This window comes from Kitasatospora sp. NPDC089509 (genome assembly GCF_044749365.1).
In the GTDB taxonomy this organism is placed as follows: domain Bacteria; phylum Actinomycetota; class Actinomycetes; order Streptomycetales; family Streptomycetaceae; genus Kitasatospora.
In genome coordinates, this window is the sequence record NZ_JBIVHS010000005.1 from 1 (window position 1) to 226,700 (window position 226,700).

Below are 226,700 nucleotides of genomic sequence, written 5' to 3' on the forward strand. Positions count from 1 at the left end.
CGCCCGGTTACATTCCGAACCCGGAAGCTAAGCCTCACAGCGCCGATGGTACTGCAGGGGGGACCCTGTGGGAGAGTAGGACGCCGCCGAACAATCATTCAGAAAAGGCCCACCCGGGTTATCGGGTGGGCCTTTTCGCGTTCATCGGAAATCGGATGAAAACGGGCGGAAGGGCCCGGGGCGACCCCCGCCGAGTGGCTGCTTCTTCGTCAATATGCCGCTAAAACCGCCTGATCAGCGGACTGATCAGCGGAAAATCGCTGCTCACGCCGTAGTCTCGAAGGCAGGGGGAACAGGTGTCCGGGGGTGGCTCCCGGGCAGAGCCGGATCAAGAATGGTGCTCATGGGACGAGGCAGGCTGCGCATCTACCTCGGGGCGGCCCCCGGGGTCGGCAAGACGTACGCCATGCTCGCCGAGGCACACCGGCGGCAGGAGCGTGGCACGGACGTCGTGGTGGCGTTCGTGGAGGACCACGGCCGGCGACGGACCGCGGACCTCGTCGCCGGGCTGGAGGTCGTGCTGCGGCAGCAGGTGGTGCACCGGGGTGCCCGGTTCTCCGAGATGGACCTGGACGCCGTGCTGGCGCGCCGCCCGCAGGTGGCGCTGGTGGACGAGCTGGCCCACACGAACGTGCCGGGCTGCCGCAACGAGAAGCGCTGGCAGGACGTCGAGGAGCTGCTCGCGGCCGGGATCGACGTGATCTCCACCGTGAACGTGCAGCACCTGGAGTCGCTCGGGGACGCCGTCGAGGGCATCACCGGGGTGCGCCAGCGGGAGACCGTCCCGGACGAGGTGGTCCGCCGGGCGGACCAGATCGAGCTGGTGGACATGTCCCCGCAGGCGCTGCGGCGACGGCTGGCGCACGGCAACGTCTACATGCCGGAGAAGATCGACGCCGCGCTCGCCAACTACTTCCGCCCGGGCAACCTGACCGCGCTGCGCGAGCTGGCGCTGCTGTGGACCGCGGACCGGGTGGACGAGTACCTGCAGAAGTACCGCGCCGAGCAGGGCATCGTCGGCACCTGGCAGGCCCGGGAACGGATCGTGGTCGGCCTGACCGGCGGCCCGGAGGGGGCCACCCTGATCCGCCGGGCGGCCCGGATCGCGGCCCGGGTCTCCGGCGGCGAGCTGCTGGCCGTGCACATCTCCCGCTCGGACGGGCTGGCCGGCACCGGCTCGCCGCAGACCCTGATCGAACAGCGCGCGCTGGTGGAGAGCCTCGGCGGCTCCTTCCACAACGTCCTGGGCGACGACCCGGCCGAGGGGCTGCTGGACTTCGCCCGCGGCGTGAACGCCACCCAGATCGTGCTCGGCACCAGCCGCCGGCCCGGCTGGCAGTACCTGTACGGGCCGGGCGTCGGCACCCTGGTCACCCAGAAGGCCGGGGACATCGACGTCCACATGGTCACCCACGAGCACGCCGGGCACGGGCGCCGCGGCAAGATACCCGTGCGGCGGACCACCGACCTCGGCCGGACCCGGACCGTCGCCGGCTGGCTGATCGGGCTGGCCGGCCCACCGCTGCTGGCACTCGTGCTGACCGCGATCGGCGGGCTGGGCCTGTCCACCGACATGCTGCTGTTCCTGTCGCTGACGGTGCTGGCGGCGCTGGTCGGCGGGCTGCTGCCGTCGATCGGTTCGGCGCTGGTCGGCTCCTCGGTGCTGAACTTCTACTTCACCCCGCCGCTGCACACCTTCTCCATCAACGAGCCGCAGAACATCATGGCGGTGGCGATATTCACCGTCGTCGGCTGCTCGGTCGCCTCCGTGGTGGACCTGGCGGCCCGGCGCACCCACCAGGCGGCCCGCGCCCAGGCCGAGGCGCAGACCCTCAGCGCGCTGGCCGGCACCGTGCTGCGCGGCGCCCCGAACGGGGACGGCGTGCTGACCGCGCTGATGGAACAGGTCCGGGAGACCTTCGCGCAGGAGAGCGCCGCGCTGCTGGAACGCCCGGAGCCGACCGGCGGCTGGGTGGCGGTCGCCACCGCGGGACCGCGCCCGCCGGAGCGGCCCGAGGAGGCCGACGTGGACGTGCCGGTCGGCGAGAGCCTGGCGCTGGTGCTGCGCGGCCGGGTGCTGCCCGGCGCGGACCGGCGGCTGCTGGGCGCCTTCGCCGCCCAGGCCGCCGTGGTGCTGGAGCGCCGCCGGCTGGCCCGGGAGGCCGCCGCCGCCCGCCGGGAAGCCGAGGGCAACCGGATCCGCACCGCCCTGCTGGCCGCCGTCTCGCACGACCTGCGCACCCCGCTGGCCGGGATCAAGGCCTCGGTGAGTTCGCTGCGCTCGGCCGACGTGCAGTGGGACCCGGAGGACGAGGCCGAGCTGCTGGCCGGCATCGAGGCCGGGGCCGACCGGCTCGACCACCTGATCAACAACCTGCTCGACATGAGCCGGCTGCAGACCGGCACCGTCACCCCGCTGATCCAGGAGACCGACCTGGACGAGGTGGTCCCGTACGCGCTCGGCGGCGTGCCGCCGGAGTCCGTCCGGCTGGACGTGCCCGAGACGTTGCCGATGATCCAGGCCGACGGCGGCCTGCTGGAGCGCTCGCTGGCCAACCTGGTCGAGAACGCCGTCAAGTACAGCCCGGAGGGCGTCAAGGTGCTGGTCAAGGCCGACGCCCTGGAGCCGCCGGGCGGGCCGGGCCGGGTCGAGCTGCGGATCGTGGACCGCGGCCCGGGCGTGCCCGAGGACGCCAAGGAACGGATCTTCGCACCGTTCCAGCGGTACGGGGACGCACCGCGCGGCGCCGGGGTCGGCCTCGGCCTCGCGGTGGCGCGTGGGTTCGTCGAGGCGATGGACGGTACCGTCACCGCCGAGGACACCCCCGGCGGCGGCCTCACCATGGTCGTCAGCCTGCCCGCCGCCGAGCGGCCGCCCGAACCGGACGGGCCGCCCGGGGAGGGCAGCGACCCGCTCTCGGAGCTGATCACGTGAGAGCCGGGCCCCGCGGCTGAGGTCCGGCCGGTCGGGCGGGAGCGGCCGGCCCGACCGCGCACCGGCCAGCCGGGCACCGGCCGCCGGTCCCCGGCGGCCCGCGCCGCAGCCGTACGAACAGCACAGACACAGTCCGTTAGATCCGACAGCCCGAAAGGCGGAGCCCGTAAATGACCCGGGTCCTCGTCGTGGACGACGAACCGCAGATCGTCCGCGCACTGGTGATCAACCTCAAGGCCCGCAAGTACGAGGTCGACGCGGCCCATGACGGGGCGAGCGCGCTGGAACTGGCCGCCGCCCGCCATCCGGACGTCGTCGTCCTCGACCTGGGCCTGCCCGACATGGACGGCGTCGAGGTGATCCGCGGCCTGCGCGGCTGGACCCGGGTGCCGATCATCGTGCTGTCGGCCCGGCACGCCTCCGACGAGAAGGTCGAGGCCCTGGACGCCGGCGCCGACGACTACGTCACCAAGCCCTTCGGCATGGACGAGCTGCTCGCCCGGATGCGGGCCGCCGTGCGCCGGGCCGAGCCGGTCGCCGGGGAGGACGACTCGCTGGTCGTCACCGAGAGCTTCACCGTCGACCTCGCCGCCAAGAAGGTCAACCGGGACGGCACCGACGTACGCCTCACACCCACCGAATGGCACCTGCTGGAGGTCCTGGTCCGCAACGCCGGCCGGCTGGTCAGCCAGACCCAGCTGCTGCAGGAGGTGTGGGGCCCGGCCTACCGCACCGAGACCAACTACCTGCGGGTCTACCTCGCCCAGCTGCGCCGCAAGCTGGAGCGCGACCCTTCGCACCCGCGCCACTTCATCACCGAACCGGGCATGGGCTACCGCTTCGAGAGCTGACCGGGACGGCCCCCGGCGGCGGCGACGCCTGCCGCCGGGGCCCCCGAACCCGGTACCCTGCCGACATGAGTGGTGACATCAGCAGGGGCCAGCCGCAGGGGCGGTTCCGCCGCATGCTCAACCGGCTGACCTCCTCGGCCGAGGAACTGGACGCCGAGGACCTGCGCCAGGAGAGCGCCGCCGAGTCGGGCTGCACGCCGATCGCCGGCTGTGCCGACCGTCAGCTGGTCACCGTCGCGGGCACCCTGCGCACGGTGACGCTCCGCCCGCGGGCCGGGGTGCCGGCCCTGGAGGCCGAGCTCTTCGACGGCACCGAGGCGCTGGAGGTCGTCTGGCTGGGTCGCCGCTCGATCGCCGGCATAGAGCCGGGCCGCCGGCTCGTCGCCAGCGGCCGGATCAGCCACGCACGCGGGCGCCGCGTGCTGTTCAACCCCCGCTACGAACTGCGTCCGGTCGGACACGGGAGCGAATGAGCGTGAGCAACCACCCCGGCGGAGACGCCGCCCGGATCGACCTGGACGCCACCGACGTGGCCGCCTGGCAGGACGCCGCCGCCGCGGAGGCGGTGGACGGACTGGCCCGGTCGATCGACGGCACCGGCCCGGCCGCCGACCGGCCGCTCGACCCGGCGGCCGCCGAAGCCGCCCGGCAGGCCGCCTCCAAGGAGGCCGCCGACACCGTCCTCCAGGCCTTCGGCGGCGTGCGCGGCATGATCGACATGACGCTGCCCGGCCTGGTCTTCATCGTCACCTACAACGTCACCCACCAGGTCAGCGCCGCGGCCTGGGCCGCGCTCGGCCTCAGCGCCCTGTTCGTGGTGGCCCGGCTGGCCCGGCGGGAGACCATCCAGCACGCCTTCAGCGGCGTGTTCGGCGTCGCCCTCGGCGCCTGGATCGCCATGAAGAGCGGCAAGGCCGAGGACTTCTACCTGCCCGGCCTGCTGTGGAGCGTCGGCTACTGCGCCGCCATGGCGGTCTCCGCCGTGGTCCGCTGGCCGATGATCGGGGTGATGCTCGGCCCGATCACCGGCGAGATGTTCACCTGGCGCAAGGAGAACCCCGGCCGGCTGGCCGCCTACACCAAGGCGACCTGGGCCTGGGTGGTGATCATGGGCCTCAAGCCGGTGATCCTCTTCCCGCTGTACTTCACCCACAACGTCAACCTGCTCGGCTGGCTGAAGGTCGCCCTCGGCATCCCGCCGCTGCTGCTGGCGATGTACGTGACCTGGCAGATCCTGCTGAAGGCGCCGCCGCCGATCAAGGCGCAGCTGGACGACGAGGAGGAGCCGGCGGCCAAGTAGCCGCTCTCCGCCCCGGTACGGCCGAGGGCCCGCATCCCATCGGGGATGCGGGCCCTCGGCCGTACGCGCGTGCGGTCCTGCCGGGCGGTCCTGCCGGGCGGTCCTACTGGGCGCCGGAGGTGGCGGACAGCAGCTCCTCCAGCTCCTCCTCGCGCTCCTGCGCGGCCACGAACAGCAGCTCGTCGCCGCCGTCCAGGGTGTCGTCCTTGCTCGGCACCAGCACCCGGCCGCCGCGGATGATGCTGACCAGCGCGGTGTCCTGCGGCCAGGTGACGTCGCCGACCCGGGTGCCGACCAGCTCGGCCTCGCCGGCCAGGGTCAGCTCGACCAGGTTGGCGTTGCCCTGGCTGAAGCGCATCAGGCGGACCAGGTCGCCGACGCTGACCGCCTCCTCGACCAGCGCGGACATCAGCCGCGGGGTGGAGACGGCGACGTCCACGCCCCAGGACTCGTTGAAGAGCCACTCGTTCTTCGGGTTGTTCACCCGGGCGACCACCCGCGGCACCGCGTACTCGGTCTTGGCGAGCAGCGAGACGACCAGGTTGACCTTGTCGTCACCGGTCGCGGCGATCACCACGTGGCAGCGCTGCAGCGCCGCCTCGTCCAGCGAGGTGATCTCGCAGGCGTCGGCCAGCAGCCACTCCGCCATGGGCACCCGCTCCACCGAGATGGAGTTGGGGTTCTTGTCGATCAGCAGGACCTCGTGACCGTTCTCCAGCAGCTCGCCCGCGATCGAGCGGCCCACGGCACCGGCCCCGGCAATGGCGACCCGCATCAGTGACCCTCCTCCTTCGGCCCCTGCGCGAACGCGGCCTCCACGGCCGTCAGGTCGGCCCGGCGCAGCATCACGTGCACCAGGTCGCCTTCCTGCACCACCATCTGCGGCGAGGGGAGCACCCCTTCGCCGAGCCGGGTGACGAACGACACCCGGGCGCCGGAGACCTCCTCCAGGCTGCTGATCCGCTGACCGACCCAGGCCGGGTGGTACGCCACCTCGGCCAGCTGGACGCTGCCGCTCGGGTCGTTCCACAGCGGCTCGGCGCCGCTCGGCAGCAGCCGGCGCAGCATCTGGTCGGCGGTCCAGCGGACCGTCGCCACGGTCGGGATGCCCAGGCGCTGGTACACCTCGGCTCGGCGCGGGTCGTAGATCCGGGCCGCGACGTTCTCCACGCCGAAGGTCTCCCGGGCGACCCGGGCGGCGATGATGTTGGAGTTGTCGCCGCTGGAGACGGCGGCGAAGGCCCCGGCCTCCTCGATGCCCGCCTCGCGCAGGGTGTCCTGGTCGAAGCCGACCCCGGTCACCCGGCGCCCGTTGAACCCGGCGCCGAGCCGACGGAAGGCGGTCGGGTCCTGGTCCACCACGGCCACCGAGTGACCCTGTTTCTCCAGCGTTCTCGCGAGGGCGGAGCCCACGCGGCCGCAGCCCATGATGACGATGTGCACCGGCGCTACCTCACCCGTCCCGAAGGGTTCTTGACCTGCGCAAACACCGTTCATCTCCGTTTCCCGCCCGGGTACGCCGGGGCGAGGGTCCTCGTGGGGCGTCGGCCGGACTGTGCTCGACAACCAGAGTGTTGCCCACCGACTCGTATCCGACACGCTAGCCGGTCCACCGAACGCAGTCGCGACGAAGGGGGGGATAAACGGCGCAAGCCCCGCCGGGAAACCCCTACGATTCCTTAACGTGCCTATGCCGACTGACCTTCCGAAACGCCTCTTGATCGGGCGCGCCCTGCGCAGCGACAAACTCGGGGAGACGCTCCTCCCCAAGCGGATCGCGCTGCCCGTCTTCGCCTCGGACGCGCTCTCCTCGGTCGCGTACGCCCCCGAGGAGATCCTGCTCACGCTCTCCGTCGCGGGCGCCTCGGCGATCCACTTCTCCTGGCAGATCGGCGTCGTGGTGGCGATCGTGATGCTCGCCGTCGTCGCCTCGTACCGGCAGAACGTGCACGCCTACCCCAGCGGCGGCGGCGACTACGAGGTGGCGACCGTCAACCACGGCCCGGCCGCCGGGCTGGTGGTCGCCGCGGCCCTGATGGTCGACTACGTGCTGACCGTCGCGGTGTCCACCACCTCGGGCGTCGCCAACGTGGTCTCCGCCGTCCCGGCGCTGCGCGGGCACGAGACGATCGTGTCGGTTGTCGTGGTGGTCCTGCTGATGGGCATGAACCTGCGCGGGGTGCGCGAGTCCGGTACCGCCTTCGCCGTCCCCACCTACGCCTTCATGATCGGCGTGATGGGCATGGTCGGCTACGGCTTCCTGCGGCACTTCGTGCTCGGCCAGTCCATGCCCGCCGAGAGCTCCGGCTTCCACCTCGCCGCCACCCCGGGCAACGAATCGCTGGCCGGCTTCGCGATGGTGTTCCTGCTGCTGAAGTCCTTCTCCTCCGGCTGCGCCGCGCTCACCGGCGTGGAGGCGATCTCCAACGGCGTCCCGGCCTTCCGCAAGCCGAAGAGCAAGAACGCGGCCACCACGCTGCTGATGATGGCGAGCGTCGCCGTGGTGATGTTCATGGGCATCATCTGGCTGGCCCGGCTGACCGGCGTGCAGATGGCCGAGAACCCGTCCGAGCAGCTGGTCGGCGCCGGCTCCGGCTACCACCAGAAGACCGCGCTGGCACAGATCAGCGAGGCCGTCTTCAACAACTTCACGCCCGGCTTCTACTTCGTCGCCGCCGTCACCGGACTGATCCTGGTGCTGGCCGCCAACACCGCCTTCAACGGCTTCCCGGTGCTCGGCTCGATCCTCGCCCAGGACCGCTACCTGCCGCGCCAGCTGCACACCCGCGGTGACCGGCTGGCCTTCTCCAACGGCATCATCCTGCTGGCCATCGCCGCGATCCTGCTGATCATCGCCTTCGACGCGGACCCGACCCGGCTGATCCAGCTCTACATCGTCGGCGTCTTCGTCTCCTTCAACATGAGCCAGTCCGGCATGATCCGGCACTGGACCCGGCTGCTGCGCACCGAGACCGATCCGGCCGCGCGGCGCCACATGCAGCGCAGCCGGGCCATCAACGGCTTCGGCCTGGTGATGACCATGGCCGTGCTGGTCGTCGTCCTGGTCACCAAGATCGGCCACGCCTGGATCGCGATCGCCGCGATGGTCGTGCTGTTCGTGATGATGAAGGGGATCCGCCGCCACTACGACCGGGTCTCCGAGGAGCTCACCGCCGCCGAGGAGCCGGACGACGCGGTGCCGCCGACCCGGGTGCACGCCATCGTGCTGGTCTCCAAGCTGCACAAGCCGGCGCTGCGCGCCCTCGCCTACGCCCGGCTGGCGCACGCCCACACCCTGGAGGCCGTCACCGTCAACGTCGACCCGGCCGACACCGCGGCGCTGCGGCGGGAGTGGGACGAGCGCGGCATCGAGGTGCCGCTCAAGGTGCTGGACTCGCCGTACCGGGAGATCACCGGCCCGATCCTCGACTACGTGAAGAACCTGCGGCGCAGCAGCCCGCGCGACGTGGTCGCGGTCTACATCCCGGAGTACGTGGTCGGGCACTGGTACGAGCACCTGCTGCACAACCAGAGCGCGCTGCGGCTCAAGGGGCGGCTGCTGTTCAAGCCCGGGGTGATGGTCACCTCGGTGCCCTGGCAGCTGGAGTCCTCGGAGCGGCGCAGGCCGCTGAAGGCCTGGTCGCCGCCCGGCTCCGTCCGCCGTGGCGAGCCGCGGGCGCCGAAGGCCGTAAAGTCGAAGGATTCCGTCCGTGCCGGTGAGAACGCCGGTGCCACCTCCGACCGCAGCAAGGAATCCTCCCAGTGACGCGCAACACTCCGCCCCGCTCCTCGGGCTCCTCCGGCGCCTCCGGCAAGGGCAAGGGCGCCCGTCGGGGCGGCTCCCAGCCCGGAAAGGTGGCCCGGCCGCGCTGGGGCAAGCCGCAGCGCCCGGAGGCCACCGACCGTGACGGACTGACGGCGCGCACGGCGCCGGTCGTGCCGGCCGAGCCGTCCGTCGAGCAGCCGGTCCGGGCCGAGAAGCCGGCGCGGGCCGAGAAGCCGGTCCGGGCCCAGAAGGGCGCCCAGGGCGAGAAGGGTGCTCGGACCGAGAAGGGTGCCGCGGGGGCTGCCGGGAAGGCGCCGCGCAAGCAGGCGGTGCGGCCGCCGAAGGCGCTGCGCGGCGCGGGGGCGCGGCCGGCGCGGCCGGCGCGGCCGGAGACGCCGTCCGGGGATCCGCTGGTGGGCCTGCGCTACGAGGTCGAGGTCGGCCCGGTCGCGCACGGCGGCGGGCACTGCGTGGCCCGGCACGAGGGTCGGGTGCTGTTCGTCCGGCACGCGCTGCCCGGTGAGAAGGTGGTCGCCCTGGTGACCGAGGGCACCACCACCTCGCGGTTCCTGCGCGCGGACGCGGTGGAGGTGCTGGAACCCGCCAAGGAGCGGATCGAGGCGCCCTGCCCGTTCTCCGGACCGGGCAAGTGCGGCGGCTGCGACTGGCAGCACGTCACCCCGGGCGGGCAGCGCAAGCTCAAGGCGTCGGTGCTGACCGAGCAGCTCGCGAAGCTGGCCGGGCTGACCCCGGCCGAGGCGGGCTGGGACGGCAGCGTCGAGCCGGTCGGCGGCAAGCTGCAGCCCGGGCAGGTGCCGGCCTGGCGCACCCGGGTGCAGTACGCGGTGGACGCGGAGTCCGGCAAGGTCGGCCTGCGCAAGTACCGCTCGCACGAGGTGCAGGTGATCGACCGCTGCCTGATCGCCGCCGAGGGCGTCACCGAGCTGGGCATCGAGTCCCGGGACTGGCCGGGCGTGGCGAGCGTCGAGGCGTTCGCCGCCAGCGGCTCCTCGGACCGTCAGGTGGTGCTGACCCCGCGGGACGGCGCCCAGCTGCCGCTGGTCGAGCTGGACAAGCCGGTGTCGATCGCCCGCGTCGACGCGCAGGGCGACCTGCACAAGGTGCACGGGCGCTCGTTCGTGCGCGAGCGGGCGGCCGGGCGGACCTGGCGGGTCAGCAACGGCGGCTTCTGGCAGATCCACCCGGAGGCGCCGGACACCCTGGTCGACGCGGTGCTGGACGGCCTGGACCCGCAGTGGGGCGAGAACGCGCTGGACCTGTACTGCGGGGTCGGCCTGTTCGCCGGCGCGCTGGCCGACCGGGTCGGCGAGGACGGTGCGGTGCTCGGCATCGAGTCGTCCAAGCAGGCCGTGGTCGACGCCCGGCACAACCTGGCCGCGCTGGACAACGTGCAGATCGAGTGCGACCGGGTCGAGACGCTGTTGCCGCGCACCGGCATCACCGCCACCGACCTGATCGTGCTGGACCCGCCGCGGGCGGGCGCCGGGCGCGAGACCGTCGCGCACCTGGTCGGCCTGGAGGCGCGTCGGATCGCGTACGTGGCCTGCGACCCGGCGGCGCTCGCCCGGGACCTGGCGTTCTTCCGCGAGGGCGGCTACCGGCCGGTCTCGCTGCGGGCCTTCGACCTGTTCCCGATGACGCACCACTTCGAGTGCGTGGCGATCCTGGAGCCGGCCGGGAAGTGATCCCGGAGGCGCGGTGACCGGGGGACGACCCCGGAGACGGCGAGGAGACGGCGAGCAGACGCCGAGGAGGCGGCACCCGTGGCACACGGGGGCCGCCTCCTCGGCGTTCGCGGGCCGCTACTCGTTGTGCTCCTCCTCGTCGGCGGTGTGCGGGAGGTCGATGCCGTGCTGGGCGGCGAGCCTGATGAGTGAGGCGACCCGGCCCTCGTACGCCTGGACGCCGTCGGCGTCCCCTTCGGCTCGGGCCGTCGCGAGGTCCCGCCGGGCCTGGGCGAGCTGCTCGCGCAGCTCCTGGTCGAACATGGCTGTCATTGCCGGCCTCCAGAAAACCGGTCGGTGCCGCTCGGGGAACGCTCGGGAGAGTTCAGAGTCCCGGATGGTGCAGGACTGTTCAAGTCGGGTCCGGTCAGGTTCAGGGTAGGTCCGGTCGGGTACCGGTGTGGGGCCGGGGGCTTCCGGTTCGGCTTCCCGTCCGGTGCTCCGTCCGGCCTCGCGTCCGGTTTCCCGTTCGGTTTCCGGGGTGGGGTGGGGGTCCGGGCCGCGGTTCGGTGACGGACAGGTTGCGCGGGGGCGTGCGGCAGGTGTGCGGGCGGTGTGCGTGCGCCCTTGTTGTGCTAGCACTTCGGCGCTAGCTTGAACGGCATGGGCAAGAAGCAGCTGAACGTCCGAGTGGACGCCACGACCGCGGAGATGGCCCGGGAACGGGCGGAGCAGCAGGGGATCAGCATGAACCAGTACATCGAACGCCTGGTCCAGCAGGACATGGGTGAGTCGGGACAGGCCTTCATCGACGCCGCCGCACAGTTCATGAAGGAGTACGAGACGGCCTTCCTCGCCGAGTTCGGGGAGTCGGGCGAGCTCCAGGACGTGCGCCGTTGAAGCTGGAGGTCGACCTCTCGTGGCTGCTCATGACCGCCGAGCAGTACACGCCCGGTGACCCGCAGGTCACTGACTACGGCTCGCTGCTCGCGGCGGTCACCCGGCACCAGGCCGAGATCTTCGACATCTCCGTCTACCCCGAACCGCCGGACCGCGCGGCGGCGCTGATGCACCAGCTGATCCGGGTGCCCGCGCTGGAGAAGACCAACGAGCTCTTCGCGACCGCCGTCGCCTACGCCTACCTCGTCGCCAGCGGCTGCACCGTCGCCACCACCGCCCGTGAGGTGCGCAGCCTCTCCCGGGCCATCCGGGAGGGGCGGCTCGGGGTGTCCGGGGTCGCCGAACGGCTGGCGGCCTGGGTGGTCGACGAGGCGGAGGGGGAGGGCGTCACGGGGGCGGAGGACGAGGACGGGGACGACGACTGAGTGCCGTCCCCGTCCGGGGTCGGGGCCTGGGCCGGGCGGGTCGTGCGGGTCCCTGCACGGGCCCCGGGCCCCGTGAGTCCTACGCGGGTTCGGCGATGAGGGCCGTCGCGAACGGGCGGAAGCCGGCCCGGCGGTAGATCCGGGCCACGTCCTCGTCCGCGGCGGACAGGAACACCGTCCGTACGCCGTTCGCGCGGGCGTGCGCCACCAGGGCCGCGGTCACCGCCAGACCCAGCCCGCGCCGACGGGCGGACGGGAGCGTCCCGACCCCGACCACCTCGGTGACCGGGCCCACCGGGTTGTGCTGGCCAGCGCACAGCACCTCGTCGCCGTCCAGGACGGCGGCCAGCGCGGAGACACCGTCGGTGATCCGCCCGGCGATCCGCGCCACCGCGCCCTCGTCCGTCAACCTGGCGGCGGCCGTGGCCAGTTCGGCCGCTCCGGCGGCACCGATCGCGGTGCCCGGGTCGCCGAAGGCCAGGTGCGGGACGGCGACCGCGGCGGCCAGCTCGGGGGCGTCCGCGCCCAGCACCCGCACCGTCACCCGCTCCGGGAGGGCCGGCGCCGGGGCCGCCCCGTCCTCCGGGCCGAGCACCAGCAGCGGGTGCTCGTGCACGGCCAGCCCGGCCGCCTCCACCGCCGCGCGCAGCTCCGGGTTCTGCTCGGCGACCCACTCGAAGGCCTCCGGCAGGCCCAACTCCCGCTGCCGCTCCAGCACCCGGCGGACGTCCTCGGCGGTGGCGGCCGGGCCGTCGTGGCCGGGGGTGGGGCGGGCGTAGTAGTGCCAGCCGGTGCTGCCCTTGCGGACGAACAGGGTCAGCGGGCCGAAGTCCTCGGCGACGGCGGCGCTGCGCGGCACGGCGTCGTAGTAGCACTCGATCGCCTGGAGCAGGGCGGGGTCCGGAGCATGATCAGCTGAAGTCACGGCGTGCATCCAAGCAGGAGCGCCGGTGGGGCGCCACCGAATTCCGGCGGGACCGTCTTCGTCGAACGGCCTCCGACGAACGGCCTCCGTCGCACGGCCTTCGTCGAGCGGTGGCTGCCGAACGGTCGTTGCCGGAAGGTCGTTGCCGAACGATTGTTGCCGAACGATGACCCGCTCGCGGCGATCTTGTGCGTCTGCGCCGGGCATGCTGAGGCCTTCACAGCTCTGCCGAGGGGGACGGCGGACGTCCGCACTCGGCGAGGCAAGGGGGGAAGTCAGGCCCATGAGGCTCTGCTTTCTGGTGGAGGAGCACTACCGGCGGGACGGCATGCCGCTGGACGTCGTGCGTCAACTCGCCGCGTGGGGGCATCGGGTGGACGTGCTGCGCCCCGGTGACTCGCTGCTGGCGATCTCCGAGGCGGTCCGGGCCGGCAGCCACGACGCCTGGGTGCTCAAGACCGTCTCCGGCGGCCCCGGGCTCACTCTGCTGGAGGCGGCCGCGGCGGTGGGCCTCACCACCGTCAACGACGTCCGCTCGATCCGGGGCGTCCGGGACAAGGCACTCGCCGCCGTCATCGCCCGCACCCGCGGCCTGCCCGCCCCGGTCACCTACGCCGCCGCCCGCTGGGAGCGCCTCGCCGACATCCCGGCCGCCGAGTACCCGCTGGTGGTCAAACCGGCGGACGGCAGCTCCGGGCGGGGCGTGCGGCTGGTCGCCGGGCCCGACGACCTGACCGCGCTCGGGCCCGAACTCGCGCGGGAGGGGCTGCTGATCGCGCAGCCCTACGTCCCCAACGGCGGCACGGACCTCAAGGTGTACTGCGTCGACGGCGAGCTCTTCGCGACGGAACGGTCCTCCCCGCTGCACCCCGGGCACGCCGTGCGCGAGCGGCCGGTGCCGCTGCCGGGGAGCGTCGCGCGGATCGCGGCGCAGGTGGGCGAGGTGTTCGGGCTGGATCTGTACGGGGTCGACGTGCTGCTCGGGCCGGACGGGCCGGTGGTGGTGGACGTCAACGACTTCCCGAGCTTCCGGCAAGTGCCGGACGCGGTGGCCCGGGTCGCCCGGGCGGTGCTGCGGCTCGCGCGCAGCGGGACGGCGGCGTCGGTGCCTTCAGCGCCTTCAGCGCCTTCGGTGTCGGCGGTGAGTGCGGTGTCCTCGGTGCCTTCGGTGTCGGTGCCCGCGCTGGTGTCGGCGGGTGGCGGCGACGGTGGCCGGCTCGGCCCGGCGGAGGGTGGGCTGGGATGAGGGTCGGACTGATCGCGCGCGACCCGGGGCATCCGGTGCTCGCGGCCGCCGCCGGGGTGCTGGCGCGACGGGGATGCGGGGTGGAGTATGTCGGGCCGGACGGCGGCGTCGGAGCGGGGGCCCTCGCCGACGTCTACCTGCTCAAAGCGCGAACACCTCAAGCACTTTCACTGGCAAGGGATTTGGAGCGGCGCGGGGCAGTCGTGGTCAACTCGGCGGCGGCGACCGGACGGTGCCAGGACCGGGTGCGGATGGCGGAGCTCGCCCGCGGCGCCGGACTGCCGTTCGCGCCGACGCTCGCGGCCGGGGTGCTGGCCCGACTCGCCTGCCCCGCCCACCCGTTCGTGGTGAAGAGCCGACACAGCCGGCGCCACGACCTGGTCGCGCTGGTCGACGGTCCGGACCGGCTGCGGGAGCTGGTCGGACGCTGGCCGGCGGAGGAGGTCGTCATCCAGCCGTATGTCCGGGGGAACGGCTGGGACCAGAAGCTGTGGGTGGTCGACGGGCAGCTGTTCGCCGCCCGGCGGCGCTCCGAACTCGCCCCGGAGGGCGAGGAGTCGGTGGCCGCGGAGGAATGGGAGCCGTCCGCCGGACAGGCCGCGCTGGCGCTGCGGGTCGGCGAGGTGTTCGGGCTGCAGGTGTACGGGGTCGACCTGCTGGACGGGGCCGCCGAGCCGGTGATCGTGGACGTCAACGCCTTCCCCGGCATCCGCGGGCGGCCCGGTGCGCCCGAGGCCGTCGCCGGGCTCGCCCTGCGGGTGGCGGGGGAGCGGGCCACCGGGTCTCGCTAGCGTGCTCGCGGCGCGTCGGCGCCGTGTCGGCGCCGCGTCGCTGGCGTACCGGCGGCGTCTGCGCGACGGCGGGCGGCCGGTCGGTGCCGGCGCAGCGCGGGCGGCCGTCGCCGGCACGGGTGGTTAGGCTGGCTGACGCCCCCGACCGGTCGGGGCCGAACGGCGAGAGAAGACGGAACGTTGCTGCAGGACATCGAGCCCTACCTGGCCTGCCCCCACTGCGCGCAGGACCTCACCCGGCACGAGCGCAGCCTGCGCTGCCCCGCCGGGCACAGCTTCGACCTCGCCAAGCAGGGCTATGTCAGCCTCCTCGCCGGCGACGCCCACACCGGCACCGGGGACACCGCCGAGATGGTCGCCGCCCGGGCCGACTTCCTCGCCGCCGGCCACTACCGGCCGATCGCCGACGCCCTCGCCGAGGCCGCCGCGGCGGCCGGCGCCGACCCGGAGGGCCTGGTCGCCGACCTCGGCGCCGGCACCGGCCACTACCTGGCCCACGTCCTGGAGGCCCTGCCCGGCCGGGTCGGCGCCGCCCTCGACATCTCCAAGTACGCGCTGCGCCGCGCCGCCAAGGCCCACCCCCGGATCGGCGCCGTGGTCTGCGACGCCTGGCGCCCACTGCCGCTGCGCGACGCCTCCACCGACCTGATGCTCAACGTCTTCGCCCCGCGCAACGGCCCCGAGATCCGCCGCGTGCTGCGCCCCGGTGGCACCCTGCTGCTGGTCTCGCCCACCGCCCGCCACCTGCGCGAACTCGTCTCCGCCCTCGGCCTGTTGTCGGTCGACGAGGACAAGCAGCGGCGGATCGACGAGAAGCTCGGCCCCTACCTGACGCCGGTCGACCAGCGGTCGGTCGAGTTCACCCTGCGGCTCTCCGCGCAGGACGTCCGCACCGTCGTCGGCATGGGGCCGAGCGCCTGGCACACCGACCCCGACCGGCTCGCCGCCGCCCTCGCGGAGCTGCCGGAACCGGTCGAGGTGACCGCTTCGGTGACGGTGGCCGGGTACCGGCGGTCGGTGTAGGCCCTCCGCTCCGGTTTGTCCGGCTGCTACCCGCGCGGCCGCGGGCTCGACGGTGGGCGCCGGGGCGGCCCCGGTCAGCGGTGTGCGGCAGGTTCGCCACGTTGGGATGAATCTGGCGCGCAGACACGTTTCGCCCCGCCCGGCTGCGGCTAACGTCCGACGGGTGAACCGCGACGTCGCCGCGCCCGTCGGGCCGGCCCAACTGCGCCCGGGCGCCCCGGGGCCCGACCGGCCGCCCGTGCCACGCCCCACCGTCGAGGAGCTGCGGCTCACCTCCTTCAAGTCCTACCGGCGGGCCGTCCTGCCGCTCGCGCCGCTCACCGTGCTGCACGGGCCGGCCGGGGTCGGCAAGTCCAACGCCCTGGACGCGCTGGCCGTACTCGCCCGGCTCGCCCTCGGCGAGGAGATCGCCGGCTCCCTGGACGGACTGCCGGCCCGCACCGGCCCGCTCGCCACCCCCGTGCGCGGCGGCCTGGCCGGCTGCGTCCCGCACGGACGGGACGCCGTCATCCTGGGCTGCACCGTCCGCTCGCCGCGCGGCCGGATCCGGCTCGACCTGGTCATCCGCACCGACGGAGCGGTCCGGATCGCCCGGGAGTCGCTCAGCCTCGACGGACGCACCCTGGTGGACACCGGCGAACAGGACGTCCGGAACGGGCGCGTCAACGTCTGCTGGCACAACGACACCCGTCAGGGCGACATCCGGGCGCCGTTCCCCAGCGGCACCATGATCACCGCGCAGCTGCCGCTGCGGGTGGCCGGCTCGTCCACCGGCGAACGACTCGTCCTCGCCGCCACCGAGGACCTCCTCACCGCGCTGCGCGAGGTCTTCCCGCTGCACCCGGTCCCCGCGCTGATGCGCGGCTGGGCCGCAGCCGACCCGCAGGCCCGGTTGCGCAGCAACGCCGCCAACATCTCGGCCGTCATCCACCGGCTCGCCCACGAGTGCCCGCGCCGCTACGGGCAACTGCTGCGGGCCGTCCAGACGGCCGCGCCGCACCCGCTGCTCGGGCTCACCCTCGCCGAACGCGAGGGTGAGCGCGGGGCGGCGCGGCGGGTGCTGGCCGTCTTCGACGAGGGCGTGCTCGGCCGCACCGGGGCCGACCAGGCCTCCGACGGGATGCTGCGCCACCTCGCCTTCGCGGCGGTGCTGCTGACCGGTGCCGGGGTGCTCGACCTCGACGTGGCCGCCGAGGTGCCGTGGGCGCACCGGCAGCTCACCGTGCTCGCCGAGGACCTCGGGGCGGGGCTGGCCACCGAGCAGGCCGCCTCGCTGCTGCGGCTGGCGCGGGACATGGCCGGGCGCAACCAGCTGCGGGTGGTGGCCGCGCTGCAGGGGCCGGCGGCGGCCCGGGAGGCGTTCGGGGCGGGCGAGGGGCGGTCGGGGGAGGTGGCAATGGTGGAGTGCCGGCGGGATCCGGGGACGGGGCTGACGGTGCTGAGGGCGGAGGCGAGCCGGGTGCCGGTCCAGTGCGGGCGGGGGGAGGAGGGCTCGGCTTCGGCCGGGGGGCGGTGATGCGGTAGACCTGGGGGCGTGAACGAGCGAGTGACGAGGTCGGTGTCGGGGTCGGAGTCGGGGCCCGGGTCGGGGCCGGTGGAGCCGGTGGTGACGCCCGGGGAGCCGAGCCTGGAGGGGCTGCGGCAACGGCTGGTGGAGTTCGCGGCGGCCCGGCGCTGGGAGCCGTTCCACACGCCGAAGAACCTGGCGGCGGCGCTGAGCGTCGAGGCCGGGGAGCTGCTGGAGATCTTCCAGTGGCTCACGCCCGAGCAGGCGGCCGCGGTGATGTCCGACCCGGAGCGGGCCCACCGGGTCCGCGACGAGGTCGCGGACGTGCTCGCGTACCTGGTGCAGTTCTGCACGGCGGTCGGGGTCGACCCCCTGGAAGCGCTCGCGGCCAAGATCGAGCGCAACGAACACCGCTTTCCGGTGCCGGACGAGGCGGCCGACGTCAACCCGGACGTGGGCTGACCACCCGTGTGAGGGACGGAAGTTATCCACAGCCCCTGGGTTGTCCACAGCTTTCACAATGGTGGATGCGCCCCACCCCGCCCTCCCCGCACGCTCTCCCCGTGACCACTCACCGCCCCGGCGGCGGAGCTGGTCGACGGCGACGACGAGCGGAAGGAACGGGGCCATGGAGGCGCTGCGACTGATCAAGACGGCCCGGCACGCCCTGGCCGAGGCCAGGCACGTGCCGGATGTGTTGGCCGAGGCACGGCAGGCGGCGCTGCTCACTGAGGCGGTGGGCGCCCTGCTGACGGAGTCGGAGGAGGACGACGACCTCCCCGGGCTCGGCCAGCAGCTCTCCGAGGCGGGCGCGCATGCCGCGATCTGCCTGGGCAGGTCCGTCGCCACGAACGCCCTGGTGCACGGCGGCCGGGTCGGCCGGATCACCGAACTCGGCGAACCGGCGGTGGCGTTGGAGGCGCTGGACGACCTGCTGCGGGAGGTCGGGGAGACGCTCGTGGTGCTGGCCTGCGGGGCCGACAGCGAGAGCCTCTACTGGGCGTGCATCGACGGGGTCGACGCGGTGTCGGAGTGCAAGGACGTGACCGCGCGCTTGATCGAGGCGGCCGATCGGGGTGGCGGAGCGGAGCGTACGGTGCTCGGCGGCGCGGAGCCGGAACCGGACGGTCGGAGTGCGCCGTTACTGGTGGTCCGGCTCGGCCCGCCGGGCGAGGACGGCCCGAGCGACTACCGGGTGACCGGCGCGGCCGAGGCGCCGGCGGTGTCGGAGGTGTCCGTGTCGGCCGGGTAGGCGTGGTCCGGGGTGATGTCCTGGGTGTCGGACTGCAGCGCGGCGAGGTCCGCGGTCACCGAGGCGAGCAGTTCCTGCATCTGCTCAAGCAGGGTCTTGGGGGTCGCGGGCCCGGCCGGGCCGCTCGTGAACTGCGGCGTGGCAGAGGGTTCGGACATGACGGGGACCTCTTCGGATCGGTGGTGCGGTGTGCCGCAGCGACCAACGAACCGTTCCGGCCGCCGGTCACCGCGCACCACCCGATGTGGTCCAACCCCGGTACGCCGTAAGCCTCCCGGGTGATCCGAGGTTGCCGCTGCGACACACCCTCGGCTAGGGACCGGATCCACCGGGGTGGAGCGGAGGAGGGTGGGCGGAGGGGGAGGAGAGGCCTAAGGAAGCGACGGAATCCAGAAGTTGGGCCCCGGCGCCGCGCGATCGCGCGGCGCCGAGGCCCAGAAAAGCACCATCAGGAGGAGTGCTGGCTCACGAGCACGAAGCGTCCATGAGCTCGGGCACTGTTCAACACGCTTAGAAAGCATGTTGGGAGCAATCCATCACGAGTTTGAATCTCGTGCCATCCGCCGTCTTCCATCAGTGCAGTCACTATGTCCCGGAGGGATCCCCGAGAGAGCGGTCGGCGTTGTCAATGAGTTCCTTGTACGTGATGACCTCTACACGATTCACGTGCGTGTTGAACGTCCGAAGCGCTTCGTTGATCTCCCGCTCCGGAACGCTCGGCTGGACGGCTGGATGGCCAATCAGGACGATGGCGCTTGCTCGGCGTGTCTCGATGCCGAATTCTTCGAAAATCTGCTGACGGTTCTCATCCAGCCCGACAAGGTAGTTGACTGCTTGCCCTACGGCATCGTGCACCTCAGCAGTAGGCACCCATGCTCCGCGATGTTGCTTCACCAGCGGCCCCTTCATGCTCATGGCCCGCTTCAACTCGACTATGTGAAGGCTTCCGTCACCGCGGATCAGAGGAATGTCGACCTCGTCACCGGATACCAACCTGCGCTGGGCGGCTTCCCCAACGAAACGCCCACCGAAGATCCAATACTGCCCCTCCAGCGCCCGTTGCAGGTCCAGCTCCGTGGCTGTTCTGTCCTCCGCCACCATGCGCAAGCTGGCCAGACGGGCCGAGCGCCGCTGAAGCTGGGCTGCCCGGAGGATCATCTGGCCATCTGGGTCAGCGGCCAGGAGGGCCCATGCCTCCGGTGTCGCAGCAATCCGCTGAGCTGCTTCACCCGGGTCTTCGATATCGATCCGTTCTTGGAGCACACGTTCCAGCCACACCATCTTCTCCGCCCGACCACGAAGGAGTGAGTAGCGTCCTGGCCGGTCTTCCGGTGCTACGAGGTACCGTGCGTCATGGCTTAGTGAGTCGATGTGGGCCAGCAGATCATCCACACCTGCACCGGGGTGTTGCTCCAGATACTCGCGCCCCGCCTCGGCGACGTACTTGAAGTTGATCTCAAGCGTGCCCGCCACAAACCTCCGCAGTCGCTGGTTGCGGATGCCGTCTTGAAAGAGTCGATATCTCTCGTCGAACTCTGGCTGCAGGATTCGTTCCTCGGCGTAATCGATGGAGTCCTGCAGTAGACGCACAACATCCCACTCACCCACCGAGGCTGCGTGTCCGCGCGCCGCCACCAAGAGTTGCACGAGCGGTTTCCCGCCTCTGCGGTGGCCACCTCGTCCGGTTCTCATGTGCTGGAGCACGGAGGAGAGCGCTCGCTTCACCTCGGCGTTCGCCGTCTGCTCGTGAACGTACTTGAGCTGCAGGTCCAGTGAGAAGTCTGATCTGACACCCATGGCCTGAAGTGTGACCGGCAGGTGTGACAGTTCCTCGTGAGTCAATCCACCATCGTGGACATGCTGTCGAGCTTGAGGAGCCTCCTGGTCTCAGTTCTGGTCTCGTTCACCCCCGTCCGGCCGGGTTCGGCGGCTGCCTAGCGGTTCGCTCCGACGCAGGTCAGAACGGGTGTGAACCTCGGCGGACGGCGTTCGAGAGAATTGGAAAGCGTGTTGGGGGCAACCCTCACGAGTTCGAATCTCGTATCCCCTGTCCTGATCGAAGGCCCGGACCGCCCCGTGCGGTCCGGGCTCTCGGCGTGGTCCGGCCCCGTTGTCGGACGCGGTTGGGATCGGGGCTCAGCCTGGGCTCGGGGTGTCTTCTCGGCGGGGGGCGTGGGTGAAGGCGGTGCGGTAGGCCGTGGGAGTCAGGCCGGTGTGTCGGGACACGTGGTGACGCAGGGAGTCGGGGGTGGCGAGGCCGCTGAGCCGGGCGACCTGGTCCATCGGCAGGTCGGTCGTCTCCAGGAGTTCCTGGGCCCGGATCACGCGCTGGTGGAGCAGCCACTGCAGCGGGCTCAGTCCGGTCTCCTCGTGGAACCTGCGGGTCAGGGTGCGGACGCTGCTCGCCGCGTGGGTGGCGAGGTCGGTGCGAGTGAGCGGTTCGTGCAGGCGGTCGAGCGCCCAGGCCCGGGTCGCGGCCAGCGAGGTTCCCGTCTCGGGTGGCAGCGGTGTCGCGATGAACTGTGTCTGCCCGCCGGGCCGCACCGGCGCCGCCACCACCAACCTGGCGACCGCGTTGGCCGTCGCCGCACCGTAGTCGGTACGCACCAGGTGCAGGCACAGGTCGATGCCGGCGGACAGCCCGGCGGAGGTCAGCACGTTGCCGTCCTCGACGTACAGGACGTCGGGTTGCAGCCGGACCGACGGGAAGCGGGTGGAGAACTCCGCGGTCTTGGCCCAGTAGGTGGTGGCGCTGCGCCCGTCGAGCAGTCCGGCTTGGGCGAGGACGAATGCTCCGGTGCAGATGGAGGCGACGCGTTTGCCCGCGGTCGCGGCGCGGCGCAGGGCCGTGAGGACCTGCGGGTCGACGTCCTCGCGGGCCCCGGTCCCGGTCACGATGACGGTGTCGGCGTCGTTGACGGCCTCCAACCCGTGGGGAACGGTGACCTCCAGACTGCCGCTGGTGGCGACGAAACCGGGGCGTGCGGTGCAGACGCGGACCCGGTAGCCGGGGCGGCCGTCGACGACCGTCTCGCCGAGGACCAACTCGGGGATGGACAGGTCGAAGGTGGTGGCAGGGGGGACGGCGACGACGGCGACGCGGTGCATGGCCCGAACCTCCGGATGTTTGGCATTCGGGCCACTACTGTACGAGCCGCCCGCGGCGGAGGGTGGAGCAGTCGGGGCGGCCTGCCCCTTCTCGTGAACCATCAACCAGGGAGTACGAGCGTGTCCATGTACGTCATCGTGGGAGCCGGAGCCACCGGCGCTGCTGCGGCGCGGCTGTTGGCGGACACCGGTGAGCAGGTCCGGCTGGTCACCCGCCGGGGCGGTGGGCCGTTGCACGAGCGGATCGAGCGAGTGGCCGTGGATGCCACCGACACCGGCCGGCTGGTCGAGCTGGCCCGCGGGGCGGCGGTCCTGTTCAACTGCGCCATGCCGGCCTACGACCGGTGGCCGTCCCAATTCCCGCCGCTGGCCGCCTCGTTGCTGGTGGCTGCGGAACGCGGTGGGTCGGACTACGTGATGCTCGGCAACACCTATGGTTACGGGCCGGTCGACGGACCCGTCACGGAGGACCTTCCGATGGCACCCAGCAGCGTCAAGGGCCGCGTCAGGGCGCAGATGTGGCACGACGCGCTCGCCGCGTACGAGGCCGGCCGGGTGCGGGTGACGGAGGTCCGGGCGAGCGACTACCTCGGTGCCGGCGCCTACTCGCCGTTCACCATCATGGTGGGGGCGCAGGTGTTGAGCGGCGCGCCCGTCGCCTACCCGGGGCAACTCGACGCCCCGCACAGCTGGACCTACACCGGTGACGCCGCGCGCACGCTGATCGCCGCGGCCCGGAGCGAGGAGTCGTGGGGCCGGGCCTGGCACACGCCGTCCACCTCTCAGGCCCCGGTCCGTGAGCTGGCCGCGTCCCTGGCGCTGGCGGCCGGTGTGCCTGCTCCCGAGCTGGCCCACATGACCAGGGCCGAACTGGAGGAGATCGGCCGGAAGGATTCCGTCATGGCCGAATTCCCGGAGATGCTGTACCTGTACGACCGCCCCAACCTCCTCGACGCGGCGAACACGTCGGCGGTCCTGAATCTGACGTCCACGCCGATCCGCGCGGTACTGGACGAGATGGCCGCGGAGCACCTGGGTACCGCCGACTGAGCGCCGGAGCTCCGGGGAGGCCCACGAGGGGAGGAGGGCGGGGGAGGAGGGCGGGGAACGGAGGGGAAACACTCCTCCCGCCACTATCAATCTATAGCGGGTGGGGGGCCTTGCGGCAAGGCCCCCCTGGTGGCGCACAATCGCAGGCCTCAGATCGGAGCTGATGCCATGAACCCCCTGACCACCAGCGCTTTCGACCTCCCCGAGCGCCTGTCCGCGAAGGCCGCCCCCGCCCTCGTCGCGGGCGACGAGCGGCACTTCGCGGCCATCGCGGAGAGCCTGGAGCGGGCGATCGCCGAGCTCTCCGACCAGCTCGACGCCGTACGCCGTGCCCCGGGTGGGGCGGGGCAGGCGGCGATGGACCGGGACATCGAGGTGTACCGGCTGAGCGGCCGGCTGCGCGCGCTGCGCCGTTACGGGTTGGACCTGTGCCTGGGGCGGATCGTGGCCGCGGACGACGCCGAGCCGCTGTACGTCGGCCGGCTCGGGCTCACCGACAGTGAGGGTCGGCGGCTGCTGGTCGACTGGCGTTCGCCCGCGGCCGAGCCGTTCTTCGCGGCCACCCACGCCGACCCGCTGGGTCTGACGAGCCGCCGCCGGTACCGCTGGACCCGCGGCCGGATCACCGACTACTGGGACGAGGTGTTCACCGCCGAGGGCCTGGCGGGGCACGTCGCGCTGGACGACCAGTCGGCGTTCATCGCCAGTCTGGGCGGCAGCCGGTCGGCCCGGATGCGGGACGTGCTCGCCACCATCCAGTCCGACCAGGACGCGATCATCCGGGCCGGTTCGCGCGGCGCCCTGGTGGTCGACGGCGGTCCCGGCACCGGCAAGACCGTGGTCGCCCTGCACCGCTCCGCCTACCTGCTGTACTCCGACCCCCGGCTCGGCCACCGGGCCGGCGGCAGGAGCGGTGGCGTGCTGTTCGTCGGCCCGCACCAGCCGTACCTGAACTACGTCGCCGACGTGCTGCCCAGCCTGGGCGAGGAGGGGGTGCGCACCTGCACCCTGCGGGACCTGGTGCCCGAGGGCGCGGGCGCGGCGGAGGAGGCCGACCCGGAGGTGGCGCGGCTGAAGTCCTCGGTGGGGCTGGTGCGGGCGATCGACCGGGCCGTGCGCTTCTACGAGGAGCCGCCGACCGAGGGGCTGCAGGTCAGCACCCACTGGGCGGACCTCTGGCTGAGCGCCGAGGAGTGGTCCGAGGCCTTCGACGCCCCGGACCCGGGCACCCCGCACAACGAGGCCCGCGAGCAGATCTGGGACGAGCTGGTCACGATCCTGCTGGACAAGCTGGAGCAGGACGAGGACGAGGAGGTCACGCCCGAGCAGTTCGAACGGTCGCTGCGGCAGGACCGGGAGCTGGTGGAGACGCTCAACCGGGCCTGGCCGCTGCTGGACGCGACCGACCTGGTCGGCGACCTCTGGTCGGTGCCCGCCTACCTGCGGATGTGCGCGCCCCAGCTGGCCCCGGAGGAGGTCCGCACGCTCCAGCGCAAGCACGCCCCGCAGGCCTGGACGGTCTCCGACCTGCCGCTGCTGGACGCCGCCCGGCAGCGGCTGGGGGACCGTGAGGCGACGCTGCGCCGGCAGCGCCACCGGATCTCGGTGGCGGCCGAGCGCGAGCGGATGGCGGAGGTGATCGGTGACCTGATCCAGGCCGACGACGACGGCGAGGGCGTGGTGACGATGCTGCGCGGCCGGGACCTCCAGGACACCCTGGTCGACGAGGACGCGCTGTCCGACACCGGCGCGGAGCCGTTGGACGGCCCGTTCGCCCACATCGTGGTGGACGAGGCCCAGGAACTGACCGACGCCCAGTGGCAGATGCTGCTGCAGCGCTGCCCGTCCCGGAGCTTCACCATCGTCGGGGACCGCGCCCAGGCCCGGCACGGCTTCACCGAGTCCTGGCAGGAGCGGCTCGAACGGGTCGGCCTCGACCGCACCACGATGGCCTCGCTGAGCATCAACTACCGCACGCCGGAGGAGGTGATGGCGGAGGCCGAGCCCGCCATCCGGGCCGCGCTGCCGGACGCCAACGTGCCGACCTCGGTGCGCAGCAGCGGCGTCCCGGTCCGGCACGGGTCGGTGGCGGAGCTGGCGGCGCTCCTGGACGGCTGGCTCGCGGAGCACGACGAGGGCACGGCCTGCGTCATCGGCGATCCGGGCTTCCGGGAGCGGGCGCGGGTCCGTTCGCTGACCCCGGAGCTGGCCAAGGGGCTGGAGTTCGACCTGGTCGTCCTGGTCGACCCGGAGGCCTTCGGCGACGGCGTCGAGGGCGCGGTCGACCGCTACGTCGCGATGACCAGGGCGACCCGGCAGCTGGTGGTCCTGCGCAGCCGCTGACGGCGGCACGGGCGGGGCGGGCGCCGGGCGAGTGACGGGGCTGGCCGGAGGGGCCCGGCGCATCCGGCGCCGGGCCCCTCCGATCCGCTGTCCCCAGCGGCCTTCGGCCCCCAAGGGCCTTGGCCCGCAGGTCAGTTGTGGGCGTGCAGGTCCGCGTTCAGGCCGCCCCAGGAGCCGGAGCGGGCGATGACCTCGACCGCGCCGGTCTGCGAGTTGCGGCGGAACAGCAGGTTGTCCTGGCCGGACAGCTCGACGGCCTTGGCCACCTCGCCGTTCGGGGCGGTGACCCGGGTGCCGGCGGTGACGTACAGGCCGGCCTCGACCACGCAGTCGTTGCCGAGCGAGATGCCGATGCCCGCGTTGGCGCCGAGCAGGCAGCGCTCGCCGACCGAGACGACCTGCTTGCCGCCGCCGGACAGGGTGCCCATGATCGAGGCGCCGCCGCCGATGTCGCTGTGGTCGCCGACCACGACGCCCGCGCTGATCCGGCCCTCGACCATCGAGGTGCCGAGGGTGCCGGCGTTGAAGTTGACGAAGCCCTCGTGCATCACGGTGGTGCCGGCTGCCAGGTGCGCGCCGAGCCGGACGCGGTCGGCGTGGGCGATGCGCACGCCGCTCGGGGCGACGTAGTCGGTCATCCGCGGGAACTTGTCGATCCCGTACACGGCGAGCTGGCCGCCCTCGGCGCGGACGGCGAGGCGGGCCCGCTCGACGCCGTCCACCGGGACGGGGCCGATGCTGGTCCACGCGACGTTGGCGAGCAGACCGAAGATGCCGTCCAGGTTCTGGCCGTGCGGCTGGACCAGGCGGTGGCTGAGCAGGTGCAGGCGCAGGTACACGTCGTGGGTGTCGAGCGGCTTCTCGTCCAGCGAGGCGATGGTGGTGCGTACGGCGACCACCTCGACGCCGCGGCGGGCGTCGGTGCGCAGGGCGGCGGCCGCGCCGGCGCCGAGCTCGGCCTCGGCCTGCTCGGCGGTCAGGCGCACGGTGCCGGCCGGGCCGGGCTCGGCGGCCAGCGCGGGGGCGGGGTACCAGGTGTCGAGGACGGTGCCGTCGGCGGCGATGGTGGCCAGACCGGTGGCCACGGCGCCGTTCGGGAGGGAGGTGGATTCAGCAGTCACACCGTGCACGTTAACCAATGCGGGGCTCCGCTGCCGAACACGCCCAGGGTCCGGACGTGCCTGCCGGAGCCGCAGGCCAGCGGCCCGCGGGGCGGGAAAACCCGGTGCTCGGACGCCGTCCGCTGGGCAATACTCGGCCGGGTGTTCATGTCGATTTCCACTACCGGCAGCGCCGAGAGCCCGGCGACGGATCTCGGGTTCCTGCTGCACAAGCATCCCGGCAAGGTCCAGCGCTTCACGACGTCGCACGGTGAGGCCCACGTCTTCTACCCTCGGGCGGACGACGAGGTCTGCACGGCGGCGCTGCTGCTGGACATCGACCCGATCGACCTGGTCCGCAAGGGCCGGGGCAACGGCAGGGGACGCGGCGGCTCGCCCGACTTCGCGCTCTCCCAGTACGTCAACGACCGCCCGTACGCCGCGTCCTCGCTGCTCGCGGTGGCGCTGCGCACGGTGTTCCGCTCGGCGATGAAGGGCGACTGCCCGCTCCGCCCGGAACTGCCGGGGCAGGTCCGCCCGCTGCGGATCGAGCTGCCCGCGGTACCCGCGAACGGCGTAGCCGCGAGCGGCACGCCCGCCGACGGCGTACCCGGGAGCGGCGGCCCGGCGATGACGGCCCGGCTGTTCGAGCCGCTGGGCTGGCGGGTGGAGGCGACGGCGGTCCCGTTGGACGAGGCCTTCCCGGAGTGGGGCGAGTCCCGCTACGTGCGGCTCGTGCTGTCCTCCGACACGGTGCGGCTCGCCGACGCGCTCCAGCAGTTGTACGTGCTGCTGCCGGTGCTGGACGGCGCCAAGCACTACTGGGTGGCCCCGGACGAGGTGGACAAGCTGCTCGCCGCCGGTGAGGGCTGGCTGGCCGCCCACCCGGAGCGCGCCCTGATCACCCGGCGCTACCTGTCCCGGCGCTGGTCGCTGACCCGGGTCGCGATGGAGCGCCTGGAGCTGGCCCGGCTGGCCGAGGCGGACGACCGCGAGGTCGAGGAGGTCGACAACGCGGTCGACGACCGCCCGGACGACGACACCCCCGACACCCCCGACACCCCCGAAGCGCCCGAGACCCGCAGCGCCCCCGAAACGCCCGGCACCCCCGAGCAGATCGAGCAGCCCCGCCCGCCCTCCCTCGCCGAGCAGCGCCGCACCGCGATCCTCACCGCCCTGCGCGACACCGGCGCCGCCCGGGTCGCCGATCTCGGCTGCGGCCAGGGCGAGTTGATCGGTGAGCTGCTGAAGGACGCCCGGTTCACCGGCATCCTCGGCGTGGACGTGTCCGCCCGGGCGCTCCAGGTCGCGAAGCGCAAGCTGCGGCTGGAGCGCCTGCCCGAGCGGCAGGCGGCGCGGGTGACGCTGGCGCAGGGCGCGCTGACGTACACCGACGCCCGGCTGAAGGGCTACGACGCGGCGGTGCTGTGCGAGGTGATCGAGCACCTGGACCTGCCGCGGCTGCCCGCCCTGGAGTACGCGGTGTTCGGCGCGGCCCGTCCGCGGGCGGTCGTCGTCACCACGCCCAACGTCGAGTACAACGTCCGCTGGGAGAGTCTGCCGGCGGGCCGGGCGCGGCACGCCGACCACCGCTTCGAGTGGTCCCGGGCCGAGTTCGCCGCCTGGGCGGAGAAGGTCGCGGCGGCGTACGGCTACACGGTGGAGCTGCGCCCGGTCGGCCCGCGGGACCCGGAGGTCGGCCCGCCGACCCAGCTCGCCCTGTTCCGTGTCGAGGGCGACGACGACACCGACACCACCAACACCACCAACACCACCAACACCACCAACACCAACACCGACACCACCGTCACCGAAGGAGGCGACCCCCGATGACCGACGAAGAAACCGGCAGCACCGCCCCCCGCCGTCTCCCGGTCACCGACGTCTCCCTCGTCGTCCTGATCGGTACCAGCGGCGCCGGCAAGTCCACCTTCGCCCGCCGCCACTTCCTCCCCACCCAGGTGGTCTCCTCCGACTTCTGCCGCGGCCTGGTGGCCGACGACGAGAACGACCAGTCCGCCTCCGCCGAGGCCTTCGACGTCCTGCACTACATCGTCGGCAAGCGGCTGGCGGCCGGCCGCCTGACGGTCGTGGACGCCACCAACGTCCAGCCGGAGGCCCGCCGCCAGCTGGTCGCGATCGCCCGCGCGCACGACGTGCTGCCGATCGCGATCGTGCTGGACGTCCCGCCCGGGGTGTGCGCCGAGCGCAACCGCTCCCGCCCGGACCGCCGGCTGCCCGCGCACGTCGTCCCGCGCCAGCACCGCGAGCTGCGGCGTTCGCTGCGCGGTCTGGAGCGGGAGGGCTTCCGCAAGGTGCACGTCCTGCGCGGCGAGGCGGAGGTGGCGGCCGCCGGGATCGAGCTGGAGAAGCGGTACAACGACCTGCGCCACCTCACCGGCCCGTTCGACATCGTCGGCGACATCCACGGCTGCCGCTCCGAGCTGGAGACGCTGCTGACCCGGCTCGGCTACGTCCTCGCCCGGGATGCCGAGGGCCGCCCGGTGGACGCCGTCCACCCCGCGGGCCGCACCGCCGTGTTCGTCGGCGACCTGGTCGACCGCGGCCCGGACACCCCGGGCGTGCTGCGCCTGGTGATGGGCATGGTGGCGGCCGGCCACGCGCTCTGCGTGCCGGGCAACCACGAGAACAAGCTCGGCCGGGCGATGGACGGCAAGAAGGTCACCGTCTCGCACGGCCTGCGCGAGTCGCTGGACCAACTGGCCGGTGAGTCCGAGGAGTTCAAGGCCGAGGTGCGGGCCTTCATGCGCGGCCTGGTGAGCCACTACCTGCTGGACGGCGGCGCCCTGGTGGTCTGCCACGCCGGTCTGCCGGAGCGGTACCACGGCCGTGCCTCCGGCCGGGTGCGCTCGCACGCGCTGTACGGGGAGACCACCGGCGAGACCGACGAGTACGGCCTGCCGGTGCGCTACCCGTGGGCGGAGGAGTACCGCGGCCGGGCCCTGGTGGTCTACGGCCACACCCCGGTGCCGACCGCGAGCTTCCTCAACAACACCATCTGCCTGGACACCGGCTGCGTGTTCGGCGGCAGCCTGACCGCGCTGCGCTACCCGGAGCGCGAGCTGGTGGGCGTCGAGGCCGAGTGGGAGTGGTACGCCCCGGTGCGTCCGCTGCTCAGCGACGCGCCGGGCGCCCGGGAGGGCCGCCCGCTGGACCTCGCCGACGTGGCCGGGCGGCGGGTGGTGGAGACCGCCCTGCACGGCCGGGTCGCCGTCCGGGAGGAGAACGCCGCGGCGGCCCTGGAGGTGATGAGCCGCTTCGCGCTGGACCCGCGGCTGCTCGCCTACCTGCCGCCGACCATGGCGCCGAGCCCGACCTCCCGCCGGGAGGGCTACCTGGAACACCCGGAGGAGGCCTTCCTCGCCTACCGCGCGGACGGCGTCCGGCAGCTGGTGTGCGAGGAGAAGCACATGGGTTCGCGCGCGGTGCTGCTGGTCGCCCGGGACGGTGCCGCGCTGGAGCGGCGGTTCGGGGTGGCCGGGCCGGGCGCGATCTGGACCCGGACCGGCCGGGCCTTCCTGGACGACGAGGAGCTGACCGCGGCGGTCCTCGGCCGGGTCCGTTCGGCAGCCGAACGGGCGGGCCTGTTCGAGGAGTTGGGCACCGACTGGTTGCTGCTGGACGCCGAGCTGATGCCGTGGTCGCTGAAGGCGGCGGAGCTGTTGCGCCGCCAGTACGCCGCGGTCGGCGCGGCGGCCGGGGCCGCCCTGCCCGAGGTGCTGTCGGCGCTGGAGCAGGCGGCCGCGCGCGGGCTGGAGCTGGGGGAGCTGGCCTCCCGCCAGCGTCGCCGGGCGGCCGACGCCCGGGCCTTCACCGAGGCGTACCGGCGCTACTGCTGGCCGACCGAGGGCCTGTCGGGCATCCGGCTGGCGCCGTTCCAGCTGCTGGCCGCCGAGGGGGCGAACCTCGCGGTGCGCCCGCACGACGCGCACCTGGCGTGGATCGACCGTCTGGTGGCGGCCGACGATCCGACGGCCCCGGTGCTGCACCGCACCGGCCGGATGCTGGTGGACGTCGAGGACGAGGTCTCGGTGGCCGCCGCCACCGCCTGGTGGGAGGACCTGACGGCGGCGGGCGGCGAGGGCATGGTGGTCAAGCCGCTGGCCTCGGTGGTGCGGACGGTCCGCGGCGAGGGCCGGCCGGGCGGCCTGGTGCAGCCGGGGGTGAAGGTCCGCGGCCGGGAGTACCTGCGGATCGTCTACGGCCCGGACTACACCGAGCACCTGGAGCGGCTGCGGATGCGCTCGCTGGGCCACAAGCGCTCGCTGGCGCTGCGCGAGTACGCGCTGGGTCTGGAGGCGCTGGACCGGCTGGCGGCGGGGGAGCCGCTGTGGCGGGTGCACGAGCCGGTGTTCGCGGTGCTGGCGCTGGAGTCCGAGCCGGTCGACCCGCGGCTGTAGGAGGCGCGGCGGACGGCGGCGGAGACCGGCGGAGACTTGCGGAAGGCGGCGAAGGAGGGGAGTTCCGCCCGGGACTCCCCTCCCTTCGACCTCGCGCTGTATAGAAATTCCGCTAGTCGTATACACTTGCCGCTTTCCCGCAACTCCCGTCACCCCAGGAGCCCGGTATGGCCTTCAACCTCCGGAACAGGCACTTCCTCAAGGAGCTCGACTTCACGCCCCAGGAGTTCCGCTTCCTGGTGGACCTCGCCGCCGGACTCAAGGCGGCCAAGTATGCGGGCACCGAGCAGCCCCGGCTGCGCGGCAAGAACATCGCGCTGATCTTCGAGAAGACCTCCACCCGCACCCGCTGCGCCTTCGAGGTCGCCGCGCACGACCAGGGCGCCAGCACCACCTACCTGGACCCGTCCGGCTCGCAGATGGGCCACAAGGAGTCGGTGAAGGACACCGCCCGGGTGCTCGGCCGGATGTTCGACGGCATCGAGTACCGCGGCCACGGCCAGGAGATCGTCGAGGAGCTGGCCCAGTACGCCGGCGTCCCGGTCTGGAACGGCCTGACCGACGAGTGGCACCCCACCCAGATGCTGGCCGACGTGCTCACCGTCACCGAGCACACCGCCAAGCCGCTCACCGAGGTCGCCCTCGCCTACCTCGGCGACGCCCGCTCCAACATGGGCAACTCGCTGCTGGTCACCGGCGCCCTGCTCGGCATGGACATCCGGATCGTCGCCCCGCGCGCGCTCTGGCCGGCCGACGAGGTGCGCAAAGCGGCGCAGGTGCTGGCCGAGCGGACCGGCGCCCGGATCACCCTGACCGAGGACGTGGCCGAGGGCGTGGCCGCCGCCGACTTCCTCTACACCGACGTCTGGGTCTCGATGGGCGAGCCCAAGGAGGTGTGGGCCGAGCGGATCGAGCTGCTCAAGCCGTACCAGGTGTCGATGGACACCGTCCGGGCCACCGGCAACCCGAACGTGAAGTTCCTGCACTGCCTGCCGGCCTTCCATGACCTCGGCACGGTGGTCGGGCGGCAGATGCACGAGGCGACCGGCATGACCGAGCTGGAGTGCACCGACGAGCTGTTCGAGTCGGCGCACTCCATCGTGTTCGACCAGGCCGAGAACCGCCTGCACACCATCAAGGCGGTCCTGGTCGCCACCCTCGGCTCCTGAGCCGAACCGGCAGGCCCAGCCTGTCCGGCCAGTCCGACCGGCCCGGCCCCGGACCCCGGCCGGTCAGCGCGCCAGTTTGATGCAGGCCACCCGGTCGCCCGCCGCGTGCGGCGCGGCCGGGGTGCCCGCGTGCACCACCAGCGAGCGCGCCTCCCCGGGCCGCGGCTGCCAGTCCACCGCGGCCCGGGCGGTGCTGCCGCCGTCCGCGTCGGTGCGCAGCACCAGCCGCAGTTCGTTGCGGTCGTTGGCGTACGCCGGGTCGGTGGACGGCTGCACCGGGTCGACCACGTCCTGGTAGTGCGGCCCGGAGGCGGCCGGGTCGGCCCCGCAGTCGCCGGTGTGCAGGTGCACCGGGAACTCGTGGTCGGGGGCGAGCCCGGCCACCGTCAGGGTGAGCACCGTCCGCCCGGGCTCCGAGCGGTCGGTGACGACCCGGGCGTGCGAGCCGTACGGCACCAGGTCCTCGGCGTAGCTGATCGCGGCCGGCGGGACGAAGGCGGTCGCCGGGTCGAAGTGCGCCTCCAGGACGGAGACCGGCGAGGCGGCGGGGACGAGCAGGGCCAGCGGCAGCAGGGCGGTGGCGAGCGGAGCGGGCATCGGTTCGGGCCTTCCACGGTCAGGGCGACGGTCACCCTGCTCAACGCCCGCACCGGCCACCGGACACTGGTCGCCCGCCGGGGCATGCCTGCGGTGGTGATGGCGGCGGCATGCACTATGGTTTATCTCGACATCGAGATAACTGCCCCTTACGATATATCTCGACATCAAGATACTTGCCGAGAGGCGCTCACCGGCGATGCGGGTTAGGCAAGCCTAACTAAGGCTGACCTTACCACCGCGTGGCGGCCGGATACCGCACGAAGCACCCAGAAGGAGTCAGTCGTGTCCGCGAACAGCTTCGACGCCCGCAGCTCGCTGCAGGTGGGCGACGAGTCGTACGAGATCTTCAAGCTCTCCGCCGTCGAGGGTTCCGAGCGGCTGCCCTACAGCCTCAAGGTGCTGCTGGAGAACCTGCTCCGCACGGAGGACGGCGCGAACATCACCGCCGACCACATCCGCGCCCTCGGCGGCTGGGACGAGAACGCCCAGCCGAGCCAGGAGATCCAGTTCACGCCGGCCCGCGTGATCATGCAGGACTTCACCGGCGTGCCGTGCGTGGTCGACCTGGCCACCATGCGCGAGGCGGTCAAGGAGCTGGGCGGCGACCCGGCCAAGATCAACCCGCTGGCCCCGGCCGAGCTGGTCATCGACCACTCCGTCATCGCCGACAAGTTCGGCACCAAGGACGCGTTCACCCAGAACGTCGAGATCGAGTACGGCCGCAACAAGGAGCGCTACCAGTTCCTGCGCTGGGGCCAGACCGCCTTCGACGAGTTCAAGGTCGTCCCGCCGGGCACCGGCATCGTCCACCAGGTGAACATCGAGCACCTGGCCCGCACCGTCATGGTCCGCGGCGGCCAGGCGTACCCGGACACCTGCGTCGGCACCGACTCGCACACCACCATGGTCAACGGCCTGGGCGTGCTGGGCTGGGGCGTCGGCGGCATCGAGGCCGAGGCCGCCATGCTCGGCCAGCCGGTCTCCATGCTGATCCCGCGCGTCGTCGGCTTCAAGCTGACCGGCGAGCTGCCGGCCGGCACCACTGCCACCGACCTGGTGCTCACCATCACCGAGATGCTGCGCAAGCACGGTGTGGTCGGCAAGTTCGTCGAGTTCTACGGCGACGGCATCGGCTCCATCCCGCTGGCCAACCGCGCCACCATCGGCAACATGTCGCCGGAGTTCGGTTCGACCTGCGCGATCTTCCCGATCGACGCCGAGACCATCAACTACCTGCGCCTGACCGGCCGTGACGAGCAGCAGCTCGCCCTGGTCGAGGCCTACGCCAAGGAGCAGGGCCTCTGGCACAACCCGGCGCACGAGCCGGTCTACTCGGAGTACCTGGAGCTGGACGTCTCCACCGTCGTCCCGTCGATCTCCGGCCCGAAGCGCCCGCAGGACCGCGTGATCCTGGCCGAGGCCGCCGAGCGGTTCGCCGAGGCGCTGCCGACCTACTCCGCCGAGGCCTCGAAGCCGACCGCCGTCACCGCCCCCGACGGCTCGACCTACGAGATCGACAACGGCGCGGTCGTGATCGCCTCGATCACCTCCTGCACCAACACCTCCAACCCCTCCGTCATGCTGGGCGCCGCCCTGCTGGCGAAGAAGGCCGTGGAGAAGGGCCTGCACGTCAAGCCCTGGGTCAAGACCACCCTGGCGCCCGGCTCCAAGGTCGTCATGGACTACTACGAGAAGGCCGGCCTGCTCCCGTACATGGAGAAGCTGGGCTTCAACCTGGTCGGCTACGGCTGCGTCACCTGCATCGGCAACTCGGGCCCGCTGCCCGAGGAGGTCTCGGCCGCCGTCAACGAGGCCGACCTCGCGGTCGTCTCGGTGCTCTCCGGCAACCGCAACTTCGAGGGCCGGATCAACCCCGACGTCAAGATGAACTACCTGGCCTCCCCGCCGCTGGTGGTCGCCTACGCCCTCGCGGGCAACATGAACATCGACATCACCCGGGACGCCCTGGGCCAGGACGCCGACGGCAACGACGTCTTCCTCGCCGACATCTGGCCGACCGAGCAGGAGGTCGCCGACACCGTCGCCGGCTCCATCGACGAGGCCATGTTCGACAAGGGCTACCAGGACGTCTTCGCCGGTGACCACCGCTGGCAGTCGCTCCCGGTCCCGACCGGCAACACCTTCGAGTGGGACACCGAGTCCACCTACGTCCGCAAGCCCCCGTACTTCGAGGGCATGGCCAAGACCCCGAGCCCGGTGACCGACATCGCCGGCGCCCGCGTCCTGGCCAAGCTGGGCGACTCGGTCACCACCGACCACATCTCCCCGGCCGGCAACATCAAGCCGGGCACCCCGGCGGCGCAGTACCTGACCGCCAACGGCGTCGAGAAGCGTGACTTCAACTCCTACGGCTCGCGCCGTGGCAACCACGAGGTCATGATCCGCGGCACCTTCGCCAACATCCGTCTGCGCAACCAGATCGCGCCGGGCACCGAGGGCGGCTACACCCGCGACTTCACCCAGGCCGACGCCCCGGTGTCGTTCATCTACGACGCCTCGCAGAACTACCAGGCCGCCGGCGTCCCGCTGGTCGTCCTGGCGGGCAAGGAGTACGGCTCCGGCTCGTCCCGCGACTGGGCCGCCAAGGGCACCGCGCTGCTCGGCGTCAAGGCCGTCATCGCCGAGTCCTACGAGCGCATCCACCGCTCGAACCTGATCGGCATGGGCGTCCTGCCGCTGCAGTTCCCGGAGGGCGAGAACGCCGAGTCCCTCGGCCTGACCGGCGAGGAGACCTTCTCCTTCACCGGCGTGACCGAGCTCAACGAGGGCCGCACCCCGAAGACCGTCAAGGTCAAGGCGGGTGACAAGGAGTTCGACGCGGTCGTCCGCATCGACACCCCCGGTGAGGCGGACTACTACCGCAACGGCGGCATCCTGCAGTACGTGCTGCGCTCGCTGATCGGCTGAGCTCCGAGCTAGCGCCCGAGGGGGCCGGACCGCACCGCGCGGTCCGGCCCCTTCTGCATGCTGCGCCGTTCCGCCCCGCCCCCTTGTGCGGGCGGCCGTCGATGGACTAAACCTCTGTGCAATCTGGTCCAGACCATTTGACGATGCCTCAGAGAACGGCTCCGGTATGCCCACTCGCGCCTCAGCCCTGCTCGCCGCCGCCACCGCCGCAGCCCTGATAGCGGCCCCCGCCACCGCCTCCGCCGCCGACGGCCACCACGGGCACGGCCCGAAGCTGAAGGGCCAGCGGGTCGGCTACTTCACCCAGTGGGGCGCCGACAGCTCCGCCAAGCGGGTCCAGGACTCCGGTCAGGCCGCCAAGCTCACCGTCGTCAACTACGCCTTCGGCAACGTCTCCGCCGACGGCACCTGCTTCGAGGGCAACGACGCCGGGCAGGGCGACGCCCGCGACGACTACCAGCGCCCCTTCTCCGCCGCCGAGTCCGTCGACGGCGTCGCCGACACCCCGGACCAGCGGCTCAAGGGCCACTTCAACCAGCTGCGCAAGCTCAAGGCGAAGAACCCCCAGCTGCGCACGGTCATCTCGCTGGGCGGCTGGAGCTGGTCCAAGTACTTCTCGGACGCCGCCGCCACCGACGCCTCCCGGAAGAAGTTCGTCTCCTCCTGCATCGACCTCTACCTCAAGGGCAACCTGCCGGTCCTGGCCGGCTCCCCGGAGGGCGGCCCGGGCGCGGCCGCCGGGGTCTTCGACGGCATCGACATCGACTGGGAGTACCCGGGCGGCGGCGGTGACGCCGGCAACGTGGTCCGCCCCGAGGACGGGCGCAACTACACCCTGCTGATGCGGGAGTTCCGCACCCAGCTCGACGCGCTCGGCGGCCGCAAGGGCGGGCGCCCCCTGCTCACCGCCGCCGTCGCCGCCAACGAGACCGTCGCCGACCGGCTCGAACTGCCCGAACTGAGCCGCTCGGTGGACTGGTTGAACCTGATGACCTACGACCTGCACGGCCCCTGGGAGGGCAAGGGCCCCACCAACCACCAGGCCAACCTCTACGCCGACCCGGCCGACCCGGACGCCCGCGGCCGCAGCGCGGACGGCGCCGTCACCCACTACCAGGAGCGCGGCCTGCCCGCCGAGCAGCTCGTCCTCGGCGCCCCGCTGTACGGCCACGGCTGGACCGGCGTCGCCCCCGGCCCGCGCGGCGGCCTGTACCAGGGGGCCGGGGCGACCGCCCCCGACCACTCCTACCAGGAGCTCAACGCGCTGCCCGGCAAGGTGTACCTGGACCGCGACCACGGCGCGTCCTGGAAGTACGACGGCTCCACCTTCTACAGCTACGACACCGCCGAGGTGCTCACCGAGAAGGCCCGTTACGCGCGCTGGAACGACCTGGCCGGGGTGATGGTCTGGTCGCTGGACGGCGACGACGCCCGGGGCAGCGCGATCGCCGCCCTGGACCGCGGTCTGCGCCGGGACTGACCCCCGGCAACGACGGAGGGGCCCGCCGACACGCGGTCGGCGGGCCCCTCCGGCTCTACGGCTTTACGGCTCCACGGCCTCAGGCCCGGTCGCAGGCCTGCGCGCGCAGCGCGCGGGCCAGGTCGTCGCGGCGCTCCAGCACCAGGCGGCGCAGCGCCGGCGCGGCCTGCGGGTGGCCGTCCAGCCAGGCGTCCGCCTCGGCCAGGGTCTGCGCGTCGGTCTGGGCGATCGGGAAGAAGCCGCCGACGATCCGCATCGCGATCTCGATGGTCCGCTCGGCCCAGACCTTCTCCAGCAGCTTGAAGTACGGCGCCGCGTAGAGGGCGGTCAGGTCGCGCTGGGCGGGGACGGCGAAGCCCGCGCTGTTGGCCTCGACCAGGGCGCTCGGCAGCTCGTCCGAGTCGACCACGGCGGACCAGGCGGCGGCCTTGGCCTCCGCGGTGGGCCGGGCGGCCAGGCACTGGGTGTACTGGCGCTTGCCGCCCGCGGTGTTGTCGGCGGCCAGTTCCCCGGCCAGCTCCTCGTCGCCGGCCTGTCCGGCGGCGGCCAGCGCCAGCCACAGCGACCAGCGCAGTTCCTGGTCGACCTCCAGGCCGTCGATCCGGGCGCTGCCCGCGAGCAGGCCGCGGACCAGGCCGAGGTGCTCGGCGCCGCCCGCGGTCTGGGCCAGGAAGCGGGCCCAGGCGAGCTGGTGGTCGCTGCCGGGGACGGCGTCGCGCAGCTCGCGCAGGGCGCCGTCGGCGAGCTGCCGGGCGCCCTCGGCGCGCCACTCGGGGGCGGCGTACAGGTCGACGGCGGTCTTGGCCTGGGCGTGCAGCGACTGCAGCACGCCGATGTTGCCCTCCTGGCCGGCGAAGCGCAGCACCAGGGCGACGTAGTCGCGGGCCGGCATCAGGCCGTCCCGGGTGAGGTTCCAGACCGCGGACCAGGCGAGCGCCCGGGCCAGTTCGTCGCGGATGTCGCCGAGGCCGGTGCGCAGGGTCTCCAACGAGCCGTCGTCGAAGCGGATCTTGCAGTAGGTGAGGTCCTCGTCGTTGAGCAGCACCAGGGCCGGGCGGGGGCGGCCGGCGGCCTCGGCGACGACGGTGCGGGCGCCGGTGACGTCCAGCTCGATCCGCTCGGTGCGCACCAGGGCGCCGTCCGGGTCCCGGTCGTAGAGGCCGACCGCGATCCGGTGCGGGCGCAGCACGTCGCCGTCCTGGAGGACGGCCAGTTCGGTGATCCGGCCCTCGGCGTCGGTGGTGACCTGCGGGGTGAGCGCGTCGACGCCGGCGGTCTGCAGCCAGGCGGCGGCCCAGCTCTTCAGGTCGCGGCCGCTGGTCTCCTCCAGAACACCGAGCAGGTCGCCCAGTTCGGTGTTGCCGTAGGCGTGCCGCTGGAAGTAGCGGCGGGCGCCCTCGAAGAAGGCCTCCGAACCGACGTACGCGACCAGCTGCTTGAGGACGGAGGCGCCCTTGGCGTAGGTGATGCCGTCGAAGTTGAGCTTGGCGTCCTCCAGGTCGCGGATGTCGGCGGTGATCGGGTGGGTGGTGGGGAACTGGTCCTGCCGGTAGGCCCAGGCCTTGCGCTGGTTGGCGAAGGTGACCCAGGCGGAGGAGTAGCGGGTGCGGGCGCCGATCAGGGCGTAGGAGCCCATGAAGTCGGCGAAGGACTCCTTCAGCCACAGGTCGTCCCACCAGCGCGGGGTGACCAGGTCGCCGAACCACATGTGCGCCATCTCGTGCAGCACGACGTTCGCGCGGGACTCGTAGGCGGCGTCGGTGACCTTCGAGCGGAAGACGAACTCCTCCTTGAAGGTCACGCAGCCGGGGTTCTCCATCGCGCCGATGTTGTACTCGGGGACGAAGGACTGGTCGTACTTGCCGAAGGGGTACGGGAAGTCGAACTCCTCGTGGAAGAAGTCCAGTCCGAGCTTGGTGACGCCGAGGATCTCCTCCGCGTCGAAGTGCGGGGCGAGCGAGCGGCGGCACAGCGCGGCGAGCGGGATGTCCAGGGTGCTGCCGTCGGCGAGCTCGCGGCTGTAGTGGTCGGTGACCACGTGGTACGGGCCGGCCACCACCGCGGTGAGGTAGGTGGAGATCGGCTTGGTCGGCGCGAACTCCCAGGTGCGGGCGTCGCCTTCGACGGTGGTGCTCTCGTGGGCGGCGTTGGAGCGCACGTCCCAGACGGCCGGGGCGGTCACCGTGAAGGTGAACGGGGCCTTCAGGTCGGGCTGTTCGAAGTTCGCGAACACCCGGCGGGCGTCGGCCGGCTCGTAGTGGGTGTAGAGGTAGGTCTCGCCGTCGGCCGGGTCGACGAAGCGGTGCATGCCCTCGCCGGTGCGGCTGTAGGCGCAGTCCGCCTCGACGGTGAGGACGTTCTCGGCGGCCAGGCCGTCGACGTGCACCCGGGCGCCGTCGTAGGCGGTGGCCGGGTCGAGGGCGCGGCCGTTGAGGGTGATCGAGCGGACGGCCGGGGCCAGCAGGTCGAGGAAGGTGGCGGCGCCGGGCTCGGAGCAGCGGAAGGCGATGGTGGTGGTGGAGCGGAAGGTGGCGGCCGACGGGTCGGGGGCCGAGGTGAGGTCCAGCCGGATCCGGTAGCCGTCGACGGCCAGGATGCCGGCTCGCTGCTGCGCTTCCTCGCGGCTGAGGTTCTTGCCCGGCACGGCGGTACTCCTTTGTCCGGCTCGCACGGTGGTGCTTGCGTGGGTGGTGCGGGTCCGTGCGCGGTGTGCATCGCGCACGCGGGGGCATCCTTTCACGCCCGCCCCGATCGGTACCATTGCACAGCCCGTGGGCGGGGGCCGGAATCAGCGGCGCCCGGCGGGTGTTGGGATTCCTCGTGGGGCGCGCCGCCTCGGAACACTCACGAAGGACGAGACCCAGTGACGACTGCCGCTGAGCGCAAGACCGCCGACTTCTGGTTCGACCCGGCCTGCCCCTGGGCGTGGATGACCTCCCGCTGGCTGATCGAGGTCCAGCAGCTGCGTCCGGTCGACGTGAACTGGCACGTGATGAGCCTGTCGGTGCTCAACGAGCACCGCGACCTGCCGCAGAACTACCGCGAGCTGCTGGACAACGCCTGGGGCGCGGTCCGGGTGTGCATCGCGGCCGCCCAGCAGCACGGCGACGGGGTGCTGGGCCGCCTCTACACCGAGCTGGGCCTGCGCTTCCACAACCAGGGCCTGCCGCAGAACCGGGAGACGATCCAGGCGGCCCTGGTGGCCGCGGGCCTGCCCGCCGAGCTGGCGGACGCGGCGGACACCGACGCGTACGACGAGGCCCTGCGCGCCTCCCACAAGGAGGGCATCACCCTGGTCGGCGAGGACGTCGGCACCCCGGTGATCGCGGTCGAGGGCGCGGACGGCGAGCGGGTCGCCTTCTTCGGCCCGGTGGTCACCCCGGCCCCCAAGGGCGAGGCGGCGGCCCGGCTGTGGGACGGCACCCTGCTGGTGGCCTCCACCCCGGGCTTCTACGAGATCAAGCGCACCCGGACGGCGGGTCCGTCCTTCGAGTGAGGCTCCCGCGGACACGGCGAAGGGCCCGGTACCTCGGTACCGGGCCCTTCGCCGTGCGTCAGGGGCGCGCGGCCGCGTCCCGGCGCTGCTTGACCAGTCCGGCGACGCTGAGCAGCGCGACCAGCACCCCGGCCGCGTACAGCTGCTGGCGGTTGCCCTCGGTGGTGGTCATCAGGGCGAGGATGCCCGCCACGGCGGCCATCGCGATCCAGGTCAGGTACGGGTAGCCCCACATCTTCACGGTGAGCAGCTCGGGTGCCTCGCGCTCCAGCCGGCGGCGCATCCGCAGCTGGACGATGCAGATGAACAGCCAGACCACCAGGATCGCGACGCCGGTGGTGTTCATCAGCCAGGTGAACACGGTGTCCGGCCAGAACTTGGAGGCCAGCACGGCGCCGAAGCCGAACAGGCAGGAGGCCAGCACGGCCCGCCGCGGCACCCCGCCGCTGACCTTGGCCAGCGCCTTGGGGCCCTGGCCGCGGCCGACCAGCGAGTACGCCATCCGGGAGGCGCCGTAGATGTTGGCGTTCATCGCGGACAGCAGCGCGATCAGCACCACCACCTCCATGATCGTCCCGGCCCCGGGCACCCCGAGGTGGCGCAGCACGGTGACGTACGGGCCGTCGGCGACGACCGCCGGGTCCTTCCAGGAGACCAGGGTGACCACCAGGGCCATCGAGCCGATGTAGAAGATCGCGATCCGCCACACCGCGGTGCGCACCGCGTTGGCGACGTTCTTCCTGGGGTCGTCGGACTCGGCCGCGGCGATGGTCACCGTCTCCAGGCCGCCGTAGGCGAAGACCGAGGCGAGCAGGCCGACGATCAGCCCGCTGACGCCGGTCGGCAGGAAGCCGCCCTGGCCGGTGAGGTTGTCCGTGCCGGGGGAGCCGGGGCCGATCACGCCGGCGATGCCGAGCCCGCCGAGGACCAGGAAGGTGATGATCGCGGCGACCTTGATGGTGGCGAACCAGAACTCGAACTCGCCGAAGTTCTTCACCGCGGTGAGGTTGCTGACGCAGAAGAAGACCATGAACAGGGCGACCCAGACCCAGGAGGAGACTCCGGGGATCCAGCCGTTGACGATCTTCCCGGCGGCGGTGGCCTCGGCGGCGACGCCGCAGCAGAGCATCACCCAGTACATCCAGCCGGCCGTGATCCCGGCCCAGGGGCCGACCTCCTTCTCGGCGTGCACCGAGAAGGAGCCGGAGGCCGGGCGGGCGGCGGACATCTCCCCGAGCATCCGCATGATCAGCATGACCAGCAGGCCGGAGAGGGTGAAGGCGAGGATGATCGCCGGCCCGGCGGCCGCGATGCCGGCGCCGGAGCCCACGAAGAGGCCCGCGCCGATCACGCCGCCGAGGGCGATCATCGACAGGTGGCGCTGCTTGAGCCCGTGGCTGAGCTGCTGGCCGCCGGGCGGCGGGGGAGCGGCGTCACCGTTCCCGGGCGCCGGGGGCGCGGAGGTGGGGGCCATAGGGGTGGATCCAGACTTTGCGGAATGCGGCATGAGCTGTCCAATATCCGGCGACGCCGCTGTCCATGCCAAGAATGTCCGGTCCGGGCCCACCATGCGGACCAGCCGGTCGCCGTGCGTGACCCAATGACAGCACATCGTCGCGTGCGGCCGGTTCCGACAACGTCCGAGGGCGGGGCTTTGTCCGAAACCGTGCCGGTGTCGGAGTGGATCACCGCGTAGGTTCACAGGTGTTCACTCACCTGGACCCTCACGGAGGAGCCCCCCGATGGCCACTGCCACCACCCCGATAGCGCGCCGCGCCGTCCTCGCCGACCTGCTGCCCACCGCCTCCACCCGCCTCGGCGCCCAGGCCCGCGACCTGGCCCTGGTGGTCGGCGGCGCCGCGCTGACCGGTGTGGCCGCCCAGCTGTCGGTGAACGTCCCCGGCTCGCCGGTGCCGGTCACCGGCCAGACCTTCGCCGCCCTGCTGGTCGGCACCGCGCTCGGCGCCCGCCGCGGCGTCGCCTCGATGGCGCTCTACCTGCTGGCCGGCATGGCCGGCCTGCCCTGGTTCGCCGAGGGCACCTCCGGCTGGGCCATGCCCTCCTTCGGCTATGTGCTCGGCTTCGTCCTCGCCGCCGCCCTGACCGGCGCGCTGGCCCGCCGCGGCGCCGACCGCACCCCGGTGCCTACGGCCGTCACCATGGTCCTCGGCAGCCTCGCCATCTACGCCGTCGGCGTCCCCTACCTGGCCCTGACCCTGCACGTCCCGCTGGCCCGTGCCGCCGAGCTGGGCCTCTACCCGTACCTGGTGGGCGACGCGCTCAAGGCCGCCTTCGCGGCCGGCGCCCTGCCGCTCGCCTGGAAGCTGCTCGGCCGACGCTGACCCACCCGGCCCCCGTTGTCGGGCCCGGGCGCACCCGCATGCCACACTCATGGGCATGCGCGTGTACCTGGGCTCCGACCATGCCGGCTACGAACTGAAGAACCACCTGGTGGAGTGGCTCAAGGGGGCCGGCCACGAGCCGGTCGACTGCGGGCCGCACATCTACGACGCCGAGGACGACTACCCGCCGTTCTGCCTGCGCGCCGCCGAGCGCACCGCCGCCGACCAGGACGCCCTGGGCATCGTGATCGGCGGCTCGGGCAACGGCGAGGCGATCGCCGCCAACAAGGTCAAGGGCGTCCGCGCGGCGCTGGCCTGGAGCGTGCAGACCGCCGAGCTCGGCCGTCAGCACAACGACGCCAACGTGATCTCCATCGGCGGCCGGATGCACACCGTCGAGGAGGCCACCGAGTTCGTCGAGGTCTTCCTCGCCACCCCCTACAGCGGCGAGGCCCGGCACACCCGCCGGATCGAGATGCTGAGCGAGTACGAGACCACCGGCGAGCTCCCGCCGATCCCGGCCCACCACCCCCAGGGCTGATCCCGCCACCCACCCGCCCCGACGGCCGGCCGCACCCTCCCGTGCGGCCGGCCGTCGTCGTTCCCGCCCCGTCCGCGCCTGTGGGATCGGCCACAGGACCCGGCGTACGCACAACCCCGTACGCGGGGCGCACGCGCGGCCCGCAGGCTCCGTACGTCCAACCGGCGCACGCCTCCTGACGGCGTGCCCGCCACCGCGCCGTTCGGCCGAAACGCGCTGAGCGGCCCGCGCGCCCGCGCCGCCGCCCGCCCCCGGGCCGTCGACGCCGGGCCGCACCCGTGGATAGGGTCGGGCCCCATGGCTGGCAGACCGCCGGGCGCACCGCCCCAGACGACTGCGACGAGGCCCGGCGCCGCCCAGGCCGCCGAGCCCGTGACGGCCCGGCTGCGCAAGAGGCTCCGCCGGGTCCGCCGAAGGCTGCGCACGGCCGGGGTCGACTACTTCCGCGGCGGTGCCGCCGACTGGCCGGTGCTCTGCGCGCTGGCCCTGCTCGTCCCGCTGATGATCCTGCTGAACATCTGGATCCCGGACTGGGCCCCGCCCACCGCCCTGGTCCTGCCGATCCTGGCCGGCGCGCTGCTGCTGCGCCCCGGCTCCCTGGTGGTGCTGTACGCGCTGGCCGCCCTCGGGCTGTCCGCCGAGTCCGTGATCCACACCGGCCAGCGGGTCGCCAGCGAGAACCCGGAGGCCTACGTCTACGGCGTGACCCCCGGCGCGGCCCTGGTGGTCGGCGCCGCCGGGGTGGGCGGCCTGCTGCTGGCCCAGTTCCGGGCCCGGGTCGGCGTCCCCTGGTGGGGCGGCTCCACCATGCTGTTCGACCTGCGCGAGCGGCTGCGGGTGCAGAGCCGGGTGCCCGACCTGCCGGCCGGCTGGCACGCCGACATGGCGCTGCGCCCGGCCGGCGGGCAGTCCTTCTCCGGCGACTTCGTGGTGGCCGCCCGCACCGGCCCCGGCCAGCGGTTGCTGGAGGTGGTCCTCGCGGACGTCTCCGGCAAGGGCATGGACGCGGGCTCCCGGGCGCTGCTGCTCTCCGGCGCCTTCGGCGGCCTGGTCGGCTCGCTGCCCGCGCACGACTTCCTGCCCGCCGCCAACGGCTACCTGCTGCGCCAGTCCTGGGAGGAGGGCTTCGCCACCGCCGTCCACCTGGTGCTGGACCTGGACACCGGTGAGTACGAACTGCTCTCGGCCGGGCACCTGCCGGGGATGCAGCGGCTGGCCGGCGAGGGGCGCTGGGAGGTCAAGGAGGCCGACGGTCCGCTGCTCGGGATCTACGACGGCGCCAAGTTCGACGGCGTGCGCGGCCGGCTGAACCGGGGCGACGTGCTGATGCTGTGCACCGACGGCATGGTCGAGGCGCCCGGCCGGGACCTCACCGAGGGCATGGACCGGCTGATGGGGGAGGCCGACCGGCTGGTCCCCGGCGGCGGCCCGGGCTCCGGCGCGGGCGCGGCGTCCGCACTGATCGAGACGGTGGCCCGGGACATCAACGACGACCGCGCCGTCCTGCTGCTCTGGCGCGACTGAGGGTCGTCCGCCGACTCCGGTCCGGCACCGACGGTCGGCACATGCCCCCGGCAGGTGAGGGCGGCCCTGTCAAGCCTGGCAGCTGATCTTCGGCCATATCGGACGACCCGTCGGCGGACCGGATCAGCGGCTTCCGTTCCCCGCCCCCGGGCGTTCCCCCGCCGCTCAGCACCGCCCCGCCGACGATTCGTCAGAACGGCTCCGCTATCGTCCCGGTCGGCGGAAACTCGTCCCGCACCACAGGATGTCAGCACTGGGCTGACTGTCAGACCTTTACGCAATCGGCACGGTCGACCACACTGAGTCCGGGCGGGACTGTTCAGGATTCGGGGGATTGGGGGCGACACGTGCGGCACAGCAGACAGCGGTTCGGTGCGGGCCCCCTCGCCGGCGCTGCGCCGGACGGTCCGCGATTCCGCCTCGGGACCGTCGGACAGGCCGGGGTCCGGCTTCGCAGGTGTCGCCGGGCGGCGGCACCACGGTATGAAACGAGGAAGTGAGTCCGGGTGGCACTCTCCGTCTCCGCGCTGGTTCTGTTCGCGATCCTGTGCATCATCTTCATCCGGAACAAGCAGCTGAAGATCCCGCACGCGATCGTCGCCGCCCTGTTCGGCTTCATGCTGCACGAGACCACGATGGCGACCTCGATCAACTCCATGCTGGCCAACCTGGCGCACAGCATCTCCAGCATCACCGGCGGCTGACCGGACGGCTCCCGCACGCCCCGAGCCGAAGCACGTCCCGAGCCGAAGGGGCGCGCCGGTGCCGAAGCACGCCCCGAGCCGAAGGGGCGCGCCGGTGCCGAAAGGGAGAAGCGAGGGAGCGACGAAGGAGCGAGGGAGCGCCGACCGTCGGCACCGGATCAGAGCGCCCCGGAGGCGAGCGGGCGAGTAGCAGCTACAGCTACCGGCCGGCTCGTCGGGCCTCCCGCCAGCGGGCGAACAGACCCCGGGGGCGTGCCGCCGCCGGGGCCGGGGCACGTACCGGCGCGGGTGCCGCGGCACCCGCCGGTGCGGCCGTGACCGGTGCTGCCCGCTCCGCCGTCAGCAGCACGAACAGCCGCGCCCAGCACAGTCGTTCGCCGCGCGGCCAGTCCAGCGCGCGCAGCGCCGCGGAGGCCGCCTCCGACACCTCGCCGCCCACCCGGACCTCGGCGACGTCGTCCCCGGCCTTCCCGCCCAGGAAGAGCTTCACCCCGACCGGCCCCGGCCCGGCCAGCTCCTGACGCAGCGCCGGAGCCAGTGCCGGCAGCACCCGGTGCTCGGCGAGCCAGGCCGCCAGGTGCTCGTTGCCGAAGCCGAACACCGCCGCCGGCCCCTGCACCGCCCGCCAGCCCGGGAGTTCGGGCAGGTCCGGGCGGTCGGCGTGGATGCCCCGCCCGTCCGCCAGCTCGACCAGCACCGAGGCGGTGGTGGTCGCCCACATCTTCACGGCGTTCGCGAGCTTCTCCTCCTCGGTCTTGCCGAGGCCGGCCGCGCAGTCCCACACCACCGGTCCGTCCGCCCGGCCCAGCTGCAGCACGAAGCCGAGGTCCACGTGCCCGGCGCCGCCGTCGTCCCCGGGGTGCTCGCGCACCGCCACCGCGGTGGTGCCCGGCCCGCGCACCACCTCGCCGTCCGGATGGAAGTCCTGGCCCAGCCGTGCCATCTCCAGGACCACGCAGCGCTGTATGACGGCCAGTCGCTCCTGCGGACGCACCGGGACTCCTCCACCTCGGGAGCGCGGCGCCTGGGTAGCGCTCGAACTGCGCTCGAACGCCGCCGAGGCTATCGGCCCGACCGCCGTGCGGGAAACCGTTCGCACGGCCTTGCCCTCCGGTCGCGGGAATGTCATGAATGCCCCACTTTGGGGAGCGGAACCTGAAGGCCGCCCGCCTGGAGAGCCCGCATGCCCCGCACCGCCCTGACGCCCGCTCCGCCCTACCCGCCGCACTGGGACGGCTCCGGCCTGGTCGCCGAGATCGAGGCCTACCTCGCCTCGCTGCCCGCCCCCGCGTCCGCCCCCGGGCCGTACGTCTGCCGGTACGGGAGCACCCTGCGCCCCTGGCAGGCCGGCCACCCGGAGCCCCGGGCCACCCTGCTCGACCGGGCGCTGCGCCGGCCCGCCCGGCCGGTCCCGGTCACCGCCGCCGAGCACCTGCGGCTGGCCTCCCGCTACATCGGCGCCCACGGCTGGCTGCAGGGCGCGATGTGGGACCAGGCCGGCCGGGTCTGCCTGCTCGGCGCCCAGGCGGCCGTGCTGGCGTACGGCTACGGCACCCCGGCGACCGTGCGCACCGGCCGGGTCCAGCTGATGGAGGTGCTGCACGCCACCGGCCGCCCGGCGCGCTCCCCGGACGAGTACAACGACCGCCCCACCACCCGGGAGGGCGACGTGCACCGGTTGCTGGACCGGGCCGCCGCCCGGGCCGCCCGGCTGGGCCTCTGAGGCCCGCCCGGTCCCGGGGACGCAGGCAGCCCGGGAACGCCGACGGCCCCGGTGCGCTGGGCGCACCGGGGCCGGGCCGGAAGAGCGGGTGACGAGAATCGAACTCGCGTGACTAGTTTGGAAGACTAGGGCTCTACCATTGAGCTACACCCGCGCGAAGCCGCCGACCGTTGCCGGCCGGAAGTTCGGGACACAGCGTACCTGGTCCGGTCCCTCCCGTGCACACCGCGTTCCCCGCGCACCCCCTTCCGACGTGCTCCCGTCGGGCCCCGAATAAGTCGACGAGCCGTACAGGCCCGGCGTGTACGCTTCCTCTCGGCACCACGGGGTGTGGCGCAGTTTGGTAGCGCGTCCGCTTTGGGAGCGGAAGGCCGTCGGTTCGAATCCGGTCACCCCGACAGTGCGGCAGGGTCTCGCCCACCGGGGCGGGGCCCTGTTCTGTGTCACGGCCTTCTGTGCCGTCTGTGTGACGGCCCCGGGACGGCGGTACGGTGGCGTCTGGCGTCCGCCTTTCGTGGTACCGGTAGGATGGGGCGCTGGCGGTAGTCCCTGTGGCGTCCACCCAGGTCAACCGCACGAGGGCGAGGAGTCAAGCTCACCGTCCACCCACACGGGAGATGCAGCTCCAACCGCCCATCGCCCGTCTCGTCCGCCCCACCCGTACCGGCTCCGGCCGGACGTGAGGGACGGGCGGAGACAACCTGACCGCAAGCCCCTAGGAGACCTAACCGTGAAGAGCGCCGTCGAGACTCTGAACCCGACCCGGGTTCGACTCACCGTCGAGGTGCCCTTCGAGGAGCTCAAGCCCAGCCTCGACGCGGCGTACAAGAAGATCAACCAGCAGGTCACGGTTCCGGGCTTCCGCAAGGGCAAGATCCCGGCTCGCGTCATCGACCAGCGCTTCGGCCGTGGTGCCGTGCTGGAGGAGGCCGTCAACGACGCCCTGCCGCGCTTCTACACGCAGGCCGTCGACGAGGGCAAGATCGAGGTCCTCGGCCAGCCCGACATCACCAACATCGAGGGTGTCGAGAAGATCGCCGATGGCGGCGACCTGAAGTTCACCGCCGAGGTGGACATCCGTCCCGAGATCACCCTCCCGGAGTTCTCCTCCATCGAGGTGACCGTCGACCCGATCGCCGTCTCCGACGAGGACATCGAGAAGTCGCTGGAGCAGCTGCGCGAGCGCTTCTCCTCCGTCAAGGACGTCGAGCGCGCCGCGGCCGCCGGCGACATCGTGGTCGTCGACCTGATCGCCAAGGTCGACGGTGAGGTGCCGGAGGACGGCACCGCCACCGGTGTCAGCTACGAGATCGGCTCCGGCCGTCTCATCGACGGCATCGACGACGCCGTCGTCGGCCTGTCGGCCGGCGAGGAGAAGACCTTCGAGACCGAGCTCAAGGGTGGCACCCAGGCGGGCAAGACCTCCGAGGTCTCCGTCACCGTCACCGCCGTCCAGGAGAAGGAGCTGCCGGAGCTGGACGACGAGTTCGCCCAGCTGGCCAGCGAGTTCGACACCCTGGAGGAGCTGCGCGCCGACTCCCGCAAGCGCCTGGAGCGCATGAAGGAGTACGACCAGGCCACCCAGGCCCAGGAGAAGGTCCTCGACGCGCTGCTCACGCTGGTTGAGATCGAGTACCCCGAGAAGCTCCTGAAGGACGAGATCGAGACCCGCAAGCACAACGTCGAGCACCACCAGCTGGAGCCGATGGGTCTCGACATCGACACCTACCTGGAGACCCAGGGCAAGACCCGCGAGGAGTGGGACGCGGAGATCGAGGAGCAGGCGAAGAAGGGCATCAAGACCCAGTTCGTCCTGGACCAGATCGTCGCCAACGAGGAGCTGGGTGTTAACCAGGAGGAGCTCACCGAGCACCTCATCCGCCGTGCGGCCGGCTCCGGCCTCACCCCGGACCAGTTCGCCCAGCAGGTCGTCCAGGGCGGCCAGGTTCCGCTGCTGGTCGGCGAGGTCGCCCGCGGCAAGGCGCTGGCCACCGTGGTCGAGGCCGCCAAGGTCGTCGACACCGAGGGCAACGAGATCAACTTCGACGACGAGGACGAGACGGGCGAGACCGTCGAGGCCGCCGTCGCCGAGGCCGCCGAGGACAAGGCCGAGGAGGGCACCGAGGCCTGAGTGCCCCGGTAGCCCCCTGAGGTGCTGCAACGGGCCCGGACGCCGTACGGTGTCCGGGCCCGTTGTCGTCCCCTCGTGCACCCCGCGACCCTGCGCTCACAGCGAACAGTTCTGCGTGAGGGATTCTGCGGCCGGGCCTGCGCGTTAGGGTCCTTGGACAGCACCAATCACGACGTGATACCCGGAAGCTGTGCGACATCGTGACGGCCGTGGAGCGACCGTCCAAATCGACTGAGCAGGTGGCTAAGTGACGTTCCCGCAGATGCAGATGCCTGGCCCGATGGCGCCGCACGCCGCCGCTGGTGACGTGCTCGGCGGCCTTGGCGACCAGGTCTACAACCGGCTGCTCAACGAGCGGATCATCTTCCTCGGCCAGCAGGTCGACGACGACATCGCCAACAAGATCACCGCGCAGCTGCTGCTGCTGGCCGCGGACCCCGAGAAGGACATCTTCCTCTACATCAACTCCCCGGGCGGCTCGATCTCGGCCGGCATGGCGATCTACGACACCATGCAGTACATCAAGAACGACGTCGTCACCATCGCGATGGGCATGGCCGCCTCGATGGGCCAGTTCCTGCTGACCGCCGGTGCCAAGGGCAAGCGCTTCTCGCTGCCGAACGCCAACATCCTGATGCACCAGCCCTCCGCGGGCCTCGGCGGTTCCGCCACCGACATCCGCATCCAGGCCGAGCAGCTGCTCCGCACCAAGAAGCGGATGTCCGAGCTGATCGCGTTCCACAGCGGCCAGTCCTTCGAGCAGATCACCTCGGACTCCGACCGTGACCGCTGGTTCACCCCGGAGGAGGCCCTGGAGTACGGCCTCATCGACGCGATCATGCACAGCGCCGCGGACGTCCCCGGCGGCGGCGGCACGGGCGCCTGAGCCTCGGCCCGGCCCACGAGACCACAGCCACAACGCCCCGGAGGACCAGAATCCCCATGAACATCCCCAGCCTGTCGGCCGCCCAGGCCCGCGTCGAGGACATGCGCGCCGAGGGCCGCTACATCGTCCCGCGCTTCGTCGAGCGCACCACCCAGGGCATCCGCGAGTACGACCCGTACGCCAAGCTGTTCGAGGAGCGCATCATCTTCCTCGGCTCCCAGGTGGACGACGTCTCGGCGAACGACATCATGGCGCAGCTGCTGTGCCTGGAGTCGATGGACCCGGACCGCGAGATCCAGATGTACATCAACTCGCCCGGTGGCTCGTTCACGGCCCTGACGGCCATCTACGACACCATGCAGTACGTCAAGCCGGACATCACCACGGTCTGCATGGGTCAGGCGGCCTCCGCCGCGGCCGTGCTGCTCGCCGCCGGCACCCCCGGCAAGCGGATGGCGCTGCCGAACGCCCGGATCCTGATCCACCAGCCGTACACCGAGACCGGCCGCGGCCAGGTGTCCGACCTGGAGATCCAGGCCAAGGAGATCTTCCGGATGCGCGAGCAGCTGGAGGAGATGCTCTCCAAGCACTCCAACAAGTCGGTGGAGCAGGTGCGCGACGACATCGAGCGCGACAAGATCCTGACCGCCGAGGAGGCCAAGGAGTACGGCCTGATCGACCAGATCATCTCGACCCGCAAGACCTCGCTGACCTCCTGAGGCCGGCACCCCCGGGGCGGGGCGCGCGAACCACGGCGCGCCCCGCCCCGGCCCGTCGGCGGGGTCTGCCACGGCATCTGTTCGGTATCAATTCGCCCAGGGCGTAGGGCAGACCCGGCGAAGAGGACGGAATCAAGGGCCCGGCAGAGTACCGTCGGATAGCGAGACCGAGCGCCGTCGGCGCGGACGGTCCACAGCACCAGGCCCCGGAACCCCTGCGGGGCCCCTGGCGAAGGGGAAGCACCTCGTGGCACGCATCGGAGACGGTGGCGACCTGCTCAAGTGCTCGTTCTGCGGCAAGTCGCAGAAGCAGGTGAAGAAGCTGATCGCCGGCCCAGGCGTGTACATCTGCGACGAGTGCATCGACCTGTGCAACGAGATCATCGAGGAGGAACTCGCCGAGACCTCCGAGGTCCGCTTCGAGGAGCTCCCGAAGCCGCGTGAGATCTACGAGTTCCTGGACCAGTACGTGGTCGGTCAGGACCTCGCCAAGAAGGCGCTGTCGGTCGCGGTCTACAACCACTACAAGCGTGTCCAGGCGGGCGAGGCGGGGCGCAGCGGCGGCAACGGCCGCGAGGACGCGATCGAGCTCGCCAAGTCGAACATCCTGCTGCTGGGCCCCACCGGTTCCGGCAAGACGCTGCTGGCGCAGACCCTGGCCCGGATGCTGAACGTGCCGTTCGCGATCGCGGACGCCACCGCGCTGACCGAGGCCGGGTACGTCGGCGAGGACGTCGAGAACATCCTGCTCAAGCTGATCCAGGCGGCCGACTACGACGTCAAGAAGGCCGAGACCGGGATCATCTACATCGACGAGATCGACAAGGTCGCGCGCAAGAGCGAGAACCCGTCGATCACCCGCGATGTCTCCGGCGAGGGCGTGCAGCAGGCGCTGCTGAAGATCCTGGAGGGCACCACCGCCTCGGTGCCGCCGCAGGGGGGCCGCAAGCACCCGCACCAGGAGTTCATCCAGATCGACACCACCAACGTGCTGTTCATCGTCGGTGGCGCGTTCGCCGGCCTGGAGCGGATCATCGAGGGCCGCGCGGGTGCCAAGGGCATCGGCTTCGGCGCCAACATCCGTTCCAAGCGCGAGTCGGACGCCAGCGACCACTTCCGCCAGGTGATGCCCGAGGACCTGGTGAAGTTCGGCATGATCCCCGAGTTCATCGGCCGGCTGCCGGTGATCACCAGCGTGCACAACCTCGACCGCGAGGCGCTGCTGCAGATCCTCACCGAGCCGAAGAACGCGCTGGTCAAGCAGTACCGCAAGCTGTTCGAACTGGACGGCGTGGAGCTGGAGTTCTCCCGGGACGCGCTGGAGGCGATCGCCGACCAGGCGATCCTGCGCGGCACCGGCGCGCGCGGGCTGCGGGCCATCATGGAGGAGGTGCTGATGTCCGTGATGTACGAGGTCCCCTCGCGCCAGGACGTCGCCCGCGTGGTGGTGACCGGGGACGTGGTCTCCAAGCACGCCATCCCCACCCTGGTCCCGCGCGACATGATCAAGCGCGAGCGGCGCGACAAGAGCGCCTGACCCGACGGCCGTACGCGAGGGGCCCCGCACCGGAGATCCGGTGCGGGGCCCCTCGCGTTCACCGCGGATCGCCCACGGCGCGGGCTACTTGGCCACCTCGGCCGCCGCGCGCAGGTCGCGGGTGTCTGCGGCGAGCTTGTCCATGTCGGGCTGGGTGCCGTCCTCGGCGCCCTTCAGCACCATGACGACGCTGCTCTTGTCGGCCCAGGCGCAGAGGGCCAGCTTGGTCTCGCCGTCCTGGGAGGTGGCGCAGTCCATCTGGCCGCCCTTGGGGCCGGGGTCCACCGAGTGCCGGCCGCTGAGCGTCCCGCCGGCGCCGGCGAAGCCGCTGAACATCTGGTCCAGCTCCTGCTTCGGCAGCAGCACCTTGCCGTAGACGCCGACCGCGACCAGCTGGACGTTGGAGTCCGAGTCCTCGTACACCCCGGCGACGCCGGTGGGCTTCCAGTTGCCGTCGCCCTGGCCGATCTTGGAGGTGAGCTCGTCCTGCAGCTTGCCGGTCACCGCCGGGTCGTTGTTGGCCTTGAGGTCCTTGAAGGCCGCCGGCATGACGATCTTCTGGGTGCCCGCGTCGTTGGTCATGCTCCAGCCGAGGTAGGCCAGGGCGCCGACGACCAGCACCACGACGGCGCCGATGGTGCCGAGCACGATCCACAGCGTCTTGCGGGACTTGCGCGGCGGGACCGGCGCGTATCCGGCGTAGCCGTAGCCGGGGTGGGCCCCGGGCGTGCCGTCCGCGTACCCCGGGTAGCCGCCGGCCTCCGGGGCGCCGGGGGCGGGGTACCCGGGCGGCGGGGCCTGCGGCGGGACGCCGCCGTAGCCGGGGCCGGCCGGCGGCGGGGTCGCCGGGTAGCCCGGCTGCGGGGGCCCGTAGGGGTTCTGGTCGGACATGCGGGGCCCTTTCTGGACGTCACGCGTGAACGCCGCCGGGGACTCCGGCGGTGGAGTGCTGCTGCTGTCGGGGATGGTTCCGGGCGGGGCCCGGACTACTTGGCGACCTTCATGGCGTCCCGGATGGCGCGGGTCTTCTCGGCGGCCTGGTCCGGGGTGATGCCCGGGTCGCTGCTGCCCGAGCCGCCCGCGCTGCCCAGGCTGAGGTGGCTGAAGGTGACCCGGCCGTAGGTGGACTTGTCCGCCCACACGCAGACCGTCGGGCCGGGCTTGCCGATGATGCTGGCGACGCCGCAGCTGAGCTTGCCGCCGGAGGCGTGGCTGTCCTTGGCGGGGAAGTCGGTCATCGGGGTGGACCAGGTCAGGCCGCCGCTCTCCTTCTTGGAGTCGGCGATGATCTGGGCCGGGTCGTTGAGGGTCCCGTAGACGCCGAGGACCGACAGCGAGTCCATGTTCTTGATGTCGGCGCCCTTGCTGTAGCTGGCACCCAGGCCGTGCAGGTCCGAGCCGATCTTGGCGACGTCGGGCTTGCTCATGTCGACGGCCTCCTCCTTCGCCGACTTCTGGACGTAGCCGTCCAGCAGCGTCTGCGGTGCGCTGAGCTTGTACTGGCCGCCGGAGTCGTTGCCGCCGCCGAGGAACTTCCACGCGGCGAAGCCGCCGCCGCCGAGCACCAGGGCGCCGACGACCAGGCCGATGACCAGGCCGCCCTTGCCCTTGCGCGGCGGCGCCGGGGGGTAGCCGGGCTGGCCGTACGGCGCCTGCGGCGGGTAGCCGGGCTGGCCGTAGGGGGGCTGCGGCGGGCCGTAGGGCTGCTGGGGCGGGTAGCCGTACTGGGGCTGGGGGGCGCCGTAGGGCGGCTGCTGCGGCGGGGGCCCGCCGTACGGCTGTCCCCCGTAGGGCTGGCCCTGCGGTTGCGGATACTGCTGTCCCTGTCCCTGGCCGTACATGTGTCCTCGTGCTCCCCCGCCGCACCTGCGGCCGATCTTCGGTTGGGTATGTCCGTGTACGTCCGGTCACCCGGACGAGTGCCCGGGCACGCTACCGCACGGCGCCGTCCGGGGGAGGGCCCGGAGGGGCCGAGCGCGCGGACCGAAAGCGGTTCGTGACCAGCGCCCGCGGTACGTAAACTGTGCGTCGTGACCGACACGACGAACCAGCGCCCCGTGAGCACCTTTGCCGGGGACGATGCGGCAACCCTCCCCACGACCTACACCCCGGCGGACGTAGAGGGCGAGCTGTACGAGCGCTGGGTGGAGCGTGGTTACTTCACCGCGGACGCGAAGAGCGACAAGCCCGCGTACACGATCGTCATCCCCCCGCCGAACGTCACCGGCGTCCTGCACCTGGGACACGCCTTCCAGCACACGCTGATGGACGCGCTGACCCGCCGCAAGCGCATGCAGGGCTTCGAGACGCTCTGGCTGCCCGGCATGGACCACGCCGGCATCGCCACCCAGAACAAGGTCGAGCAGCAGCTCGCAGAGGCAGGGCTGTCCCGGCACGACCTGGGCCGGGAGGCCTTCGTCGAGAAGGTCTGGGACTGGAAGAAGAGCTACGGCGGCCGGATCCTCGGCCAGATGCGCCGGCTCGGCGACGGCGTGGACTGGTCGCGCGAGCGCTTCACCATGGACGAGGGCCTGTCGCAGGCCGTCCAGACCATCTTCAAGCGGCTGTTCGACGACGGCCTGATCTACCGCGCCGAGCGCATCATCAACTGGTGCCCGCGCTGCCTCACCGCGCTGTCCGACATCGAGGTGGAGCACGAGGACACGCCGGGCGAGCTGGTCTCGATCCGCTACGGGGACGGCGAGGACTCCATCGTCGTCGCCACCACCCGGGCCGAGACGATGCTGGGCGACACCGCCGTGGCCGTCCACCCGGACGACGAGCGGTACCGGCACCTGATCGGCCGGACCATCAAGCTGCCGCTGACCGACCGTGAGATCCCGGTCGTCGCGGACGAGCACGTCGACCCGGAGTTCGGCACCGGCGCCGTCAAGGTGACGCCCGCGCACGACCCGAACGACTTCGCCATCGGCCAGCGCCACGACCTGCCGAACCTGACCGTGATGGACGAGCGCGGCGCGATCACCGTGCACGGCCCCTTCCTCGGCCTGGACCGGATGGAGGCCCGCTCGGCCGTCGTCGGCGCGCTGCGCGAGCAGGGCCGGATCGTCGCCGAGAAGCGCCCGTACATGCACGCCGTCGGCCACTGCTCGCGCTGCCACACGGTGGTCGAGCCGCGGCTGTCGCTGCAGTGGTGGGTCAGGGTCGAGCCGCTGGCCAAGGCCGCCGGCGACGCCGTCCGCGACGGCAAGGTGGAGATCCACCCGAAGTCGCTGGAGCGCCGCTACTTCGACTGGGTCGACAACATGTACGACTGGTGCATCTCGCGCCAGCTCTGGTGGGGCCACCGGATCCCGGTCTGGTACGGCCCGAACGGCGAGGTCGTCTGCGTCGGACCGGACGAGCAGCCGCCGACCGGCGAGGGCTGGGTGCAGGACCCGGACGTCCTGGACACCTGGTTCTCCTCCGGCCTGTGGCCGTTCTCCACGCTGGGCTGGCCGGAGAAGACCGCCGACCTGGAGAAGTTCTACCCGACCGACGTCCTGGTCACGGGCCACGACATCATCTTCTTCTGGGTCGCCCGGATGATGATGTTCGGCCTGTACGCGATGGACGGCGAGGCGCCGTTCAAGACCGTCGCGCTGACCGGTCTGGTGCGCGACGAGTTCGGCAAGAAGATGTCCAAGTCCTCCGGCACCGCCGTGGACCCGCTGGACTGGATGGACGCCTACGGCGCCGACGCCGTCCGCTTCACCCTGGCCCGCGGCGCCAACCCGGGCGCCGATGTGCCGATCGGCGAGGACTGGGTCAAGGGCTCGCGCAACTTCTGCAACAAGATCTGGAACGCGACCCGCTTCGCGCTGATGAACGGCGCCACCGTCGAGGGCCCGCTGCCCGCGCCGGAGGAGCTGACGGCGGCCGACCGCTGGATCCTGTCGCGGCTGAACGCCACCGTCGCCGAGGTGGACGCGCTGTACGACGGCTACGAGTTCGCCAAGCTCTCGGACGCGCTGTTCCACTTCGCCTGGGACGAGGTCTTCGACTGGTACGTCGAGCTCTCCAAGACCACCCTGGCCAAGGGCGGCCCGCAGGCGGACGCCTCCCGCCGGGTGCTCGGCGAGGTCCTCGACGTCACCCTGCGGCTGCTGCACCCGGTCGTCCCGTTCGTCACCGAGACCCTGTGGACCCGGCTCACCGGTGCCGAGTCGCTGGTCGTCACCGAGTGGCCGAAGGACAGCGGCTTCCGTGACGCCGGGGCCGAGGCCGAGGTCGCCACGGTCCAGCAGGTGGTCACCGAGGTCCGCCGGTTCCGCATCGACCAGGGGCTGCAGGACCGCCAGCGCGTCCCGGCCGTCCTGGAGCTGGCCGGCACCGCGCTGGTCGCGCACGAGGACGCGATCCGCTCGCTGCTGTGGCTGACCGCTCCCGCGGAGGGCTTCGCGGCCACCGCCTCGCTGCCGGTGGCCGGCGCCACCGTCTCGCTGGACCTCTCCGGCACCATCGACGTCGCGGCGGAGCGCAAGCGCCTCGCCAAGGACCTCGCGGCCGCCGAGAAGGAGAAGGCCCAGACCACCGCCAAGCTCGGCAACGAGGCCTTCCTGGCCAAGGCGCCGGACGAGGTGGTCGCCAAGATCCGGGGCCGCCAGGAGGCCGCCGAGGCCGACATCGCCCGGATCACCGCCCAGCTCGCGGCGCTGCCGCAGGGCTGAGCCCGCACCGGCCCGTGAGGGGCCGTACTCCGCGACGCGCGGGGTGCGGCCCCTCGGCGTTCTCCGGCCTGTCACGCGCCGGTCCCGGCGCTCGCTCTCGGCGGCTAATACGCCAGCCGCTACGCCTAATAGCGCAGCAACATTGCTCCCTTCCGGCGAATATTCATCCTGGACCGGGTGAGGTCCTATTCCGAGCGAATTGATTCCGGTCTTGCCCGCGCGCGTTCGCGGAAGTTTCCAGGTCGGATGTGTACGGTGTGCACGGAGTTTCCGAAGGTGTTTCTGCTGAGCGTTCCTGCTGAGCGACGGACGGGAGGGCATGGCGTGGTGGTGACCGAGGAGTTGGCCCAGGAACTGCCTGCCGAGGCGGTTGAGGAGGCCAAGGCCAGGGCGGCGACCCTGCTGCTCGCCTTCCGGCACGGGAACCAGCTCGCGTTCGACCACGAGCTGGACCTGCTGCTGGCGGAGAACGTCGAGCGGGAGGTGGCCACCCTGCTCACCTGGATCGCCGCCGAGGCGGTCCGCAAGGCGTACGCCCCCGAGGTCGGCGACCGGGTGCTGCGGGCGATGGCCCGGCGGGCGCCGGACGACACCGCGGCGGTCGAGGTGGACGAGGAGACCGCGGGCGCCGCCCAGTTGATCGAGGCGGTCGCCGACGGCCGGGTGGCGGAGGTGCGCGGCCTGGTCGCCGCGACGGCGGACACCACCTACCTGCTGGGCGGGCTGCTGCAGGGCGTCGCGATGATGCTGCCGCTGCTGCCCGAGGGCGAACTGGCCGAGATCACCGCCGAGTTGCGCCGTCGGCACGGTGGCGCCGCGCACGTCCCGGAGGCCCGGGCCGGGGTCTGACGCCCCGGCCCGGGGGCGTGCTCAGTTCATCGCGTGCAGGTGGGCGCCGATGGTGCCCGCGACCGGATTGCCCGCGGCGGCGTCCCAGTTGGTGGACCAGGTCATCGCCCCGCCGATGCCGGGCCAGGTGGTGTCCGGCCGGTAACTGCCGCAGTTGGTGCCGGTGGCCAGGCAGTCCAGTGCGTTGTCCACGGTGCCCGGGTCGACGTAGCCGCCGCCCGCCGCGGCGGTGGAGGCCGGCACCCCGAGGCCGACCTGGTCGGGCCGCAGCCCGCCCTTGAGCTGGATGCAGGCCAGCGCGGTGAGGAAGTTCTCGGTGCCCTGCGCGTAGACGTTGCCGTCGCAGCCGTTCATCGCGCCGGAGTTGTAGTACTGCATGTTGACGATGGTGAGGACGTCCCGCACGTTCAGCGCCAGTTTGAAGTACTCCATCCCGGTCGACTGCATGTCGATGGTCTGCGGCGCCATGGTGAGGGTGAATCCGCTGCCCGCCTTCGCGGCCAGGGAATGCAGCGCCTGCGCCATGTAGGTGGAGTCGATGCCGTTCTCCAGGTCGATGTCGATCCCGTCGAAACCGTAACTCTGCATCAGTGCCCAGGCGGTGTCGGTGAAGGCGGCGGCGGAGGCCGGATCGCCCACCCACACCGTGCCGTTCTGGCCGCCGATCGAGAGCACCACGCGCTTTCCGGCCGCCCGCTTGGCCGCGATGTCGGCCTTGAATCGGGCGTCGGTGTAGCCGCCGAGCTTGGCGGACAGCGCGGGGTCGAGGGTGAAGGAGAGGCCGCCGCGGGTGGCGGTGGCGTCGGCGAAGGAGACCGCGATGATGTCGTAGGCGTCCGGGACGTCGCTGATCCGCTGCGGGGTGGCGCCGTTGTCGAAGTCCTGCCAGTAGCCGGTGAGGACGTGCTTGGGCAGGCCCGGCGGCCTGGTGGGGCTGCCGGTGGGGCTTCCGGTGGGGCTGCCGGTGGGCGAGGGGCTGCCGGTGTCGGTGGCCGTCGGGCTGGGGCTCTGCGAGGGCTGTGGGCCGCCGGGCCCGAGCAGCGAGACGTCGTCGGCGAGGAAGGCCGGCTGCCCGTACCAGCCGTGCAGGTAGACGGTGACGCCGGTGGTGTTCGGGCCGGTGGTGAAGCCGGTGCTCAGCCGGCTCCAGCCGCTGCCGCCCGGGGTCCAGGTGCTCGGGTCCGTGCCGCCGGTGCCCCGGGCACCCAGGTAGACGTACGAGCCCTGCACCCAGGAGCTCAGGGTGTACGTCGAGGAGGGCAGGACGGCGACGGTCTGGGTGCACTCGCCGGTGTCGGAGCCGCCGGGGGTGGACTGCAGGGCGTAGCCGCCGGAGTGGACGGTGGTGCTCTCGACCGTGCCGTTCGAGCAGGTCCAGCCGGACAGGTTCCCGGTCTCGAAGCCGCCGTTGGTGATCAGTTCGGTGTCGGCGGCGTGCGCGCCGGTGCCGTCGGCCACGGCGAGCGCGCCGAGGCCGAGGACGACCGCGCTCGCTCCGGCGAGCACGGGGTGGACGGCGCGCGGGCGCCGGTGGCGGGCAGGTGGCATGACTCCAGCTCCTGTGGGGGAGGCCCGGCGGCACGGGGTGGGGGTGGTGCCGTCCGGGGTGTCGATGGTGCGCGTACGGGAGCTACCGACGACTCAAGTCCCTGCTGGGAAAGGGGACTTGCCTCACAAGGTGGAGTAGACCAATCCGGCTGTCAAGAGGCCCTACGCGGCCTGCGGCAGCGCCTGGGCCGGGCCGCGCCCGGTCAGCTCGGCGGTCAGCCCGGCGATCCGGGCCGAGGCCAGGCCGTCGCCGTACGGGCTCGGGGTGGCGCCGAGCCGGGCCAGCCGCTCGGGGGTGTCGGACAGCCAGTCGCGGGCCAGTGCGCCCAGCTCCTCGCCGGGCTGCACCAGGGCGGCGAAGCCGGCGTCCACCGCCTCCGGGCGCTCGGTGGAGCGGCGCACCACCAGCAGCGGGCGGCCGAGCACGGTGCACTCCTCCTGCACCCCGCCGGAGTCGGAGACCAGCAGCGCGGCGTGGCTCGCCAGGCCCAGGAAGTCGCCGTAGCCGACCGGCTCGGTGACGGCGAGGCGCTCCAGCAGGGCGTCCAGCCCGAAGCGCCCGACGGCGGCGCGGGTGCGCGGGTGCATCGGGAACAGCACCGGGGTGCCGGCCCGGGCGATCCGGTCCAGCTCGGCCAGCACCGCACCGAGTGCCTCGGCGGTGTCGGTGTTCTCCGGGCGGTGCACGGTGGCCAGCACGTAGCCGTCCGGGCGCAGCCCGTGCGCGGCGAGCAGTGCGGCACGGGTGGAGGCGTCCGGCAGCTGGCGGCGGACCACCTCGACGACGGTGTTGCCGGTGAGCTCGATCCGGTCGCCGTCGAGGGACTCGGCGCGCAGGTTGGCGACGTTGTCCTCGGTGGCGGCGCAGAGCAGGTCGGCGACGTGGTCGACCATCACCCGGTTGTGCTCCTCGGGCATCGCCCGGTCGTAGCTGCGCAGCCCGGCCTCGACGTGCACCAGCGGGATCTCCCGGGCGTTGGCGGCCAGCGCCCCGGCGAGGGTGGCGTTGGTGTCGCCCTGGACCACGACGGCGGCGGGGCGGTCCTCCGCGAAGGCGGCGTCCAGCTGGCCGAGGGACTGGGCGATCTGGCCGGCCCGGGGGCGGCCGCCGACGCCGGTGAGCAGCTCGGGCTCCGGCAGGTCGAGGTCGCGCAGGAAGCGGCCCGACATCGCCTCGTCCCAGTGCTGGCCGGTGTGCACCAGCCGGGTGGCGTCGCCGAGTTCGTGGATCAGCGGGGCGAGCTTGACCAGCTCGGGGCGGGTGCCGAGGACGACGGCGACGCTGTTCGGGGGCAGGCACATGCTCATGGGGAGGCTCCGGTGGGGCGGCGGCGGAAGGTGACGGCGGCGGGGGCGGTTCAGGATTCGAGCGCGGTGGGGGCGCCGACGGCGACCTTCTCGGCGTTGCGCCGGGTCTTGGCCCAGCCGTTGCGTCCGAGCACCAGCCGGACGGCGGCCCGGGTGGCGACCACGAAGAGGTGGTAGGCGTAGAGCCAGACCAGGACGCCCCAGAGCAGCCCGGTGAGCCGGCTGCGGTCCGGGTGGACGGCCTTGCGGTAGGCGAAGCCCCAGAACACCATCGGCAGCGTGGCCAGCGCGAAGGCCAGCAGCATCCACGGGCCCCAGCGGAGCTGGAACTCGGCGGTCTCGGCGGGGAAGAGCACCAGCCCGGCGGTGGTGATGGCGAGCGAGAGCGGGAGGAGCAGCACCAGCAGCACGCAGACCACGGGCTGGAGGAAGGTGTACATCACCTCGGCCTTGCCTGCGGCCGTGTAGTGCGGGGAGCGCAGCACCCGGCCGGTGTAGCGCAGGCACTGCATGTTGCCCTGGGCCCAGCGGGTGCGCTGGGTGAGGAAGCGGCGCAGCGAGATCAGGCCCTCCTGGGAGACGCTGGTCTCGGTGACGTGGGTGAGCCGCCAGCCGGCCAGTCGCAGGTCGAGGCCGGACTCGTAGTCCTCCAGCAGGGCGCGCTCGGGCCAGGGGCGGCCGGCCCGGCCCTCCTCGGCGGTGAGCGAGTCGAGGGCGGTGAGCCGGATGAACTGGCCGTTGCCGCCGAGGCCGACGCTGCCGGTGCGGCGGCGCAGCAGCTGCATGCCGGCGTTGTTGGCCTGGAACTCGACGTCCTGCATCCGGACCAGGGCGCGGGCGAGGGCGTTGGCGGTGCGGCCGCGGCCGGGCAGCGGGCGCTCGTCGTCGGCGTTGCGCATCCGGACGCCGATCTGGACGGCGCCGGTGTCGGGGCGGCCGAGCGCCTTGGGGTTGCAGACCTGGCCGAGGGTGCCCGGGTCGAGCTGCCCGTCGGCGTCGACCACGCCGATCACCACCCGGGAGCGGTCGGTGGACTCGGGCAGCCAGGCGGAGATCTCCCGGTAGGCGGCGTTGAGCGCGGCGCCCTTGCCGATCCGGGCGTGCGGGCGGCGGCGCTGGACGAGGTGGACCCGGGGGTCGCGGGTCGCGGCGGCGAGGACCAGCTCGCGGGTGGCGTCCTCGCTGTCGTCGTCGATCACCCACAGGTGGGCCTCGGGCGCGGCGGCGCGCAGGCCGTCCAGGGTCTGGGTGACCACGGCCTCCTCGTCGCGGCAGGGGATGACCAGGTGCCACTGGAGGGCGGCGGGGTCGCCGGGGTGGGCGGGGCGGTTGTGCCGGAAGGCGTGGCGGGAGCCGGCCCAGTACACGAGGAAGCGTCCGAAGACGAAGGCCATGTAGCCGACGAGTGCCAGGGAGATCAGTCCGGCGAACCAGACGACGGCGTCCTGGCGGAGCACGAACCAGTCGTGCAGGGCGTCGGGCATGGGGCAGCACTCCTTGTGAACAAAGGTGTTTGGCTCCTTTTGGTTGCGAATCGATGCTTCATTGCGGTTCAGATCGCCGAAAAGATAGTAAAGGGATAAAACTAGGTGATCATGGCAAAGTCGGGGCAAAGTGGTCGTTCTCACTCCGGGGGCGACCCGGCCGCCACTCCGGCCGCCACCCCCGCCGTCACCCCGTGAGGACGAACCGCCGACGCTCCGTAGACTGTGGTCGTGAGCGACAAGGCCGACCCGAATCCGTACACCCTCCGCCCCGCCGACGGCGACACCGGCGACACCCTGCGCGACGTCGAGCTGGAGCTCGCCAAGCGCTGGCCGGAGAACAAGCTGGAGCCCTCGCTCGACCGGATCGAGGCGCTGATGGACATCCTGGGCCAGCCCCAGCGGGCCTTCCCGTCCATCCACATCACCGGCACCAACGGCAAGACCTCCACCGCCCGGATGATCGAGCAGCTGCTCAACGCCTTCGAGCTGCGCACCGGGCGCTACACCAGCCCGCACGTGGAGACCGTCACCGAGCGGATCAGCCTGGACGGCGCCCCGATCAGCCCGGAGCGCTTCGTCGAGGTCTACCGCGACATCGAGCCCTACGTGCAGATGGTCGACGCCGCGCAGCCCGTCCCGATGTCCTTCTTCGAGGTGCTGACCGGCATGGCCTACGCCGCCTTCGCCGACGCCCCGGTGGACGTCGCGGTGGTCGAGGTCGGCATGGGCGGCTCCTGGGACGCCACCAACGTCATCGACTCCGCGGTGGCCGTGATCACCCCGATCGGACTGGACCACACCGACAAGCTGGGGGAGACCACCGGCGAGATCGCGGTCGAGAAGTCCGGGATCATCAAGTCCGGCGCCGTCGCCGTGGTCGCCCAGCAGCAGCTGGACGCCGCCGAGGTGATCCTGCGCCGGGCCGTCGAGGTGGACGCCACGGTCGCCCGCGAGGGCATGGAGTTCGGCGTGATCCGCCGTGAGCTCGCCATCGGCGGCCAGCTGGTGACGCTGCGCGGACTCGGCGGCGAGGAGTACGAGGACGTCTTCATCCCGCTGCACGGCGAGCACCAGGCGCACAACGCGGCGCTCGCCCTGGCCGCGGTCGAGGCCTTCTTCGGCGTCGGCGGCGCCCGCGGCGGCCAGCTGGACGCCGACAAGATCCGCCAGGCCTTCTCCGGCGTCTCCTCGCCGGGCCGCCTGGAGGTCGTCCGCCGCAGCCCCACGATCATCCTGGACGCCGCGCACAACCCGCACGGCGCCCGGGCCACCGTCGCCGCGCTCTCCGAGTCCTTCGGCTTCACCCGGCTGGTCGGCGTGATCGGCACCTCGGGGGACAAGGACGTGGCCGGCCTGCTGGAGGCCTTCGAGCCGATCCTGGCCGAGGTCGTCATCACCCAGAACTCCACCCACCGCGCGATGGACGTGGACGCGCTCGCGGCCCTCGCCGTCGAGGTCTTCGGCGACGACCGGGTCCAGGTCGAGCCCCGCCTCGACGACGCCATCGCCGCTGCCGTCACCCTGGCCGAGGAGGAGGGCGACCTCGGCGGCGCCGGGGTGCTGGTCACCGGTTCGGTCATCACGGTGGGCGAGGCCCGCCTGCTGCTCGGGAGGAAGTGACATGAGGACGCTCTGTTCCTCGACGCTGATCGGCGAGGCGCTGCTGGTGCTCTTCGCGGCGCTGGTCGCGATGCAGCTCTCCAGCGTCTCGACGGCCACGGTGTGGATCGTCAGCGGCATCGCGATGGCGCTGTGCATCGCGCTCTGCGGCATGATCAACCGCCCCGGCGCGGTGCAGATCGGCTGGGCGCTGCAGATCGGCCTGATCGCCAGCGGCTTCGTCCTGCCGACCATGTTCGGCCTCGGCGTGGTCTTCGCCGGCCTGTGGTGGTGCTCGGTGCACTACGGCCGCAAGGTGGACGCGTTCAAGGCCGCCCGCGCGGCCGCCGAGGCACCGGCCGTCTGACGGCGGGGGTCTGCGGAACCGACCGGTCGTTCACGCAAGGTAACCTCTGCCCCATACCGCATGCCGCACCAAATCCCCAGGAGACGCACCGTGTCCCAGCGCACTCTCGTCCTGCTCAAGCCCGACGCCGTCCGCCGCGGCCTGGCGGGCGAGATCATCAGCCGCATCGAGCGCAAGGCCGGCTGGCGGCTGACCGCCGTCGAGCTGCGCACCTTCGACCGGGAGACCCTGGAGACCCACTACGCCGAGCACGTCGGCCGCCCGTTCTACGAGCCGCTGATGGAGTTCATGACCTCCGGCCCGTCGATCGCGATGATCGTCGAGGGCGAGGAGGTCGTGAAGGGCATCCGCATGCTGGCCGGCGCCACCAACCCGCTGGAGGCCGGCTCCGGCACCATCCGCGGCGACTACGCGACCATCACCCGCGAGAACCTGATCCACGCCTCCGACTCCCCGGAGTCCGCCGAGCGCGAGATCAAGATCTTCTTCCCCGCGAACGCCTGACCCGACGGGCGACACGCCCGGCAGGACGTTCGTACCGCCCCGGTCGGGACCATTGGCCCGGCCGGGGCATTCTTATCGTGAAATAGGGAACTGGGAACGCCGACACGGCGTCCCAATCCTCGGAGAAGCGATCACGCTCCGGACAATGGACGGTATGCCCCGCGTCGACGTCCGTGCGGTGCGGCGTGACTACGATGGACGCGACTCAAGGGCCCGGTAAGGCAGCTCAGCTGGTCTCCGCCCAAGCGTGGGCGCGCGCATCCGTCCACCCCCAAGAACTCCGAGCCCGGGAAGGCACCCACACCCCATGGCGAGCAACCTGTCGTTCATCGGCCGCGACTTGGCGATCGACCTCGGAACAGCCAACACGCTGGTGTACGTCAGGGGCAAGGGGATCGTCCTCAACGAGCCGTCCGTCGTCGCGGTCAACACCAACACCGGCGGCATCCTCGCCGTCGGCGCCGAGGCCAAGAAGATGATCGGCCGTACGCCCGGCAACATCGTCGCCATCCGCCCGCTCAAGGACGGCGTGATCGCCGACTTCGAGATCACCGAGCGGATGCTGCGCTACTTCATCCTCAAGATCCACCGCCGCCGCTACCTCGCCCGCCCGCGGGTCGTGGTCTGCGTGCCCTCCGGCATCACCGGGGTCGAGCGCCGCGCCGTCATCGAGGCCTCCTCGCAGGCCGGCGCGCGCCAGGTGCACATCATCGAGGAGCCGATGGCCGCCGCGATCGGCGCCGGACTGCCCGTCCACGAGGCCACCGGCAACATGGTCGTCGACATCGGCGGCGGCACCACCGAGGTCGCCGTCATCTCCCTCGGCGGCATCGTCACCGCCCAGTCCATCCGGGTGGCCGGCGACGAGCTGGACAACGCGATCGTCCAGCACATCAAGAAGGAGTACTCCCTCCTCCTCGGTGAGCGCAGCGCCGAGCAGATCAAGATGAGCATCGGCAGCGCCTACGGCATGGAGGGCGAGAAGGACGAGCACGCCGAGATCCGCGGCCGCGACCTGGTCAGCGGCCTGCCCAAGACCGTGGTGATCTCCGCCGCCGAGGTCCGCGCCGCCATCGACGAGCCGGTCAACTCGATCATCGACGCGGTCAAGACCACCCTCGACCAGTGCCCGCCCGAGCTGGCCGGCGACGTCATGGACCGCGGCATCGTGCTCACCGGCGGCGGAGCCCTGCTGCGCGGCCTGGACGAGCGGCTGCGCCGCGAGACCGGCATGCCGATCCACATCGCCGAGAACCCGCTCGACTCCGTCGCGCTCGGCTCCGGCAAGTGCGTCGAGGAGTTCGAGGCCCTCCAGCAGGTACTGGACGCCTCACCGCGCCGTTAGCACCACGACGACAATCCGACAGTCAACTGAACGGGCCGCCGCCCGGGCCCCACAGCCCCGGGCGGCCGCCAGGTACGAAGGGGCAGTACCAGCACCGTGAGGGACACACGAGAGAGCCGGCTGCTGCTCATCCTGCTGGTGGCCGTCGCCTTCGCGCTGATCACCGTGGACATCAAGGGCGGTGAGGACTCCCCGCTCGGCCCCGCCCGGCACGCGGCGGCCAGCGCCCTCGGCCCGGTCGAGCGCGGCGCGGCCACCGTCGTCGACCCGGTCGCCAACACCGTCCGCGCCTTCCGCGACGCCGCCACCGACAACGGCCGCACCGACCAACTCGCCCGCGAGAACACCGAACTGCGGCAGAAGCTGGCCGCCTCCGACATGGCCGCCGGGCGCACCAAGCAACTGGACGACCTGCTGCGCACGGCCGGCGCCGGCGGATACACCGTCAAGGCCGCCCAGGTCATCGCGATCGGCCCGGCCCAGGGCTTCTCCTGGACCATCACCATCGACGCCGGCAGCGACGACGGCCTCACCCGCGACATGACGGTCATCAACGGCCAGGGCCTGGTCGGCCGGATCACCACCGTCGCCCCGACCACCGCCACCGTGCTGCTCGCCTCCGACCCCGGCTTCTCGGCCGGCACCCGGCTGGAGGGCAGCGGCGAGATCGGCTTCGCCTCCGGGGGCGGCGACAGCCCGATGAAGGTCTCCCTGCTCAACGGCAAGGCGCAGGTCAAGGCCGGCGACCGGCTGGTCACCTTCGGCTCGCAGAGCGGCCGCCCCTTCGTCCCCGGCGTCCCGGTCGGCAAGGTCACCGAGGTCCAGGCCAACGCCGGCCAGCTGACCAAGACCGTCCTGGTCGAGCCCTTCGTCCAGTTCACCCGGCTGGACCTGGTCGGCGTGGTGGTCGTGCCGCCGCGCACCGACCCGCGCGACGCCGTGCTGCCGCCCGCCCCCACCCCGGGGCAGAGCCAGGCCCCGGCCGCCCCCGCCCAGCCGCAGGGCTCCGCGCCCGCCGCCCCGCCCGCCAAGCCCACTGGGGGGAACTGAGCCATGCGCCTCGCCCGCATCCCCGTCTCCGCCGGCCTGATCCTGCTCGGCCTGATCCTCCAGGTCAGCGTCTTCGGCCGGCTCCAGCTCCCGGGAGCCACCCCGGACATACTGCTGCTCGTCGTGGTCGGCCTGGCCATGGTCTACGGGCCCAGCGGCGGCTGCCTGGTCGGCTTCTCGGCCGGCCTGCTGGCCGACCTCGCACCGCCCTCCGACCACGCGATCGGCCGCTACGCCCTGGTGCTCTGCCTGATGGGCTACGCCGCCGGACTGCTGCGCCCCGACCACGGCCGCCAGCGCTCCGTCTCCAGCGCACTGTTGGTGGTCGGCGCCGCGGCGATCGCCTCCACCCTGCTGTACGCGATGGTCGGCGCCCTGGTCGGCGACACCGCGGCCCGGCACGTCGGCCTCGGCGGCCTGGTGATCAGTGCGCTGCTCTACGACCTGCTGCTGGCCCCGTTCGTGGTGCCGCTGGTGATGCTGCTCGGCCGCCGCTTCGGACGCGACCCGGTCACCGCCGCCAGCGACGACGACGAGGGCGGCCCCGGGCTGGGCTCGCTGGCCCGCTACCGCACCACGCGCGACGTCTCCAGCGGCCCGTCCTACAAGAAGCGGCGGGTGCCCGGCTTCGCCCGGCGCCCGTAGCCCGTCGGCCCGCCCGGGTCCCCAGTCTTCCCGACCCTCCCGCACCCCTGGAGCGCACGAGACGTGAGCAACATCCCCGAGACCGGCCGTACCCGGCGGGTGACGATCCGTCTGGTGGTGCTGCAGATCCTGGTGCTGTCGCTGCTCGCCACCCTCGGCGGACGGCTGTGGTACCTGCAGATCCGCAACGCCAAGGAGTACACCGCCAAGGCGACCGGCAACCACATCCGCGAGGTGGTCGAACCGGCCGTCCGCGGCGAGATCCTGGACGCCTCCGGGCGGATCCTGGCCGGCAACGAGGCCCGGCTGGTGGTCTCCGTCAGCCGCACCTCGCTGCTCCAGCAGAAGGACGGCGGCAAGGGGGTGCTGGGCCGACTGGCCGACGTCCTCGGGATGCCCGCCAAGGACGTGCAGGAGAAGGTCCGGCTCTGCGACGCCAAGACCCCGCAGCCCTGCTGGAACGGTTCTCCGTACCAGCCGATCCCGGTCACCAAGGAGGCGACCACCCAGCAGGCGATGCAGATAATGGAGCGCCGCGAGGACTTCCCCGGGGTCACCGCGCAGCCCACCGCCGTCCGCCGCTACACCGGCGCCGAGGGCGCCAACCTGGCCCAGGTGCTCGGCTACCTCTCGCCGGTCACCGACGACGAGGTCAGCAAGACCGCCGACAAGAGCGGCCTGGACCGCTACCTGCCGGCCGACCAGATCGGCCGGGCCGGCCTGGAGTCGGTGTACGACCGCGACCTGCGCGGCACCGCCGGCATCACCAAGCTGGAGGTGGACAACCTCGGCCGGGTGATCGGCACCGCCGGGACGGTCGCCCCGCAGACCGGCAACAACCTGGTCACCAGCATCGACGCCCGGGTCCAGAAGGTCACCGAGGACAACCTGGCGCAGGCCATGGCCGACGCCCGGAACACCTTCGACAAGGTCACCAACCGCAACTACGAGGCCGACTCCGGCGCCGCCGTCGTGATGGACGTGCACACCGGCCGGATCGTCGCGATGGCCAGCGCCCCGACCTACGACCCCAACCTCTGGGTCGGCGGCATCAGCGGCAAGGACTACCAGTCGCTGACCAGCAAGGACTCCAACTTCCCGCTGCTCAACCGGGCCATACAGGGTCAGTCCGCCCCCGGCTCGACCTTCAAGGTCGTCTCCACCACCGCCGCCGTCGAGGCCGGCTACTCGCTGGACGGCACCTACCCGTGCCCCAAGAGCCTGACCATCGGCGGCCGCGAGTTCAAGAACTTCGAGAGCGAGAACTTCGGCTCCATCTCCCTGGAGAAGGCGCTGGAGGTCTCCTGCGACACCGTCTTCTACGGCCTGGCGTACGACCAGTGGATGAAGGACGGCGGCATCAAGCCCAAGAAGGACCCGGGCGACTTCTTCTTCAACACCGCCCACCAGTTCGGCCTCGGCGCCAAGACCGGCATCGACCTGCCGGCCGAGGTCCCCGGGCGGGTGCCGGACCGGCAGTGGAAGCAGTCCTTCTACGACAACAACAAGGACGCCTGGTGCGCGCAGGCGCAGAAGGGCGGCAACAGCTTCTCCGACCAGATCGCCAAGGAGAACTGCGTCGACGGCTACCAGATGCGCGCCGGTGACGCCGTCAACTTCGCGATCGGCCAGGGCGACACCCTGGTCACCCCGGTCCAGATGGCCCGGATCTACTCGGCGCTGGCCAACGGCGGCACCTTCTACCGGCCGACCATCGCCAAGGCCGTGATAAGCCCCAGCGGTGACCTCGTCCGCGACATCGCCCCGCACGAGGACGCCAAGTTCCCCGGCAGCCAGAAGCTGCTCAGCTACATCGACCAGGCCACCGCCGGCGTCATCACCAGCGGCACCGCCGCCTGGAAGTTCTCCGGCGCCGGCTGGCCGCAGAACAAGATCGAGCTGCACGCCAAGACCGGCACCGCCGAGGTCGAGGGCAAGCAGACCACCTCCTGGCTGACCACGTACAGCAAGGACTACGCCGTCGTCATGACGATCAGCCAGGGCGGCACCGGCTCCGGCGGCTCCGGCGACGCCGTCCGCCGGATCTACCAGGCGCTGTACGGCGTCGACGACAAGGGCAACATCGACAACAGCAAGGCGCTGCTGCCCACCCCGCAGGGCGACCTGCCGAAGTTCAACCCGGACGGCACCGCGATCATCAAGCCGGCCTCCTACGGCGCCGCCCCGGCGCAGGGCGCCTCCACCGCGGCCCCGGCCACCGCGGCCCCGGCGCTGCTGGACGCCGCCTCCGCGCAGGCGCTGCAGACGCCCGTCGACCTCCGGGCCGACGGCGAACCGGCGACGACCGCCCTCGTCCCGGCACCGGATCCCACCGGCCCGGTGCCGACCGCGCTCGGCTCGTCGCCGACCTTCCTCGATCCGGCGCCACCGACCGACAGCCCGGCCTGGTACACCGCCGTCGACGCCGCGCTCGAACCGAACCGCCAGGGAAGGGGACGGGCATGACCTCCTACGGCTCGTACCGGCAGCTGAGGCTCAGCCCGCAGCGCAGCGGGGTCTCCAAGGCCCTGGCCAAGGACTCCCCGATCTGGCGGCTGGACTGGATACTGCTGCTGGCCGGGCTGGCCCTCTCGCTCGGCAGCTCGCTGCTGGTCTGGTCGGCCACCCGCGGGCGCGACAACCTCACCCACGGGGACCCGCAGTACTTCCTCTACCGGCACCTGACGAACTTCGTGATCGGCCTGGTGCTGTGCGCCGTGGTGATAGCGATAGGAGCCCGGCGGGTCCGCACCCTGGTGCCCTTCGTCTACGTCGGCGTGCTCCTGCTGCTGCTGGCGACGCTCAGCCCGCTCGGCTCGACCGTCAACGGCGCCCACTCGTGGATCCAGCTCGGCGGCGGCTTCTCCGTCCAGCCCGCCGAGTTCGCGAAGATCGCCATCCTGCTCTCGATGGCGGTCGTGCTCTCGGACCAGGTGGACGCGGGGGAGCGGGAGTTCCCCTCGCACCGGGCGGTGTTCCGGGGACTGCTCTGGGCCGGCCTGCCGATGGGCCTGGTGCTGCTGATGCCGGACGCCGGGTCGGTCATGGTGATGTCCGCGATCGTGCTGGGCATCCTGCTCGGCTCCGGCGCGGCCAACCGCTGGGTGCTCGGGATCCTGGCGCTCGGCGTCGGCGGGAGCATCGCGATCTGGAAGCTCGGCCTGCTGAGCCAGTACCAGATCGACCGCTTCGCCGCCTTCGCCAACCCGCAGCTCGACCCCAACGGCGTCGGCTACAACACCGCCCAGGCCCGGATCGCGATCGGCTCGGGCGGACTCACCGGCAAGGGGCTGTTCCACGGGACGCAGACCGTCGGGCAGTTCGTGCCGGAGCAGCAGACCGACTTCGTGTTCACCGTCGCCGGTGAGGAACTGGGCTTCGTCGGGGCGCTGGCGATCATCGCGCTGGTCGGCGTGATCCTCTGGCGGGCCTGCCGGATCGCCCGCCAGGCGACCGACCTGTACGGGACGATCGTGGCGGCCGGGGTGATCGCCTGGTTCTCCTTCCAGGCCTTCGAGAACATAGGGATGTGCCTGGGCATCATGCCCGTCGCGGGCATCCCGCTGCCGTTCGTCTCCTACGGCGGCTCCTCGATGTTCGCGGTCTGGATCGGCATCGGGCTGCTCCAGGCGGTGCGCAGCCAGCGGCCGATAGCGGCCTGAGCGTTCGACGGGCGGCCTGGGCGTTCGACGGGCGACGTGAGCGTTCGACTGCCGACTTGAGTGTTCGACGGCCAGGGCCGGTTCGGGGGAGTTCCCCGGACCGGCCCTTTGCCTTGCCGCACATGGGAGTTGACGGTGCGTCAGACCGGCTGCAGTAGGCAGTCGGCGGCGGTGAGGATCGCCCGGGTCTGGTGCGCCAGCTGCTCCTGGACCGGCACCCAGCGGGCGCCGAAGCGGTGCCGCAGCCGGTCCAGGCTGTCCGCGACGACGGTGCGGGCCCGCTCGCGGGCGGCCTCGGCGGCCGGACCGCGGGCGTCGGCGAGCAGCCGCAGCAGGATCGAGGCGACCCGCAGCGGCAGCCGGGCGGCGACCAGCCCGGCCGTGGTCGCCCGGGAGGCGCTCAGCGGCCCGGAGCACCACAGCTCCAGCCACTCGGCGGCGACCCGCGGTGCCACCGACAGGTTGAACTCGGCGGTGCGCAGCAGCGGGCCGTGCTCCGCCCGGGCCTGCGCCGGGACCCTGGCGAGCAGCGTGCTGAGCTCCTCGGTGCGGGCGGTGAGGTCGCGGGCGGCCGCGCCAACCGCCCGCAGGCCGGACGGATGGGTGCGGGCGTCGCCGACCGCGTCCACCGCCCACATCGGGACCTCCAGGACGGCGGTCACCGCGCCGTACCGGGCCGGGTACGACCAGGTGGACAGCTCGGGCTCGTCCGGCAGCGCCCGGGAGGTGCCGGGGCTGCCCGGCGCCGGCATCAGGTACGTACCGGGCGCGGGGCTGGTCCAGCCGACGGCGTCGTAGGAGTCCACGTCGAGCGGGATGCCGGCCCGGTCGGCGGAGCGGGCGAAGCGCTCGGCCAGACCCGGCACCGGACCGGTCAACTGGACGAAGGCGCCGCCGAAGTCCACTCCGTGCAACGAGCACTGCAGGAACGGGCGCAGCTCGTCGATCAGCCCGGTCAGCGCCAGGCTCTCCGGCATCGGCGGGCGGGCCGAGCCGGGGCCGGGCAGCAGTTCGGGCTGCTCCTCGAAGGCGGGGCGGAAGAAGTGCTCGTAGTGGCGGCGCATGGTGAGCGGGCCGTCCAGCCAGCCCGCGTTGAGCGCGGCGCCGTCCGGGTCCAGGCAGAGCAGCAGGTGCCAGGACAGCCCCGGCCGGGCCGGGCGCTCCAGCAGCACCTCGGCCAGCCGGACGGCGGCGGCGGTGCCGATCGGCTCGTTGGGGTGGGGGCCGCCGACCACCAGTGCGGCCCGCGGCCCGCGGTCCACCGAGAGCAGCAGCAGCGGGCGCCCGGCCCGGGAGCGGCCGACCTCGCGCAGCCGGCAGCGGTCCGGGTGGCGCAGGGCGAGCCGGCGGGCCGCGGACTCGGCCTGCGCCGGGGTCGGGTAGCGGGCCGGCCGGACGTCGGGGGGCCGCAGGGCCAGGGGCCGGACCCGCCGACCGGTGTCGGTCATGGTTCTCCTTGCGACCGGTCGCACGGCCGACGGGGCGCGGGCGGGCCGCACGCCGGACGCGGCCTGCGGGCCGGGGACGGGCTCTGCGGGGCCGGGTGAGGGGGCCGCGCGGGGACGGGTGGCGTGGTGCTGGGGCGAGCGGGCCGCCGGGGGATCGGCGTTGGCCGAGCGTACGACCCAACTCCCGTCTCCGGAAGGGGTGCAGGGCCTTGGGCAGGGCCCTGTCAGTACCGCACGGGCCGTCCGGGCGTGTCAACGGCGGACTGACCCGGCCGGCGGGCGCGCACCGCGCGTGCCGGGGCGGTCACCGACGGGGGCGGAACGCCCCGGGGCGCGCGGGCGGGCGCCGGTGCCCGGACCGGCCGTTCCGCGGATTGGGCTACCCTTGAGGGTCACCCCTCCCGTGTCGACTCGCGGCACCGAATCACGTCGTAAGGGTTCCTAGTACATGACTGTCGAATCGGTCTTCCCACGCCTGGAGGCCCTCCTCCCGCACGTCCAGAAGCCGATCCAGTACGTCGGCGGCGAGCTCAACTCGACCGTCAAGGACTGGGACGCCTGCGACGTCCGTTGGGCGCTGATGTACCCCGACGCCTACGAGGTCGGCCTGCCGAACCAGGGCGTCATGATCCTGTACGAGGTGCTGAACGAGCGCGAGGGCGTGCTGGCCGAGCGCACCTACAGCGTCTGGCCGGACCTCGAAGCGCTGATGCGCGAGCACGACGTCCCGCAGTTCACCGTGGACGCCCACCGCCCGGTCAAGGCCTTCGACGTGTTCGGCCTGTCGTTCTCCACCGAGCTCGGCTACACCAACATGCTGACCGCGCTCGAACTGGCCGGCATCCCGCTGGAGGCCAAGGACCGCACCGACGAGGACCCGATCGTCCTGGCCGGCGGCCACGCGGCCTTCAACCCGGAGCCGATCGCGGACTTCCTGGACTGCGCGGTGATCGGCGACGGCGAGCAGGCCGTCCTCGACATCACCACGATCATCCGGGCCTGGAAGGCCGAGGGCCGCCCGGGCGGGCGCGACGAGCTGCTGCTGCGGCTGGCGCGCACCGGCGGGGTGTACGTCCCGAGGTTCTACGACGTGGAGTACCTGGCCGACGGCCGGATCGCCCGCGTCGTGCCGAACGCCCCGGGCGTGCCGTGGCGGGTGTCCAAGCACACCGTGATGGACCTCGACGAGTGGCCGTACCCCAAGCAGCCGCTGGTCCCGCTGGCGGAGACGGTGCACGAGCGGATGTCCGTGGAGATCTTCCGCGGCTGCACCCGCGGCTGCCGCTTCTGCCAGGCCGGCATGATCACGCGCCCCGTGCGGGAGCGAAGCATCACCGGCATCGGCGAGATGGTCGACCGCGGGCTCAAGGCGACCGGCTTCGAGGAGGTCGGCCTGCTGTCGCTGTCCAGCGCCGACCACACCGAGATCGGCGACATCGCCAAGGGGCTGGCCGACCGCTACACCGAGGACAAGATCGGTCTGTCGCTGCCGTCCACCCGCGTCGACGCCTTCAACATCGACCTCGCCAACGAGCTGTCCCGCAACGGGCGCCGCTCCGGGCTCACCTTCGCCCCCGAGGGCGGCAGTGAGCGGATGCGCAAGGTGATCAACAAGATGGTGTCGGAGGAGGACCTGATCCGCACCGTCGCCACCGCCTACGGCAACGGCTGGCGCCAGGTGAAGCTGTACTTCATGTGCGGCCTGCCCACCGAGACCGACGAGGACGTGCTCCAGATCGGCGAGATGGCGAAGAACGTCATCCAGAAGGGCCGCGAGGTCACCGGCCAGAACGACATCCGCTGCACCGTCTCCATCGGCGGGTTCGTGCCCAAGCCGCACACCCCGTTCCAGTGGGCCCCGCAGCTGTCCGCCGAGGCCACCGACGCCCGTCTGGCCAAGCTGCGCGACTCCATCCGCGGCGACCGCAAGTACGGCAAGAACATCGGCTACCGCTACCACGACGGCAAGCCGGGCATCGTCGAGGGCCTGCTCTCCCGCGGCGACCGCCGGATCGGCGCCGTCATCCGCGCCGTCTACGAGGACGGCGGCCGCTTCGACGGCTGGCGCGAGTACTTCTCGTACGACCGCTGGATGCTCGCCGCCGAGAAGGGCCTGGCCGGCACCGGCGTCGACGTCGACTGGTACACCACCCGCGAGCGCTCCTACGAGGAGGTGCTGCCCTGGGACCACCTGGACAGCGGCCTCGACAAGGACTGGCTGTGGGAGGACTGGCAGGACGCCCTGGAGGAGGTCGAGGTCGACGACTGCCGCTGGACGCCGTGCTTCGACTGCGGGGTGTGCCCTCAGATGGACACCCAGATCCAGATCGGGCCGACCGGCAAGAAGATGCTGCCGTTGACGGTCGTCAACAAGTAGTCGGCGCCGCAGGTGCCTTCGACCCCCGTCCGGAGCGTTCCGGGCGGGGGTCTGGCGTCGGGGCTGAGCAGGGGCGGAGCGGGCGGGGTGGCGGGGCGCGTACCCTTTGGGGTGACAGAGTCCGGACAGTGGCGGGTTCACGCCACGCCGGACGGGAAGAACTGACTAAGGACTGAGCGACCCTGGCACGCCGTACGCCCGACGGTCCGCCGCCCGCGCCGACGGTGCAGCGGATTCGTCTCCGCTACACCAAGCGCGGCCGGCTCCGCTTCACCAGCCACCGTGACTTCCAGCGCGCCTTCGAGCGCGCCCTGCGCCGGTCCGCCGTTCCGATGGCCTACTCGGCCGGCTTCACCCCGCACCCGAAGGTGTCCTACGCCAACGCGGCCCCGACCGGGGTGGCGAGCGAGGCGGAGTACCTGGAGATCGGCCTGGCCGCCGAGCGCGACCCGGAGCAGTTGCGGGCGCAGCTGGACGAGTCGCTGCCCGCGGGCCTGGACGTGATCGACGCCGTCGAGGTCCGGACCCCGAACTTCGTGGAGCGCCTGGAGGCCTCCGAGTGGCTGTTGCGCCTGGACGGCGTGGAGCCGGTCGAGGCGGCCGAGGCGGTCCGCAGGTTCCTCGCCGAGGAGACGGTCGAGGTCGAGCGCCTGACCAAGAACGGCGTGCGGGTCTTCGACGCGCGCGGTGCGGTGGCGGCGCTGGAGGCCGTCGAGTCGCAGGTCGACGGCGGTGCGGACACGGCGGCCGGAACGGACCGCGATGTTCGGACCGGCCGTCCCTGTGCGATACTGCGCCTGGTAGTACGACACGCCACACCCGCCGTACGACCCGACGACGTATTGTCCGGTCTCCGTGCGACGGCCGACCTGGCGCCGCCGGTCCCCGCAGAGGTGACCAGGCTGGCGCAGGGGCCGCTCGACGAGGAGTCCGGCACGGTGACCGACCCGCTGGCGCTCGACCGCGCCGCGGCCCCGGCCGGCTGAGAAACGGCTGCCGGACCGCGCGCTACCGCGTCCGCCTAGTGGGCGGAGGCCGGGTCCAGTGCCTCACTGGACCCGACGGTCCTCCAGGGTTCCCGCGGCTCCCCAGGGGAGCGAGCGTCGTCGCAGCACAGGCCCGCCACTCGGGGCCCGCCGACCAGGACGGTCGGTGGCCCGGGACCCCTTCCGGGAGCCACCCGGGGTTGGGGGACGGCTCAGCTTGGGAAAACCTCAGAAGACTGGTCAGACCAGAAGACTTTCGACACCCCGCCGAACGCGGGGCGCCGAGCGAGACTACGAGCCCCTGTGCGGCCTCGCGTCCGCGCGGCGGCACCGTCAAAGGGTCCGGCCCGCGCATCGTCACGATGCCGGCCGTCCACTGACGCAGTGCCGTGCCCGGATGCGGAGCCCGGGGGCCTGACGGGAGATCCACCCGCATGCTCGATAACACCGATCCGCAGCAGACTGCGGCCACGGAACAGAACGGAACCGCCGTGACCGGTGGCGAGGGCGCGTCCGCCGCGCCGCCGCGCCGTCGTCGCCGGGCGGTGTCCCGCCCGGCCGGCACCCCGCAGGGTGCGGCCGTCGAGGCGGCCGAGACGGTCGTCCCGGTCGAGACGCCGGCCGCCGCGGCCGAGGCGCCCGCCGAGTCGGCCCCGGCGGCCGAGAAGCCGGTCCGGGCCCGCCGGACCCGCAAGCGTGCCGAGGCCCCGGCCGGTGCCCCGGAGGAGACCGCGATCGTGGTCACCGCGCCGGCGGCCGAGGAGCCCAAGGCCGAGGAGCCGAAGGCCGAGGAGAAGGCGGAGAAGCCCGTCCGGGCCCGTCGGACCCGCAAGAAGGCCGAGGCCCCGGTCGAGGAGCCGGTGGTCGAGGCCGCCGCTCCGGTCGAGGCCCCCGCCGCCGCCGAGCCGGTGGCCGAGGAGGCCCCGGCCGCCCCGGCCCGCCGCCCGCGCCGCCGTCGCGTGGTCGAGGCCGCGCCGGTGGTCGAGGCCCCGGTCGAGGAGCCGGTGGCCGAGGAGCCCGTCGAGGAGGAGCCCGCCGAGGAGGAGGCCGTCGAGGTCGCCGCCCCGGCTGCCGCCCCCGCGCCGGTCGCCGAGGCCGAGCCGCACCACCGGGTGCGCCGCCGCGCCGTCCGCCCGGCCACCGCGGTCTTCCAGGCCCCGGTGTTCCAGGAGCCCGCCGCCTACGTCGCGCCGTCCGCGCCCGCGCCGCAGCAGCCCGCCGCCGCCCCGGCGCCGGTCGAGGCCCCGGCCCCGGTTGCGGTCCCGGCTGTGGCCGCGGCCGCAGCCGAGCGTACGGAGGAGGACGAGTACGAGTACAGCGGTGTCGGCCGCCGTCGCCGGGTCCGCGCCCGGGTCGAGGCCGGTCGCCGCAAGCCGGTCGCCGAGGCGCCGGTGAAGGGCAAGGCCGCGGCCAAGGCCGCCGCCAAGGCGCCCGCCAAGGCCGTCGTGGTCGAGGCCCCGGCCGTCGAGGCGCCCGTCGTGGAGGCCCCCGCCGCCGGTCCGGAGACCGAGGACGAGTGGGAGGACGGTCGTCCGTCCCGTCGTCGCCGTCGGGGCGGCCGTCGCCGTCGCCGTGGCGAGGCCGAGGAGTTCGAGGCCGCCGAGGCCGTCGAGGTCGAGCAGCCCGCCGAGGAGCCGGTCCGGGTCGTCGCCGCCGTCGAGGAGGACGACGAGGAGGACGACGACGACCTGGCCTCCGGCCTGTCCTCGTCCCGCCGTCGTCGCCGCCGTCGCCGCCGCAGCGGTGAGGCCGGCGCCGTCGAGACCGCCGAGACCACCGAGGACGGCGTCCGCACGGTGGTGAAGGTGCGCGAGCCGCGCCGCCGCTCCACCGAGCCGTCCTTCGACCCGGACGAGGTGCAGTCCATCAAGGGCTCGACCCGTCTGGAGGCGAAGAAGCAGCGTCGCCGCGAGGGCCGCGAGCTGGGCCGCCGCCGGGTGCCGATCATCACCGAGGCCGAGTTCCTGGCCCGCCGGGAGTCGGTCGAGCGCGTCATGGTGGTGCGCCAGAACGGTCAGCGCACCCAGATCGGCGTGCTTGAGGACGGCGTGCTGGTCGAGCACTACGTCAACAAGGAGCAGGCCACCTCGTACGTCGGCAACGTGTACCTGGGCAAGGTCCAGAACGTGCTGCCGTCGATGGAGGCCGCCTTCGTCGACATCGGCAAGGGCCGCAACGCGGTGCTGTACGCCGGTGAGGTCAACTTCGGTGCGCTCGGCCACGGTGGCCCGCGCCGGATCGAGTCGGTGCTGAAGTCCGGCCAGTCCGTGCTGGTGCAGGTCTCCAAGGACCCGATCGGCCACAAGGGCGCCCGCCTGACCAGCCAGATCTCGCTGCCCGGCCGCTACCTGGTGTACGTGCCCGAGGGCTCGATGACCGGCATCTCGCGCAAGCTGCCCGAGAACGAGCGCGCCCGCCTGAAGCAGATCCTCAAGCGGATCGTCCCGGACGACGCGGGCGTCATCGTGCGCACCGCCGCCGAGGGCGCCTCCGAGGAGGAGCTGACCCGGGACGTCCAGCGCCTCCAGCAGCAGTGGGAGGACATCCAGAAGAAGGCCGCCACCGGCAACGCCCCGGCGCTGCTGTACGGCGAGCCGGACATGACCGTCCGGGTCGTCCGCGACATCTTCAACGAGGACTTCACCAAGGTCATCGTCTCCGGCGACGAGGCGTGGAAGACCATCCACGAGTACGTCTCCAACGTGGCCCCGGACCTCGCCGAGCGGCTCCAGCGGTGGACCTCCGAGGTGGACGTGTTCGCCACCTACCGGATCGACGAGCAGCTGATGAAGGCGCTGGACCGCAAGGTCTGGCTGCCCAGCGGCGGTTCGCTGGTGATCGACCGCACCGAGGCGATGGTCGTCATCGACGTCAACACCGGGAAGTTCGTCGGCCAGGGCGGAAACCTGGAGGAGACGGTCACCCGGAACAACATCGAGGCGGCCGAGGAGATCGTGCGCCAGCTGCGGCTGCGCGACCTCGGCGGCATCATCGTGATCGACTTCATCGACATGGTGCTGGAGTCCAACCGGGACCTGGTGCTGCGCCGTCTGCTGGAGTGCCTGGGCCGGGACCGGACCAAGCACCAGGTGGCCGAGGTCACCTCGCTGGGCCTGGTCCAGATGACCCGCAAGCGGGTCGGCCAGGGCCTGCTGGAGTCCTTCTCCGAGGCCTGCGTGCACTGCAACGGCCGCGGTGTGATCGTCCACATGGAGCAGCCGAGCGCCCACGTCCACGCCCCGGCGGCCGCCGCGGTCGAGGCGGGCCCGGCCGGCGGCAAGCGCCGGCGCCGGGGCAAGGGCGGTGCGGGCCAGGAGGAGCCGCAGGCCGTCGAGGCCGGTTCGTCGGTGGCCGAGGCCGTCGTCGAGGCGTTCGCGGAGCCCGCCGAGCCGGTGCGCGAGGAGATCGAGGGCCAGCTGGCCCTGGAGGTCCCGGGCGTCGAGGAGCCGGTCGTCGAGACCGTGCCGGCGGTGGAGCCGGTGGCTGTGGAGGCCCCGGTGGCCCCGGTGGCCGCCGCTCCGGCCGGTCGGCCGCGTCGCCGGGCGGTGCGCAAGGCGACCGCTCCGGCGGGTGCGCCGCAGGCCGCCGAGATCGTGGTGCTGCAGGCGAAGGCCGACGCGGCCCTGGAGGCGGCCCTGGCGGCCGCCGCCCCGGCCGTCGAGCCGGTTGCCGAGGCCGCTGCCGAGGTCGTCGCTGAGGCGGCGCCCGAGGCCGTCGTCGCGCAGACCCCGGACGCGCAGGAGGCTCCCGCCGAGGAGACCCCCGCCGCGGAGGAGGCCGCCGCCGAGGAGGCCCCGGCCCCCAAGAAGCGGGCGGCCCGCAAGACCGCCGCGAAGAAGACCGCCGCCAAGAAGACGACCACGGCGGCCAAGAAGACCACCGCCCGCAAGACCGCGACCAAGCGGACGAGCGCGGCGGCCAAGAAGGCCGCGGCCGCCGAGGGTGATACGGCGGCGGAGTAGTGCCCACGCCCGGGGCGGGAGTCCTCCCGCCCCGGGGCGTACGGGCCGGTTTGCCCCACGGGCGACCGGTCCGTATTCTTGACCATCGGCGTGTCTACGCCGCGCTCCCGAGCACATCACCTTCCCGAGCACTCCGCGTCCTGCGCGGCGCGAACGGGGAGAGGCTCCTGTGTCCGTACCCAGGTGGCTGGCGTCGGGAGTTCCGACCGAGTTGGGAAAGTAGGTACCGCATGTACGCGATCGTTCGCGCAGGCGGCCGCCAGCACAAGGTCGCCGTCGGCGACGTGCTGGAGATCGACCGTATCGAGGCCAAGCCGGGTGACTCGGTGGAGCTCTCGACCATCCTGGTCGTCGACGGTGAAGCCGTCACCTCCGACCCGTGGGTCCTGGCCGGCGTGAAGGCTCACGCCGAGGTGGTCGACCAGACCAAGGGTGACAAGATCATCATCCTGCGTTACAAGAACAAGACCGGCTACCGCCGTCGTCAGGGTCACCGTCAGAAGCACACCGCGGTGCGCATCACCAGCATCGACTCGGTCAGCAAGTAAGGGGATAGCGAAAAATGGCACACAAGAAGGGCGCAAGCTCTACTCGTAACGGCCGTGACTCGAACGCCCAGCGCCTTGGCGTGAAGCGCTTCGGTGGCCAGGTCGTCTCGGCCGGCGAGATCCTCGTCCGCCAGCGCGGCACCCACTTCCACCCGGGTGCCGGTGTCGGCCGTGGTGGCGACGACACCCTGTTCGCGCTGACCGCCGGTGCGGTGCAGTTCGGCAACCGTCGCGGCCGCAAGGTCGTCAACATCGTGGCCGTCGAGGCCTGAGTCCCCGCGGACTCACGAGTCGCCTGACGACTCACAACGAAGGGTGGGCCGGAATGTTCCGGTCCACCCTTCGCGCTTTACGCAGAAGCAAGCAGACTCATCCGTACTGGAGGCACACCCATGACCACCTTCGTGGACCGCGTCGAACTTCACGTCGCCGCGGGTAACGGAGGCCACGGCTGCGCCTCCGTGCACCGCGAGAAGTTCAAGCCGCTCGGCGGACCGGACGGCGGCAACGGCGGTGAGGGCGGCAGCGTCATCCTCACCGTGGACTCGCAGATCACCACCCTGCTGGAGTACCACCACTCGCCCAAGCGCAAGGCCGCCAACGGCAAGCCCGGCGCCGGCGGCCACCGCACCGGCGCCCTCGGGGGCGACCTCGTCCTGCTGGTGCCGGACGGCACCGTGGTGCTGGACCGCCAGGGCAACGTGCTCGCCGACCTGGTCGGCCACGGCACCAGCTTCATCGCCGCCCAGGGCGGCCGCGGCGGCCTCGGCAACGCGGCGCTGGCCTCGGCCCGCCGCAAGGCCCCCGGCTTCGCGCTGCTCGGCGAGCCCGGTGAGGCCCGTGACATCGTCATGGAGCTCAAGTCCGTCGCCGACGTGGCGCTGGTCGGCTACCCGAGCGCCGGCAAGTCCTCGCTGATCTCGGTGCTCTCCGCCGCCAAGCCGAAGATCGCGGACTACCCGTTCACCACCCTGGTCCCCAACCTCGGTGTGGTCACCGCCGGTGAGAGCGTCTACACCATCGCCGACGTGCCCGGCCTGATCCCCGGTGCCAGCCAGGGCCGCGGCCTGGGCCTGGAGTTCCTGCGGCACGTCGAGCGCTGCTCGGTGCTGGTGCACGTGCTGGACTGCGCCACCCTGGAGCCCGGCCGCGACCCGCTGACCGACCTGGAGACCATCGAGGCCGAGCTCGCCCAGTACGGCGGTCTGGAGGACCGCCCGCGTCTGGTCGCGCTCAACAAGGTGGACGTCCCGGACGGCCAGGACATCGCCGACCTCACCCGCACCTCCCTGGAGGAGCGCGGCTACCGGGTGTTCGAGGTCTCCGCCGCCTCCCGCAAGGGCCTGCGCGAGCTGAGCTTCGCGCTGGCGCAGATCGTCACCGAGGCGCGCGCCGCCAAGCCGGTCCAGGAGTCCACCCGGATCGTGCTGCGGCCCAAGGCCGTGGACGACGAGGGCTTCACCATCACCGAGGAGGACGGCGCCTACCGCATCCGCGGCGTCAAGCCGGAGCGCTGGGTCCGCCAGACCGACTTCAGCAACGACGAGGCCGTCGGCTACCTGGCCGACCGGCTGGCCCGCCTCGGCGTCGAGGACCGGCTGTGGAAGGTCGGCGCCCACGAGGGCGACACCGTCATCATCGGCCCGGACGAGAACGCCGTCGTCTTCGACTGGGAGCCGACCATGGCCGCCGGTGCCGAGATGCTCGGCCGCCGCGGTGAGGACCACCGCATGGAGACCCAGCGCCCGGCGGTCGACCGCCGGCGCGAGAAGCAGAAGGGGCGGGACGCGGCCGAGGCCGAGTACCTCGCCTTCGAGGCGCTCTCCAGCGGCCGGCAGGCGGCCATCGAGGACGACGACGAGGACCACTGAGTCCGGCGGTCGATGACGCGCACGGCCCCGCCACCCGTCGAGGTGGCGGGGCCGTGCGCGTCCTTCCGGCCTGACGGACCGTCACCCCGCCCGCGCGGCCGGGCACTTCGGCGGGGGCCGGTCGGCCCGGGTCCAGCCGTCGGAACTCCCTGGGGGTGACCTGCGCGGATCGCGTAGATTGCGGGGACGACGGCCCGGCCGGGACCCGCCGCGGCCGCACCACACCGGAAGGGCGTACAGCGAGATGAGCGAGGACTCACTGCGGGAGGAGGTGCTGACCGCACGCCGGATCGTGGTCAAGGTCGGCTCCTCCTCACTCACCACGGCGGCCGGGGGCCTGGACGCCGACCGGGTGGACGCCCTGGTGGACGCGCTCGCCAAGGTGCGTAGCGGACCGGACGCGCCCGAGGTCGTCCTGGTCTCCTCCGGAGCCATCGCCGCCGGACTCGCCCCGCTCGGCCTGGACAAGCGGCCCAAGGACCTGGCCCGCCAGCAGGCCGCCGCCAGCGTCGGCCAGGGACTGCTGGTCGCGCGGTACACCGCCTCCTTCGCCCGGTACGGCATCCGGGTCGGCCAGGTGCTGCTCACCGCCGAGGACGCCAGCCGCCGCGCCCACTACCGCAACGCCTACCGGACGCTGGACCAGCTGCTGGCGATGGGCGCGATGCCGATCGTCAACGAGAACGACACCGTGGCCACCGCCGAAATCAAGTTCGGGGACAACGACCGGCTGGCGGCGCTGGTCGCCCACCTGGTCCGGGCCGACCTGCTGGTGCTGCTCTCCGACGTGGACGGCCTCTACGACGGCGACCCGTCCCGGCCCGGCACCAGCCGGATCGCCGAGGTCAGCGGCCCGCACGACCTCGACGGCATCCAGATCGGCAGCGCCGGCAAGGCGGGGGTCGGCACCGGCGGCATGGTCACCAAGGTCGAGGCGGCCCGGATCGCGACCGGCGCGGGCATCCCGGTGGTGCTCACCGCCGCCAGCCACGCCGCCGACGCGCTGGCCGGGCGGCCCACCGGCACGCTCTTCCGGCGCACCGGCAGCCGCAGCTCCGGCCGGATGCTCTGGCTGGCCCACGCGAGCAGCCCGCGCGGCGCCCTGCACCTGGACGCCGGTGCGGTCGAGGCGGTGGTCTCCGGCGGCGCCTCGCTGCTGCCCGCCGGGGTGACCAAGGTCGACGGGGACTTCACCGCGGGTGATCCGGTGGACCTTCTTGCCGAAAACGGCCACATCGTGGCCCGCGGACTGGTCAACTTTGATGCGAAGGAGTTGCCCCGCCTGCTCGGCCGGTCCACCCGCGACCTGGCCCAGGAGTTCGGCGCCGGGTACGAGCGCGAGGTCGTCCACCGCGACGACCTGGTCGTTCTGCACGGCTGACCGGCCGTTCGGCCGGCACCGGTCGTGCGGCGCAGTGCGGTCGGCGGGCCGCTCCGTACCGGGAGCGGCCCGGCCGCGGGCGAGGAGGGGCGCAGCCGTACCGGTCGGCCGAGGGCCGACGGGTCCGGTGGGGGACGACACGACATCGCCGAACAGGAGGCCGCCGGTGGAACGCAGGCGCGAGGCAGCGCTGACCGGAGGGACGGCGGGCCGGCGGCTGACCAGTATCGACGGCGGACGCGGGGACGGACCCGCCGAGCCGGCCGGTCCGCCGCCGCAGAGGCCCGGCGGGGTGCGCAGACTGCGGCCGCAGCGGGCGCAGGCCGCGGACCCGCCCAACGTGCCGGAGCAGGCACGGCTGTGGCACGTGGTGCTGAGCGTGGCCGGGCAGACCACCCCGCTGTCCTCGCTACGGGCCTCGCTGGAGCAGCTGGCGCACGACCACTCGTTCTTCCTGACCGCCCGCTACGCGGCCGACCACGCCGAGATCCGGTACTGGGAGCAGGCCCGGGACCTGCACGACGCGGCGGCGATAGCGCTGCGGCTGTGGGGCGAGCACAAGGTGACGGCCGGCCTGCCGCCGTGGGAGATCGTCGGGCTGGAGGTGGTCGACCGGGCGACGTACCACAAGCGGGTGGCGGAGGGCTTCGGAGATCCGCCGCCGCACCTGGGCGGAGTGCACCCGTACTGAGCGGGGTGCACCCGTACTGAGCGGGCACGGGTACTGAGCGCGTACGGGCCGTCTCACCGGGCGGAAACAGGGCTCGGTGGGACGGCCCGGTCGCTACCCTTGCGGCATGACCAGCGACCTGAGCACCGCCGACAGCCCCGTCCTCGCCGTAGCGCGCCGAGCCCGGGAGGCCGCCGCCGCGCTGGCCCCGCTGCCGCGCCGGGCCAAGGACGCCGCGCTGCTGGCGATCGCGGACGCGCTGGTGGCCCGCAGCGCCGAGATCGTCGCGGCCAACGCCGAGGACGTGGCCCGGGCCCGCGGGGCCGGGACGGCCGAGTCGGTGATCGACCGGCTGAGCCTGACCGACGAGCGGATCGCCGCGATCGCCGCCGACGTGCGCGACGTGGCCGGGCTGGCCGACCCGGTCGGCGAGGTGGTGCGCGGCTACACCCTGCCGAACGGCCTGGACGTGCGCCAGGTGCGGGTGCCGCTCGGTGTGGTCGGCATCATCTACGAGGCCCGGCCGAACGTCACGGTGGACGCCGCCGCGCTCTGCCTGAAGTCCGGCAACGCGGTGCTGCTGCGCGGCTCCGCCTCCGCCTACCGCTCCAACACCGCGCTGGTCGCCGTGTTGCGGGACGCCGTCGTCGCGGCCGGGCTGCCCGCCGACGTGATCCAGCTGGTGCCGGGGGAGAGCCGGGACTCGGTGCAGGAGCTGATGCGCGCCCGCGGCCTGGTCGACGTGCTGATCCCGCGCGGCGGGGCCTCGCTGATCCGCACCGTGGTCGAGGGTTCGACCGTCCCGGTGATCGAGACCGGCACCGGCAACTGCCACGTGTACGTGGACGCGCGGACCGACCTGGCGATGGCCGTCGGCATCCTGCTGAACTCCAAGGCGCAGCGGGTCAGCGTCTGCAACTCCGCCGAGACGCTGCTGGTGCACCAGGACGTCGCCGACGCCTTCCTGCCGTTGGCGCTGGCCGCCCTGGCCGGGGCCGGGGTGACCGTGCACGGCGACGAGGCGGTGCTCAAGGCCGCCGAGGGCAGCGGTGCCACCGTGGTGCCGGCCACCGAGGAGGACTGGGGCACCGAGTACCTGTCGTACGACCTGGCCGCGGCCGTGGTGCCCTCGCTGGACGCCGCCGTCGAGCACATCCGCCGCTGGTCCTCCGGCCACACCGAGGCGATCGTCACCACCTCGCAGGCCGCCGCCCGCCGCTTCACCCAGTTGGTGGACTCGACCACGGTGGCGGTCAACGCCTCCACCCGCTTCACCGACGGCAGCGAGTTCGGCTTCGGCGCGGAGATCGGCATCTCCACCCAGAAGCTGCACGCCCGCGGCCCGATGGGGCTGCCGGAGCTGACCAGCACCAAGTACATCGTCACCGGGGACGGGCACGTCCGCGGCGAGGCGACGCAGACCGTCGGCGGGGGAGCGGAGGACCGCTGAGCGGTGCTCCGTCACACGTGTGACGGACCAACTGCCGGGAGCCACAGACAAATCGCCCGGCCGGTAATACGCTGAATCCGTGGCTGAGGATGTGGGGGGCTTGCCGTACCCCGACGGCGCCGACCACGGTGGTGCGGACGACGAGTTCGCCACCGTGGTCTTCGATGAGGCCTTCGTCCGGTCCGCCGCCGTGCACGAGCCGACGGCCAAGGAGCGGCGGCTCGCCGCGGCCGAGGCGCGGTTCGAGCCGGACGGCGCGGGACCGGGTTGGAGCCATGAGAGCACGGCCGGGGACGGGTTGCCGCTGGAGCTGCGCCCGTACCCGAGCGGGCTCGACGAGGACCACCTGTACCCCGATCCGTGGTCGGGCCCGGGCCGGACGGTCGGCCGTCGGGGCCGACGGTGGGGGCGGCCCTACGACCCGGTGCGTGCCCGCGGGCGGTACGTGGCGCAGCAGCGCTGGCACCGGCCGGTGGCCTGGGTGCTCGCCGTGATCATGGGCGTGAGCCTGGTGGCGGTGGCGGTCGCGGCGATCTACCAGGGCGTGGGCGGCTCCTCGGGCGCGCCCCGGCGCCCGGAGTCGGGCAGCAGCAGTCCGGGGGCGGACCCGCGGTCCGCGCCGGCCGAGCCGTCGCTGGTGGTCACCGCGCCCGCGGGCTGACCGGGGAAGCGGCGGCGCACGCCCGGGGCGGCCGGTCACGCAGCGTCCCCGGCAATCTGCGCGGAGGCCCTCGTGGCGGGGCTGGTGTACGCCTACCCTGGTGGTATGGGTGACCCGCGCGAACCTCCTGAGGGTCCGCCCGAGGGCGGTTCCGGCAACGAGGACGAGTTCCGGTCCGTCGTGTTCGACGAATCGTTCGTGCGGGCTGCCCGGATCCAGGAACTGTCCGCCCGGGAGCGGCTCGCGGGCTCCTTCGGCAAGGCCACCCGGGCCCGGGTGCGGCTCGGTCCGCTGGGCACCGTGCCGCGTCAGGCGCTGGCCCTGCTGCTGATCATCCTGGTGGCCTTCGGGGCCGCGGTGTACTTCGGGGTGAACTCGCCCAACGGCGTCCCGGTGCGGCCGGAGGGCAGCCAACTGACCGTCAGCCTGGTCGCGTTGAGCCCGGCCTCGACGGTCCGTCCGGTCGCCGACCCGGCGCACCCGTTCGCCGCGCTGCCGCCCGGGTACGGCGTGGGGACGACCGGGCTGAACACCCCGACCGGGGCGGCCACCGAGCACTACAGCAAGGTCGAGGTGACCAAGGCGCTGGACACCGTGCAGCGCTACCTGGTGGCGTCCTCGCTGGCGCCCGCGGCGCTGGTCCAGGGGGCCACCGCGGACGTGCGGACCTTCGTGACGCCCGGCGAGCAGGCGCAGTTCGACGCGGGCACCGCCCAGCCGGTGGACGACCGGCACCACGCGGTGACCGGCTGGATCGTCCGGTTCGACCCGGCGCAGGTGGCGCTGGCCTCCGACACCGTGGAGGTGGTCGGCGCGATGCGGGTCGACGAGGCGGACAACGGCACCCTGCAGATCACCACCGACCACACCTTCGTGTACGCGCTGAAGCCGGCCGGTGCGGCGGCCGGGGCGCCGGTCACCCTGCAGACCGTGCGGCGCGAGCTGACCTTCCAGTTCGACCGGGTGGACCTGGCCACGGCGCAGCTGCGGCTGGTGGACGCGGTGCTGCAGGCCGGGCCGGACCCGTGCACCGCCTCGCTGGCGGGCTTCCTGCAGCCGGTGCTGGCCACCGCGCAGGGCACCGCGGTGGCGCCGCCGTCGCCGGTGGACCCGGGCGACCACGCGCGGCCGGCCTGGCAGGTGTGCGGGGTGCTGGCGGGGAGCTGAACCGGGACGGCGCGGCGGGGGGGGGGGCCCGGGGGGGGCCCCCCCCCCCCCGCGGGGGGGGGCGCGGGGGGGCGGGGGGGGGGGGGGGGGGGGGGCGCCCCGGGGCGGGGGGGGGGGCGGGGCCCGGGGGGGGGCCCCGGCCCGCCGGGCGGTGGTTCAGCCCTGGTCGCGGTCCTTGGCGTCGTCCGGGGAGGCGCCGCCGCGGGGGCCGCCGGTGAAGGTGTCGCGCAGCTTGCCGCCGACGGTCGCGGCGCCGCCGGCCACGTCCCGGAGCAGGCCCATCAGCGGGTCCTTGCTCTCCTTCACCGAGGTCGTGTAGTGCTCGGCGGCGGCCTTCCACTGCTCGCCGACCGAGGTGTCCCGGTCGTCCGTGCGGCGCGGGTAGGCGCCGGCCATGATCGAGCGGTACTCGTCGCTCTCCGCCCACTTCTTCAGCTGGGCGACCCGGACCACCGCGAACGGGTGGGTCTGCGGCAGCAGCTGGAGCAGCTTGAGCACGCCGTCGCGCAGGTCCCCGGCCTTCTCGTACTCCTCGGCCTGCTCCAGGAAGGCGTCGACGTTCATCTCGGCCAGGTTGTGCCCGCCGGCCAGCTTCATCAGGGCCCGCATGGACGCCTGGAGGTCCTGCCCGGCGAGCAGGCCGGCCCGGTCGCTGGACAGCTCGGCCTTGCGGAACCACTCCTTGAGCGCGGTGACGATGGCCATGATCGCCAGGTTGCCGAGCGGCACCCAGGCGATCCGGGTGGCGATGTTGGTGAGGATCATCAGCATCGTCCGGTAGACGGCGTGGCCGGACATCGCGTGGCCGACCTCGTGGCCGATGACGGAGCGCAGCTCCTCCTCGTCCAGCAGCTCGACCAGGCCGCTGGTGATCACGATGATCGGGGTGTCGATGCCGATCGTGAACGCGTTGACCGTCGGGTCCTGGGTGACGTAGAGGTCCGGGACCTGCTCCAGGTCGAGCACGTAGGCGGCGTCCCGGACCATGTCGTTCAGCTCGGGGAACTGGCGCTCGGAGGTCTTCACGGCGGTGGCCAGGAACATCAGCCGGATCGAGCGCTCGGAGACCAGCCCGGCGAGCTTCTTCAGGACGTCGTCGAAGCCGGACAGCCGGCGCAGGGCGACCAGTGCGGAGCGGTCGGCGGGGTGCTCCCAGGCCCGGGTGGAGATCTCGGGGAAACGGGTGCGCCGCCGGCTCGGGGTGTTCGCGGTCGGGTCGGTCATGGTCTGAGTACCTCCTGGTCGACGGCGGCCCCGGCGCAGTGGCCGGCCCCCCGCTGGTCTTCGACTGCGACGAGTCGGGTGCTCGTCGGCTTGGTCCGCAACTCGTGTGCAACGACTGTCCGTGCAACGTCCGCGGTTGCGTACTCGTCCCCGGGGCCAGGGTACGCGCGGCGCGGGCCGGTCCCGGGGGGTCGGTGGGCGGCGCCGTTGTGAAGCGGGTTTACCCTGATTCCCCTGGAGAACCGAGACCGGACCCGGCCGCGGTACGAGCAGTACGAGGAGTCCCTCAGATGTCCACCGAAGCGCTGGTCAGCCTTGCCGCCCCCATCTCCGACGAGCCCGGTCCGGGCCTGTTCCTGCGGATCATCGTGATCGCGTCGGTCGTCGGGATCGGCCTGCTGGTCTGGATCATGGCCCGCGCCTTCCGCGGCCAGTAGACCCCGCCTCCCCGCGGTGCGGGCTCACACCCGGTCAGCGGCGGTGGGCCGCCGAGCGGTTGCCGCGTAACCCCCCGTACGATGACGGGTGGGCCCTCACCGGCCCGGAACCACCCCCAGGTCCGTTCACCGAGCCGAGAAGGTCCCGACGACCATGAGCACTGCTGCCGCACTCCCCGTTCTGAACCTCCTCGCCGAGGGCGAGGGGGGCAACCACGACAGCCTGAACCCGCTGCTGACGGGTGGCGCCGCGCTGTTCATCCTGATGCTCCTGCTCTTCATCGTCACCCGCTTCAACCGGGACCGCTGAGCCGGGACCACGGACCGCTCGGGGAGCGTCCGGCCGAACGGGCCGGCCGCTCCCTCACGCATCTCCGGACGGGCCCCGCACGGCCTCTCCGGGCAACCCCCACACGGCCGTTCCCGTCCCGCAACGGGCGTCGCGTAAGGTGTGGCGGCATGGGAGAGCAGGCCGGGAATCCCGGCGGACCGGAACCGGTGAAGAAGCGCCTCGGCGTGATGGGCGGCACCTTCGACCCGATCCACCACGGCCACCTGGTCGCCGCGAGCGAGGTGGCCAGCGCGTTCCACCTGGACGAGGTGATCTTCGTCCCGACCGGTGAGCCCTGGCAGAAGAGCGACCGCCACGTCACCCCGGCGGAGGACCGCTACCTGATGACGGTCATCGCCACCGCGGAGAACCCGCAGTTCTCGGTGAGCCGGATCGACATCGACCGCCAGGGCCCGACGTACACCGTCGACACCCTGCGCGACCTGCACGCGATGCACCCGGACGCCGATCTCTTCTTCATCACCGGCGCCGACGCGCTGGCCCAGATCCTGTCCTGGCACGACTCCGACGAGCTCTTCTCGCTGGCCCACTTCATCGGCTGCACCCGGCCGGGACACACCCTGTCGGACGCCGGTCTCCCGGTGGGCGGGGTCTCCCTGGTGGAGGTCCCGGCGCTGGCCATCTCCTCCACGGACTGCCGCAACCGGGTCGCCAAGGGCGAGCCGGTCTGGTACCTCGTCCCGGACGGCGTGGTCCGCTACATCGACAAGCGGGCGCTGTACGCGACGCCGCACGGGACCTGAGCCAGGAGCGGGCGTGACCGATCGCAGCGGTAACGGCAACGGCAACGGCGGCGGGCAGCGGCCGGAGGAGTGGTCCACCGGCCAGTACCAGCAGCCCTACCAGGGGCAGGGGCAGGCCTACCCGCAGGGGCAGCAGCCGCAGGCGTACGAGCAGCAGTACGAGCAGCAGCAGTACGACCAGTACGGGCAGCCGGTGTACGGGCAGGGTTCGTACGGCGGGCAGCAGGCCCAGGGCTACCAGCAGGGCGGGCAGTTCCCGCAGCAGCAGGGGTACGGGCAGCAGTACGAGCAGCAGCAGTACGACCAGTACGGGCAGCCGGTGTACGGGCAGGACCCGTACGGCTACCAGCAGCAGGGCTACCAGGACCAGGGGTACCAGCAGCCGTACCAGGCCGCACCGGCCGCGCAGGCCACCCCGGTGGTCGCCGAGCCGCAGCCCGGGGCGCCCGCCGCCGCGCCCACCGCCGCGCCCGCGCCCGTCGTGGTGCCGCCGCCGCGCCGGCGCACGCCCCGGCCGGCCGGGGCGACGGCCCCCGCCGAGCCGGCGGCACCGTCCGAGCAGGTCGCCGGGGCACGCCCCGGCAAGGCCGCCGGCCGGACCCCCGAGGACGCCTACGCGACGGGCGAGTTCTCCTTCGCCGAGGAGGAGGCGGAGGAGTCCGAGGACGTCATCGACTGGCTGAAGTTCACCGAGTCGCGCGGCGAGGTGCGCGCCGAACGCCGCCGCAAGCTGAAGAACCGGCTGATCGGCCTCGGTGTGGTGCTGGCGCTCGCGGCCGGCGGCGTCGGCGGCTACCTGTGGTTCACCGGGGACAAGCCGACCGCGGCCGCCGCGGCCGGCGGGCGGCAGGTCAACGTCGTCCACCTGCGCGACCTCCAGGGCAAGGTGTCCAGCGCGCTGCTGGTCGACGACGTCTCCGGGCACAAGGGCACGGTGCTGCTGCTGCCCGACGTGCTGCGGCTGCCCGGCCCGGGCGACCCGCCGGTCACCACGGTCGGCCAGGCGATGGACGCGATCGGCGCCTCGGCGACCCGCGACGGCCTGTCCACCGTGCTCGGCGCCCCGGTGGCCGGCACCTGGCGGCTGGACACCCCGTACCTGGAACTGCTGGTCTCCCAGCTCGGCGGGATCCGGGTGGACACCAACGCCGAGACCCACGAGGGCGGCAAGCCGGACGGCAAGGTGCTCGCCCCGGCGGGCAAGAACACCCTGCTCAGCGGGAAGGCCGCGGTCGCCTACGCCACCCTCCAGGGGCCGAACGAGAACCGGGACGCCCAACTGGCCCGGTTCGGCCAGGTGATGGACGCGCTGGTGCGCACCATGCCGACCGCGTTCAAGGACGCCAAGGACGACGTGCACCGGATGAACGCGGTGCTCGACCCCTCGCTGCCCGAGGACGCCCTGGCCGGGGTGCTCGCCCAGCTCGCCCAGCAGGCCAAGGACGGCCACTTCGGCACCACCGCGCTGACCGTCAAGCCGGACGGCACCCTGGACGAGGCGACCGCGGGCAAGCAGGTCAAGGACGTGCTCGGCGGCACCGTGAAGTCCGCGTCGGCCGGCGACGCCCCCGCCCGGGTCGCGCTGCAGGACGCCTCCGGCAACGACGCGGCGGGCGCCGCCGCACAGGTCCAGATCGTCAACTCGGGCCTGACGTTCATCCCGGGCGGCGCCAAGACCGCGCCGCAGGCCACCAGTGAGATCCGCTACACCGACGACGCCAAGCAGGCCGCGGCGAAGTCCCTGGCGACCAGCCTGGGCCTGCCGGACACGGCGGTGAAGAAGGTCGGCGACGCCCAGAACGCGGACCTGGTGGTCGTGCTCGGCAAGGACTACCAGCCGCCGAAGAACCAGTAGCCGGCGCCGCCGCCGTCCGTGCGGAGGCCGGCGGACCCCTGCGGCCCCGGAAATGCGTTCCGAGGCCGCAGGGGCGGCGTGAGATCCTGGAAGGCGACCCCGGCCGCCGTGCCGGGGCCGCCCCAAGCCGCCGAGCCGGAAGAACACCGTGACCGTCACCGACCACAGCCAGCAGCTCATCACCGTCGCCGCGCAGGCGGCGGCCGACAAGCTCGCGCACAACATCATCGCGTTCGACGTCAGCGAGGTGCTGTCGATCACCGACGCCTTCCTGATCGCCTCCGCGAACAACGACCGCCAGGTCCGCTCGATCGCCGAGGAGATCGAGGACCAGCTGCGCGAGCAGCTGGACATCAAGCCGGTGCGCCGCGAGGGCGAGCGCGACGGCCGCTGGATCCTGCTCGACTACCTGGACATCGTCGTGCACGTCCAGCACGCCGAGGAGCGCTCCTTCTACTCGCTGGACCGCCTCTGGAAGGACTGCCCCGAGCTCCCGCTGCCGGCGGACGCCCTGGAGTCGCGCAACCGCCCCGACGCGATCACCGACGAGGCCGGCAACGCCGTCGCCCCGGCCGACGACTTCGGCAAGCCCGAGGACCTGCACTGAGCCGGGACGCGCGCGGCCCGCGCATCGTCTTCTGGCGGCACGGTCAGACCGCCTGGAACCTCGAATCGCGGTTCCAGGGCAGCACGGACATCGAGCTGACCGGCCAGGGCGTGCTGCAGGCCCAGCGGGCGGCCCGACTGCTCTCCGGCCTCCACCCCGACCTGCTGATCTCCTCGGACCTCAAGCGCGCCCGGCGCACCGCCGAGGAGCTGGCCGCGGTCACCGGGCTGGACGTCCAGCACCACGAGGGCCTGCGCGAGACCTACGCGGGCTCCTGGCAGGGCCTGACCAACGCCGAGATCCGTGAGCGGTACCCGGAGGAGTACGCGGCCTGGGCGGCCGGGGAGCCGGTGCGCCGCGGTGGCGGCGAGCTGGCCACCGAGGTGGCCGACCGCTCGGTGCCGGTGGTGCTGGAGGCCGTCGGCAAGCTGCCGGAGAACGGCACGCTGGTGGTGGTCAGCCACGGCGGGACCATCCGGACCATGCTCGGGCGGCTGCTCGACCTGGAGCCGCCCGTGTGGGAGCGCTTCGGCGGGCTGTCCAACTGCTGCTGGTCGGTGCTCGGCCAGGGAACGCGCGGCTGGCGGCTGCTGGAGCACAACGCGGGCACGCTCCCGCAGCCGGTCATCGGCGACGACACCTGAGGGTCGACCCGGGCGGCTCCGCCCGTCGGCGCGCTTCGGTCGGGGCGCGCCGACGGGCGGGCGGCGGTCGTCGGGCGACGGCGGGTTGGCGGCGGTCGTCGGGCGACGGCGGGTGGGCTGTGCGTGGGCCGCGTGCGGTCGAGGGGGCTCCCGGGGCCCGCGCGGGGGGCGTGGAAGAAGCGGATTTCGCAGTTCCGGCCCTGACCGGCTAGAGTCTTCCTCGTTCGCAGGGAAGGAACGCGGCCCGGAAGGGAAGCGGGAGATCCGGCGAGTGCGGGGCTATAGCTCAGTTGGTAGAGCGCTTGCATGGCATGCAAGAGGTCTGGGGTTCAATTCCCCATAGCTCCACTCCGCATCGGCGGTCGTGGAAATCGGAGTTCCGGAGCCAGGGTCGCCCGCGTCGCGGGGCTATAGCTCAGTTGGTAGAGCGCTTGCATGGCATGCAAGAGGTCTGGGGTTCAATTCCCCATAGCTCCACAGTAGTTCGGAAGGCCGTCACCCATCGGGTGGCGGCCTTCCGGCATTTCGCGGCGGGTCGGGCGGGTCGGGCGGGCCAGGTGCGCCCGTCGCCCGGGCCGCTCACGGCTTGCAGGTGTGCCGCCAGCCGCCCGGCGGCAGGGAGTCGAGCCGCCCGACCGGCTCGCGGTCGTCCGGGTCCTCCGGGACGTACACCACGATGTAGCACTCGGGCACGCCCGGCATCGTCAGGTACGTCGCGTTCAGCCGCAGCACGCCGAGCTCCGGGTGGCGGAAGATCCGCAGCAGGGTCTTCGGCGGCGCCACCTCCTGGCGGGCCCACACCTCCCGGAACAGCTCGCTGCGGGCCGACAGCCGCCGCACGTGCTCCTCCCGCACCGGCTCGCCCACGTGCCTGCCGTACGCCGAGCGCAGCCGGCGGGCGGTGCGCCGGGCCGGCTGAGCCGACCGTCGGGTGTTGCTGCGCCGGGCGCTGCTGACGGAGCCACCGGCGGCTGCCTGCGGTTTCCCGGGACCGTCCCGGGAAACGGATTTCAGGAGCACGCCCCGGACCGTGTAAAGTAATCGATGTCGCCAAGGGAAACCGGACGGAAACGACGGGAAGCCCGGTGACATCGCAGGTCCAGGGGCTATAGCTCAGTTGGTAGAGCGCTTGCATGGCATGCAAGAGGTCTGGGGTTCAATTCCCCATAGCTCCACAGTGGTTGAGAGCCGCCACCCGAATCGGGTGGCGGCTCTTCGCCGTTGTGTGCATGCCACCGGCGGGCGAGCCGGAAAGACCGCTACCGTCGTGCCATGGCCGATCTGCAGCGAAGGCGGAACGAGGAGCTGGCCCGGATACTGCACCAGCTCGGCTGGAGTCCGGAACGGCTCGCCCGCGAGGTGAGCCTGGCCCTGCCGCCCGGCCTGGCGATCAGCTCCACCGCCCCGTACAAGTGGCGCGACCGCGGCATGGTGCCGCGCAGCCCGCACGACCAGACCGTCTGCGAGGTGCTCAGCCGCACCCTCGGCATAGCCGTCACCTACGAGCAGCTCTGGGGCCGGATGGGCGGCCACCGCGGTGCCAAGATCCTCTCGCCCCGGCTGCTCACCGACCCGTGGACCGCCGACACCGCGCAGACCGCGCTGCGCGAGGCCGCCACCGACGCCGGGCCGGTCCGCCTCACCGACCTGTTCCGCGGCGCCGACCTCGACCACGCCGCCGAACGGCTCTCCTCGCCGCCACCGCCGGTCGGTGGCGGCGAGGGCGCCCTGCGCGTGGACCCCACCCTGGCCGGCGAGCTCGGGCTGTCCTACCGCAGCAAACAGCGCCTCGAACGCTCCTGCGGCGGCGGCCTCGTCCTCGGCCCCGCCCGGGCCGAACTCGCCATGCTGGCCAAGCTGTTGGAACTCGGCGCGTACGACGAACGGCTCGGCCGCGAGCTGTACGGCACCGCCAGCAGACTCGCCCGGCTGGCCGGCTGGGCCGCGTACGACCTCGGCCACGACGCCGCCGCCCAGCGGGCCTTCGTCGCCGCGCTGCGCGCCGCCCACGTCAGCGGCGACGCCCGGCTCGGGGTCGGCGGCCTCGGCGCACTGGTGGTGCTCGCCACCCAGGGCAGCGGCGGCCGCGGCCTGGACGCCGTCACCGCGCTGCGCACCGCCCTGGACGCCCACGGCCCCGCGCTCAGCCCCACCGCCCGGGCCCGCCAGCTCGGCCGGATCGCCCGCGCCCACGGCCGCCGCGGCGAGGGCGAGCAGGCCGAGGCGGCCGCCGCCCGGGCCTTCGCCGAACTCGACGGCCTCCCCGGCACCGAGGAGGCCCGGGCCGACCTCGCCGGGATGGTGGGGGAGGGGCGGCTGGCGCTCGGCCAGCACCGGATGGCCAAGGCGCTGCTCGCCGAGGCGGTCGCCGGGCTCGGGCCGGGGCGGGCCCGCGCCAAGGCACTGCTGATGGTCCGGCTCGCCGAGACCCACCGGCGGCTCGGCGACCAGCGGGAGGCGGCCCGGACGGCGGGGCTGGCGCGCTCGCTCGCGGCGGGGATGCAGTCGGAGCGGCTGGCCAGGGCGCTGCGGGACTTCGAGGCGGCGGGGCGGACGCCGGGACGGTGACGGGCTCCGGTGGGGGAGGGGGCTCCGGGGCGGACGCCGGGCGCGGTGACGGGCCCCCGCGTGGGGGCGGGCGATTCGGGGCGGACGCCGGGCGCGGTGAGGGGCCCCCGCGTGGAGGTGGTCGGCCGGTGGGACGGCCCGGAGGGCCCTGACCTGCTTGCGGTACCCTGAGCCCATGCGAACCGTGCGCCTGCTCCTTAGCCGGCCGCGCTGACCAGGACCGGCCGCGCCCTCGGGCGGTGCCGGAGTCGGCGTGGCGTCCCCTCCTGCGAGGGGATTTTTTGTTTTCCGCCCCCGCCCGCGTCGTGGGACGGGTCCACGGTCGGCCGCGTCGCGCGGTTCGCCAACTGACACCGATGGAGCTTGAAGGACCATGAGCGAGACGACCCCTGCGTCCGGCGCGGCCGAGACCGCGACCGAGCCGTTCCGGTACAGCGCCGCGCTGGCGGCGGAGATCGAGTCCCGCTGGCAGGACATCTGGGAGAAGGAGGGCACCTTCCACGCCCCCAACCCCACCGGTGAGCTGGCCGACCCGTCCGCCGGTGACGTCGCCGCGAAGCCGCACAGCTTCATCATGGACATGTTCCCGTACCCCTCCGGCGCGGGCCTGCACGTCGGCCACCCGCTGGGATACATCGCCACCGACGTCTTCGCCCGCTACCAGCGGATGACCGGCCACAACGTGCTGCACACGCTGGGCTACGACGCCTTCGGTCTGCCCGCGGAGCAGTACGCGGTGCAGACCGGCACCCACCCGCGGGTCTCCACCGAGGCCAACATCGCCAACATGCGCCACCAGCTGCGCCGGCTGGGCCTGGGCCACGACCCGCGCCGCTCGATCTCCACGATCGACCCGGACTACTACCGCTGGACGCAGTGGATCTTCCTGCAGATCTTCAACTCCTGGTACGACGAGGCGGCCGGCAAGGCCCGTCCGATCGCCGAGCTGATCGCCGCCTTCGAGTCCGGCGCGCGTGAGCTGCCGGACGGCCGCACCTGGGCCGAGCTGTCCGCCGCCGAGCGCGACGAGGTGCTGGGCGAGTACCGCCTGGCGTACGCCAAGGAGGTGCCGGTCAACTGGTGCCCCGGCCTGGGCACCGTGCTGGCCAACGAGGAGGTCACCGCGGACGGCCGCTCCGAGCGCGGCAACTTCCCGGTGTTCAAGTCCAACCTGCGCCAGTGGATGATGCGCATCACCGCGTACTCCGACCGCCTGATCGCCGACCTGGACCTGCTGGACTGGCCCGAGGCCATCAAGCTGCAGCAGCGCAACTGGATCGGACGCTCCGAGGGCGCCCGGGTGGACTTCGCCGTCGACGGCGGGAAGATCACCGTCTTCACCACCCGGCCCGACACCCTGTTCGGCGCCACCTACATGGTGCTGGCGCCCGAGCACGGCCTGGTCGACCAGATCGTCCCCGCCGCCTGGCCGGAGGGCGTGCCCGCCGAGTGGACCGGCGGCGCCGCGACCCCCGCCGAGGCCGTCGCCGCCTACCGGGCCGCGGCCGCCGCCAAGTCGGACGTCGAGCGCCAGGTCGAGGCCAAGGTCAAGACCGGCGTCTTCACCGGCGCCTACGCCGTCAACCCGGTCAGCGGCGCGCCCGTCCCGGTGTTCATCGCCGACTACGTGCTGATGGGCTACGGCACCGGCGCCATCATGGCCGTCCCCGCCCACGACCACCGCGACTTCGACTTCGCCCGCGCCTTCGCGCTGCCGATGCGCTGCGTCGTCGAGCCGACGGACGGGCGGGTTGCCGACCCGGCCGAGTGGGACGACGCCTTCGACACCTACGACTCGGTCATCGTCAACTCGGCCCGCCCCGAAGGGGACCTGTCCCTGGACGGGCTGAGCGTGGTCGAGGCCAAGGCCGCCGCCACCGCCTGGCTGACCGAGCGCGGCATCGGCGAGGGCACCGTCAACTACCGCCTGCGCGACTGGCTGTTCAGCCGTCAGCGGTACTGGGGCGAGCCCTTCCCGATCGTCTACGACGAGGACGGCGTGATGCACGCGCTGCCCGAGTCGATGCTGCCGGTCGAGGTCCCCGAGGTCGACGACTACTCGCCGCGCACCTACGACGCGTACGACTCCGCCTCCTCGCCGGAGACCCCGCTGTCCCGCAACGAGGACTGGGTCACCGTCGAACTGGACCTGGGCGACGGCGTCCGGACCTACCGCCGCGAGACCAACACCATGCCCAACTGGGCCGGTTCCTGCTGGTACGACCTGCGCTACGTCGACCCGACCAACAGCGACGCCGTCGTCGACCCGGCCAACGAGCGCTACTGGCTGGGCCCGACCGCGGCCAAGCCGGCCGGCGGCGCCGACCTGTACGTCGGCGGCGCCGAGCACGCCGTGCTGCACCTGCTGTACGCGCGCTTCTGGCACAAGGTGCTGCACGACCTGGGCCACGTCTCCTCCGTCGAGCCGTTCCACAAGCTGTTCAACCAGGGCATGATCACCGCGGACGTCTACCGCGACGAGCGCGGCTTCCCGGTGCCCGCCGCCGAGGTCGAGGAGCGCGACGGCGCGTACTTCTGGCAGGGCGAGCCGGTCAAGCGCGAGGCCGGGAAGATGGGCAAGTCCCTGAAGAACGCCGTCGCCCCGGACGAGATCGCCGACGAGTACGGCGCGGACACCCTGCGCCTGTACGAGATGTCGATGGGCCCGCTGGACGTCTCCCGCCCGTGGGACACCCGGGCCGTCGTCGGCTCGTACCGCTTCCTGCAGCGGCTGTGGCGCAACGTCGTCTCGGAGGCCACCGGCGAGCTGGTCGTCACCGAGGAGCAGCCGGACGACGCCACGCTGCGCGCCCTGCACAAGGCGATCGACGGCATCCGCGCCGACATGGCCGGGCTGCGCTTCAACACGGCCGTCGCCAAGGCGATCGAGCTGAACAACTTCCTGGTCAAGCGCGGCTCCACGCCGCGGGTCGTGGCCGAGCAGCTGGTGCTGATGGTCGCGCCGCTGGCCCCGCACATCGCCGAGGAGCTGTGGCGCCGCCTGGGCCACGGCGAGTCGCTGGCGCACACCGACTACCCGGTCGCGGACCCGGCGTACGTGGTCGACGAGGCGGTGACCTGCGTCGTGCAGATCAAGGGCAAGGTCAAGGCCCGGCTGGAGGTCGCGCCGAGCATCACTGACGCGGAGCTGGAGGCGCTGGCGCTGGCGGACCCGGCGGTCGTCGCGGCGATCGGTGACGCGGCGGTGCGGAAGGTGATCGCTCGGGCGCCGAAGCTGGTGAACATCGTGACGGGCTGAGGTCGGGGAGGTCGGGGGCGCTGACCTTCTGACCTTCCTGCCTTCCGGCTGGTCGGCCTGGTGGCCGGTTGGCCGGGTGATCGGGCGGGTGTCCTTCGGGGCGCCCGCCCGGTGCGTTGTGCGGGTGCTGCGGGCGCTGCGGGTGTCGGTGGGGCCGGGCGGGCCCTCGGGGAGATCCCGGATTCGTCCCTGATCTCGGCCCGTCGGGCCCCTTCGCACTGCCCGCGGCCCGGTGCCGCGGCTACCGTGGAACCCTCGGCATTGCGGCCCGCGTTGGGCTCGTTGGGGGCCGGAACGACGGTGGAAGGTGGCGCGCGATGGACGTGTTCGGCGTGATGATCGGCTTGGTCCTGCTCTTCGGGATCGCGACGCTCGTCCTGGCCGTGGTCGGCACGGTCAAGGCGGCCAAGGCCGTCGCCGCGAAGGTCGAGAAGCACGAGGCCAACGCCCGGCGCGCCGTCGAGACCGCCACCCTCAAGGCGAAGACCTACACCAAGATCGGCCCGCCCGCGCAGATCGCCAACGTCCGGCTCAAGCTGCGCACCTCGCTCGACGGCACCCGGCAGGTGCTGGAGGGCGGAGTCGCGCAGGACGGCCAACTCGGCGAGTCCCTCGCGCTGCTGACCCGGCTCGACGCCCACGCGGCGGAGCTGGACGGCGAGTTGCGGGTGCTGGAGCGCGAGCCGGACACCGCGCGGATCGCCGCCAAGCTGCCGGAGCTGCGGGAGCGGGCGGAGCGGATCACCCATGCCGCGGAGACCATGCGGTGGGCGGCGCAGGACCGGATGCACCGGTTCGCGGACGACGAGCTGAGCCGGCTGAGCCAGGAGTGCGAGAGCGAGGCGGGGGCGCTGCGGCACTGGGACACGGCGGGGGGTGCCTCGGGTGCGGCCTCGGCTCCGGGTGCGAGTGCTGCTGCGGGTGCGGGTGCAGCGCCGGGTACTGCTGCGGGTGCGGGTACTGCGTCGGGTGCGGCTCGGGCCGGGCTGACCGACGGGAAGGGGCGGCCGAGCGCGGAGGACCTCCTCGGGCTGGCCGACCCGCTGGCGAAGCTGGCGCAGCGGCTGCGGAAGCCGTCGACGGGGCCCTCGGCGGGCTGATCCGGGCTGAGACGGGCGGGCCCTTCCAGGCCTCCCGGGGAGCGTACGGGCGGCCGCTGTCCTCCCGGACGAACGCGGAGTAACCTCCGCCTCATGCCCTCCGACCTCGCAGTTGTCACCGATTCCACGGCCTATCTGCCGCAGGAGGCCCTCGACCGGCACGGGATCACGGTGGTCCCGCTGAGCGTCGCGGTCGGTGACTCGGTCCTGTGCGAGGGCGTCGAGATCTCCCCGAAGGACGTCGCCGAGGCACTGCGCGGCAAGCAGCGGGTGACCACCTCCCGGCCCAACCCGGAGACCTTCGCCGCCGCCTACCGGGCGGCCGCCGAGGCCGGGGCGAAGGGCATCGTGTCGGTGCACATCTCCGGCGAGCTGTCCGGCACCGTCGAGGCCGCCCGGCTCGCCGCCGCCGAAGCGCCCGTGCCGGTGCGGGTGGTCGACAGCCGGCTGGTCGGCATGGCCCTCGGGTACGGGGTGCTCGCGGCGGCCGAGGCCGTGGCGGTGGGCCGGGACCTGGCCGAGGCGGCCGAGGCGGCGAGCCGACGGGCGGCCGGGACCAGCGGGTTCTTCTACGTGGACACCCTGGAACACCTGCGCCGGGGCGGGCGGATCGGGGCGGCGCGGGCGCTGCTCGGGTCGGCACTGGCGGTCAAGCCGCTGCTGCACCTGGACGGGGGGCGGATCGAGCCGCTGGAGAAGGTGCGGACGGCGTCGCGGGCGATCGCGCGGCTGGAGGAGATCGCGGTCGAGCGTTCGGGGGAGGGCGAGGTGGACATCACCGTGCACCACCTGGCGGCCGGGGAGCGGGCGGAGGCGCTCGCGGAGCGGCTGCGGGGCCGGGTGCCGGGGCTGCGGGAGCTGTACGTGGGCGAGGTCGGGGCGGTGATCGGCGCGCACGTCGGGCCGGGGCTGCTCGCGGTGGTGGTCGCGCCGCGCTGAGGCGGGGGTGGCGGGGCGGTTGGGGGTGGCGTTGCGCGGGGTGGCGTTGCGTGGGGGCGGTGGTGTGCGGGGGCGCTGCGGTCAACCGTGAGGTGGGCTCGCCACTCGTGTGAGTGACACTTTTTATCCACAGCCCCCGGGTTATCCACAGGCTTTCGGTAATCTCCGCGCGCTCGCCACGGGACTCCTACCGTCCTCGCCATGACGACCTTGAGCCCGGGCGCGGCGAAGCGCCAAGCGATCAACGAGACGGTGCGGCTGCGGATGGCGGCGCTGCTGCCGGCGGACGACGAACCGGTGTGTGCCGTGCCGCCTTCCGTACCCTCCTCTGCTCCGGTGTCCTCCGCACCGCCCGCGGAGCCGGAGCACCTCCTCGACCCGCCGGGTGCCGGCGCGCGTCTGCGGTTCGCCTCGATGCTGGCGCTCGACCGTCGGGCCGTGGCGGGGCTGGCCGTCCTGCTGCTCTTCGCGGTGGGTTACGCGGTGCAGCATTTCTGGCTGGCCAGGCCGGAGGCGGTGCCCGTTCCGGCGCTGGCGGCCGCGTCGGCGCCGACCGAGCCGGGGCGCCCCGCCGCCGACGGCCCACCGGGCAGCGGGGCCGGTCCACCCGAGTCCTCGGCGGGCCCGGGGGTCGAGCCCGCCGTCGTCATCGACATCGGCGGCCGGGTCCACCGGCCCGGCCTGCACACCCTGCCCGGCGGATCGCGGGTGGCCGACGCCCTGCGGGCGGCGGGCGGTCCGCTGCCGGAGACCGACACCCGAGGCCTCAACCTGGCCCGGGTCCTGACGGACGGCGAGCAGATCGTGGTCGGCGAGCAGGCGTCGGCGCCCGTGCCGGTGCCCGTTCCCGGAGCTGCCGGTGGACCTCCCGGGGCCGGCCCGGCCCGACCACCCGTCAGCCTCAACCGCGCCACTCTCGAACAGCTCGACGCCCTCCCCGGCGTCGGTCCGACCCTCGCCCAGCGCATCCTCGCCTACCGGGCCTCGCACGGCTCGTTCCGATCGATCGACCAGCTCCGCCAGGTCAGCGGCATCGGCGTCCGGACCTTCGCGGAACTCCGTCCGCTCCTGACCCTCTGACGGCCCGACCGTCCGCTCGACCGCTCGTCCGCTCGTCCGCTCGTCCGCTCGACCGCTCGTCCGCTCGACCGCTCGCTCTTCCGCCGCCGCTCCCGAAGGGAGGTACCACCGTGTCCGCCGTCACCGCTCCGCTTCCGCGCACCCGTTCCTCGGCGGCCGACTTCCGGCTGCTGCTGCCCGCCCTCTCGGCCTGGCTGGTCACGGCGGTGCTGCTGCCCCTGGAGCCGGGGGCCGAGGTGTTGTTCCTCTCGTTGGCGGGCGCCGCCGTGCTCGCCGCCGTCCTGTTGCTCGTCCGGCCGGTGCTGCCGCGTCGACGCGGGGCCGCGGTGGCGTTGGCGGCCGTGCTGCTCAGCGGCGCTGCGGCCGCGATCGCGACCCCGCTGCACACCGCCGACCTGCACCGGGGGCCGTTGCCGGAGCTCGCCCGCGCGGCCGAGCACGCCCCGCCGCGCTCCCCGGGCACGCCCGCCCCGGTGGTGGAGGTGGAACTGACCGTCGAGGGGGACCCCAAGGTCCACACCGCCCGGGGCGGCACCACCGGCGGGCAGACCCTGGTCACGGTCGAGGCCGTGGCCGACCGTGCCACCGTCCTCCCGGACGGACGGGCCACCCGGACGCACACCCCGGTGACCGTGTTGGTCCGCGGGGCGGAGAGCGAGCCCTGGCTGCGCCTGCTCCCGTCCGAGCGACTGGCCGTCGAGGCCGAGGTGCGCCCGGCGGGGGAGGGCTACGACACCGAGTGCGCGGCGCTGCTGGCCGTCCACGGCCCGCCCCGGCGGCTCGCGCCGCCGAACCTGCCGCAGCGGATCGCCGGGCGGCTGCGCGAGGGCCTGCGCACGGCCAGCGACGGGCTTCCGCCGGACGCGCGCGGGCTGCTCCCCGGGCTGGTCGTCGGTGACACCTCGCGGCTGCCCGACGACCTGGTGGACGCCTTCCGGGCCACCGATCTGGTGCACCTGGTGGCGGTCAGCGGGGCCAACCTGGCGATCGTCCTCGGCCTGCTGCTCGGTGCACCGGGCCAGGCCGGCACCCCGGAACGGCGCGGACTGGCCGCGCTGCTGGGGCTGTCGCTGCGCACCAGCGCCCTGCTCGGCACGGCGCTGGTGCTGGCCTTCGTGACCGTCTGCCGGCCCGAGCCCAGCGTGCTGCGGGCGGCGGGGACGGGACTGATCGGCATGCTGGCCCTGGCCACCGGCCGTCCCCGGCAGGCCGTGCCGGCGCTGGCGGGCGCCGTCCTGGGCCTCGTCCTGCTGGATCCGTTCCTGGCCCGTTCCTACGGCTTCCTGCTCTCGGTGCTCGCCACCGCCGGGCTGCTCGTGCTCGGGCCGCACTGGGCCGAGTCCCTGCGCGCCCGGCGCTGGCCGCACCACCTGGCGGGTGCGATGGCGGCGACGGCGGCGGCGCAGGCCCTGTGCGCGCCGGTGACGGTGGTACTGTCCGGGCACATCAGCCTGGTCGCGGTCCCGTGCAACCTGCTGGCCGAGCTGGCGGTGGCCCCGGCGACGCTGCTCGGTTTCGGGGTGCTCGTCCTGCAGCCGCTCTTCCCGTCCCCGGCCAGGCTGCTGGCCGGGCCGGCCGGGGTGCCCGCGAGCTGGCTCGCCTTCGTCGGGCGGCGCGGGGCCGAGCTGCCCGGTGGGCAACTGTCCTGGCCCGGTGGCTGGTTCGGCGTGGCGACGGTCGCACTGGCGACCTTGGCCGCCTGCTGGGCGGCGCCCCTGCTGCTGCCCCGGCGGGCGGAACCAGGGCGGTCGACACCCGTCCGTCGCCGCTGGGCGGGGGTACTGGTGACGGGAACCCTGCTGGTGGTGCTGCTGGCCGTCCTGCTGCGCCCTCCGCAGCTCGCCCGGATCGCCACCGGCTGGCCGCCGCCGGGGTGGCGGTTGGTGATGTGCGACGTCGGGCAGGGGGACATGCTGGTCCTGGCGACCGGCGTACCGGACAGCGCTGTGGTGGTGGACACCGGTCCGGATCCGGAGGCCGCCGACCGGTGCCTGCGCGACCTCGGCGTCACGACGGTGCGGCTCCTGCTGCTGACGCACTTCCATGCGGACCATGTCGAGGGTGTGCCAGGGGTGTTGCGGGGGCGTCAGGTGGGCGCGGTCGAGGGCACGGTGCTGGACGACCCGCCGGGTGAGGCTGCCCGGGTGGTGGCCTGGGCGGCGGGGGCCGGGGTGCCGCTGCTGCGGGCGGGCCGGGGTGAACGGCGTTCGGCCGGTACGGAGTTGTCCTGGGACGTGGTGTGGCCGGATCCCGGGGCGGTGCTCGACGTGCCGGGGGCGAACAACGCGAGCGTGGCACTGGTGGTGTCGCTGGCCGGAGGACTGCGGATGGCGCTGCTCGGGGATCTCGAACCGCCCGCCCAGTCCGCCCTGTCGGGGCGCTTGGGGCGGGTGGACGTCCTGAAGGTGGCGCATCACGGCTCGGCCCATCAGGACTGGGGCCTGACGGGTGCGTTGCGGCCCCGGCTCGCCCTGATCTCCTGTGGTGAGGGCAATGCGTACGGGCATCCGTCACCGCGTACGGTCGACCGGCTGCGGGCGCTGGGGGCCACCGTCCTGCGGACCGACCGCTCGGGGGACATCGCCGTGACCGGCGACTCCCCGTCCACCCTCGCGGTCGCCGTCCACCCCCAGCCCGTCCACGGCACCCGTTCCGGGCACTCGCCCGCCGGGCAGTCCACCCGCGGGCCCCGCGGCCCGCCCCCGTGACCCCGCTCTCCTCTTCCCTCCACGAGGTGGGGTGGGCAGGGGGTAGGGGTGGGGGAGGTGGAGGGAGGCTGGGAGGGGGGCGGGGGCGGGGGCCCCGGGGAACGCGATGTGCGGCGCGCTCCGGGCCCGCCCGGAGCGCGCCGCAGCGATAGCCCGCCTCCCGGCCACCCCCCGACCGGCCACCCGCCACCGGTGGGCGGACGAAGAACCGGCACCCCGGCCTGCTCCCCGGCCCGGGCCGGGGAGCAGGCCGGTGGACGACATCGGCGGCAGCGGGCCTCAGGAGAGCATGTTGATCCGGTACTGCATGATCCGGTAGTTCTGCGGGTCGTACCACTGGCTGACGACGATGTGGAAGTTGCCGAACGTCGAGCCGGGGATGACGAAGCCGCCGTACGGGCTGGCGACCAGGTTGGCGGCCTCCTGCCCCGGGGTGCCGGGGAGGATCATGGCCTGCTCCAGCGTCCGGGTGAGGTCCGAGGTCGGCAAGGGGAAGACCATGGCCCTGATCGACAGCGGGTCCATGTTGAGCCAGGTGAGCACGTACTTGCCGTCCATGGCGCGGAAGCACAGCTCGCCCCACTTGCGGGTGCCGAGGACGGTGGTCGGCGCGGGGGCGTTCCAGCGCCAGCCGCCGTCGGCGTAGCCCCACGGCTCGTAGGCGTCCGGGCTGCCGAGGCTTTCCTTCCGCACCCGGTGCAGCAGCATCCCGGATTCCACGTCGCGGTTGAACACCGTGGACAGCACGTAGCAGTAGCCGTCGTCGGCCACGGCGTAGGTCTTCTGCTGGAACTGCCCGCCGTGCAGGTCGGCCGGCCACTGGCAGAGGTACTCCCAGGTCTGGCCGTTGTCGGTGGAGCGCCAGAAGTCGGTGTGGTGGGTGTCGTAGATGACGCCGCGCATGAGGTGCATGTACATCACCCCGTCGACGACGAAGACGTCGGACGGGATCGCGGTCGTGAAGTTGTCGCCGACCCGGTTGTGCGGTTCGTCGACGAGGCTGATGCCGTGGTCGCCCCGGACGATGCCGTCGATGCGCAGGTTGTTCAGGTCCGCGCTGCTGGAGCGCAGGCCGACCGGGGCGTTCCACTGGCCGTGGCCGACCTGGTCGCCGTCGAAGGTGTCGCCGCAGACGAAGAGCATGGTGCCGTCCGGGCAGAGCACGGGGATCCCGAGGTCGGTCCAGGGTGCGCCGAGCGACCCGGTTTCGACGGGGCCGCTGAGGTTCTTCAGCTTGGTCGCGATCGTCGGACCGGTCGGGTCGTAGGGGCCGTTGGCGAGTGCCGCGGGAGCGCCCGAGGCGATCGCCCCCGCCCCCGCGGCGACGCCGAGGCCGATCTTGAGGAGCCGGCGGCGGGTGGGCCCGCCGGTCGTCACGTCGTTTCCGTCCGCTGAGCGTGTCATGGTGCCGGTGGCCCTTCCGAGTCGACGGATCCCGCGGCTGCCCCTGGAGCGACACGTGGAACGCGCGCACACCGGTGGCGACGGGCGTCACCGAGGCTACGGCGGCCCGTCGCCGCGTCGACGGTCGGTGGATGGACCTTCACCCGAATCGGTGAGCACGGAGGGGAGTTGACGGCCCGGACCGGTGGCCGGGACCGGCCGCGCGGAAGGCTCCACCGCACGCCGCGCCGACGTCACGCCGCGCCGACCGCACACCGCACCGACGTCACGCCGCGGCGACCTCCTGCGGCGGGGCCGGCCGGGTGCCGCGCGGGAGCAGCAGCGGGGTGGCCAGGATGAGCAGCCCCGCGACCGCGAGCGCGGTGCGCGGCCCGGTGGCGTCGGCGAGCAGTCCGCCGAGCGCGGTGCAGACGGCGATGGAGGCCTGCTGGCCGATGGACCAGGCGGAGAGGGTGCGGGCGACCAGGTGCTCGGGTGTACGTTCGAGCCGGTAGGTGGCGAGCACCGGGCTGTACAGGCTCATGTTGACGATGATCGCCAGCTCGACGGCCATCACGGTGAGCAGGCCGACCACGCCGGGGCGGACGAGGACCAGGCCGATCAGCCAGACGGCGCGAAGCGTGCCGACGGTGCGGAACACCCGGTCCCGGCCGTGGCGGGCCACCACGCGCCGGGCCAGCCGGGAGCCGATCAGTCCGCCGAGGCAGGGGGCGGCGAAGGCGAGGCCGTACTGCCAGGGCGGGAAGTGGAGTTGGCGCAGCAGCAGGACGGCCAGCACCGGCTCGGTGGCCATGATCAGCCCGCCGACGAGCAGGTTGTTGAGGTAGAGGGCCCGCAGGTCGGGGTCGCCGAGGATGTGCCGCCAGCCGTCGAGCAGCGCGCCGGTGCGCACCGTGCTCCGGTCGTTCGGCGGCGGTGGCGGGGGCTCCTCGCGGCCGCGGATCGCGGTGATGCCGAGGGCGGAGAGCAGGTAGCTGAGCGCGTCCGCGATCACGGTGGTGACGGGTCCGAGCAGGCCGATGGCGGCGCCGCCGAGCGGTGGCCCGATCGCGATGGAGCTCCAGTTGGTGGACTCGAAGCGGGCGTTGGCCACCAGCAGGTCCTCCGGCCGTACGAGGGCCTTGAGGTGGGCGCCGCTGGCCGCGTTGAACGCGATCTTGGCGGCGGCGACCACGGCGGAGACCGCCAGCAGCTGGACGAAGCCGAGCAGTCCGAGGGCGTAGGCGAGCGGGATCGTCGCCATCGCCGTGAACCGGGCGAGGTCCATCGCGATCATCACCGGGCGCTTGCGCCGGAACTCCACCCAGGGGGCGAGCGGCACCGCGATCAGCGCCCCCACCGCCGGGCCCACCGCGGACAGCGCGGACACCTGCGCCGGTCCGGCGTGCAGCACCAGGACGGCGAGCAGCGGCAGCGCCCCGAACCCCAGTCCGGAGCCGTACGCGCTCACCGCGTAGGCCGCCCACAACCAGCCGAACCGCCGCCCCAGCCGCGTCCTGGCCGCTCCGCCCACCCTGTCCCGGCGCATGTCCCGGCGCGCTCCCTCGACATCCCGGTCGCACGTTCCGACCGCACAATCCGACGTTGACCAGCCAGAGCCAACCGGGCGGCGCAGCCGCAGGTCAAACAACCGCTCCGTGCACTCCGTACAACTGGTCGTTGTTCCCTAAGGTGGGTCGGCATGGACCTCGAAGCCGTACGCACTTTCGCCGCCGTCGTGGCGGCGGGCCAGTTCCAGAAGGCCGCGGCCGACCTGGAGATCACCCAGCAGGCCGTCTCCAAGCGGATCGCCGCGCTGGAGCGCGACCTCGGTGTCCGGCTGTTCACCCGGACCCCGCGCGGCGCCGAACTCACCATCGACGGGCAGGCGTTCCTGCCGCACGCCCGCGAACTGCTGCGCGCCGCCGAGCGCGCGGTCGCCTCCGTGCGCACCGGCCGTCGGCCGCTGCGGGTGGACGTGATCGCCTCGCGCGTCGCGCCGTCGGGCCTGTTGCGGGAGTTCCACCGGGTGAACCCCGGGATCGAGCTGGACGTGGTGATGCTGTTCGACGTCGAGGCGGCCGTCACCGCGCTCCGCTCGGGCGCGATCGACGCGTCGTTCCGGGCGGTGGCCGCGCCCGGCCGGCCGCTGCCCGACGACATCGGGTCGGTCCGGGTGCTGGACGAGCCGTTGCAGCTCCTCACCGGTCCCGCCCACGCGCTGGCGGGCGCCCGTTCGGTGACCGTCGCCGAGCTCGTCGGGCACCGGATCTGGATGCCCGGCATCGCCCCCGGCACCGAGTGGGCCGCCTACTACGAGGACCTGGTGGCCGGGTTCGGCCTCACCATCGAGGCGACCGGGCCCAACTTCGGCTCGGACGCGCTCCTGGACACCGTCGCCGACACCCCGGCCCTGGCGACCCTGATGAGCGAGCACACCCGCCTGGTCTGGCCGGCCGGCCACGGCCTGCGCCGCATCCCGGTGACCGGTCCGACGCCGGTCTACCCGCACTCGCTGCTGTGGCACCGCGACAACCCCCACCCGGCGCTGCCGGTGCTGCGCGCCCACCTGGTCGCCGCCGCGCCCGCCCTCGACGCGGCCGGCACCTGGCGGCCGGACTGGGTGCTCCCGCGCTGAGCGGACGGGCGGCGGGGCGGGCCGGCTCAGGCCTCCTCGCGCCAGCCCTCGTAGGAGCCGACCACGGTGTCCAGGGCGTGCAGCAGGGCGGGCGTCCAGCCGTCGGACGGCGGGTCGAGGACGACCAGCCACTGGGCGTCCTCGGCGTCGTCCTCGCCGGCCAGGGCGTCGCGGACGATCTCCAGCTCGCCGAGGTCGGGGTGGGCGGCGGAGAGCTCCTCGGCGGCCTCGTCGGCGGTGTCGCGGTCGGGCAGGACGAGCAGCTGGCGGCCGTACGGGTCGTCGACGGCCGGGAGGTCGGGGGTGTGGTTCTCGGTCACCGTGCCATTCTCCAGGTCGGGCGCGGTGCTCCGGCAGGGCGGTCCCGGAACCGGGGCGGGGCCGGCCCGGCGGACGGGAGGGTCAGCGGCCCGGGCGGGAGTGTCCGTGGCCCGTGGGATGCTGGTAGGCGATGGCCAGGAAGAGTGCACCCGACGACCTGCTCGCCCCGCTGACCCTCGCGGTCGGCCAGGAGGAGCTGCTGCTGGACCGCGCGGTCGCCCAGGTGGTGGCCGCGGCGAAGGCGGCGGACCCGGACACCGACGTGCGGGACCTCCCGCCCGGCGGCCTGCAGCCCGGCAGTCTGGCCGAGCTGACCACGCCCTCGTTGTTCGCCGAGCGCAAGGTGATCGTGGTCCGGGCCGCGCAGGACCTCTCCGCCGACTCGGTGAAGGAGGTCAAGGCGTACATCGAGGCGCCCGCCGAGGAAGTGATCATGGTGCTGGTGCACGCCGGCGGTGCCAAGGGCAAGGGCCTGCTGGACGCCGGGCGCAAGGCGGGCGGGCGTGAGGTGGCCTGCGCCAAGCTGGCCAAGGCGAGCGAGCGACTGGCCTTCGTCAAGGGCGAGTTCCGTGCGCTGGGCCGTTCGGCGACCCCGGAGGCCTGCCAGGCGCTGCTGGACGCGCTCGGCAGCGACCTGCGCGAACTGGCCGCCGCGTGCAGCCAGTTGACCTCCGACGTCGAGGGCGCCATCGACGAGACGGTGGTGGCCCGCTACTACAGCGGCCGGGCCGAGGCGACCGGCTTCGAGGTGGCGGACCTGGCGGTCACCGGCCGGGCGGCCGAGGCGCTGGAGCGGCTGCGCTGGGCGCTGGCCGTCGGCCAGCCGCCGACCGGCATCACCTATGCGCTGGCCTCCGGCGTGCGCAGCATCGGGCGGCTGGCGACGGTCGGGCGGAACATGCGCCCGGCCGATCTGGCCCGCGAGTTGGGCATGCCGCCCTGGAAGGTGGACCGGGTCCGCCAGCAGATGCGCGGCTGGACGGGCGACGCGGTGGCCACCGCGCTGACCGAGATCGCCCGGGCCGACGCCGCCGTGAAGGGCGGCGGGGCCGACCCGGCGTTCGCCCTGGAGCGCGCGGTGGTCGCCGTCGCCAGGGCCGCCCGGGCCGGCTCCCGGCCCTCCTACTGACGCCCCCGGGCCGGGGTTCCGCTACTTGCGCATGGCCCGGAGCGCGTTGTCGGCGTCCGCCTGCAGGGCGGTGCGCAGGTCGTTCATGGACGGCGGGTTGTCCTTGCCCTGGCTGTAACTGGCGTTGTACGTGAGGTAGAAGGTCATCCCGCCGTCGAGGACGTCCACCTCGGCGTACAGGCTGTGGTACGTGGACGAGCCGTCGTCCTTGTACAGGAAGTACGCCTCCTCGCCGAGCCCCGGGAGGTCCGTGGCCTGGTAGCCGCGGGCCGTGTAGAGCGCCTTGTTGGCCCTGAGCTCGGGCGCGGGGTTGACGGCCTTGTGCAGGTCGGCCCGGATGTAGGCGGAGGCGTACTCCGCGGAGGCGCTGCTGCCGCCGGTCCCGGCGGTCCGCTTGAGCGACATCGAGCAGTTCATGCTGTCCAGCGCCGGGTTCCGGTCGGTGTGGTGGGACGGCGAGTTGCTGTCCGTGGTGACGGTGTACGTCTGCAGCAGCCGGGAGGGCTTCGCGGTGGCGCAGAAGTCGTCCGAGAGGTGGTAGCCGCCGAGGCTGCGCGGTGAGGAGTCGGTGCTGACCAGGTCGGGGACGACGATGACGGCGGTGGCCCAGCCGGCCGAGGCGAGCAGCGCGCCGACGAAGGCCCAGACGGTGTTGCGCCGCAGGTTACCGCCCGAGCGGCCGGTGGGCGCCGTGGCGGCGGCGGGTGGACCGGGCGGGGGCCCGAACCCGGACGCGGCCGGCGGCACGACGCCGGGCTGCACCGGTCCCGGCTGCACCGGCCCCAGAGGCACCGGTCCCGGCATCTGCTGCGGGAACCCGTACCCCGGCCCGTTCGGCCCCGGCCCGCTCGGTCCCGGTCCCCGTCCTGGCCCGTTCGCCCCCGGGGACGGTGTCGCGGACGGCGGTGGCGGCGGTGGCGTCGACATGGCGGTTCCCCCTCAGAACGGGCGCCGGTGCGCTCCCCGCGCCCCGATCACGCCGGACCGACGATAGCGGCCGGGCCACACAACGCGACAGGCGCTGCCAACGCGACAGGCGCCGCAGTCGGCCTCGAAGAGGAGGCCGGCTGCGACGCCTGTCGTACAGCTGGTGTGCACCGCACCCGCGTGGCGAACGCAGGCCGCGTGCGGTGCGAGTCTCGCACGCCTCGGGGTCCCGGGTAGAGGGCCGGTTCGCTCCGAGGCGGTGGGGGCTGGCGCCCCCGGGGGCGTCAGGCCTGGACGGCGGTGTTGACGCGCTTGGTGATGGCCGACTTCTTGTTGGCGGCCTGGTTGGCGTGGATGACGCCCTTGCTCACGGCCTTGTCGAGCGCCTTGGAGGCGGCACGGGCCAGCACGACGGCCTTCTCGGTCTCGCCGGCGGCAGCGGCCTCGCGGGCCTTGCGCAGAGCGGTCTTCAGCGAGGACTTGACGGCCTTGTTGCGCAGGCGCGCCTTCTCGTTGGTCTTGTTGCGCTTGATCTGGGACTTGATGTTCGCCACGAAGGAGCCTCAGTCTTGTGTGAATGGTTCTGGGGGTTCCCCCGGCCGAAGGCTGGGGGAGGGCTGCACATGAAGGCCGCCGGACCAGCTGAGAGGGCATGCCGGGGCCAGGTGCAGCTGACCATGCTACCAGGGGCCCGCCGTCCGTCCCAAACCGGCCACCGGGCGCACGGGCGGGGAGCGGCTGCGAGGTGCCCGAACGGCATCCCGCGCCGAGGTCGTGGGAAGATGGGAGGAACTATTTCGATCGGACGAGACCGTCCGGTCCCCGGGATAGCCGGTCAGCGATGATCCGGACCGCCCCGGCCCCGGACCACGGAGAATCGGACCAAGGTGCCCGCGACCCCCAGCAATGTGCCAGAGCCCAGCCGTACCGACCCGGCGCTGATCCGCAACTTCTGCATCATCGCCCACATCGACCACGGCAAGTCGACGCTCGCAGACCGGATGCTGCAGATCACCGGCGTCGTCGACCCGCGGCAGATGCGTGCCCAGTACCTCGACCGGATGGACATCGAGCGCGAGCGCGGCATCACCATCAAGTCGCAGGCGGTCCGCCTCCCGTGGGCCCCCAAGACCGGGCCGGACGCCGGGACGACGCACATCCTCAACATGATCGACACCCCCGGCCACGTGGACTTCACGTACGAGGTGTCCCGCTCCCTCGCGGCCTGCGAGGGCACCATCCTGGTGGTCGACGCGGCCCAGGGCATCGAGGCGCAGACCCTCGCCAACCTGTACCTGGCGCTGGAGAACGACCTCACGATCGTCCCGGTCCTGAACAAGATCGACCTGCCGGCCGCCCAGCCGGAGAAGTACGCCGCGGAGATCGCCCACATCATCGGGTGCGACCCCTCCGACGTGCTCCAGGTCAGCGCCAAGACCGGTCTCGGCGTCGAGGACCTGCTGGACCACATCGTCAACACCGTCCCGGCCCCGGTCGGCGTCAAGGACGCCCCGGCCCGCGCGATGATCTTCGACTCGGTGTACGACTCCTACCGCGGCGTGGTCACCTACGTCCGTGTGGTGGACGGCCAGCTCACCAAGCGCGAGCGCATCGCGATGATGTCCACCGGCGCGACCCACGAGCTGCTGGAGATCGGCGTCATCTCGCCCGAGCCGAAGGTCGCCGACGGCCTCGGCGTCGGCGAGGTGGGCTACATCATCACCGGTGTGAAGGACGTCCGGCAGTCCAAGGTCGGTGACACGATCACCTCGATGCACAAGGGCGCCACCGAGCCGCTGGGCGGCTACAAGGACCCGCGTCCGATGGTGTTCTCCGGCCTGTACCCGCTGGACGGCTCGGACTACCCGCTGCTGCGCGACGCCCTGGACAAGCTGCGCCTCAACGACGCCGCCCTGGTGTACGAGCCGGAGACCTCGGTCGCGCTCGGCTTCGGCTACCGCTGCGGCTTCCTCGGCCTGCTGCACCTGGAGATCATCCGGGAGCGCCTGGAGCGCGAGTTCAACCTCGACCTGATCTCCACCGCCCCGAACGTGGTCTACCGGGTGGTGATGGAGGACGGCACCGAGCACACCGTCACCAACCCGAGCGAGTTCCCGTCCGGCAAGATCTCCGACGTCTACGAGCCGGTGGTGCGCGGCACCATCCTCGCGCCCAACGAGTTCGTCGGCGCGATCATGGAGCTCTGCCAGTCCCGCCGCGGCAACCTCCAGGGCATGGACTACCTCTCCGAGGACCGGGTCGAGCTGCGCTACACCCTGCCGCTCGCCGAGATCGTCTTCGACTTCTTCGACCAGCTGAAGTCCAAGACCCGCGGCTACGCCTCGCTGGACTACGAGCCCATCGGCGAGCAGAGCGCCCAGCTGGTCAAGGTCGACATCCTGCTGCACGGCGACGCGGTGGACGCCTTCTCCGCGATCGTGCACAAGGACAAGGCCTATAGCTACGGCGTGATGATGGCCGGCAAGCTGCAGAAGCTGATCCCGCGCCAGCAGTTCGAGGTGCCGATCCAGGCCGCCATCGGCTCCCGGGTGATCGCCCGTGAGACGGTCCGCGCGATCCGCAAGGACGTCCTCGCCAAGTGCTACGGCGGTGACATCTCCCGCAAGCGGAAGCTGCTGGAGAAGCAGAAGGAAGGCAAGAAGCGGATGAAGATGGTCGGCAGCGTGGAGGTCCCGCAGGAGGCCTTCATCGCCGCGCTGTCCACCGACGCCGAGGGCCCGAAGGACAAGAAGTAGCAACGACGGAAGGGCCCGGGGCGATCCGCCCCGGGCCCTTCCGCATGTTCGCGCGCGGTCAGTCGACCTCGGCCACGGCCTCCGCGAACTGCGCCTGGTAGAGCCGGGCGTAGGCCCCGTCGGCGGCGATCAGCTCGTCGTGCGAGCCCTGCTCGACGATGGAGCCGCTCTCCATCACCAGGATGACGTCGGCGTCCCGGATGGTGGAGAGGCGGTGGGCGATGACGAAGCTGGTGCGACCGGTGCGCAGCCGGGCCATGGCCCGCTGGATGAGCACCTCGGTGCGGGTGTCGACCGAGCTGGTGGCCTCGTCCAGGACGAGGATCGACGGCTGGGCGAGGAAGGCCCGGGCGATGGTGATCAGCTGCTTCTCACCGGTGCTGACGCCGGTGCCCTCGTCGTCGATGACGGTGTCGTAGCCCTCCGGGAGGGTGCGGACGAAGCGGTCGACGTGGGCGGCCCTGGCGGCCTCGACCACCTGCTCGCGGGTGGCGGAGCCGGCGCCGTAGGCGATGTTGTCGGCGATGCTGCCGCCGAACAGCCAGGTGTCCTGGAGGACCATGCCGATGCCGGAGCGCAGGTCCTCGCGGGACATCGCGGCGATGTCGACGCCGTCGAGGGTGATCCGGCCGGAGCTGACCTCGTAGAACCGCATCAGCAGGTTGACCAGGGTGGTCTTGCCGGCGCCGGTGGGGCCGACGATGGCGACGGTCTGGCCGGGTTCGACCTTGAGCGAGAGGTCCTCGATGAGCGGCTTCTCGGGGTCGTAGCGGAAGGACACGTCCTGGAAGGCGACCCGGCCGTGGACGGCGTCGGGCTTCTCGGGCATGGCGGGTTCGGGGGTCTGCTCGGGGGCGTCGAGCAGTTCGAAGACGCGCTCGGCGGAGGCGACCCCGGACTGCACCAGGTTGGCCATGCTGGCGACCTGGGTGAGCGGCTGGCTGAACTGCCGGGAGTACTGGACGAAGGCCTGGACGTCGCCGATGGACAGCGAGCCGCTGGCCACCCGCAGGCCGCCGACCACCGCGACCAGCACGTACTGCAGGTTGCCGATCAGCATCATCGCGGGCTGGATGATCCCGGAGATGAACTGGGCCCGGAAGCTGGCGTGGTAGAGCGCCTCGTTGTGCTCGCGGAAGGTCTCGGCGGACTCGCGCTGCCGGCCGAACGCCTTGACCAGGGTGTGGCCGGTGTACATCTCCTCGATGTGGGCGTTGAGTTGGCCGGTGGACTTCCACTGCTGGACGAACTGCGGCTGGGCCCGCTTGCCGACCTTGGCGGCGACGAGCACCGACAGCGGCACCGAGATCAGGGCGATCCCGGCGAGCAGCGGGGAGATCCAGAACATGAACCCGAGCACACCGACCACGGTGAGCAGCGAGTTGATGATCTGTCCCATGGTCTGCTGCATCGACTGGCCGATGTTGTCGATGTCGTTGGTGACCCGGCTGAGCACCTCGCCGCGCGGCTGCTTGTCGAAGTAACTGAGCGGCAGCCGGGCGAGTTTGGCCTCGACGTCCTGGCGCAGCCGGTAGCCGGCGGACTGGATGGCCTTGGTGGCCAGGCGGCCCTGGACGATGCCGAAGAGGGCGGAGGCGAGGTAGATGCCGAGCACCCAGAGCAGGACGGAGCCGATGGCGCCGAAGTCCATGCCGTGGCCGGGGGTGAAGTCGACCGCGGAGAGCAGGTCGGCGACGCCGCCGTCGCCGTGGGCGCGCAGTCCGGCGATCACCTCGGCCTTGGAGGCGCCGGGCTGGAAGCGGGCGCCGACGACGCCGGCGAAGATCAGGTCGGTGGCGTCGCCGAGGATCTTGGGGCCGGTGACGGCGCAGCCGATGCCGAGCACGCCGAGCAGCAGGACGCCGAGCAGCAGCTTGCGTTCGGGGCGCAGCAGGCCGAGCACGCGCTTGCCGGAGCCCTTGAAGTCCATGGACTTCTCGGTGCCCTGGCCGCCCATGAAGCGGCCGGGGCCGGCCGGGCCGCGGCGGGCGGCGGCGGCTTGGGAGTCGCTGGGGAGCTTGTCGGGGCCGGCGTCCTTCTCGGGGCTGGTCACGCCGCCTCCTGCTCGGTGAGCTGGGAGAGCACGATCTCCCGGTACGTCGGGTTGTCGGCCATCAGTTCCTGGTGGGTGCCGGTGCCGACGACGGCGCCCTCGTCGAGGACGACGATCCGGTCGGCGTCGCGGATGGTGGACACCCGCTGGGCGACGATCAGGACGGTGGCGTCGGCGGTCTCGCGGGCGAGGGCCTTGCGCAGCTTGGCGTCGGTGGCGTAGTCGAGGGCGGAGAAGGAGTCGTCGAAGAGGTAGACGTCGGGGCGGCGGACCAGGGCGCGGGCGATGGCCAGGCGCTGGCGCTGGCCGCCGGAGACGTTGCTGCCGCCCTGGGCGATGGGGGCGTCCAGGCCTTCGGTGAGCTTCTCGACGAACTCCTTGGCCTGGGCGATCTCCAGGGCCTTCCAGAGTTCCTCGTCGGTGGCGTCGGGCCGGCCGTAGCGGAGGTTGCTGGCGACGGTGCCGCTGAACAGGTACGGCTTCTGCGGGACGATGCCGACGCTGTCGGCGATCGTGTCGGCGGAGAGCTCGCGCACGTCCACGCCGTCGAGCAGGACCTGGCCGGAGGTGGCGTCGAAGAGCCGGGGGACGAGGCCGAGCAGGGTGGACTTGCCGCTGCCGGTGGAGCCGATGATGGCGGTGGTCTCGCCGGGGCGGGCGGTGAGGTCGATGCCGCGCAGCACCGAGGCCTCGGCGCCGGGGTAGCGGAAGTCGACGTCGCGCAGTTCCAGGTGGCCGTTGCGCAGCAGTTCGGTGACCGGGGCGGCGGGCGGGACGACGCTGGAGGAGGTGGTGAGGACGGCCTGGATGCGTTCGGCGCAGACCTCGGCGCGCGGCACCATCATGAACATGAAGGTGGCCATCATGACGCTCATCAGGATCTGCATCAGGTAGGTCAGGAAGGCGGTGAGCGCGCCGACCTGCATGGCGCCGCTGTCGATGCGGTGGGCGCCGAACCAGAGCACCGCGATGCTGGAGACGTTCACGACCAGCATCACGGCCGGGAACATGACGGACATCAGTCGGCCGACCTGCCGGGCGACCTGGGTGAGGTCCTCGTTGGCCTGGCCGAAGCGCTGCTGCTCGTGGTCGTCCTTGACGAAGGCGCGGATGACCCGGATGCCGGTGATCTGCTCGCGCAGCACCCGGTTCACGGTGTCGATCCGCTCCTGCATGCTGCGGAACTTCGGGCGCAGGGCCCGGACGAGCAGGGTGACGACGATGCCGAGTGCGGGGATGACGGCGAGCAGCAGTCCGGAGAGCGGGACGTCCTGGTTGAGCGCCATGATGATGCCGCCGACGCACATGATCGGTGCGGCGACCATCAGGGTGAAGCTCATCAGGGCCAGCATCTGGACCTGCTGGACGTCGTTGGTGGTGCGGGTGATCAGCGAGGGGGCGCCGAACTGGCCGACCTCGCGGGCGGAGAAGCTCTGCACCCGGTCGAAGACGGAGGCCCGCAGGTCGCGGCCGAACGCCATCGCGGTGCGGGCGCCGTAGTAGACGGCGCAGACCGAGCAGAGGGCCTGGGCGAGGGTGACGCCGATCATGACGGCGCCGACGCGCAGGATGTAGCCGGTGTCGCCCTTGACCACGCCCTGGTCGATGATGTCGGCGTTGAGCGTGGGCAGGTAGAGCGCCGCGAGGGTGGACACCAGCTGGAGGGTCACCAGCAAGGTGATCTGTCGGGAGTATGGGCGCAGGTACGCCCGGAGCAGTCTGATCAGCACTGGCACACTCTTGTCGTCGCCGGTCGGGTTCGCACCCCAATTCTCGTTGTTCCACGGCGTCGTACGGACCATTCGGGCGCTCTCCCGGGGAGGTTTGCCGGGCCTTTGCCTTTGCCGGTCGGGTCGGCGGGTCGGCGCGGCCGGTCCCGGGGCGTCGGTGCCGGGCACCGGCGCGGCGGGGGCGTGCCAGCTGGATCCGCCCCCTTACGGAATGACCGATTTCCCCCTAGGCTGCTGACTGCGCCCTTGTTACTGACCGGTACCGCTCACCGCTCACGTGGACCGGCGCCCGACGCCCGCCCCCACGGACGCCGAGACAAATCCCTCAGACGGCCACCCGCCCCCGGAGGTCCTCGTTGAGTTCCGCGCAGTCCCTGATCGACTCCGGCAGTGCCGACATCGTCGCCGGGCGTCCGGCGTCCGTCGCCCACCTGTTCCTGGAGCGCGTCGCCGCCACCCCGAACGCCGAGGCCTACCGCCACCCCGTCACGGTCGACGAGCACGCCGCGGACGGCGCGCCGGGCGCCGAGCAGTGGCGCTCGCTCACCTGGGCGCAGACCGCGGTCCGGGTCAAGGCGGTGGCGGCCGGCCTGATGGCGCTCGGCATCCAGCCGGAGGACCGGGTCGCGCTGGCCTCCTCCACCCGGCTGGAGTGGATCCTCACCGACCTCGGCGCGATGTGCGCGGGCGCCGCCATCACCACGGTCTACCCGAGCACCAACGCGGACGAGACGGCCTTCATCCTCTCCAACTCCGGCTCCCGGGCCCTGTTCGCGGAGAACGCCGCCCAGCTGGCCAAGGCCGTCGAGCACATCGACGAGCTGCCCGAGCTGCGCACCGTGATCCTCTTCGACGAGCCCGCCGAGGCGCCCGACACCGCGGGTCTGGACCTGATCACCCTGGCCGAGCTGGAGCGGCGCGGCGCCGAGTACCTGGAGCAGCACCCGGACGCGGTCGAGAAGGCGGTGGCCGCGCTCGACAAGGAGCAGCTGGCCACCCTGATCTACACCTCCGGCACCACCGGCCGCCCCAAGGGCGTGCGCCTGGTGCACGACTGCTGGGCGTACGAGGGCCGGGCCCAGGAGTCCAGCGGCCTGCTCGGCCCGGACGACGTCCAGTTCATGTGGCTGCCGCTGTCGCACGTCTTCGGCAAGACCCTGATCTCCGGCCAGATCGCCACCGGCCACGTGATGGCGCTGGACGGCCGGGTCGACCGGATCATCCACAACCTGCCGGTCATCCGGCCCACCGTGATGGCCTCGGCGCCGCGCATCTTCGAGAAGGTCTACAACGGCATCGCCGGCCGGGCCCGGGCCGAGGGCGGCGCCAAGTACAAGATCTTCCTGTGGGCCGCCAAGGTCGCCCGCGAGCACGCCCGGGTGGTCCAGGAGAGCCGGGTCGCCACCGGCGTCGAGTCCGCCCCGCTGGGCCTGCGGCTGCAGCACGCGCTGGCCGACAAGCTGGTGTACGCGAAGATCCGGGCGGCCTTCGGCGGCCGGCTGCGCGGCGCGGTCTCCGGCAGCGCCGCGCTCGCCCCCGAGATCGGCTACTTCTTCCTCGGCGCCGGGGTGCCGATCCTGGAGGGCTACGGGCTGAGCGAGACCAGCGCCGGCTCCTGCGTCAACCGCAAGGAGGACGTGCGGATCGGCACGGTCGGCCGCCCGCTGCCCGGCACCGAGGTGCGGATCGCCGAGGACGGCGAGATCCTGCTGCGCGGCCCCGGCGTCATGCGCGGCTACCACGACCTGCCGGAGAAGACCGCCGAGGTGCTGGAGCCGGACGGCTGGTTCCACACCGAGGACATCGGCGAGCTCAGTGCCGACGGCTTCCTGCGGATCACCGACCGCAAGAAGGACCTGTTCAAGACCTCCGGCGGCAAGTACGTGGCGCCCAGCGAGGTCGAGGGCAAGTTCAAGGCGGTCTGCCCGTTCGTCAGCAACATCCTGGTGATCGGCAACGGCCGCAACTACTGCACGGCGCTGATCGGCCTGGACGAGGCGGTGCTGATGCCGTGGGCCGCCGAGCGCGGCCTGGCCGGCAAGAGCTACGCCGAGCTGGCCGCCGACCCGGCCGTGCACCAGCTGATCGAGGGCTTCGTCAAGCGGGTCAACGCCGACCTCCAGCGCTGGCAGACGATCAAGAAGTTCCACCTGCTGCCCCGCGACCTCGACATCGAGCACGGCGAGCTCACCCCGAGCCTGAAGATCAAGCGCCCGGTCGTCGAGCGGACCTACGCGGACGCGGTGACCGCGATGTACGCGGGCGCCAACGAGGCCTGAGCCCCCGCTCCCGTACGGCCCGCGTGTTCGGTCGGGCCGTACGGGACAATGGGGTCATGCCCTCCGCACTCCCCGACGGCGAACCGGTGCCGTCCGACGGTTCCCTGCCCGCGCACGCCCTCACCGGGCTGGGCCGACGGCCGTTCGGCTTCTACCTGCACGTGCCCTACTGCGCCAGCCGCTGCGGCTACTGCGACTTCAACACCTACACCGCCACCGAGCTGCGCTCCTCCGGGGCGGTCGCCTCCCAGGAGACCTACGCGGACAACGTGGTCGCCGAGATCCGGCACGCCCGCAGGGTGCTCGGGGACGTCGACCTGCCGGTGGAGACCGTCTTCCTCGGCGGCGGCACCCCGACCCTGCTGCCGGCCCGCGACCTGGTGAAGATGCTGGCCGCGCTGCGCGAGGAGTTCGGGATCGCCCCGGACGCCGAGGTCACCACCGAGGCCAACCCGGAGTCCGTCGACCCGGCCTACCTGGCCGAACTGCGCGAGGGCGGCTACAACCGGATCTCCTTCGGCATGCAGAGCGCCCGCCCGCACGTCCTCCAACTGCTCGACCGCCACCACACCCCCGGCCGCCCCGAGGCGTGCGTGGCCGAGGCCCGCGAGGCCGGCTTCGAGCACGTCAACCTCGACCTGATCTACGGCACCCCCGGCGAGTCCGACGACGACTGGCGGGCCTCCCTGGACGCCGCGATCGGCGCCGGGCCCGACCACGTCTCCGCGTACTCGCTGATCGTCGAGGACGGCACCAAGCTGGCCGCCCGGGTCAAGCGCGGCGAACTGCCGATGATCGACGACGACGTGCACGCCGACCGCTACCTCATCGCCGAGCAGGCGCTCAGCACGGCCGGCTACTCCTGGTACGAGGTCTCCAACTGGGCCACCACCCCCGAGGGCCGCTGCCGCCACAACGAGCTCTACTGGACCGGCGCCGACTGGTGGGGCGCCGGGCCCGGCGCCCACAGTCACGTCGGCGGCGTCCGCTGGTGGAACGCCAAGCACCCCGCCGCCTACGCCCAGGCCCTCGCCGAGGGCCGCACCCCGGCCCTGGGCCGCGAGGTGCTGGGCGAGGAGGACCGCCGGGTCGAGCGCATCCTGCTGGAACTGCGCCTGGAGCGCGGCATCCCGCTGGACCTGCTGACCGACACCGGCCGCCGCGCCGCCGCCAAGGCCCTCGCCGACGGCCTCCTCGCCGAGGAGCCCTACGAGCAGGGCCGCGCCGCCCTCACCCTCCAGGGCCGCCTCTTGGCGGACGGCGTCGTCCGTGACCTGGTGGACTGATTCACGGCTATCGTGTTCGCGTGACTACTCCAAGTGCGCGATCGTGGAGGGTTCTGGAGGAGCTCGACGTCCCAGAGGGTGTCCGCGCCGAGCTCATCTCCGGGGAGATCCTGCTGTCTCTGAGCTCCGACATGACGACCAACCTCATCGTCGCGTCCCTCATCCATCAGGTCCCCCACGAGCTGTGGTACCGGCTGACCAAGCAGGACCTCGCCTACTGGGGATACGGCAGCCGGCTGCAGCCGGATCTCGTGGTTCTCGAGAGTGCGGCGATTGACGTCGCTGTGGCTGCCATGGTGGTCGAGGTAGTCTCAGGGGCGAGCTCGCTCAGGGACTATTACTCGAAGCGGGGGCTCTACGCGGAGGCCGGAATCCCGGCATATCTCATCGTTGACCCGGGTGAGGCCGTCTGCGTGCTACTGACCGAGCCGAGCCGGGAAACCCTTGCCGGGGAGCCCGACTACCTTTCAACGAGGACCAGTCTGTTTGGTGAGGTCGTTCCGGTGGGTGCACTGGGCGTGGATCTGATGACTTCTGAATTCCCCCGGGGTCACTCCGGGAGGGCCGTGAAGTCGATCAACTCCTCGACCTTCGCGAGGAGTTCGGGCTCCAGGTCCTTGTAGGAGTCCACCTTCGACAGGATCCGCTTCCAGGCCGCCGGGGTGTCCACCGGCCAGCCGAGGCGGCGGCAGGTGCCCTCCTTCCAGTCCTCCCCCCGCGGGACGGCGGGCCAGCCGGGGATGCCCACGGAGGACGGCTTCACGGCCTGCCAGATGTCGATGTAGGGGTGGCCGACGACCAGCACCGAGTCGCCGGTGACCCGGGCGGCGATGCGGTGCTCCTTGGTACCGGGGAGCAGGTGGTCGACCAGGACGCCGAGGCGGCGGCCGGGGCCGGGGGCGAAGTCGGCGACGATCGCCGGGAGGTCGTCGATGCCCCGCAGGTACTCGACGACGACGCCCTCGATCCGCAGGTCGTCGCCCCAGACCCGCTCGACCAGTTCGGCGTCGTGCCGCCCCTCCACGTAGATCCGGGACTCGCGGGCGACCCGGGCGCGGGCGCCGGGGACGGCGAGGGAGCCGGAGGCGGTGCGGGCGGGGGTGCGGGGCGCCGCGGGGGCGGTCGGGCGGACCAGGGTGACCGTCCGGCCCTCCAGCAGGAAGCCGCGCGGGACCATCGGGAAGACCCGGTGCCGGCCGAAGCGGTCCTCCAGGGTGACGGTGAACCCCTCGGCGGTCTTCTCGCAGCGCACCACCGCCCCGCAGTAGCCGGTGGCCGCCTCCTCGACCACCAGGTCCCGCTCGGCGGGCACCTCCGGGGCGGGGGCCTGCTTCTTCCACGGCGGGGTGAGGTCCGGTCCGTACTGGTGGCTGCGCATGGTGGCGAGTCTACGGACGGGGCGTCAGAGGCCCGGTGCGCCCCAGACCGGGAACCAGCGGCTGAGGTCCTTCTCCAGCCGCAGGTCGTTCCCCAGCAGCGCGTTGACCTGGAGCTCCAGCGGGCTGTTGCGCCGCTCCCCGCCGCCGGGCATCGGGGCGAACGGGTAGAAGGTGCCGCGCTTGTAGAGGTAGACCAGGGCCAGCGACTGCCCCTCCGGGTTGCGGAAGGCGACCAGCGAGCAGAGCAGCTGCGGCCCGAAGCCGTTGGCCTCCAGCTCGCTGTTGACCGCGTGCAGGTCGTTCACCAGCTCCGGCAGTTCCTCGGGGGTGTGCCGGGCGAGCAGCCAGGAGTAGCCGTAGCCGTCCTTGGAGGCCTCCACCGGGACGCCGCCGCGTTCGGTGTCGGCGTCCAGCAGGGCCCGGACCTGCTGCTCCACCTGGACGAAGGCCCCGCCCTCGACGGCCGCGAAGCAGACCGAGCCCAGCCCGGTGGGCAGGAACCCGGCCCCGGCCTCCAGGGTGAGCGCGGCGGACGGCAGGCCGAACAGCTGGTCGAGGTCGGGTTTGACGGGCTTGGTGCGGCCGAATAGGGCGTCCAGGATTCCCACGGGGGTGCCTTCCGGGTCGGGGGTCAGCGGCCGAGCTGCTCGGAGATCTTCGCCAGCTGGGCCAGCCGCTTCTCCAGCGTCGGGTGGGTGGAGAACAGCTGGGCGGCGGTCTCCTTGGCGCTCAGCGCGGGGGCGAAGTAGAAGGCGTTGTAGGGCTGCGACCTGCGCAGGTCCTCGCTGGGGATGGCGGCGATCTGCCCGGTCACCTTGGTCAGGGCCGAGGCCAGCGCGCTGGGTCGGCCGGTGAGCTGGGCGGCGGCCCGGTCGGCGGCCAGCTCGCGGTAGCGGGACAGCAGCCGGGTGAGCAGGAAGCTGATCGCGTAGACCACGATCGACACCAGCGGGATGATCAGCGCCGCGATGGCCGCGTTCTGGTCGTTGTTGTTGCGCCCGCCGCCCATGAACCCGCCGTACATCGCGATCCGGGTCATCGCCCCGGCGAGCACCCCGAGGAAGCCGGCGATGGTCATCACCGCGACGTCCCGGTGGGCGACGTGCGACAGCTCGTGCGCGAGGACGCCCTCCAGCTCCTCCGGTTCGAGCCGGCGCAGCAGGCCGGTGGTGACGCACACCACGGCGTTCTGCGGGTTGCGGCCGGTGGCGAAGGCGTTCGGCATGTCGTTGTCCGCGACCGCCACCCGGGGTTTGGGCATGTCGGCCAGTGCGCAGAGCCGGTCGATGGTGCCGTGCAGCTGGGGGTACTCCTCCTCGGTCACCGGCCGGGCACCCATCGCCCGCTCGGTGATCTTGTCGCTGAACCAGAACTGGGCCACGAACAGCCCGCCGGAGATCAGCACGATCAGCGGCCAGGCCCCGCGCAGCAGCACGATCAGCAGGCCCGTGAAACCGACGTACAGCAGCCCGATCACGAACATCGTCGCGACCATGCGGCCGGTCAGGCCGCGGTCGGGCGCGAAACGGGTGTGCTGGCCCGAGCTCGACATTGCTTGCTCCTCCGTTCGCCGTCGCTTTCGATGCTGCCACCCGGACGGCCCCGGGGCACCACCCCGGCACACGGAGTGTCGTGGCGGCCGTCCGGAACTGCGGGCAGGATCACCCCGGCCGGGCCGTTCCTGCGGTAGGACCCGGGCCGTACACTGGCAGGTACGGTTTTGGCACTCGTGTGCGCAGAGTGCCAAGGTCGGGCCCCTCCGCAGGAGCGGCTCGCAGCATCACAGACGGACAACGCGCGAAGACGGAGGTGCGTGCCCCATGGCCGGAGAGGTCCGCCAACTGGACGACCGCAAGCTCGCCGTGCTGCGCGCGATCGTCCAGGACTACGTGGGCACCGAGGAGCCGGTGGGCTCCAAGGCCCTGGTGGAGCGGCACAACCTCGGGGTGTCCCCGGCGACGGTGCGCAACGACATGGCGGCGCTGGAGGAGGAGGGGTACATCCACCAGCCGCACACCAGTGCGGGGCGGATCCCCACCGACAAGGGCTACCGGCTGTTCGTCGACAAGCTCGCCGAGATCAAGCCGATGAGCTCCCCGGAGCGCCGGGCGATCCGGCACTTCCTGGACGGCGCCGTCGACCTGGACGACGTGGTCACCCGCACGGTGCGGCTGCTCGCGCAGCTGACCCGGCAGGTCGCCGTGGTGCAGTACCCCTCGCTCACCCGCTCCACCGTCCGGCACATCGAGCTGGTGGCGCTGGCCCCGGCCAAGGTGATGCTGGTGCTGATCACCAACACCGGCCGGGTCGAGCAGCGGATGGTCGACTGCCCGGGCACGGTCGGCGAGACGGTCCTGGCGGACCTGCGGTCGCGGATCAACGCGCGGGCGGCCGGTCAGCGGCTGCCGGACGTCCCGGGGCTGCTGGAGGAACTGCCGGCGGTCTTCGAACAGGCCGACCGCCCGACCGTCAGTACGGTCCTGGCGACGCTGTTCGAGGCGCTCGCCGAACAGAACGAGGAACGGATCATGCTGGCCGGCACGGCCAACCTGACCCGTTTCGGGCACGACTTCCCGCTCACCATCCAGCCGGTGCTGGAGGCACTGGAGGAGCAGGTCGTCCTGCTCCGCCTCCTGGGTGAGACCACCGACGCCGCGATGACGGTCCGGATCGGGCGGGAGAACGCGTACGAGGGGCTGAATTCCACCTCGGTCGTCTCCGTCGGTTACGGTTCGGGCGACGAGAGCGTGGCCAAACTAGGTGTGATCGGTCCGACCCGGATGGACTACCCGGGCACAATGGGGGCGGTGCGGGCGGTGGCACGGTACGTGGGTCAGATCCTGGCCGAGTCGTAGCAAGCAGCCGCCGTTGAGGGATTCGACGGCGGTGACCAGTCGCAGCACTACTACAGGCGGAACAAGCGGAGCATTTGGTGGCCACGGACTACTACGCGGTACTCGGCGTCCGACGGGATGCGGGGCAGGACGAGATCAAGAAGGCGTTCCGGCGCCTGGCACGCGAACTGCACCCGGACGTCAACCCGGACCCGAAGACGCAGGAGCGGTTCAAGGAGATCAACGCCGCCTACGAGGTGCTCTCCGACCCGCAGAAGCGTCAGGTCTACGACCTCGGCGGCGACCCGCTGTCGCCCGGCGGCGGCGCGGGCGGCTTCGGGGCCGGCGCGGCGGGCTTCGGCTTCTCCGACATCATGGACGCCTTCTTCGGCGCCGCGGCCGGCCAGCGCGGCCCGCGCTCGCGCACCCGCCGCGGCCAGGACGCCATGATCCGGCTGGAGATCACCCTGGAGGAGGCCGCCTTCGGCACCACCAAGGAACTCCAGGTCGACACCGCCGTCACCTGCACCACCTGCAGCGGCGAGGGCGCGGCCCCCGGCACCTCCGCGCAGACCTGTGACATGTGTCGCGGCAAGGGCGAGGTCTCCCAGGTGACCCGCTCCTTCCTGGGCCAGGTCATGACCTCGCGCCCCTGCCCGCAGTGCCAGGGCTTCGGCACCGTCGTGCCGACCCCGTGCCCCGAGTGCGCCGGCGACGGCCGGGTGCGGGCCCGCCGCACCCTGACGGTCAAGATCCCGGCCGGTGTCGACAACGGCACCCGGATCCAGCTGGCCGGCGAGGGCGAGGTCGGCCCCGGCGGCGGCCCGGCCGGCGACCTGTACGTCGAGATCGCCGAGACCACCCACGCGGTGTTCCAGCGGCGCGGCGACGACCTGCACTGCACCGTCACCATCCCGATGACGGCCGCCTCGCTCGGCACCCAGGTGCCGCTGCAGACCCTGGACGGGCTGGAGGAGGTCGACATCCGGCCCGGCACCCAGTCCGGCCAGTCGATCCCGCTGCACGGCCGGGGCATCACCCACCTGCGCGGCGGCGGCCGGGGCGACCTGATAGTGCACGTCGAGGTGCAGACGCCCACCAAGCTCGACGCCGAGCAGGAGGAACTGCTGCGCCGGCTCGCCGTACTGCGCGGCGAGGAGCGCCCGTCCGGCCAGTTCGCGCCGGGCCAGCAGGGGCTGTTCTCGCGCCTGAAGGACGCCTTCAACGGCCGGTAGCCGTCCGTGAGGGGGTGCCGGGGGCCAGCCCCGGCACCCCCTTCGCGTTGTCCCACGTCCCGTTCCCCCGGAGGTTCCCCCGTCATGACCGCGCCCGTCTTCGTCGTCGAGACCGAGCGGCTCGCCGCCGCCGCGCCCGGGGCCGTGGTGCGGCTGGACGGGGCGGAGGGGCGGCACGCGGCCGCGGTGAAGCGGCTGGCGGCCGGCGAGGCGGTGACCCTGGCGGACGGCCTGGGACTCGGCGTGGACGGCACCGTCGCCGCGGTGCTCGGCAAGGACGCGATCGAGGTCGGCGTCACCGCGGTGCGCCGGGAGCCGGAGCCGGCCCCGCGGATCGTCGTCGTCCAGGCGCTGCCCAAGGGCGACCGCGGCGAGCTGGCCGTGGAGACCATGACCGAGGTCGGCGTGGACGTGGTGGTCCCCTGGTCCGCCTCGCGCTGCATCACCCAGTGGAAGGGCGAGCGCGGCGCCAAGGCGCTCGCCAAGTGGCGGGCCACCGCCCGGGAGGCGGGCAAGCAGTCCCGCCGGCTGCGCTTCCCCGAGGTGCGCGAGCCGATGACCACCCGGCAGCTGGCCCCGCTGCTGGCACGGGCCGCGCTCGCCGCCGTGCTGCACGAGGAGGGCGCCGAGCCGCTGGCGCAGGCCGCCCTGCCGGACGCCGGGGACATCGTGCTGGTGGTCGGCCCGGAGGGCGGGGTCTCCCCGGAGGAGCTGGCCGCCTTCGCCGAGGCGGGCGCGAAGCCGTACCGGCTGGGCCCGTCGGTGCTGCGCACCTCGACCGCCGGGGTGGCGGCCGGGGCGCTGCTGCTGGGGCGCACCGGGCGCTGGGCGTAACCCCCGCGCGCCGGGCGGGAGTTGCCGAAAACGGAGCGGCTCGTACCCGCACCTGCCTACGCTGGCGGCGTGACGGACTCCCTGAGCACCTCCGCGGGCGCCTATCTGCGCCATCCCCATCTGCACGGTGACCTGGCCGCCTTCGTCGCCGAGGACGACCTCTGGCTCGCCCCGCTGGACGGTGGACGGGCCTGGCGGCTGACCGCCGATCACCTGCCGGTGCGCCACCCCCGGTTCTCCCCGGACGGGCGGCTCATCGCCTTCACCTCGACCCGGGACGGCGCCCCCGAGGTGCACGTGGTGCCGGTGGACGGCGGTCCGTCCCGGCGGCTCACCCACTGGGGCAACGAGGCGACCCGGGTGCAGGGGTGGACCGCGGACGGGCGTCCGATCGCCACCACCGGCGCGGGCGAGGCCGGCGGGCGCCGCAGCTGGGCGCACGCGCTGCCGCTGGACGGCGGCCCGCCGGTGCGGCTGCCGTACGGGCCGGTCGGCGGGCTGGCCTTCGAACCGGACGGCGACCGCGTGCTGCTGGCCACCTTCAACAACCGCGAGCCGGCCTGGTGGAAGCGCTACCGGGGCGGCCGGGCGGGCCGGCTGTGGCTCGGCCGGGACGAATTCACGCGGATCCACGAGGAGTTGGACGGGCAGCTCGACTCCCCGCTGTGGGTCGCCGGGGACGGCGGGCGCGGCGGCCGGATCGCCTTCCTGTCCGACCACCAGGGCGTCGGCGAGCTGTGGTCCAGCCTCCCGGACGGCACCGACCTGCGCCGGCACGGCACCGACCCGGACGGCTTCTACGCCCGCGGTGCGAGCACCGACGGCACCCGGGTGGTCTTCCACCGGGCCGGCGACCTCTGGCTGCTGGACGACCTGGACACCGCCGAGCCGCGCCGCCTGGACGTCCGGCTGGCCGGCCCGCGCACCGGCCGCCGCCCCCGCCCGGTGTCCGCCGCGCACTGGCTCGACTCCGTCGCCCCGGACCGCACCGGCCGGGCCAGCGCCGCGGTGGTGCGCGGCAGCGTGCACTGGCTGACCCACCGGGAGGGCCCGGCCCGGGTGCTGGACGAGACCCCGGGCGTGCGCGCCCGGCTGGCCCGGGTGGTGCCGGGCGCGGACGGCGCCCAGGGCGTGCTCTGGGTGACCGACGCCGAGGGCGAGGACGCCCTGGAGTACGCCCCCGCCGTGCACGGCCCCGAGCGGCGCCGGCTGGCCGCCGGACAGCTCGGCCGGGTCAACTCGCTGGTGGTCTCCCCGGACGGGAAGCAGGCGGCGCTCGGCGTGCACGACGGCCGGGTGCTGCTGGTCGCCCTGGCCGACGGCGCCGTGCACCAGCTGGACCGCAGCGGCGACGGCGAGGTCAGCGGGCTGGTGTTCAGCCCGGACTCGGCCCACCTGGCCTGGTCCCGCCCGGTGCACCGGATGGGCCCGTACTCGCTGCGCCAGATCGTGCTGGCCGACCTGGCCACCCGCACCGTCGGCGAGGTCACCCCGCAGCGCTTCCTGGACACCTCGCCGGCCTTCACCGCGGACGGCCGCTACCTGGCCTTCCTGTCGGTGCGCACCTTCGACCCGGTGTACGACGCCCACTCCTTCGACCTGTCCTTCCCGAACGGCTGCCGCCCGTACCTGGTCACCCTCGCCGCCGAGACGCCGTCCCCGTTCGGGCCGCGGCGGGCCGGCCGGGCGCCGGGCGGGGAGGAGGACGAGCCCAAGGCGGGCGCGGCGGAGGCCGCCCCGGCGACCGTGGTGGACCTGGCGGGCATCGCCGACCGGATCGTCCCCTTCCCGGTCGAGGGCGGCCGCTTCCACACGCTGCGCGCCGCCAAGGACGGGTTGCTCTGGACCAGGGCGCCGCTGCTCGGCGAACTCGGCGACGGCGCGGCCTCGCTGGACGACGACCGGCCCCGTCCGGTGCTGGAACGCTTCGACCTGCGCAAGCGCCGGGTCGAGCAACTGGTGCACGGCGTCGACGACTTCGCGGTCAGCGGGGACGGCACCCGGGTGGCCGTGCAGGACGAGGGCGAACTGCGGATCGTCCCGGCCGACCACAAGGCCGGCGGCGAGGACGAGGAGACCGCCGTCGACCTGGCCCGGCTGCGGGTGACCGTCGACCCGGCCGCCGAGTGGCGGCAGATGTACGCCGAGAACGGCCGGCTGATGCGGGACAACTTCTGGCGCCCCGACCTCGGCGGCGTGGACTGGGCCGGGATCCTGGAGCGCTACCGGCCGCTGGTCGAGCGGGTCGGCTCGCACGACGAACTGGTCGACCTGCTCTGGGAGGTGCACGGCGAGCTCGGCACCTCGCACGCCTACGTGGTGCCGTACGGCCGCTACACCGAACCCGCCCGGCGCCAGGGCCTGCTGGGCGCCGACCTGGTCCGGGACGGCGGACGGTGGCGGATCGACCGGATCCTGCCCGGCGAGTCCTCCGACCCCCGGGCCCGCTCGCCGCTGGCCGCGCCCGGCGTCGCGATCCGCCCGGGCGACGCCCTGCTCGCCGTCAACGGCCGTCCGGTGGACCCGGTCACCGGCCCGGCCCCGCTGCTGGCCGGCACCGCCGGTCAGCCGGTCGAGCTGACCGTGGCCGGGAAGGACGGCGGCGACCCGCGCCACCCGGTGGTCGTCCCGCTCGCCGACGAGGAGGCGCTGCGCTACCACGACTGGGTGGCCGGCCGGCGGGCCGCGGTGCGCGAGCTGTCCGGCGGGCGGCTCGGCTACCTGCACATCCCCGACATGCAGACGGCCGGCTGGGCCCAGCTGCACCGCGACCTGTCCACCGAGATGGCCCGGGAGGGCCTGATCGTGGACGTCCGGGACAACCGCGGCGGCCACACCTCGCAGCTGGTGATAGAGAAGCTGGCCCGGCGGATCGTCGGCTGGTACGCGATCCGGGACACCGACCACCGGGTGCCCTACCCGATGGACGCCCCGCGCGGGCCGGTGGTCGCGATCGCCAACGAGCTGTCCGGCTCGGACGGCGACGTGGTCAACGCGGCCGTCCAGGCGCTCGGCATCGGCCCGGTGGTCGGCACCCGCACCTGGGGCGGGGTGATCGGCATCGACAGCCGCTACCAGCTGGTCGACGGCACCCTGGTCACCCAGCCCAAGTACGCGATGTGGCTGGAGAACTACGGCTGGGGCCTGGAGAACCACGGCGTCGACCCGGACGTCGAGGTGCCGTTCGCCCCGCACCACTGGGCGGCCGGCCAGGACCCCCAGCTGGCCGAGGGCGTCCGGATCGCGCTGGAGACCCTGGCCCGCACCCCGGCCCGCACCGGGCCGCCGCTGCCCTGGGCGTGACCGGCGCGCGGCGCCGGGTGCCTGGCAAGATCGGCCGGGCAGGGCCTAGGCTGCGGCCGTACGGCGCCACGACGACAGAGACCCACCGAAACGAGGAGACCCCGATGGCCGGCGAGCCGCAGTCCGACTGCCTGTTCTGCAAGATCGTGGCGGGCGAGATCCCGGCGACCGTGGTGCGCAAGACCGAGCGCACCCTCGCCTTCCGCGACATCGCCCCCAAGGCCCCCGTGCACGTCCTGGTCATCCCGCACCTCCACTACCCGAACGCCGCCGCGCTGGCCGCCGCCGAGCCGGAGATCGCCGGTGAACTGCTCGCCGAGGCGGGCGCGGTGGCCCGGGACGAGGGCATCCAGGACTACCGGCTGATCTTCAACACCGGTGCGGGCGCCGGACAGACCGTCTTCCACGCCCATGTGCACGTGCTCGGCGGCAGGCACATGACCGAGAGCATGGTCTGAGCCCAGGTGTCCCCGCGCGAACTCGTCGTCCTCGGCACCGCCAGCCAGGTGCCCACCCGGCACCGCAACCACAACGGCTACCTGCTCCGCTGGGACGGCGAGGGCGTGCTGTTCGACCCCGGCGAGGGCACCCAGCGGCAGATGCTGCACGCCGGGGTCTCGGCCACCCAGATCACCCGGATCGCCGTGACCCACTTCCACGGCGACCACTGCCTGGGCCTCGCCGGGGTGATCCAGCGGATCAACCTTGACCGGGTCCCGCACCCGGTGGACGTCTACTTCCCGGCCTCCGGCGAGGTCTACTTCGAGCGGCTGCGGCACGCCACCGCCTACCACGAGACGGCGGTGCTGCGGCCCCGGCCGATCGACGAGCCCGGCCCGCTGCCCGCGCCCGGCGCCCGCTTCGCACTGGACGCGGTCCGCCTCGACCACCCGGTGGAGTCCTTCGGCTACCGGCTGTCCGAGCCGGACGGGCGCCGCCTGGTGCCCGAGCGGCTCGCCGCGTTCGGCGTGCACGGCCCCGCGGTCGGCCGGCTCCAGCACGAGGGCGCGATCGAGGCGGACGGCCGCACCGTCACCCTGGACCAGGTCAGCGAGCCGCGGCCGGGCCAGCGGTTCGCCTTCGTGATGGACACCCGGCTCTGCGAGGGCGTGCACCAACTAGCCGAGGGCGCCGACCTGTTGGTGGTCGAGGCGACCTTCAGCGACGCCGACGCCCGGCTCGCCGAGGAGCACGGCCACCTCACCGCCGGCCAGGCCGCCAAGGCCGCCGCCGAGGCCGGGGTGCGCACCCTGGTGCTGACCCACTTCTCCCAGCGCTACCCGGACCTGGGGCAGCACCTGGCCGACGCCCGCAAGCACTTCGACGGGGAGCTGGTGCTCGCCGAGGACCTCGCGCGGGTGCCGGTCCCGGCCCGCCGCCACCCGTGAACGCCGCGGCGGGCCGGGCGAAAAGCGCTCGCATCACCCCGCGATCTGCCGCAGCATCGACGGGTGCGGCCCCGCCGCCCGCCGCAGCGATCACGCTCGCGGCGTACCCTGGTGCCCCGGAGAGACCGAGCGGCACACGACACCACGGATGGGATGAGGCAGGCCCAGCGCCGACCCATGAGTGAGACATCGCAGACCCGTACCGACGGACAGTCGCGCCCCGAACCGGCCGGGGACGGCCGGGTGAGCGCCCGGATCGTCATCCCCGAGAAGCACCCGATGGTCACCCTGCTCGGCACGGCCGACTCGCTGCTGCGCGTGATCGAGCAGGGCTTCCCGGCCGCCGACATCCACGTCCGCGGCAACGAGGTGACCGCCACCGGGGAGCGCGCCGAGGTCGCCCTCGTGCAGAAGCTCTTCAACGAGATGATGCTGGTGCTGCGCACCGGCCAGCCCCTGACGGAGGACTCCGTGGAGCGCTCCATCGCCATGCTCCGCGAGGAGGACCCGGACGGCCCGGCGCCGTCCCAGGTGTTCACCGCGAACATCCTGTCCAACCGGGGCCGCACCATCCGCCCCAAGACGCTCAACCAGCAGCGCTACGTCGACGCGATCGACAAGCACACGATCGTCTTCGGCCTCGGCCCGGCCGGCACCGGCAAGACCTACCTGGCGATGGCCAAGGCCGTCCAGGCCCTCCAGGCCAAGGAGGTCAACCGGATCATCCTGACCCGGCCGGCGGTCGAGGCGGGGGAGCGGCTGGGCTTCCTGCCCGGCACCCTCTACGAGAAGATCGACCCCTACCTGCGCCCGCTGTACGACGCGCTGCACGACATGATGGACCCGGACTCCATCCCGCGCCTGATGGCGGCCGGCACCATCGAGGTCGCCCCGCTCGCCTACATGCGCGGCCGCACCCTCAACGACGCCTTCATCATCCTGGACGAGGCCCAGAACACCTCGCCCGAGCAGATGAAGATGTTCCTCACCCGCCTCGGGTTCAACTCCCGGGTGGTGGTCACCGGCGACACCAGCCAGATCGACCTCCCGGGCGGCACCCGCAGTGGTCTCAAGGTCGTCCAGGAGATCCTGGTCGACGTCCCGGACATCCACTTCTCCGTCCTCACCAGCACCGACGTGGTCCGCCACAAGCTGGTCGGCCGGATCGTGGACGCCTACGAGCGCTGGGACGCCCGGCAGGAGGCCGAGCAGAACGCCCCGGCCGACCGCAAGCCGGCCCAGCGGCGCCCCGGCAAGACCGCCGCGGCGCGCGCACCCCGCCAGTCCCATCGCACCGAAAGCTGAGCACACCTCCCGTCATGTCGATCGACATCGCCAACGAGTCCGGTTGGGACGCCGATGAGGAAGCCATCCTCGACGTCGCCCGCTTCGCCCTGGACAAGATGCGGATCCACCCGCAGTCCGAGCTGTCCGTGATCCTGGTGGACGGTGCGGCGATGGAGGAGCTGCACATCCAGTGGATGGACCTGCCCGGACCGACCGACGTGATGTCGTTCCCGATGGACGAGCTGCGTCCCGGCAAGGAGGGCGAGGAGCTGCCGCAGGGCCTGCTCGGCGACATCGTGCTCTGCCCCGAGGTCGCCGAGCAGCAGGGCAAGGCGGCCCCCTCCAAGCACTCGATGGACGAGGAGCTGCAGCTGCTCACCGTCCACGGCGTGCTGCACGTCCTCGGCTACGACCACGAGGAGCCCGAGGAGGAGGAGGAGATGTTCGCCCTCCAGAAGCGGATCCTGGACGACTGGCGGGCGGGCCGGGGCCTCGGCGGCATCTCCCCGGCCCCCACCACCCACTGAGCGCGGGGCCCGAACTCCTGTGAGTGGTGAGAGTACGAGCTTCATCCTCGGTGCCGTGGCCCTGGTCGTGCTCGGCTGGCTGGCCGCGTGCGCCGAGGCGGGCATCTCCCGGGTCTCCCGGTTCCGGGCGGAGGAGGCCGTGCGCAACGGGCGGCGCGGCTCCGCCCGGCTGCTGGCCGTCGCCTCCGACCCGGTCCGCTACCTCAACCTGGCGACCCTGATCCGGGTCGCCAGCGAGATGGCGGCCGCGGTGCTGGTCACCGCGGTGTGCGTGCGCAACATCCACCCGACCTGGCAGGCCATCCTGCTGGCGTTCGGCGTGATGGTGCTGGTGTCCTTCGTCGCGGTCGGCGTCTCGCCGCGCACGATCGGGCGCCAGCACCCGGTCTCCACCGCGACCGCGGCCTCCTTCGTGCTGCTGCCGCTGGCGGCGGTGCTGGGCCCGATCCCGCGGCTGCTGATCCTGCTCGGCAACGCGCTGACCCCGGGCAAGGGCTACCGGGAGGGGCCGTTCTCCTCCGAGGCGGAGCTGCGGGCGCTGGTCGACCTCGCGGAGAAGGACGACCTGATCGAGGACGAGGAGCGCCGGATGGTGCACTCGGTCTTCGAACTGGGCGACACCATCGTGCGCGAGGTGATGGTGCCGCGCACCGACCTGGTGATGATCGAGCGGCACAAGACCGTCCGGCAGGCGCTCACCCTGGCGCTGCGCTCGGGCTTCTCCCGGATCCCGGTGGTCGGCGACAACGAGGACGACGTGGTCGGCATCGTCTACCTCAAGGACCTGGTGCGCCGCACCCACATCAACCGGGAGGCGGAGGCCGAGGAGGTCGGCGCGGTGATGCGCCCGGCCGTGTTCGTGCCGGACTCCAAGCCGGCCGGCGACCTGCTGCGCGAGATGCAGCAGCGCCGCTCGCACGTCGCGATCGTGATCGACGAGTACGGCGGCACGGCGGGCCTGGTCACCATCGAGGACGTCCTGGAGGAGATTGTCGGCGAGATCACCGACGAGTACGACCGGGAGATCGCCCCGATCGAGGACCTCGGCGACGGCTCGTACCGGATCACCGCCCGGCTGCTGGTGGAGGACCTCGGCGAGCTGTTCGGCATCGAGCTGGAGGACGAGGACGTCGAGACCGTCGGCGGCCTGCTGGCCAAGCACCTCGGCCGGGTGCCGATCCCCGGCTCGGCCTGCGAGATCCCGCTGCCCGAGCCGGCCGCGGACGGTCTGACCGGCATCCTGCTGACCGCCGAGTCCTCGGCCGGGCGGCGCAACCGGATCGGTTCGATGGTGGCCTCGCCGGTGCGCGGGTCGGCCGTCGTGGCGGAGGGCGCGGGCGAGTAGCGGGTGGGCGGTCGCCGCGCGACCATGGAGGGCATGACGCACAAACTGCGCGCGGAGTACGGCCCGCAGGGGGCGGCCGGCGGGGTCAGGTCCTGGCACGTGGTGCGGGACGAGGACCCGTCGACCGCGCTCTGCGGCCGGACCATGCCCGACGACGCCGAGACGCGGCCCGAGCAGGACTGGGGCACCGGGTTGCGCTGCTGCCAGCAGTGCGGCTCGCTCTACATGCACGAGACGCCGCACCTGCAGGGGAGCCACCCCTACAGCTAGCCCCTGACAGTCAGCCGGAGGGCCGGCGCGGCAAGGCCATGGCTGAGCTCTGGAGGTCGCCATGAAGCTGCAAGACGAACTGCCGACCGTCGATCGCCGACTCGCCCTGGTGTGGCGGGTCGGGGCGGGGGCCGGGGGGATCTTCCTGATCGTGTTCGGGATCCTGGGGCTGGCCGACCACCCCGGTTTCCTGGCCACCCACGGCGACCGGATCGCCGGGCTGTCGACCAACGGGGCGCTGAGCATCCTGTCCATCATCGCGGGCGCGGTGCTGCTGGCCGGGGCGGTGATCGGCGGGAACTTCGCCTCCAACCTCAACCTGGTGGTCGGGGTGCTGTTCGTGCTGTCCGGCTTCTACGGGCTGACGGTACTCGGCCGGCCGGAGGCGAACATCCTCAACTTCCGGATGTCGAACGTGCTGTTCGCGTTCATCTTCGGGATCGTCGTGACCACCTTCGGGATGTACGGCCGGGTGAGCAGCCACCTGCCGCACGACAACCCGTTCTGGCAGGACCGGATCGGTCGCGAGGAGCAACTGCCGTCCGGCGCCGCGAAGACCTTCGTCAAGGTCCTCAACCCGAACCCCGGGCGGACCCACCCGGTCGGCCACTGAAATCTCGCCCGCTCGCCTCCAGGCCGAGGCTCGGGGCGGATGAGGGGGCGGCTTATGCTCGGCGGCATGAGTGACATCAGTGACATCGTCGAGCTCGACCCCGAGGACAAGAAGATCATCACCCTGGCCCGCTCGGCCCGCGCCCGCAACGGCGTGGCCGAGGGGGCCGCGGTGCGTGACGAGACCGGTCGCACCTACGTGGCCGGGACGGTCGCGCTGGAGTCGCTGCGGCTGAGCGCCCTGCAGACGGCGGTGGCGATGGCGGTGGCCAGCGGTGCGAAGTCGCTGGAGGCGGCCGCCGTGGTGAGCGAGGCCGAGCAGCCGGCCGAGGCCGACCTGGCGGCCGTGCGGGACCTGGGCGGGGCCGGTACGCCGGTGCTGCTGGCCGGTCCGGACGGGACGCTGCGGGTGGCGGCCGAGGCCCGCTGAGCGGTCGCCGGAGGCCCTTGCCCCCCTGTATTAAGCAGATAATCTCACCGGGGGAGTGAACTCGGTGAGGGGCTGGGGCATGGGGGCGTTGGCGTTCGTCGCCGGGCTGGTGCTGTTCGTGATGGGGATGGGCAAGTGGCAGGAGACCGGCACGGTCTACTGGCTCTGGGGTTCACTCGTCTTCCTGCTGTTGCTGGTGGTGTTCTCGCTGGTCGGCCGGGGCGGCGGCAAGGGCTGATCGGCCCGGTCGACCGGCCCCGGACGGCGCGGCTCCGGTGATCAGGGAGAATGGAGCCCATGAATGCCCCTTCCTCCTCGTACCGCTCCGGGTTCGCGTGCTTCGTCGGCCGTCCCAACGCGGGCAAGTCGACCCTGACCAACGCCCTGGTGGGGACGAAGGTCGCGATCACCTCCGACCGCCCGCAGACCACCCGGCACACCGTGCGCGGCATCGTGCACCGCCCGGACGCCCAGCTCGTGCTGGTCGACACCCCCGGACTGCACAAGCCCCGCACCCTGCTCGGCGAGCGCCTCAACGACCTGGTCCGCACCACCTGGGCCGAGGTCGACGTGATCGGTTTCTGCCTGCCCGCCGACCAGAAGATCGGCCCCGGCGACAAGTTCATCGCCAAGGAGATCGCCGGGATCAAGAAGACCCCCAAGGTCGCCATCGTCACCAAGACCGACCTGGTCGACTCCAAGCGGCTGGCCGAGCAGCTCATCGCCATCCACCAGCTCGGCCTGGAGCTGGGCTTCGAGTGGGCCGAGATCATCCCGGTCTCGGCGGTCGGCGACAAGCAGGTCGAGCTGGTCGCGGACCTGCTCACCAAGCTGCTGCCGGAGGGCGACCAGCTCTACCCGGAGGGCGACCTCACCGACGAGCCCGAGCAGATCATGGTCGCCGAGCTGATCCGTGAGGCCGCCCTGGAGGGCGTGCGGGACGAACTGCCGCACTCGCTGGCCGTCGTGGTCGAGGAGATGCTGCCGCGCGAGGGACGCCCGGCGGACCGTCCGCTGCTGGACATCCACGCCAACGTCTACATCGAGCGGCAGAGCCAGAAGGCGATCGTGATCGGCGCCAAGGGCTCGCGGCTCAAGCACGTCGGCACCACCGCCCGCAAGCACATCGAGGCGCTGCTCGGCACGCCGGTCTACCTGGACCTGCACGTCAAGGTGGCCAAGGACTGGCAGCGCGACCCCAAGCAGCTGCGCAAGCTCGGCTTCTGACGCCACGCCCGGGAGCCCGTGGGCCCGTTCGGACGCCGGGTGCGTCCGGGCGGGCCCGCGCCGTTCCGGGCTCAGGCCCCCTCGCGCAGCACCAGGGAGAGCAACTCCCGCTGGGAGTCGGTGAGTTTGGGGTCGGCGCAGTACACCGTCCGCCCGTCGACGGTGATCTCGTAGTGGAAGCCGTCCGGCACGCCGTACGAGGGGGCGCGCAGCCCGCCCGCGACGGCTTCGCGGGCGAGCGCGTGGACGTGCGGGGCGTCCGCGCGGTCGATGGTGTCGAGCTCCGCGTGGCGGACGATTCCGGCGAGGCCGCCGGTCCGGGTCACCTGGATACGCATGGTGTCCATGGTGCTACCCAGGGAAGGCTTTTGTGGCACTTTTCCCCGACCGTGACCTTAAGTCGGTCTCAACCCGGTCTCAACCGGCGGCGATCCGGTCGGTCCCGGTCATCGCCCCGGGCGCCGCACCGGTCACCGTCCCGGTCGCCGGGCCGGTCGCCGCACCGTCCGGCGGGCCGGCTCAGCCGGGGCTGACGCCGACCTGCGCCCAGGAGGCCGTCACGGTGTCCGCGACCGAGGGCCGGTCGGGGTGGCGTGCCCTGGCGGCGGCCACGGTGGCCCGGGCGAAGTCGGTGAAGTCGGCGGTGGCGGGCAGCCCGCCACCGGTCAGGGTGTCGTACCAGATCCGCCCGGCCAGTTCCCAGGAGTGCCCGCCGAGGGCGGTGGCCAGCAGGTAGAACGCGTGGTTGGGGATGCCGGAGTTGATGTGCACCCCGCCGTTGTCCTCGCCGGTGTCCACGTAGTCCCGCATGTGCGCGGGCTGCGGGTCCTTGCCGAGCTGCGGGTCGTCGTAGGCGGTGCCGGGGGCCTTCATCGAGCGCAGCGCCACGCCCTGGACGCCGGGGGCGAGCAGTCCGGCGCCGATCAACCAGTCGGCGGAGGCGGCGTCCTGGTGCAGCGCGTACTGCTTGACCAGCGAGCCGAAGACGTCGGAGATCGACTCGTTCAGCGCCCCGGGCTGGTCCTGGTACTGCAGTCCGGCGGTGAACTGGGTGACGCCGTGGGTGAGTTCGTGGCCGATGACGTCGATGCAGGCGGTGAAGTCGCCGAAGATCTCGCCGTCCCCGTCGCCGAAGACCATCTGCCGGCCGTTCCAGAAGGCGTTGTCGTAGTTCTGCCCGTAGTGCACGCTGGCGTCCAGGCGCAGCCCGTGGCCGTCGATCGAGTCGCGCCCGAAGACCTCGGAGTAGAGCGCGAAGGTGGCGCCGAGGCCGTCGTAGGCGTGGTTGACGGAGGCGTCGGCGACCGGGGTCTGGCCCTCGGTGCGGACGGTGTGCCCGGGCAGCCGCTGGGCGTGCCCGGAGTCGGCGATCAGCCGGCTGAGGCCGGGGTCGGCGGCGGCCGGCGGGGGAGCGGTGAGACGGGCCGCGCGGTGCGCGGCGTCGAGCGCGAGGGAGCGGACGGCGGGCTCGTGACCGGCCTCGGCGAGGCGGTCCAGGACGTACGGCGGGACGATCGCGTGGATCCGTACTGCGGCAGTCATGTGGCCCAGGGTGAGGCTCCGATGACCGGTTGTCACCACTTTCGGCATGTCCGGCCGTCGTCTCAAGGAGTGGAACGGGAGCCCGGATCACTTCGGGGGCGCGCGGGCCTGGGTTACGCTGGGTTCCATCATGCGCAACGGGCTGCTTCTTCTTAGCTGCCGCGTCGAGGGCCTGTAGCCACTGGGGCCGGCTCCCTCGCCGCGGGGAACGAGCTGTGCGCGGAATCGGCGACCCAACGGTGTGTCGCGAGCGCAGCAGAGGCCGGCCAGTCGGTGTTGATCCCTCCCGACCCGCCCGCACCACGCATCCACAGGAAGCCGAGAGTCACCTCCATGACCGAGCAGAGCTCCGCCGCGTCCGTCCCCGCCGCTCCCGCCTTCGTCGACCGGCCGACCCCGATCACCGCCGCCTCCGTGCGCCAGCAGCCCTCGGGCATGCGGTACGGGCGCTACCTGCCGTTCGGCACCGTCGACCTGCCGGACCGCACCTGGCCGGACAAGGTGATCACCAAGGCGCCGCGCTGGCTCTCCACCGACCTGCGGGACGGCAACCAGGCGCTGATCGACCCGATGTCCCCGGCCCGCAAGCGGAAGATGTTCGACCTGCTGGTGGCCATGGGCTACAAGGAGATCGAGGTCGGCTTCCCGTCCTCCGGCGCCACCGACCACGCCTTCGTGCGGTCGCTGATCGAGGAGGGGGCGATCCCGGAGGACGTCACCATCTCGGTGCTGACCCAGGCGCGCGAGGAGCTGATCGAGAAGACCGTGGAGTCGCTGGTCGGCGCCCCGCGGGCGACCGTGCACCTGTACAACGCGACCGCGCCGCTGTTCCGCCGGGTGGTGTTCCGCAACGACCGGGCGGCCACCAAGGCGATCGCGGTGGACGGCACCCGGCTGGTGATGGAGTACGCGGAGAAGCTGCTGGGCGACGACACCGTCTTCGGCTACCAGTACTCGCCGGAGATCTTCGTGGACACCGAGCTGGACTTCGCCCTGGAGGTCTGCGAGGCGGTGATGGACGTCTGGCAGCCGGGCGAGGGCCGCGAGATCATCCTGAACCTGCCGGCCACCATCGAGCGGGCCACCCCGAACGTCCAGGCCGACCAGTTCGAGTGGATGTCGCGCCACCTGTCCCGCCGGGAGTCCGTCTGCCTGTCGGTGCACCCGCACAACGACCGGGGCACCGCGGTGGCCTCGGCCGAACTGGCCTACATGGCGGGCGCGGACCGGATCGAGGGGTGCCTGTTCGGGCAGGGCGAGCGGACCGGCAACGTCGACCTGGTGACGCTGGGGATGAACCTGTTCTCGCAGGGCGTCGACCCGCAGATCGACTTCTCCGACATCGACGAGGTGCGCCGCACCGCCGAGTACTGCAACCAGATGGAGGTGCACCCGCGCCACCCGTACGCCGGTGACCTGGTCTACACCTCCTTCTCCGGCTCGCACCAGGACGCCATCAAGAAGGGCTTCGACGTCCTGGAGGCGGACGCGAAGGCGGCCGGGGTGCCGGTGGCCGAGCACGTCTGGGGCGTGCCGTACCTGCCGATCGACCCGAAGGACGTCGGCCGCACCTACGAGGCGGTGATCCGGGTCAACAGCCAGTCCGGCAAGGGCGGGGTGGCGTACGTCCTGAAGAACGACCACAAGCTGGACCTGCCGCGCCGGATGCAGATCGAGTTCTCCCGGATCATCCAGGCCAAGACCGACGCCGAGGGCGGCGAGGTCAGCCCGGCGGAGATCTGGCGGGTCTTCGAGGACGAGTACCTGCCGACGCCCGGGAACCCGTGGGGCCGGCTGTCGCTGGCCGGCTCGCGCACCCTGACCACCGAGGACGGCCGGGACGCGCTGACCGCCGAGGCCGTGGTGGACGGCGTGCCGGTGACCCTGTCCGGCACCGGCAACGGCCCGGTCTCGGCCTTCGCGGACGCGCTGGCCCGGATCGGCGTGGACGTACGGGTGCTGGACTACGCCGAGCACGCGCTGAGCGAGGGCGGCGACGCCCAGGCCGCCGCGTACGTCGAGTGCGCGGTGGACGGCAAGGTGCTGTGGGGCGTGGGCATCGACGGCAACACCGTGCTGGCCTCGCTGAAGGCGATGATCAGCGCCGTCAACCGCGCGCAGCGCGGCTAATTCGTACGGGTGGTACGCGAAGGGCCGTCCCCCGGGGCGGCCCTTCGCCGTGCGCGCCCCGCATTGTGGCCTGCGCCACACTTTTTCGGATCGGAAGCCGTTCGAGGTACTGACACGTGCCGGTAACCATGGCAACATCGATCCACCGGAGAGCCGGGTCGGTGGGACGGCCTCGGCATCCGGTCGCGTGACCTGCCCTTCGTTGTGCAGGCCGCCTGCCATGTCTGGGGAGTGGCGCCGTGACCAGGTTGTGGGGTGTTCGCCCGAGGTGGCGGACCGACGTTCTCGGTGACTTCTTCTGTCCGGGCTGCGGCGGGGACCGCAACTACCGCCGGCAGCACGGCCGGCGGTGGCTGCGGCTGCTGGGGACGCCGGTCGTCCCGCTCGGGCCGGTGATCGGCAGCGTGCAGTGCACCAGCTGCCACGGGCGCCACGGCGTCGAAGCCCTGGAGCAGCCCACCAGCGTGCGCCTCGGCGCGATGCTGCGGGACGCCCAGTACACCATCGCGCTGGCGCTGCTCGCGGCCGGCGGCACCGCCCACCGGGCGGCCCGCGAGGCGGCCTGCACGGCGGTGCGCGAGGCCGGGTTCGAGGACTGCGGGGAGGCCCAGGTGCTGGCCGCGCTCGCCGCGCTGTCCGGGCTCGGCGACGAACTCCACGAGGCCCGCGGGATGTCCGGGGGCCTGGCGGTGGAGCTGCACGCGGTGCTCGAACCGCTCGCCCCGTACCTGGCCGAGCAGGGCCGGGAGCGGCTGCTGCTGCAGGGGGCCGCGATCGCCCTGGCGGACGGGCGCTACCTGCCGCAGGAGCGGGACGCGTTGGCGGCGGTCGGCAGCTGCCTGGACCTGCCGAAGGGGCGGGTGCCGGCGCTGCTGGAGGCGGCGACCAGGGCGCCGTACGAGAACCTGTAGCGCCGTCGAGAACAGGTGGGGGCCGTACCAGAACGCGGTGGGCCGCAGCCCGCCCGAGGACCTTCCGAATCCCCCACAAACGGGCCCGCACCCCCCTCCGGGCCCGCCGTGACCCGCACCGCAGTGGTCCTCCCCCACGGCCCCCGGTGCGGGCAACACGGCTGTCCGCCGCTGTCCGTCGCTGGTGGACAATGGTGGGCATGAGTCTTTTCCGGGACGACGGCGTCGTGTTGCGGGCGCAGAAGCTCGGCGAGGCCGATCGGATCATCACCCTGCTGACCCGCCAGCACGGCAAGGTGCGCGCGGTGGCGCGCGGGGTGCGCAAGACCAAGTCCAAGTTCGGCGCCCGACTGGAGCCGTTCTCGCACGTGGACGTGCAGTTCTTCAGCCGGGGGAGCGAGCTGATCGGGCGCGGGCTGCCGCTGTGCACCCAGGTGGAGACCATCGCGCCGTACGGCGGTTCGATCGTCACCGACTACGGCCGCTACACCGCGGGCACCGCGATGCTGGAGACGGCCGAGCGCTTCGCCGAGAACGAGGGCGAGCCGGCCGTCCAGCAGTACCTGCTGCTGGTGGGCGGGCTGCGCACGCTGGCGGCCGGGACGCACGAGTCGCACCTGGTGCTGGACGCCTTCCTGCTGCGCTCGCTCGCGGTGAACGGGTACGGCGCGAGCTTCACCGACTGCGCCAAGTGCGGCCTGGACGGGCCGAACCGTTTCTTCTCGCTGCAGGCGGGCGGGGTCCTCTGCGCGGACTGCCGAGTGCCCGGATGTGCCGTACCCTCCCCTGAGACACTGGTACTGCTCGGGGCGCTGCTGTCAGGGGACTGGCGGACGGCCGACGCCTGCGAGCCGCGGTACTGGCGGGAGGGCAGCGGCCTGGTCGCGGCCTATCTGCAGTGGCACCTGGAGCGGGGCATCCGCTCGATGAGATACGTGGAGAAGTGAGCACATGGCAGCGCGACGGCTCTTCGGCGGCGGCAAGCAGCGGGACTACACCCCCCCGACCCCGCACCCCAGCGGCGCCAAGCCCCCGAAGATCCCCGGCGAGCTGGTCCCCGACCACGTCGCCATCGTGATGGACGGCAACGGCCGTTGGGCCAAGGAGCGCGGGCTGCCCCGCACCGAGGGCCACAAGGTCGGCGAGTCCGTCGTGCTGGACGTCCTCAAGGGCGCGATCGAGCTCGGCGTCAAGAACATCTCGCTGTACGCCTTCTCCACCGAGAACTGGAAGCGCTCGCCCGACGAGGTGAAGTTCCTGATGAACTTCAACCGGGACGTCATCCGCCGCCGCCGGGACGAGATGGACGCGATGGGCGTGCGGATCCGCTGGGCCGGTCGGATGCCCAAGCTGTGGAAGAGCGTCGTCCAGGAGCTCCAGGTCGCCGAGGAGCAGACCAAGGGCAACGACGCCGTGACGCTCTACATGTGCGTCAACTACGGCGGCCGGGCCGAACTCGCCGACGCCGCACAGGCGCTCGCGCTGGACGTGGCGGCCGGGCGGCTGGACCCGAAGAAGGTCAACGAGAAGACCCTCGCCAGGTACATGTACCACCCGGACATGCCGGACGTGGACCTCTTCCTGCGCCCCAGCGGCGAGCAGCGCACCTCCAACTTCCTGCTCTGGCAGTCCGCGTACGCCGAGTTCGTGTTCCAGGACGTGCTCTGGCCGGACTTCGACCGCCGTGACCTGTGGCGCGCCTGCGAGCAGTTCGCGATGCGCGACCGCCGCTTCGGCGGGGCGATCCCGAACGAGCTGCCCGGCGGTGGGCTGGAGCTGCCGGCCCAGCGCTGACGGTCCGGCAGCGACACCCGGTGTCGACGGCAACGCCGAAGGGCCCGCGGGAGGATTCCCGCGGGCCCTTCGGCGTCGTCCGCACCGGCTGCCCCGGTACGGGCGTCAGGCCTTCTTGGCGCAGTCCGCGCAGGTGCCGAAGATCTCCAGGGTGTGCGCGATGTCGCTGAACCCGTGTTCGGCGGCGACCGAGTTGGCCCAGCGTTCGACCGCGGGGCCCTCGACCTCGACGGTGGCGCCGCAGTGCCGGCAGACCAGGTGGTGGTGGTGCCCGCTGCTGCACCGGCGGTAGACGGCCTCGCCGTCGGCGGTGCGCAGCACATCCACCTCGCCGGCGTCGGCGAGCGACTGCAGGGTGCGGTAGACCGTGGTCAGACCGACGGAGTCCCCGCGGTGCTTGAGCAGGTCGTGGAGCTCCTGGGCGCTGCGGAAGTCAGCGATCTCGTCCAGGGCCGCCGAGACGGCGGCACGCTGCCTGGTCGAGCGGGCGCGCGGCGACGGGCCTGCGGTGGTCACCGTGGGTCCTCCTGGGGTCGTGGGCGTCACGCACCTCATTGTGCCAGCCCGGCCCCCCGCTCCGGAGTGGTCGTGTCGGAGGAAGTCTTTCCCGGGACTTGGCCGGGTGTTTGGCCGGGGATCCGGACGTCGCAGACCTGCGGCCCCGGGTCGGTGCCGTCGGCGTCGCCGCGGCGGTGGCGGCGCCGGGCGAGCGGTGCGGCGATCAGGCTGAACACCGCGAAGACCGCGATGGCGAGCAGCACGATGGCCGGGCCGGAGGGCACGTCCAGCTGGTAGGAGCCGGTGACGCCGGCCAGCGAGACCACCACGCCGAGCGCGATCGAGGCCGCCTGGGTGGCGGCGAAGGAGCGGGTGAGCTGCTGGGCGGCGACCACCGGGACCACCATCAGGGCGCTGACCAGGAGCAGTCCGACCACCCGCATGGCGACCGTGACGGTGACCGCGGCCATCACCGCGAGCAGCAGGTTGAGGGTGCGCACCGGCACACCGGTGACCCGGGCGAAGTCCTCGTCCTGGCAGATCGCGAAGAGCTGGCGGCGCAGGCCGACGGTGACCGCGATGACCACCGCGCCGAGCACCGCGATGGTGGCCAGGTCGGCGGGGGCGACGGTGAGGATCGAGCCCCACAGGTAGCTCTCCAGCGAGCCGGCCCCGGCCTGGGCGGACATCGAGACCAGCAGCTTGCCGCAGGCCATGCCGCCGTAGAAGAGCATCGCGAGGGCGATGTCGCCGCGCTGGTTGCCGCGCGAGCGGACCAGCTCCATGGTGACCGCGCCGAGCACGCAGACCAGCACGGCCATCCAGACCGGGCTGGTCTGGAAGATGAAGCCGAGGCCGACGCCGGTCATCGCGACGTGGCCCATGCCGTCGCCCATCAGGGCCTGGCGGCGCTGCACCAGGTAGATGCCGACGGCGGGGGCGGTGATCCCGACCAGCACGGCGGCGAGCAGGGCGCGCTGCATGAAGTCGTAGGAGAGCATCTCGGTCATGCGAGCAGCCTCGGCGGGGTGAGGTCGGCGTGCGGGTGGACGTGGTCGTGGCCGGGCAGCGCGTGCAGGCCGGTGTTGGGCACCGGCGGGCCGTCGTGCGCGACGCAGCCGTCCCGGAGCACCACGGCGCGGTCGATCAGCGGCTCCAGCGGCCCGAGTTCGTGCAGCACGAGCAGGACGGAGGCGCCGCGCCCGACCTCGGCGCGCAGGGTGTCGGCGAGCACCTGCTGGCTGGCGGCGTCCACGCCGGCCATCGGCTCGTCCATGATCAGCAGGTCGGGGGTGCCGACCAGGGCGCGGGCGATCAGCACCCGCTGCTGCTGGCCGCCGGACAGGTCGGCGACGCCGTCCCCGGCCCGGTCCAGCATGCCGACGGCCGCCAGCGCGCGGTCCACCGCGGCGCGGTCCCGGCGGCGGAAGGGCAGCAGCCGGTGCTGCGCCAGCCGGCCGGTGGAGACCACCTCGCGCACGGTGGCCGGGACGCCGGAGGCGGCGGTGGTGCGCTGGGGGACGTACCCGATCCGGTGCCAGGCGCGGAAGGAGCCGTACGGGGTGCCGAACAGCTCCAGGTCGCCCTGTTCCAGCGGCACGGAGCCGATCACGGCCTTGACGGTGGTCGACTTGCCGGAGCCGTTGGCGCCGAGCAGGGCGACCACCTCGCCGGGGGCCACGGTGAGGTCGACGCCGCGCAGCACCGGCCGGCCGCCGCGCGAGGCGACGGCGTCACGGAGGCGGACGGCCGGGGGTATCGGGTGGGTCATGGCGGTGCGTCCCGTCAGCTCGCGGGGGTGGGGGTGGCGGAGGCGGCGGGGGCGCTGTCGGGGGCGCCGAGGGCGGCCCGGAGGTTGGCCAGGTTCTGCCGCATGACGCTCAGGTAGTCGTCCTTCGACGGGTCCTTGACGCCTTCCAGCGGGTCCAGGACGGCGGTCTTGAGGCCGAGGTCCTTGGCGACGGTGTCGGCGAGCTTGGGGCTGACCAGGGTCTCGAAGAACACCGTGGTGACGCCGTTGTCCTTGGCGGCCTTCTGCACCTCGGCGAGGCGGGCCGGGGTGGGCTCGGACTCCGGGTCGACGCCGTTGATGGCGACCTGGGTGAGGCCGTAGTGGTCGGCGAGGTAGCCGAAGGCGGCGTGGCTGGTGACGAAGGTCTTGGTCTTGACGTCCTTCAGCCCGGCCTGGAAGTCCTGGTCCAGGGCGGTGAGCTTGGTGACCAGTTCGTCGGTGTTCTTCTGGTAGTCGGCGGCGTGCGTCGGGTCGGCCTTGGCGAACTCGGCGCCGACGCTCTTGGCGATCGAGGCGTAGCGGGTCGGGTCGAGCCAGATGTGCGGGTCGCCGGCCGGGCCCTCGTGCTGGTGGCCGTCGGCCCCGGCGGTGCCCTCGTCGAGGTGGTGGTCGACCAGCGGGCTGGCCGCGGTGGCGTCGATCCGGTGCTTGCTGGAGGACTGGTCGACGGCCTGGTCGACGGTCGGCTGCAGGCCCTTGAGGTAGATGATCGCGTCGGCCTTCTGGACGTTGGCGACCTGCTTGGCGGTGAGCTCCAGGTCGTGCGGCTCGACGCCGGGCGCGGTGAGGTCGGTGACCGAGACGTGCTCCCCGCCGATCTGCCGGGCCAGGAACTCCATCGGGTAGAAGGAGGCGACCACGTTCAGCTTGCCGTCCGTGCCCTTGGCGCTGCTGCTGCCGCCGCTGCCGCAGGCCGTGAGGGCCAGTGCGGAGGCGAGGGCGGTCACGGCGAGGGCGGCGGTCTTGCGGGTCCGGCGGCTGAGCAGTCCGATCATCATGACAATCATTCTCATGTGAAGTGGAAATGATTGTCAACTCACTCGGACGGGTGAACGGCAGGTGACCGTGGATGGGGGGAGCCGGACGATACCGATTTGAACCCCGTACCCGTCTGGCCGGTAACCTGAGGTATTCGGGTACGAGCAACCAGCCGTGCCCTGACCGTGCCGTACGTACTGAAGAGAGCACTGTGGCCGCCGACAAGATCGACACGATCGTCAGCCTGAGCAAGCGCCGTGGCTTCGTCTACCCCTGCAGCGAGATCTACGGCGGCACGCGTGCCGCCTGGGACTACGGACCGCTGGGTGTGGAGCTCAAGGAGAACATCAAGCGCCAGTGGTGGCGCACGATGGTCCAGGCCCGTGAGGACGTCGTCGGACTCGACTCGTCGGTGATCCTGGCCCGCGAGGTCTGGGAGGCCTCCGGCCACGTCGCCACCTTCAACGACCCGCTGACCGAGTGCCTCTCCTGCCACAAGCGCCACCGGGCCGACCACCTGGAGGAGAAGTACGAGGCCAAGCACGGCTTCCCGCCGCCGAACGGCCTCAAGGACGTCAACTGCCCCGACTGCGGTACCAAGGGTCAGTTCACCGAGCCCAAGGACTTCTCGGGCATGCTGAAGACCCACCTCGGCGTCACCGAGGAGGCCAGCGGCCTGGCCTTCCTGCGCCCCGAGACCGCCCAGGGCATCTTCACCAACTTCAGCTCCGTCCAGACCACTTCGCGCAAGAAGCCGCCGTTCGGCATCGCCCAGACCGGCAAGAGCTTCCGCAACGAGATCACCCCCGGCAACTTCATCTTCCGCACCCGCGAGTTCGAGCAGATGGAGATGGAGTTCTTCGTCAAGCCGGGCGACGACGAGCAGTGGCACGAGTACTGGCTCCAGCAGCGCTGGGACTGGTACGTCGACCTCGGCATGCGCACCGAGAACATGCGCTTCTTCGAGCACCCGAAGGAGAAGCTGTCCCACTACGCCAAGCGCACCGTGGACATCGAGTACCGCTTCAACTTCGGCGGCTCCGAGTTCTCCGAGCTGGAGGGCGTCGCCAACCGCACCGACTACGACCTGCGGGTGCACAGCGAGGCCTCCGGCAAGGACCTCCGCTACTTCGACCAGGAGAGCGGCGAGCGCTACTTCCCGTACGTCATCGAGCCGGCGGCCGGCCTCAACCGCGCCATGCTGGCCTTCCTGATCGACGCCTACTTCGAGGACGAGGCGCCGAACGCCAAGGGCGTCATGGAGAAGCGCGTCGGCATGCGGCTCGACCCGCGGCTGGCCCCGGTCAAGGTCGCCGTCCTGCCGCTGTCGCGCAACGCCGACCTGTCGCCGAAGGCCCGCGGCCTGGCCGCCGACCTGCGCACCGCGTGGAACGTCGAGTTCGACGACGCGGGCGCGATCGGCAAGCGCTACCGCCGCCAGGACGAGATCGGCACGCCGTTCTGCGTCACGGTCGACTTCGACACCCTTGAGGACAACGCGGTGACCGTCCGCGACCGCGACACCATGTCGCAGGAGCGGGTGTCGCTGGACCAGGTCAAGGCGTACCTGGCGGCGCGTCTGATCGGCTGCTGAGTCCGGTACTCCGGGGAGCCCCCGGTCGCCCTCCCGCGGGAGGGCGACCGGGGGCTCCCCGCTTGTTCGCTTGTTCGCTTGTTCGCTTGTTCGGCGCCGGACAGGGCCTAGCGCCGGCCCCAGCGGGAGCGCGGGGTGGCCGGCTTCGGGGCGGTCGGCAGGCCGGCCGTGCGCAGTGCGGCGAGGGTGGTGCGGTGGCGGGTGTCGTCGGCGAGCAGGGCGGCCAGCAGCTGCCCGTAGAGCTCCCGGTGGCCGTCCAACGCGGCTGCCAGGCGCACCAGTTCGGTCGGCGGGCGCAGGGCGGCCAGCTCGTGCAGCAGCAGGGTGGCGAGTGCGGGCGGCAGCTCGGTGGCGAGGCCGACCAGGTCGGCGGTCGGGCGGCCGGCCGCCTGGCGCAGCAGGGTCCGGACGTCGGCGGGGCGGCCGTGCTGCTGGAGACAGGCGGCGAGCGAGGTCAGCTCGGAGGTCGGGGCCGAGCCCCACTCCCAGAGCAGGGTGGCGCCGTCGGCGTGCTGCCCGGCCCGCTCCAGCGCGCCGAGCAGGGCCGGGACGGCGGAGGCCGGGTAGGCCCAGAAGGCGTGGAACAGTTCGGCGGCCTCCTCGGTCAGGCCCAGTTCGCGCAGTTCCGCGAGGACGGCGACCGCGTGCTCGGGGGTGTTCCCGGCGGCGGTCCGGGCCAGCTGCAGCGAGGCGCCGGTCGGGCCCCGCCGGGAGAGCATCCCGACCAGCAGGGCGGCGTCGGCGGGGGCGAGACGGGCGGCGGCCTGGTTCAGCAGCTCCTCGACCTCGGGGAGGGCGCCGGTGCGGTGGAGGCCGGTGATCCGTTCGGTGAGGGCGCCGAGGTCGGGTCGGGTGGGCGGTGGCGGCGGCTGGTGCTGCCGGTGGGGCTCGGGGGGCGGGGGTGGCTGCGGTGCCTGGTGCGGCTGCGGTGCCTGATGGGGCTGTGGTGCCTGACGGGGCTGGGACGACCGGCGTGGCTGTGGTGTCCGGTGCGGCCGGGAGTGGAGGTGGGGGCGGGGCTCCGGCGGGTCCGGCTGGGGGTGTTGCCGCTGTCTGAGCTCGATCTCCAACTCCTGCAGCTGATCGCTCAGTTGGATGCACCGCGCACTCAGGCCCTCGCGCAGGACGCGGGCCTGGGCGAGCTGCCGCAGCAGGTCCCCGTCCGGGTGCTGGCGGCCCGGCGTCGCCCGTATCGCCTCGTTCAGCCGCCGTTCGCGTTGGCTCGCGTAACGGCTCGCGCGGAGTAACTCGTCCAGTTCTGCCCGGAGTTCGGCGGCCCGTTGCTCGTCCTCCGGCTGCTGGCCTGCGGATTCTTCCGTCGACCGCATGCGCATGATCGCCCCAACCTGTCCATCTCTACCCTGACTGCGGGACATCCTGGCGTCGGAATGTGGCGATGGAGTTACGAGAGCGCGACCAGTCGTGCCCGAGTGGTGTCAAGGAGCGCGCAGGGGGCGGCCGTTGCGGGTAGTGCGCCGGTCGCGCTCCCCGCAACGGCCGCCCCCGTGGACATGCGGCCGACGGCCCTGCCGGTGGCGGGTCTCAGTCGCCCAGCCGGGCCCGCGCCTCCATCAGGGCGAAGCCGAGCAGGTTCAACCCCCGCCACTCCAGCGGGCGTTCGGCCCGGATGTCGTCCGCGGCCAGCCCGATGCCCCAGATCCGGTCCACCGGGCTGGCCTCGACCAGGACGCGACCGCCGGTGCCCAGCAGGTACTCCCGCAGGGCCTCGTCCTGGCCGAACTTCGCGACGTTCCCCTCGACCACCAGCTCGAACCGGCCCGCCGTCCAGGTCTCCTCGTCGAAGCCCCGCACCAGCCGGCCCAGCTTCTTCGCCTCGGCGGGCGTACCGGCCGCCAGCACCCGCTGCGCGACCTCCTCGTCCCCGAACATCCGGGCCTTCCCGGCCATCATCCAGTGTTCGGCGGAGGCGTACTCCTCCCCGTCGACGCTGAACCGCCCGGGCCACCACTGGCTCAGGCACTCCTGTCGCGTCCCACCGCCCTTGCGCGCGGTGTGCCCCCAGAACATCACCCACTTCGGCCGTGCCCCGGTGTCCATCAGGGCCGCCAGCCCCGCACGGTCGCGGACGTCGGCGAAGGCCCCCGCATGCTGCTTGCTCATAATCGTCATTCTGACACGAAGCCTCCGGCGCCCGCCAACCCCTTTGCACGCGCCGTCAGCTGCTGGACTCGCCTCGGTCGGTGGTGGCCCGCTCCGCGGCCTCGGTCAGTTCCAGGAAGCGCAGGCCGAGTTCGGTGACGTCCTGCGGCGTCCACTCCTGGGCCGGGCCGTCCAGGCCGATCTCGGCCATGGCGAGGCCGGGGGCGGCGTCGGTCCACTCGGGGATGAACCAGGTCTTCTCCTGTTCGGCGAGCGCGAGGACGGCGGTGTTCAGGGCGTTCGCGGAGTGGGGGAGCCAGAGCTGGAACTCGTGGGTGGGCGGGACGGCCGGGAACAGCCGGGCGCCGGGGAGGGCGGCCAGGGCGGGGACGAGGGTCGCCGCGTGGCGGGCGTGGCCGGGGATCAGCGGGAGCACGGTGTCCAGGCCGGTGAGCGCGGCGAGGGCGGCGGGCCACTGCTGGTAGAGCTGTCCGCCGTAGCGGTGGCGCCAGGTGCGGGCGTAGGCGGTGAGCGTCCGGTCCCCGGCGAGGGCGGCGCCGCTGATGCCGCCGAGGTCCTTGTAGTAGGAGACGTAGACGCTGTCGGCGAGGGCGGCTATCCGGTCGAGCGACCGGCCGAAGTGGGTCGTGGTGTTCCACAGTCGGGCGCCGTCGAAGTGCACCCGGGCACCGGCCTCGCGGGCGGCGGCGACCAGCTCGGTCAGCTCGTCCCAGCTGGGGAGGACGAAGCCCGGGTCGCGGAGCGGGAGTTCGACCGTCAGGGTGCCGAACGGCTCGCCGAGGCCGCGGAGTTCGTCGGCGGTGGGCTGGCGCGGTTCGGTGGTGGGCCAGAGCCCGCGCAGGCCGGTGAGCTGGCTGTGGGCGTGCCGTTCGTGCCGCTCGATGTGGCTGAGCGGGTGGAGGGCGACGGCCTGGCGGCCGGTCTGCTCGGCGTGGTGGCGCAGGGCGACCTGCTGGGCCATGGTGCCGGTGGGGAAGAAGACCGCGTCCTCCGTTCCCAGCAGCGCGGCGGTGCGCTCCTCCAGTTCCCGGACCGGACCGCCGTTTCCGTAGAGGTCGGGGTAGCTGCCCGGTTCCACCGCGGCGAGGAGCGCGGTGAGCCGCTCGTGCATGCTCAGTGGACGGCTTCCGGACAGGAATCGGGTGCAGGCCCGGCGGGCGGCGCGGAGTCGGTCCCAGTCGATGTGATCGTCGGTCATCCGGCGATTGTCGGACGGGTAGGGAAGTCGGACCAACAGCTTTTCCCGGCCGGGGGCGGGTGCTCAGCAGGATGCGGGCGTGATCTGCCAGCCCGGGAACGACAGGCGCTCCTCGGCCGACCCGCCGCCGCGGCGGACGGACACCCGGTAGTCGCTCGGAAGGTCCTCCGAGACGGTGACCGTGTAGACGGTGAAGGGCACATTGTCGTGCTGGAAGGAGAACACCCGTCGGACCGGGAACGCCCGTCCCTGGCAGGAGAGGTGGTCGATCTCCTCACCGCGGGCCATCAGCATCCCCGTCCACTCCGTTTGCCGCCGGCCGGTGGTGAACTGGGAGACGTTCTGGAAGATGTCGACCCCGGGGACCGGGAGGGTGCCGAGGTGCAGCTTCTCGGCCGTCGGACAGTACTTGCTCGAGCCCTTCCCGGTGGAGCTCCCGACGCAGAGGCTGTCGGTCTTCTCGGGGCGCCAGATCAGCGCCGGTCCGTAGTCGCTGTTGTCGTACTCGGCCAGGGCGATCTGGCTCTCGTGCGCCGGTGCGGTGCCGTCCTCCCTGGCCATCCGCAGGATCGCCTGCCGGGGTTTCTCCGGGAACGGCGGCCGGGGCAGGCTGGGGATGATCTGCGGCGGGGGACCGGCGGCCTTGCCGTCGGCGGGCCGGTGGCTCCCGGGCGCGACGCTGCACGCGGCGGCGCCGAGGAGCAGAGCCGTGAGGACGATGCGAAGCCTTCCGGACGTGCGCGTGCTGTGGCCCATGCCGAACCCTTCCCCCCGTCACCGCCTACTGCGGTGCACGAAGGGTACGGTCCCACGAGGGCGATGCGCCGGGTAGCCGGTTCCGTCGGCATTTCCGTCACAACTTGCCTACAGGCATGGGGGCGTTCGGACGGGGCGGCAGTGTTTGGGGGCGTCCGTCAGGCCGACGGCGCGCCGGGGGTGTCGAAGGCGCGGAAGAGGGAGAGGTCCGGTGCCCGGAGGCGGATCGCCGTCCACCGGTCCTGGAAGGCGCGGCGGAGCTGTGCGGGCGGCCAGGGGGTGGGGCGCAGTTCCGGTGGCAGGAGCGGGTCCTGTTCCAGTGCCCGGCTGAAGGCGTCGGCCAACTCCAGTGCGGCCACGACGAGTTCGTCAGGGTCGGGGGTGAGGGGTTGCCGGGCGAGCGCGTCGGCGAGCGGGCGGTAGGCCTGGACGGTGTCGGCGGCGGGCCAGAGCCGCTCGGCGATCGACGTCGGGTCGGTGAAACCGGGGCCGGTGAGCCGGGTGGCCTCGGCGGTGATCAGGTAGTCGCCGACCGTGGACTCCGAGGTCTCGGTGACGAGTTCGGCCCGCAGGTCGTGCGGACTGAGGTAGGCGCCGGGGGTGAGCGGGGCGGCGCCGAGTCGGGTCAACGCGGCCCGCAGGGCGTCGCGTTCGGGCCGGTGCTGCTCGGGGACGGAGAAGGTGTGGAGCCGCCAGCGACCGTCCCACGGGGCCCGGCCGGCGTCCTGTGCGTAGGCGAGCGCGATGAGCTGGGCGTCCTGGTCCGTCCGGAGCCGTCCGGTGTCGGTCAGCAGCAGCCTGCCCTTGCGGCCGCGGCCCTCCTGTCGCAGGACGCCCGCCGCCTCCAGTCGGCGGATCGCCAGCCGGACCGGCTGGTCTGCGAGTCCGGCGGCTGCGGCGAGGTCGTAGACGTAGGCGAGGGAGGCGGTGCCCTGCGGGTCGAAGCAGGCCTCGACGACCGTCCGTGGCGCGGCTCTGTAGTCGGACAACGGGGGAAAACCTCAGCTCTCGATCGCGCCCCCGGCGGCGGTCCGGGCGCCCTCCCAAGGGTAGCCGTGGCGGCAGAATGCCTCGGCGATGACGGCGGGCCGGCCCTCGACGTCGTCGTCGAACAGCACCCGGCCGACCGGGGATTCGATCCGCACCTTGCCGCCGCGCCGGAAGACGCCGCCGATCTGGTCGCGGGCGCACCCGGGTTCTTACGCGGGCCTACGGCCGTGCGCGGGGGCCGGTGCTGCTGGGTGGGCCCCCGCGCGGGACGTTCAGGAGTACTGCTGGTGCAGGTTGTCGGGGAACAGGCCGTTGCCGTGGTGGGTGGCGAAGGTCGAGTAGACGGCGCGGATCCGGAGGGCCTGGGAGGTCCGCCGCTGTTCGATCAGCAGGCCCTCCGCTCCGTCCGCCGCTTGCCGGTGGGCCCGCTCACGGCGGACCAGGTACAGCGTGGTGCCGCCGACGACGGCCGCCAGGGCGGCCAGGAACACGAGAACGAAGCTCATGAGCTCCCCCTTCCATCGGACTCGATCACTGTGCACACCAAGTATGGCGGAACCGGCCGTTGGGCCACCATGGCCTGAAGTAGCTTGACATGCATGGCAGATGACAGCGCAGGAAGCTCCCCGGCGGCCGCCCCGCCGCCCGTGCGCGGCGCGGTGCCCGTGCTGATGTTCGCGCAGGGTGTCGGGGTGGCGGGCACCCAGGTCACGGCGCTGGCCCTGCCCGCTCTGGCGATCCTGCTGCTGGACACCGGGCCGCTGGCCGCCTCGCTGCTGTTCGCCCTGGAGTACGGGGCGCAGGGGCTGACCGGGCCGTTCGCCGGGGTGCTGGTCGACCGGGTCGTCTCCCGTCGGCGGCTGCTGGTCGCGGTGGACGTCGTCCAGCTGCTGCTGATCGCCACCGTCCCGCTGGCGTACGTGGTCGGTGCGCTGACCCTGGTCCACCTCTGCGTGGTGGCCGCCGTCTCCGGGGCGTTGGGCGGACTCTCGGCCATCGCGGTGCCAACGGTGGTGGCGGACCTCGTGCCCAAGGACGGCCTGGTGGCGGTCAACGCGAAGCTGGCCGGGGCCCGTTCGGCGGGTCAGATCGCCGGGCCCGGGCTGGCGGCGGCCCTGGTGCAGTGGGTGGGTGCGGCCTCCGCGATGCTGGCCGACGCGGTCGGCCACGGGCTGTCCGCGCTCGCCCTGAGCCTGCTCCGACTCCGTCCCCGGCTCCCGCAGGGCGGGGAGTCGGAGCGCTCCGCCGCGCGTCCGGGGGTCGTCGAGTCGCTGCGCGAGGGCGTCGACGTGCTGCGCGAGCGGCCGCTGCTGGCCCGGCTCGCCGTTGCCGCGGCCGCGCTCAACCTCGGCGGGGCCGGGTTGGCCGGGCTGTTCGCCTACTTCGCCTACCAGGTGCTCGGCCTGGGCCCGGGCGAACTCGGGCTGACCCAGGCCGTCTACAGCATCGCCGCTGTCACCGCCGTGCTCACCGCCCGGCGGGTGATCCGGCGGGTCGGCCTGACCAGGGTGATTCCGCTCTTCGGCCCACTCGCCGCGGCCACCCTGTTCCTGATCCCGCTGGCTTCGCTCGGCGCCGCGCTCCCGGTGCTGATCGTCTACCAACTGGTGTTCGGCTTCTGCGCGACGGTCTGGGGTGTGAGTTGGCTGACTCTGCAGCAACAGCTGTCGCCGCCAGGGCAGTTGGGACGGGTGCTCGGCCTGTCCCGCTCGATCGGCCAACTCGTCATGCCGGTCGGCGCGCTGCTAGGCGGCGCGCTGGCCGGTGCGGTCGGCACCACCGCCGCGTTGGCCGTCTTCGCCGCGATCGCCCTGGCCGGCAGCCTCGCGGTGGTCACCGCCCGGCCCGGACCGGCGGTGGCGGTGGGGAGTGGGGCGTGACCTGCGGTCCGCCGGGGTAGCCTGCGCCCCATGTCCGCTCCTGCCGCCCTCGGCCTCCCCACCCGTTACGACGGTGACCCGGACCGGGTCGCACTGGTCGTCCCCGGCGTCGGCTACTCGCCCGCCCGGCCGCTGCTGCACTTTGCCGGCTCCGTACTGCTCCGGCACGGCTGGACGGTGCAGGAGCTGTGGTGGCAGATCCCGGACGGTTTCCGGGAGTTCACCGAGGAGCGGCGGATCGCCTGGGTGGAGCGGCAGGTCGCCGAGGGCGGCGCCTGTCGGCTGCTGGTCGGCAAGTCGCTGGCCTCCTTCGCGGCCGGCCTCGTCGCCGACCGGGCCCTCGCGGCCGCCTGGCTGACCCCGGTCCTGACCGTCGACCCGGTGGTCCGCGCCCTCCGCCGCACCCCGGCCCCCACCCTGCTGATCGGCGGAAGCGCCGACAAGCTGTGGGACCGGGACCTCGCCGACTCCACCGGCCACCCGCTCCTGGAACTGCCCGCCGCCGACCACGGCCTGGAACTGCCCGACGACCCGCTCGGCTCGGTCGACCTCCTCCGGGAGGCGGTCACCCGCCTGGACTCCTTCGTCGGCGGCCTGAACGGCTGAACTCCGTTCCCCGGCAGCCCGGTTGGCTGCGGCGGGCTGCCCGAGCGTCACCGTCGTGCCGGGAACCCGTGGCGGCGGGACGCCGCCGTCACGGCCAGGGCGAGGGCCAGCAGGGCCAGGGCCGACCAGGGCAGGGAGGCCGTTCCGGCGTGGTCGAGGAGGAGGCCGCCCGCGCCCGCGGCGGCGGCGATGCCGAGGTTCCAGCAGGTGACCAGCAGGGACTGGGCGAGGTCGGCGGCCGTGTCGGCGGCGTCGGCGACGGCGGTCTGGAGCAGGGTGGCGACGCCGCCGAAGCCGAGGCCCCAGACCGCGGCGGCGGCGTAGACCGGCCAGGAGGCCGAGCCGAGCAGGGCGGCCGCGACGGTCAGGGCCGCGGCGGCGACGAGCAGGCAGGCGATCAGGGTCAGGGTCCGCAGGTGCCGGTCGATCAGGGCGCCGGTGACGGCGATGCTGACCAGCGAGGTCAGCCCGAGGACGAGCAGCACGGTGTCGGTCCGTCCGCCGAGGCCCAGCGGTTCGATCAGCGCCGCGACGTAGGTGTAGAGGATGTTGTGGGCGAGCACGAAGGCCGCCGTGACCGCCAGGACGGCCGCCACGCCGGGGATCCGCAGCACCTGCCGGAGCGGCAGCCGGTCGCCCTCGTCCTGGCCGGGGGCGGGCGGGACGGCCGCGGCGATCCAGCCGACCAGCGCCAGGGCGAGCACGCTCATCAGCCCGAAGGCGACCCGCCAGCCGGCGGCCCCGGCCAGCAGGGTGCCGGCCGGCACCCCGATCGAGAGGGCGACGGTGGCGCCGCTCATCGCGACCGCCATCGCCCGGCCGCGCTGTTCGGGCGCGACGATGCCGCGGGCGTACCCGGCGAGCAGTGCCCAGAGCAGTCCGGCGACCAGACCGGCCGCGAAGCGCGCGGCCATGGTGAGCAGGTAGTCGCCGGAGACGGCGGTGACCGCGTTGGCCACGGTGAAGCCGCCGACGGCCAGGAGCAGCAGCCGCTTGCGCGGCCAGCCTGCGGTGGCGGCGGTCAGCGGGATGGCGGCGACGATGGAGCCGACCGCGTAGAGGGTGACGGATTGTCCGGCGCCGGACTGGCTGACGCCGAGGTCGGCGCTCATCGCGGGCAGGACCCCGGCGGGCAGCGCCTCGGTCATCAGGGTGATGAATCCGGCGGTGCTCAGCGCCAGCAGGGCCGGCCAGGGCAGCCGGGCCGGCGTCCCGGTGTCGGGCCCGGCATCGGCGCCGGCGGTGGTCGGGATCGTCATCGAGGGGGCAGGGGAACGGAGTTCGTTCGTCGGCATGCGCCGATGGTCTATCGTTGACATCGATGTCAAGGTCCAGTCGGAGCGGCCCGGTCGGGATGTGAGGGTGGTCACAGTGCGGATCGGCGAACTGGCCCGGCGGACGGAGACCGTGCCGCGTCTGCTGCGCTACTACGAGCAGCAGGGCCTGATCCTCCCGGGTCGCGAGGCGAACGGCTACCGCGACTACGACGAGCGCACGGTGGACCGGGTGCTCCAGATCCGCGGACTGCTGGACGCGGGGCTGCCGACCCGGATCATCAAGCAGATCCTGCCCTGCCTGGATGCCCCGCGGACGATCCACTTCACCGACGCCACCCCGGAGATGCTGGAGACCCTGGAGTCGGAGACCGAGCGGATGACCCGCCGGATCCAGTGCCTGACCCGCAACCGGGACGCGATCCGGGAGTACCTGGACGTGGTCAAGGAGCTGGCCTGAACGGCCCGGTCCGAAACCGCCCTTGACCTTGACACCGGTGTCAGTGTCGGATCGTGGCCCCATGACCCGATCCGTGCTCCACCACACCGTCGTCGGCGACGGCACCCCGCTGGTCCTGATCCACGGCTACACCGTCGACCACCGCGTCCTGCTCCCGCTCGAACCCGTCTTCGCCGACCGTCCCGGCTGGCGCCGCCTCTACCTCGACCTCCCCGGCCACGGCGCCAGCCCCCGGCTGTCGGGCCCGACCTCGGCGACCGCCCTGGCCGAGGCCGTCTTCGGCTGGATCGACGCGGAGTTGGGTGACCGCCCGTTCGCCGTGGTCGGCCAGTCCTTCGGCGGCCAGCTGGCCCGGGCGGTGACGGCCCGGTACGGGGAGCAGGTGCTGGGCTCGGCGCTGCTGGTGCCGGTGGTGCGCTGGCACGGGGAGCGGACCCTGCCCGAGGAGACCGTGCTGGAGCGTGACGAGGAGTTGCTGGCCCGGCTCCCGGCCGCCGACCGCGATCTCTTCGGCTACGTCATGGCCCGCCTCACCGAACCGAGTTGGGAGCTGTTCGAGCAGTACGTGCTGCCCGGCCTTCGGGTCCACGACCAGGCGGCGGCCGCCGAGTTGGAGGCCGACTTCCTGCTCCCGGACTGGCCGGAGCACAAGGCCCCCGAGCACCGCGGGCGGCATCTGCTGGTCACCACCCGGCAGGACGCCCTGGTGGGCTGGCGCGACCAGCTCGCCCTGCTCGGCCACTACCCCCGGATGACGGCCGCGGTGCTCGACGGCGTCGGCCACAACCCGCAGGTGGAGGACGCCGAGGCGGTGCGGGGCCTGGTCGGCCGCTGGCTCGACGCGCTCCAGGGCTGAGCAGGGCTGAGCAGGGCTGAGCGGAGCGGCCGGAACGACGGAACGGCCCCGCGACCGGAAGGAACCGGTCGCGGGGCCGTTCGCCGTCGCCCGTGAGCCCGTCGCCCATGGGCCGGGCCCGGTCGGGCTCAGCCGATGGAGCGCGGCAGACGGGTGGTCAGGTACAGCACGGTGAAGGAGCCCAGCAGCTGGACGCCGAGGCACAGGGCGAGCGCGCGGCCCATGCCGAGGCTGGGGGAGAGGGAGAGGTAGAGGGTGCCGAGGGTGGCGACGCCGAGGGCGAGGCTGGACTGCTGGCCGGTGGCGAGGACGCCGCTGCCGACGCCGGCCCGGGTGGCGGGCACCTTGGCGAGGACGACCCGGAACAGCGGGGTGCCGATCAGGCCCTGCCCGATGCCGGCCAGGGCGACGCCCGGGGCCATCCGCAGCGCGGAGAAGTGGTCGGTGTCGGCGAGCACGGTCAGCGCGATGGTGCCGAGGCCGATGGCCTGGACGACGGCGCCGGCGCTGAGCACCCGGCTGCCCCAGCGGCCGATCAGCCGCGGGCCGGAGAGCGAGGCGGTGAAGTAGCCGACGGCCATCGGGACGAGCGCCCAGCCGGCCGCGACCACGCCGAGCTTCAGGCCCTGCTGCAGGGCGATGGCGATGACGAACATGAAGCCGCCGAAGCCCGCGAAGTAGGGGACCGCGATGCCGAGGCCGCGCCGCATCTCGGGGATCCGCAGCAGGGAGGGCGGCACCAGCGGGGTGTCCCCGCGCTGCTCGGCGCGGCGCTCGACCAGGGCGAAGGCGACGGCGAACACCGGGAACAGGGCGAGCAGTACCCAGGACCAGAGCGGCCAGCCGGCCGCGCGGCCCTCCATCAGCGGGATGAGCAGGGAGAGCAGCGTGGCGGTGAGCAGGACGGTGCCGGGCACGTCCACCGCGGCGGCCCGGCTGGCCCGGCTCTCCGGCACGTAGCGGACCGCGAGGACCATGGTGACCAGCGCGAACGGCACGTTCAGCAGGAAGACCGAGCGCCAGCCGGTGCCGAACAGGTCGGCGGCGACCAGCATCCCGCCGAGCACTTGCCCGATGACCACCGAGATGCCGCCGACCGCGCCGTAGACGCTGAGCGCGCGGCCGCGCCGGGCGCCGTCGGTGGCGGCGGTGATGGTACCGAGCACCTGGGGGATCAGCAGCGCGGCCGAGGCGCCCTGGGCGGCGCGGGCGGCGACCAGGGACCACGCGTCGGGGGCGAGTCCGCAGGCCAGCGAGGTGAGCGCGAAGGCGCCGGCCCCGGCGACGAAGAGCCGGCGGCGGCCGAAGATGTCGCCGAGCCGTCCGCCGAGGACGAGCAGGACGGCGAAGGCGATGCCGTAGCCGGCGGCGACGAGTTCCAGTACGGCGGGCCCGGCGGCCAGGTCCTTGTCGATGGTGGGCAGGGCGACGTTGACGATGAAGAAGTCGAGCATCGTCAGGAAGGCCCCGAGCAGCACGGTGACCAGTCCGGCGGTACCGAGGGAGGGGGAGCCGGAGGGGGTGGGGCCGCCGGAGGGCGAGGGGGCGGGGGCGTGCGGAGCAGCGGTGGGGGCGGTCCGGGTGGCGGCCGGGGCGACGGCGAGTGGTTGAGTCACGGGTCATACGATCCGCCGCTCCTCACCCTGGTACCAGAGTGTGGTTATCCAGGTATAAGAAGTACCTGGCAACAGGCTGCGGAGTGCCGCATGCTGGGGAGCATGAGCCTGATGACCCCGCCCGCGCAAGCCCGTCCCGCTGCCCTCGGGCCGCACCGCGGCACCCCCGACGAGGCCCGTCGGCACGACCTGGCGGCGTTCCTGCGCAGCCGCCGCGAGCGGCTCGCGCCCGAGCAGGTGGGTCTGCCGATGACCGGTCGCCGCCGGACCCCGGGGCTGCGCCGGGAGGAGGTGGCGCAGCTGGCCGCCGTGGGGGTGACCTGGTACACGTGGCTGGAGCAGGGACGGGACATCCAGGTGTCCGCCCAGGTGCTGGACGCGGTGGCCCGGGCGCTGCTGATGGACCCGAGCGAGCGGGCGCACCTGTTCACCCTGGCCGGCGCGGACGACCCGGCGCCGGTCACCGAGTGCCCCTCGGTGACGCCGAGCGTGCGGCTGGTGCTGGAGCAGCTGACGCCGTACCCGGCCGCCCTGGTCAACTCCCGCTACGACATCCTGGCGCACAACGTGCCGTACACCGCGATCGTCGGCGATCTCGGTGAACTTCCGCCGGAGGAGCGGAACTTGATGTGGCTGGCGTTCACCCCCTCGCGCTTCCGCGAGGTGCTGATCGACTACCGGACGGAGCGCCTCGGCATGGTGGCCCGGTTCCGCGCGGCGATGGCCGACCACTCCGCCGAGCCGGCCTGGAAGGCGCTGCTGGCCCGACTGCTCAGGGCCTCGCCGGACTTCGCGGAGGAGTGGCAGCGGCACGAGGTGATGCGGCCGGGCAACGGGATCAAGCGCTTCCAGGTGCCGGGCGTGGGCCTGCTGCGCTGCGAGTACACCAACTTCTGGCTCAGCCCCCGGCTCGGCACGCGCATGATCAGCTACACCCCGCTGGACGAGGAGACCCGCCTCCTGATGGACCAACTGCCCCAGGGCTAGGACTAGGGCTGGGACTAGGGCTGGGGCTGGGCCTGGGCCTGGGAACGTATCGCCTCGCGCCCGAGCAGCAGGCACACCGCCGCCAGCGGCAGTTCGACGCAGCACGCCATCACCACCGCGGCGAGCACCGCGTGCCCCGGCCCGGCGCAGGCGAGGTCGGCCAGGGCGTCCCCGGCGAGCAGCAGCGCCACCGCCCCGCCCGCCCAGACCGCGGCGGCACTGCGCCGGCGCAGCAGCGCGTCCAGCGACAGCAGGGCGGCGAACTCCGTGAGGTCCAGCACCACCCACGGGGTCTGCTGCCCGACGGCCAGCAGCATCAGCCAGGGCAGCAGCCCGAACGCGGCCAGCCGCGGCACCTGCCGGAACCGCTCGGGCAACTGCCCGAACCGCTCGATCAGTTCCCGGATCCGCTCCGGCAGGGCGGGCCCGGGAGCGGCGCCGACGGCGATGCTCATGCGGAGACCTCCTCGCGCACCCGCTGCAGCGTCAGCCGCTCCACCGGTCCGCCCGGCCGCGGCACGACCAGCACGGTGTCGTACGGACCCTCGGCGCAGGCCAGCCAGAACTGCCCGGCCACCGTGACCACTTCGGCCGAAGCGGCGGCCCGGGCGGTACGGAACAGCCGCCGCCCGCCGGTGAACACCACCGAGGGCGCCGTACCGTCGGCCGGCAGCCGCCCCCAGGCGAGCACGTGCGCGCCCCGCCCGGCGGACGGGCTGCGCCGCGCGCCGCGCACCAGCTGCGGCGTGAGGCGGGCGGCGACCAGGACGTCGGCCAACTCGCCGTGCTGGTAAAGCTCCAGCGCGGCCCGGCCGCGGCCGGACCCGACGCTGCGGACCGACCAGGGCCCGGCCCCGGCGGGCAGCGTCCCCTCCGGCCCCGGCGCCGGGCGGAGCGCGCCCCCGGGAACACCCCCGTGGTCCCCGGGGACGGGCCGCCCGTGCGGCGGAGTGGCGGAGTGCGATGCGGTGCTCGTCATGGGCCCCAGCCTGCCGTCGCGAGGGGCCGCTTGTCGGTGGTGCCGCACCCCGAATTCGGGGTGTAGCTAGATACACCCCGAACCGGGACCCCCCTTCATGGTGACCGTTGATCACCTGGCCCTACGCTGTCCGGCATGCCCTCCACCACGTTGCGCCGAGCGCTCGTCAGGAGCCTCGGCAGACCTCCGTGGTCGCCCGAGGTCTGGCGGGAGACCCGCTTCACGGCCGCCGGAATACCCGTCGCCGCCCCGGTCTGGCTGGCCCTGACCGACTCCTCCCTGCTCTTCCCGCTCCTCGCGGTCGTGCTGGCCGCCACCTCCTGGCTCACCGCCCTCCAGCGCGGCCGGCTGCGCGCCCTGTACGGGGTGGAACTGCCGCCGCCCGGCAGGTCCGCGGCCCTGCGGCTGGGTCGGCTGCGCCTCGGTCTGGCCTGGCGCCAGATCACCTACCACCTGCTGGTCGGCCCGGTCCTGGCGCTCGGCGCGCTGGCCTGCGTCTACCTCTGGGGCGTCGCCCTGGTGCTGACCACCGTGTACGCCTGGGTCTGGATGCTGCCGCTCGAAGCGGGACTGCGCGGCGAGCTGGCCGGCCTGGACGTGCTGCTCACGGTGACCGGCGTGCTGCTGCTGGTGGTGACGCCCTGGCTGACCACGCTGTCCGCCTGGCTGGAGGTGCGGGCGGCCCGGCTGCTGCTCGGCCCGAACCGGGCGGAGCAGCTGGAGCAGCGGGTCGAGGAGATCGCGGAGAGCCGGGCCGGCCTGGTGGACGCGGTGGACGCCGAGCGCCGCCGGATCGAGCGGGACCTGCACGACGGCGCCCAGCAGCGGCTGACCTCGCTCGCGATGAACCTGGGCCTGGCCCGGCGCACCCTCAAGGACTGTCCGCCGGACGCCATGCAGGTGATCGTCGCCGCGCACGAGGAGGCCCAGGCGGCCATCGACGAGCTGCGCGACCTGGTCCGCGGCCTGCACCCGGCGGTGCTGGAGGACCGCGGTCTGGACGCGGCGCTGTCCGGCATCGCCGCCCGGGCCCCGCTGCCGGTGCGGCTGGACGTCGAGCTGTCCGAGCGGATCGCCCCCACCGTCGAGGCGGTCGCCTACTTCACCGTCTCCGAGGCGCTCACCAACGTGGCCAAGCACGCCCGGGCGAAGCAGGTCGACGTCTCGGTGCGGACGGCCGGCGGCCGGCTGCGGCTGGTCATCGGCGACGACGGCGTGGGCGGCGCGGACCCCTCGCGCGGCACCGGGCTCACCGGTCTGCGCAAGCGCGCCGCCTCGGTCGACGGGACGCTGTCCGTTCTCAGCCCCCTCGGGGGCCCCACCACCATCACCGTGGAGTTGCCGTGCGTGCTGTGATCGCCGAGGACTCGGTCCTGCTGAGGGCCGGTCTGGTCAAGGTCCTGGAGGCGGTGGGGTTCGAGGTGGTGGCCGCCGTCGGGGACGCCGTCGAGCTGCTGGCCGCCGTGGAGGAGCACCGCCCGGGGGTGGTGGTCGCGGACGTCCGGATGCCCCCGGGCTTCCACGACGAGGGCGTGAAAGCCGCGATGGTGATCCGGCGGCAGTGGCCGGACACCGCCGTGCTGCTGCTCTCCCAGTTCGTGGAGGAGCGCTACGCCGCGGACCTGCTGGCCACCAACACCAGCGGGGTCGGTTACCTGCTGAAGCAGCGGGTGGCCAATGTGGACGACTTCGTGGACGCGCTGCAGCGGGTCGCCGAGGGCGGCACCGCGCTGGACCCGGAGGTGGTGGCCCAGCTGCTGGTGCGCCGCCACCGGGACCCGCTGGAGAAGCTGACCCCGCGCGAGCGGGACGTGCTCTCGCTGATGGCGGAGGGCCGGTCCAACGCGGCCATCGCGGCCTCGCTGGTGGTCAGCGACAGCGCGGTGGCCAAGCACATCAACTCGATCTTCACCAAGCTGGACCTGCCGCAGGCCGACGACAGCCACCGCCGGGTGATGGCGGTGCTGCGCTTCCTGGAGATCACATGAGCGCGCGGGCCACCCGGGCGTGGCGGCTGGCCGGGGTCCTCACCGTGGTGTTCGTGGTGGTCATGGGAGGGGCGCAGACCCTGGCCCTGGTGGCCCGGCAGTCGCGGACCGAGCAGCAGACGTACGTCAACGACGTGCGCCGGCTGCAGCTCGCCACCGGCAGCGCCTCGGTGCGGATCAGGCCGGGCGTGGCGGGCCGGGTCGTGGTGCGCGAGAACCTGGACTGGACGGTCTCCGAGCCGAAGGTGCGGGCCGACGTCGTGGGCGACACGATGACCGTCGGCGTGGAGTGCCGGCGCTCGCTGCCCTTCTACAACTGCGGCGCCCAGGTCGAGCTGGAGGTGCCGGCCGACACCGCGGTCTCCGGTTCGATGACCTCCGGGTCGGTCGAGGTGTCGGACCTCACCGGCGAGGTCCGGCTGGACGGCACCTCCGGTTCGATCCTGCTGAGTCGGCTGTCCGGCCCGGTCCACGCCCGCACCACCTCCGGGATGACCCAGGGGACGGACCTCTCCGGTTCCCGGGCGGACGTGTCCAGCACCTCCGGGGCGGTGGACCTGTCCTTCCGGTCGGCGCCGCAGGACGTCCGGGTGAGCGCCCGGTCCGGCTCGGTGACCCTGGCCCTGCCGCGGGGGAGCCACTACCGGATCAGCGGCGGGACGGGGTCGGGCAGCAGCACCATCGATCCGGCCCTGGGCGACGCGGCCAGTGCCGACAGCCTGGAGGCCGAGGTCGGCTCGGGCTCCCTGGACATCGGCTACCGCTCCGACGGGGGGTAGGGCGGGTCCGACGTCCCCGGGTCCCGCCCGGCGGGATCGGCCGGGCGGGATCGGCCGGACAGGACCTAGCCCGGGCGGGTGAGCGGGTGGGGGACAATGGAGAGTCCCGTCCCCCGACCCGAGGTCAGCCGCGCATGACTGCCACGCCCGCCCCCACCGCGCCCGCGACCGCGTCGGCGCCCCCGGCCGCGACCGAGCCGGCACCCCCGGCCGCGACCGAGTTCGCGCCGCTGGACATCGGCCCGATCCGGGTGTGGCCGCCCGTCGTGCTGGCGCCGATGGCCGGCATCACCAACGCGCCGTTCCGCACCCTGTGCCGGGAGCAGAGCGGCGGCAAGGGCCTGTACGTCTCGGAGATGATCACCACCCGGGCGCTGGTCGAGCGCAATGCCAAGACCATGCAGCTGATCAGGTTCGACCCGAGCGAGAAGCCGCGCTCGATCCAGCTGTACGGGGTGGACCCGGTGACCGTCGGCAAGGCGGCCCGGATGATCTCGGACGAGGGCCTGGCCGACCACATCGACCTCAACTTCGGCTGCCCCGTCCCCAAGGTGACCCGCAAGGGCGGCGGCTCGGCCCTGCCGTACAAGCGCAACCTGCTGCGCGAGATCCTGCGCGAGGCCGTGGCCAACGCCGGGGACCTGCCGGTGACCATGAAGATGCGCAAGGGCATCGACGACGACCACCTCACCTACCTGGACGCCGGCCGGATCGGCGCCGAGGAGGGCGTGGCCGCGATCGCCCTGCACGGGCGCACCGCCGCCCAGCACTACGGCGGGACGGCCGACTGGTCGGCGATCGCCCGGCTGCGCGAGGCCGTGCCGGCGCACGTCCCGGTGCTGGGCAACGGGGACATCTGGTCGGCCGACGACGCGCTGCGGATGATGCGCGGGACCGGCTGCGACGGCGTGGTCGTGGGCCGCGGCTGCCTGGGCCGGCCGTGGCTGTTCAAGGACCTGGTGTCGATCTTCGAGGGCGACGTGGACTACGCCCGCCCCGACTTCGGCTACGTGGCCCGGGCGATGGTGCGCCACGCCCAGCTGCTCGGCGAGTGGATCGGCGACGAGGCGCGCGGCGTGATCGACTTCCGCAAGCACGTCGCCTGGTACACCAAGGGCTTCTCGGTCGGCTCCGAGCTGCGGGTGCGGCTCGCCAACTCCTCCTCGCTGGCCGAGCTGGCCGAAACCCTCGCCCTGGTGGAGCAGACCCAGACCTGGCCGATCGGCGCGGACGGCCCGCGCGGGCGCACCAGCGGCAACGGCCGGGTGGTCCTGCCCGAGGGCTGGTTGGACGATCCGTACGACTGCGCCCGCCCGGGCGAGGGCGCCGAATCGGACACCTCTGGCGGATGATCTAGACGATCCGTCGAAATGGGCCCCTCGGGGCCGCTGGCCACCCGGTCCCGGCCCTCTTGTCCATCCTGGACAGGAGGGCTCCTTTTCGGCGTCCGGATGTCACGGAACGAGCACGTTCCTGGACGCAGTGCGACGATTGGCGCAGGCGTCCTACGTTCGAGGCGTGGGACGCGCTGGTGACGCTTGCCACACACGGCGGCGGCTGACACCCGGTCAGTGGACGAAATGGACAGGTCGCGTGTGAATCGCTTCCCGAAGCCGGTTCGACGCCGATCGGCCGATCCGGGTGCAGGAAATCAAGCCGGGGCAACGCGACCGACCCGCGGTCGCTACCCAGCGTCCGAATCGAGCGATCTTCCCGTTTCCTTGTCTTCAGGACTTGAAGGCTGGCTAGCGTCAGGGGGACGATTTCACCAACAGAGGTGAACGCCTTTATGCGCATTCGATCTAGCGGGTTACCGCCGGGTACCTGCCTCGTGTGGCCTATTCAGGGCAGAGAAGTGCCTTCGAAATGGGTATGTTCTCCGGCGTCAGGGCAACCGCGTACGAGGAGACCGACCCGTGCCGTCCCAGCAGAAGTTTGTTTACTCCTTCACTGAAGGAAACAAGGACCTCAAGGACCTTCTCGGCGGCAAGGGCGCGAACCTGGCCGAGATGACCAATCTGGGCCTCCCCGTGCCTCCGGGGTTCACCATCACCACCGAGGCCTGCAAGGTCTTCCTGCAGACCGGTAGCGAGCCCTCCTCGCTGCACCGGGAGATCAGCGCCCACCTGGAGGCGCTGGAGCAGGAGATGGGCAAGGAGCTCGGCCAGGCCGACAACCCGCTCCTGGTCTCCGTGCGCTCCGGGGCCAAGTTCTCCATGCCCGGCATGATGGACACCGTCCTCAACATCGGCCTCTCCGACGCCTCGGTGGCCGGCCTGGCCGCCCAGTCCGGCAACGAGCGCTTCGCCTGGGACTCCTACCGCCGCCTGGTCCAGATGTTCGGCAAGACCGTGCTGGGCGTCGACGGCGAGCTGTTCGAGGAGGCCCTGGACGAGGCCAAGCACGCCAAGGGCACCGTCAACGACCTGGACCTGGACGCTTCCGACCTCCGGGAACTGGTCGAGGTGTTCAAGGGCATCGTCGAGCGCGAGACCGGCCGGGCCTTCCCGCAGGACCCGCGCGAGCAGATGGACCTCGCCATCCACGCCGTCTTCCACTCCTGGAACGGCGACCGCGCCCGGCTGTACCGCCGCCAGGAGCGCATCCCGAACGACCTGGGCACCGCGGTCAACGTCTGCACCATGGTCTTCGGCAACCTCGGCGAGGACTCCGGCACCGGCGTCGCCTTCACCCGCGACCCCTCCACCGGCGCCCAGGGCGTCTACGGCGACTACCTGTCCAACGCCCAGGGCGAGGACGTGGTGGCCGGCATCCGCAACACCCTGCAGCTGTCCGAGCTGGAGAAGCTCGACAAGAAGTCGTACGACGAGCTGATGGCGATCATGCACAAGCTCGAGAACCACTACCGCGACCTCTGCGACATCGAGTTCACCATCGAGCGCGGCAAGCTCTGGATGCTGCAGACCCGGGTCGGCAAGCGCACCGCCGCGGCCGCCTTCCGGATCGCCGTCCAGCTGGTCGACCAGGGCCTGATCGACCTGGACGAGGCCCTGATGCGGGTCACCGGCGGCCAGCTGGCCCAGCTGATGTTCCCGCGCTTCGCCCCGACCGCCGAGTCCAAGCAGATCGGCTGGGGCCTGGCGGCCTCGCCCGGCGCCGCGATCGGCAAGGTCGTCTTCGACTCGTACACCGCCGTCAAGTGGTCCCGCTCCGGCGAGAAGGTCATCCTGGTCCGCCGGGAGACCAACCCGGACGACCTGGACGGCATGATCGCCGCCGAGGGCATCCTCACCTCGCGCGGCGGCAAGACCTCGCACGCCGCCGTCGTCGCCCGCGGCATGGGCAAGACCTGTGTCTGCGGCGCCGAGGAGCTGGAGGTCGACACCAAGTCGCGCAAGTTCACCACCGCCGACGGCCTGGTGGTCCACGAGGGCGACGTGGTCTCGATCGACGGCGCCAGCGGCAAGGTCTACCTCGGTGAGGTACCGGTCCTGCCGTCCCCCGTGGTCGAGTACTTCGAGGGCACCCTGCACGCCGGCGCCGACGTCCAGGGCGGACTGGTCCAGGCCGTCCACCGGCTGATGTCGCACGCCGACGTCCGCCGCCGGCTCGCCGTGCGCGCCAACGCCGACCAGGCCGAGGACGGCGGGCGCGCCCGCCGCTACGGCGCCCAGGGCATCGGCCTGTGCCGCACCGAGCACATGTTCCTCGGCGAGGAGCGCCGCAAGGAGGTCGAGCACCTGATCCTGGCGGACAACGACAAGGACCGGGAGCTGGCGCTCTCCACCCTGCTGCCGCTGCAGAAGGGCGACTTCCTGGAGCTCTTCCAGGCGATGGACGGGCTGCCGGTCACCGTGCGCCTGCTCGACCCGCCGCTGCACGAGTTCCTGCCCGACATCACTGAGCTGTCGGTGCGCGTCGCCCTCGCCGAGGCCCGCAAGGACCCCAACGAGAACGACCTGCGGCTGCTCCAGGCGGTGCACAAGCTGCACGAGCAGAACCCGATGCTCGGCCTGCGCGGCGTCCGCCTCGGCCTGGTCATCCCCGGCCTGTTCGGCATGCAGGTCCGGGCCATCGCCGAGGCCGCCGCCGAGCGCCGGCTGGCCGGCGGGGACCCGCGCCCCGAGGTGATGATCCCGCTGGTCGGCACCGTCCAGGAGCTGGAACTGGTCCGCGACGAGTGCGAGCGGGTGCTCGCCGAGGTCGCCCAGACCACCGGCGTCACGCTGGACATCAAGCTCGGCACCATGATCGAGCTGCCGCGCGCCGCGGTGACCGCCGGTCAGATCGCCGAGGCCGCCGAGTTCTTCTCCTTCGGCACCAACGACCTGACCCAGACGGTCTGGGGCTTCTCCCGGGACGACGTGGAGGCCTCGTTCTTCACCGCCTACCTGGAGAAGGGCATCTTCGGGGTCTCCCCGTTCGAGACCATCGACCGCGACGGCGTCGGCGCGCTGGTCAAGCACGCCGTCGAGGCCGGCCGGGCCACCCGCCCCGACCTCAAGCTCGGCGTCTGCGGCGAGCACGGCGGCGACCCGGAGTCGGTGCACTTCTTCCACGAGGTGGGGCTGGACTACGTCTCCTGCTCCCCCTTCCGGATCCCGGTCGCGCGCCTGGAGGCAGGCCGCGCCGCCATCGAGACGGCGGGCAGCGACTCGCGCTGAGAGGGTAGGCATCCCCTACTCACGCGCGGGTACGACTGACCGCTCACCCTCCCGTCGGGAGGGCGTACACCGGAGCTCGGCGCAGGAGAACCGGCGTACGTGACACGGCCGGGCGGGAACGGACAACGGCGTCCGTTCCCGCCCGGCCGTTCGCACGTGTGGCGTCCGTCATGTGTGTGACACGGCGGCCCGGGCCCCGGCGCCTGCCAAGCTGGACCGCATGACCAGAAGCAAGAGCCCGCTCGTCGTCGTGGCCGTCCTGATCCTGGCCGTGCTCGCCGGAGTCGGCTACCTGCTCGCCGGCAAGGGCGGCAGCAGCCACCCCAAGGCCGCCGCGAGCGCCACCTCGACCACCGCGGGCGGCTCGGCCGCCAAGCCCTCCGCCCCCAAGCCGTCCCCGCCGGCCGGTGGCGGCCCCGCCCCGAGCGGCACCTGGGTCCCCGCCGACCCGGCACTGGCCGACGTCTGCCGCACCAAGCTCCCGAGCCAGGCCCAGGACACCCTCGGCCTGATCGCCAAGGGCGGCCCCTACCCGTACAACCGGGACGGCATCGTCTTCGAGAACCGCGAGAGCCGCCTCCCGAAGAAGGGCAACGGCTACTACCACGAGTTCACCGTGGTCACCCCGGGCTCCAACGACCGCGGCACCCGCCGGGTGGTCACCGGCGGCGCCGGCGAGCAGTACTGGTCCGCGGACCACTACGCGACCTTCCAGGAGATCGACCCGCGCTGCTGACCCGGCCCGCCCGCGTCTCCCGGCCCCCGCCCCCTCGTGGAGCGGGGGCCGCGTCGTGTGCCGGGCCGCCCATCCACGCCAAGGTGGAAAATACTTTCCAACTCGGAAAGGAAGTGGCACAGTGGAGCCACCGTCACTTTCCGAGGGGGAAGCCATGAGTGACTCCGTCCCACCGCCGCTGTCCGCCGCCGAGGCGCTGCGCCTGGCCGACCGCGCCGACACGGCCGCCCGGCAGCCGGGCGAGATGCCCCGCTGGTACGGGCCGGCCTTCGCCTGCGCGTTCACCGCCTACGGCCTGGGGATCGGCCATGTCATCGAAACCGGGCAGCTCGCCATGATCGGCGGGATCGCGGCCGGTTTCGCCGCCCTGACCGGCGTCCTGGCGCGGATCGCCATGCGCAGCGACGGCATCGTCCGCAAGGGCTTGCCGGACAACATCGGCGGCCCGGTCGCGGTGGCGGTCCTCGCGGTCTGCGCCGCTTCGGCGGCCGGCATGCTGCTCGCCTGGCAGGCCGGCGGCGGCCCGCGCTGGATCGGCGCGGCCGCCGGGCTCGCGGCGGGACTGACCTTCTGGGTGGGCACCGTCCGGCTCAACCGTCGCGTCCGCCGCCTGTACGAGGCCGGCTGATGTCCGTCGGCCCAGGAACGCTCTTCCGGCGCGACACCCGGCCGACCGGGCCCGGAACCATCGTCACTTTCCGAGGGGGAAACCATGAGTGACTCCGTCCCACCGCCGCTGTCCGCCGCCGAGGCGCTGCGCCTGGCCGAGCGGGCCGGAGCGGCCGCGCGGCGACCGAGCCCCGCGCCCCGCTGGTACGGGCCGGTGATCGCCGCCGGTTTCGTCGTCTGCGGGATCGCGGCCGGGCAGGCCATCGCCGCCCACCAGATCTGGCTGGTCAGCCTCCTCGGCGGGGCCTGGGGTCCGCTGTCCGGCCTGCTCGCCTGGCTCGCGGCGCGCGGCAGCGGCGTCGTCCAGCGCCAGTCACCGCCCGGCATGGCCGGGCCGGTGGTGCTGATCGTCCTCGCCGTGTCGGCGGCCATGCTCGGCGCCATGGCGCTGGTCGGCTGGGTCGGCGGCGTCCAGTGGGGCGCGGCGGCCGGCGGGGTCGCCGGGGGAGCGGTCTTCTGGGCGGCGAGCCGCGCCCTCGACCGCCGGATCCTCCGCCTGCGCGAGGCCGGCTGATGCCCGGCGCCCTCGATCCGCTGCTCCAGCACGCCACCCGGCTGACCGTGCTCGCCTTCCTCGGCGCCTGCCGCGAGGCCGAGTTCGGTGCAGTCCGGGACCACTGCGAGGTCTCCGACTCCGTCCTCAGCAAGGCCGCCGCCGCCCTGGAGGAGGCCGGCTACCTGGCGGTCAGGAAGGGGTACGTCGGCAAGCGCCCGCGTACGTGGCTCGCCGCCACCCGCGAGGGCCGCGCCGCGCTCGCCGCCCACCTCGTCGAACTCCAGCGCCTGGTCGCCGCCGCCGAGGCGGCCGGGGCCCGACAGGCCTGAGCCGCAGGGGAGTTCAGCGGGCCCGCCGCCAGCTGATCCGGTCGTGCGGACCGTGCGGGCCGGTGGTGACCAGGGCGGTCAGCTCGTGCAGCACCGGCGCCGGGTCGCGGCTCAGCTGGACCGGGGTGGTGCGGACCACCGGCAGGCCCGCCGCGGTGAGCCGGTTGGCGCGGGCCAGGCCGCGTTCGTGGTCGGCCGGGCGCAGGTGGTAGGCGCGGGAGTCGATCTCCAGGGCCACGCAGGCGTGCGGCCAGTAGGCGTCCGGCACCGCGAGGAACCGGCCGTCCAGGAAGAGCACCGGGTTCCACAGCGGCTCCGGCAGGCCCGCGTGGGCGAGCACCTCGCGGGCCTCGCCCTCCACCACCGAGCGCACCCCGGCGGTCAGGTCCTCCACCACCCGGGCCACCTGGGGCAGTGCCAGCGCCCCCGGCCGGGCCAGCAACTGGTCCAGCAGCTCGCCGAGTTCGCAGTGCCGCCGCTGCACGGCCTCGGCGCACAGCGCCCGGAACCGGCGCTGCCCGGTCTCCTGCGGCGCGACGTCCGCCAGCGCCCGCGCGACCGTGGCGCTCCACAGCCCGTCGTCCCGCTCGAAGCCGCCCGGCAGTGCTCCGGACGCCCGGTGGATCCGCACGAACTCCCGCTCCCCGACCCGGCGTCGGCCGGGGATCAGGACGTCGACCTCGGCCAGGTCGGCCGGATGCCCGGCGCTCGGCAGCCCGGCGTCCGCCAGCACCGCGAACCCGGTCAGCAGCACCTCGCCGGGCAGCGGCTGCCGCCCCTTCGGGCTCGCGTACGCCAGGGCCGCCCGCAGTTTCTGATGGACCGTCAATCTCCCGCTCTGCAGGCAGATCACCCGCGGCAGCACCTGCTGCCAGGGCCCGCCCGGCCGCAGTCGGTGGGCGATCGTGCCGGAGGGCACGCCGAGCCGGCGCAGCTGCGCCCGGGTGGCGATGTGCTGCTGGTCGGCGCCGAGCAGGGCGACGGGGTCGAGCGGGTTCGCGCGGGTCATACCGGGGTGCTGCCCGCCCGGATCGGAGGTATGCGAAACATCCCCCGTCGGGGGCTTGCTCGCAATGGTGTTGACGAAACGGCGGTCCGGCGGCTGAGCTTGGCCCCACATGACCACCGACTTCGACGGCCCCGCGCTCGACGCGCTCAACGGCCTCTCCGTAGCCGATTCCCTCGGCGCCCAGTTCTTCGTCCCGGACACCGCCCGGGCCCACCACGCCGCCCGCACCGAACCGCCCGGCCCCTGGCCGTGGACCGACGACACCGAGATGGCCTGCTCGGTGTACGCCGCCCAGCGCGAACGCGGCGCGATCGACACCTTCGACCTCACCCACGCCTTCGCCCGCCGCCACGACTTCGACCGCGGCTACGGCCCGGCCGCCAACCGGATGCTCCGGCTGGTCCGCGAGGGCGGCGACGCCGAGGCCCTGGCCGCCGAACTCTTCGACGGCCAGGGCTCGTACGGCAACGGCGCCGCGATGCGGGTCGCCCCGCTGGGGGCGGCGTACGCGGGCGACCTGTCCGCCGTCATCCAGCTGGCCGCGCGGACGGCCGTGATCACCCACACCCACCCGCAGGCCGTGGACGGCGCGATCGCCGTCGCGGTGGCGGCGGCCCTGGCGGTCCGGGCCCGCACCGGGGGCACGACGCCGGAGACCTTCCTGCGCGAGGTGGCCTTCCGCACCCCGCTGGGCGTCGTTCGCGACGGCCTGAACGAGGCCGTCGACCTGCTCGCGGAGCAGGACCGGGTGCTCGCGGCGAGTGTGCTCGGCAGCGGCAGCCGGACCTCGGCCGCCGACACCGTTCCGTACGCCCTCTGGTGCGCCGCCCTCTGGTTGACCGACTACCGGACCGCCGTGCGCGAAGCGATCGCGGCGGGCGGCGACATGGACACCGTCGCCGCGATCACCGGGGGAGTGGTGGCCGCCCACACCGGCACCGACGGCATCCCGGCGGCCTGGCTGGCCGCCCGGGAACCGCTGCCCGGCTGGGCGTTCCCGGTACCCGGGGCGGTCACCGGCGGCCGGGGCCGCGCGGAGATCCTGGTCCCGCGCCCGCACCCGGTACCCGAGGTGGAATGGACCGACGAGCAGTGGCAGCGCATCCGGGCCGGGAGGCACACGGAGGCCCTGGACGGCCGCTGGGCGGTCCACACCCACCAGGGCTCGATCAGGATCTGTCGCCCGGACGACGGCCACCCGGTCTGGGAGGTGGTGGTCGCCCCGGTCCGCAACGGCTGGCGGCCGGTCTCGGCGCTCGCCGAGACGAGTCACGACCGTTGGCCGGTGCGGCCGCAGGAGCCGCACGGCCTGGCGGTCCTCGGCTGGATCCTGGAGACCGCCGCTACCGGTGAACGGCTCCCCTTCAGGCCGTGATCATCAGCTGCCCGCTGCCGCCGCCCGGTCTAAGGCACTCCTGGTTGATCGCCGGATCCGGGGCGCTCGGCGAGGTGGCGGCGGCGATCCGCAGCTCGATGATGTCCCGCACGGCCGGCCACTCGTCGTCCAGGATCGAGTAGAACGCCGTCGAGCGCACCACGCCGTCCAACCCGCGCGAGTGCGCCCGGCGGACGCCCTCGGAGGTCGCGCCGAGCCGCTCGATCGCGGCCCGCGAGCGCAGGTTGCGGGCGTCGGCGCGGATCGAGATCCGCTGCACGCCCCAGGTCTCGAAGGCGTACCGCAGCATCAGCAGCTTCTGCTCGGTGTTGATGCCGGTGCCCTGGGCGCTCGGCGCGAGCCAGGTGTTGCCGATCTCGGCGGCGTCCGGGACGGCCGTCGCCGGATCGCCGAACGGCACGCCCGGCACCGGCGGCCACACCAGCGGGCCCCGCCAGTAGTCGAGTTCCAGGAACCGGGTGGAGCCGACCACCCGGCCGGTGGCGGCGTTGACCGTCGCGAACGGCAGCGACCGGCCCGCGGCCTGGTCGGCGAGGGCCCGCGCGATGTAGTCGCGGGCCGCTTCCAGGCCGTGCGGGACGGGGGTGAAGGCGTAGCTCGAACGGTCCTCGGCGCCGGCCGAGGCGATGGCCTCGGCATGGTGTGCGGCGAGGGGCTCCAGCCGCACGGTGCGGCCGGTGAGGGTGACAGGTGCAGGCACGCTCTGTCCTTCATCGGTCGTAGGGCGCAGTCCGCGCCGGGATGCGGCACGGGCTGCGGGGGACTGGTTCGCCCCGGTCCGGTTCCGCCTCCGGGTACCCGTGCGCGCCGGAGGATTCCGGTCGGGCGGGGCGGGGGGCGGCGGCCCGGAACGGGCGGCGCGGTGCCGGAACGGACACGGATCCTCGGACCGGTCCGGCGGGAAGAGCGAGGGGACAGTGTGCGTCCGCGAAATGGCCGAGGAGGAAACGAGAGCGCGAAGGGAAGCAGGCGGCCAGGTGAAGGCAAGATGCGTCGTGGGTGTCTGACCGAGCAGCGATCCGGGTCGTGATCGACGGCGTTACGGACGACGTGACGACGACGCGACGATGCGAGGCAGCGAGAGGACGATACCCGCCAGAACGCGGTGCGTCACTTCGCGGCACGCGAATGTCGGTACGGACCGCCACCACGCGCCCCGGACCGGGCTGTTGAACACCCGTGACCAGGGCGTTTCCCCCCGGATGCGATCATGGTCCGGAGCGGTCGAGGAGGGTCCCCGGGCGGGTCGCCCGACGGGTGGTCGGCCGGAACGGGAATTCCGGCGCGGCCCGACACGCTGGAGAGGACGAGAAGCCGGTCGGATCGGGACGAGCAGAGAACGGGGAAGGGTGCGCGGTGCGAGACTTCCAGGCGCTGTACGAGCTGGATGAGCGGGGCGTGGCCGCCGTGGCCGCGGCCAACGCGGAGCTGCGCGACACCGGCGCCGGCCTGGTGCTGCTCCAGCACTTCGAGGGCTTCATGGACGCCGGGGAGGCCGGCGGCCAGGTGGTGGCGCACCTGCTGGAGACGGGCTCCCCGCAGGTGGTGGCCCGCTTCGACCACGACCGCCTGGTGGACTACCGGGCCCGCCGCCCCACGATGGTCTTCGACCACGACCACTGGGCGTCCTACGACCCGCCGGAGATCCTGCTCCAGCTCCTCCGCGACGCCGCCGGGGCGCCGTTCCTGCTGCTCACCGGCCCGGAGCCGGACGTCGAGTGGGAGCGCTTCGCGCGCGCCGTCCGCGAGCTGGTCGAGCGGTTCGAGGTCCGGCTCGGCGTGGACTTCCACGGCATCCCGATGGGTGTGCCGCACACCCGCCCGGTCGGTCTGACGCCGCACGGCAACCGGCTCGACCTCGCGCCCGGCTACCCGCAGTGGTTCGAGCAGGCGCAGGTCCCGGGCAGCGCCCAGGCGCTGCTGGAGTACCGCCTGGCCGAGGCCGGGCACGACGTGCTGGGCTTCGCCGTGCACGTCCCGCACTACGTGGCCCGTTCGGCCTACCCGGCGGCCGCGGTGCTGATCCTGGAGGCGGTGCAGTCCGCCACCGGCCTGGTGCTGCCCGGCACCCGGCTGCGCGAGCGGGTCGGCGAGGTGTACGCCGACATCGAGGAGCAGCTGGCCCAGGGGGACGGCGAGTTGCGCTCCGCCATCCGCGGCATGGAGGGTCAGTACGACGCGGTGGCGGGCGCCGAGGGCCGGGAGAGCCTGCTGGCCGAGCCGGTCGACCTGCCGTCCGCGGACGAGCTGGGGCGGCGCTTCGAACAGTTCCTGGCCGAGCACGAACGCGGCGCCGAGTAGCGCCCTACGCGGAACGGGGCCCCCGCCCGGCCGTCGGGTGGGGCACCGGGCGCGCCGCCCGTACGTTGGACTCCGCGGTGCCCGGGGGGACGGGCCCGCCGTACGGACCGAGCTGCCCGCGACTCGCACCCCCGGGGGGACGCCATGCCGAGGACCACACGCCCGACGGCCGCCGCGGTGGCCGGCCTCACCGCCCTGCTGCTGGCCGGGCTGGCCACGCTGACCGGGTGCAGCGGCGGCGGCGCGGATGACGGCTCCGACCGCGGCTTCGCGGGCGCGCTGCCCGGCCGCGCCCCGGCCGGGGCGAGCCCGACGCCGACCCCCACCCCGCCGCCCACCGGCCCGTACGTGGCGCTCGGCGACTCGTACACCGCCGGGCCGAAGATCGCCCCGCAGGTCGGCGAGCCGGGCGGCTGCGGCCGCTCCGGGGTCAACTACCCGTCCCTGCTGGCGAAGGCGCTCGCCCTGGCACCCGGCCAGTTCCAGGACGTCAGCTGCAGCGGCGCCCGCACCGGGGACCTCGGGGCCGCCCAGAAGACCGACGACGGCGCCAACCCGGCCCAGCTGGAGGCGCTGACCCCGGCCACCCGGCTGGTCACCCTCGGCATCGGCGGCAACGACGCGGGCTTCATGCAGGTGGTCACCGAGTGCGCCAAGGACACCCTGGTGGACGCGGTGAAGGACCTGGTCGGCGGGGACCGCGCGGCCGCGCCCTGCCGGGAGCACTACGCCTCCGGCGGCACCGACGAGCTGCGGGCCCGGGTGGACGCGGCCGGCGGGAAGGTCGCCGAGGCGCTCCAGGAGATCAGGCGCCGCTCCCCGCAGGCCCGGGTCTACGTGGTCGGCTACCCGGCGCTGCTCCCGGCAGACCCGGCCGCCTGCGTGCCGGTGCTGGGCACCACGGTCGCGGCGGCCGACCTCGGCTTCCTGGCCGAGAAGGAGCAGCAGCTCAACGGGATGCTCAGGCAGCGCGCGGAGGCCGCCGGGGCGGTGTTCGTGGACACCACCGGGCCCTCGACCGGGCACGACATGTGCGCGGGGGAGGACGCCCGCTGGATCGAGCCGCCGTTCCCGGCGCGCGGGCTCACCCCGGTCCACCCCAACGCCAGGGGCGAGGAGGGGGTGGCCGCCGCGGTGCTGAAGGCCGTCCGGGGCTGAACCGCTCCGGTCCTTCCGGCCCTTGGCGGCCCACCCGGGACCTTCTCGGGCGCGGACCGTTCGGGTCCGGTCGATTCCCGAGCGGCGGACACCGGCGCGCCTCCCACCATTCACGCCCCGGCCCACGCTCCTTCGCGCGCGGCACCCCCCGCGTGTCGGGGGCGCGGCGTACCGTGAGGGTCATATGGATGACACCACGCACCGCCTCGCCGCCCCGATCCCGTACGACCACGCCGCCGAGGCCCGCTGGGTCCCCGAACCGGACAAGCGTCCCGGCCGCACCGCCTTCCAGCGCGACCGCGCCCGGGTGCTGCACTCGGCCGCGCTGCGCAGACTGGCCGGCACCACCCAGGTGGTCGCCCCGATGCGCAGCGACTTCCCCCGCACCCGGCTCACCCACTCGCTCGAATGCGCCCAGGTCGGGCGGGAATTGGGCGCGGCCCTGGGCTGCGACCCGGATCTGGTGGAGGCCGGCTGCCTGGCCCACGACATCGGCCACCCGCCGTTCGGTCACACCGGCGAGGAGGCCCTCGACCAGGCCGCCGAGGACTGCGGCGGCTTCGAGGGCAACGCCCAGTCGCTGCGCATCCTCACCCGGCTCGAACCCAAGCGCTTCGCGCCGCTGGACGACCAGCCCGCCGCCCGGCTCGCCCCCTGGCCCGGCCGCAGCGTCGGCCTCAACCTGACCCGGGCCGCCCTGGACGCCGCCACCAAGTACCCGTGGACCAAGGGCGCCCACCCCACCGACCCGGCCTCGCCCAAGTACGGCGTCTACGCCGACGACCTGCCGGTCTTCCGCTGGCTGCGGGCCGGCTCCCCGCCCGGGCGCAAGTGCTTCGAGGCCACCGTCATGGACTGGTCCGACGACGTGGCCTACTCCACCCACGACGTCGAGGACGGCCTCCAGGCCGGCCACATCGACCCGGCCGTCCTACGGTCCCCCGACGAGCGCGCCGAACTCTTCAAGGTCGCCGAGCGCTACGCCCGGGACGCCGAGCCGGCGGAGCTCGCCGCCGCGTTGGACCGGCTGCTCGCCCAGGAGTGGTGGCCCCGGGGCTACGACGGCACGGCGCGCGCCCGGGCCGGGCTCAAGGACCTCACCAGCAAGCTGATCGGCCGCTTCTGCCTGGCCGCCGAGCAGGCCACCCGGGCCCGCTACGGCCCCGGCCGGCTCACCCGCTACGGCGCCGAGCTGGTGGTGCCGAGGGAGGTCCGGCTGGAGGTCGCGGTGCTCAAGGCCGTCGCCGTCCGCTTCGTCATGATGCGCGACGAGCAGGCCCAGCTGCGGGCCCGCCAGCGGATCGTGATCGCCGAGCTGGCGTACGTGCTGACCCAGCGCGCCCCCGAGGGCCTGGATCCGGTCTTCACCGCGATGTACCACGAGGCCGAGGACGACCGCGCCGCCCTGCGCACCGTGATCGACCAGATCGCCACCCTCACGGACGCCTCGGCCCTGGCCCTGCACGCCAAACTCGTCGGCGCCGCCTGGGCATAGGGCGTGTCTGACAATTCCCGCCGGGCGCGCGACGCGAATTGTCAGACACGCCCCAGACCCGCCCCGGCCGGCCGGGGCGGGGGAGACCGAGGTCACCCGTCCCCGGCCCCGCCGGTCCGCCCCGGGGCAGTCGGAAACCCCGGCCGCCCCAGTAGACTTCCGGGGTGGCCGGGCGGATCAGGGACGAAGACGTACAGGCGGTGCGCAGCGCACTGCCGATCGACGCGGTGGTCGGCGACTACGTACAGCTGACCAATGGTGGCGGCGGCGAGTACAAGGGCGTCTGCCCCTTCCACGACGAGAAGTCCGCCTCCTTCTACGTCAACCCCGCCAAGGGCGTCTTCCACTGCTTCGGCTGCCAGGAGAACGGCGACACCATCGCCTTCCTGATGAAGATCGAGCACTTCACCTTCGCCGAGGCCGTCGAGCGGATGGCCGCCCAGGCCAACATCACCCTGCGCTACGAGGAGGGCGGCTACAGCCCCCGCCACCAGCAGGGCGAGCGCACCCGGCTGGTCGAGGCGCACAAGGTGGCCTCGGCCTGGTACCAGGAGCAGCTGGCCTCGCCGGAGGCGGAGATCGGTCGCCGCTTCCTGGCCGAGCGCGGCTTCGACGAGGAGGCGGCCCGGACCTTCGGCGTCGGCTACGCCCCCGTGGGCTGGGAGCACCTGGTCCGCTACCTGCGCGGCAAGGGCTTCTCCGACAAGGAGATCCTCCAGGGCGGCCTGGCCTCCCAGGGGCAGCGCGGCGGCCTGATCGACCGCTTCCGGGGCCGGCTGGTCTGGCCGATCCGGGACATCGCGGGCGAGGTGGTGGGCTTCGGCGCCCGCCGGCTGCGCGAGGACGACAACGGGCCGAAGTACCTGAACACCCCCGAGACGCCGATCTACAAGAAGTCCCACGTGCTGTACGGCATCGACCTGGCGAAGAAGGAGATCGCCAAGTCGGGCCGGGCGGTGGTGGTCGAGGGCTACACCGACGTGATGGCCTGCCACCTGGCCGGGGTCACCTCGGCGGTGGCCACCTGCGGCACCGCCTTCGCCGAGGACCACATCAAGATCATCCGCCGGCTGCTGATGGACACCTCGCAGTACCGGGGCGAGACGGTCTTCACCTTCGACGGCGACGCGGCCGGCCAGAAGGCGGCCCTGCGCGCCTTCGAGGACGACCAGAAGTTCGCCGCCAAGACCTCCATCGCGGTCAGCCCCGGCGGCATGGACCCGTGTGAGCTGCGCCTGGCCCAGGGCGACGACGCGGTCCGGCAGCTGATCGACAACCCGGTCCCGCTGTTCGAGTTCGCGCTCAACACGGCGGTGTCCAAGCACCGGGTGGAGACCCCCGAGGGGCAGGCCGCCGCGCTGGAGGAGGCGGCCCTGATCGTGGCGAAGATCAAGGACCCGTCGATCCGGCACGGCTACGCGATCCGGCTGGCCGGCATGCTCGGGGTGAACCCGGGCGACGAGCAGTTCGTGGTCCGCCGGATCTCCCAGCTGGCCCGCTGGGAGCGGGAGAAGCAGCAGAACCCACGCGCCAACGGCCAGCTGCGCCGCACCGAGCAGCCCGTCCAGCAGCCGCGCCCGGCCCAGCCCGCGTTCCGGCTCAACCCGCGCGACCCGGCCCAGTTCGTCGAGCGCGAGCTGCTCAAGCTGGCGCTCCAGTACCCGGACCTGGTCAGCCCGGCCTTCGACCACTACGGCGAGGACGAGTTCCCGACCCCGCCGTACGCCGCCGTCCGGCAGGCCATCGGCAAGGCCGGCGGCGCCGCGTACGGGGCGACCCTGCCCGACTTCACCAGCACGGTGCGCGAGGCGGCCCCGGACGACCAGGTGCGCTCGCTGGTGACCGAGCTGACCGTCGAACCGGTGCGCTCGCTGCGCAAGGCGGACGCGATCTACGCCGGGGAGTTCCTGGTCAAGCTGCGGCTGCTGGCCGTCGACCGGCGGATCGCCGAGGTCCGCGGCTACCTCCAGCGGCTGGGCCACCGGGCGGACGCCGAGCAGCTGCACGCGGTGCAGACCGAGCTGTGGCAGCTCCAGCAGTACGGGCAGCAGCTGCGCAGCGGCGGCGCCGCGGCCCTGTAGGCCCGGCGGGCCCCGGAGGCCCCGGGACCCGCCCGGAGCCCCGGGGTTCCCCGGAGGTCCCGGTATCCCCGGAAGTCCTGCACAGAAAGTCCGCGCAGGAGTCTCGGCCACGGAGCGTGGCGTACCCCACACTGGAGGACGTCCCACCTCCGTTCAGCGCGGGTCCGCCAGAGTCGCGCCCGCCCCGAGGGGATGCCCGTGGACCAAGGCCCGGTCGCAACGACCACCGCCACCAGACGAGCCGAGCCCGCCGGACCCGTGCCGGGGGAGCAGGAGACGGACCACGGCCGGGCCGGGGCGGCGACCCCGGACGGCGCGCGGGTCCCCGCCGGGGAGCTGCCGGACGGTCACCCCGACGGCCCGGACCGGGAGACCGGGGCGGAGTCCGACGAGGACGGCCCGCCCGAGCGGGTCGAGGGCGGCAGTCCGGCCGCCGACCTGCTGCGCCAGTACCTGCGCGAAATCGGCCGGATCCGACTCCTCACCGCCGCCGAGGAGGTCGAGCTGGCCCGCCGGATCGAGGCCGGCCTGTTCGCCGAGGAGCGGTTGAACGGCGACCCGCCGCCGCCCGACCCGCTGGGCCGCGAGCTGGACACCCTGGTGGTCCTCGGCCGGATCGCCAAGCGCCGCCTGGTCGAGGCGAACCTGCGCCTGGTGGTGTCCGTCGCCAAGCGCTACGTCGGCCGCGGGCTGACCCTGCTGGACCTGGTCCAGGAGGGCAATCTCGGCCTGATCCGGGCGGTGGAGAAGTTCGACTACGCCCGCGGCTACAAGTTCTCGACCTACGCGACCTGGTGGATCCGGCAGGCGATGAGCCGGGCACTGGCCGACCAGGCCCGGACGATCCGGGTGCCGGTGCACGTGGTGGAGCTGATCAACCGGGTGGTCCGGGTGCAGCGCGTCCTGCTCCAGGAACGCGGCCTGGAGCCGACCCCGGCCGACATCGCCACCGCGCTGGAGCTCACCGAGCCGCGGGTGCGCGAGCTGCTCCGGCTGGCCCAGGAGCCGATCTCGCTGCACACCCCGGTCGGTGAGGAGGACGACGTCGCGCTCGGCGACCTGATCGAGGACGCCGACGCCGCCTCGCCCGCCGAGTCCGCGACCTTCCTGCTGCTGCGTCAGCACCTGGACGCGGTGCTGGCCACCCTGGGCGAGCGGGAGCGCCAGGTCGTCCAGCTCCGCTACGGACTGGACGACGGCCGCCCGCGCACGCTGGAGGAGATCGGCACGGTGTTCGGCGTGACGAGGGAGCGGATCCGCCAGATCGAGTCCAAGACGCTGGTCAAGCTCCGCGACCACGCCTACGCCGAGCAGCTGCGCGGCTACCTCGACTAGCGGACCGTACGGATGACCCGTTCTAGGACGCGGACGGGCTGGGCGAGGCCTGGTCGGTGGCCGGGGCCGGGGCCGGGGCCGGGGCCTGGGTCGGGCTCGGGCTCGGGTCCGTCGAGGCCGAGGACGAGGACGAGGCCGACGGTGAGGCCGAGTCGCTCGGCGTCGCGGCCGCTGCCCCGGTGCCCGGCGGCGGTGAGGCGGGGCCGATCGGGATCGGGGTGGAGTCCACCACCATGGCCAGGTCGGTGACGGTCCCGGTGCAGTCGTTCCCGGCCGGCTGGTAGCCGCAGACCTGGAAGCCCATCGACCGGTCCGCCGCGTTCAGCATCGGCGAGTAGTTGTCGTAGCCCCAGTGGATCAGTGCGGTCTCGCTGTCCCCGGTGCTGTCGGTGATCACCGCGGAGTCCTTGGGCTCGCCCTCGGTGATCGCCGCCCAGGCGGCCTGGCAGGTCCGGCTGTACCGCAGGTAGACGACCACCTTGCCGATCACCTGGGTCTGCAGGGTCCGGGCGTCCTTGCCGCAGCCGGTGGTCTTGGGGTCCTTGTGGGCGCAGCCGAGGGCCCGGCAGGCGGGGTCGGACGGCGCGGGCGCGGCGGACGTGGCCGGGACGTCGGCCGCCGAGGCCTGGTCGTCGTGCCGACTGACCCGCAGGCCGACCAGCACCAGCAGCAGCGCCAGCACCGCCGCGCCGGGGATCAGCGCCACCGGGCGCCGCCACCACGCGGGGGCGGGCTCGGCGGCGGTGTCGGTGTCGGTGTCGGAGCCTGAGTCGGCGGCGGGCTCGTCGGGCAGCGCCTCGACGGCCACGGCCACGCCGTCCGCGGGCTCCTCAGCTACCGGCTCCTCGGACACCGGCCCCTCGTCCGCGGGCTCCTCGGCCACCGGCTCCACCGCCCGCCGCCACAGCCCGCGCAGCGCCGCCGCGTCGCAGTCCACCGCCCCGATCAGTGTCTCCAGCGCCTGCTCGGTGACCACCCGCTTGCCGTTCAGCCAGCGCTCCCAGGAGGCCCGGCTGTAGTGGGTCAGGGCGGCCAGCTCGGACAGCGAGAGGCCGGCGGCGTCCTTGATCGTCCGGAGCTCCTGGGCCAGCAGTCGGGCGGGCTCGGACAGCTCTTCGGGCAGGTCCTTCCAGGCGGCAGCCAATGCGGCCCTCCATGAGTCGCGGGACGGGACAACGGTGGACGGGGGTACGAGACCGACCCGGTCCGGCCGTTCGGCGTCTCCCCTTCTCCAACCTCAGCGGCCCGGCGTCCCAAACACCAGGTCACGGCATTGAGACGGACGGAAGTGTCTCACAACCCCCGGGGGTGCTCGATCGGTCATGCGTTCGTCGTGCAGAGTTCTCCTCGCCGGTGCGGCCCACCGCTCCGGCCGTTTCGTCGGGCCCGGGCCGGCTGGCCGTGGTCGGCCCGACGCGGAGTCCCGGTACCCCCACCGGTCGGGGCAGCCTCGCGGGGGGAGGCTGCCCCGACCGACCGGGACCACCCGGCGGGAGGGCGCACCCCTGCGTCCTCCCGCCGCGGCATGTCCGGGCCCGCCGGGACGCGGCGTCGGCCGGACGCCTCAGCCGTGGACGCCTCAGTGGTGGACGCCTCAGTGGTGGAAGCCCTCGCGGACCGGCACCCCCAGCTCCTGGAGCGGGACGGGCTGGCGCCGCAGCTCCGGCAGCAGCCGGGTGAGGTCGGTGAGCAGCAGGTCGGCGAGGTCCCGGGAGAAGCCGTTGCGGCAGACCACCCGGAGCACCGACAGGTCCTCCCGGTTCGCCGGGAAGGTGTAGGCGGGCACCTGCCAGCCGCGCTCGCGCAGCCGACGCGAGACGTCGAACACGTCGAAGGTCACGTCCTCGGTGGTGGTGAAGGCGAACACCGGGACCTGGTCGCCGTGGGTCAGCAGCCGGAAGCAGCCGAGTTTGCCGATCTCCCCGGCCAGGTAGGTGGCGACCTCCCGGCAGGCGCCCTGGACGGCCCGGAAGCCCGCCCGCCCGAGCCGCAGGAAGAGGTAGTACTGGGCCGCGACCTGGGCGCCGGGCCGGGAGAAGTTGAGCGCGAAGGTCGGCATCTCGCCGCCCAGGTAGTTGACCCGGAAGACCAGCTCCTCCGGCAGCGCCTCCTTGTCCCGCCACAGCGCCCAGCCGACGCCGGGGTAGACCAGGCCGTACTTGTGGCCGGAGGTGTTGATCGACCGCACCCGGGGGAGCCGGAAGTCCCAGACCAGCTCGGGGTCGAGGAAGGGCGCCACCATGCCGCCGGAGGCGCCGTCCACGTGCACCGGGACGTCCAGGCCGGTGCGCTGCTGGAGCTCGTCCAGGGCCGCGCAGATCTCCGCGATCGGCTCGTACGACCCGTCGAAGGTCGAGCCGAGGACGCCGACCACGCCGATGGTGTTCTCGTCGCACAGCGCGGCCGCCTGCTCGGGGCCGAGGTGGAAGCGGTCGCCCTCCATCGGCGCGGTGCGGGCCTCGATCTCCCAGAAGGTGCAGAACTTCTCCCAGCACACCTGGACGTTGACGCCCATCACCAGGTTGGGCCGGGCCCCGGCCGCGTAGCGTTCGGCGTTGCGGCGCATCCAGTGGCGCTTGAGCGCCATCCCGGCCAGCATGCAGGCCTCGCTGGAGCCGGTGGTGGAGCAGCCGACCGCGGTGTCCGGGTCGGGGGCGTGCCAGAGGTCGGCGAGGATGGCCACGCAGCGCCGTTCCAGCTCGGCGGTCTGCGGGTACTCGTCCTTGTCGATCATGTTCTTGTCCAGGCACTCGGTCATCAGCCGGGTGGCCTGCACCTCCATCGAGGTGGTGACGAAGGTCGCCAGGTTGAGCTTGGCGCTGCCGTCCAGCATCAGCTCGTCGTGGACCAGCTGGTACGCGGTGTCGGCGGCGACCGGGCCCTCGCCGAGCCGGTGCACCGGCGGGGCGAGCTCCATCGCGCCCAGCGGGTCGGTGATGCCGAGGAACGGACTGACGCTCAGCCGGCGGTCGCCGCCGGTCCCCTTGTGCAGGGCCATGGGTTCCTGCCGCCCTTCGCCTCGGTGGCCGTGTCCCGACCCACGCTGCCACCGGGCGCCGGGCGACGCATCTTCATCGACGGACTTCGGCCAACCCGCGACGTGGGCCGGACAGGGCTCAGGAGGAGATCGCCTCCGGGTGGATCTGGTCCCGGGCGGCGCGGTACTGCTGACGCACCGCCGAGCCGATCGCCAGGTCCTGCTCGCCCTCAGGCTCGACCGTCTCGGCGTCCGGCAGCTCCCACTCCGGCGGCTCGGCGGTGCCGGCCAGGGCCCAGGCGGCCTGCCGGGCGGCGCCGCGGGCGGCGTGCGCGCCCGGCGGGGGCACCACGACCGGGACGCCGAACAGCATCGGGGCGATGTGCCGCACGGCGGGCAGCCGGCCGGCCGTGCCGAGCAGGAAGACCCGCTTGATCCCGACGCCCTGGGCGCGCAGCACGTCCAGCGCGTCGGCGATGTTGCAGAGCATGCCCTCGACGGCGGCCCGGGCCAGGTGCTGAGGGGTCATCGCCTCGGCGCGCAGGCCGGTCAGGGTGCCGGCGGCGTGCGGCAGCGCGGGGGTGCGCTCGCCGTCCAGGTAGGGGAGCAGCACCAGCCCGTAGGCACCGGGGGAGGAGTGCAGGGCGAGGTCGCTCAGCCCGTCCAGGTCCCGGCCGAGCAGGCCGGCGGTGGAGCGCAGTACCTGGGCGGCGTTGAGGGTGGCGACCATGGGCAGGTGGCGGCCGGCGGCGTCGGCGAAGGAGGAGATCAGGCCGGAGGCGTCGATCACGGCGTGCTCGTGCACCGCGAAGATCGTCCCGGCGCTGCCGAGCGAGACCACCGCGTCGCCCGGGCCGAGGCCCAGGCCCAGGGCGGCGGCCATGTTGTCGCCGGTGCCGGCCGAGATCAGCAGGCCCTCGGGGGTGTGCCCGGCGGGTTCGGCGGGGCCGAGCACGTCCGGCAGTCGCAGCTCGTGGCCGAGCGCCAGCTCGACCAGGTCCTGCCGGTACTCGCCGGTGATCGGGGACCAGTAGCCGGTGCCGGAGGCGTCGCCGCGGTCGGTGGTGCGGCGCTTGGGGTGGCCGAGCAGCTGCCAGACCAGCCAGTCGTGCGGCAGCAGCACCTCGGCGACCCGGCGGGCGTTGGCCGGCTCGAACTCGGCCAGCCAGCGCAGCTTGGCGATGGTGTACGTCGGGCCGGGCACCGCGCCGATCGCGGCGGTCCAGGCGGCCGGGCCGCCGAGGGCGTCCAGCAGCTTGGCGGCGGCGCCGCCGGAGCGCGGGTCGTTCCACAGGATCGCGGGCCGCACCTGCACCCCGCCCGCGTCCAGGCCGATCATGCCGTGCTGCTGCGCGCTGACGCCGATCGCCCGGACGCCCTCCAGCAGCCCGCCGGCCGCGGCGTCGCCGAGCGAGTGCAGCCAGACCTGCGGGTCGGTCTCGCCGGGGCGCAGGTCCTGGTCCTCGGGGACGGGGTGGGGGGCCTTGCCGGCTCGAAGGACGGCACCGGTGTCGGCGTCGCACGCGACGATCCTGGTGCGGCTGGTCGAGCTGTCTATCCCCGCGACGATGGCCATGCCGAGATCATGCCTCAGCCCGGCCCGGGACGCGTCCGGGCCGGGTGAGCCGTTGCCTGTTCGGGACCCCGGGTTGAGGCCTTCTTTGCCCGGGGGTCACCGCCCCGTCACGGTCGGACGGTACCCCAGCCGTCGTCCTCGGCCCGGGACCGGCTGAAGTACGGGACCCGGTCGGTGACCGCGTTGGGCAGCCGGTCCCCGACCCGGTCGGCGACGGCGCCGGCCGCCTTCCCCGCGACCGCGCCGGCCTGCTGGCGCGCCCGGTCGGTCGCCCCCTGCACGGTGGGGTTCTGCGCGATCTGCCGGGTGACCTTGGCGATCTGTTCGTAGCGCTGGCGTCCGGCCCGCGAGCCGAGGACGTAGCCGGCCGCGAAACCCACGGCCAACGACAGCTTCCACATGATCGGACCCACCCTCTCCTGGCGGCCTTCTGCCGCATTGCCCTACCCGTTGCCCGGGACGGCGAACCGTCCGCGTCACCCCAGCATCCTCCGGGGGCCGTCGGGGGCGCGCGCGGGGCACGCCGGGCGGGCGGTCCGGGGCGGCCGGCGAAAGCGATTGGCGGACCACCCCCCCGAGTGCGCTAATGTATGTCCCGCAGCGAGCGCCGAGGAGCCCGGGTCACGGGAGCCGAAGCGGAAGCCGATCCCCCATAGCTCAATTGGCAGAGCAGCCGACTGTTAATCGGCAGGTTATTGGTTCGAGTCCAATTGGGGGAGCTCGGGACGAGTGCTCCTAGGAGCACGAGTCCCGTGCCAGGTAAGGAAGTTCAGCACAGCGATCCCCCATAGCTCAATTGGCAGAGCAGCCGACTGTTAATCGGCAGGTTATTGGTTCGAGTCCAATTGGGGGAGCTGCACCGGGTCCGCCCGGTGACTGCTCAGAGCGAAGGCCCCTCGGACGACCGGGGGGCCTTCGTGTTGCCCGGGCCGGTGTCGGGTGCGTCACCCCGCCGGTCGGGCGGGGGCGCCCCGGGCGGGCGCCGGCCGTCAGGTGGTCGCCTTCCGGTAGAGGTCGGCGACCCGCTGGTCGAAGGCCACGCTGTACGAGGTGCCCGGGGTGTCCCCGCCCTCCTGGTAGCCGCCGATCACGCCGACCACCGTGCCGTCGCCGGTCACCCACGGGCTGCCGCTGGTGCCGTCGGTGTAGCCGCCGCAGTCGAAGCGCTCCTGGGTGCCGCTCTGCGACCGGGTCCGGACCGCGCAGGTGATCGGTTCGTCGCTGTCGTTGGGGTAGCCGGTCACCGAGACCGCCAGCCCGACCCCCTTGCCGGTGCCGAGCGGGTTGCCGCCGACCGCGTCCTCGATCTGTCGGCCGCCGGCCGCGCGGACCGTGACGAACGCCACGTCGTAGTCGGGGTCGTCGTCGTCGGCCCAGCGCGGGTCGACGGTGATCGACTGCACCTGCCAACTGCCGTACGGGGTGGCCCCGTTGCGGAAGCCGGGGGTGAACACCAGGCCGTCCAACAGGCCGACCTGCTGGTTCTGCACGCAGTGCGCGGCGGTGACCAGCAGATTGCGCCCGGGGCTGCGCACCACGCTCGCGGTGCAGGAACGGGGGCCCTGCGCGGAGTGGATGGACAGGGTGCCGATCCGGTCCCGGGCCGCGCTCTGCTGGGCGACCTCGGCGTTAGGCGGCTGGTCCGATCCACCGCCGCAGGCGGTGCCGGTGGCCAGCAGCAGGGCGGCCAGTGCGGTCGCTCCGGCCGCGCGCGGGGGCGGCACCGGGCGGGGAGCCATCGGCGCTCCGTCTCGTTCCTCGGGGCGGGCATCCGGGCCGTGCGTTCCGCCGTTCGAGAGGAAGATCTACCAGGCGCCGCCCGGTGGCGCCACTGCCGGGTGTTCGAACAGCGCTGGCGGCTCAGCCGGTGGCCCGGTCGTAGAGCGCCTGGACCCGGTCGCCGAAGTAACTGCTGTACGAGGTGTCCGGGCTGTTGCCGCCCTCCTGGTAGCCGCCGATCACGCCGACCACGGTGCCGGTCCGGGTGGTCGGGTCGAAGTCGGTGACCCAGGGGCTGCCGCTGGTGCCGCCGGTGTAGTCGGGGCAGTCGATCCGCAGCTGGGTGGCGCTCTGCTCGGAGGTGGTGTTGGCGCAGGTGATCGGGACGTCGCTGCTGCCCGGGTAGCCGGTGACCCGCACCGGGACCCGGTAACCGCGGTTGACGCCCAGCTGGTTGGCGCCGAGCACCTGCTGCACCTGTCGGCCGTTCTGCGCCTGGACGACCGCGAAGGCGACGTCCATGTCCGGGTCGGCGTGGTCCTTCCAGCCGTCGTCCACGGTGACGGCCACCAGCGGCCAGACACCACTCGGGGTGTCGCCGTTGCGGTAGCCGGGGACGAAGACCAGGTCGCCGCGCTGGCCGATCTTCGGGTCCCAGACGCAGTGGGCGGCGGTGACGATGAGGTTGAGCCCGGCGCTGTCCACCACGCTGGCGGTGCAGAAGTGGTCGCCGTCCGCGTTGCGCGTGAACACCGCGCCGACCAGACCGTTGAGCACGGTCGGCTTGGCGGTGCGGGTGACCCCGGTGTGCCGGCCCACGGCCCCCCTGAAGCGCTGCTTGTTCCAGCCGTGGCCGTTGGTGGCGGTGGCGGGCGGCGCCGAGGTGACCGTCGGGGCGATGCTGCCCGGCCGCGCGGCGGTGGTGCACCCCGCCGCCGCGAGCACCAGCACCAGCACCCCGGCCGCGGCTCCCGCCCCACGCATCGTCATCGGTCCAGGCTGCCCTGCCGGGGCCCGTCGACGCCACCCGGGCTCGGCCGCCCGGAGAGGCGCACACCGTCGCGCACCCAGCTGCGCCCCCGGCGCGCACCACGGGTGATCGACCGGCTATGCTGCCCGGGACGGCCTCGCGGGGCCGTCTGCTGCTGCCGTGGTCGACGACCGGCGCGCGCGGCGAACCGGGGCGGTAGCTCAGCCGGTTAGAGCAGGGGACTCATAATCCCTTGGTCGTGGGTTCGAGTCCCACCCGCCCCACCCTCAGCTGGCGTGGTCGCCCTCCAGGCAAGTCGCCTGTGACCTGCGAAGACGTGCTCATGTGTCGCTCGGAACTCTAGGGCACCGGGCGTGCCCGGACCTTGTTGCCGCGCCAGAATTCACCCGGATGGGAACGCCATGGGGACGGTGCGGGGTTTGAGCCGCCCATGGGAACCGCGTGAGCCCGTCCGGCTCGTCTGCTGACGGTGATGCATGGGCCCGGCCCCAGACATCGCCCGCTGCGCAGGAGGCCGGTGAGGCTCCGCAGTCGTTACTGCGGAGCCTCACCGGATCGGTTCACTCGCGGAGGACTATGGGCAGGAGCGGAACTCCTGGGGCCAGACGATGAATCCCTCGAATCTCTCCTCGGCTTCTTCGTCCGAAAGATCTCCGCCGATCACGTGCCAGCGCGTGAATTTCCCGGAAATCGCCAGCCGGATGTGGAAGGCCCGCGCCATGTAGGTGACGACCTGGAAGGCCGTTCCAGCCCTGTCGTCAGAAGGTCCCAGTTCGTCGACCAGCTTTCGCAGTACCGGGACGACTGCTTGCTCGGACGTCCAGCAGTCACGGATCGAGTCGATGATCCTGCTGCGGTTCCTCTCGTATTCTTCATCCCCCATATGCCGCCTCCGGCCCGGTGAGTACACCATGACATCCCTGGACATCCCGTGGCCGGACCTTCCAGCGAGTGGCCCTTCCGAATCAATGGGCTTGTAGGGCGCGCTCGACAGGGCTTACCGGGTCTGGACCCCACCGGTCCTGGGTCCTACGCGAGGGGCCGCCTGTCAGCGGTTCTGCTACTCTCCCGCGTTCCGCTCCCGCGTCTTGCGCCGCATCTCCTGCAGCATGGCCAAGGTCTCGGGGTGAACCTCGGCCTTGCTCTCGTCCTCTTCGACGTCCTGCGGGTTCTGTTGGGCCTGCGGGAGGAGTTCGTCGTAGCGGGGATCTCCGGGCTCGAACTTGTACCACCCGTCGTAGAAGTACCCCTCCACGGTCCTTCCGCCGTACTTCAGCCAGATGGTGACGCCGTCCGCGTCCAACATCGGGTAGTCGGTGACTTCGTAAGGCTCAGAGTGCTCGCTCAAAATACTCCTTCAGGAGTTGTGCCGCCTCGCGGTCGCCGAATGTGAATTTCTCCAGCGTCTTGGCCGTCCATTGATTGAACGCCTCGGCGAAGTACTCGTGCGGCTGGCGGAGGTACGGAGTTAGACGGGGGTTGTTGCCGATCCGGTCCATGACCTGTTGCTGTACGTGCTGCCAAACCGGCTGGCGGCTCAAATTGCCGTAGGCGTCATCGACCGCGTGCCCGAACTCATGGACGGCAACACTACTGGGTGTCTTGGCAGTTGAATTGATCAGGAGTCTGCGTTGGCCGGGTACGTACATGCCGGGTACGTGCTCTGCCGGCGACGTGCCGCCCACCGGGCTGACGCCGGCGAGGTGGTAGCCGCCAGGAAGCTGCGTGATCGGCCTGGGGCCGATGCTGACCCCGCCGCCGGGAACCTCTTTCAGGTGGGCCCAGACCTTTCTGAAGACATCGGCCGGCACCCGAGCCAGCTCCGTCTCCACCTTGTCGACACTCGGATGATCTTCAACATACTCAAGTGGCAGCTTGCCGGGCATCGGTAGCTCGACGGGTTTGGCGTGCTTCGGGCCGCGTGGAGCGGTGTCGCCGGGGTGTCCGCGGGGTCCTGTCGCGCCGCCGGCGGCGCCGACGGCGATGTCGAGGGGCAGGACCGGGCCGGTCTTGAACTCGGCGTCGTAGCCGTAGTTGAGGCCGGCGCCGACGGCGATGCGGCCGGGGATGGTGTTGGTGGCGTTGGCGACTTTGCCGGCGGCGGCGAGGGCGACGGAGGCGTTCTCGGTGCTTTCGGCGGCGGTGGAGAGGACGCGGGCGCCGGCGCCGAGGCCGGAGCCGGCGCCGCCCATGATGCCGCCGGTCTTGGCGGAGTCGAGGGCTTCGGTGAGGCTGTAGCCGCCGTCGTCGAAGAATTCGACGCGGATGGGCTGGGCGACGGCGAGGTCGACGGTGACGGCCTCGACGGTGCCGAAGGCGGCGCCGACCAGGATGGTGGCGGCGATGGTGGCGATGGTTTCGGAGACGGCGACGCCCAGGCCGGCCGCGGTGGCGACGATGGCGGCGGCTGCGCCTCCGGCGGCGGCCTCGGAGAGGCCGACGGTGAAGAAGGCGAGGGCGGTGCCGACGACGAGGGTGCCGCCGACGATGGCGGCCTCTTCCTCCAGTTTCTTGATCGCCTTGTCGACCTCGGTGGCGAAGGCGCGCAGGGCCTTGGCGAGGGCGCGGCAGGCTTCGGCGGCGCCGGGGAGCCAGCCCTTGCCCTGGCCGGTGTTGTCCTTGCCGCCGTAGTACCGGCCCCAGAAGGTGCCGAAGGCGTCGATCGCGGGGCCGTGGTTGTTGGCGACGATGGCGGCGGCGGCCTGGTTGGTGGGGGCGGTGACGTTGTCGATGGCGGTGGCCATGGTGTCCCAGGCGTCGGCGACCGTGCGGAGCTTGTCGGGGTCGGCGTCGGGCCACCACATGCCGGTGAGCTTCTGGACGGCCTTGGCGACGGTGGACTCACCCATGGGACGGCCCTCCGTCGGGGCTGCGGCCGGTCATGGCAGCAGGTTCCGTTTGGTGTGGTTGTCGGCGCCCGTGTGGTTGTCGGCGTGGGCGTTCAGTCCCTCGCCGATGCTGCCGAGGCCCTTGACCAGGACGTCGAGTGCGGAGAGCACCTTGTCGTGCGGGCCGTTGTAGGCCGTGGCGAACTCGTTGCCCTGTTTGTCGCCGCCCCAGGGGCTCCCGGCCGCGGTGAGGCTCTTCCTGAGGTTGTCCAGCGCGTCCTTGAGCGCCTTGCTCTGGTTCTCGAAGGTCGGTGCGGCGTCCTTCAGTTCGCCCGGCCGGATCTTGAACTCCGGTCCGCCGGCCTTGGCTGCATCGTCACCCATGGCGCCGCCCCCGTGCTGTCCGTCGACTGACCATCCTCGGGCGTGGGCCCGCCCTGAAGGTGACGATACGTCAGTTTCGATGAGTGGCGTCGGCCGTGTTCGCGACAGTTCGTGCGGGGTGGGCGCGTGTGGTCGGCGAAGCCGGTGCGTGCGCCCTGTTGCGGTGTCGGAAAAAGTGATATCACTTTGACAGCAGGCGCGGGCATCCGCGCCGCGGACATCGTTCTGGGGGGAGTGGGTCCCATGACCACACCGCACATCGCCGTCGAGGACGGCCCGGCCGTCGACCTGCCGGCTCCGAAGGTCACCGAGCGGATCATCACCGGGGCCCCCGGGCTGCCGGTGCTCGGCGGGGCGTTGCTCGGCGTGCTGGCCGGGCTCGGCTCGCTGATCGCCGGAGGGGTCCAACTGGCGGGCGGGAGCAAGGGGGTGGGGATCCCGCTGGTGGTCCTCGGGCCGTTGGTGGTGCTGACCTCGCTGGTGCTGCTCTGCGGGCTGACGGTGGTCTCGCCCGGGCAGGCCCGGGTGGTCCAGCTGCTCGGCCGCTACCGCGGCACCATCCGGGCCGAGGGGCTGGCCTGGCTGAACCCGTTCACCAGCCGGCGTCGGATCTCCACCCGGATCCGCAACCACGAGACCGAGACCGCCAAGGTCAACGACGCGGACGGCAACCCGATCGAGATGGCCGCCGTGGTGGTCTGGCAGGTCGAGGACACCGCGATGGCGGTGTTCGAGGTGGACGACTACACCGACTTCGTCGCCATCCAGACCGAGACGGCCGTCCGGCACATCGCCACCAGCTATCCGTACGACGCCCACCACGAGGGGCAGTTGTCGCTGCGCGACGGCGCGGAGGAGATCGCCCGCAAGCTCTCCGCCGAGATCGCGGCCCGGGTCGCCTCGGCCGGGGTGCGGGTCATCGAGTCCCGGATCACCCGGCTCGCGTACGCCCCCGAGGTCGCCCAGGTGATGCTCCAGCGGCAGCAGGCCGGGGCCGTGGTGGCCGCCCGGCGGCTGATCGTCGAGGGTGCCGTCGGTATGGTCGAGGAGGCCTTGGACCGGCTCGCCGAGCGGGACGTGGTGGAGTTGGACGAGGAGCGCAAGGCCGCCATGGTGAGCAACCTCCTGGTGGTGCTCTGCGGCGACCGGGGCACCCAGCCCGTCGTGAACACGGGCTCCCTCTACCAGTAAGGGCGCGGCGTTGGCGACGGAACGGAAGAAGCTCCTGCTGCGACTGGATCCTTCGGTTCACGACGCGCTGGCCAGGTGGGCCTCGGACGAACTGCGCAGCACCAACGCGCAGATCGAGTTCGTGCTCCGCCGCGCCCTCACCGAGGCGGGCCGGATGCCCAGCGGTGCGGCCCGGCTTCCCCGGCGCGGCCGACCGCCCAAGGAAAGCCCGGAGAGCGGCGGTCCCCCCGAGGACTGACCGCGGTGGCCGGGCGCCACAGACCTTTCGGAGAGACCGAGATGGACCTGCCCGTCACTCTGCCCGAGAAGCTCTACCTGCTCGCCCTCGACCCCGAGCGCGGGCGCCCCACCCACGCGACCGACCTCGATCTGGCCCTGCGGGCGGCGGCGCTCACCGAGCTCCTGCGCCGCAAGCTGATCCGTGACGACGGCCGGCACCCGGCCCCCGTCGACGGCGCGACGGACGGGCTCGACCCGCTCTCCGCCGCACTGCTGGAGCAGATCCACCAGGGGCGGCGGCGCACCTGGAAGAGCTGGATCGGGCGCCAGCGGGGATCGGTGCGGATGGTCCGCGACGGGCTCGCGGCCGCCGGCCGGATCCGGGTCGAGGAGCACCGGCTGCTCGGGCTCTTCCCGGTCGCCCGGGTCACCCTTCCGGAGCCCCGGGTGCGCAAGGCGCTGACGGCGGGCGTCGAGTCGGCGCTGAGCGGCCCGTTCAGCCGGGTCGACCCGGCGGACGCCGCGTTGGTGGCCCTGGTCGACGCGGCCCGGCTGGGATCGGTCCTGGCCTGGCGTCGGCGGCGCGAGCACCGGGACCGGATCGACAAGCTGGCGCCCGCCGCCGGCCCCGTGCCGCGGGCCCTGCGCCGCGCCATCGCCGCGCGGCACGCGGACGGCGCGGCGGTCTGACCGCCCGGCACAGCACCCCCGGAACAGCGCCCCCGAAGCGGCGCCCCGGAACAGCGCCCCCGGCCCGGCTGCCCCACGGCGGCCGGGCCGCCCGGCTTCCGGGGCCCGTAAGCTGGCCGGATGCTCGAACCCGCCCTGCTGCCGACCCCGCTGGTGGACTGCACCGACGAGGCCTTCGCCCGGGCTGGGGTGGAGCTGCGGCTCAAGCGGGACGACCTGCTGCACCCGGGCGTGCCCGGCAACAAGTGGCGCAAGCTCGCGCCCAACCTGGCCTCCGCGGTCGAGCAGGGCCACACCCGGCTGCTGACCTTCGGCGGGGCGTACTCCACCCACCTGCGGGCGGTCGCGGCGGCCGCCGAGGCGCTCGGACTGGAGAGCGTCGGGCTGGTGCGCGGCGAGGAGCTGGCCGACCGGCCGCGCAACTGGTCGCTGCGGGCCGCCGAACGCTCCGGGATGCGGCTGGAGTTCCTCACCCGCTCCGCCTACCGGGAGGCCGTCGGCCGGGTGCCGGGAGAGTACGGTCCGGACGGCCTGCGGCACCGCTGGGGCCGCTGCCTGGTGCTCCCGGAGGGCGGCTCCAACGCCCTGGCGGCGATCGGCGCGGCCGCGATCCCAGCAGAACTGCCCGACCTGGACGGACGGGACGTGGTCTGCTGCCCGGTCGGCACCGGCGGCACCCTGGCCGGCATCGCGGCGGGCCTGCCGACGGGGGCCCGGGCGCTCGGGGTGGCGGTGCTGCGCGGCGGCGAGGGCTACCTGGAGGCGGAGGTCGCCCGGCTGCACCGGGCCGCCTACGGGCGCGCGTTCGACAACTGGCGGATCGACCACGCCCACCACGGCGGCGGCTACGGCAAGGTCCCGGCCGAACTGGCCGCCTTCGCAGGGGAGTTCGAGCGCCGCCACGGCATCCCGGTGGAACACCGGTACGTGGCCAAGCTGCTGGCCGCGCTGGCCGACCTGGCCGCGGCGGGCGCCTTCCCGCGGGGCACCCGCCTGACGGCCGTGGTCACCGGACTGCCGGATCCGGAGTGATCGCTACGGACCCGCGCTACGACCCGAAGGTCAGGTCGGCGCACGGGTCGGTGTCGGCGCCCCGGGTGTTCTCCGCTATGCCGGTCGGTATCCCGCTGGGCGTGCCCGTGCCCGTGGGCGCGGCGGAGGGCGTGGAGACCGAGTCCAGCTGGGTGCCGGGCGACTGCCCGTCCGGGCCGAGGGTGAGGGTGATCCCGCCGGAGCCCGGCTCCTCGACCGTGCGGGCGCCCGGGAAGAGGGCCGCGACCTGGTCGGCGGCGGCCTTCAGGGTGGGGTCGTAGGAGACCTCGGTGTGCTGCTTGCCGGGCTGGTTGGCGCCGAGCGTGACGTTCTGGAAGCCGCGGCCCTTGAGGGTCTCGGCGCCGGAGCCGGCCAGCCCGGCGGTGCCGACGCCGTTGACGACGGTGATCGGGGCGGCGGCCTGGTCCGGGGTGAGCGGTACGTTCGCGCCGGGCGAGGCGGACGCGGAGGCGGCGGCGGAGGCGGTGGCCGCGCCGGTGCCGGCGGTGCTGTGCCCGTCCAGGGTGCGGTCCTCCCGCAGCAGCTTCCACAGCTCGTCGGCGTCCGGCTGGACCAGCCGCACCCGCTCTCCGGCGAAGCGCCAGGGGGCGGTCACGAAGGTGACGTCGGAGAGCTTGATGTCCTCGACGGAGCGGGCGAAGTCGACCAGCTTCATCGCGGTGCCGAGGCCCTCGTCGACGGTGAGCGACTTGGTGGCGGCGTCGGCCAGCGGCAGCAGGGTGGGCAGCGAGAAGCCCTGGTCCTGGACCTTCTTGATCATCGAGGAGAGGAAGGCCTGCTGGCGCTTCATCCGGCCTATGTCGGAGTTGTCGCCGATGCCGTGGCGGGCCCGCAGGTAGTCCACCGCGGACTTGCCGGAGAGCTTCTGCATCCCCTTCTTCAGCTGGATGCCGTACTCGTTGACGTCGTTGGGCACGCAGGCCTCCACGCCGCCGAGCGCGTCGGTCATCGCGGCGGCGCCCTTGAAGTCGACCACGACGGTGTGGTCGATCCGCAGCCCGGTGAGCTTCTCCACGGTGTTCTGGGTGCAGGCCGGGTTGCCCTTGGCGAGTTGGCCGACGCCGAACGCCGAGTTGAACATCTGGTCGGTGCGGGGCTTGGTCCAGGTGCCGTCCGTGAGCTTGCAGGACGGGATGGTGACCAGGGTGTCGCGGGGGATCGAGACGCCGACGGCGTGCTTGTGGTCGGCGTAGACGTGCACCAGGATCGCGGTGTCCGAGTTGCCGACGCCGTCGTCGCCGCCGCCCAGTGCGTTGTTGCCGTCGTCCCGGGTGTCCGAGCCGAGCAGCAGCACGTTGACCGGGACCTGGGCGCCCGGGCTGGCCGGGACGGGGGCGGGCGGGCGCTCGGTGGCGACGCCTCCCGCGTCGAAGGTGGTGATGTTGTTGTCGAGCCGGTGGTAGAACCAGGCTCCCGCCCCCACGACCGACAGCACCAGAACGGCGGCCAGGCCGATGGCGGTCCGCAGGTAACGGCGCCGGCGCGTGCTGCTGCCCATCCTCCGTGCCCCCCGTCTTCAGATCTCCAGCGTTCGACAGTTCGAACGTTAGACGCACCGGAGGGCCGTTCGGTTACCCCCGTGATGCCGGTGAATCGGCCCACGGGGCTGTGATGCTGCTCACGCCTCCGGGCCGGCGGCGCCGGTGAGCATCCGCCGGAGCAGGTCCCGCAGCACCGTCCGCTCCTCCTGGCCGAGCGCGGCCAGCGGTTCGCGGGCGAAGTTCAGCGATTCGCGCAGTTCCTCGGAGGCGGCGGCGCCGGTCTCGGTGGCGGCGACCAGCTTGACCCGGCGGTCCTGGCGGTCGGCCTCCCGGGTCACGAAGCCGCGGGCCTCCAGCCGGTCGACGATGCCGGTGATGTTGGACGGCTCGCAGCTGAGCGTCTGGGCGATGTGGCGCATGGGTAGCGGGCCGCGCCGCAGCAGGGCGAGCACCTTGGCCTGGGCGCCGGTGAGCGAGCGGGCGGCGGCCGCGTCCTCGTACTCGCGGTGGAACAGTGCGACCAGGTTGGCCATCAGGTCGACGACCTCGCGGGTGATCTCGTCGGACTGCGGCGTGGCGGCCTCGGTCTGCTGAGTGTCCATGCCCCAGAGTCTACCTGAAAAGTTGACAACATGAACCTTTCATGCCCATCGTTACTTCAGTTGCTCAACCTTTCACCTGCAGAAACCCCCCTCCGAGGAGCATCTCCATGGCAGAGCAGGCCGTCCCCGCCACCGCCCGCGAATGGCACCTCGCCGCCCGCCCCCAGGGCTGGCCGGTGCCCACCGACTTCACCCTGGTCGAGGCCCCGGTCCGGACCCCCGGTCCGGGCGAGATCCTGGTCCGCAACACCGACCTCTCGGTCGACCCGTACATGCGCGGCCGGATGAACGACGTGAAGTCGTACGTGCCCCCGTTCCAGCTCGGCCAGGTGATGGACGGCGGCGCCGTCGGCTACGTGGTGGCCTCGGAGGCCGAGGGCTTCGCCCCCGGCGACGCCGTGCTGCACGGGCTCGGCTGGCGCGAGTACGCGACCCTGGACGCCAAGCGCGCGGTCAAGGTCGACCCGGCCGCCGCCCCGCTCTCCGCCTACCTCGGCGTGCTCGGCATGCCCGGCCTCACCGCCTACGCCGGGCTGCTCGCGGTCGGCGCGCTCAAGGAGGGCGACAAGGTCTTCGTCTCCGGCGCGGCCGGCGCGGTCGGCTCGCTGGTCGGCCAGATCGCCCGGCTCAAGGGCGCCTCGCTGGTGGTCGGTTCGGCCGGCTCGGCGGAGAAGGTCGCCAAGCTGGTGGACGAGTACGGCTTCGACGCGGCCTTCAACTACAAGGACGCCCCGGTCGCCGAGCAGCTCGCCCAGGCCGCCCCGGAGGGCATCGACCTCTACTTCGACAACGTCGGCGGGGACCACCTGGAGGCCGCGATCGGCGCCCTCGGCGTGCACGGCCGCGCGGTGCTCTGCGGCGCGATCGCCCAGTACAACGAGACCACCGCGCCGGCCGCCCCGCGCAACCTGGCGCTGGCGATCGGCAAGCGGCTGCGCCTGGAGGGCATGCTGGTGGGCGACCACGCCGCCCTGCAGCCGCAGTTCGTCACCGAGGTGGCCGGCTGGCTGAAGTCCGGCGAGCTGCGCACCGAGGAGACCGTGGTGGACGGCTTCGAGAACGCCGCCCAGGCCTTCATCGACCTGCTGCGCGGCGTCAACACCGGCAAGATGGTCGTCCACCTGGAGGGCTGACGCACCATCAGGGAGTTGACCGCCCCGCCGCCCCGACCGGGCGCGCGGGGCGGTTCGCGTGCACGGCGCAGGGGATCCGGCCGCACTACCGCATTCCGGCCGGATCCGAAAGTGCGTCATCCACGGTGCGGTGCCGCGCGGTACGGTGGTCCCGCCCGGCGATGGGGCCGTTCGGGGGAGAGATCCGGCCGAGGGGTAGACCTCGTTGAGGATTCGACTAGCATTGAGCGAAAGCCTGTCCGTTTTGCTCAATTTAGTAGCTTAATGTCGGCTAACGTGGGTAACTGTGGATCAACTGCAGGCACGAGGCAGCTGGGGAAGGCGACCCTCGTCCACAGCCTGGAGGTCCCGGTGACGACACGTGGAGTTCTGTACGTCCACTCCGCGCCCCGCGCGCTGTGCCCGCACGTCGAGTGGGCCGTCGCGGGGGTGCTCGGTGTGCGGGTGAGCCTGGACTGGATCCGCCAGCCGGCCGCACCCGGACACTGGCGCGCCGAGCTCTCCTGGCAGGGGGAGCCCGGCACCGCCTCGAAGCTCGCCTCCGCGCTGCGCGGCTGGCAGCTGATGCGGTACGAGGTGACCAGCGAGCCCTGCGCCACGGCGGAGGGCGAGCGGTACAGCAGCACGCCCAGCCTCGGCATCTTCCACGCCGTCACGGGCATCCACGGCGACATCCTGATCCCGGAGGACCGGCTGCGGGCCGTCCTGCTGCGGGCCCGCAGCGAGGGCGCCGACCTGGAGGCCGAGATCTCCCGGCTGCTGGGCAAGCCCTGGGACGACGAGCTGGAGCCGTTCCGCTACGCGGGCGAGGGCGCGCCGGTGCGCTGGCTGCACCAGGTGGTCTGAGCCCGAACAGGACAGCACGAAGGGGCCGGCGCTCGGATCGAGCGCCGGCCCCTTCGTGGCGGTGCGTCAGCGGGTGCGGAAGGCCAGCACCACGTTGTGGCCGCCGAAGCCGAACGAGTTGTTCAGCGCGGCGATCCGGCCCTCGGGCAGCGGGGTGGCCTCGGTGACGATCTTCGCGTCCACGTCGTCGTCCAGCTCGTCGACGTTGATGGTCGGCGGGGCGACCCGGTGGTACAGCGCCAGCACGGTGGCGACGGTCTCGATGCCGCCGGCGCCGCCCAGCAGGTGACCGGTCATCGACTTGGTGGCCGAGACCAGGATGTGGTCGAGGTCCCCGCCCAGCTCCTTGCGCAGCGCCTTCAGCTCGGCGGTGTCGCCCTGCGGGGTCGAGGTGGCGTGCGCGTTGACGTGCACGATCTCGGACTTGTCCAGCTCGTTGCGGTCGAACAGGTCGGCCAGCGCGCGGGCCACACCGGCGCCGGTCGGCTCGGGCTGGGCGATGTGGTGGGCGTCCGAGGACAGGCCCTGGCCCACCGCCTCGCAGTAGATCCGGGCGTTGCGGGCCTCGGCGTGCTCCAGCGACTCCAGCACGACCACGCCGGCGCCCTCGCCCAGCACGAAGCCGTCGCGGCCCTTGTCGTACGGGCGCGAGGCGCGCTCGGGCTGGTCGTTGTTCTTGGACATCGCCATCATGTTGGCGAACGCGGCGATCGGCAGCGGGTGGATCGCCGCCTCGGTGCCGCCGGCCACCACGACGTCGGCGCGGCCGCTGCGGATCATCTCGATCGCGTAGCCGATCGCCTCGGCGCCGGAGGCGCAGGCGGAGACGGGGGTGTGCACACCGGCGCGGGCGCCGACCTCCAGGCCGACGTTGGCCGCCGGGGAGTTGGGCATCAGCATCGGGACGGTGTGCGGGGAGACCTTGCGGGCGCCCTTGTCCTTCAGCACGTCGTACTGGTCGAGCAGGGTGGTCACGCCGCCGATGCCGGAGGCGATCACGGCGCCCAGGCGCTCGGGGGCGAGCTTGGAGGACTCGTCGGTGGCCGGGGTCTCGAAGCCGGCGTCGGCCCAGGCCTCGCGGGCGGCGATCAGCGCGAACTGGGCCGAGCGGTCCAGCTTGCGGGCCAGCGGACGGGGCAGGATCTCGCCCGGCTCGATCGCGGTGCGCGCGGCGATCTTGACCGGCAGGTCCTCGGCCCACTCCTCGGTCAGGGCCGCCACTCCGGAGCGCCCGGCGATCAGGTTCTCCCAGGTGGTGGCGGCGTCGCCGCCCAGCGGCGTGAAGGCGCCGATACCCGTGACGACCACGGTTCGGTTCTCAGCGGTCACTGGTTTCTCTTCTTTCACGTTGGTGCGGGGTCGGCGGCGGGCCGAAGAAGGGCCCGGCCGGGCGCCCGGGTGGGGCGTCCCGGCCGGCGGGTCGGCCTGGCTCGCAGGAGCCGGACCGACGGGTCAGCCGTCCGAGGCGTGCGTCACGCCGGACGGACTGGGCGACTCGAACGAGTCGAACGCTCAGGCGGCGGCGTTGGTGAGGATGTAGTTCACCGCGTCGCCGACGGTCTTCAGGTTCTTGACCTCGTCGTCCGGGATCTTGACGTCGAAGCGCTCCTCGGCGGCCACGACGACCTCGACCATGGACAGCGAGTCGACGTCCAGGTCGTCGGTGAAGGACTTGTCCTCCTGGACGTCCTCCGCCGGGATGCCGGCGATCTCGTTGACGATCTCGGCGAGACCTTCCAGGACCTCGTCCTTGGTAGCCATACTGGCTGCTCCTCTTCGGTGTTGAACGTGTCCGGCCGTCGGCCGGACACGGGCTTGTGGATGGATGGGGCGAAACGCGCCTAGGGGAGCGTAACGACTGCCGCGGCGTAGACGAGACCCGCCCCGAACCCGATGATCAGCGCCAGGTCGCCGCTGTGGGCCTCGCCGGATTCCAGCATGCGCTCCATCGCCAGCGGGATGGAGGCGGCGGAGGTGTTTCCGGTCTCGGCGATGTCCCGGGCGACCGGCACCGACGCGGGCAGCTTGAGCGCCTTGATCATGGCGTCGGTGATCCGCATGTTGGCCTGGTGCGGGATGAAGGCACCGAGCTGGTCGGCGGTGACCCCGGCGGCGTCCAGCGCCTGCTGGGCCACCTTGGCCATCTCCCAGACCGCCCAGCGGAACACCGGCTGGCCGTCCATCCGCAGGGCCGGCCACTTGCGGCCGTGCTCCGGGTCCTCGGACTGGCCGTTGATCGCGTCGGGCTTGGCGAAGGCGGTGTCCCAGGCCTCGGTCTGGTTGATGACGTCGGCCTGCGAGCCGTCCGAACCCCAGATCAGCTTGCCGATGCCCGGCGTGTCGGACGGGCCGACGATCGCGGCGCCCGCACCGTCGCCGAAGATGAACGCGGTCGAGCGGTCCGACTTGTCGGTCAGGTCGCTGAGCCGCTCGACGCCGATCACCAGCACGTACTCGGCGTTGCCGCCGCGGATCATGCCGTCGGCCAGGCCCAGGCCGTAGCCGAAGCCGGCGCAGGCGGCCGAGATGTCGAAGGCCGGAGCGGTGCCGCAGCCGAGCCGCTCGGCGATCTCGGTGGCGATCGCGGGGGTCTGCTTGAGGTGCGAGACGGTCGCGACGATCACGCCGCCGATCTGCTCGGGGGCGATGCCGGCCTGCGCGATGGCCTTGCCGGCGGCCTGCACCGACATCTCGGCGACGCTCTCGTCCGGACCGGCCCAGCGGCGCTCGGCGATCCCGCTGCGGGTGCGGATCCACTCGTCCGAGGAGTCGATCCACTCCAGGACCTCGGAGTTGGGGATGACCCGGACCGGGCGGTAGCCGCCGACCCCGTGGATGCGGGAGTACTGCGCGCCGGTGGCGGGGCGGATCTGCGGCTTGGTCATGCGTGGTCCTCCTGGTCCTGCGGGTCCTGCCGGTCCTGGCCGCCGTGCTCCGCGATGAGCTCGCGGGCCTTGTCCAGATCGGCCGGGGTCTTCAGGGCGAGCGTGGCCACACCCTTGAGGTTGCGCTTGAGCAGCCCGGTGAGCGTGCCCGCGGGGGACAGCTCGATGACGGCGGTCGCGCCCAGTCGGCCGAGGGTCTCCATGCAGAGGTCCCAGCGGACCGGGTTGGAGACCTGCGACACCAGGCGGGCCAGCACCTCGGCGCCGGAGTCGACGACCCCGCCGTCCCGGTTGGACACGTAGCGGACCTGCGGGTCGGCCACGGTCAGGCTCGGGGCCAGCGCGGCCAGCCGCTCGACGCCGGGGGCCATGTGCTCGGTGTGGAAGGCGCCGGCCACCTTGAGGGCGATCAGCTTGGAGCCGGCCGGCGGGTCCGCCTTCAGCGCCTCCAGCTGGGCCAGCGTGCCGGCCGCGACGATCTGGCCGCCGCCGTTGTTGTTGGCCGCGGTCAGGCCGTGCTCGGCCAGCTTCGCCGCGACGAGCTCCGGGTCGCCGCCGAGCACGGCGGTCATGCCGGTCTCGGTGACGGTCGCGGCCTCGGCCATGGCCCGGCCGCGCTCCCGGACGAACGTCAGTGCGTCATGGGCGCTGAGCACCCCGGCGCCGGCCGCGGCGGTGATCTCGCCGACGCTGTGACCGGCGACGGCGCCGACCAGCTTGCGGGCGACGTCCTCGTCCGGGAACAGCACGCGGGCGGTCACCAGGCCGGCCGCGACCAGCAGCGGCTGGGCGACGGCGGTGTCCTTGATCTCCTCGGCGGACGCCTCGGTGCCGGCGTGCACCAGGTCGAGCCCGGCGACCTCCGACCAGCCGCGCAGGCGGTCGGCGACACCGTCGAGCTCCAGCCAGGGGCTGAGGAAACCGGGGGACTGGGCACCCTGTCCAGGGGCGACGATTACGAGCACGGTTCAACCCTCTCTCGCCAGGCGCCCAGGGGCGGGTAGGCGACGGTAACGAAGAAAACCATCCGGGATTGTATGGTCCCTACACCCCGGCTCAGCCGGGCTCCCCGGCGGCGGTGAGTCGGCCGAGGGCCAGTGCGATCCGCAGCGTGAACGCCGAACGTACGTCGGAAGGGGCGTACCCCGTGACGTCGGTCACACGTCGTAGCCGGTAGCGCACCGTGTTGGGGTGCACGAAGAGCATCCGGGCCGCACCCTCCAGCGAGGAGGCCTGCTCCAGGTAGACGCTCAGGGTCTCCAGCAGGGCGGAGCCGGCCTCGTCCAGCGGTGTGTAGATCTCCTCCACCAGCTGGCGGCGGGCCGCCTGGTCCCCGGCCAGCGCCCGTTCGGGCAGCAGATCGTCGGCGAGCACCGGGCGCGGGGCATCCGGCCAGGCGGCGCAGGCCCGCAGGCCGGCCGCGGCGGCGTGCGCCGAGCGGGTCGCCGAGAGCAGGTCCGGCACGGTCGGGCCGATCACCACCGGGCCCGGCGCGAACTGGCCGATCAGCGCCCGGGCGGCGTGCACCGGCTCCTTGTCGCCGCCGACCACGACCACCAGGCGCTTGCCCAGCACCCCGGTCAGCACGTTCAGCTTGGCGTACCGGGCGGCCCGGCGGATCGCCTCGACCACCAGCTCGCTGTCGCCGTCCGGCGCGCTGCCCATCACCACCCGGACCTGGCTGGGCTGGCCCCAGCCGAGCGCGGCGGCCCGGGAGAGCACCCCCTCGTCGGCGTCGCCGGACAGCAGGGAGTTCACCACCAGTGCCTCCAGCCGGGCGTCCCAGGCGCCGCGTGCCTCGGCCGCCTGGGCGTACACCTGGGCGGTGGCGAAGGCGATCTCCCGGGCGTAGACCAGCACGGACTCGCGCATGTCCGCCTCGTCGCCGGGGGCGGCCACCTCCTCGATGGCCTCCTCCATCACCTCGATCGTGGTGCGGATCAGCTCGACGGTCTGGCGCAGCGTGATCGCCCTGGTCAGCTCGCGCGGGGCGGTGCCGAAGACGTCGGTGGAGATCGCCTGGGCGGCGTCGGGGTGGCGGTACCACTCGGTGAAGGCGGCGATGCCGGCCTGGGCGACCAGGCCGATCCAGGAGCGGTGCTCCGGCGGCATCCGCCGGTACCAGCCGAGCTGGTCGTCCATCCGCGAGATCGCGGCGGTGGCCAGCTTCCCGGAGGACTTCTCCAAGCGCTTGAGCGTCGCGGCCCGGCGCTCGGCCCGCTCGGCGGCGTTGCGGCGCTCCTGGGCCGTCAGCCGGGGGGCCGCGCGGCCGGGGCGGTCACGGACGGCCCGGGGGGCCGGGGTCTTCCCGGTGGGTTCGGCGGCGGGACTGGGATCGCTCTGGGAGTTCGCGGAAGCGGCTGGCACAAGGACAAGACTGCCTCACGCGGGTCACTGCTCGTGCACAACCCCCGGCGCAGCGGCCGGGTGGTGCCGGTCACAGCGACTACGGTGGGGCGGGTGACCGACGCCCCTGAACGCCCCCGCGCCGACCAGCGCCGCACCGCCGAGCGCTACCGCTCCACCCCCGCCGAGGGCATCGAGACCCGACACGCGTTCTCCTTCTCCGGCCACTACGACCCGAGGAACACCCACTTCGGCGCGCTGCTCGCGTGCAACGAGGAACTGCTCGCCCCCGGTGCCGGGTTCGAGGAGCACAAGCACCGGGACACCGAGATCCTCACCTGGGTGCTGGAGGGCGCGCTGGCCCACCGGGACTCGCACGGTCACAGCGGGGTGGTGCGCCCGGGCATGGTCCAGCACCTCAGCGCGGGCTCCGGGGTCACCCACACCGAGCGCAACGTCGGCGGGGCCGCCGGGCCGGTGCGCTTCGTCCAGATGTGGCTGCAGCCGGACGAGTTCGACGCCGCTCCGGCGTACGGGCTGCGCAGGGTGGAACCGGCCGACGGCGGGTTGACGCTGCTGGCCTCCGGGCTGGACCGGGACGCCGGGGCGGACGCCCTGCGGCTGCGCCGGCGCGACGCCGCGCTCTGGCTGGCGGTGGCCGGTCCGTGGCAGCCGCTGCCCGAACTGCCGGCCGCGCCCTGGCGGTACGCGCACCTGACGGCCGGCTCGCTGGGCTACCGGACCGTGCCGGGGCCCAAGGGCGCCGGCCGGTCGATGGAGCCCGGCGACAGCGTGCGGATCACCGGCGAGGCCTTCGCGGACCCGACGGCCGGGGAGACCGGCGCGGAACTCCTGCTCTGGGAGATGCACTCGCCGGTCTCGTACGGCTAGGCCCTCAGGCGCTCAGCCGTTCAGCTCGGCGAGCACGGCGTCGGAGAGCGGCGGCCAGGCCTCGACGGCCCAGGGGCCGAAGTCCCGGTCGGTGAGCGCGATGCAGGCCGCGCCGGCCTGCGGGTCGACCCAGAGGAAGGTGCCGGACTGGCCGAAGTGGCCGAAGGTGCCGGGGGAGTTGGCGGTGCCGGTCCAGTGCGGGCTCTTGGCGTCGCGGATCTCGAAGCCGAGGCCCCAGTCGTTCGGGCGGCGGTGGCCGTAGCCGGGCAGCACGCCGCTGGTGCCGGGGAAGGCGACCTCGCGGGTGGCCCGGTGGACGGTGGACGGGTCCAGCAGCTTGGGCGACTGGAGCTCGGCGGCGAACCGGGTGAGGTCGGCCACCGTGGACAGGCCGCCGGCGCCGGCCGGGGACTTGCTCGCGGTGTTGATCAGGGTGTCGTGCATGCCCAGCGGCTGGAACACCGCCTCGGCGACGTACTGGTGGAAGGCGATCCCGGCGGCCTCGGCCAGGGTGCGGGCGAGCACGTCGAAGCCCGCGTTGGAGTAGAGCCGGCGGTTGCCGGGCTCGGCGAACAGCCGGTCCTCGTCGAAGCCCAGGCCGGAGGTGTGGGCGAGCAGGTGGCGCACGGTCGACCCGGGCGGGCCGGCCGGGTCGTCCAGCTCGAACACGCCCTCCTCCAGGGCGACCAGCGCCGCGTAGGAGGTGAGCAGCTTGGTCACCGAGGCGAGCGGGAAGAGGTGCTGCTGCGGTCCGTGCGCGCCCAGGACCGCGCCGTCCGAACCCCGGACCACCGCCGCGGCGGCGTGGGGCACGGGCCAGTTCTCGATCATCCGCAAGCTCTCCATGCGCCCGACTCTAGTCGGGGCGGTCAGCCGGGTGGTGGGAGCACCCGGCGGGGTGGCTTGCTTTGAGTGCACTCCAACTCGGTAGCGTCGTCGTCGTCACAGGAGCAGGGGGAATCGATCATGGCCGCACCCGCGTACGTCCGGAGCGATCTGCGCAGCTGCGCGGAGGTGTTCAACCGCCCGGTCGGCGAGCCGGACCGGACCCCGCGGCACACCATCAGCGAGGTCGCGGCGGCCAGCGGACTGACCGCCCACACGCTGCGCTGGTACGAGCGGATCGGTCTGCTCGACCCGGTGGACCGCGCGGTCGGCGGCCAGCGCCGCTACTGCGACGGCGACCTGCACCGGCTGGCCTTCCTGGGCCGGCTGCGGCTGACCGGGATGTCGGTGGCCGACATGCTCAAGTACGTCGACATGGCCCGCCGCGGCGAGCAGACCTACGACGAGCGCCGCCGGCTGCTGGAGGCGCAGCGCGAGGAGGTCCGGCAGCGGATCGTCGACCTCCAGGCCACCCTGGCCGTCCTCGACTACAAGATCGATCTCTACGCCGGGAAGGTCGTCGACCGCACCGGCGCCCCCGTCCAATGCCAGATCCACCGAGCAGAGGAAGAGCAGAGCGTATGACTCACCCCGTCCTCCCCACCGCCCGACTCGGCACCGACGGCCCGCTGGTGGGCGTCCAGGGCCTCGGCTGCATGGGCATGAGCGAGTTCTACGGCCCGACCGACTCCGACGAGGCGCTCGCCACGCTGGACGCCGCGCTGGAGGCCGGCGTGACGCTGTTCGACACCGCGGACATGTACGGTGCCGGCCGCAACGAGGAGTTCATCGGCCCCTTCGTCCGGGCCAACCGGGACAAGGTGGTGCTCGCCACCAAGTTCGCCATCGAGCGGGACGAGAACGACCCGTCCAAGCGTGCCATCCGCAACGACCCGGCGTACATCCGCTCGGCCGTGGAGGGCTCGCTGCGCCGCCTCGGCGTGGACGTGATCGACCTGTACTACATGCACCGCCGCAACCCGGAGGTGCCGCTGGCCGAGTCGGTCGGCGCCATGGCCGAGCTGGTGCAGGCAGGCAAGGTCCGGCAGTTGGGCCTGTCCGAGGTGACCGGGGCCGAGCTGCGCGAGGCGCACGCCGTCCACCCGATCGCCGCGCTGCAGTCCGAGTGGTCGGTGTTCGCCCGGGACGTGGAGCGTTCGGCGGTGTCGGCCGCGGCCGAGCTGGGCGTCACCTTCGTGCCGTACTCGCCGCTCGGGCGCGGCTTCCTGACCGGCGCGTTCCAGGACGCCGCCACGCTCGCCGCGGACGACTTCCGCCGCACCCACCCGCGCTACACCGGGGAGAACGCCGTCGCCAACGGCGAACTGCTCGCCCCGCTGCGGGAGATCGCCGAGGCCCACGGGGCGACCCTGGCCCAGGTGGCGCTGGCCTGGGTGCACCAGCGGGCGCAGGTGCACGGGCTGAGCGTGGTGCCGATCCCCGGCACCCGCAAGCGCAGCCGGCTGCTGGAGAACACCGGCGCGGCGACGCTGCTGCTGAGCGAGGAGGAGCTGGCGCTGCTGGAGCCGATCGCGGGCAAGGTCTCCGGGGACCGCTACGCGGACATGCGCAACACCTCGGTCGGCCGGGAGTAGTGCCACGACGGGGCAGGGGAGTCGTGGACTCCCTTGCCCCGTAGGGCGGTTGCCGGGTCAGGCCGGGCGGCCCATCCAGGCGGCCAGCCGGAGGTGCACGTCGGCGTCCGCGGCGACCGGCAGGACCGGGCCGAACGGGGCGCCCTCGCCCCGGATCCCGGGCGGCAGGATCACCTCGGCGACGGCCAGCGCGGTGTGCGCCAGCCCGTGGTCCAGGACGAAGCCGTTGCCGAGGGCGGTGGCGATGTCCCAGCAGTGGGTCGCCGTCTCCATCACGTAGCCGCCGACCACCAGCGCGCCGGGCGCCTCGCCCCAGGGGGCGAAGGTCGGGCGGCCCAGCTTGGCGTCGTCCGCCCAGGCGGCGGTGGCGCGGGCGGCGGCCCGGGCGAGGGCGGCCGGCCAGCCGTCGTCCCCGGGGTCCTCGACGGCGGCCACGACGTCCTGGGCGTGGCCGCCCTCGCCCAGGTAGGCGAACCGGTGGATGCCGCCGACCACGTGGTTCAGCAGCTGCCGCAGGGTGAACTCCGCGCAGGGGGTGGGCCGTTCGAGGTCGGCGGGGGTGACGGTGGCGAACAGCTTCTCCAGCTGGCCGAGAGCGGTCAGGTACTGCGGGCGGGCGTCCTGGACGGTGTTCATCTGCGGTCAAGTCCTTGGGTTGAGGCGGTGTTTCGGGCTCGGAACGCAATCTCCCAGTAAAACCTGACAAGTGCCGTCAGGATTGTTGGGATCCTGATGCCATGAAGGCCGACCGTCTGCTCTCGATCCTCCTGCTGCTGCAGACCCGCGGCCGGGTGCCCGCCACCGAACTGGCCGAACGGCTGGAGGTGTCCGTCCGCACCATCTACCGGGACGTGGAGTCGCTCTCCGCCGCCGGGGTGCCGGTGTTCACCGAGCGCGGCCGGCACGGCGGCATCAACCTGCTGCCCGGCTACCGCACCGACGTCACCGGACTGACCGCGGACGAGGCCCGGGCGCTGTTCGTGCTCTCCGCCCAGGGCGCGCACAGCGACCTCGGGCTGGACGGCGCGCTCGGTTCGGCGCTGCGCAAGGTGATGGCCGCGCTGCCCGCCCCGCACCGCCCGGCCGCCGAGCGGGTCAGCGAGCGGATCCTGGTCGACCCGGCCCGCTGGCTGCAGAACCCCCAGGCCGGCACCGGCACCGGCTCCGGCACCGGCAGCGGGGGCGGGCCGGACCTGGGCGAGCTGCAGTACGCGGTGTTCGCCGACCGGCGGCTGCGGCTGCGCTACCGGCACGGCGGCACGCCCGGACCGGTGGACTACACCGTCGACCCGTACGGGCTGGTGAGCAAGGCCTCGGTCTGGTACCTGGTGGCCGATCTGCGCGGTGAGCCGCGGTTGTTCCGGGTCGACCGGGTGCTGGCCGCCGAGACCACCGAGGAGGTGGTGCGCCGCCGGGCCGGGGTGGCGCTCGGCGAGGTGTGGGCGGCGCTGCGCGAGCAGGTGGAGCGGCTGCCGGTCGAGCTGCAGGCCCGGGTGCGGGTCCGGCGCGGTCGGCTGGACATGTTCCTGCGCTTCCACGGCGGCCGGGTCACCGCGCTGCCGCCGGAGGCGGGCACCGGGCCGGCCGAGGAGTGGGTCGAGCTGGCGATGACCTTCCCGGCGGCGGGGGCCGTCCGCGCGCTGCTGGCCTTCGGCGCGGAGGTCGAGGTGCTGGCCCCGCCGGCCGTCCGGCGCGAACTGGCCCGGGCGGCGGCGGAGGCCCTGCGGCTCTACCAGGACTAGCGGGCTGCGGATTTACGAGGCGGGCTGCGCCTTGACGACGTCGCGGTAGTCCCCGAGCGAGATCGCCGCGAAGTTGTGCAGGCTGTCGGTGCCGGCGGTGAAGTAGCCGTTGTGGCCGGAGGCCCGGGCGGAGGAGATCTGCTCGGCGCCGAAGCCGTTGCCGGTCGGGTCCGCGCCGTGGCCGAGCTTGCCGACCTCCAGGAACGGGACGTTGCCGATCCAGTCGTTGGGGTTGCGGGTGGCCCACACGTGCACCCCGGAGCCCAGCTCGGCGGCGGACTGCACGCCCATGCCGGGGCTGCCGAACACCATCATGTCGGTGATGCCGGAGGTGTCGGACGGCGAGGCGGCCGCGCGCGGGATCTTCGGGGCGGCGGTGCCGCAGACCACCGAGCCGTACGAGTGGCAGAGCAGTGCCGGGGGCGCGTCCGGGCGGGTGGTCTCCTTGAGGCCGGCCAGCAGCCGCTCCAGCCGGGGTGCGGCGACGTCGGCGAGCCGGGAGGTGGCCGCGTCCGGGCCGAGGCCGGACGGGGTGACGTACCCGGTCCAGGCGATCACGGCGGTCCGGGTGCCGGGGGCCTGCTGCTGCTCCTCGGCGTACAGGGCGCGGGCCATGCCGGCCGGGGAGCGCAGCGGTTCGGCGGACTGGTCGAAGTGGCCGAGGTCGGCGTCCGAGCCGGGGACCAGCACCGAGACGTGCTCGGCGTCGGCGAGGTCGCCCCAGACCTCGGTGACCAGGCCGCGGCCGCGCGGGTCGAAGGCCAGGACCTGCCGGGCCGGGTCGAGCAGGCGCTCGACGTCGTTGGCGCGGGAGACGGCCAGCGCGCGGGTGTCGGCGTCCAGCGTCCGGTCGGCGGCGCGGGCCCGGGCGGCGTCGCGCTCGTTCGCCAGGGCGATCCGGTTGGCGCGGTAGCGCAGGTCCAGCGGGGCGCCGTCGTAGTTGCCGACGACCAGCGGGTAGTCCTTGACCAGCCGGTCCAGCTCGGTCGGGGCGAGCGACGCGAAGAACGCGGCGGCGTCGGCCGGGCTGGTGGTGGCCGGGTCGGGCAGGATGCGGCCGAAGGAGTGGTCCTGGATCCAGGCGGCGCTGCCGGCCGGGGGCGTGGAGATCGCCAGCTGCTCGGAGGAGACCGCGGCGGCGGCGGCCGAGGCACCGGCGTCGGCGAGTACGGCACAACCCGCGAACGCGCCGATCAGTACACGCTTCCAGCGTCGACGGTTGCGCACCGCACCAACTCCCTTGGGGCCCGTCACCGTTTCTCGGGCGGTGCCCGGAGGGTGCGAATGGACTGCTGACTTCCCTGGGAAAGGGTAGAGGTCACAGGAGGGTGACGGACCCGCCCAAACTGTGGGATGGATCACATGAACCGGGAGTGTCTTTTCAGCGTCCTTGAGTGGCCGTTCCGGAGGTGCTAAGCGGAGTGCCGGGCGTCGTATCCGCCGACCACCCGTTTGGGCGCCGTCCGCCGCCAGGCCTCGGTGACCACGTCCCGCAGTTCCTCCGGGTCGACCCGGTCCAGCCGCACGCTCACCCAGCCGTGCCGTCCGACGTACCGGGCGAAGGAGAACACCTCGGGTTCGGCGGCGATCAGTTCGGCCTGGTCCTCGCGGGAGGCCTTGACGGTGACGCTGTCGCCCTCGGGGGAGCCCATCGCGAAGACCTTGCCGCGGACCCGCAGCGTCTCGATGCCCCAGGTCGGCTCCTGGGCGGTCTCCGGCAGCGCCAGGGCCATCGTGCGGAACTCGTCGAACGTCACCATGACGGCAGGGTAGGGCAGGGCACCGACAGTGCCCCCGGGCGCGCCGAGGGGCGCGGACCGGTCGGTCCGCGCCCCTCGGGTGCCGCGATCGCGGGCGTGGGTCACACCATGCCCAGCGCGTACGCCGCGAACAGCGCCGCCGCGGCGCCGGCCGCCGCCTTGCCGACCCGGGAGAAGGACGTCCAGGGGCCGTCGAAGCGCCGGGTGAACCAGCCGATCGCCACCAGGGCGGCCGCGAACAGCGGCAGCAGGGCCAGCCGGGCGGCCACCCAGCCGAGCGAGTCCGGCGCGGTGGTCAGCCCGGGGACGGCACCGAGGCCGGCCGCGCCGGGCACCGCCACCGCGAGCATCGCGCTCTGGTGCCAGCAGAAGATCGTCATCGCCGACAGGTTGACCACCACCACCGGCAGCCACAGCAGCGGACGGCGGCTCAGCAGCCGGCCCAGCCGCTCCCGCAGCAGCACCGCGGCGCCGCACTGCACCGCGGCCAGGGCGAGCACCAGCAGGGACGGCGGGTGCGAGTTGGTCCGCTCGACGCCCGGCACGCCGACCATGCTGGCCGGGTAGTGGAACACCGTCAGCAGCACGACGAACAGCGCGCCGCCGCCCAGCAGCAGCACCCGGGCGGCCGACCGGCCGAGCCGGCCCTGCGCCCACAGCACGCCCAGCTGGTAGCCGAACATCCAGCCCGGCAGCAGGTTCAGCAGTCCGACCCAGGAGGGCACCGCGTCGGCCCACGGCCCGTACCGCAGCAGGTCGACCGCCGCGACCGAGGCCGTCAGCAGGGCCGCCGACCACGCGCCGAGCCGGCGGCCGAAGGCCACGCAGAGCGGGGTGAGCGCGGTCAGCGCCAGGTACACCCCGATGTACCAGAGCGGCTGCACCACCAGCGTCGCGCCGGTGTGCACGGTGTCCGCGGGCACACCGAGCGCGGGCAGCAGCGGGATCAGCAGCGCCCACACCGCCGTCACCCCGAGCACCGGGCGGAGCAGCCGGACCGTCCGGACGCGTAGCCAACTCCCGTACGTCAGGCCCTTCTCGCGGGCCCGTTCCAGCGAGCTGACCGAGGAGTGGCCGCCGACCAGGAAGAACACCCCGAGCATCTGGAGCACCCAGCTGGCCGGGGCGAGGGAGCCGAGCGAGGAGAGCGGGCTGGCGTTGTGCAGGGCGCCGTCGGGGGAGCGGGTGAGGCCGCCGAGTAGCCAGTGGCCGATCGGGACGGAGAGCAGGGCGAGGGCGCGCAGCCCGTCCAGGGCGCGGTCACGGGTGGCGGGGGTCTTCGCGTCGACCTTCTCGGCGGCGCGGCGCAGGGCGGTGGCGGGGTGGGCCATGGCGGTGCTCCTTCCAGTACGGGCTGACGGGCCTGCGGGCCCGCTGACTGACGGGTCGACGGGCTTCAACGGCCGAGGGCGATGGCGGCGTAGGCGGCGAGCGAGGCGGTGCCGGGGACGAAGTAGCCGGTGTGGCCGTGGGATCCGGTGGCGGGCAGCGGGCGGGCGCCGAAGTCGGGGTCGGTCGGGTCGGCGCCGTGGCCGAGGCCGAACAGCCGGACGTTGGGCACGTCGCCGATCCAGTCCGAGTCGTTGCGGGCGGTGGCGTAGAGCGGGACGCCGTGGTCGAGGTCGGCGGCCGAGTCGACGCCCATGCCGGGCGAGCCGAGCACCACGAGGCCGGAGGCCCGGGCCGGGGTCGGGCGGGCCAGGCCGCAGACCACCGAGCCGTAGCTGTGGCAGAACACCGTGGGCGGGGCCTGCGGGGCGGTGCTGACGGCGAGTCCGTCGAGCAGCCGGTCGAGGCGGGTGGCGCCGGCCCGGGCGAGGTCCTCGGTGGCGGCGTCGACGCCGACGCCGACCGGGGTGGTGTAGCCGGCCCAGGCGATCACGGCGGTCCGCCCGTCGGTGGCCCGGTACAGGGAGCGGGCCATGCCGGCGGGGGTGCCGTACGGGTCGGTGGCGCGGTCGAAGCTGAGCAGGTCGATGTCGGAGCCGGGGACGATCACGGCGGTGCGGGCGGCGGTGCCGAGGTCGCCGTACACCTCGGCGACCTGGCCGCGGCCGCGCGGGTCGAAGGCGAGGATCTGCCGGTCGCCGTCCAGCAGGGTGCGGTAGCGCTCGGCGCGGGTGCGGGCGGCCTGGCGGTCCTGCGGGGTGAGGGCCGGGTCGGTGGCCCGGGCGAGCTCCCGGGTGCGTTCGGCGGTCAGGGCCAGGGTGTTGGCGTGGTACCGGAGTCGGACCGGGGCGCCGTCCAGGTTGCCGACCACCAGGGGGTGACGGGTGGCCAGGGCGTCCTGCTGGGCGTCGGTCAGCCCGGCGAAGAACGCGGCGACCTGGGCGGGCGTGGCGGTGGCCGGGTCGGGCAGCCGCAGGCCGAGCGCGGTGTCGGCGGTCCAGGCGGGGCTGCCCGGCGGCGGGCCGGTGACGGCGGTCTGGGTGTCGGCGGTCCAGCCGCCCGCGCCGAGCACGGCGGCCAGTGCCACTGCGGTGGCCGCGATCGCCTGCCTGGTACGGAACTTGCGCATGTCCGCCTTCTTCCTCGTCCGTTCGGTTGCCGATCCGGCTGCCGGTTCGGGGGCCGACTTCGGTTGCCGACGTCGGCTTTCGACGAGGAGGAAGGTAGGAATGCGACGGCCCCGCGGACGTCACACCGCGGGGCCAACTCCCGGGTGCTACCCGGGTATGAGGGGGTTTTCCCCCGTCAGTCCCCGGGGGTTACCAGGCCTGACTCGTAGGCCAGCACCACCGCCTGGGCGCGGTCGCGCAGGTCGAGCTTGGCGAGGATGCGGCCGATGTGGGTCTTGACGGTCTGTTCGGCGAGCACCAGTTGCGCGGCGATCTCCTGGTTGGACAGGCCGCGGGCGATCAGCTCCAGCACCTCGGTCTCGCGCGGGGTCAGGCCGTTGAGCCGCAGCTTGGGGTCGCGGCGCCTGGCGGGCCGGGTGCGGGCGAAGTCGGCGATCAGCCGCCGGGTGACCGAGGGGGCGAGCAGTGCCTCGCCGGCCGCGACCACCCGGACCGCGGCGATCAGGTCGGCGGGCGGGGCGTCCTTGAGCAGGAAGCCGCTGGCCCCGGCGCGCAGCGCCTCGTAGACGTAGTCGTCCACGTCGAAGGTGGTGAGCATCAGCACCTTGGGGCGGTGGGCTCCCGGGACGGCCGGGTCGAGCAGCCGCCGGGCGGCCTCCAGGCCGTCCATCACGGGCATCCGGACGTCCATCAGCACCACGTCCGGGTGGGTGCGGCCGGTGACCTCCAGGGCCTGGGCGCCGTCCGCCGCGTCCCCCACCACGTCGATGTCGCTCTGGGCGTTGAGCAGCGCGGCGAAGCCGGCCCGCACCATGGCCTGGTCGTCGACGATGATCACGCGGATGGTCATGCGGTTGTCTCCTGGAGTGGGTCGAGCGGCAGGACGGCGGCCACCTTGAAGCCGCCGTCCGGCAGCGGGCCGGTGTCCAGACTGCCACCGACCAGCCGGACGCGTTCACGCATTCCGACCAGGCCGTGCCCGGTGCCCTCGGCCGAGGCCTCCAGCGACTCGCTCTGCTGCGGCGGGGGCGCGTTGACCACGGTGAGCCGCAGCGCGGGGGCGTCCTCGTCGGCTGACAGCGACACCCAGGTCCGGGCGCCGGGGGCGTGCCGGACCACGTTGGCCAGCGCCTCCTGGACGATCCGGTACGCGGAGAGGGCGACGGCCTGCGGCACCCGCTCGGCCAGCCCCTCGTCGACGCTCAGCTCGGCGGGCACCCCGGCCCGCCCCACCGTCTCGACCAGCTGGGCGAGTTGGGCCACGCCGGGTTGCGGGGCCTTCTCCCCGCCGTTCTCCTCGCTGCGCAGCACCCCGAGCAGTCGGCGCATCTCGGCCAGCGACTCGCGCGCGGTGCCGGCGATCGCGGTGAACTCCTCGGCGGCGGCGTCCGGGACGCCCTCGATCCGGTACGGCGCGCTGGCGGCCTGCACCGCGATCACCGACATGTGGTGGGCCACCACGTCGTGCAACTCCCGGGCGATCCGGGTGCGTTCCTCCAGCAGGGTGCGCCGTTCGCGCTCGACCTCGCTGATCTGCTCCTGCTCGGTGAGCAGCCGCCGGGCGACCGCGCGGTCCCGGACGGCCCAGCCGAGCAGCAGGACGGCGCCGCTGAGCGCGATCAGCAGCACGGTGGTGCCGTCGCCGGACCGGGGCAGGCCGAGGGTGGTGGTGAGGACGGTCAGCAGGATGGTGGCGACCCAGACCGAGAGCAGGGTGGCCCGGCTCTCCCGGAGGGCGAGGGCGAGCATCAGGAAGGAGTACCCGACGACCATCGGGGCCGTCCACGGCCAGCTGCCCATCTCCTGGTGGTGGCGGGCGGTGATGGCGGCGGTGATGACGAGGGTGGCCGCGATGATCCACCAGGCGGCCAGCGGCCGGGTGACGGCGAGGAACAGCGGGGCGGTCTGGGCGAGGGTGAGGGCGGCGGCCACCGGCAGCACCAGGCCGTAGAAGTGGCTCAGGCAGACGATCCCGGTGGGGATCAGCACGGCCTGGAGGATGACCGCGACGACGTACGGGATGCGGCGCACCCAGCGTCGGCGGGCGTTGCCGAGCAGCGGGGTCCCGTCCTCGCTGGGGCTGGTCAGGTGCTTGTACAGGGTGCGCAGTTGACGGGCGGCGAACCTGCGGGCGTCGGCGGGGGTGAGCGTCTTCATCGCGGGCCAGCCTAGGGGGCGGGCCCGCGTCGGGCGTCGGACCGGAGCGCGAACTTCCAGGGGCTACCCCGGTACCGGGTCATACCCCGGTATCACCTGGGAGGGCGGTCACGGCCGCCAGTGGCCGGCCAGGGCGGGGCCGAGCTGGTCGAGGTAGCGCTCGATGATCGCGACCATGCCCTCGGGGCCGGCCGGTTCCTGTTCGGCGGTCCAGGACAGGTGGGCGGAGCGCAGCAGGCTGCCGAAGACGGCGGCGAGCACGACCGGGCGCAGGTCGCGGGTCGGGTCCAGTCCCTCGCGTTCGGCGAGCACCTGGACCACCAGCCGTTCCTGTTCGGTGACCCGGCGCAGGTGGGCGGCGAGCAGCGGGGGCGTCGCCTCGATGATCCGGAGCAGTTCGAGGGCGCTGCTGATCGAGCGGGGGCCGGTGGTCTCGGCGTGTCCGAGGTCGCGCCAGGCCTTGACGATCGCGGCGCGCAGGGCCTGCAGCGGGGTCTCCTCGGCGGGGCGCAGGCGCAGGCAGTGGATGAAGTAGTCCTCGGCGTCGGCCAGCACGGCGAGGGCGACTTCGTCCTTGTTGGCGAAGTAGCGGAAGAAGGTGCGTTGGGAGACGTCGACGGCGGAGGCGATCTCGTCGACGGTGGTGCGGGCGAAGCCCTGGCTGAGGAAGAGCATGTGGGCGGCTTGGACCAGGGCGTCGCGGGTCTGCTGCTTCTTGCGTTCCCGCAGGCCGGGGGCCCGGTCGGCGTCCGCGGGGGTGGGGTGGGGGGTGCGTGCGGCCATGGCGGGGCCTTCCGGGCGCTGGTGTGGCGGGTGGGAGCACAACTGTAGCGTTCTGACAAATGTCAGCTCAGGTCAGAAGTCATTGTTTGCCGAATGTCAGCTACTGACATAATCTGCCGAAGTGGCGCTCGTCGGCCGGGCACTCGTGGGGACGGGTGGGCTGTCGCAGCGCCACCATCACGTTCCGCTGTCTGACACGCCCCCGGAGGGCCCAGATGAGTCAGTCCGTCGTCAAGAACCCGGAGGCGGACGCACCGCCGCCGTCGAACCCCGGGGGAGGGCTCAAGGGGCACCCCTGGTTGACCCTGCTGACCGTCGCGGTCGGCGTGATGATGGTCGCCCTCGACGGCACGATCGTCGCGATCGCCAACCCGGTGATCCAGGAGAAGCTGAACGCCGCGCCCTCCGAGATCCAGTGGGTCACCAGCGGCTACCTGCTGGCCCTGGCGGTCTTCCTGATCACCGCCGGCAAGATCGGCGACCGCTTCGGCCACAAGTCCACCTTCCTGGTCGGCGCGGTCGGCTTCGCCGCCACCTCGGCCGCGATCGGCTTCGCGGGCAACATCCAGACCGTGATCGCCTTCCGCGTCCTCCAGGGCCTGTTCGGCGCGCTGCTCCAGCCGGCCGCGCTCGGCCTGCTGCGCGGGGCCTTCCCGGCCGAGCGGCTGAACATGGCGATCGGCATCTGGGGCGGGGTGATCGGCGCCTCCACCGCGGCCGGGCCGATCGTCGGCGGCCTGCTGGTCGAGCACGTCAGCTGGGAGTCGGTCTTCTTCATCAACATCCCGGTCGGCCTGATCGCGCTGGCGCTCGGCCTGTGGATCCTCAAGGACGTGCGGGCCGAGAACGCCGCCAAGTCCTTCGACCTGCCCGGCATCGCGCTGCTCTCGGTCGGGATGTTCGCGCTGGTCTTCGGCATCATCAAGGCCCCCGAGTGGGGCTGGGGCGACGGCCGGACGCTGCTGTTCCTGGGCGGCGCCGTGGTGCTGATGGTGCTCTTCGCACTCTGGCAGGGCCGGGCGAAGGAGCCGCTGGTCCCGCTCAGCCTGTTCCGCTCGGTGCCGCTGTCGGCGGGCGTGCTGCTGATGGTGCTGATGGCCTTCGCGTTCTTCGGCGCGATCTTCTTCGTGACCTTCTACCTGCAGAACGTGCACGGGATGAAGCCGGTCGACGCCGGGGTCCACCTGCTGCCGATGACCGGCATGATGATCGTCGGCTCGCCGCTGGCCGGCCTCGCGATCGGCCGGTTCGGCCCCCGGATCCCGATCGCGGCGGGCATGCTGATCACCACCGTCGCGATGTACGGCATGTCCACCCTGGACACCGGCTCCGGCACCGGCGTGATGTCGCTCTGGTTCGTCCTGATGGGCCTCGGCATCAGCCCGGTCATCGTCGGCGCCACCGAGGTGATCGTCGGCAACGCCCCGCTGGAGCTGTCCGGCGTGGCCGGCGGGCTCCAGCAGGCCGCGATGCAGGTCGGCGGCAGCCTGGGCACCGCCGTGCTGGGCGCCCTGATGGCCGCCAAGGTCGGCGACGTGCTGCCCGGCAACTGGGCCAAGGCGGGCCTGCCGCCGGTTCCCGCGGACCAGGCGGACGGCCTCAAGCAGGCCGCCCAGCTGGGCATCGCCCCGCCCGCCCCGCCCGGCACCCCGCAGCAGGCGGTGGACGCGATGGCCGGCGCGGTGCACCACTCCTTCGTCAGCGGGATGTCGCTGGCCTTCGCGGTGGCCGCCGTGGTGGCCTTCGTGGCCGCGCTGCTCGCCCTGCTGACCCGCCGCGGCGAGACCGACGCGGGCCCGGCGGTGCACATCTGACCGGCTGACCGGCTGAGCGCGGACGGCCCCGGACTCCCCACGGAGTCCGGGGCCGTCGTGCTGCCGGGACGGCGTCGTGCTGCCGGGACGGCGTCGTGCTGCCGGGACGGCGTCGTGCTGCCGGGACGGCGTCGTGCGGCCGGGGCCGCGTCGGGCCGCCGGGAACGCCGAAGGGCCGGACCCCCGTGCGGGGATCCGGCCCTTCAGGCGTCAGCGGGTGATCAGGCGTCGCCGCCGGCGGCACCCGGGTCGGCCGCCGCCACGTCCAGCAGCTGGTAGCGGTCGATCGCGTCCTTCAGCGCCGAGCGGTCGATCTTGCCCTGCTTGGCGAGCTCGGTGAGCACACCCAGGACGACCGACTGTGCGTCGATGTGGAAGAAGCGACGGGCCGCACCGCGGGTGTCGGCGAAGCCGAAGCCGTCGGCGCCCAGCGACTGGTACTGGCCCGGCACCCAGCGGGCGATCTGGTCCGGAACGGCGCGCATCCAGTCGGACACGGCGACGAACGGGCCCTCGGCACCCTGCAGCTTCCGGGTGACGTACGGCACCCGCTGCTGCTCCTCGGGGTGCAGCAGGTTGAACTCCTCGGTCTCCACCGCGTCGCGGCGCAGCTCGTTCCAGGAGGTCGCGGACCAGACGTCGGCCTTGACGTTCCACTCCTCGGCGAGGATGCGCTGGGCCTCCAGGGCCCACGGCACGGCCACGCCGGAGGCGAGGATCTGGGCCGGGATCTGGCCGGCGGTGGCCGGAGCGTACCGGTGCAGACCCTTGAGGATGCCCTCGACGTCCACGTTCTCGGGCTCGGCCGGCATCTTGATCGGCTCGTTGTAGACGGTGAGGTAGTAGAACACGTCCTCGCCGTGCGGGTGTTCGGCGCTGGAGCCGTACATCCGGCGCAGACCGTCCTGGACGATGTGCGCGATCTCGAAGCCGTACGCCGGGTCGTACGCGACGACGCCGGGGTTGGTCGAGGCCAGCAGGTGCGAGTGGCCGTCGGCGTGCTGCAGGCCCTCACCGGTCAGCGTGGTGCGGCCGGCGGTGGCGCCGATCACGAAGCCGCGGGCCAGCTGGTCGGCCATCTGCCAGAACTGGTCGCCGGTGCGCTGGAACCCGAACATCGAGTAGAAGACGTAGACCGGGATCAGCGGCTCGCCGTGGGTCGCGTAGGACGACCCGGCGGCGATCAGCGAGGCGGTGCAGCCGGCCTCGGAGATGCCGTCGTGCAGCATCTGGCCGGTCGGCGACTCCTTGTAGGCCAGCAGCAGGTCGCGGTCGACCGACTCGTAGGTCTGGCCCAGCGGGTTGTAGATCTTCGCCGACGGGAACAGCGAGTCCATGCCGAAGGTGCGGTACTCGTCCGGCGCGATCGGCACGAAGCGGTTGCCGATGCCCTTGTCCCGCATCAGGTCCTTGAGCACCCGGACGAACGCCATGGTGGTGGCGATGGTCTGGTTGCCGGAACCCTTCTTGACCGCCTTGTACGCGTCGTCACCGGGCAGCACCAGCGGGCGCGGGCGCACCTTGCGGGTGGGCACGTAGCCGCCGAGCTCCTGGCGGCGGTCGTGCATGTACTGGATCTCCTCCGAGTCACGACCCGGGTGGTAGTAGGGCGGGTAGCCCTCGTCCAGCTGCTTGTCGGTGATCGGCAGGTGCAGCCGGTCACGGAAGCGCTTCAGGTCCTCGACCGTCAGCTTCTTCATCTGGTGGGTGGCGTTGCGGCCCTCGAAGTTGGGGCCCAGCGTCCAGCCCTTGACCGTCTGGGCGAGGATGACCGTCGGCTGGCCCTTGTGCTCGCGGGCGGCCTTGAAGGCGGCGTAGACCTTCTTGTGGTCGTGGCCGCCGCGACCCAGGTGCTGGATCTGCTGGTCGGTCATGTTCTCGACCATGGCCCGCAGCCGCAGGTCGCTGCCGAAGAAGTGCTCGCGGATGTAGTCACCGGTCTCGGTGGCGTACGTCTGGAACTGGCCGTCCGGCGTGGTGTTCATCTTGTTCACCAGGACGCCGTCGCGGTCCTGCGCGAGCAGCGGGTCCCAGCTGCGGTCCCAGATGAGCTTGATCACGTTCCAGCCGGCGCCCCGGAACTGGGACTCCAGCTCCTGGATGATCTTGCCGTTGCCGCGGACCGGGCCGTCCAGGCGCTGCAGGTTGCAGTTGACCACGAAGGTCAGGTTGTCCAGGCCCTCGCGGGCGGCCAGCGACAGCTGACCGAGCGACTCGGGCTCGTCCATCTCGCCGTCGCCGAGGAAGGCGTAGACCTGCGAGTCGGAGGTGTCCTTGATGCCCCGGTGCTCCAGGTACCGGTTCATCCGGGCCTGGTAGATCGCGCCGAGCGGGCCGAGGCCCATCGAGACGGTCGGGAACTCCCAGAAGTCCGGCATCAGCCGCGGGTGCGGGTAGCTGGACAGGCCGTACGGGGCCTTCGACTTCTCCTGGCGGAACGCGTCGAGCTGCTGCTCGCTGAGTCGGTCCAGCAGGAAGGCGCGGGCGTAGATGCCGGGGGAGGCGTGGCCCTGGAAGAAGACCTGGTCACCCGACTCGCCCTCGGCGTCCTTGCCGCGGAAGAAGTAGTTGAAGCCGACGTCGTACAGCGACGCGGAGGAGGCGAAGGTGGCGATGTGGCCACCGACGCCGATGCCCGGGCGCTGCGCCCGGGAGACCATGACGGCCGCGTTCCAGCGGGTCGCGTTGAGGATCTTGCGCTCGATCTCCTCGTTGCCGGGGAAGAACGGCTCGTCCTTGGTCGCGATGGTGTTGACGTAGTCCGTGCTGCGCATCTCGGGCACGGCGACGCGCTTCTCGCGGGCGCGCTCGATCAGTCGCAGCATCAGGTAACGGGCACGCTCACGCCCCCGCTCGTCGATGGCCGCATCGAGCGACTCCAGCCATTCCGCGGTCTCCTCGGGATCGAAGTCCGGGACCTGACTCGGAAGGCCGCCAATGATGATCGGGTTGCGATCGGATCCGGAAGCCACGCTGTTCCTTCACTGTCGGTCGAAACTGAGGTGTGTCGCGCCGCCTCCATCGTGCTACCGCGCTCGGAGATCCGTCATCTCTACCGATCGGTAACCGTTCCGCCTGGTGGGCGGAGCGGTCTGGTGGTGCACGTCGCGGGCTTCTTCGTCCGCTCCGGCACCCCCGGGTGTTACGAAAAGAGGTGGTCCGACCTGGTGTCCCGTCCATCCGATGGCGGATGGCCGGGGTGAGGGCCAACAGGAGACTCTACGCCCGCGTACGCGCGGACCCCGAATGCCGTTCGCATCTCGGGCACACGTACGGCCTGTGGGCCGGGACCACCCGAAGCATCCTTGTCCCATGCAGAGAAGGGCAAATCGGTGTGATTCCCGACACGTCGACCGGCGTGTCCCGGTGCGACACGTCAACCTTTGGGGGGGATCGGGGGTCGGGTACTTGCGCGAACCGCCGCGCCCGTGTGGACTACGGCCACAGCCCCGGCATGGACGCCGGGCCGAATACTGGAGGTTATTCCCGTGAGCGCGACCGCGGACCCCGCGGACAAGTCCAACCCGGCGACCCGTCTCGGCTTCGAAGAGGGCCAGATCGTTCAGGAGCTCGGGTACGACGAAGACACTGACCAGGACCTCCGCGAGGGCATCGAGGAGATCACCGGGACGGATCTCGTCGACGAGGACTACGACGACGTCGCGGACGCCGTCCTGCTGTGGCACCGCGACGACGACGGGGACCTCACCGACGCCCTCGTCGACGCCCTGGAGTACCTGGCAGAGGGTGGTCTGATCTGGCTGCTGACGCCCAAGACCGGTCGGGACGGCCACATCGAGGCCTCCGACATCGCCGATGCGGCGAAGACCTCGGGCCTGTCGCAGACCAGCTCGATCAACATCGTCAAGGACTGGCAGGCCACCAAGCTCGCCACCAAGTCCACGGCGAAGCAGCCCAAGCAGCGCTGAACGGGCCCTGAGCCGCCCGCCGGGCCCCGCCGGAGTTCTCCTCCGGCGGGGCCCGGCGCTTTTGCGGGTGGGAGGCCGGGGGCTGTCGGCCGCCGCCCGCCGGTGTTCGCCGGCGTTCGTTGCTGTTCGCCGAGGGCGAAACGGTTGGGCCGCCCGACGGAGCGCGTCATCCGTTCGGCCGAACGCAGGTCAACGAATGCGAGGATGTGCCCAGCCGCGCCCGCCGCGCGGCCCGGTCGCGCCGTGCCAGCGCCGCGCGCACGCCGGAGGCGCGTCAGAAAGGTCCCGCTCATGGCCGTCGAGGTCGGCACCCAGGCTCCGGACTTCGAGCTCACCACCCAGCACGGGGAGACGGTCCGGCTGGCCGACTTCCGCGGCGCCAAGCACGTCGTCCTGGTCTTCTACCCGTTCGCCTTCACCGGGGTGTGCACCGGCGAGCTGGGGGCGATCCAGCGCGAGCTGGCCGGGCTGCAGAACGAGGAGGTCCAGGTGCTCGGCGTCTCCTGCGACTCCCAGTTCTCCCAGCGGGTCTTCGCCGACCGCGAGGGCCTGGAGTTCCCGCTGCTGGCCGACTTCTGGCCGCACGGCGAGGTCGCCCGGGCGTACGGCGTGCTGGACGAGCGGAAGGGCTGCCCGCTGCGCGGCACCTTCGTGATCGACAAGGCCGGCACGGTGCGCTGGAGCGTCGTCAACGGCCTCCCGGACGCCCGGGACGAGCAGGAGTACCTGAAGGTCCTCGCCGCCCTCTGAGGCCCGGCGCGGGCCCCTCGGGAGGCCCCGCCCGGCCCGGCCGACCCTCCCGTCCCGCCCGTTCGGCCGTACGTGCGGGAACCCGGCACTACGCTCGGGCCGTTGGCGGAGTGGGGCGTACGTCCGATTTCGGCGGGCGCGCCCCGAACCGCACCACCGGGGGCACCGACCGTGCCTCCCGATTCTTGGAGGACACGTGGGAGTCAGCCTCAGCAAGGGCGGCAACGTCTCGCTCACCAAGGAGGCCCCCGGGCTCCAGGCCGTCATCGTCGGCCTGGGCTGGGACGTCCGCACCACCACCGGGACGGACTTCGACCTGGACGCCAGCGCGCTGCTCTGCAACGAGCAGGGCAAGGTCGCCTCGGACGGGAACTTCGTGTTCTTCAACAACCTGAAGAGCCCGGACGGCTCGGTCGAGCACACCGGTGACAACCGCACCGGCGAGGGCGAGGGCGACGACGAGGCGATCAAGGTCAACCTGGCCGGCGTCCCCGCCGACGTGCAGAAGATCGTCTTCCCGGTGTCGATCTACGACGCCGAGGGCCTCGGCCAGAACTTCGGCCAGGTGCGCAACGCGTTCATCCGGGTGGTGAACCAGGCGAACAACGTGGAGCTGGCGCGCTACGACCTCTCTGAGGACGCCTCCACCGAGACCGCGATGGTCTTCGGCGAGCTGTACCGCAACGGCGGCGAGTGGAAGTTCCGCGCCATCGGCCAGGGTTACGCCTCCGGCCTGCGCGGCATCGCCCAGGACTTCGGCGTCAACGTCTGAGTCCTCCTGCGGCGCAAGGGAATTGCGCGTTCCTCCCGGGGCGGGGCCCGGCCCGGGGGGGGGGGGGGGGGCCCCCGGGGGGGGGGGGGCCCGGGGGGGGGGGGGGGGGGTTTTTACAGCGGGTATAACGGCGGCACCGGGCGGCCCGGGGGCGGGGGGGGGGAAAACGAG

The 226,700-nt window shown here is 72.9% G+C and carries 199 protein-coding genes, 8 tRNA genes and 1 rRNA gene; 131 read left to right on the top strand and 77 right to left on the bottom strand.

Annotated elements, in window-relative coordinates; genetic code table 11:
• The 5 genes from rrf to ACIP4P_RS12215 all read left to right on the top strand — a co-directional run.
• Window positions 1–92: ribosomal RNA gene (rrf, locus tag ACIP4P_RS12195) — 5S ribosomal RNA — on the top strand; the annotation flags it as partial.
• A 251-nt stretch (window positions 93–343) separates the two neighbouring features.
• On the top strand, window positions 344–2,935 hold the full coding sequence (locus tag ACIP4P_RS12200; protein ID WP_400917170.1) for an ATP-binding protein: 2,592 nt from the start codon (window positions 344–346) through the stop codon (window positions 2,933–2,935).
• 170 nt (window positions 2,936–3,105) lie between these two features.
• Complete coding sequence (locus tag ACIP4P_RS12205) at window positions 3,106–3,786, top strand: response regulator (RefSeq protein WP_033351413.1); 681 nt, start codon at window positions 3,106–3,108, stop codon at window positions 3,784–3,786.
• 65 nt (window positions 3,787–3,851) lie between these two features.
• On the top strand, window positions 3,852–4,259 hold the full coding sequence (locus ACIP4P_RS12210) for an OB-fold nucleic acid binding domain-containing protein (protein WP_400917172.1): 408 nt from the start codon (window positions 3,852–3,854) through the stop codon (window positions 4,257–4,259).
• A gap of 2 nt (window positions 4,260–4,261) precedes the next feature.
• Window positions 4,262–5,086, top strand: coding sequence for a DUF3159 domain-containing protein (locus ACIP4P_RS12215; protein WP_400917174.1), 825 nt, complete (start codon window positions 4,262–4,264; stop codon window positions 5,084–5,086).
• Window positions 5,087–5,189: 103 nt separating this feature from the next.
• On the opposite strand, the gene ACIP4P_RS12220 is transcribed toward ACIP4P_RS12215, so the two are convergent.
• Window positions 5,190–5,861, bottom strand: coding sequence for a TrkA family potassium uptake protein (locus ACIP4P_RS12220; protein WP_350510882.1), 672 nt, complete (start codon window positions 5,859–5,861; stop codon window positions 5,190–5,192).
• Entirely contained in the window at window positions 5,861–6,529 is a 669-nt protein-coding gene (locus ACIP4P_RS12225) for a TrkA family potassium uptake protein (RefSeq protein WP_350510883.1), read from the bottom strand. Before ACIP4P_RS12225 ends, ACIP4P_RS12220 begins: the two co-directional genes overlap by 1 nt.
• A gap of 247 nt (window positions 6,530–6,776) precedes the next feature.
• Between ACIP4P_RS12225 and ACIP4P_RS12230 the strand changes: the two genes are divergently transcribed.
• Together ACIP4P_RS12230 and ACIP4P_RS12235 are read left to right on the top strand one after the other, a co-directional pair.
• Window positions 6,777–8,852: an APC family permease gene (locus ACIP4P_RS12230; RefSeq protein ID WP_400917177.1), complete on the top strand. Its 2,076-nt coding sequence runs from the start codon at window positions 6,777–6,779 to the stop codon at window positions 8,850–8,852.
• A gap of 410 nt (window positions 8,853–9,262) precedes the next feature.
• Window positions 9,263–10,558 (top strand): TRAM domain-containing protein, encoded by a 1,296-nt coding sequence (locus ACIP4P_RS12235; protein WP_350511197.1) that lies wholly within the window; start codon window positions 9,263–9,265, stop codon window positions 10,556–10,558.
• Between the two features lie 117 nt (window positions 10,559–10,675).
• On the opposite strand, the gene ACIP4P_RS12240 is transcribed toward ACIP4P_RS12235, so the two are convergent.
• Entirely contained in the window at window positions 10,676–10,870 is a 195-nt protein-coding gene (locus ACIP4P_RS12240) for a hypothetical protein (protein WP_350510885.1), read from the bottom strand.
• Window positions 10,871–11,200: 330 nt separating this feature from the next.
• Here ACIP4P_RS12240 and ACIP4P_RS12245 point away from each other — a divergent pair, with 330 nt between their 5' ends.
• Together ACIP4P_RS12245 and ACIP4P_RS12250 are read left to right on the top strand one after the other, a co-directional pair.
• Entirely contained in the window at window positions 11,201–11,437 is a 237-nt protein-coding gene (locus ACIP4P_RS12245; protein WP_350510886.1) for a toxin-antitoxin system HicB family antitoxin, read from the top strand.
• Window positions 11,438–11,466: 29 nt separating this feature from the next.
• Window positions 11,467–11,862 (top strand): fic family toxin-antitoxin system, toxin component, encoded by a 396-nt coding sequence (locus ACIP4P_RS12250; RefSeq protein WP_400917790.1) that lies wholly within the window; start codon window positions 11,467–11,469, stop codon window positions 11,860–11,862.
• Window positions 11,863–11,941: 79 nt separating this feature from the next.
• Here the strand turns inward: ACIP4P_RS12250 and ACIP4P_RS12255 are convergent, their stop codons facing one another.
• Window positions 11,942–12,787: a GNAT family N-acetyltransferase gene (locus ACIP4P_RS12255; RefSeq protein ID WP_400917180.1), complete on the bottom strand. Its 846-nt coding sequence runs from the start codon at window positions 12,785–12,787 to the stop codon at window positions 11,942–11,944.
• Window positions 12,788–13,070: 283 nt separating this feature from the next.
• Here ACIP4P_RS12255 and ACIP4P_RS12260 point away from each other — a divergent pair, with 283 nt between their 5' ends.
• From ACIP4P_RS12260 to ACIP4P_RS12285, 6 genes are all read left to right on the top strand, one after another.
• Window positions 13,071–14,033: a RimK family alpha-L-glutamate ligase gene (locus ACIP4P_RS12260; RefSeq protein WP_400917181.1), complete on the top strand. Its 963-nt coding sequence runs from the start codon at window positions 13,071–13,073 to the stop codon at window positions 14,031–14,033.
• A complete protein-coding gene (locus ACIP4P_RS12265) occupies window positions 14,030–14,824 on the top strand; it encodes a RimK family alpha-L-glutamate ligase (RefSeq protein ID WP_400917183.1) in 795 nt (264 codons plus the stop codon). Before ACIP4P_RS12260 ends, ACIP4P_RS12265 begins: the two co-directional genes overlap by 4 nt.
• Window positions 14,825–15,004: 180 nt before the next feature.
• Window positions 15,005–15,847: a putative RNA methyltransferase gene (locus ACIP4P_RS12270; protein ID WP_400917185.1), complete on the top strand. Its 843-nt coding sequence runs from the start codon at window positions 15,005–15,007 to the stop codon at window positions 15,845–15,847.
• A 163-nt stretch (window positions 15,848–16,010) separates the two neighbouring features.
• Window positions 16,011–17,363, top strand: a complete 1,353-nt coding sequence (locus ACIP4P_RS12275) for an AAA family ATPase (protein ID WP_400917187.1) — start codon at window positions 16,011–16,013, stop codon at window positions 17,361–17,363.
• 90 nt (window positions 17,364–17,453) lie between these two features.
• On the top strand, window positions 17,454–17,816 hold the full coding sequence (locus tag ACIP4P_RS12280; RefSeq protein WP_400917189.1) for a nucleotide pyrophosphohydrolase: 363 nt from the start codon (window positions 17,454–17,456) through the stop codon (window positions 17,814–17,816).
• A 166-nt stretch (window positions 17,817–17,982) separates the two neighbouring features.
• A complete protein-coding gene (locus ACIP4P_RS12285) occupies window positions 17,983–18,606 on the top strand; it encodes a DUF6099 family protein (RefSeq protein ID WP_400917191.1) in 624 nt (207 codons plus the stop codon).
• Here the strand turns inward: ACIP4P_RS12285 and ACIP4P_RS12290 are convergent.
• From ACIP4P_RS12290 to ACIP4P_RS12300, 3 genes are all read right to left on the bottom strand, one after another.
• Window positions 18,543–18,764 (bottom strand): hypothetical protein, encoded by a 222-nt coding sequence (locus tag ACIP4P_RS12290; protein WP_400917193.1) that lies wholly within the window; start codon window positions 18,762–18,764, stop codon window positions 18,543–18,545. The two genes, ACIP4P_RS12285 and ACIP4P_RS12290, sit on opposite strands and share 64 nt — an antisense overlap.
• A gap of 427 nt (window positions 18,765–19,191) precedes the next feature.
• A complete protein-coding gene (locus ACIP4P_RS12295) occupies window positions 19,192–20,448 on the bottom strand; it encodes a Shedu immune nuclease family protein (protein ID WP_400917194.1) in 1,257 nt (418 codons plus the stop codon).
• A 294-nt stretch (window positions 20,449–20,742) separates the two neighbouring features.
• Window positions 20,743–21,714, bottom strand: coding sequence for a GlxA family transcriptional regulator (locus ACIP4P_RS12300; RefSeq protein WP_400917196.1), 972 nt, complete (start codon window positions 21,712–21,714; stop codon window positions 20,743–20,745).
• A 126-nt stretch (window positions 21,715–21,840) separates the two neighbouring features.
• Here ACIP4P_RS12300 and ACIP4P_RS12305 point away from each other — a divergent pair, with 126 nt between their 5' ends.
• Both ACIP4P_RS12305 and helR read left to right on the top strand, forming a co-directional pair.
• Complete coding sequence (locus ACIP4P_RS12305; RefSeq protein WP_400917792.1) at window positions 21,841–22,764, top strand: NAD-dependent epimerase/dehydratase family protein; 924 nt, start codon at window positions 21,841–21,843, stop codon at window positions 22,762–22,764.
• 168 nt (window positions 22,765–22,932) lie between these two features.
• Entirely contained in the window at window positions 22,933–25,107 is a 2,175-nt protein-coding gene (gene helR, locus ACIP4P_RS12310; protein WP_400917198.1) for an RNA polymerase recycling motor ATPase HelR, read from the top strand.
• A gap of 131 nt (window positions 25,108–25,238) precedes the next feature.
• On the opposite strand, the gene dapD is transcribed toward helR, so the two are convergent.
• Window positions 25,239–26,228 carry a 2,3,4,5-tetrahydropyridine-2,6-dicarboxylate N-succinyltransferase gene (gene dapD, locus ACIP4P_RS12315; protein WP_400917200.1) on the bottom strand — a complete coding sequence of 330 codons (990 nt, stop codon included), beginning with the start codon at window positions 26,226–26,228 and terminating at the stop codon, window positions 25,239–25,241.
• 141 nt (window positions 26,229–26,369) lie between these two features.
• Here dapD and ACIP4P_RS12320 point away from each other — a divergent pair, with 141 nt between their 5' ends.
• The 3 genes from ACIP4P_RS12320 (at window position 26,370) to argF (ending at window position 31,797) form a co-directional block, all read left to right on the top strand.
• A complete protein-coding gene (locus tag ACIP4P_RS12320; protein ID WP_400917202.1) occupies window positions 26,370–28,040 on the top strand; it encodes a 3' terminal RNA ribose 2'-O-methyltransferase Hen1 in 1,671 nt (556 codons plus the stop codon).
• Complete coding sequence (locus ACIP4P_RS12325; protein WP_400917204.1) at window positions 28,037–30,628, top strand: polynucleotide kinase-phosphatase; 2,592 nt, start codon at window positions 28,037–28,039, stop codon at window positions 30,626–30,628. The genes ACIP4P_RS12320 and ACIP4P_RS12325 overlap by 4 nt, the downstream gene beginning before the upstream one ends.
• Before the next feature lie 167 nt (window positions 30,629–30,795).
• Window positions 30,796–31,797 (top strand): ornithine carbamoyltransferase, encoded by a 1,002-nt coding sequence (argF, locus tag ACIP4P_RS12330; RefSeq protein WP_400917206.1) that lies wholly within the window; start codon window positions 30,796–30,798, stop codon window positions 31,795–31,797.
• Between the two features lie 63 nt (window positions 31,798–31,860).
• On the opposite strand, the gene ACIP4P_RS12335 is transcribed toward argF, so the two are convergent.
• The gene (locus ACIP4P_RS12335; protein WP_400917208.1) at window positions 31,861–32,394 is read right to left on the bottom strand and encodes a superoxide dismutase family protein; all 534 of its coding nucleotides are present in this window, start codon (window positions 32,392–32,394) and stop codon (window positions 31,861–31,863) included.
• A 285-nt stretch (window positions 32,395–32,679) separates the two neighbouring features.
• Between ACIP4P_RS12335 and acnA the strand changes: the two genes are divergently transcribed.
• Both acnA and ACIP4P_RS12345 read left to right on the top strand, forming a co-directional pair.
• Window positions 32,680–35,325, top strand: a complete 2,646-nt coding sequence (acnA, locus tag ACIP4P_RS12340; protein WP_350510911.1) for an aconitate hydratase AcnA — start codon at window positions 32,680–32,682, stop codon at window positions 35,323–35,325.
• 166 nt (window positions 35,326–35,491) lie between these two features.
• On the top strand, window positions 35,492–36,805 hold the full coding sequence (locus tag ACIP4P_RS12345) for a glycoside hydrolase family 18 protein (RefSeq protein ID WP_400917210.1): 1,314 nt from the start codon (window positions 35,492–35,494) through the stop codon (window positions 36,803–36,805).
• 79 nt (window positions 36,806–36,884) lie between these two features.
• Here the strand turns inward: ACIP4P_RS12345 and pepN are convergent, their stop codons facing one another.
• Window positions 36,885–39,449, bottom strand: coding sequence for an aminopeptidase N (gene pepN, locus ACIP4P_RS12350; protein ID WP_350510913.1), 2,565 nt, complete (start codon window positions 39,447–39,449; stop codon window positions 36,885–36,887).
• A gap of 219 nt (window positions 39,450–39,668) precedes the next feature.
• On the opposite strand from pepN, the gene ACIP4P_RS12355 reads away from it, so the two are divergent.
• Window positions 39,669–40,301: a DsbA family protein gene (locus tag ACIP4P_RS12355; RefSeq protein WP_400917213.1), complete on the top strand. Its 633-nt coding sequence runs from the start codon at window positions 39,669–39,671 to the stop codon at window positions 40,299–40,301.
• Window positions 40,302–40,359: 58 nt separating this feature from the next.
• On the opposite strand, the gene ACIP4P_RS12360 is transcribed toward ACIP4P_RS12355, so the two are convergent.
• The gene (locus ACIP4P_RS12360; RefSeq protein ID WP_400917215.1) at window positions 40,360–41,775 is read right to left on the bottom strand and encodes an amino acid permease; all 1,416 of its coding nucleotides are present in this window, start codon (window positions 41,773–41,775) and stop codon (window positions 40,360–40,362) included.
• Window positions 41,776–42,043: 268 nt separating this feature from the next.
• Between ACIP4P_RS12360 and ACIP4P_RS12365 the strand changes: the two genes are divergently transcribed.
• From ACIP4P_RS12365 to ACIP4P_RS12380, 4 genes are all read left to right on the top strand, one after another.
• Window positions 42,044–42,643: a biotin transporter BioY gene (locus ACIP4P_RS12365; RefSeq protein WP_400917217.1), complete on the top strand. Its 600-nt coding sequence runs from the start codon at window positions 42,044–42,046 to the stop codon at window positions 42,641–42,643.
• Window positions 42,644–42,698: 55 nt separating this feature from the next.
• Window positions 42,699–43,184, top strand: a complete 486-nt coding sequence (locus ACIP4P_RS12370; RefSeq protein ID WP_400917219.1) for a ribose-5-phosphate isomerase — start codon at window positions 42,699–42,701, stop codon at window positions 43,182–43,184.
• 297 nt (window positions 43,185–43,481) lie between these two features.
• Window positions 43,482–44,708: a PP2C family protein-serine/threonine phosphatase gene (locus ACIP4P_RS12375; protein WP_350510916.1), complete on the top strand. Its 1,227-nt coding sequence runs from the start codon at window positions 43,482–43,484 to the stop codon at window positions 44,706–44,708.
• Between the two features lie 506 nt (window positions 44,709–45,214).
• Complete coding sequence (locus tag ACIP4P_RS12380) at window positions 45,215–45,412, top strand: hypothetical protein (protein WP_350510917.1); 198 nt, start codon at window positions 45,215–45,217, stop codon at window positions 45,410–45,412.
• 199 nt (window positions 45,413–45,611) lie between these two features.
• Here ACIP4P_RS12380 and ACIP4P_RS12385 read toward each other — a convergent pair whose 3' ends face one another.
• On the bottom strand, window positions 45,612–46,406 hold the full coding sequence (locus tag ACIP4P_RS12385) for a DUF6348 family protein (RefSeq protein WP_350510918.1): 795 nt from the start codon (window positions 46,404–46,406) through the stop codon (window positions 45,612–45,614).
• A 189-nt stretch (window positions 46,407–46,595) separates the two neighbouring features.
• On the opposite strand from ACIP4P_RS12385, the gene ACIP4P_RS12390 reads away from it, so the two are divergent.
• Window positions 46,596–47,135 (top strand): hypothetical protein, encoded by a 540-nt coding sequence (locus ACIP4P_RS12390; RefSeq protein WP_350510919.1) that lies wholly within the window; start codon window positions 46,596–46,598, stop codon window positions 47,133–47,135.
• 83 nt (window positions 47,136–47,218) lie between these two features.
• Here the strand turns inward: ACIP4P_RS12390 and ACIP4P_RS12395 are convergent.
• Window positions 47,219–47,289, bottom strand: a tRNA-Gly gene (locus ACIP4P_RS12395).
• Window positions 47,290–47,459: 170 nt separating this feature from the next.
• Between ACIP4P_RS12395 and ACIP4P_RS12400 the strand changes: the two genes are divergently transcribed.
• The 5 genes from ACIP4P_RS12400 to clpX all read left to right on the top strand — a co-directional run bounded on the left by ACIP4P_RS12400 (window position 47,460) and on the right by clpX (window position 52,408).
• Window positions 47,460–47,533: transfer RNA gene (locus ACIP4P_RS12400), tRNA-Pro, on the top strand.
• A 332-nt stretch (window positions 47,534–47,865) separates the two neighbouring features.
• Complete coding sequence (gene tig / locus ACIP4P_RS12405) at window positions 47,866–49,266, top strand: trigger factor (protein WP_400917220.1); 1,401 nt, start codon at window positions 47,866–47,868, stop codon at window positions 49,264–49,266.
• A 268-nt stretch (window positions 49,267–49,534) separates the two neighbouring features.
• A complete protein-coding gene (locus tag ACIP4P_RS12410; protein ID WP_350511200.1) occupies window positions 49,535–50,152 on the top strand; it encodes an ATP-dependent Clp protease proteolytic subunit in 618 nt (205 codons plus the stop codon).
• 56 nt (window positions 50,153–50,208) lie between these two features.
• The gene (locus tag ACIP4P_RS12415) at window positions 50,209–50,871 is read left to right on the top strand and encodes an ATP-dependent Clp protease proteolytic subunit (RefSeq protein WP_400917222.1); all 663 of its coding nucleotides are present in this window, start codon (window positions 50,209–50,211) and stop codon (window positions 50,869–50,871) included.
• 247 nt (window positions 50,872–51,118) lie between these two features.
• Window positions 51,119–52,408, top strand: a complete 1,290-nt coding sequence (gene clpX / locus ACIP4P_RS12420; RefSeq protein WP_030283761.1) for an ATP-dependent Clp protease ATP-binding subunit ClpX — start codon at window positions 51,119–51,121, stop codon at window positions 52,406–52,408.
• 84 nt (window positions 52,409–52,492) lie between these two features.
• Here the strand turns inward: clpX and ACIP4P_RS12425 are convergent, their stop codons facing one another.
• On the bottom strand, window positions 52,493–53,299 hold the full coding sequence (locus ACIP4P_RS12425) for a hypothetical protein (protein ID WP_400917224.1): 807 nt from the start codon (window positions 53,297–53,299) through the stop codon (window positions 52,493–52,495).
• Window positions 53,300–53,394: 95 nt separating this feature from the next.
• Window positions 53,395–54,249, bottom strand: a complete 855-nt coding sequence (locus tag ACIP4P_RS12430) for a hypothetical protein (protein WP_400917226.1) — start codon at window positions 54,247–54,249, stop codon at window positions 53,395–53,397.
• Between the two features lie 189 nt (window positions 54,250–54,438).
• Between ACIP4P_RS12430 and ACIP4P_RS12435 the strand changes: the two genes are divergently transcribed.
• Together ACIP4P_RS12435 and ACIP4P_RS12440 are read left to right on the top strand one after the other, a co-directional pair.
• Window positions 54,439–57,078: a valine--tRNA ligase gene (locus ACIP4P_RS12435; protein WP_400917228.1), complete on the top strand. Its 2,640-nt coding sequence runs from the start codon at window positions 54,439–54,441 to the stop codon at window positions 57,076–57,078.
• A 324-nt stretch (window positions 57,079–57,402) separates the two neighbouring features.
• Complete coding sequence (locus ACIP4P_RS12440) at window positions 57,403–57,927, top strand: hypothetical protein (protein ID WP_350510925.1); 525 nt, start codon at window positions 57,403–57,405, stop codon at window positions 57,925–57,927.
• Window positions 57,928–57,948: 21 nt separating this feature from the next.
• On the opposite strand, the gene ACIP4P_RS12445 is transcribed toward ACIP4P_RS12440, so the two are convergent.
• The 3 genes from ACIP4P_RS12445 to ACIP4P_RS12455 all read right to left on the bottom strand — a co-directional run bounded on the left by ACIP4P_RS12445 (window position 57,949) and on the right by ACIP4P_RS12455 (window position 62,267).
• Window positions 57,949–59,475, bottom strand: coding sequence for a chitinase (locus ACIP4P_RS12445; protein WP_400917231.1), 1,527 nt, complete (start codon window positions 59,473–59,475; stop codon window positions 57,949–57,951).
• 162 nt (window positions 59,476–59,637) lie between these two features.
• Entirely contained in the window at window positions 59,638–60,783 is a 1,146-nt protein-coding gene (wecB, locus tag ACIP4P_RS12450; RefSeq protein WP_400917233.1) for a non-hydrolyzing UDP-N-acetylglucosamine 2-epimerase, read from the bottom strand.
• Window positions 60,784–60,833: 50 nt separating this feature from the next.
• Window positions 60,834–62,267, bottom strand: coding sequence for a glycosyltransferase family 2 protein (locus ACIP4P_RS12455; protein WP_350510928.1), 1,434 nt, complete (start codon window positions 62,265–62,267; stop codon window positions 60,834–60,836).
• Window positions 62,268–62,498: 231 nt separating this feature from the next.
• Here ACIP4P_RS12455 and ACIP4P_RS12460 point away from each other — a divergent pair, with 231 nt between their 5' ends.
• The 8 genes from ACIP4P_RS12460 to rodA all read left to right on the top strand — a co-directional run bounded on the left by ACIP4P_RS12460 (window position 62,499) and on the right by rodA (window position 71,442).
• Complete coding sequence (locus ACIP4P_RS12460) at window positions 62,499–63,890, top strand: folylpolyglutamate synthase/dihydrofolate synthase family protein (protein ID WP_350510929.1); 1,392 nt, start codon at window positions 62,499–62,501, stop codon at window positions 63,888–63,890.
• Between the two features lies 1 nt (window position 63,891).
• Entirely contained in the window at window positions 63,892–64,236 is a 345-nt protein-coding gene (locus ACIP4P_RS12465) for a DUF4233 domain-containing protein (protein WP_350510930.1), read from the top strand.
• A gap of 90 nt (window positions 64,237–64,326) precedes the next feature.
• The gene (gene ndk / locus ACIP4P_RS12470) at window positions 64,327–64,740 is read left to right on the top strand and encodes a nucleoside-diphosphate kinase (protein WP_350510931.1); all 414 of its coding nucleotides are present in this window, start codon (window positions 64,327–64,329) and stop codon (window positions 64,738–64,740) included.
• 319 nt (window positions 64,741–65,059) lie between these two features.
• A complete protein-coding gene (locus ACIP4P_RS12475) occupies window positions 65,060–66,085 on the top strand; it encodes a rod shape-determining protein (protein ID WP_350511201.1) in 1,026 nt (341 codons plus the stop codon).
• Between the two features lie 96 nt (window positions 66,086–66,181).
• Window positions 66,182–67,135: a rod shape-determining protein MreC gene (mreC, locus tag ACIP4P_RS12480; protein WP_350510932.1), complete on the top strand. Its 954-nt coding sequence runs from the start codon at window positions 66,182–66,184 to the stop codon at window positions 67,133–67,135.
• A 3-nt stretch (window positions 67,136–67,138) separates the two neighbouring features.
• A complete protein-coding gene (gene mreD, locus ACIP4P_RS12485) occupies window positions 67,139–67,780 on the top strand; it encodes a rod shape-determining protein MreD (RefSeq protein WP_350510933.1) in 642 nt (213 codons plus the stop codon).
• 63 nt (window positions 67,781–67,843) lie between these two features.
• Window positions 67,844–70,246: a penicillin-binding protein 2 gene (gene mrdA, locus ACIP4P_RS12490; RefSeq protein WP_400917237.1), complete on the top strand. Its 2,403-nt coding sequence runs from the start codon at window positions 67,844–67,846 to the stop codon at window positions 70,244–70,246.
• Window positions 70,243–71,442, top strand: a complete 1,200-nt coding sequence (rodA, locus tag ACIP4P_RS12495) for a rod shape-determining protein RodA (protein WP_350510935.1) — start codon at window positions 70,243–70,245, stop codon at window positions 71,440–71,442. Before mrdA ends, rodA begins: the two co-directional genes overlap by 4 nt.
• Before the next feature lie 140 nt (window positions 71,443–71,582).
• Here the strand turns inward: rodA and ACIP4P_RS12500 are convergent, their stop codons facing one another.
• Window positions 71,583–72,890 carry a M14 family zinc carboxypeptidase gene (locus ACIP4P_RS12500; RefSeq protein ID WP_400917240.1) on the bottom strand — a complete coding sequence of 436 codons (1,308 nt, stop codon included), beginning with the start codon at window positions 72,888–72,890 and terminating at the stop codon, window positions 71,583–71,585.
• Between the two features lie 448 nt (window positions 72,891–73,338).
• Here ACIP4P_RS12500 and ACIP4P_RS12505 point away from each other — a divergent pair, with 448 nt between their 5' ends.
• The 11 genes from ACIP4P_RS12505 (at window position 73,339) to ACIP4P_RS12555 (ending at window position 87,963) form a co-directional block, all read left to right on the top strand.
• Complete coding sequence (locus ACIP4P_RS12505) at window positions 73,339–75,267, top strand: TIGR03960 family B12-binding radical SAM protein (RefSeq protein ID WP_400917242.1); 1,929 nt, start codon at window positions 73,339–73,341, stop codon at window positions 75,265–75,267.
• Window positions 75,268–75,491: 224 nt separating this feature from the next.
• Window positions 75,492–76,253: a TIGR03936 family radical SAM-associated protein gene (locus ACIP4P_RS12510; RefSeq protein ID WP_400917244.1), complete on the top strand. Its 762-nt coding sequence runs from the start codon at window positions 75,492–75,494 to the stop codon at window positions 76,251–76,253.
• 434 nt (window positions 76,254–76,687) lie between these two features.
• Complete coding sequence (locus tag ACIP4P_RS12515; protein ID WP_400917246.1) at window positions 76,688–80,215, top strand: ribonuclease E/G; 3,528 nt, start codon at window positions 76,688–76,690, stop codon at window positions 80,213–80,215.
• 230 nt (window positions 80,216–80,445) lie between these two features.
• Complete coding sequence (gene rplU / locus ACIP4P_RS12520) at window positions 80,446–80,763, top strand: 50S ribosomal protein L21 (protein WP_320440935.1); 318 nt, start codon at window positions 80,446–80,448, stop codon at window positions 80,761–80,763.
• Between the two features lie 14 nt (window positions 80,764–80,777).
• On the top strand, window positions 80,778–81,035 hold the full coding sequence (gene rpmA / locus ACIP4P_RS12525; protein WP_030058248.1) for a 50S ribosomal protein L27: 258 nt from the start codon (window positions 80,778–80,780) through the stop codon (window positions 81,033–81,035).
• A 120-nt stretch (window positions 81,036–81,155) separates the two neighbouring features.
• Window positions 81,156–82,634: a GTPase ObgE gene (gene obgE, locus ACIP4P_RS12530; RefSeq protein ID WP_400917249.1), complete on the top strand. Its 1,479-nt coding sequence runs from the start codon at window positions 81,156–81,158 to the stop codon at window positions 82,632–82,634.
• A gap of 244 nt (window positions 82,635–82,878) precedes the next feature.
• Window positions 82,879–84,015 carry a glutamate 5-kinase gene (gene proB / locus ACIP4P_RS12535; RefSeq protein ID WP_400917251.1) on the top strand — a complete coding sequence of 379 codons (1,137 nt, stop codon included), beginning with the start codon at window positions 82,879–82,881 and terminating at the stop codon, window positions 84,013–84,015.
• Window positions 84,016–84,181: 166 nt separating this feature from the next.
• Window positions 84,182–84,706: a hypothetical protein gene (locus ACIP4P_RS12540; RefSeq protein WP_350510942.1), complete on the top strand. Its 525-nt coding sequence runs from the start codon at window positions 84,182–84,184 to the stop codon at window positions 84,704–84,706.
• Window positions 84,707–84,812: 106 nt separating this feature from the next.
• Window positions 84,813–86,135, top strand: a complete 1,323-nt coding sequence (locus ACIP4P_RS12545; RefSeq protein ID WP_400917254.1) for a glutamate-5-semialdehyde dehydrogenase — start codon at window positions 84,813–84,815, stop codon at window positions 86,133–86,135.
• A gap of 91 nt (window positions 86,136–86,226) precedes the next feature.
• Window positions 86,227–86,796 carry a hypothetical protein gene (locus ACIP4P_RS12550; RefSeq protein ID WP_400917795.1) on the top strand — a complete coding sequence of 190 codons (570 nt, stop codon included), beginning with the start codon at window positions 86,227–86,229 and terminating at the stop codon, window positions 86,794–86,796.
• 105 nt (window positions 86,797–86,901) lie between these two features.
• The gene (locus ACIP4P_RS12555) at window positions 86,902–87,963 is read left to right on the top strand and encodes a hypothetical protein (RefSeq protein ID WP_400917256.1); all 1,062 of its coding nucleotides are present in this window, start codon (window positions 86,902–86,904) and stop codon (window positions 87,961–87,963) included.
• Window positions 87,964–88,119: 156 nt separating this feature from the next.
• Here ACIP4P_RS12555 and ACIP4P_RS12560 read toward each other — a convergent pair whose 3' ends face one another.
• Window positions 88,120–89,187 (bottom strand): M48 family metallopeptidase, encoded by a 1,068-nt coding sequence (locus ACIP4P_RS12560; RefSeq protein WP_400917258.1) that lies wholly within the window; start codon window positions 89,185–89,187, stop codon window positions 88,120–88,122.
• 290 nt (window positions 89,188–89,477) lie between these two features.
• Here ACIP4P_RS12560 and ACIP4P_RS12565 point away from each other — a divergent pair, with 290 nt between their 5' ends.
• From ACIP4P_RS12565 to ACIP4P_RS12600, 8 genes are all read left to right on the top strand, one after another.
• Window positions 89,478–89,624, top strand: a complete 147-nt coding sequence (locus tag ACIP4P_RS12565) for a hypothetical protein (protein WP_350510947.1) — start codon at window positions 89,478–89,480, stop codon at window positions 89,622–89,624.
• 154 nt (window positions 89,625–89,778) lie between these two features.
• Entirely contained in the window at window positions 89,779–89,934 is a 156-nt protein-coding gene (locus tag ACIP4P_RS12570) for a hypothetical protein (RefSeq protein WP_350510948.1), read from the top strand.
• A 149-nt stretch (window positions 89,935–90,083) separates the two neighbouring features.
• Entirely contained in the window at window positions 90,084–90,719 is a 636-nt protein-coding gene (gene nadD / locus ACIP4P_RS12575; protein ID WP_400917261.1) for a nicotinate-nucleotide adenylyltransferase, read from the top strand.
• Between the two features lie 13 nt (window positions 90,720–90,732).
• Window positions 90,733–92,574 (top strand): LytR C-terminal domain-containing protein, encoded by a 1,842-nt coding sequence (locus ACIP4P_RS12580; protein ID WP_400917263.1) that lies wholly within the window; start codon window positions 90,733–90,735, stop codon window positions 92,572–92,574.
• 148 nt (window positions 92,575–92,722) lie between these two features.
• A complete protein-coding gene (gene rsfS / locus ACIP4P_RS12585) occupies window positions 92,723–93,181 on the top strand; it encodes a ribosome silencing factor (protein ID WP_350510951.1) in 459 nt (152 codons plus the stop codon).
• Complete coding sequence (locus ACIP4P_RS12590; protein WP_400917797.1) at window positions 93,178–93,825, top strand: histidine phosphatase family protein; 648 nt, start codon at window positions 93,178–93,180, stop codon at window positions 93,823–93,825. Before rsfS ends, ACIP4P_RS12590 begins: the two co-directional genes overlap by 4 nt.
• Window positions 93,826–94,100: 275 nt before the next feature.
• Window positions 94,101–94,173 (top strand) — tRNA-Ala (locus ACIP4P_RS12595).
• A 56-nt stretch (window positions 94,174–94,229) separates the two neighbouring features.
• Window positions 94,230–94,302 (top strand) — tRNA-Ala (locus tag ACIP4P_RS12600).
• Window positions 94,303–94,404: 102 nt separating this feature from the next.
• Here the strand turns inward: ACIP4P_RS12600 and ACIP4P_RS12605 are convergent.
• Window positions 94,405–94,917 carry a hypothetical protein gene (locus ACIP4P_RS12605; RefSeq protein WP_400917265.1) on the bottom strand — a complete coding sequence of 171 codons (513 nt, stop codon included), beginning with the start codon at window positions 94,915–94,917 and terminating at the stop codon, window positions 94,405–94,407.
• 10 nt (window positions 94,918–94,927) lie between these two features.
• On the opposite strand from ACIP4P_RS12605, the gene ACIP4P_RS12610 reads away from it, so the two are divergent.
• The 7 genes from ACIP4P_RS12610 to ACIP4P_RS12640 all read left to right on the top strand — a co-directional run bounded on the left by ACIP4P_RS12610 (window position 94,928) and on the right by ACIP4P_RS12640 (window position 105,479).
• A tRNA-Ala gene (locus tag ACIP4P_RS12610) sits at window positions 94,928–95,000 on the top strand.
• A 97-nt stretch (window positions 95,001–95,097) separates the two neighbouring features.
• Complete coding sequence (locus tag ACIP4P_RS12615; protein ID WP_400917267.1) at window positions 95,098–96,393, top strand: hypothetical protein; 1,296 nt, start codon at window positions 95,098–95,100, stop codon at window positions 96,391–96,393.
• 373 nt (window positions 96,394–96,766) lie between these two features.
• Window positions 96,767–99,652 carry a leucine--tRNA ligase gene (gene leuS, locus ACIP4P_RS12620; RefSeq protein ID WP_400917269.1) on the top strand — a complete coding sequence of 962 codons (2,886 nt, stop codon included), beginning with the start codon at window positions 96,767–96,769 and terminating at the stop codon, window positions 99,650–99,652.
• Window positions 99,653–99,969: 317 nt separating this feature from the next.
• Window positions 99,970–100,752, top strand: coding sequence for a hypothetical protein (locus ACIP4P_RS12625; protein ID WP_400917271.1), 783 nt, complete (start codon window positions 99,970–99,972; stop codon window positions 100,750–100,752).
• Between the two features lie 93 nt (window positions 100,753–100,845).
• A complete protein-coding gene (locus ACIP4P_RS12630) occupies window positions 100,846–101,691 on the top strand; it encodes a DegV family protein (RefSeq protein WP_400917273.1) in 846 nt (281 codons plus the stop codon).
• Window positions 101,692–101,892: 201 nt separating this feature from the next.
• On the top strand, window positions 101,893–102,771 hold the full coding sequence (locus ACIP4P_RS12635; protein ID WP_400917275.1) for a helix-hairpin-helix domain-containing protein: 879 nt from the start codon (window positions 101,893–101,895) through the stop codon (window positions 102,769–102,771).
• Between the two features lie 110 nt (window positions 102,772–102,881).
• The gene (locus tag ACIP4P_RS12640; RefSeq protein WP_400917277.1) at window positions 102,882–105,479 is read left to right on the top strand and encodes a ComEC/Rec2 family competence protein; all 2,598 of its coding nucleotides are present in this window, start codon (window positions 102,882–102,884) and stop codon (window positions 105,477–105,479) included.
• Between the two features lie 279 nt (window positions 105,480–105,758).
• On the opposite strand, the gene ACIP4P_RS12645 is transcribed toward ACIP4P_RS12640, so the two are convergent.
• Together ACIP4P_RS12645 and ACIP4P_RS12650 are read right to left on the bottom strand one after the other, a co-directional pair.
• Window positions 105,759–106,883, bottom strand: coding sequence for a DUF4185 domain-containing protein (locus tag ACIP4P_RS12645; RefSeq protein ID WP_400917279.1), 1,125 nt, complete (start codon window positions 106,881–106,883; stop codon window positions 105,759–105,761).
• A gap of 265 nt (window positions 106,884–107,148) precedes the next feature.
• Window positions 107,149–108,411 (bottom strand): MFS transporter, encoded by a 1,263-nt coding sequence (locus ACIP4P_RS12650; protein WP_400917281.1) that lies wholly within the window; start codon window positions 108,409–108,411, stop codon window positions 107,149–107,151.
• 153 nt (window positions 108,412–108,564) lie between these two features.
• Between ACIP4P_RS12650 and ACIP4P_RS12655 the strand changes: the two genes are divergently transcribed.
• Window positions 108,565–109,500 carry a LysR family transcriptional regulator gene (locus tag ACIP4P_RS12655; RefSeq protein WP_400917283.1) on the top strand — a complete coding sequence of 312 codons (936 nt, stop codon included), beginning with the start codon at window positions 108,565–108,567 and terminating at the stop codon, window positions 109,498–109,500.
• Between the two features lie 26 nt (window positions 109,501–109,526).
• Here ACIP4P_RS12655 and ACIP4P_RS12660 read toward each other — a convergent pair whose 3' ends face one another.
• Window positions 109,527–109,820, bottom strand: a complete 294-nt coding sequence (locus ACIP4P_RS12660; protein WP_350510962.1) for a hypothetical protein — start codon at window positions 109,818–109,820, stop codon at window positions 109,527–109,529.
• Window positions 109,821–109,951: 131 nt separating this feature from the next.
• Between ACIP4P_RS12660 and holA the strand changes: the two genes are divergently transcribed.
• A complete protein-coding gene (holA, locus tag ACIP4P_RS12665) occupies window positions 109,952–110,950 on the top strand; it encodes a DNA polymerase III subunit delta (RefSeq protein WP_400917285.1) in 999 nt (332 codons plus the stop codon).
• A 21-nt stretch (window positions 110,951–110,971) separates the two neighbouring features.
• Here the strand turns inward: holA and ACIP4P_RS12670 are convergent, their stop codons facing one another.
• Together ACIP4P_RS12670 and rpsT are read right to left on the bottom strand one after the other, a co-directional pair.
• Window positions 110,972–111,742 (bottom strand): hypothetical protein, encoded by a 771-nt coding sequence (locus tag ACIP4P_RS12670; RefSeq protein ID WP_400917287.1) that lies wholly within the window; start codon window positions 111,740–111,742, stop codon window positions 110,972–110,974.
• 419 nt (window positions 111,743–112,161) lie between these two features.
• Complete coding sequence (rpsT, locus tag ACIP4P_RS12675) at window positions 112,162–112,431, bottom strand: 30S ribosomal protein S20 (protein WP_218205877.1); 270 nt, start codon at window positions 112,429–112,431, stop codon at window positions 112,162–112,164.
• A 333-nt stretch (window positions 112,432–112,764) separates the two neighbouring features.
• Here rpsT and lepA point away from each other — a divergent pair, with 333 nt between their 5' ends.
• Window positions 112,765–114,633, top strand: a complete 1,869-nt coding sequence (lepA, locus tag ACIP4P_RS12680; RefSeq protein ID WP_400917289.1) for a translation elongation factor 4 — start codon at window positions 112,765–112,767, stop codon at window positions 114,631–114,633.
• 58 nt (window positions 114,634–114,691) lie between these two features.
• Here the strand turns inward: lepA and ACIP4P_RS12685 are convergent, their stop codons facing one another.
• Both ACIP4P_RS12685 and ACIP4P_RS12690 read right to left on the bottom strand, forming a co-directional pair.
• On the bottom strand, window positions 114,692–116,590 hold the full coding sequence (locus ACIP4P_RS12685) for an ABC transporter ATP-binding protein (protein WP_400917799.1): 1,899 nt from the start codon (window positions 116,588–116,590) through the stop codon (window positions 114,692–114,694).
• 92 nt (window positions 116,591–116,682) lie between these two features.
• Entirely contained in the window at window positions 116,683–118,416 is a 1,734-nt protein-coding gene (locus ACIP4P_RS12690; RefSeq protein WP_400917291.1) for an ABC transporter ATP-binding protein, read from the bottom strand.
• A 356-nt stretch (window positions 118,417–118,772) separates the two neighbouring features.
• On the opposite strand from ACIP4P_RS12690, the gene ACIP4P_RS12695 reads away from it, so the two are divergent.
• Genes ACIP4P_RS12695 through ACIP4P_RS12705 form a run of 3 tightly spaced genes read left to right on the top strand, consistent with a single transcriptional unit; the run spans window position 118,773 to window position 122,604 of the window.
• A complete protein-coding gene (locus ACIP4P_RS12695; RefSeq protein ID WP_400917293.1) occupies window positions 118,773–120,695 on the top strand; it encodes an AMP-dependent synthetase/ligase in 1,923 nt (640 codons plus the stop codon).
• A gap of 56 nt (window positions 120,696–120,751) precedes the next feature.
• Window positions 120,752–121,981: a radical SAM family heme chaperone HemW gene (hemW, locus tag ACIP4P_RS12700; protein WP_400917295.1), complete on the top strand. Its 1,230-nt coding sequence runs from the start codon at window positions 120,752–120,754 to the stop codon at window positions 121,979–121,981.
• Between the two features lie 20 nt (window positions 121,982–122,001).
• Window positions 122,002–122,604 carry a Uma2 family endonuclease gene (locus ACIP4P_RS12705; protein ID WP_400917297.1) on the top strand — a complete coding sequence of 201 codons (603 nt, stop codon included), beginning with the start codon at window positions 122,002–122,004 and terminating at the stop codon, window positions 122,602–122,604.
• Here ACIP4P_RS12705 and ACIP4P_RS12710 read toward each other — a convergent pair.
• Genes ACIP4P_RS12710 through htpX form a run of 3 tightly spaced genes read right to left on the bottom strand, consistent with a single transcriptional unit; the run spans window position 122,532 to window position 124,912 of the window.
• The gene (locus ACIP4P_RS12710) at window positions 122,532–123,359 is read right to left on the bottom strand and encodes a DUF3097 domain-containing protein (protein WP_350510970.1); all 828 of its coding nucleotides are present in this window, start codon (window positions 123,357–123,359) and stop codon (window positions 122,532–122,534) included. The two genes, ACIP4P_RS12705 and ACIP4P_RS12710, sit on opposite strands and share 73 nt — an antisense overlap.
• A 24-nt stretch (window positions 123,360–123,383) precedes the next feature.
• Window positions 123,384–123,968, bottom strand: a complete 585-nt coding sequence (locus tag ACIP4P_RS12715; protein ID WP_350510971.1) for a hypothetical protein — start codon at window positions 123,966–123,968, stop codon at window positions 123,384–123,386.
• Between the two features lie 23 nt (window positions 123,969–123,991).
• Window positions 123,992–124,912 (bottom strand): zinc metalloprotease HtpX, encoded by a 921-nt coding sequence (htpX, locus tag ACIP4P_RS12720; protein WP_400917300.1) that lies wholly within the window; start codon window positions 124,910–124,912, stop codon window positions 123,992–123,994.
• Window positions 124,913–125,180: 268 nt separating this feature from the next.
• Here htpX and hrcA point away from each other — a divergent pair, with 268 nt between their 5' ends.
• From hrcA to era, 14 genes are all read left to right on the top strand, one after another.
• A complete protein-coding gene (gene hrcA, locus ACIP4P_RS12725) occupies window positions 125,181–126,215 on the top strand; it encodes a heat-inducible transcriptional repressor HrcA (protein ID WP_350510973.1) in 1,035 nt (344 codons plus the stop codon).
• A 77-nt stretch (window positions 126,216–126,292) separates the two neighbouring features.
• Window positions 126,293–127,429: a molecular chaperone DnaJ gene (gene dnaJ, locus ACIP4P_RS12730; protein ID WP_350510974.1), complete on the top strand. Its 1,137-nt coding sequence runs from the start codon at window positions 126,293–126,295 to the stop codon at window positions 127,427–127,429.
• Window positions 127,430–127,513: 84 nt separating this feature from the next.
• On the top strand, window positions 127,514–128,263 hold the full coding sequence (locus ACIP4P_RS12735; RefSeq protein ID WP_400917303.1) for a 16S rRNA (uracil(1498)-N(3))-methyltransferase: 750 nt from the start codon (window positions 127,514–127,516) through the stop codon (window positions 128,261–128,263).
• A gap of 69 nt (window positions 128,264–128,332) precedes the next feature.
• Window positions 128,333–131,566 (top strand): PDZ domain-containing protein, encoded by a 3,234-nt coding sequence (locus ACIP4P_RS12740; RefSeq protein WP_400917305.1) that lies wholly within the window; start codon window positions 128,333–128,335, stop codon window positions 131,564–131,566.
• A gap of 104 nt (window positions 131,567–131,670) precedes the next feature.
• On the top strand, window positions 131,671–132,024 hold the full coding sequence (locus tag ACIP4P_RS12745; RefSeq protein WP_400917307.1) for a histidine triad nucleotide-binding protein: 354 nt from the start codon (window positions 131,671–131,673) through the stop codon (window positions 132,022–132,024).
• 6 nt (window positions 132,025–132,030) lie between these two features.
• Window positions 132,031–132,954, top strand: coding sequence for a ribonuclease Z (locus ACIP4P_RS12750; RefSeq protein ID WP_350510978.1), 924 nt, complete (start codon window positions 132,031–132,033; stop codon window positions 132,952–132,954).
• Between the two features lie 177 nt (window positions 132,955–133,131).
• Window positions 133,132–134,259: a PhoH family protein gene (locus ACIP4P_RS12755; RefSeq protein WP_400917309.1), complete on the top strand. Its 1,128-nt coding sequence runs from the start codon at window positions 133,132–133,134 to the stop codon at window positions 134,257–134,259.
• Between the two features lie 14 nt (window positions 134,260–134,273).
• Entirely contained in the window at window positions 134,274–134,768 is a 495-nt protein-coding gene (ybeY, locus tag ACIP4P_RS12760) for an rRNA maturation RNase YbeY (protein WP_030061268.1), read from the top strand.
• 19 nt (window positions 134,769–134,787) lie between these two features.
• Window positions 134,788–136,113 (top strand): hemolysin family protein, encoded by a 1,326-nt coding sequence (locus tag ACIP4P_RS12765; RefSeq protein ID WP_350510979.1) that lies wholly within the window; start codon window positions 134,788–134,790, stop codon window positions 136,111–136,113.
• Between the two features lie 33 nt (window positions 136,114–136,146).
• Window positions 136,147–136,383, top strand: a complete 237-nt coding sequence (locus ACIP4P_RS12770) for a hypothetical protein (protein WP_400917310.1) — start codon at window positions 136,147–136,149, stop codon at window positions 136,381–136,383.
• Window positions 136,384–136,444: 61 nt separating this feature from the next.
• On the top strand, window positions 136,445–136,996 hold the full coding sequence (locus ACIP4P_RS12775; RefSeq protein WP_350510981.1) for a DUF4383 domain-containing protein: 552 nt from the start codon (window positions 136,445–136,447) through the stop codon (window positions 136,994–136,996).
• Between the two features lie 54 nt (window positions 136,997–137,050).
• Window positions 137,051–137,425, top strand: a complete 375-nt coding sequence (locus ACIP4P_RS12780) for a cytidine deaminase (protein ID WP_400917801.1) — start codon at window positions 137,051–137,053, stop codon at window positions 137,423–137,425.
• Window positions 137,426–137,504: 79 nt separating this feature from the next.
• The gene (locus ACIP4P_RS12785; protein WP_400917312.1) at window positions 137,505–137,663 is read left to right on the top strand and encodes a hypothetical protein; all 159 of its coding nucleotides are present in this window, start codon (window positions 137,505–137,507) and stop codon (window positions 137,661–137,663) included.
• Window positions 137,664–137,722: 59 nt separating this feature from the next.
• Window positions 137,723–138,652 (top strand): GTPase Era, encoded by a 930-nt coding sequence (era, locus tag ACIP4P_RS12790; RefSeq protein WP_350510984.1) that lies wholly within the window; start codon window positions 137,723–137,725, stop codon window positions 138,650–138,652.
• Window positions 138,653–138,723: 71 nt separating this feature from the next.
• Here the strand turns inward: era and ACIP4P_RS12795 are convergent, their stop codons facing one another.
• Both ACIP4P_RS12795 and ACIP4P_RS12800 read right to left on the bottom strand, forming a co-directional pair.
• Window positions 138,724–138,990, bottom strand: a complete 267-nt coding sequence (locus tag ACIP4P_RS12795; protein ID WP_350510985.1) for a protealysin inhibitor emfourin — start codon at window positions 138,988–138,990, stop codon at window positions 138,724–138,726.
• Window positions 138,991–139,171: 181 nt separating this feature from the next.
• Complete coding sequence (locus tag ACIP4P_RS12800) at window positions 139,172–140,194, bottom strand: M4 family metallopeptidase (protein WP_400917314.1); 1,023 nt, start codon at window positions 140,192–140,194, stop codon at window positions 139,172–139,174.
• 333 nt (window positions 140,195–140,527) lie between these two features.
• Between ACIP4P_RS12800 and leuA the strand changes: the two genes are divergently transcribed.
• The 4 genes from leuA (at window position 140,528) to ACIP4P_RS12820 (ending at window position 145,029) form a co-directional block, all read left to right on the top strand.
• Complete coding sequence (leuA, locus tag ACIP4P_RS12805; RefSeq protein WP_350510987.1) at window positions 140,528–142,324, top strand: 2-isopropylmalate synthase; 1,797 nt, start codon at window positions 140,528–140,530, stop codon at window positions 142,322–142,324.
• Window positions 142,325–142,563: 239 nt separating this feature from the next.
• Window positions 142,564–143,235, top strand: a complete 672-nt coding sequence (locus ACIP4P_RS12810; protein WP_350510988.1) for a TerB family tellurite resistance protein — start codon at window positions 142,564–142,566, stop codon at window positions 143,233–143,235.
• Between the two features lie 200 nt (window positions 143,236–143,435).
• A complete protein-coding gene (gene recO / locus ACIP4P_RS12815; RefSeq protein WP_350510989.1) occupies window positions 143,436–144,182 on the top strand; it encodes a DNA repair protein RecO in 747 nt (248 codons plus the stop codon).
• Between the two features lie 4 nt (window positions 144,183–144,186).
• Complete coding sequence (locus tag ACIP4P_RS12820; protein WP_350510990.1) at window positions 144,187–145,029, top strand: isoprenyl transferase; 843 nt, start codon at window positions 144,187–144,189, stop codon at window positions 145,027–145,029.
• Window positions 145,030–145,134: 105 nt separating this feature from the next.
• Here ACIP4P_RS12820 and ACIP4P_RS12825 read toward each other — a convergent pair whose 3' ends face one another.
• The 4 genes from ACIP4P_RS12825 to ACIP4P_RS12840 are packed head-to-tail and all read right to left on the bottom strand — an operon-like array spanning window position 145,135 to window position 148,317.
• Complete coding sequence (locus ACIP4P_RS12825; protein WP_350510991.1) at window positions 145,135–145,545, bottom strand: Fur family transcriptional regulator; 411 nt, start codon at window positions 145,543–145,545, stop codon at window positions 145,135–145,137.
• A gap of 35 nt (window positions 145,546–145,580) precedes the next feature.
• Window positions 145,581–146,537, bottom strand: coding sequence for a metal ABC transporter permease (locus tag ACIP4P_RS12830; RefSeq protein ID WP_400917318.1), 957 nt, complete (start codon window positions 146,535–146,537; stop codon window positions 145,581–145,583).
• A complete protein-coding gene (locus ACIP4P_RS12835; protein WP_400917320.1) occupies window positions 146,534–147,298 on the bottom strand; it encodes a metal ABC transporter ATP-binding protein in 765 nt (254 codons plus the stop codon). The genes ACIP4P_RS12830 and ACIP4P_RS12835 overlap by 4 nt, the downstream gene beginning before the upstream one ends.
• 14 nt (window positions 147,299–147,312) lie before the next feature.
• A complete protein-coding gene (locus ACIP4P_RS12840; RefSeq protein WP_400917322.1) occupies window positions 147,313–148,317 on the bottom strand; it encodes a metal ABC transporter substrate-binding protein in 1,005 nt (334 codons plus the stop codon).
• A 191-nt stretch (window positions 148,318–148,508) separates the two neighbouring features.
• On the opposite strand from ACIP4P_RS12840, the gene ACIP4P_RS12845 reads away from it, so the two are divergent.
• Window positions 148,509–149,891 carry a glycine--tRNA ligase gene (locus ACIP4P_RS12845; protein WP_350510995.1) on the top strand — a complete coding sequence of 461 codons (1,383 nt, stop codon included), beginning with the start codon at window positions 148,509–148,511 and terminating at the stop codon, window positions 149,889–149,891.
• Window positions 149,892–149,998: 107 nt separating this feature from the next.
• Here ACIP4P_RS12845 and ACIP4P_RS12850 read toward each other — a convergent pair whose 3' ends face one another.
• The 7 genes from ACIP4P_RS12850 to ACIP4P_RS12880 form a co-directional block, all read right to left on the bottom strand.
• Entirely contained in the window at window positions 149,999–151,219 is a 1,221-nt protein-coding gene (locus ACIP4P_RS12850) for a hypothetical protein (RefSeq protein WP_400917324.1), read from the bottom strand.
• Between the two features lie 214 nt (window positions 151,220–151,433).
• Complete coding sequence (locus ACIP4P_RS12855; RefSeq protein WP_400917326.1) at window positions 151,434–152,012, bottom strand: NADAR family protein; 579 nt, start codon at window positions 152,010–152,012, stop codon at window positions 151,434–151,436.
• Between the two features lie 55 nt (window positions 152,013–152,067).
• Window positions 152,068–153,210, bottom strand: a complete 1,143-nt coding sequence (locus tag ACIP4P_RS12860; RefSeq protein ID WP_400917328.1) for a threonine aldolase family protein — start codon at window positions 153,208–153,210, stop codon at window positions 152,068–152,070.
• Between the two features lie 63 nt (window positions 153,211–153,273).
• Window positions 153,274–153,966 carry a hypothetical protein gene (locus tag ACIP4P_RS12865; RefSeq protein WP_400917330.1) on the bottom strand — a complete coding sequence of 231 codons (693 nt, stop codon included), beginning with the start codon at window positions 153,964–153,966 and terminating at the stop codon, window positions 153,274–153,276.
• Between the two features lie 158 nt (window positions 153,967–154,124).
• Entirely contained in the window at window positions 154,125–154,955 is an 831-nt protein-coding gene (locus ACIP4P_RS12870) for a PaaX family transcriptional regulator C-terminal domain-containing protein (protein ID WP_400917332.1), read from the bottom strand.
• A gap of 12 nt (window positions 154,956–154,967) precedes the next feature.
• Window positions 154,968–155,111, bottom strand: a complete 144-nt coding sequence (locus tag ACIP4P_RS12875; protein ID WP_400917334.1) for a hypothetical protein — start codon at window positions 155,109–155,111, stop codon at window positions 154,968–154,970.
• A gap of 117 nt (window positions 155,112–155,228) precedes the next feature.
• Window positions 155,229–155,462: a hypothetical protein gene (locus ACIP4P_RS12880; protein WP_400917336.1), complete on the bottom strand. Its 234-nt coding sequence runs from the start codon at window positions 155,460–155,462 to the stop codon at window positions 155,229–155,231.
• Window positions 155,463–155,555: 93 nt separating this feature from the next.
• On the opposite strand from ACIP4P_RS12880, the gene ACIP4P_RS12885 reads away from it, so the two are divergent.
• Window positions 155,556–156,836: an MFS transporter gene (locus ACIP4P_RS12885; protein WP_400917338.1), complete on the top strand. Its 1,281-nt coding sequence runs from the start codon at window positions 155,556–155,558 to the stop codon at window positions 156,834–156,836.
• Between the two features lie 30 nt (window positions 156,837–156,866).
• The gene (locus tag ACIP4P_RS12890) at window positions 156,867–157,442 is read left to right on the top strand and encodes an alpha/beta hydrolase (protein WP_400917340.1); all 576 of its coding nucleotides are present in this window, start codon (window positions 156,867–156,869) and stop codon (window positions 157,440–157,442) included.
• A gap of 47 nt (window positions 157,443–157,489) precedes the next feature.
• Here ACIP4P_RS12890 and ACIP4P_RS12895 read toward each other — a convergent pair whose 3' ends face one another.
• Window positions 157,490–158,737, bottom strand: a complete 1,248-nt coding sequence (locus ACIP4P_RS12895; RefSeq protein WP_400917342.1) for an MFS transporter — start codon at window positions 158,735–158,737, stop codon at window positions 157,490–157,492.
• Between the two features lie 76 nt (window positions 158,738–158,813).
• Between ACIP4P_RS12895 and ACIP4P_RS12900 the strand changes: the two genes are divergently transcribed.
• Together ACIP4P_RS12900 and ACIP4P_RS12905 are read left to right on the top strand one after the other, a co-directional pair.
• Window positions 158,814–159,176: a MerR family transcriptional regulator gene (locus tag ACIP4P_RS12900; protein ID WP_400917803.1), complete on the top strand. Its 363-nt coding sequence runs from the start codon at window positions 158,814–158,816 to the stop codon at window positions 159,174–159,176.
• A gap of 61 nt (window positions 159,177–159,237) precedes the next feature.
• Window positions 159,238–160,032 carry an alpha/beta fold hydrolase gene (locus ACIP4P_RS12905; protein ID WP_400917344.1) on the top strand — a complete coding sequence of 265 codons (795 nt, stop codon included), beginning with the start codon at window positions 159,238–159,240 and terminating at the stop codon, window positions 160,030–160,032.
• Between the two features lie 128 nt (window positions 160,033–160,160).
• Here ACIP4P_RS12905 and ACIP4P_RS12910 read toward each other — a convergent pair whose 3' ends face one another.
• A complete protein-coding gene (locus ACIP4P_RS12910) occupies window positions 160,161–161,648 on the bottom strand; it encodes an MFS transporter (RefSeq protein WP_400917346.1) in 1,488 nt (495 codons plus the stop codon).
• A 102-nt stretch (window positions 161,649–161,750) separates the two neighbouring features.
• Between ACIP4P_RS12910 and ACIP4P_RS12915 the strand changes: the two genes are divergently transcribed.
• Window positions 161,751–162,635, top strand: coding sequence for a helix-turn-helix transcriptional regulator (locus ACIP4P_RS12915; protein ID WP_400917348.1), 885 nt, complete (start codon window positions 161,751–161,753; stop codon window positions 162,633–162,635).
• 14 nt (window positions 162,636–162,649) lie between these two features.
• Here the strand turns inward: ACIP4P_RS12915 and ACIP4P_RS12920 are convergent, their stop codons facing one another.
• Both ACIP4P_RS12920 and ACIP4P_RS12925 read right to left on the bottom strand, forming a co-directional pair.
• A complete protein-coding gene (locus ACIP4P_RS12920; protein ID WP_400917350.1) occupies window positions 162,650–163,090 on the bottom strand; it encodes a hypothetical protein in 441 nt (146 codons plus the stop codon).
• Window positions 163,087–163,614, bottom strand: a complete 528-nt coding sequence (locus tag ACIP4P_RS12925) for a hypothetical protein (protein ID WP_400917352.1) — start codon at window positions 163,612–163,614, stop codon at window positions 163,087–163,089. Before ACIP4P_RS12925 ends, ACIP4P_RS12920 begins: the two co-directional genes overlap by 4 nt.
• Before the next feature lie 135 nt (window positions 163,615–163,749).
• Between ACIP4P_RS12925 and ACIP4P_RS12930 the strand changes: the two genes are divergently transcribed.
• From ACIP4P_RS12930 to ACIP4P_RS12970, 9 genes are all read left to right on the top strand, one after another.
• Complete coding sequence (locus ACIP4P_RS12930; protein WP_400917354.1) at window positions 163,750–164,970, top strand: histidine kinase; 1,221 nt, start codon at window positions 163,750–163,752, stop codon at window positions 164,968–164,970.
• Window positions 164,958–165,602: a response regulator transcription factor gene (locus tag ACIP4P_RS12935; protein ID WP_350511011.1), complete on the top strand. Its 645-nt coding sequence runs from the start codon at window positions 164,958–164,960 to the stop codon at window positions 165,600–165,602. Before ACIP4P_RS12930 ends, ACIP4P_RS12935 begins: the two co-directional genes overlap by 13 nt.
• A complete protein-coding gene (locus ACIP4P_RS12940; RefSeq protein ID WP_400917356.1) occupies window positions 165,599–166,381 on the top strand; it encodes a DUF4097 family beta strand repeat-containing protein in 783 nt (260 codons plus the stop codon). The genes ACIP4P_RS12935 and ACIP4P_RS12940 overlap by 4 nt, the downstream gene beginning before the upstream one ends.
• A 134-nt stretch (window positions 166,382–166,515) precedes the next feature.
• Window positions 166,516–167,733, top strand: coding sequence for a tRNA dihydrouridine synthase DusB (gene dusB, locus ACIP4P_RS12945; protein ID WP_400917358.1), 1,218 nt, complete (start codon window positions 166,516–166,518; stop codon window positions 167,731–167,733).
• Window positions 167,734–168,297: 564 nt separating this feature from the next.
• Window positions 168,298–171,006 carry a pyruvate, phosphate dikinase gene (gene ppdK, locus ACIP4P_RS12950; protein ID WP_400917360.1) on the top strand — a complete coding sequence of 903 codons (2,709 nt, stop codon included), beginning with the start codon at window positions 168,298–168,300 and terminating at the stop codon, window positions 171,004–171,006.
• A gap of 220 nt (window positions 171,007–171,226) precedes the next feature.
• Window positions 171,227–171,742 carry a ribonuclease gene (locus ACIP4P_RS12955; protein ID WP_350511015.1) on the top strand — a complete coding sequence of 172 codons (516 nt, stop codon included), beginning with the start codon at window positions 171,227–171,229 and terminating at the stop codon, window positions 171,740–171,742.
• A 154-nt stretch (window positions 171,743–171,896) separates the two neighbouring features.
• Window positions 171,897–172,370, top strand: a complete 474-nt coding sequence (locus tag ACIP4P_RS12960; RefSeq protein ID WP_400917361.1) for a hypothetical protein — start codon at window positions 171,897–171,899, stop codon at window positions 172,368–172,370.
• 84 nt (window positions 172,371–172,454) lie between these two features.
• Window positions 172,455–172,925, top strand: coding sequence for a hypothetical protein (locus tag ACIP4P_RS12965; protein WP_400917362.1), 471 nt, complete (start codon window positions 172,455–172,457; stop codon window positions 172,923–172,925).
• Window positions 172,925–173,236: a transcriptional regulator gene (locus ACIP4P_RS12970; protein WP_400917363.1), complete on the top strand. Its 312-nt coding sequence runs from the start codon at window positions 172,925–172,927 to the stop codon at window positions 173,234–173,236. Before ACIP4P_RS12965 ends, ACIP4P_RS12970 begins: the two co-directional genes overlap by 1 nt.
• Before the next feature lie 13 nt (window positions 173,237–173,249).
• On the opposite strand, the gene ACIP4P_RS12975 is transcribed toward ACIP4P_RS12970, so the two are convergent.
• Window positions 173,250–174,245: a hypothetical protein gene (locus ACIP4P_RS12975; protein WP_400917364.1), complete on the bottom strand. Its 996-nt coding sequence runs from the start codon at window positions 174,243–174,245 to the stop codon at window positions 173,250–173,252.
• A 109-nt stretch (window positions 174,246–174,354) separates the two neighbouring features.
• Here ACIP4P_RS12975 and ACIP4P_RS12980 point away from each other — a divergent pair, with 109 nt between their 5' ends.
• Complete coding sequence (locus ACIP4P_RS12980) at window positions 174,355–175,620, top strand: ADP-ribosylglycohydrolase family protein (RefSeq protein WP_400917365.1); 1,266 nt, start codon at window positions 174,355–174,357, stop codon at window positions 175,618–175,620.
• Here ACIP4P_RS12980 and ACIP4P_RS12985 read toward each other — a convergent pair.
• Window positions 175,610–176,341 carry a GNAT family protein gene (locus tag ACIP4P_RS12985; RefSeq protein WP_350511021.1) on the bottom strand — a complete coding sequence of 244 codons (732 nt, stop codon included), beginning with the start codon at window positions 176,339–176,341 and terminating at the stop codon, window positions 175,610–175,612. The genes ACIP4P_RS12980 and ACIP4P_RS12985 overlap by 11 nt on opposite strands.
• Before the next feature lie 656 nt (window positions 176,342–176,997).
• Between ACIP4P_RS12985 and ACIP4P_RS12990 the strand changes: the two genes are divergently transcribed.
• The 5 genes from ACIP4P_RS12990 (at window position 176,998) to ACIP4P_RS13010 (ending at window position 184,011) form a co-directional block, all read left to right on the top strand.
• The gene (locus ACIP4P_RS12990; RefSeq protein ID WP_350511022.1) at window positions 176,998–177,942 is read left to right on the top strand and encodes a PAC2 family protein; all 945 of its coding nucleotides are present in this window, start codon (window positions 176,998–177,000) and stop codon (window positions 177,940–177,942) included.
• 144 nt (window positions 177,943–178,086) lie between these two features.
• On the top strand, window positions 178,087–179,100 hold the full coding sequence (locus ACIP4P_RS12995) for an SGNH/GDSL hydrolase family protein (protein WP_400917366.1): 1,014 nt from the start codon (window positions 178,087–178,089) through the stop codon (window positions 179,098–179,100).
• Window positions 179,101–179,284: 184 nt separating this feature from the next.
• A complete protein-coding gene (locus ACIP4P_RS13000; protein WP_400917367.1) occupies window positions 179,285–180,595 on the top strand; it encodes a deoxyguanosinetriphosphate triphosphohydrolase in 1,311 nt (436 codons plus the stop codon).
• Window positions 180,596–180,759: 164 nt separating this feature from the next.
• Window positions 180,760–182,676, top strand: a complete 1,917-nt coding sequence (dnaG, locus tag ACIP4P_RS13005) for a DNA primase (protein WP_350511025.1) — start codon at window positions 180,760–180,762, stop codon at window positions 182,674–182,676.
• A 192-nt stretch (window positions 182,677–182,868) separates the two neighbouring features.
• On the top strand, window positions 182,869–184,011 hold the full coding sequence (locus tag ACIP4P_RS13010) for an RNA polymerase sigma factor (RefSeq protein ID WP_400917368.1): 1,143 nt from the start codon (window positions 182,869–182,871) through the stop codon (window positions 184,009–184,011).
• Between the two features lie 22 nt (window positions 184,012–184,033).
• On the opposite strand, the gene ACIP4P_RS13015 is transcribed toward ACIP4P_RS13010, so the two are convergent.
• From ACIP4P_RS13015 to ACIP4P_RS13030, 4 genes are all read right to left on the bottom strand, one after another.
• Window positions 184,034–185,155, bottom strand: coding sequence for a DUF2690 domain-containing protein (locus ACIP4P_RS13015; RefSeq protein ID WP_400917369.1), 1,122 nt, complete (start codon window positions 185,153–185,155; stop codon window positions 184,034–184,036).
• A gap of 450 nt (window positions 185,156–185,605) precedes the next feature.
• Complete coding sequence (locus ACIP4P_RS13020; protein ID WP_400917370.1) at window positions 185,606–187,009, bottom strand: glutamate decarboxylase; 1,404 nt, start codon at window positions 187,007–187,009, stop codon at window positions 185,606–185,608.
• A 118-nt stretch (window positions 187,010–187,127) separates the two neighbouring features.
• A complete protein-coding gene (locus ACIP4P_RS13025; protein ID WP_400917371.1) occupies window positions 187,128–188,564 on the bottom strand; it encodes an FGGY family carbohydrate kinase in 1,437 nt (478 codons plus the stop codon).
• Between the two features lie 107 nt (window positions 188,565–188,671).
• Entirely contained in the window at window positions 188,672–188,965 is a 294-nt protein-coding gene (locus ACIP4P_RS13030) for a hypothetical protein (RefSeq protein ID WP_350511030.1), read from the bottom strand.
• A gap of 245 nt (window positions 188,966–189,210) precedes the next feature.
• Here ACIP4P_RS13030 and ACIP4P_RS13035 point away from each other — a divergent pair.
• Both ACIP4P_RS13035 and ACIP4P_RS13040 read left to right on the top strand, forming a co-directional pair.
• Window positions 189,211–189,283: transfer RNA gene (locus ACIP4P_RS13035), tRNA-Asn, on the top strand.
• A 62-nt stretch (window positions 189,284–189,345) separates the two neighbouring features.
• A tRNA-Asn gene (locus tag ACIP4P_RS13040) sits at window positions 189,346–189,418 on the top strand.
• Window positions 189,419–189,553: 135 nt separating this feature from the next.
• Here the strand turns inward: ACIP4P_RS13040 and ACIP4P_RS13045 are convergent.
• Together ACIP4P_RS13045 and ACIP4P_RS13050 are read right to left on the bottom strand one after the other, a co-directional pair.
• Window positions 189,554–190,303, bottom strand: coding sequence for a trypsin-like serine peptidase (locus ACIP4P_RS13045; RefSeq protein ID WP_400917373.1), 750 nt, complete (start codon window positions 190,301–190,303; stop codon window positions 189,554–189,556).
• A gap of 121 nt (window positions 190,304–190,424) precedes the next feature.
• Window positions 190,425–191,273, bottom strand: a complete 849-nt coding sequence (locus tag ACIP4P_RS13050) for a trypsin-like serine peptidase (protein ID WP_400917374.1) — start codon at window positions 191,271–191,273, stop codon at window positions 190,425–190,427.
• A gap of 190 nt (window positions 191,274–191,463) precedes the next feature.
• Here ACIP4P_RS13050 and ACIP4P_RS13055 point away from each other — a divergent pair.
• Window positions 191,464–191,537, top strand: a tRNA-Ile gene (locus ACIP4P_RS13055).
• Between the two features lie 311 nt (window positions 191,538–191,848).
• On the opposite strand, the gene ACIP4P_RS13060 is transcribed toward ACIP4P_RS13055, so the two are convergent.
• The 4 genes from ACIP4P_RS13060 to ACIP4P_RS13075 form a co-directional block, all read right to left on the bottom strand.
• The gene (locus tag ACIP4P_RS13060) at window positions 191,849–192,157 is read right to left on the bottom strand and encodes a hypothetical protein (protein WP_400917376.1); all 309 of its coding nucleotides are present in this window, start codon (window positions 192,155–192,157) and stop codon (window positions 191,849–191,851) included.
• A 177-nt stretch (window positions 192,158–192,334) separates the two neighbouring features.
• Window positions 192,335–192,622 carry a hypothetical protein gene (locus ACIP4P_RS13065; RefSeq protein WP_400917378.1) on the bottom strand — a complete coding sequence of 96 codons (288 nt, stop codon included), beginning with the start codon at window positions 192,620–192,622 and terminating at the stop codon, window positions 192,335–192,337.
• Window positions 192,606–194,078, bottom strand: a complete 1,473-nt coding sequence (locus ACIP4P_RS13070) for a hypothetical protein (protein ID WP_400917380.1) — start codon at window positions 194,076–194,078, stop codon at window positions 192,606–192,608. The genes ACIP4P_RS13065 and ACIP4P_RS13070 overlap by 17 nt, the downstream gene beginning before the upstream one ends.
• 75 nt (window positions 194,079–194,153) lie before the next feature.
• Complete coding sequence (locus ACIP4P_RS13075; protein WP_400917382.1) at window positions 194,154–194,486, bottom strand: WXG100 family type VII secretion target; 333 nt, start codon at window positions 194,484–194,486, stop codon at window positions 194,154–194,156.
• Window positions 194,487–194,729: 243 nt separating this feature from the next.
• Here ACIP4P_RS13075 and ACIP4P_RS13080 point away from each other — a divergent pair, with 243 nt between their 5' ends.
• The 4 genes from ACIP4P_RS13080 to ACIP4P_RS13095 all read left to right on the top strand — a co-directional run bounded on the left by ACIP4P_RS13080 (window position 194,730) and on the right by ACIP4P_RS13095 (window position 197,618).
• Entirely contained in the window at window positions 194,730–195,677 is a 948-nt protein-coding gene (locus tag ACIP4P_RS13080; protein ID WP_400917384.1) for an SPFH domain-containing protein, read from the top strand.
• A gap of 10 nt (window positions 195,678–195,687) precedes the next feature.
• Window positions 195,688–195,915, top strand: a complete 228-nt coding sequence (locus ACIP4P_RS13085) for a hypothetical protein (protein ID WP_400917386.1) — start codon at window positions 195,688–195,690, stop codon at window positions 195,913–195,915.
• Between the two features lie 41 nt (window positions 195,916–195,956).
• Window positions 195,957–196,586, top strand: a complete 630-nt coding sequence (locus ACIP4P_RS13090; protein WP_400917388.1) for a GPP34 family phosphoprotein — start codon at window positions 195,957–195,959, stop codon at window positions 196,584–196,586.
• Between the two features lie 120 nt (window positions 196,587–196,706).
• Complete coding sequence (locus ACIP4P_RS13095) at window positions 196,707–197,618, top strand: 1-aminocyclopropane-1-carboxylate deaminase/D-cysteine desulfhydrase (RefSeq protein ID WP_400917390.1); 912 nt, start codon at window positions 196,707–196,709, stop codon at window positions 197,616–197,618.
• A gap of 16 nt (window positions 197,619–197,634) precedes the next feature.
• Here the strand turns inward: ACIP4P_RS13095 and ACIP4P_RS13100 are convergent, their stop codons facing one another.
• Both ACIP4P_RS13100 and ACIP4P_RS13105 read right to left on the bottom strand, forming a co-directional pair.
• A complete protein-coding gene (locus ACIP4P_RS13100; protein ID WP_400917392.1) occupies window positions 197,635–199,137 on the bottom strand; it encodes an LCP family protein in 1,503 nt (500 codons plus the stop codon).
• A 120-nt stretch (window positions 199,138–199,257) separates the two neighbouring features.
• Window positions 199,258–199,722: a MarR family winged helix-turn-helix transcriptional regulator gene (locus ACIP4P_RS13105; protein ID WP_400917394.1), complete on the bottom strand. Its 465-nt coding sequence runs from the start codon at window positions 199,720–199,722 to the stop codon at window positions 199,258–199,260.
• Window positions 199,723–199,829: 107 nt separating this feature from the next.
• Between ACIP4P_RS13105 and ACIP4P_RS13110 the strand changes: the two genes are divergently transcribed.
• Window positions 199,830–200,855 (top strand): NADP-dependent oxidoreductase, encoded by a 1,026-nt coding sequence (locus ACIP4P_RS13110; protein WP_400917396.1) that lies wholly within the window; start codon window positions 199,830–199,832, stop codon window positions 200,853–200,855.
• Window positions 200,856–201,206: 351 nt separating this feature from the next.
• Complete coding sequence (locus ACIP4P_RS13115; RefSeq protein ID WP_350511043.1) at window positions 201,207–201,701, top strand: DUF3145 domain-containing protein; 495 nt, start codon at window positions 201,207–201,209, stop codon at window positions 201,699–201,701.
• Between the two features lie 66 nt (window positions 201,702–201,767).
• Here ACIP4P_RS13115 and fabF read toward each other — a convergent pair whose 3' ends face one another.
• The 5 genes from fabF to ACIP4P_RS13140 all read right to left on the bottom strand — a co-directional run bounded on the left by fabF (window position 201,768) and on the right by ACIP4P_RS13140 (window position 206,839).
• Complete coding sequence (fabF, locus tag ACIP4P_RS13120; RefSeq protein WP_350511044.1) at window positions 201,768–203,030, bottom strand: beta-ketoacyl-ACP synthase II; 1,263 nt, start codon at window positions 203,028–203,030, stop codon at window positions 201,768–201,770.
• Between the two features lie 183 nt (window positions 203,031–203,213).
• A complete protein-coding gene (locus ACIP4P_RS13125) occupies window positions 203,214–203,462 on the bottom strand; it encodes an acyl carrier protein (RefSeq protein WP_350511045.1) in 249 nt (82 codons plus the stop codon).
• Between the two features lie 80 nt (window positions 203,463–203,542).
• A complete protein-coding gene (locus tag ACIP4P_RS13130) occupies window positions 203,543–204,586 on the bottom strand; it encodes a beta-ketoacyl-ACP synthase III (RefSeq protein WP_400917399.1) in 1,044 nt (347 codons plus the stop codon).
• Window positions 204,583–205,551 carry an ACP S-malonyltransferase gene (locus ACIP4P_RS13135; protein ID WP_350511047.1) on the bottom strand — a complete coding sequence of 323 codons (969 nt, stop codon included), beginning with the start codon at window positions 205,549–205,551 and terminating at the stop codon, window positions 204,583–204,585. The genes ACIP4P_RS13130 and ACIP4P_RS13135 overlap by 4 nt, the downstream gene beginning before the upstream one ends.
• 91 nt (window positions 205,552–205,642) lie before the next feature.
• Window positions 205,643–206,839 carry a helix-turn-helix domain-containing protein gene (locus ACIP4P_RS13140; protein ID WP_350511207.1) on the bottom strand — a complete coding sequence of 399 codons (1,197 nt, stop codon included), beginning with the start codon at window positions 206,837–206,839 and terminating at the stop codon, window positions 205,643–205,645.
• Window positions 206,840–207,046: 207 nt separating this feature from the next.
• Here ACIP4P_RS13140 and ACIP4P_RS13145 point away from each other — a divergent pair, with 207 nt between their 5' ends.
• Window positions 207,047–207,823: a pirin family protein gene (locus ACIP4P_RS13145; RefSeq protein WP_400917402.1), complete on the top strand. Its 777-nt coding sequence runs from the start codon at window positions 207,047–207,049 to the stop codon at window positions 207,821–207,823.
• A gap of 12 nt (window positions 207,824–207,835) precedes the next feature.
• On the opposite strand, the gene ACIP4P_RS13150 is transcribed toward ACIP4P_RS13145, so the two are convergent.
• Window positions 207,836–208,669: a serine hydrolase domain-containing protein gene (locus ACIP4P_RS13150; RefSeq protein ID WP_350511049.1), complete on the bottom strand. Its 834-nt coding sequence runs from the start codon at window positions 208,667–208,669 to the stop codon at window positions 207,836–207,838.
• 120 nt (window positions 208,670–208,789) lie between these two features.
• Here ACIP4P_RS13150 and ACIP4P_RS13155 point away from each other — a divergent pair, with 120 nt between their 5' ends.
• Together ACIP4P_RS13155 and ACIP4P_RS13160 are read left to right on the top strand one after the other, a co-directional pair.
• A complete protein-coding gene (locus tag ACIP4P_RS13155; protein ID WP_400917404.1) occupies window positions 208,790–209,293 on the top strand; it encodes a MerR family transcriptional regulator in 504 nt (167 codons plus the stop codon).
• On the top strand, window positions 209,290–210,303 hold the full coding sequence (locus tag ACIP4P_RS13160) for an aldo/keto reductase (RefSeq protein WP_400917406.1): 1,014 nt from the start codon (window positions 209,290–209,292) through the stop codon (window positions 210,301–210,303). The genes ACIP4P_RS13155 and ACIP4P_RS13160 overlap by 4 nt, the downstream gene beginning before the upstream one ends.
• Before the next feature lie 57 nt (window positions 210,304–210,360).
• Here ACIP4P_RS13160 and ACIP4P_RS13165 read toward each other — a convergent pair whose 3' ends face one another.
• A complete protein-coding gene (locus ACIP4P_RS13165) occupies window positions 210,361–210,939 on the bottom strand; it encodes a TIGR03086 family metal-binding protein (protein WP_400917408.1) in 579 nt (192 codons plus the stop codon).
• Between the two features lie 101 nt (window positions 210,940–211,040).
• Between ACIP4P_RS13165 and ACIP4P_RS13170 the strand changes: the two genes are divergently transcribed.
• Complete coding sequence (locus ACIP4P_RS13170) at window positions 211,041–212,045, top strand: helix-turn-helix transcriptional regulator (RefSeq protein WP_400917410.1); 1,005 nt, start codon at window positions 211,041–211,043, stop codon at window positions 212,043–212,045.
• A gap of 12 nt (window positions 212,046–212,057) precedes the next feature.
• Here the strand turns inward: ACIP4P_RS13170 and ACIP4P_RS13175 are convergent, their stop codons facing one another.
• From ACIP4P_RS13175 to ACIP4P_RS13205, 7 genes are all read right to left on the bottom strand, one after another.
• On the bottom strand, window positions 212,058–213,272 hold the full coding sequence (locus ACIP4P_RS13175) for an alpha/beta hydrolase (protein WP_400917412.1): 1,215 nt from the start codon (window positions 213,270–213,272) through the stop codon (window positions 212,058–212,060).
• Window positions 213,273–213,457: 185 nt separating this feature from the next.
• Window positions 213,458–213,805: an MmcQ/YjbR family DNA-binding protein gene (locus ACIP4P_RS13180; protein WP_400917414.1), complete on the bottom strand. Its 348-nt coding sequence runs from the start codon at window positions 213,803–213,805 to the stop codon at window positions 213,458–213,460.
• A gap of 101 nt (window positions 213,806–213,906) precedes the next feature.
• Complete coding sequence (locus ACIP4P_RS13185) at window positions 213,907–215,136, bottom strand: acyltransferase (protein WP_400917416.1); 1,230 nt, start codon at window positions 215,134–215,136, stop codon at window positions 213,907–213,909.
• A 65-nt stretch (window positions 215,137–215,201) separates the two neighbouring features.
• Window positions 215,202–216,323, bottom strand: a complete 1,122-nt coding sequence (locus ACIP4P_RS13190; RefSeq protein ID WP_400917417.1) for an alpha/beta hydrolase — start codon at window positions 216,321–216,323, stop codon at window positions 215,202–215,204.
• 176 nt (window positions 216,324–216,499) lie between these two features.
• A complete protein-coding gene (locus ACIP4P_RS13195; RefSeq protein WP_400917419.1) occupies window positions 216,500–217,174 on the bottom strand; it encodes a response regulator in 675 nt (224 codons plus the stop codon).
• Complete coding sequence (locus tag ACIP4P_RS13200; protein WP_400917420.1) at window positions 217,171–218,481, bottom strand: sensor histidine kinase; 1,311 nt, start codon at window positions 218,479–218,481, stop codon at window positions 217,171–217,173. The genes ACIP4P_RS13195 and ACIP4P_RS13200 overlap by 4 nt, the downstream gene beginning before the upstream one ends.
• Window positions 218,482–218,589: 108 nt before the next feature.
• The gene (locus tag ACIP4P_RS13205; protein ID WP_400917421.1) at window positions 218,590–219,264 is read right to left on the bottom strand and encodes a TetR/AcrR family transcriptional regulator; all 675 of its coding nucleotides are present in this window, start codon (window positions 219,262–219,264) and stop codon (window positions 218,590–218,592) included.
• A gap of 215 nt (window positions 219,265–219,479) precedes the next feature.
• Between ACIP4P_RS13205 and ACIP4P_RS13210 the strand changes: the two genes are divergently transcribed.
• Complete coding sequence (locus ACIP4P_RS13210) at window positions 219,480–221,078, top strand: MFS transporter (protein ID WP_400917423.1); 1,599 nt, start codon at window positions 219,480–219,482, stop codon at window positions 221,076–221,078.
• A 221-nt stretch (window positions 221,079–221,299) separates the two neighbouring features.
• Here ACIP4P_RS13210 and aceE read toward each other — a convergent pair whose 3' ends face one another.
• Complete coding sequence (gene aceE, locus ACIP4P_RS13215; protein WP_350511063.1) at window positions 221,300–224,050, bottom strand: pyruvate dehydrogenase (acetyl-transferring), homodimeric type; 2,751 nt, start codon at window positions 224,048–224,050, stop codon at window positions 221,300–221,302.
• A 516-nt stretch (window positions 224,051–224,566) separates the two neighbouring features.
• Between aceE and ACIP4P_RS13220 the strand changes: the two genes are divergently transcribed.
• From ACIP4P_RS13220 to ACIP4P_RS13230, 3 genes are all read left to right on the top strand, one after another.
• A complete protein-coding gene (locus ACIP4P_RS13220; protein WP_350511064.1) occupies window positions 224,567–225,007 on the top strand; it encodes a DUF3052 domain-containing protein in 441 nt (146 codons plus the stop codon).
• Window positions 225,008–225,298: 291 nt separating this feature from the next.
• Complete coding sequence (locus ACIP4P_RS13225) at window positions 225,299–225,757, top strand: peroxiredoxin (RefSeq protein ID WP_350511065.1); 459 nt, start codon at window positions 225,299–225,301, stop codon at window positions 225,755–225,757.
• Window positions 225,758–225,953: 196 nt separating this feature from the next.
• Window positions 225,954–226,529, top strand: coding sequence for a TerD family protein (locus ACIP4P_RS13230; RefSeq protein WP_350511066.1), 576 nt, complete (start codon window positions 225,954–225,956; stop codon window positions 226,527–226,529).
• Window positions 226,530–226,700 lie beyond the last annotated feature (171 nt).

What these genes read in the sequence shown, in the direction of transcription:
- ACIP4P_RS12635 (WP_400917275.1), top strand. Translation starts at nt 101,893, where the DNA reads ATGACGACCTTGAGCCCGGGCGCGGCGAAGCGCCAAGCGATCAACGAG.
- ACIP4P_RS12645 (WP_400917279.1), bottom strand. Translation starts at nt 106,883, where the DNA reads ATGACACGCTCAGCGGACGGAAACGACGTGACGACCGGCGGGCCCACC.
- wecB (WP_400917233.1), bottom strand. Translation starts at nt 60,783, where the DNA reads ATGAGCATGTGCCTGCCCCCGAACAGCGTCGCCGTCGTCCTCGGCACC.
- ACIP4P_RS12335 (WP_400917208.1), bottom strand. Translation starts at nt 32,394, where the DNA reads ATGCCCGCTCCGCTCGCCACCGCCCTGCTGCCGCTGGCCCTGCTCGTC.
- ACIP4P_RS12415 (WP_400917222.1), top strand. Translation starts at nt 50,209, where the DNA reads ATGAACATCCCCAGCCTGTCGGCCGCCCAGGCCCGCGTCGAGGACATG.
- ACIP4P_RS12290 (WP_400917193.1), bottom strand. Translation starts at nt 18,764, where the DNA reads ATGTCCGAACCCTCTGCCACGCCGCAGTTCACGAGCGGCCCGGCCGGG.
- mreD (WP_350510933.1), top strand. Translation starts at nt 67,139, where the DNA reads ATGCGCCTCGCCCGCATCCCCGTCTCCGCCGGCCTGATCCTGCTCGGC.
- ACIP4P_RS12615 (WP_400917267.1), top strand. Translation starts at nt 95,098, where the DNA reads ATGGCCGATCTGCAGCGAAGGCGGAACGAGGAGCTGGCCCGGATACTG.
- ACIP4P_RS13010 (WP_400917368.1), top strand. Translation starts at nt 182,869, where the DNA reads ATGCCCGTGGACCAAGGCCCGGTCGCAACGACCACCGCCACCAGACGA.
- ACIP4P_RS12940 (WP_400917356.1), top strand. Translation starts at nt 165,599, where the DNA reads ATGAGCGCGCGGGCCACCCGGGCGTGGCGGCTGGCCGGGGTCCTCACC.
- ACIP4P_RS12830 (WP_400917318.1), bottom strand. Translation starts at nt 146,537, where the DNA reads ATGACCGAGATGCTCTCCTACGACTTCATGCAGCGCGCCCTGCTCGCC.
- ACIP4P_RS12895 (WP_400917342.1), bottom strand. Translation starts at nt 158,737, where the DNA reads ATGCCGACGAACGAACTCCGTTCCCCTGCCCCCTCGATGACGATCCCG.
- ACIP4P_RS13060 (WP_400917376.1), bottom strand. Translation starts at nt 192,157, where the DNA reads ATGGGGGATGAAGAATACGAGAGGAACCGCAGCAGGATCATCGACTCG.
- ACIP4P_RS12855 (WP_400917326.1), bottom strand. Translation starts at nt 152,012, where the DNA reads ATGAGCAAGCAGCATGCGGGGGCCTTCGCCGACGTCCGCGACCGTGCG.
- ACIP4P_RS12375 (WP_350510916.1), top strand. Translation starts at nt 43,482, where the DNA reads ATGGCTGGCAGACCGCCGGGCGCACCGCCCCAGACGACTGCGACGAGG.
- ACIP4P_RS12980 (WP_400917365.1), top strand. Translation starts at nt 174,355, where the DNA reads ATGACCACCGACTTCGACGGCCCCGCGCTCGACGCGCTCAACGGCCTC.
- ACIP4P_RS12710 (WP_350510970.1), bottom strand. Translation starts at nt 123,359, where the DNA reads ATGCGCAGCCACCAGTACGGACCGGACCTCACCCCGCCGTGGAAGAAG.
- ACIP4P_RS12850 (WP_400917324.1), bottom strand. Translation starts at nt 151,219, where the DNA reads ATGCGGTCGACGGAAGAATCCGCAGGCCAGCAGCCGGAGGACGAGCAA.
- ACIP4P_RS12795 (WP_350510985.1), bottom strand. Translation starts at nt 138,990, where the DNA reads ATGCGTATCCAGGTGACCCGGACCGGCGGCCTCGCCGGAATCGTCCGC.
- dusB (WP_400917358.1), top strand. Translation starts at nt 166,516, where the DNA reads ATGACTGCCACGCCCGCCCCCACCGCGCCCGCGACCGCGTCGGCGCCC.
- ACIP4P_RS12890 (WP_400917340.1), top strand. Translation starts at nt 156,867, where the DNA reads ATGTCCGCTCCTGCCGCCCTCGGCCTCCCCACCCGTTACGACGGTGAC.
- ACIP4P_RS12260 (WP_400917181.1), top strand. Translation starts at nt 13,071, where the DNA reads ATGAGGCTCTGCTTTCTGGTGGAGGAGCACTACCGGCGGGACGGCATG.
- ACIP4P_RS12955 (WP_350511015.1), top strand. Translation starts at nt 171,227, where the DNA reads ATGACCAGAAGCAAGAGCCCGCTCGTCGTCGTGGCCGTCCTGATCCTG.
- ACIP4P_RS12925 (WP_400917352.1), bottom strand. Translation starts at nt 163,614, where the DNA reads ATGACGAGCACCGCATCGCACTCCGCCACTCCGCCGCACGGGCGGCCC.
- ACIP4P_RS12425 (WP_400917224.1), bottom strand. Translation starts at nt 53,299, where the DNA reads ATGTCCGACCAGAACCCCTACGGGCCCCCGCAGCCGGGCTACCCGGCG.
- ACIP4P_RS13170 (WP_400917410.1), top strand. Translation starts at nt 211,041, where the DNA reads ATGAAGGCCGACCGTCTGCTCTCGATCCTCCTGCTGCTGCAGACCCGC.
- ACIP4P_RS12770 (WP_400917310.1), top strand. Translation starts at nt 136,147, where the DNA reads ATGACGCACAAACTGCGCGCGGAGTACGGCCCGCAGGGGGCGGCCGGC.
- ACIP4P_RS12970 (WP_400917363.1), top strand. Translation starts at nt 172,925, where the DNA reads ATGCCCGGCGCCCTCGATCCGCTGCTCCAGCACGCCACCCGGCTGACC.
- era (WP_350510984.1), top strand. Translation starts at nt 137,723, where the DNA reads ATGAATGCCCCTTCCTCCTCGTACCGCTCCGGGTTCGCGTGCTTCGTC.
- ACIP4P_RS12505 (WP_400917242.1), top strand. Translation starts at nt 73,339, where the DNA reads ATGACTGTCGAATCGGTCTTCCCACGCCTGGAGGCCCTCCTCCCGCAC.
- ACIP4P_RS12860 (WP_400917328.1), bottom strand. Translation starts at nt 153,210, where the DNA reads ATGACCGACGATCACATCGACTGGGACCGACTCCGCGCCGCCCGCCGG.
- ACIP4P_RS12205 (WP_033351413.1), top strand. Translation starts at nt 3,106, where the DNA reads ATGACCCGGGTCCTCGTCGTGGACGACGAACCGCAGATCGTCCGCGCA.
- ACIP4P_RS12210 (WP_400917172.1), top strand. Translation starts at nt 3,852, where the DNA reads ATGAGTGGTGACATCAGCAGGGGCCAGCCGCAGGGGCGGTTCCGCCGC.
- ACIP4P_RS13225 (WP_350511065.1), top strand. Translation starts at nt 225,299, where the DNA reads ATGGCCGTCGAGGTCGGCACCCAGGCTCCGGACTTCGAGCTCACCACC.
- ACIP4P_RS13205 (WP_400917421.1), bottom strand. Translation starts at nt 219,264, where the DNA reads ATGGCCGCACGCACCCCCCACCCCACCCCCGCGGACGCCGACCGGGCC.
- obgE (WP_400917249.1), top strand. Translation starts at nt 81,156, where the DNA reads ATGACCACCTTCGTGGACCGCGTCGAACTTCACGTCGCCGCGGGTAAC.
- ACIP4P_RS12240 (WP_350510885.1), bottom strand. Translation starts at nt 10,870, where the DNA reads ATGACAGCCATGTTCGACCAGGAGCTGCGCGAGCAGCTCGCCCAGGCC.
- ACIP4P_RS12800 (WP_400917314.1), bottom strand. Translation starts at nt 140,194, where the DNA reads ATGACTGCCGCAGTACGGATCCACGCGATCGTCCCGCCGTACGTCCTG.
- ACIP4P_RS13080 (WP_400917384.1), top strand. Translation starts at nt 194,730, where the DNA reads ATGACCACACCGCACATCGCCGTCGAGGACGGCCCGGCCGTCGACCTG.
- ACIP4P_RS13070 (WP_400917380.1), bottom strand. Translation starts at nt 194,078, where the DNA reads ATGTGGTGGCCCGACGCCGACCCCGACAAGCTCCGCACGGTCGCCGAC.
- ACIP4P_RS12285 (WP_400917191.1), top strand. Translation starts at nt 17,983, where the DNA reads ATGGAGGCGCTGCGACTGATCAAGACGGCCCGGCACGCCCTGGCCGAG.
- ACIP4P_RS12365 (WP_400917217.1), top strand. Translation starts at nt 42,044, where the DNA reads ATGGCCACTGCCACCACCCCGATAGCGCGCCGCGCCGTCCTCGCCGAC.
- rodA (WP_350510935.1), top strand. Translation starts at nt 70,243, where the DNA reads ATGACCTCCTACGGCTCGTACCGGCAGCTGAGGCTCAGCCCGCAGCGC.
- ACIP4P_RS12920 (WP_400917350.1), bottom strand. Translation starts at nt 163,090, where the DNA reads ATGAGCATCGCCGTCGGCGCCGCTCCCGGGCCCGCCCTGCCGGAGCGG.
- ACIP4P_RS13000 (WP_400917367.1), top strand. Translation starts at nt 179,285, where the DNA reads ATGGATGACACCACGCACCGCCTCGCCGCCCCGATCCCGTACGACCAC.
- leuS (WP_400917269.1), top strand. Translation starts at nt 96,767, where the DNA reads ATGAGCGAGACGACCCCTGCGTCCGGCGCGGCCGAGACCGCGACCGAG.
- ybeY (WP_030061268.1), top strand. Translation starts at nt 134,274, where the DNA reads ATGTCGATCGACATCGCCAACGAGTCCGGTTGGGACGCCGATGAGGAA.
- recO (WP_350510989.1), top strand. Translation starts at nt 143,436, where the DNA reads ATGAGTCTTTTCCGGGACGACGGCGTCGTGTTGCGGGCGCAGAAGCTC.
- ACIP4P_RS12230 (WP_400917177.1), top strand. Translation starts at nt 6,777, where the DNA reads ATGCCGACTGACCTTCCGAAACGCCTCTTGATCGGGCGCGCCCTGCGC.
- ACIP4P_RS12930 (WP_400917354.1), top strand. Translation starts at nt 163,750, where the DNA reads ATGCCCTCCACCACGTTGCGCCGAGCGCTCGTCAGGAGCCTCGGCAGA.
- rpmA (WP_030058248.1), top strand. Translation starts at nt 80,778, where the DNA reads ATGGCACACAAGAAGGGCGCAAGCTCTACTCGTAACGGCCGTGACTCG.
- ACIP4P_RS12775 (WP_350510981.1), top strand. Translation starts at nt 136,445, where the DNA reads ATGAAGCTGCAAGACGAACTGCCGACCGTCGATCGCCGACTCGCCCTG.
- ACIP4P_RS12625 (WP_400917271.1), top strand. Translation starts at nt 99,970, where the DNA reads ATGGACGTGTTCGGCGTGATGATCGGCTTGGTCCTGCTCTTCGGGATC.
- ACIP4P_RS13185 (WP_400917416.1), bottom strand. Translation starts at nt 215,136, where the DNA reads ATGGCCCACCCCGCCACCGCCCTGCGCCGCGCCGCCGAGAAGGTCGAC.
- ACIP4P_RS12735 (WP_400917303.1), top strand. Translation starts at nt 127,514, where the DNA reads ATGACCGCGCCCGTCTTCGTCGTCGAGACCGAGCGGCTCGCCGCCGCC.
- ACIP4P_RS12630 (WP_400917273.1), top strand. Translation starts at nt 100,846, where the DNA reads ATGCCCTCCGACCTCGCAGTTGTCACCGATTCCACGGCCTATCTGCCG.
- ACIP4P_RS13110 (WP_400917396.1), top strand. Translation starts at nt 199,830, where the DNA reads ATGGCAGAGCAGGCCGTCCCCGCCACCGCCCGCGAATGGCACCTCGCC.
- ACIP4P_RS12430 (WP_400917226.1), bottom strand. Translation starts at nt 54,249, where the DNA reads ATGTACGGCCAGGGACAGGGACAGCAGTATCCGCAACCGCAGGGCCAG.
- ACIP4P_RS12465 (WP_350510930.1), top strand. Translation starts at nt 63,892, where the DNA reads ATGAGGACGCTCTGTTCCTCGACGCTGATCGGCGAGGCGCTGCTGGTG.
- argF (WP_400917206.1), top strand. Translation starts at nt 30,796, where the DNA reads ATGGCCTTCAACCTCCGGAACAGGCACTTCCTCAAGGAGCTCGACTTC.
- ACIP4P_RS12685 (WP_400917799.1), bottom strand. Translation starts at nt 116,590, where the DNA reads ATGGGCGGCCAGGGCACCGAGAAGTCCATGGACTTCAAGGGCTCCGGC.
- ACIP4P_RS13200 (WP_400917420.1), bottom strand. Translation starts at nt 218,481, where the DNA reads ATGAAGACGCTCACCCCCGCCGACGCCCGCAGGTTCGCCGCCCGTCAA.
- ACIP4P_RS12605 (WP_400917265.1), bottom strand. Translation starts at nt 94,917, where the DNA reads ATGTCACCGGGCTTCCCGTCGTTTCCGTCCGGTTTCCCTTGGCGACAT.
- ACIP4P_RS12785 (WP_400917312.1), top strand. Translation starts at nt 137,505, where the DNA reads ATGGGGGCGTTGGCGTTCGTCGCCGGGCTGGTGCTGTTCGTGATGGGG.
- ACIP4P_RS12885 (WP_400917338.1), top strand. Translation starts at nt 155,556, where the DNA reads ATGGCAGATGACAGCGCAGGAAGCTCCCCGGCGGCCGCCCCGCCGCCC.
- ACIP4P_RS13155 (WP_400917404.1), top strand. Translation starts at nt 208,790, where the DNA reads ATGGCCGCACCCGCGTACGTCCGGAGCGATCTGCGCAGCTGCGCGGAG.
- leuA (WP_350510987.1), top strand. Translation starts at nt 140,528, where the DNA reads ATGACCGAGCAGAGCTCCGCCGCGTCCGTCCCCGCCGCTCCCGCCTTC.
- htpX (WP_400917300.1), bottom strand. Translation starts at nt 124,912, where the DNA reads ATGTCGAGCTCGGGCCAGCACACCCGTTTCGCGCCCGACCGCGGCCTG.
- ACIP4P_RS12650 (WP_400917281.1), bottom strand. Translation starts at nt 108,411, where the DNA reads ATGCGCCGGGACAGGGTGGGCGGAGCGGCCAGGACGCGGCTGGGGCGG.
- ACIP4P_RS13190 (WP_400917417.1), bottom strand. Translation starts at nt 216,323, where the DNA reads ATGCGCAAGTTCCGTACCAGGCAGGCGATCGCGGCCACCGCAGTGGCA.
- ACIP4P_RS12360 (WP_400917215.1), bottom strand. Translation starts at nt 41,775, where the DNA reads ATGGCCCCCACCTCCGCGCCCCCGGCGCCCGGGAACGGTGACGCCGCT.
- hemW (WP_400917295.1), top strand. Translation starts at nt 120,752, where the DNA reads ATGCCCTCCGCACTCCCCGACGGCGAACCGGTGCCGTCCGACGGTTCC.
- ACIP4P_RS12500 (WP_400917240.1), bottom strand. Translation starts at nt 72,890, where the DNA reads ATGACCGACACCGGTCGGCGGGTCCGGCCCCTGGCCCTGCGGCCCCCC.
- nadD (WP_400917261.1), top strand. Translation starts at nt 90,084, where the DNA reads ATGGGAGAGCAGGCCGGGAATCCCGGCGGACCGGAACCGGTGAAGAAG.
- ACIP4P_RS13105 (WP_400917394.1), bottom strand. Translation starts at nt 199,722, where the DNA reads ATGGACACTCAGCAGACCGAGGCCGCCACGCCGCAGTCCGACGAGATC.
- ACIP4P_RS12995 (WP_400917366.1), top strand. Translation starts at nt 178,087, where the DNA reads ATGCCGAGGACCACACGCCCGACGGCCGCCGCGGTGGCCGGCCTCACC.
- ACIP4P_RS13210 (WP_400917423.1), top strand. Translation starts at nt 219,480, where the DNA reads ATGAGTCAGTCCGTCGTCAAGAACCCGGAGGCGGACGCACCGCCGCCG.
- ACIP4P_RS12410 (WP_350511200.1), top strand. Translation starts at nt 49,535, where the DNA reads ATGCCTGGCCCGATGGCGCCGCACGCCGCCGCTGGTGACGTGCTCGGC.
- ACIP4P_RS12545 (WP_400917254.1), top strand. Translation starts at nt 84,813, where the DNA reads ATGACCAGCGACCTGAGCACCGCCGACAGCCCCGTCCTCGCCGTAGCG.
- ACIP4P_RS12300 (WP_400917196.1), bottom strand. Translation starts at nt 21,714, where the DNA reads ATGCACCGCGTCGCCGTCGTCGCCGTCCCCCCTGCCACCACCTTCGAC.
- ACIP4P_RS12370 (WP_400917219.1), top strand. Translation starts at nt 42,699, where the DNA reads ATGCGCGTGTACCTGGGCTCCGACCATGCCGGCTACGAACTGAAGAAC.
- ACIP4P_RS13165 (WP_400917408.1), bottom strand. Translation starts at nt 210,939, where the DNA reads ATGAACACCGTCCAGGACGCCCGCCCGCAGTACCTGACCGCTCTCGGC.
- ACIP4P_RS13075 (WP_400917382.1), bottom strand. Translation starts at nt 194,486, where the DNA reads ATGGGTGACGATGCAGCCAAGGCCGGCGGACCGGAGTTCAAGATCCGG.
- ACIP4P_RS12305 (WP_400917792.1), top strand. Translation starts at nt 21,841, where the DNA reads ATGTACGTCATCGTGGGAGCCGGAGCCACCGGCGCTGCTGCGGCGCGG.
- hrcA (WP_350510973.1), top strand. Translation starts at nt 125,181, where the DNA reads ATGGCCGGAGAGGTCCGCCAACTGGACGACCGCAAGCTCGCCGTGCTG.
- ACIP4P_RS13195 (WP_400917419.1), bottom strand. Translation starts at nt 217,174, where the DNA reads ATGACCATCCGCGTGATCATCGTCGACGACCAGGCCATGGTGCGGGCC.
- ACIP4P_RS12325 (WP_400917204.1), top strand. Translation starts at nt 28,037, where the DNA reads ATGACCGACGAAGAAACCGGCAGCACCGCCCCCCGCCGTCTCCCGGTC.
- ACIP4P_RS13100 (WP_400917392.1), bottom strand. Translation starts at nt 199,137, where the DNA reads ATGGGCAGCAGCACGCGCCGGCGCCGTTACCTGCGGACCGCCATCGGC.
- ACIP4P_RS12245 (WP_350510886.1), top strand. Translation starts at nt 11,201, where the DNA reads ATGGGCAAGAAGCAGCTGAACGTCCGAGTGGACGCCACGACCGCGGAG.
- ACIP4P_RS13150 (WP_350511049.1), bottom strand. Translation starts at nt 208,669, where the DNA reads ATGGAGAGCTTGCGGATGATCGAGAACTGGCCCGTGCCCCACGCCGCC.
- ACIP4P_RS12975 (WP_400917364.1), bottom strand. Translation starts at nt 174,245, where the DNA reads ATGACCCGCGCGAACCCGCTCGACCCCGTCGCCCTGCTCGGCGCCGAC.
- ACIP4P_RS12200 (WP_400917170.1), top strand. Translation starts at nt 344, where the DNA reads ATGGGACGAGGCAGGCTGCGCATCTACCTCGGGGCGGCCCCCGGGGTC.
- ACIP4P_RS13020 (WP_400917370.1), bottom strand. Translation starts at nt 187,009, where the DNA reads ATGGCCCTGCACAAGGGGACCGGCGGCGACCGCCGGCTGAGCGTCAGT.
- ACIP4P_RS13025 (WP_400917371.1), bottom strand. Translation starts at nt 188,564, where the DNA reads ATGGCCATCGTCGCGGGGATAGACAGCTCGACCAGCCGCACCAGGATC.
- ACIP4P_RS12880 (WP_400917336.1), bottom strand. Translation starts at nt 155,462, where the DNA reads ATGAGCTTCGTTCTCGTGTTCCTGGCCGCCCTGGCGGCCGTCGTCGGC.
- ACIP4P_RS12835 (WP_400917320.1), bottom strand. Translation starts at nt 147,298, where the DNA reads ATGACCCACCCGATACCCCCGGCCGTCCGCCTCCGTGACGCCGTCGCC.
- ACIP4P_RS12345 (WP_400917210.1), top strand. Translation starts at nt 35,492, where the DNA reads ATGCCCACTCGCGCCTCAGCCCTGCTCGCCGCCGCCACCGCCGCAGCC.
- ACIP4P_RS12840 (WP_400917322.1), bottom strand. Translation starts at nt 148,317, where the DNA reads ATGATGATCGGACTGCTCAGCCGCCGGACCCGCAAGACCGCCGCCCTC.
- ACIP4P_RS12745 (WP_400917307.1), top strand. Translation starts at nt 131,671, where the DNA reads ATGGCCGGCGAGCCGCAGTCCGACTGCCTGTTCTGCAAGATCGTGGCG.
- ACIP4P_RS12820 (WP_350510990.1), top strand. Translation starts at nt 144,187, where the DNA reads ATGGCAGCGCGACGGCTCTTCGGCGGCGGCAAGCAGCGGGACTACACC.
- ACIP4P_RS13030 (WP_350511030.1), bottom strand. Translation starts at nt 188,965, where the DNA reads ATGTGGAAGCTGTCGTTGGCCGTGGGTTTCGCGGCCGGCTACGTCCTC.
- ACIP4P_RS12250 (WP_400917790.1), top strand. Translation starts at nt 11,467, where the DNA reads ATGACCGCCGAGCAGTACACGCCCGGTGACCCGCAGGTCACTGACTAC.
- ACIP4P_RS12455 (WP_350510928.1), bottom strand. Translation starts at nt 62,267, where the DNA reads ATGCCCGACGCCCTGCACGACTGGTTCGTGCTCCGCCAGGACGCCGTC.
- ACIP4P_RS12965 (WP_400917362.1), top strand. Translation starts at nt 172,455, where the DNA reads ATGAGTGACTCCGTCCCACCGCCGCTGTCCGCCGCCGAGGCGCTGCGC.
- ACIP4P_RS13090 (WP_400917388.1), top strand. Translation starts at nt 195,957, where the DNA reads ATGGACCTGCCCGTCACTCTGCCCGAGAAGCTCTACCTGCTCGCCCTC.
- ACIP4P_RS12560 (WP_400917258.1), bottom strand. Translation starts at nt 89,187, where the DNA reads ATGACCGACCCGACCGCGAACACCCCGAGCCGGCGGCGCACCCGTTTC.
- ACIP4P_RS12915 (WP_400917348.1), top strand. Translation starts at nt 161,751, where the DNA reads ATGAGCCTGATGACCCCGCCCGCGCAAGCCCGTCCCGCTGCCCTCGGG.
- ACIP4P_RS12755 (WP_400917309.1), top strand. Translation starts at nt 133,132, where the DNA reads ATGAGTGAGACATCGCAGACCCGTACCGACGGACAGTCGCGCCCCGAA.
- ACIP4P_RS12780 (WP_400917801.1), top strand. Translation starts at nt 137,051, where the DNA reads ATGCTCGGCGGCATGAGTGACATCAGTGACATCGTCGAGCTCGACCCC.
- helR (WP_400917198.1), top strand. Translation starts at nt 22,933, where the DNA reads ATGAACCCCCTGACCACCAGCGCTTTCGACCTCCCCGAGCGCCTGTCC.
- ACIP4P_RS13130 (WP_400917399.1), bottom strand. Translation starts at nt 204,586, where the DNA reads ATGACCAAGCCGCAGATCCGCCCCGCCACCGGCGCGCAGTACTCCCGC.
- ACIP4P_RS13160 (WP_400917406.1), top strand. Translation starts at nt 209,290, where the DNA reads ATGACTCACCCCGTCCTCCCCACCGCCCGACTCGGCACCGACGGCCCG.
- ACIP4P_RS12515 (WP_400917246.1), top strand. Translation starts at nt 76,688, where the DNA reads ATGCTCGATAACACCGATCCGCAGCAGACTGCGGCCACGGAACAGAAC.
- ACIP4P_RS12570 (WP_350510948.1), top strand. Translation starts at nt 89,779, where the DNA reads ATGAGCACTGCTGCCGCACTCCCCGTTCTGAACCTCCTCGCCGAGGGC.
- ACIP4P_RS13180 (WP_400917414.1), bottom strand. Translation starts at nt 213,805, where the DNA reads ATGGTGACGTTCGACGAGTTCCGCACGATGGCCCTGGCGCTGCCGGAG.
- ACIP4P_RS12555 (WP_400917256.1), top strand. Translation starts at nt 86,902, where the DNA reads ATGGGTGACCCGCGCGAACCTCCTGAGGGTCCGCCCGAGGGCGGTTCC.
- ACIP4P_RS12265 (WP_400917183.1), top strand. Translation starts at nt 14,030, where the DNA reads ATGAGGGTCGGACTGATCGCGCGCGACCCGGGGCATCCGGTGCTCGCG.
- ACIP4P_RS12865 (WP_400917330.1), bottom strand. Translation starts at nt 153,966, where the DNA reads ATGGGCCACAGCACGCGCACGTCCGGAAGGCTTCGCATCGTCCTCACG.
- ACIP4P_RS12390 (WP_350510919.1), top strand. Translation starts at nt 46,596, where the DNA reads ATGCCCCGCACCGCCCTGACGCCCGCTCCGCCCTACCCGCCGCACTGG.
- ACIP4P_RS12445 (WP_400917231.1), bottom strand. Translation starts at nt 59,475, where the DNA reads ATGCCACCTGCCCGCCACCGGCGCCCGCGCGCCGTCCACCCCGTGCTC.
- ACIP4P_RS13045 (WP_400917373.1), bottom strand. Translation starts at nt 190,303, where the DNA reads ATGGCTCCCCGCCCGGTGCCGCCCCCGCGCGCGGCCGGAGCGACCGCA.
- ACIP4P_RS12655 (WP_400917283.1), top strand. Translation starts at nt 108,565, where the DNA reads ATGGACCTCGAAGCCGTACGCACTTTCGCCGCCGTCGTGGCGGCGGGC.
- holA (WP_400917285.1), top strand. Translation starts at nt 109,952, where the DNA reads ATGGCCAGGAAGAGTGCACCCGACGACCTGCTCGCCCCGCTGACCCTC.
- ACIP4P_RS13125 (WP_350511045.1), bottom strand. Translation starts at nt 203,462, where the DNA reads ATGGCTACCAAGGACGAGGTCCTGGAAGGTCTCGCCGAGATCGTCAAC.
- ACIP4P_RS13095 (WP_400917390.1), top strand. Translation starts at nt 196,707, where the DNA reads ATGCTCGAACCCGCCCTGCTGCCGACCCCGCTGGTGGACTGCACCGAC.
- rplU (WP_320440935.1), top strand. Translation starts at nt 80,446, where the DNA reads ATGTACGCGATCGTTCGCGCAGGCGGCCGCCAGCACAAGGTCGCCGTC.
- ACIP4P_RS12905 (WP_400917344.1), top strand. Translation starts at nt 159,238, where the DNA reads ATGACCCGATCCGTGCTCCACCACACCGTCGTCGGCGACGGCACCCCG.
- ACIP4P_RS13050 (WP_400917374.1), bottom strand. Translation starts at nt 191,273, where the DNA reads ATGACGATGCGTGGGGCGGGAGCCGCGGCCGGGGTGCTGGTGCTGGTG.
- ACIP4P_RS12220 (WP_350510882.1), bottom strand. Translation starts at nt 5,861, where the DNA reads ATGCGGGTCGCCATTGCCGGGGCCGGTGCCGTGGGCCGCTCGATCGCG.
- proB (WP_400917251.1), top strand. Translation starts at nt 82,879, where the DNA reads ATGAGCGAGGACTCACTGCGGGAGGAGGTGCTGACCGCACGCCGGATC.
- ACIP4P_RS12565 (WP_350510947.1), top strand. Translation starts at nt 89,478, where the DNA reads ATGTCCACCGAAGCGCTGGTCAGCCTTGCCGCCCCCATCTCCGACGAG.
- ACIP4P_RS12960 (WP_400917361.1), top strand. Translation starts at nt 171,897, where the DNA reads ATGAGTGACTCCGTCCCACCGCCGCTGTCCGCCGCCGAGGCGCTGCGC.